Origin of the sequence: Streptomyces sp. NPDC091972 (assembly GCF_044756385.1) — a bacterium.
GTDB lineage: Bacteria > Actinomycetota > Actinomycetes > Streptomycetales > Streptomycetaceae > Streptomyces.
Genome location: NZ_JBIVSV010000004.1, coordinates 280,596 through 508,547, shown reverse-complemented (window position 1 = coordinate 508,547; position 227,952 = coordinate 280,596). Strand labels below are relative to the sequence as shown.

General features: G+C 71.5%; 206 protein-coding genes, 1 pseudogene and 2 riboswitches (2 of these 209 running past the window's edge). Of the genes and pseudogenes, 124 read left to right on the top strand and 83 right to left on the bottom strand.

Going from position 1 to position 227,952, the window contains the following annotated elements; translation table 11 throughout:
* Positions 1-1,577, top strand: partial view of a hypothetical protein gene (locus ACIQJT_RS14870; RefSeq protein ID WP_402643383.1) — the 3' portion only. Its footprint begins 172 nt before the window's first position; the window shows 1,577 of its 1,749 coding nt (coding positions 173-1,749); the start codon falls outside the window, past its left edge; the stop codon is at positions 1,575-1,577.
* A gap of 511 nt (positions 1,578-2,088) precedes the next feature.
* Here the strand turns inward: ACIQJT_RS14870 and glnA are convergent.
* A complete protein-coding gene (gene glnA / locus ACIQJT_RS14865; protein WP_053852097.1) occupies positions 2,089-3,498 on the bottom strand; it encodes a type I glutamate--ammonia ligase in 1,410 nt (469 codons plus the stop codon).
* A gap of 200 nt (positions 3,499-3,698) precedes the next feature.
* Here glnA and ACIQJT_RS14860 point away from each other — a divergent pair, with 200 nt between their 5' ends.
* A complete protein-coding gene (locus ACIQJT_RS14860; protein WP_402643381.1) occupies positions 3,699-4,169 on the top strand; it encodes an RDD family protein in 471 nt (156 codons plus the stop codon).
* Positions 4,170-4,705: 536 nt separating this feature from the next.
* Here the strand turns inward: ACIQJT_RS14860 and ACIQJT_RS14855 are convergent.
* From ACIQJT_RS14855 to lipB, 4 genes are all read right to left on the bottom strand, one after another.
* Positions 4,706-5,407 (bottom strand): DUF4191 domain-containing protein, encoded by a 702-nt coding sequence (locus tag ACIQJT_RS14855; protein WP_365451181.1) that lies wholly within the window; start codon positions 5,405-5,407, stop codon positions 4,706-4,708.
* 64 nt (positions 5,408-5,471) lie between these two features.
* Positions 5,472-5,672, bottom strand: a complete 201-nt coding sequence (locus ACIQJT_RS14850) for a hypothetical protein (RefSeq protein ID WP_053850013.1) — start codon at positions 5,670-5,672, stop codon at positions 5,472-5,474.
* A gap of 267 nt (positions 5,673-5,939) precedes the next feature.
* Positions 5,940-6,905, bottom strand: a complete 966-nt coding sequence (gene lipA / locus ACIQJT_RS14845; RefSeq protein WP_365451183.1) for a lipoyl synthase — start codon at positions 6,903-6,905, stop codon at positions 5,940-5,942.
* A gap of 73 nt (positions 6,906-6,978) precedes the next feature.
* Positions 6,979-7,779, bottom strand: a complete 801-nt coding sequence (lipB, locus tag ACIQJT_RS14840) for a lipoyl(octanoyl) transferase LipB (RefSeq protein ID WP_053850011.1) — start codon at positions 7,777-7,779, stop codon at positions 6,979-6,981.
* A 245-nt stretch (positions 7,780-8,024) separates the two neighbouring features.
* Between lipB and ACIQJT_RS14835 the strand changes: the two genes are divergently transcribed.
* Positions 8,025-9,461, top strand: coding sequence for a regulator (locus ACIQJT_RS14835; RefSeq protein WP_365451185.1), 1,437 nt, complete (start codon positions 8,025-8,027; stop codon positions 9,459-9,461).
* A gap of 99 nt (positions 9,462-9,560) precedes the next feature.
* On the opposite strand, the gene ACIQJT_RS14830 is transcribed toward ACIQJT_RS14835, so the two are convergent.
* Both ACIQJT_RS14830 and ACIQJT_RS14825 read right to left on the bottom strand, forming a co-directional pair.
* Positions 9,561-10,985, bottom strand: a complete 1,425-nt coding sequence (locus ACIQJT_RS14830; RefSeq protein WP_402643376.1) for an NAD(P)/FAD-dependent oxidoreductase — start codon at positions 10,983-10,985, stop codon at positions 9,561-9,563.
* A 171-nt stretch (positions 10,986-11,156) separates the two neighbouring features.
* Positions 11,157-12,047 carry a TIGR01777 family oxidoreductase gene (locus ACIQJT_RS14825; RefSeq protein WP_402643373.1) on the bottom strand — a complete coding sequence of 297 codons (891 nt, stop codon included), beginning with the start codon at positions 12,045-12,047 and terminating at the stop codon, positions 11,157-11,159.
* 71 nt (positions 12,048-12,118) lie between these two features.
* Between ACIQJT_RS14825 and ACIQJT_RS14820 the strand changes: the two genes are divergently transcribed.
* Positions 12,119-12,607 carry a GNAT family N-acetyltransferase gene (locus tag ACIQJT_RS14820; protein WP_402643371.1) on the top strand — a complete coding sequence of 163 codons (489 nt, stop codon included), beginning with the start codon at positions 12,119-12,121 and terminating at the stop codon, positions 12,605-12,607.
* A gap of 174 nt (positions 12,608-12,781) precedes the next feature.
* Here ACIQJT_RS14820 and ACIQJT_RS14815 read toward each other — a convergent pair whose 3' ends face one another.
* Positions 12,782-13,966, bottom strand: a complete 1,185-nt coding sequence (locus ACIQJT_RS14815; RefSeq protein WP_365451193.1) for a MarP family serine protease — start codon at positions 13,964-13,966, stop codon at positions 12,782-12,784.
* A gap of 686 nt (positions 13,967-14,652) precedes the next feature.
* On the opposite strand from ACIQJT_RS14815, the gene ACIQJT_RS14810 reads away from it, so the two are divergent.
* Together ACIQJT_RS14810 and ACIQJT_RS14805 are read left to right on the top strand one after the other, a co-directional pair.
* Entirely contained in the window at positions 14,653-15,609 is a 957-nt protein-coding gene (locus ACIQJT_RS14810; RefSeq protein ID WP_402643367.1) for an N-acetylmuramoyl-L-alanine amidase, read from the top strand.
* A gap of 100 nt (positions 15,610-15,709) precedes the next feature.
* Positions 15,710-15,919: a hypothetical protein gene (locus ACIQJT_RS14805; protein ID WP_365451197.1), complete on the top strand. Its 210-nt coding sequence runs from the start codon at positions 15,710-15,712 to the stop codon at positions 15,917-15,919.
* A gap of 22 nt (positions 15,920-15,941) precedes the next feature.
* Here ACIQJT_RS14805 and ACIQJT_RS14800 read toward each other — a convergent pair whose 3' ends face one another.
* From ACIQJT_RS14800 to ACIQJT_RS14785, 4 genes are all read right to left on the bottom strand, one after another.
* Entirely contained in the window at positions 15,942-16,460 is a 519-nt protein-coding gene (locus tag ACIQJT_RS14800) for a DUF4240 domain-containing protein (protein ID WP_365451665.1), read from the bottom strand.
* Between the two features lie 56 nt (positions 16,461-16,516).
* On the bottom strand, positions 16,517-17,491 hold the full coding sequence (locus tag ACIQJT_RS14795) for a helix-turn-helix transcriptional regulator (protein WP_402643363.1): 975 nt from the start codon (positions 17,489-17,491) through the stop codon (positions 16,517-16,519).
* Positions 17,492-17,576: 85 nt separating this feature from the next.
* Positions 17,577-20,279 (bottom strand): pyruvate dehydrogenase (acetyl-transferring), homodimeric type, encoded by a 2,703-nt coding sequence (aceE, locus tag ACIQJT_RS14790; RefSeq protein ID WP_365451201.1) that lies wholly within the window; start codon positions 20,277-20,279, stop codon positions 17,577-17,579.
* A 426-nt stretch (positions 20,280-20,705) separates the two neighbouring features.
* Entirely contained in the window at positions 20,706-21,329 is a 624-nt protein-coding gene (locus ACIQJT_RS14785; RefSeq protein ID WP_053851708.1) for a GntR family transcriptional regulator, read from the bottom strand.
* Positions 21,330-21,543: 214 nt separating this feature from the next.
* Between ACIQJT_RS14785 and ACIQJT_RS14780 the strand changes: the two genes are divergently transcribed.
* Positions 21,544-22,206, top strand: coding sequence for a hypothetical protein (locus tag ACIQJT_RS14780; protein ID WP_402643359.1), 663 nt, complete (start codon positions 21,544-21,546; stop codon positions 22,204-22,206).
* Positions 22,207-22,264: 58 nt separating this feature from the next.
* Here ACIQJT_RS14780 and sucB read toward each other — a convergent pair whose 3' ends face one another.
* The 3 genes from sucB to ACIQJT_RS14765 form a co-directional block, all read right to left on the bottom strand.
* The gene (gene sucB / locus ACIQJT_RS14775) at positions 22,265-24,073 is read right to left on the bottom strand and encodes a 2-oxoglutarate dehydrogenase, E2 component, dihydrolipoamide succinyltransferase (RefSeq protein ID WP_402643356.1); all 1,809 of its coding nucleotides are present in this window, start codon (positions 24,071-24,073) and stop codon (positions 22,265-22,267) included.
* 59 nt (positions 24,074-24,132) lie between these two features.
* Entirely contained in the window at positions 24,133-25,521 is a 1,389-nt protein-coding gene (gene lpdA, locus ACIQJT_RS14770) for a dihydrolipoyl dehydrogenase (RefSeq protein ID WP_053851237.1), read from the bottom strand.
* 290 nt (positions 25,522-25,811) lie between these two features.
* Positions 25,812-27,338, bottom strand: a complete 1,527-nt coding sequence (locus ACIQJT_RS14765) for a leucyl aminopeptidase (RefSeq protein WP_402643353.1) — start codon at positions 27,336-27,338, stop codon at positions 25,812-25,814.
* A gap of 231 nt (positions 27,339-27,569) precedes the next feature.
* On the opposite strand from ACIQJT_RS14765, the gene ACIQJT_RS14760 reads away from it, so the two are divergent.
* Positions 27,570-28,361 carry an endo alpha-1,4 polygalactosaminidase gene (locus ACIQJT_RS14760; protein ID WP_402643350.1) on the top strand — a complete coding sequence of 264 codons (792 nt, stop codon included), beginning with the start codon at positions 27,570-27,572 and terminating at the stop codon, positions 28,359-28,361.
* Here ACIQJT_RS14760 and ACIQJT_RS14755 read toward each other — a convergent pair.
* Positions 28,358-29,140, bottom strand: coding sequence for an adenosylcobinamide-GDP ribazoletransferase (locus tag ACIQJT_RS14755; protein ID WP_402643711.1), 783 nt, complete (start codon positions 29,138-29,140; stop codon positions 28,358-28,360). The genes ACIQJT_RS14760 and ACIQJT_RS14755 overlap by 4 nt on opposite strands.
* Before the next feature lie 73 nt (positions 29,141-29,213).
* On the opposite strand from ACIQJT_RS14755, the gene ACIQJT_RS14750 reads away from it, so the two are divergent.
* Positions 29,214-29,969: a hypothetical protein gene (locus tag ACIQJT_RS14750; RefSeq protein ID WP_365451211.1), complete on the top strand. Its 756-nt coding sequence runs from the start codon at positions 29,214-29,216 to the stop codon at positions 29,967-29,969.
* 235 nt (positions 29,970-30,204) lie between these two features.
* On the opposite strand, the gene ACIQJT_RS14745 is transcribed toward ACIQJT_RS14750, so the two are convergent.
* The 3 genes from ACIQJT_RS14745 to cobT form a co-directional block, all read right to left on the bottom strand.
* Positions 30,205-30,903, bottom strand: a complete 699-nt coding sequence (locus ACIQJT_RS14745; RefSeq protein WP_402643348.1) for a hypothetical protein — start codon at positions 30,901-30,903, stop codon at positions 30,205-30,207.
* A 10-nt stretch (positions 30,904-30,913) separates the two neighbouring features.
* The gene (locus tag ACIQJT_RS14740; RefSeq protein WP_402643346.1) at positions 30,914-32,674 is read right to left on the bottom strand and encodes a phosphatidylglycerol lysyltransferase domain-containing protein; all 1,761 of its coding nucleotides are present in this window, start codon (positions 32,672-32,674) and stop codon (positions 30,914-30,916) included.
* Between the two features lie 86 nt (positions 32,675-32,760).
* Complete coding sequence (cobT, locus tag ACIQJT_RS14735; RefSeq protein ID WP_402643343.1) at positions 32,761-33,843, bottom strand: nicotinate-nucleotide--dimethylbenzimidazole phosphoribosyltransferase; 1,083 nt, start codon at positions 33,841-33,843, stop codon at positions 32,761-32,763.
* Between the two features lie 126 nt (positions 33,844-33,969).
* Here cobT and ACIQJT_RS14730 point away from each other — a divergent pair, with 126 nt between their 5' ends.
* The gene (locus ACIQJT_RS14730) at positions 33,970-34,578 is read left to right on the top strand and encodes a MarR family transcriptional regulator (RefSeq protein WP_365451219.1); all 609 of its coding nucleotides are present in this window, start codon (positions 33,970-33,972) and stop codon (positions 34,576-34,578) included.
* On the opposite strand, the gene ACIQJT_RS14725 is transcribed toward ACIQJT_RS14730, so the two are convergent.
* Complete coding sequence (locus tag ACIQJT_RS14725; protein WP_402643340.1) at positions 34,567-35,769, bottom strand: bifunctional adenosylcobinamide kinase/adenosylcobinamide-phosphate guanylyltransferase; 1,203 nt, start codon at positions 35,767-35,769, stop codon at positions 34,567-34,569. The genes ACIQJT_RS14730 and ACIQJT_RS14725 overlap by 12 nt on opposite strands.
* Positions 35,770-35,921: 152 nt before the next feature.
* On the opposite strand from ACIQJT_RS14725, the gene ACIQJT_RS14720 reads away from it, so the two are divergent.
* Positions 35,922-36,137: a hypothetical protein gene (locus tag ACIQJT_RS14720; protein ID WP_123988673.1), complete on the top strand. Its 216-nt coding sequence runs from the start codon at positions 35,922-35,924 to the stop codon at positions 36,135-36,137.
* Between the two features lie 43 nt (positions 36,138-36,180).
* Here the strand turns inward: ACIQJT_RS14720 and ACIQJT_RS14715 are convergent, their stop codons facing one another.
* The 3 genes from ACIQJT_RS14715 to ACIQJT_RS14705 all read right to left on the bottom strand — a co-directional run bounded on the left by ACIQJT_RS14715 (position 36,181) and on the right by ACIQJT_RS14705 (position 38,789).
* Positions 36,181-37,269 (bottom strand): trypsin-like peptidase domain-containing protein, encoded by a 1,089-nt coding sequence (locus tag ACIQJT_RS14715; protein WP_365451223.1) that lies wholly within the window; start codon positions 37,267-37,269, stop codon positions 36,181-36,183.
* Between the two features lie 57 nt (positions 37,270-37,326).
* Positions 37,327-38,028 (bottom strand): methyltransferase domain-containing protein, encoded by a 702-nt coding sequence (locus tag ACIQJT_RS14710; RefSeq protein ID WP_402643337.1) that lies wholly within the window; start codon positions 38,026-38,028, stop codon positions 37,327-37,329.
* Between the two features lie 83 nt (positions 38,029-38,111).
* The gene (locus tag ACIQJT_RS14705; protein WP_402643335.1) at positions 38,112-38,789 is read right to left on the bottom strand and encodes a DUF3043 domain-containing protein; all 678 of its coding nucleotides are present in this window, start codon (positions 38,787-38,789) and stop codon (positions 38,112-38,114) included.
* A 218-nt stretch (positions 38,790-39,007) separates the two neighbouring features.
* Between ACIQJT_RS14705 and ACIQJT_RS14700 the strand changes: the two genes are divergently transcribed.
* The 7 genes from ACIQJT_RS14700 (at position 39,008) to ACIQJT_RS14670 (ending at position 46,225) form a co-directional block, all read left to right on the top strand.
* The gene (locus tag ACIQJT_RS14700) at positions 39,008-39,787 is read left to right on the top strand and encodes a PspA/IM30 family protein (protein WP_234358555.1); all 780 of its coding nucleotides are present in this window, start codon (positions 39,008-39,010) and stop codon (positions 39,785-39,787) included.
* Positions 39,788-39,809: 22 nt separating this feature from the next.
* Positions 39,810-40,088, top strand: a complete 279-nt coding sequence (locus tag ACIQJT_RS14695) for a hypothetical protein (RefSeq protein ID WP_053848718.1) — start codon at positions 39,810-39,812, stop codon at positions 40,086-40,088.
* 182 nt (positions 40,089-40,270) lie between these two features.
* The gene (locus ACIQJT_RS14690; protein WP_402643331.1) at positions 40,271-41,503 is read left to right on the top strand and encodes a sensor histidine kinase; all 1,233 of its coding nucleotides are present in this window, start codon (positions 40,271-40,273) and stop codon (positions 41,501-41,503) included.
* On the top strand, positions 41,500-42,177 hold the full coding sequence (locus tag ACIQJT_RS14685) for a response regulator transcription factor (protein ID WP_053848324.1): 678 nt from the start codon (positions 41,500-41,502) through the stop codon (positions 42,175-42,177). The genes ACIQJT_RS14690 and ACIQJT_RS14685 overlap by 4 nt, the downstream gene beginning before the upstream one ends.
* Before the next feature lie 128 nt (positions 42,178-42,305).
* Positions 42,306-42,728, top strand: coding sequence for a YciI family protein (locus ACIQJT_RS14680; protein WP_365451231.1), 423 nt, complete (start codon positions 42,306-42,308; stop codon positions 42,726-42,728).
* A complete protein-coding gene (locus ACIQJT_RS14675) occupies positions 42,721-43,866 on the top strand; it encodes an RNA polymerase sigma factor (protein WP_402643328.1) in 1,146 nt (381 codons plus the stop codon). The genes ACIQJT_RS14680 and ACIQJT_RS14675 overlap by 8 nt, the downstream gene beginning before the upstream one ends.
* 94 nt (positions 43,867-43,960) lie before the next feature.
* The gene (locus ACIQJT_RS14670) at positions 43,961-46,225 is read left to right on the top strand and encodes a protein kinase (RefSeq protein ID WP_402643325.1); all 2,265 of its coding nucleotides are present in this window, start codon (positions 43,961-43,963) and stop codon (positions 46,223-46,225) included.
* Positions 46,226-46,244: 19 nt separating this feature from the next.
* Here ACIQJT_RS14670 and nadA read toward each other — a convergent pair whose 3' ends face one another.
* A complete protein-coding gene (nadA, locus tag ACIQJT_RS14665) occupies positions 46,245-47,429 on the bottom strand; it encodes a quinolinate synthase NadA (protein ID WP_402643322.1) in 1,185 nt (394 codons plus the stop codon).
* A 267-nt stretch (positions 47,430-47,696) separates the two neighbouring features.
* Between nadA and ACIQJT_RS14660 the strand changes: the two genes are divergently transcribed.
* The gene (locus tag ACIQJT_RS14660; protein WP_020137379.1) at positions 47,697-48,053 is read left to right on the top strand and encodes an iron-sulfur cluster assembly accessory protein; all 357 of its coding nucleotides are present in this window, start codon (positions 47,697-47,699) and stop codon (positions 48,051-48,053) included.
* An 81-nt stretch (positions 48,054-48,134) separates the two neighbouring features.
* On the opposite strand, the gene ACIQJT_RS14655 is transcribed toward ACIQJT_RS14660, so the two are convergent.
* Together ACIQJT_RS14655 and ACIQJT_RS14650 are read right to left on the bottom strand one after the other, a co-directional pair.
* The gene (locus tag ACIQJT_RS14655; protein WP_402643319.1) at positions 48,135-49,874 is read right to left on the bottom strand and encodes a hypothetical protein; all 1,740 of its coding nucleotides are present in this window, start codon (positions 49,872-49,874) and stop codon (positions 48,135-48,137) included.
* A 175-nt stretch (positions 49,875-50,049) separates the two neighbouring features.
* Positions 50,050-50,259, bottom strand: coding sequence for a hypothetical protein (locus ACIQJT_RS14650; RefSeq protein ID WP_365451241.1), 210 nt, complete (start codon positions 50,257-50,259; stop codon positions 50,050-50,052).
* A 151-nt stretch (positions 50,260-50,410) separates the two neighbouring features.
* On the opposite strand from ACIQJT_RS14650, the gene ACIQJT_RS14645 reads away from it, so the two are divergent.
* Positions 50,411-51,385 carry a carbohydrate kinase family protein gene (locus tag ACIQJT_RS14645; RefSeq protein WP_402643316.1) on the top strand — a complete coding sequence of 325 codons (975 nt, stop codon included), beginning with the start codon at positions 50,411-50,413 and terminating at the stop codon, positions 51,383-51,385.
* A gap of 4 nt (positions 51,386-51,389) precedes the next feature.
* On the opposite strand, the gene ACIQJT_RS14640 is transcribed toward ACIQJT_RS14645, so the two are convergent.
* Complete coding sequence (locus tag ACIQJT_RS14640; protein WP_402643313.1) at positions 51,390-52,751, bottom strand: cysteine desulfurase/sulfurtransferase TusA family protein; 1,362 nt, start codon at positions 52,749-52,751, stop codon at positions 51,390-51,392.
* 243 nt (positions 52,752-52,994) lie between these two features.
* Between ACIQJT_RS14640 and coxB the strand changes: the two genes are divergently transcribed.
* The 4 genes from coxB to ACIQJT_RS14620 all read left to right on the top strand — a co-directional run bounded on the left by coxB (position 52,995) and on the right by ACIQJT_RS14620 (position 57,482).
* Positions 52,995-53,954, top strand: coding sequence for a cytochrome c oxidase subunit II (gene coxB / locus ACIQJT_RS14635; RefSeq protein WP_053849783.1), 960 nt, complete (start codon positions 52,995-52,997; stop codon positions 53,952-53,954).
* The gene (gene ctaD / locus ACIQJT_RS14630) at positions 53,951-55,693 is read left to right on the top strand and encodes a cytochrome c oxidase subunit I (protein ID WP_053849782.1); all 1,743 of its coding nucleotides are present in this window, start codon (positions 53,951-53,953) and stop codon (positions 55,691-55,693) included. Before coxB ends, ctaD begins: the two co-directional genes overlap by 4 nt.
* A complete protein-coding gene (locus tag ACIQJT_RS14625) occupies positions 55,690-56,088 on the top strand; it encodes a cytochrome c oxidase subunit 4 (RefSeq protein ID WP_053849781.1) in 399 nt (132 codons plus the stop codon). Before ctaD ends, ACIQJT_RS14625 begins: the two co-directional genes overlap by 4 nt.
* 131 nt (positions 56,089-56,219) lie before the next feature.
* A complete protein-coding gene (locus ACIQJT_RS14620) occupies positions 56,220-57,482 on the top strand; it encodes an Ig-like domain-containing protein (RefSeq protein ID WP_402643308.1) in 1,263 nt (420 codons plus the stop codon).
* Between the two features lie 76 nt (positions 57,483-57,558).
* On the opposite strand, the gene ACIQJT_RS14615 is transcribed toward ACIQJT_RS14620, so the two are convergent.
* The gene (locus ACIQJT_RS14615) at positions 57,559-57,960 is read right to left on the bottom strand and encodes a hypothetical protein (protein WP_365451248.1); all 402 of its coding nucleotides are present in this window, start codon (positions 57,958-57,960) and stop codon (positions 57,559-57,561) included.
* 145 nt (positions 57,961-58,105) lie between these two features.
* Here ACIQJT_RS14615 and ACIQJT_RS14610 point away from each other — a divergent pair, with 145 nt between their 5' ends.
* From ACIQJT_RS14610 to ACIQJT_RS14580, 7 genes are all read left to right on the top strand, one after another.
* Positions 58,106-58,726, top strand: a complete 621-nt coding sequence (locus ACIQJT_RS14610; RefSeq protein WP_053849778.1) for a heme-copper oxidase subunit III — start codon at positions 58,106-58,108, stop codon at positions 58,724-58,726.
* A 60-nt stretch (positions 58,727-58,786) separates the two neighbouring features.
* Positions 58,787-59,596 (top strand): c-type cytochrome, encoded by an 810-nt coding sequence (locus tag ACIQJT_RS14605; RefSeq protein WP_402643303.1) that lies wholly within the window; start codon positions 58,787-58,789, stop codon positions 59,594-59,596.
* Complete coding sequence (locus ACIQJT_RS14600) at positions 59,593-60,648, top strand: Rieske 2Fe-2S domain-containing protein (protein ID WP_402643301.1); 1,056 nt, start codon at positions 59,593-59,595, stop codon at positions 60,646-60,648. Before ACIQJT_RS14605 ends, ACIQJT_RS14600 begins: the two co-directional genes overlap by 4 nt.
* Positions 60,645-62,282: a cytochrome bc complex cytochrome b subunit gene (locus ACIQJT_RS14595; RefSeq protein WP_365451254.1), complete on the top strand. Its 1,638-nt coding sequence runs from the start codon at positions 60,645-60,647 to the stop codon at positions 62,280-62,282. Before ACIQJT_RS14600 ends, ACIQJT_RS14595 begins: the two co-directional genes overlap by 4 nt.
* Positions 62,283-62,487: 205 nt before the next feature.
* Positions 62,488-63,552, top strand: coding sequence for an anthranilate phosphoribosyltransferase (gene trpD, locus ACIQJT_RS14590; RefSeq protein WP_402643297.1), 1,065 nt, complete (start codon positions 62,488-62,490; stop codon positions 63,550-63,552).
* Between the two features lie 76 nt (positions 63,553-63,628).
* A riboswitch (SAM riboswitch) is annotated at positions 63,629-63,745 on the top strand.
* Positions 63,746-63,866: 121 nt separating this feature from the next.
* The gene (locus ACIQJT_RS14585) at positions 63,867-65,228 is read left to right on the top strand and encodes an aminotransferase class V-fold PLP-dependent enzyme (RefSeq protein ID WP_402643296.1); all 1,362 of its coding nucleotides are present in this window, start codon (positions 63,867-63,869) and stop codon (positions 65,226-65,228) included.
* A 67-nt stretch (positions 65,229-65,295) separates the two neighbouring features.
* Positions 65,296-67,437: a PQQ-binding-like beta-propeller repeat protein gene (locus ACIQJT_RS14580; RefSeq protein ID WP_402643294.1), complete on the top strand. Its 2,142-nt coding sequence runs from the start codon at positions 65,296-65,298 to the stop codon at positions 67,435-67,437.
* A 13-nt stretch (positions 67,438-67,450) separates the two neighbouring features.
* Here the strand turns inward: ACIQJT_RS14580 and ACIQJT_RS14575 are convergent, their stop codons facing one another.
* Positions 67,451-67,732: an Lrp/AsnC family transcriptional regulator gene (locus ACIQJT_RS14575; protein WP_020137395.1), complete on the bottom strand. Its 282-nt coding sequence runs from the start codon at positions 67,730-67,732 to the stop codon at positions 67,451-67,453.
* Complete coding sequence (locus tag ACIQJT_RS14570; RefSeq protein WP_365451262.1) at positions 67,729-68,469, bottom strand: rhomboid family intramembrane serine protease; 741 nt, start codon at positions 68,467-68,469, stop codon at positions 67,729-67,731. Before ACIQJT_RS14570 ends, ACIQJT_RS14575 begins: the two co-directional genes overlap by 4 nt.
* A 171-nt stretch (positions 68,470-68,640) precedes the next feature.
* Here ACIQJT_RS14570 and ACIQJT_RS14565 point away from each other — a divergent pair, with 171 nt between their 5' ends.
* The 5 genes from ACIQJT_RS14565 to ACIQJT_RS14545 all read left to right on the top strand — a co-directional run bounded on the left by ACIQJT_RS14565 (position 68,641) and on the right by ACIQJT_RS14545 (position 73,951).
* Positions 68,641-68,880, top strand: a complete 240-nt coding sequence (locus ACIQJT_RS14565; RefSeq protein ID WP_037719539.1) for a hypothetical protein — start codon at positions 68,641-68,643, stop codon at positions 68,878-68,880.
* Between the two features lie 35 nt (positions 68,881-68,915).
* A complete protein-coding gene (locus ACIQJT_RS14560) occupies positions 68,916-70,259 on the top strand; it encodes an NYN domain-containing protein (RefSeq protein ID WP_365451264.1) in 1,344 nt (447 codons plus the stop codon).
* Between the two features lie 210 nt (positions 70,260-70,469).
* Complete coding sequence (locus ACIQJT_RS14555; protein ID WP_365451266.1) at positions 70,470-71,504, top strand: NlpC/P60 family protein; 1,035 nt, start codon at positions 70,470-70,472, stop codon at positions 71,502-71,504.
* 203 nt (positions 71,505-71,707) lie between these two features.
* On the top strand, positions 71,708-72,724 hold the full coding sequence (locus tag ACIQJT_RS14550; protein ID WP_365451268.1) for an NlpC/P60 family protein: 1,017 nt from the start codon (positions 71,708-71,710) through the stop codon (positions 72,722-72,724).
* A 33-nt stretch (positions 72,725-72,757) separates the two neighbouring features.
* Complete coding sequence (locus tag ACIQJT_RS14545) at positions 72,758-73,951, top strand: hypothetical protein (RefSeq protein ID WP_402643288.1); 1,194 nt, start codon at positions 72,758-72,760, stop codon at positions 73,949-73,951.
* On the opposite strand, the pseudogene ACIQJT_RS14540 reads toward ACIQJT_RS14545, so the two are convergent.
* Positions 73,939-74,121 (bottom strand): annotated as a pseudogene (locus ACIQJT_RS14540) (PadR family transcriptional regulator); the annotation flags it as partial. The gene ACIQJT_RS14545 and the pseudogene ACIQJT_RS14540 overlap by 13 nt on opposite strands.
* A 9-nt stretch (positions 74,122-74,130) precedes the next feature.
* On the bottom strand, positions 74,131-75,372 hold the full coding sequence (locus ACIQJT_RS14535) for a glycosyltransferase 87 family protein (RefSeq protein ID WP_402643285.1): 1,242 nt from the start codon (positions 75,370-75,372) through the stop codon (positions 74,131-74,133).
* 119 nt (positions 75,373-75,491) lie between these two features.
* Between ACIQJT_RS14535 and ACIQJT_RS14530 the strand changes: the two genes are divergently transcribed.
* Entirely contained in the window at positions 75,492-76,634 is a 1,143-nt protein-coding gene (locus ACIQJT_RS14530; RefSeq protein WP_402643283.1) for a glycosyltransferase family 4 protein, read from the top strand.
* Between the two features lie 83 nt (positions 76,635-76,717).
* Entirely contained in the window at positions 76,718-78,298 is a 1,581-nt protein-coding gene (locus ACIQJT_RS14525; protein ID WP_402643280.1) for a GMC oxidoreductase, read from the top strand.
* A 19-nt stretch (positions 78,299-78,317) separates the two neighbouring features.
* Here ACIQJT_RS14525 and ACIQJT_RS14520 read toward each other — a convergent pair whose 3' ends face one another.
* A complete protein-coding gene (locus tag ACIQJT_RS14520) occupies positions 78,318-80,114 on the bottom strand; it encodes an AMP-dependent synthetase/ligase (RefSeq protein WP_402643278.1) in 1,797 nt (598 codons plus the stop codon).
* Positions 80,115-80,407: 293 nt separating this feature from the next.
* Between ACIQJT_RS14520 and ACIQJT_RS14515 the strand changes: the two genes are divergently transcribed.
* The 6 genes from ACIQJT_RS14515 to ACIQJT_RS14490 all read left to right on the top strand — a co-directional run bounded on the left by ACIQJT_RS14515 (position 80,408) and on the right by ACIQJT_RS14490 (position 85,424).
* Positions 80,408-81,205, top strand: a complete 798-nt coding sequence (locus tag ACIQJT_RS14515) for a metallophosphoesterase (RefSeq protein ID WP_078959941.1) — start codon at positions 80,408-80,410, stop codon at positions 81,203-81,205.
* Positions 81,206-81,288: 83 nt separating this feature from the next.
* Positions 81,289-81,729: an SRPBCC family protein gene (locus ACIQJT_RS14510; RefSeq protein WP_365451281.1), complete on the top strand. Its 441-nt coding sequence runs from the start codon at positions 81,289-81,291 to the stop codon at positions 81,727-81,729.
* 201 nt (positions 81,730-81,930) lie between these two features.
* Entirely contained in the window at positions 81,931-83,088 is a 1,158-nt protein-coding gene (locus tag ACIQJT_RS14505; protein WP_402643274.1) for an ArsA family ATPase, read from the top strand.
* A 57-nt stretch (positions 83,089-83,145) separates the two neighbouring features.
* Entirely contained in the window at positions 83,146-83,628 is a 483-nt protein-coding gene (locus ACIQJT_RS14500) for a DUF5304 domain-containing protein (protein ID WP_365451284.1), read from the top strand.
* A gap of 67 nt (positions 83,629-83,695) precedes the next feature.
* A complete protein-coding gene (locus ACIQJT_RS14495; protein WP_402643271.1) occupies positions 83,696-84,649 on the top strand; it encodes an ROK family glucokinase in 954 nt (317 codons plus the stop codon).
* A gap of 67 nt (positions 84,650-84,716) precedes the next feature.
* Positions 84,717-85,424 carry an endonuclease/exonuclease/phosphatase family protein gene (locus tag ACIQJT_RS14490; RefSeq protein WP_365451286.1) on the top strand — a complete coding sequence of 236 codons (708 nt, stop codon included), beginning with the start codon at positions 84,717-84,719 and terminating at the stop codon, positions 85,422-85,424.
* Between the two features lie 6 nt (positions 85,425-85,430).
* Here the strand turns inward: ACIQJT_RS14490 and ACIQJT_RS14485 are convergent, their stop codons facing one another.
* Together ACIQJT_RS14485 and ACIQJT_RS14480 are read right to left on the bottom strand one after the other, a co-directional pair.
* Positions 85,431-86,024, bottom strand: coding sequence for a hypothetical protein (locus ACIQJT_RS14485; RefSeq protein ID WP_365451288.1), 594 nt, complete (start codon positions 86,022-86,024; stop codon positions 85,431-85,433).
* Complete coding sequence (locus ACIQJT_RS14480) at positions 86,017-86,796, bottom strand: carboxylesterase (protein ID WP_053849306.1); 780 nt, start codon at positions 86,794-86,796, stop codon at positions 86,017-86,019. The genes ACIQJT_RS14485 and ACIQJT_RS14480 overlap by 8 nt, the downstream gene beginning before the upstream one ends.
* A 159-nt stretch (positions 86,797-86,955) precedes the next feature.
* On the opposite strand from ACIQJT_RS14480, the gene ACIQJT_RS14475 reads away from it, so the two are divergent.
* The 5 genes from ACIQJT_RS14475 to ACIQJT_RS14455 all read left to right on the top strand — a co-directional run bounded on the left by ACIQJT_RS14475 (position 86,956) and on the right by ACIQJT_RS14455 (position 91,825).
* Positions 86,956-87,738, top strand: a complete 783-nt coding sequence (locus ACIQJT_RS14475; RefSeq protein WP_402643709.1) for a lysophospholipid acyltransferase family protein — start codon at positions 86,956-86,958, stop codon at positions 87,736-87,738.
* Between the two features lie 39 nt (positions 87,739-87,777).
* The gene (macS, locus tag ACIQJT_RS14470) at positions 87,778-89,004 is read left to right on the top strand and encodes a MacS family sensor histidine kinase (protein ID WP_402643268.1); all 1,227 of its coding nucleotides are present in this window, start codon (positions 87,778-87,780) and stop codon (positions 89,002-89,004) included.
* Positions 89,001-89,675 (top strand): response regulator transcription factor, encoded by a 675-nt coding sequence (locus ACIQJT_RS14465; RefSeq protein WP_365451294.1) that lies wholly within the window; start codon positions 89,001-89,003, stop codon positions 89,673-89,675. The genes macS and ACIQJT_RS14465 overlap by 4 nt, the downstream gene beginning before the upstream one ends.
* Before the next feature lie 53 nt (positions 89,676-89,728).
* The gene (locus tag ACIQJT_RS14460) at positions 89,729-90,757 is read left to right on the top strand and encodes a 6-phosphofructokinase (RefSeq protein WP_365451296.1); all 1,029 of its coding nucleotides are present in this window, start codon (positions 89,729-89,731) and stop codon (positions 90,755-90,757) included.
* A 72-nt stretch (positions 90,758-90,829) separates the two neighbouring features.
* Entirely contained in the window at positions 90,830-91,825 is a 996-nt protein-coding gene (locus tag ACIQJT_RS14455) for a 2-hydroxyacid dehydrogenase (protein WP_402643706.1), read from the top strand.
* On the opposite strand, the gene ACIQJT_RS14450 is transcribed toward ACIQJT_RS14455, so the two are convergent.
* Complete coding sequence (locus ACIQJT_RS14450; RefSeq protein ID WP_402643265.1) at positions 91,777-93,657, bottom strand: anthranilate synthase family protein; 1,881 nt, start codon at positions 93,655-93,657, stop codon at positions 91,777-91,779. The genes ACIQJT_RS14455 and ACIQJT_RS14450 overlap by 49 nt on opposite strands.
* A 109-nt stretch (positions 93,658-93,766) precedes the next feature.
* Positions 93,767-93,823, bottom strand: coding sequence for a trp operon leader peptide (locus tag ACIQJT_RS14445; RefSeq protein ID WP_071528813.1), 57 nt, complete (start codon positions 93,821-93,823; stop codon positions 93,767-93,769).
* 96 nt (positions 93,824-93,919) lie between these two features.
* Here ACIQJT_RS14445 and ACIQJT_RS14440 point away from each other — a divergent pair, with 96 nt between their 5' ends.
* Together ACIQJT_RS14440 and ACIQJT_RS14435 are read left to right on the top strand one after the other, a co-directional pair.
* The gene (locus ACIQJT_RS14440; protein ID WP_365451300.1) at positions 93,920-95,272 is read left to right on the top strand and encodes a class II 3-deoxy-7-phosphoheptulonate synthase; all 1,353 of its coding nucleotides are present in this window, start codon (positions 93,920-93,922) and stop codon (positions 95,270-95,272) included.
* 147 nt (positions 95,273-95,419) lie between these two features.
* A complete protein-coding gene (locus tag ACIQJT_RS14435) occupies positions 95,420-95,653 on the top strand; it encodes a bacterioferritin-associated ferredoxin (RefSeq protein WP_402643262.1) in 234 nt (77 codons plus the stop codon).
* Here ACIQJT_RS14435 and bfr read toward each other — a convergent pair.
* Positions 95,650-96,129 carry a bacterioferritin gene (gene bfr / locus ACIQJT_RS14430; RefSeq protein WP_365451304.1) on the bottom strand — a complete coding sequence of 160 codons (480 nt, stop codon included), beginning with the start codon at positions 96,127-96,129 and terminating at the stop codon, positions 95,650-95,652. The genes ACIQJT_RS14435 and bfr overlap by 4 nt on opposite strands.
* A 177-nt stretch (positions 96,130-96,306) precedes the next feature.
* On the opposite strand from bfr, the gene ACIQJT_RS14425 reads away from it, so the two are divergent.
* The gene (locus tag ACIQJT_RS14425) at positions 96,307-96,939 is read left to right on the top strand and encodes a sulfite oxidase-like oxidoreductase (RefSeq protein ID WP_365451306.1); all 633 of its coding nucleotides are present in this window, start codon (positions 96,307-96,309) and stop codon (positions 96,937-96,939) included.
* Between the two features lie 3 nt (positions 96,940-96,942).
* On the opposite strand, the gene ACIQJT_RS14420 is transcribed toward ACIQJT_RS14425, so the two are convergent.
* From ACIQJT_RS14420 to thiO, 6 genes are all read right to left on the bottom strand, one after another.
* Positions 96,943-97,395, bottom strand: a complete 453-nt coding sequence (locus ACIQJT_RS14420) for a DUF4396 domain-containing protein (RefSeq protein WP_365451308.1) — start codon at positions 97,393-97,395, stop codon at positions 96,943-96,945.
* A gap of 82 nt (positions 97,396-97,477) precedes the next feature.
* On the bottom strand, positions 97,478-98,341 hold the full coding sequence (locus tag ACIQJT_RS14415; protein WP_365451310.1) for a deoxyribonuclease IV: 864 nt from the start codon (positions 98,339-98,341) through the stop codon (positions 97,478-97,480).
* A gap of 322 nt (positions 98,342-98,663) precedes the next feature.
* Positions 98,664-100,601: a Stk1 family PASTA domain-containing Ser/Thr kinase gene (pknB, locus tag ACIQJT_RS14410; protein ID WP_402643258.1), complete on the bottom strand. Its 1,938-nt coding sequence runs from the start codon at positions 100,599-100,601 to the stop codon at positions 98,664-98,666.
* A gap of 118 nt (positions 100,602-100,719) precedes the next feature.
* On the bottom strand, positions 100,720-101,514 hold the full coding sequence (locus ACIQJT_RS14405; RefSeq protein ID WP_365451314.1) for a thiazole synthase: 795 nt from the start codon (positions 101,512-101,514) through the stop codon (positions 100,720-100,722).
* 3 nt (positions 101,515-101,517) lie between these two features.
* Complete coding sequence (gene thiS, locus ACIQJT_RS14400; RefSeq protein ID WP_365451316.1) at positions 101,518-101,718, bottom strand: sulfur carrier protein ThiS; 201 nt, start codon at positions 101,716-101,718, stop codon at positions 101,518-101,520.
* Positions 101,715-102,872: a glycine oxidase ThiO gene (gene thiO / locus ACIQJT_RS14395; protein ID WP_402643254.1), complete on the bottom strand. Its 1,158-nt coding sequence runs from the start codon at positions 102,870-102,872 to the stop codon at positions 101,715-101,717. The genes thiS and thiO overlap by 4 nt, the downstream gene beginning before the upstream one ends.
* Positions 102,870-102,981: riboswitch (TPP riboswitch) on the bottom strand. It overlaps the preceding gene by 3 nt.
* Positions 102,982-103,033: 52 nt before the next feature.
* On the opposite strand from thiO, the gene ACIQJT_RS14390 reads away from it, so the two are divergent.
* From ACIQJT_RS14390 to ACIQJT_RS14365, 6 genes are all read left to right on the top strand, one after another.
* Positions 103,034-103,384: a hypothetical protein gene (locus tag ACIQJT_RS14390; protein WP_280851999.1), complete on the top strand. Its 351-nt coding sequence runs from the start codon at positions 103,034-103,036 to the stop codon at positions 103,382-103,384.
* 32 nt (positions 103,385-103,416) lie between these two features.
* Positions 103,417-104,631, top strand: a complete 1,215-nt coding sequence (locus tag ACIQJT_RS14385; RefSeq protein WP_402643250.1) for an NAD(P)/FAD-dependent oxidoreductase — start codon at positions 103,417-103,419, stop codon at positions 104,629-104,631.
* 586 nt (positions 104,632-105,217) lie between these two features.
* Positions 105,218-105,589 carry an Rv2175c family DNA-binding protein gene (locus ACIQJT_RS14380; RefSeq protein ID WP_037719469.1) on the top strand — a complete coding sequence of 124 codons (372 nt, stop codon included), beginning with the start codon at positions 105,218-105,220 and terminating at the stop codon, positions 105,587-105,589.
* A 94-nt stretch (positions 105,590-105,683) separates the two neighbouring features.
* Entirely contained in the window at positions 105,684-106,334 is a 651-nt protein-coding gene (thiE, locus tag ACIQJT_RS14375) for a thiamine phosphate synthase (RefSeq protein WP_402643247.1), read from the top strand.
* Between the two features lie 123 nt (positions 106,335-106,457).
* Positions 106,458-107,381, top strand: a complete 924-nt coding sequence (gene metF, locus ACIQJT_RS14370) for a methylenetetrahydrofolate reductase [NAD(P)H] (protein WP_053846835.1) — start codon at positions 106,458-106,460, stop codon at positions 107,379-107,381.
* Between the two features lie 56 nt (positions 107,382-107,437).
* On the top strand, positions 107,438-108,415 hold the full coding sequence (locus ACIQJT_RS14365) for a hypothetical protein (RefSeq protein WP_402643243.1): 978 nt from the start codon (positions 107,438-107,440) through the stop codon (positions 108,413-108,415).
* Positions 108,416-108,430: 15 nt separating this feature from the next.
* Here ACIQJT_RS14365 and ACIQJT_RS14360 read toward each other — a convergent pair whose 3' ends face one another.
* From ACIQJT_RS14360 to ACIQJT_RS14340, 5 genes are all read right to left on the bottom strand, one after another.
* Positions 108,431-109,933, bottom strand: coding sequence for a phytoene desaturase family protein (locus ACIQJT_RS14360; RefSeq protein WP_402643240.1), 1,503 nt, complete (start codon positions 109,931-109,933; stop codon positions 108,431-108,433).
* A 118-nt stretch (positions 109,934-110,051) separates the two neighbouring features.
* Positions 110,052-110,657 carry a DUF4126 domain-containing protein gene (locus tag ACIQJT_RS14355; RefSeq protein ID WP_402643238.1) on the bottom strand — a complete coding sequence of 202 codons (606 nt, stop codon included), beginning with the start codon at positions 110,655-110,657 and terminating at the stop codon, positions 110,052-110,054.
* A 386-nt stretch (positions 110,658-111,043) separates the two neighbouring features.
* Positions 111,044-111,676 carry a TetR/AcrR family transcriptional regulator gene (locus tag ACIQJT_RS14350; protein ID WP_053848170.1) on the bottom strand — a complete coding sequence of 211 codons (633 nt, stop codon included), beginning with the start codon at positions 111,674-111,676 and terminating at the stop codon, positions 111,044-111,046.
* A 47-nt stretch (positions 111,677-111,723) separates the two neighbouring features.
* Complete coding sequence (locus ACIQJT_RS14345; protein WP_402643235.1) at positions 111,724-113,808, bottom strand: YhgE/Pip family protein; 2,085 nt, start codon at positions 113,806-113,808, stop codon at positions 111,724-111,726.
* Entirely contained in the window at positions 113,780-114,535 is a 756-nt protein-coding gene (locus tag ACIQJT_RS14340; protein ID WP_402643233.1) for an ATP-binding cassette domain-containing protein, read from the bottom strand. The genes ACIQJT_RS14345 and ACIQJT_RS14340 overlap by 29 nt, the downstream gene beginning before the upstream one ends.
* Before the next feature lie 180 nt (positions 114,536-114,715).
* Between ACIQJT_RS14340 and ACIQJT_RS14335 the strand changes: the two genes are divergently transcribed.
* From ACIQJT_RS14335 to ACIQJT_RS14325, 3 genes are all read left to right on the top strand, one after another.
* Positions 114,716-115,288, top strand: a complete 573-nt coding sequence (locus ACIQJT_RS14335) for an SAV_6107 family HEPN domain-containing protein (protein WP_365451338.1) — start codon at positions 114,716-114,718, stop codon at positions 115,286-115,288.
* Positions 115,289-115,875: 587 nt separating this feature from the next.
* A complete protein-coding gene (locus ACIQJT_RS14330) occupies positions 115,876-116,646 on the top strand; it encodes a methyltransferase (protein ID WP_402643229.1) in 771 nt (256 codons plus the stop codon).
* A gap of 277 nt (positions 116,647-116,923) precedes the next feature.
* Positions 116,924-117,319, top strand: a complete 396-nt coding sequence (locus tag ACIQJT_RS14325; RefSeq protein WP_053846972.1) for a DUF3040 domain-containing protein — start codon at positions 116,924-116,926, stop codon at positions 117,317-117,319.
* A gap of 103 nt (positions 117,320-117,422) precedes the next feature.
* On the opposite strand, the gene ACIQJT_RS14320 is transcribed toward ACIQJT_RS14325, so the two are convergent.
* The 4 genes from ACIQJT_RS14320 to ACIQJT_RS14305 all read right to left on the bottom strand — a co-directional run bounded on the left by ACIQJT_RS14320 (position 117,423) and on the right by ACIQJT_RS14305 (position 123,070).
* Positions 117,423-119,831 (bottom strand): DUF3488 and DUF4129 domain-containing transglutaminase family protein, encoded by a 2,409-nt coding sequence (locus ACIQJT_RS14320; protein WP_402643227.1) that lies wholly within the window; start codon positions 119,829-119,831, stop codon positions 117,423-117,425.
* Positions 119,831-121,192, bottom strand: a complete 1,362-nt coding sequence (locus ACIQJT_RS14315) for a DUF58 domain-containing protein (protein ID WP_402643224.1) — start codon at positions 121,190-121,192, stop codon at positions 119,831-119,833. The genes ACIQJT_RS14320 and ACIQJT_RS14315 overlap by 1 nt, the downstream gene beginning before the upstream one ends.
* Entirely contained in the window at positions 121,192-122,226 is a 1,035-nt protein-coding gene (locus tag ACIQJT_RS14310; RefSeq protein ID WP_365451346.1) for a MoxR family ATPase, read from the bottom strand. Before ACIQJT_RS14310 ends, ACIQJT_RS14315 begins: the two co-directional genes overlap by 1 nt.
* A 238-nt stretch (positions 122,227-122,464) precedes the next feature.
* Entirely contained in the window at positions 122,465-123,070 is a 606-nt protein-coding gene (locus ACIQJT_RS14305; protein ID WP_402643222.1) for a beta-class carbonic anhydrase, read from the bottom strand.
* A 374-nt stretch (positions 123,071-123,444) separates the two neighbouring features.
* On the opposite strand from ACIQJT_RS14305, the gene rsmH reads away from it, so the two are divergent.
* The 16 genes from rsmH to ACIQJT_RS14225 all read left to right on the top strand — a co-directional run bounded on the left by rsmH (position 123,445) and on the right by ACIQJT_RS14225 (position 141,193).
* Entirely contained in the window at positions 123,445-124,401 is a 957-nt protein-coding gene (gene rsmH / locus ACIQJT_RS14300) for a 16S rRNA (cytosine(1402)-N(4))-methyltransferase RsmH (protein ID WP_365451348.1), read from the top strand.
* A 58-nt stretch (positions 124,402-124,459) separates the two neighbouring features.
* Positions 124,460-125,023 carry a hypothetical protein gene (locus ACIQJT_RS14295; RefSeq protein ID WP_402643218.1) on the top strand — a complete coding sequence of 188 codons (564 nt, stop codon included), beginning with the start codon at positions 124,460-124,462 and terminating at the stop codon, positions 125,021-125,023.
* Between the two features lie 5 nt (positions 125,024-125,028).
* Positions 125,029-126,996, top strand: a complete 1,968-nt coding sequence (locus tag ACIQJT_RS14290) for a peptidoglycan D,D-transpeptidase FtsI family protein (RefSeq protein ID WP_402643216.1) — start codon at positions 125,029-125,031, stop codon at positions 126,994-126,996.
* Positions 126,997-127,227: 231 nt separating this feature from the next.
* Positions 127,228-128,757, top strand: a complete 1,530-nt coding sequence (locus tag ACIQJT_RS14285) for a UDP-N-acetylmuramoyl-L-alanyl-D-glutamate--2,6-diaminopimelate ligase (protein WP_365451354.1) — start codon at positions 127,228-127,230, stop codon at positions 128,755-128,757.
* 4 nt (positions 128,758-128,761) lie between these two features.
* Positions 128,762-130,162 carry a UDP-N-acetylmuramoyl-tripeptide--D-alanyl-D-alanine ligase gene (murF, locus tag ACIQJT_RS14280; RefSeq protein WP_402643212.1) on the top strand — a complete coding sequence of 467 codons (1,401 nt, stop codon included), beginning with the start codon at positions 128,762-128,764 and terminating at the stop codon, positions 130,160-130,162.
* Positions 130,159-131,232: a phospho-N-acetylmuramoyl-pentapeptide-transferase gene (gene mraY / locus ACIQJT_RS14275; protein ID WP_365451358.1), complete on the top strand. Its 1,074-nt coding sequence runs from the start codon at positions 130,159-130,161 to the stop codon at positions 131,230-131,232. Before murF ends, mraY begins: the two co-directional genes overlap by 4 nt.
* On the top strand, positions 131,214-132,632 hold the full coding sequence (murD, locus tag ACIQJT_RS14270; RefSeq protein ID WP_365451360.1) for a UDP-N-acetylmuramoyl-L-alanine--D-glutamate ligase: 1,419 nt from the start codon (positions 131,214-131,216) through the stop codon (positions 132,630-132,632). The genes mraY and murD overlap by 19 nt, the downstream gene beginning before the upstream one ends.
* 20 nt (positions 132,633-132,652) lie before the next feature.
* Entirely contained in the window at positions 132,653-134,014 is a 1,362-nt protein-coding gene (gene ftsW, locus ACIQJT_RS14265) for a putative lipid II flippase FtsW (RefSeq protein WP_402643209.1), read from the top strand.
* Between the two features lie 6 nt (positions 134,015-134,020).
* On the top strand, positions 134,021-135,115 hold the full coding sequence (gene murG / locus ACIQJT_RS14260) for an undecaprenyldiphospho-muramoylpentapeptide beta-N-acetylglucosaminyltransferase (protein ID WP_053847329.1): 1,095 nt from the start codon (positions 134,021-134,023) through the stop codon (positions 135,113-135,115).
* 19 nt (positions 135,116-135,134) lie between these two features.
* Entirely contained in the window at positions 135,135-135,929 is a 795-nt protein-coding gene (locus tag ACIQJT_RS14255; protein WP_402643206.1) for a cell division protein FtsQ/DivIB, read from the top strand.
* Between the two features lie 288 nt (positions 135,930-136,217).
* The gene (gene ftsZ, locus ACIQJT_RS14250) at positions 136,218-137,414 is read left to right on the top strand and encodes a cell division protein FtsZ (protein ID WP_365451365.1); all 1,197 of its coding nucleotides are present in this window, start codon (positions 136,218-136,220) and stop codon (positions 137,412-137,414) included.
* The gene (gene pgeF / locus ACIQJT_RS14245; protein WP_365451367.1) at positions 137,411-138,139 is read left to right on the top strand and encodes a peptidoglycan editing factor PgeF; all 729 of its coding nucleotides are present in this window, start codon (positions 137,411-137,413) and stop codon (positions 138,137-138,139) included. The genes ftsZ and pgeF overlap by 4 nt, the downstream gene beginning before the upstream one ends.
* Positions 138,140-138,145: 6 nt before the next feature.
* Positions 138,146-138,865, top strand: coding sequence for a YggS family pyridoxal phosphate-dependent enzyme (locus ACIQJT_RS14240; protein ID WP_365451369.1), 720 nt, complete (start codon positions 138,146-138,148; stop codon positions 138,863-138,865).
* Between the two features lie 129 nt (positions 138,866-138,994).
* Positions 138,995-139,636, top strand: coding sequence for a cell division protein SepF (locus tag ACIQJT_RS14235; protein WP_365451371.1), 642 nt, complete (start codon positions 138,995-138,997; stop codon positions 139,634-139,636).
* Positions 139,637-139,686: 50 nt separating this feature from the next.
* The gene (locus ACIQJT_RS14230; RefSeq protein ID WP_053847334.1) at positions 139,687-139,977 is read left to right on the top strand and encodes a YggT family protein; all 291 of its coding nucleotides are present in this window, start codon (positions 139,687-139,689) and stop codon (positions 139,975-139,977) included.
* A 52-nt stretch (positions 139,978-140,029) separates the two neighbouring features.
* On the top strand, positions 140,030-141,193 hold the full coding sequence (locus ACIQJT_RS14225; RefSeq protein WP_365451373.1) for a DivIVA domain-containing protein: 1,164 nt from the start codon (positions 140,030-140,032) through the stop codon (positions 141,191-141,193).
* 158 nt (positions 141,194-141,351) lie between these two features.
* Here ACIQJT_RS14225 and ileS read toward each other — a convergent pair whose 3' ends face one another.
* Complete coding sequence (gene ileS / locus ACIQJT_RS14220; RefSeq protein WP_402643200.1) at positions 141,352-144,483, bottom strand: isoleucine--tRNA ligase; 3,132 nt, start codon at positions 144,481-144,483, stop codon at positions 141,352-141,354.
* A gap of 590 nt (positions 144,484-145,073) precedes the next feature.
* Here ileS and ACIQJT_RS14215 point away from each other — a divergent pair.
* The 6 genes from ACIQJT_RS14215 to ACIQJT_RS14190 all read left to right on the top strand — a co-directional run bounded on the left by ACIQJT_RS14215 (position 145,074) and on the right by ACIQJT_RS14190 (position 151,258).
* Complete coding sequence (locus ACIQJT_RS14215; RefSeq protein ID WP_402643197.1) at positions 145,074-146,648, top strand: TraR/DksA C4-type zinc finger protein; 1,575 nt, start codon at positions 145,074-145,076, stop codon at positions 146,646-146,648.
* A gap of 61 nt (positions 146,649-146,709) precedes the next feature.
* A complete protein-coding gene (gene lspA, locus ACIQJT_RS14210) occupies positions 146,710-147,282 on the top strand; it encodes a signal peptidase II (protein WP_053847338.1) in 573 nt (190 codons plus the stop codon).
* A 58-nt stretch (positions 147,283-147,340) separates the two neighbouring features.
* Complete coding sequence (locus tag ACIQJT_RS14205; RefSeq protein ID WP_356586200.1) at positions 147,341-148,285, top strand: RluA family pseudouridine synthase; 945 nt, start codon at positions 147,341-147,343, stop codon at positions 148,283-148,285.
* Positions 148,282-148,752: a GNAT family N-acetyltransferase gene (locus ACIQJT_RS14200; protein ID WP_402643194.1), complete on the top strand. Its 471-nt coding sequence runs from the start codon at positions 148,282-148,284 to the stop codon at positions 148,750-148,752. The genes ACIQJT_RS14205 and ACIQJT_RS14200 overlap by 4 nt, the downstream gene beginning before the upstream one ends.
* A gap of 92 nt (positions 148,753-148,844) precedes the next feature.
* Positions 148,845-150,419, top strand: coding sequence for a Na+/H+ antiporter (locus ACIQJT_RS14195; RefSeq protein ID WP_365451382.1), 1,575 nt, complete (start codon positions 148,845-148,847; stop codon positions 150,417-150,419).
* Between the two features lie 98 nt (positions 150,420-150,517).
* The gene (locus ACIQJT_RS14190; RefSeq protein WP_365451384.1) at positions 150,518-151,258 is read left to right on the top strand and encodes an SDR family oxidoreductase; all 741 of its coding nucleotides are present in this window, start codon (positions 150,518-150,520) and stop codon (positions 151,256-151,258) included.
* A gap of 312 nt (positions 151,259-151,570) precedes the next feature.
* Here the strand turns inward: ACIQJT_RS14190 and ACIQJT_RS14185 are convergent, their stop codons facing one another.
* A complete protein-coding gene (locus ACIQJT_RS14185) occupies positions 151,571-152,707 on the bottom strand; it encodes a mechanosensitive ion channel domain-containing protein (RefSeq protein WP_365451386.1) in 1,137 nt (378 codons plus the stop codon).
* 119 nt (positions 152,708-152,826) lie between these two features.
* Between ACIQJT_RS14185 and ACIQJT_RS14180 the strand changes: the two genes are divergently transcribed.
* On the top strand, positions 152,827-153,396 hold the full coding sequence (locus tag ACIQJT_RS14180) for a dienelactone hydrolase family protein (RefSeq protein ID WP_402643189.1): 570 nt from the start codon (positions 152,827-152,829) through the stop codon (positions 153,394-153,396).
* A gap of 13 nt (positions 153,397-153,409) precedes the next feature.
* Here the strand turns inward: ACIQJT_RS14180 and ACIQJT_RS14175 are convergent, their stop codons facing one another.
* The 4 genes from ACIQJT_RS14175 to ACIQJT_RS14160 form a co-directional block, all read right to left on the bottom strand.
* On the bottom strand, positions 153,410-155,065 hold the full coding sequence (locus ACIQJT_RS14175; protein WP_402643186.1) for an alkaline phosphatase D family protein: 1,656 nt from the start codon (positions 155,063-155,065) through the stop codon (positions 153,410-153,412).
* 84 nt (positions 155,066-155,149) lie between these two features.
* Positions 155,150-155,962 (bottom strand): thioredoxin domain-containing protein, encoded by an 813-nt coding sequence (locus ACIQJT_RS14170; RefSeq protein WP_402643184.1) that lies wholly within the window; start codon positions 155,960-155,962, stop codon positions 155,150-155,152.
* A gap of 86 nt (positions 155,963-156,048) precedes the next feature.
* Positions 156,049-156,741 carry a hypothetical protein gene (locus tag ACIQJT_RS14165; protein ID WP_402643181.1) on the bottom strand — a complete coding sequence of 231 codons (693 nt, stop codon included), beginning with the start codon at positions 156,739-156,741 and terminating at the stop codon, positions 156,049-156,051.
* A gap of 91 nt (positions 156,742-156,832) precedes the next feature.
* Positions 156,833-158,158 carry a DUF2252 domain-containing protein gene (locus ACIQJT_RS14160; RefSeq protein WP_365451394.1) on the bottom strand — a complete coding sequence of 442 codons (1,326 nt, stop codon included), beginning with the start codon at positions 158,156-158,158 and terminating at the stop codon, positions 156,833-156,835.
* 202 nt (positions 158,159-158,360) lie between these two features.
* Here ACIQJT_RS14160 and dnaE point away from each other — a divergent pair, with 202 nt between their 5' ends.
* Positions 158,361-161,900, top strand: coding sequence for a DNA polymerase III subunit alpha (dnaE, locus tag ACIQJT_RS14155; RefSeq protein ID WP_365451396.1), 3,540 nt, complete (start codon positions 158,361-158,363; stop codon positions 161,898-161,900).
* Between the two features lie 94 nt (positions 161,901-161,994).
* On the opposite strand, the gene ACIQJT_RS14150 is transcribed toward dnaE, so the two are convergent.
* Complete coding sequence (locus ACIQJT_RS14150; protein WP_365451398.1) at positions 161,995-162,159, bottom strand: hypothetical protein; 165 nt, start codon at positions 162,157-162,159, stop codon at positions 161,995-161,997.
* Between the two features lie 221 nt (positions 162,160-162,380).
* On the opposite strand from ACIQJT_RS14150, the gene ACIQJT_RS14145 reads away from it, so the two are divergent.
* From ACIQJT_RS14145 to ACIQJT_RS14130, 4 genes are all read left to right on the top strand, one after another.
* Positions 162,381-163,598, top strand: coding sequence for an NYN domain-containing protein (locus ACIQJT_RS14145; protein WP_365451400.1), 1,218 nt, complete (start codon positions 162,381-162,383; stop codon positions 163,596-163,598).
* A 106-nt stretch (positions 163,599-163,704) separates the two neighbouring features.
* A complete protein-coding gene (locus ACIQJT_RS14140) occupies positions 163,705-164,679 on the top strand; it encodes an ABC transporter ATP-binding protein (protein WP_365451402.1) in 975 nt (324 codons plus the stop codon).
* A 73-nt stretch (positions 164,680-164,752) separates the two neighbouring features.
* Entirely contained in the window at positions 164,753-165,577 is an 825-nt protein-coding gene (locus ACIQJT_RS14135) for an ABC transporter permease (protein ID WP_402643176.1), read from the top strand.
* Between the two features lie 34 nt (positions 165,578-165,611).
* Complete coding sequence (locus tag ACIQJT_RS14130) at positions 165,612-166,289, top strand: DUF2567 domain-containing protein (protein ID WP_402643174.1); 678 nt, start codon at positions 165,612-165,614, stop codon at positions 166,287-166,289.
* 605 nt (positions 166,290-166,894) lie between these two features.
* Here the strand turns inward: ACIQJT_RS14130 and ybaK are convergent.
* The 4 genes from ybaK to ACIQJT_RS14110 form a co-directional block, all read right to left on the bottom strand.
* Positions 166,895-167,398, bottom strand: coding sequence for a Cys-tRNA(Pro) deacylase (ybaK, locus tag ACIQJT_RS14125; protein ID WP_365451408.1), 504 nt, complete (start codon positions 167,396-167,398; stop codon positions 166,895-166,897).
* A 16-nt stretch (positions 167,399-167,414) separates the two neighbouring features.
* A complete protein-coding gene (locus ACIQJT_RS14120; protein WP_365451410.1) occupies positions 167,415-168,155 on the bottom strand; it encodes an LON peptidase substrate-binding domain-containing protein in 741 nt (246 codons plus the stop codon).
* Positions 168,156-168,166: 11 nt separating this feature from the next.
* Positions 168,167-169,177, bottom strand: coding sequence for a hypothetical protein (locus ACIQJT_RS14115; protein WP_402643171.1), 1,011 nt, complete (start codon positions 169,175-169,177; stop codon positions 168,167-168,169).
* 121 nt (positions 169,178-169,298) lie between these two features.
* Positions 169,299-170,876: an oxidoreductase gene (locus ACIQJT_RS14110; RefSeq protein ID WP_365451414.1), complete on the bottom strand. Its 1,578-nt coding sequence runs from the start codon at positions 170,874-170,876 to the stop codon at positions 169,299-169,301.
* A 158-nt stretch (positions 170,877-171,034) separates the two neighbouring features.
* On the opposite strand from ACIQJT_RS14110, the gene hisD reads away from it, so the two are divergent.
* The 8 genes from hisD to hisF are packed head-to-tail and all read left to right on the top strand — an operon-like array spanning position 171,035 to position 176,742.
* Complete coding sequence (gene hisD / locus ACIQJT_RS14105; protein ID WP_365451416.1) at positions 171,035-172,357, top strand: histidinol dehydrogenase; 1,323 nt, start codon at positions 171,035-171,037, stop codon at positions 172,355-172,357.
* Complete coding sequence (locus ACIQJT_RS14100) at positions 172,354-173,472, top strand: histidinol-phosphate transaminase (protein WP_402643167.1); 1,119 nt, start codon at positions 172,354-172,356, stop codon at positions 173,470-173,472. Before hisD ends, ACIQJT_RS14100 begins: the two co-directional genes overlap by 4 nt.
* Positions 173,469-174,062: an imidazoleglycerol-phosphate dehydratase HisB gene (gene hisB / locus ACIQJT_RS14095; protein ID WP_365451420.1), complete on the top strand. Its 594-nt coding sequence runs from the start codon at positions 173,469-173,471 to the stop codon at positions 174,060-174,062. Before ACIQJT_RS14100 ends, hisB begins: the two co-directional genes overlap by 4 nt.
* Entirely contained in the window at positions 174,059-174,223 is a 165-nt protein-coding gene (locus ACIQJT_RS14090) for a hypothetical protein (RefSeq protein ID WP_053850463.1), read from the top strand. The genes hisB and ACIQJT_RS14090 overlap by 4 nt, the downstream gene beginning before the upstream one ends.
* The gene (gene hisH / locus ACIQJT_RS14085) at positions 174,220-174,867 is read left to right on the top strand and encodes an imidazole glycerol phosphate synthase subunit HisH (protein ID WP_402643164.1); all 648 of its coding nucleotides are present in this window, start codon (positions 174,220-174,222) and stop codon (positions 174,865-174,867) included. The genes ACIQJT_RS14090 and hisH overlap by 4 nt, the downstream gene beginning before the upstream one ends.
* Complete coding sequence (gene priA, locus ACIQJT_RS14080) at positions 174,867-175,595, top strand: bifunctional 1-(5-phosphoribosyl)-5-((5-phosphoribosylamino)methylideneamino)imidazole-4-carboxamide isomerase/phosphoribosylanthranilate isomerase PriA (RefSeq protein ID WP_053850461.1); 729 nt, start codon at positions 174,867-174,869, stop codon at positions 175,593-175,595. The genes hisH and priA overlap by 1 nt, the downstream gene beginning before the upstream one ends.
* Positions 175,592-175,990: a RidA family protein gene (locus ACIQJT_RS14075; protein WP_365451424.1), complete on the top strand. Its 399-nt coding sequence runs from the start codon at positions 175,592-175,594 to the stop codon at positions 175,988-175,990. Before priA ends, ACIQJT_RS14075 begins: the two co-directional genes overlap by 4 nt.
* Positions 175,987-176,742 carry an imidazole glycerol phosphate synthase subunit HisF gene (hisF, locus tag ACIQJT_RS14070; RefSeq protein WP_402643161.1) on the top strand — a complete coding sequence of 252 codons (756 nt, stop codon included), beginning with the start codon at positions 175,987-175,989 and terminating at the stop codon, positions 176,740-176,742. The genes ACIQJT_RS14075 and hisF overlap by 4 nt, the downstream gene beginning before the upstream one ends.
* 45 nt (positions 176,743-176,787) lie before the next feature.
* On the opposite strand, the gene ACIQJT_RS14065 is transcribed toward hisF, so the two are convergent.
* Positions 176,788-177,423 carry a TIGR03085 family metal-binding protein gene (locus tag ACIQJT_RS14065; protein ID WP_365451428.1) on the bottom strand — a complete coding sequence of 212 codons (636 nt, stop codon included), beginning with the start codon at positions 177,421-177,423 and terminating at the stop codon, positions 176,788-176,790.
* An 83-nt stretch (positions 177,424-177,506) separates the two neighbouring features.
* Here ACIQJT_RS14065 and hisI point away from each other — a divergent pair, with 83 nt between their 5' ends.
* The 11 genes from hisI to lgt all read left to right on the top strand — a co-directional run bounded on the left by hisI (position 177,507) and on the right by lgt (position 186,381).
* The gene (hisI, locus tag ACIQJT_RS14060) at positions 177,507-177,959 is read left to right on the top strand and encodes a phosphoribosyl-AMP cyclohydrolase (RefSeq protein ID WP_402643158.1); all 453 of its coding nucleotides are present in this window, start codon (positions 177,507-177,509) and stop codon (positions 177,957-177,959) included.
* An 11-nt stretch (positions 177,960-177,970) separates the two neighbouring features.
* Positions 177,971-179,449: an anthranilate synthase component I gene (locus ACIQJT_RS14055; RefSeq protein ID WP_402643156.1), complete on the top strand. Its 1,479-nt coding sequence runs from the start codon at positions 177,971-177,973 to the stop codon at positions 179,447-179,449.
* A 51-nt stretch (positions 179,450-179,500) separates the two neighbouring features.
* A complete protein-coding gene (locus ACIQJT_RS14050; protein ID WP_402643154.1) occupies positions 179,501-180,142 on the top strand; it encodes a TIGR02234 family membrane protein in 642 nt (213 codons plus the stop codon).
* Between the two features lie 165 nt (positions 180,143-180,307).
* The gene (locus ACIQJT_RS14045) at positions 180,308-180,556 is read left to right on the top strand and encodes an HGxxPAAW family protein (protein ID WP_365451436.1); all 249 of its coding nucleotides are present in this window, start codon (positions 180,308-180,310) and stop codon (positions 180,554-180,556) included.
* Positions 180,557-180,635: 79 nt separating this feature from the next.
* Complete coding sequence (locus ACIQJT_RS14040) at positions 180,636-181,076, top strand: DUF2752 domain-containing protein (protein ID WP_365451438.1); 441 nt, start codon at positions 180,636-180,638, stop codon at positions 181,074-181,076.
* A gap of 137 nt (positions 181,077-181,213) precedes the next feature.
* Positions 181,214-182,023 (top strand): indole-3-glycerol phosphate synthase TrpC, encoded by an 810-nt coding sequence (gene trpC / locus ACIQJT_RS14035; protein WP_402643150.1) that lies wholly within the window; start codon positions 181,214-181,216, stop codon positions 182,021-182,023.
* Between the two features lie 21 nt (positions 182,024-182,044).
* A complete protein-coding gene (gene trpM / locus ACIQJT_RS14030; RefSeq protein WP_365451440.1) occupies positions 182,045-182,212 on the top strand; it encodes a tryptophan biosynthesis modulator TrpM in 168 nt (55 codons plus the stop codon).
* Positions 182,213-182,344: 132 nt separating this feature from the next.
* Positions 182,345-183,631 (top strand): tryptophan synthase subunit beta, encoded by a 1,287-nt coding sequence (gene trpB, locus ACIQJT_RS14025; RefSeq protein ID WP_402643147.1) that lies wholly within the window; start codon positions 182,345-182,347, stop codon positions 183,629-183,631.
* Complete coding sequence (gene trpA, locus ACIQJT_RS14020; protein ID WP_402643145.1) at positions 183,628-184,446, top strand: tryptophan synthase subunit alpha; 819 nt, start codon at positions 183,628-183,630, stop codon at positions 184,444-184,446. Before trpB ends, trpA begins: the two co-directional genes overlap by 4 nt.
* A 104-nt stretch (positions 184,447-184,550) precedes the next feature.
* Positions 184,551-185,324 (top strand): DsbA family protein, encoded by a 774-nt coding sequence (locus ACIQJT_RS14015; RefSeq protein WP_402643142.1) that lies wholly within the window; start codon positions 184,551-184,553, stop codon positions 185,322-185,324.
* Between the two features lie 103 nt (positions 185,325-185,427).
* Complete coding sequence (gene lgt / locus ACIQJT_RS14010; RefSeq protein WP_402643139.1) at positions 185,428-186,381, top strand: prolipoprotein diacylglyceryl transferase; 954 nt, start codon at positions 185,428-185,430, stop codon at positions 186,379-186,381.
* A 62-nt stretch (positions 186,382-186,443) separates the two neighbouring features.
* On the opposite strand, the gene ACIQJT_RS14005 is transcribed toward lgt, so the two are convergent.
* Genes ACIQJT_RS14005 through ACIQJT_RS13975 form a run of 7 tightly spaced genes read right to left on the bottom strand, consistent with a single transcriptional unit; the run spans position 186,444 to position 194,302 of the window.
* Complete coding sequence (locus tag ACIQJT_RS14005; RefSeq protein WP_402643136.1) at positions 186,444-187,274, bottom strand: HpcH/HpaI aldolase/citrate lyase family protein; 831 nt, start codon at positions 187,272-187,274, stop codon at positions 186,444-186,446.
* Positions 187,271-188,461: a CaiB/BaiF CoA transferase family protein gene (locus ACIQJT_RS14000; protein ID WP_402643133.1), complete on the bottom strand. Its 1,191-nt coding sequence runs from the start codon at positions 188,459-188,461 to the stop codon at positions 187,271-187,273. Before ACIQJT_RS14000 ends, ACIQJT_RS14005 begins: the two co-directional genes overlap by 4 nt.
* Complete coding sequence (gene rbsK, locus ACIQJT_RS13995; RefSeq protein WP_365451454.1) at positions 188,458-189,351, bottom strand: ribokinase; 894 nt, start codon at positions 189,349-189,351, stop codon at positions 188,458-188,460. The genes ACIQJT_RS14000 and rbsK overlap by 4 nt, the downstream gene beginning before the upstream one ends.
* On the bottom strand, positions 189,348-190,706 hold the full coding sequence (locus ACIQJT_RS13990) for an ADP-ribosylglycohydrolase family protein (protein ID WP_402643130.1): 1,359 nt from the start codon (positions 190,704-190,706) through the stop codon (positions 189,348-189,350). Before ACIQJT_RS13990 ends, rbsK begins: the two co-directional genes overlap by 4 nt.
* Positions 190,694-191,860 (bottom strand): ADP-ribosylglycohydrolase family protein, encoded by a 1,167-nt coding sequence (locus ACIQJT_RS13985; RefSeq protein WP_402643127.1) that lies wholly within the window; start codon positions 191,858-191,860, stop codon positions 190,694-190,696. Before ACIQJT_RS13985 ends, ACIQJT_RS13990 begins: the two co-directional genes overlap by 13 nt.
* A gap of 7 nt (positions 191,861-191,867) precedes the next feature.
* Entirely contained in the window at positions 191,868-193,298 is a 1,431-nt protein-coding gene (locus ACIQJT_RS13980) for an ADP-ribosylglycohydrolase family protein (RefSeq protein WP_402643124.1), read from the bottom strand.
* Complete coding sequence (locus ACIQJT_RS13975; RefSeq protein WP_365451462.1) at positions 193,205-194,302, bottom strand: ADP-ribosylglycohydrolase family protein; 1,098 nt, start codon at positions 194,300-194,302, stop codon at positions 193,205-193,207. Before ACIQJT_RS13975 ends, ACIQJT_RS13980 begins: the two co-directional genes overlap by 94 nt.
* Before the next feature lie 288 nt (positions 194,303-194,590).
* Here ACIQJT_RS13975 and ACIQJT_RS13970 point away from each other — a divergent pair, with 288 nt between their 5' ends.
* The 3 genes from ACIQJT_RS13970 to ACIQJT_RS13960 all read left to right on the top strand — a co-directional run bounded on the left by ACIQJT_RS13970 (position 194,591) and on the right by ACIQJT_RS13960 (position 201,764).
* A complete protein-coding gene (locus ACIQJT_RS13970; protein WP_365451464.1) occupies positions 194,591-195,322 on the top strand; it encodes a VIT1/CCC1 transporter family protein in 732 nt (243 codons plus the stop codon).
* Between the two features lie 381 nt (positions 195,323-195,703).
* Entirely contained in the window at positions 195,704-200,311 is a 4,608-nt protein-coding gene (gltB, locus tag ACIQJT_RS13965) for a glutamate synthase large subunit (RefSeq protein WP_402643121.1), read from the top strand.
* Complete coding sequence (locus ACIQJT_RS13960; protein ID WP_365451468.1) at positions 200,304-201,764, top strand: glutamate synthase subunit beta; 1,461 nt, start codon at positions 200,304-200,306, stop codon at positions 201,762-201,764. The genes gltB and ACIQJT_RS13960 overlap by 8 nt, the downstream gene beginning before the upstream one ends.
* Positions 201,765-201,862: 98 nt before the next feature.
* Here the strand turns inward: ACIQJT_RS13960 and ACIQJT_RS13955 are convergent, their stop codons facing one another.
* Positions 201,863-202,804 carry a chitosanase gene (locus tag ACIQJT_RS13955; RefSeq protein WP_402643118.1) on the bottom strand — a complete coding sequence of 314 codons (942 nt, stop codon included), beginning with the start codon at positions 202,802-202,804 and terminating at the stop codon, positions 201,863-201,865.
* Positions 202,801-203,718: a rhomboid family intramembrane serine protease gene (locus ACIQJT_RS13950; protein WP_402643115.1), complete on the bottom strand. Its 918-nt coding sequence runs from the start codon at positions 203,716-203,718 to the stop codon at positions 202,801-202,803. The genes ACIQJT_RS13955 and ACIQJT_RS13950 overlap by 4 nt, the downstream gene beginning before the upstream one ends.
* A 192-nt stretch (positions 203,719-203,910) precedes the next feature.
* On the opposite strand from ACIQJT_RS13950, the gene ACIQJT_RS13945 reads away from it, so the two are divergent.
* Positions 203,911-205,545, top strand: a complete 1,635-nt coding sequence (locus ACIQJT_RS13945; protein ID WP_402643112.1) for a cytochrome bc complex cytochrome b subunit — start codon at positions 203,911-203,913, stop codon at positions 205,543-205,545.
* On the opposite strand, the gene ACIQJT_RS13940 is transcribed toward ACIQJT_RS13945, so the two are convergent.
* Together ACIQJT_RS13940 and ACIQJT_RS13935 are read right to left on the bottom strand one after the other, a co-directional pair.
* Positions 205,523-206,479 (bottom strand): acyl-CoA dehydrogenase family protein, encoded by a 957-nt coding sequence (locus tag ACIQJT_RS13940; protein WP_402643110.1) that lies wholly within the window; start codon positions 206,477-206,479, stop codon positions 205,523-205,525. The two genes, ACIQJT_RS13945 and ACIQJT_RS13940, sit on opposite strands and share 23 nt — an antisense overlap.
* Positions 206,479-207,609, bottom strand: coding sequence for an acyl-CoA dehydrogenase family protein (locus ACIQJT_RS13935; RefSeq protein WP_402643108.1), 1,131 nt, complete (start codon positions 207,607-207,609; stop codon positions 206,479-206,481). The genes ACIQJT_RS13940 and ACIQJT_RS13935 overlap by 1 nt, the downstream gene beginning before the upstream one ends.
* 48 nt (positions 207,610-207,657) lie before the next feature.
* Here ACIQJT_RS13935 and ACIQJT_RS13930 point away from each other — a divergent pair, with 48 nt between their 5' ends.
* Genes ACIQJT_RS13930 through ACIQJT_RS13920 form a run of 3 tightly spaced genes read left to right on the top strand, consistent with a single transcriptional unit; the run spans position 207,658 to position 210,246 of the window.
* Complete coding sequence (locus ACIQJT_RS13930) at positions 207,658-208,443, top strand: SDR family oxidoreductase (protein WP_402643105.1); 786 nt, start codon at positions 207,658-207,660, stop codon at positions 208,441-208,443.
* 13 nt (positions 208,444-208,456) lie between these two features.
* Positions 208,457-209,071, top strand: a complete 615-nt coding sequence (locus ACIQJT_RS13925) for a TetR/AcrR family transcriptional regulator (protein ID WP_402643102.1) — start codon at positions 208,457-208,459, stop codon at positions 209,069-209,071.
* A 17-nt stretch (positions 209,072-209,088) separates the two neighbouring features.
* Positions 209,089-210,246 carry an acetyl-CoA C-acetyltransferase gene (locus tag ACIQJT_RS13920; protein WP_402643100.1) on the top strand — a complete coding sequence of 386 codons (1,158 nt, stop codon included), beginning with the start codon at positions 209,089-209,091 and terminating at the stop codon, positions 210,244-210,246.
* Here ACIQJT_RS13920 and ACIQJT_RS13915 read toward each other — a convergent pair.
* From ACIQJT_RS13915 to ACIQJT_RS13900, 4 genes are read right to left on the bottom strand one after another with little or no spacing between them, the layout of a single operon-like run.
* A complete protein-coding gene (locus ACIQJT_RS13915) occupies positions 210,230-211,279 on the bottom strand; it encodes an NAD(P)H-dependent flavin oxidoreductase (protein WP_402643097.1) in 1,050 nt (349 codons plus the stop codon). The genes ACIQJT_RS13920 and ACIQJT_RS13915 overlap by 17 nt on opposite strands.
* Positions 211,279-211,995, bottom strand: a complete 717-nt coding sequence (locus ACIQJT_RS13910; protein WP_402643094.1) for a CoA-transferase subunit beta — start codon at positions 211,993-211,995, stop codon at positions 211,279-211,281. Before ACIQJT_RS13910 ends, ACIQJT_RS13915 begins: the two co-directional genes overlap by 1 nt.
* On the bottom strand, positions 211,976-212,797 hold the full coding sequence (locus ACIQJT_RS13905) for a CoA transferase subunit A (RefSeq protein ID WP_402643092.1): 822 nt from the start codon (positions 212,795-212,797) through the stop codon (positions 211,976-211,978). The genes ACIQJT_RS13910 and ACIQJT_RS13905 overlap by 20 nt, the downstream gene beginning before the upstream one ends.
* Complete coding sequence (locus tag ACIQJT_RS13900) at positions 212,794-213,537, bottom strand: enoyl-CoA hydratase family protein (RefSeq protein ID WP_365451492.1); 744 nt, start codon at positions 213,535-213,537, stop codon at positions 212,794-212,796. The genes ACIQJT_RS13905 and ACIQJT_RS13900 overlap by 4 nt, the downstream gene beginning before the upstream one ends.
* Before the next feature lie 54 nt (positions 213,538-213,591).
* Here ACIQJT_RS13900 and ACIQJT_RS13895 point away from each other — a divergent pair, with 54 nt between their 5' ends.
* Positions 213,592-214,332 carry an SDR family oxidoreductase gene (locus tag ACIQJT_RS13895; RefSeq protein ID WP_402643088.1) on the top strand — a complete coding sequence of 247 codons (741 nt, stop codon included), beginning with the start codon at positions 213,592-213,594 and terminating at the stop codon, positions 214,330-214,332.
* 1 nt (position 214,333) lies between these two features.
* Positions 214,334-215,239, top strand: coding sequence for an SDR family oxidoreductase (locus ACIQJT_RS13890; protein ID WP_402643086.1), 906 nt, complete (start codon positions 214,334-214,336; stop codon positions 215,237-215,239).
* 76 nt (positions 215,240-215,315) lie between these two features.
* On the opposite strand, the gene ACIQJT_RS13885 is transcribed toward ACIQJT_RS13890, so the two are convergent.
* Together ACIQJT_RS13885 and ACIQJT_RS13880 are read right to left on the bottom strand one after the other, a co-directional pair.
* Positions 215,316-216,197: a hypothetical protein gene (locus ACIQJT_RS13885; RefSeq protein ID WP_365451498.1), complete on the bottom strand. Its 882-nt coding sequence runs from the start codon at positions 216,195-216,197 to the stop codon at positions 215,316-215,318.
* Positions 216,198-216,234: 37 nt separating this feature from the next.
* Positions 216,235-218,004: a beta-galactosidase family protein gene (locus ACIQJT_RS13880; protein WP_402643082.1), complete on the bottom strand. Its 1,770-nt coding sequence runs from the start codon at positions 218,002-218,004 to the stop codon at positions 216,235-216,237.
* Between the two features lie 84 nt (positions 218,005-218,088).
* Here ACIQJT_RS13880 and ACIQJT_RS13875 point away from each other — a divergent pair, with 84 nt between their 5' ends.
* The 6 genes from ACIQJT_RS13875 to ACIQJT_RS13850 all read left to right on the top strand — a co-directional run bounded on the left by ACIQJT_RS13875 (position 218,089) and on the right by ACIQJT_RS13850 (position 225,581).
* Positions 218,089-218,961: an AraC family transcriptional regulator gene (locus ACIQJT_RS13875; protein ID WP_365451502.1), complete on the top strand. Its 873-nt coding sequence runs from the start codon at positions 218,089-218,091 to the stop codon at positions 218,959-218,961.
* Between the two features lie 83 nt (positions 218,962-219,044).
* Positions 219,045-219,395 (top strand): chorismate mutase, encoded by a 351-nt coding sequence (locus ACIQJT_RS13870; protein ID WP_365451504.1) that lies wholly within the window; start codon positions 219,045-219,047, stop codon positions 219,393-219,395.
* Positions 219,396-219,533: 138 nt separating this feature from the next.
* Positions 219,534-220,106: a response regulator gene (locus tag ACIQJT_RS13865; RefSeq protein WP_365451506.1), complete on the top strand. Its 573-nt coding sequence runs from the start codon at positions 219,534-219,536 to the stop codon at positions 220,104-220,106.
* Positions 220,107-220,162: 56 nt separating this feature from the next.
* Positions 220,163-222,649, top strand: a complete 2,487-nt coding sequence (gene pepN, locus ACIQJT_RS13860; RefSeq protein WP_402643078.1) for an aminopeptidase N — start codon at positions 220,163-220,165, stop codon at positions 222,647-222,649.
* A 116-nt stretch (positions 222,650-222,765) separates the two neighbouring features.
* On the top strand, positions 222,766-224,160 hold the full coding sequence (locus ACIQJT_RS13855) for a pyridoxal phosphate-dependent decarboxylase family protein (RefSeq protein WP_402643075.1): 1,395 nt from the start codon (positions 222,766-222,768) through the stop codon (positions 224,158-224,160).
* A complete protein-coding gene (locus ACIQJT_RS13850; RefSeq protein ID WP_402643072.1) occupies positions 224,157-225,581 on the top strand; it encodes a lysine N(6)-hydroxylase/L-ornithine N(5)-oxygenase family protein in 1,425 nt (474 codons plus the stop codon). The genes ACIQJT_RS13855 and ACIQJT_RS13850 overlap by 4 nt, the downstream gene beginning before the upstream one ends.
* 79 nt (positions 225,582-225,660) lie before the next feature.
* Here the strand turns inward: ACIQJT_RS13850 and ACIQJT_RS13845 are convergent, their stop codons facing one another.
* A complete protein-coding gene (locus tag ACIQJT_RS13845; RefSeq protein WP_402643069.1) occupies positions 225,661-227,460 on the bottom strand; it encodes a bifunctional metallophosphatase/5'-nucleotidase in 1,800 nt (599 codons plus the stop codon).
* A gap of 127 nt (positions 227,461-227,587) precedes the next feature.
* Here ACIQJT_RS13845 and ACIQJT_RS13840 point away from each other — a divergent pair, with 127 nt between their 5' ends.
* Positions 227,588-227,952 carry the 5' portion of an SIMPL domain-containing protein gene (locus ACIQJT_RS13840; protein WP_402643066.1) on the top strand. The gene runs 316 nt beyond the window's last position, so the window shows 365 of its 681 coding nt (coding positions 1-365); it begins with the start codon at positions 227,588-227,590; the stop codon falls past the right edge of the window.

Here is a 227,952-nt window from a genome sequence, read left to right as displayed (position 1 = left end):
ACCGCGACCGGGTGGAAGAGATCCTGGAAACATGCTCCGGAATGGTGGTGGTGCTACCCAGGAAGGAATACCCGCAGACCACGGCCCCATTCATCTTTCTCGAGCTGTTGCTCGCCATCAAGCACAATCTTCCCGTGCTTCTCGTGTGCGAGGAAGGTGTGCAGGTAACCTGGAGCAGAGGAAGCGGAGAGCTGACTCTCAACTTTGGTGACACTGCCGGGGCAGGCGATCCCGTTTCTGTCGAAGACGTCATCGGACCCGATTTCACTGTGCCCTCCCTGAAGTTTGCACACTCCGTCGTCTGCCCAACCCGAAGATTTCTCAACGATCCCTTGTTCATCCCCTCGGACCCTACGAAAATCGACCCTAAGAGTCGTGTTTTTGCCTCACTCATTGAGGAATACACCAGCGCATTCGAGAAGCCCCAAAGAAACGAGTACGTCTTCAACATCATGCCCTACGCAAAGCCCCGTGAACGGCGGGTGGTCGCTGATGCCGTGCTTGAGGAAACGGGCCTTCCGTGCATCAACGGATCTGATACGTGGAGCGGCGCCCCGTTCTCCAGAGAGGAGATTTGCGACAAGATCACAGAAGCCACTTTTGTGATAGCCGACCTTTCCGGAATTTCACGCGCCTGCATTTTTGAAGTCGGAGTGGCCGTAGGCAGCGGCCGAGACACCTTCATCATCACGAGTACACCGCGCAAGACCATACCCTTCGGCGTCGACCGCCTGCACCGCTTGCCCTACAAGAACGAGTTGGAGTTGGACGCGGCCGTCAGGAACCACTGCCGTCCATACCGCCGCAGAAATTTCAACTTCGAACTCTCCCGCCGGGCGAGTAAATCCTCGCCCGGCCCCGGTGCCGTGATCTCCAAACCAGTGGTTCTCCTGGTGCACGGAATCCGGACTCAGGGCGAATGGCAGGAATTGTTGCGAAGGGAGGTGCTCTTCTCGGACGGCATCGAGGCCATTCCGATCAAATACGGATTTCTTGACGCGCTTCGCTTCTGGTTTCCCATCGGAACCAGAGGGAAGGCCATCTCCACTCTCAAATGGAAAATCAACGCGGCGATCGCGTCGCATCCGGGAAGAGAAATCGTCGTAATCGCTCATAGCTTCGGCACCTATGCCGTTTCGCGCATCCTCGTGGATTCTCCAGATTTCCGACCCCAGCGGATCCTGTTCTGCGGTTCGATCGTCAAGCAGAGTTTCCGCTGGGACAAGATCAGCGAATGCCCGCCGATCGTGAACGACTGCGGCGGACGCGATATATGGCCTGTCTTGGCAGCTGCCCTCAGTTGGGGCTACGGCCCCTCAGGGGTTTTCGGCTTCGGCACTTCGGGAATTCGTGATCGACATCACAATTTTAAGCACAGTGACTACTTTTCACGAGAGTTCATCAACGAGTATTGGACGCCCTGGATCAAAGACGGGAGTGTCACGGAAAGCCGATACGAGGGGACGTCGAGGCAAGTACCCTACTGGATGTCGCTCGTTTCAGCCAGTTCATTCCGTGTGCTTCTTCTCGCAGTAACCCTTGTCGGCGTCTACTTTCTCGCGACAGGTGGCGCATAAAGATAGTGGCCTTGCCGTTGCTCCGGAGCAGGTTGCGGTTCTAGCGGCAGACGACGGTGTCGGCGTCAGAGCCGTTGCCGCGGCACACCATCCCGTTGCCTCCGGGCCCCGATGGACGCGTCCTTGCCCATATCCCCCACCCACCCAGCTGAATTTGTGACGCCAATAAAGCCTGAACGCACAGCGCCGCGCCGGGCGACGCCCTCACCTGCCTCCGGATCGCCATCACGACCCGGGTTTCACGCTCCGGACGTACACGCACCTGATGCCGAACAGCCAGGACCGTGCCCGTAGGGCCATCAACGCCGCATTCGGCGTGCCGGATGCGGACACCGGTCCCGGCGAGCCGATGCGCTGATTTGAGCGGCCGACGGGGCGTAGCTCTCGACAACCGTTCGCGGCGCGGGGCCCGAAAAAGGCCGTCGGCCGTGCCCTTCCATGCAGGAAGAACACGGCCGACGGCCCACACACGGCCCAGGGGAGCGGAAACCCGCTCTGACCTGGGGCGATATCACACGTCGAAGTACAGCTCGAACTCGTGCGGGTGCGGGCGGAGCTGGAGCGGGGCGATCTCGTTCGTGCGCTTGAAGTCGATCCACGTCTCGATCAGGTCCGGCGTGAAGACGTCGCCCTGGAGGAGGAACTCGTGGTCGGCCTCGAGGGAGTCGAGGACCGCCGGGAGGGAGGTCGGGACCTGGGCGACGTTCGCGTGCTCCTCGGGAGCCAGCTCGTACAGGTCCTTGTCGATCGGCTCGGCCGGCTCGATCTTGTTCTTGATGCCGTCCAGGCCCGCGAGGAGCAGCGCCGAGAAGGCCAGGTACGGGTTGCCGGAGGAGTCGGGCGCGCGGAACTCGACGCGCTTGGCCTTCGGGTTGGAGCCCGTGATCGGGATACGCATGGCCGCGGAGCGGTTGCGCTGCGAGTACACGAGGTTGATCGGCGCCTCGAAGCCCGGCACCAGACGGTGGTACGAGTTCACCGTCGGGTTGGTGAAGGCCAGCAGCGACGGGGCGTGCTTGAGGATGCCGCCGATGTAGTAGCGGGCGGTGTCCGACAGGCCCGCGTAACCGGCCTCGTCGTAGAAGAGCGGGGAGCCGCCGGCCCACAGGGACTGGTGGACGTGCATGCCCGAGCCGTTGTCACCGAAGATCGGCTTCGGCATGAAGGTCGCGGTCTTGCCGTTGCGCCAGGCCACGTTCTTCACGATGTACTTGAAGAGCTGGAGGTCGTCGGCCGCGGCGAGCAGCGTGTTGAACTTGTAGTTGATCTCGGCCTGGCCGGCGGTGCCCACCTCGTGGTGCTGGCGCTCGACCTGGAGGCCGGACTTGGCCAGCTCCAGGGAGATCTCGGCACGCAGGTCGGCGAAGTGGTCGACCGGCGGGACGGGGAAGTAACCGCCCTTGTAGCGGACCTTGTACCCGCGGTTGTCCTCCAGCGCACCGGTGTTCCAGGCGCCCGCCTCGGAGTCGATGTGGTAGAAGGACTCGTTCGACGAGGTGGAGAAGCGCACGCTGTCGAAGACGTAGAACTCCGCCTCGGGGCCGAAGTAGGCCGTGTCGGCGATGCCCGTCGACGCGAGGTAGGCCTCGGCCTTCTTCGCCACGTTCCGCGGGTCACGGCTGTACTGCTCGCCGGTGATCGGGTCGTGGATGAAGAAGTTGATGTTCAGCGTCTTGTCGCGGCGGAAGGGGTCGACCCGGGCGGTCGACAGGTCCGCGCGCAGCGCCATGTCGGACTCGTGGATGGCCTGGAAACCGCGGATCGACGAACCGTCGAACGCGAGCTCCTCGTCCGGGTCGAACGCCTCGACGGGCAGCGTGAAGTGCTGCATGACGCCCGGCAGGTCGCAGAAACGGACGTCGACGAACTTGACGTCCTCGTCCGCGATGAACTTCTTGGCCTCGTCGGCGTTCTGGAACATCCAGCTCCTCCTACTCCCGACCGTTCCTGGACCGGGGTGGTAGTTCGTTCGTGCGGCCAGTGCGGTGGCACACGCTGTCCTCGACCCTAGGGACGGGTGGTTTCTCGGGCGTGACCCATTTGTTTCGCACAAGTTAACCGGACATCGTGGGCCCGGCCCCACCTGTCCGTATCCCGAAACGCTGGCAGTACCGTGGACGCGTGGACAAGAGGGATGCAATCGGATCGTGGCTCTCGGGCCCCCGCGCGGCCGCCGAGGACGCCGGTGTCGACTTCGGATACCGCGGACAGCAGCTCGGCCTGCCCGAGCAGGGGCCGGGGTCGATCGCCCGCCCCGGGCGCCGGCTGGGCGCGCTGGCCGTGGACTGGGCGATGAGCGTCCTGATTGCATCCCAGTTGATCACGCAGAGCTACGGCGACCCGTCGACCTCGAACTGGTCGTTGCTGGTCTTCTTCGTGATGGGCGTCCTCACGGTCGGCACCCTCGGCTTCACCCCGGGCAAGCGTCTCTTCGGCCTGCGCGTGGTCGCCCTCGACACCGGCCGTGTGCAGCCGGTGCGCGCCCTGCTGCGCACGGTCCTGCTCTGCCTCGCCGTCCCGGCCCTGATCTGGGACCGCGACGGCAGGGGCCTGCACGACCGCCTCGCGAAGACCGTGGAAGTCCGCATCTGACGGGGTCCCGCGCCCTGCCCACCCCCCGCGTCCTGCCGGGGCCTGCCGGGGCCTGTCGCGCCCCGCGCCGCCTCCCGCGTCTCCGCTGCGTCTCCGCGTCCTGCGGCCCTCCGTGTCCCCGAACCCTGCGCCCTGCCGCGTCCCGCCTCTGCGCCCCCCGTGCACCTGCGTCGGCGCGCCGCTTCCCGCGTCCCCGCGCCGCCTCCCGCGTCCCCGCGCCCTGCGCCCCGCCGCCTCCCGCGTCCCCGCGCCCTGCGCCCCGCCGCCTCCCGCGTCTCCGCGCCCTGCGGCCTTCCAGGTCTCCGCGCCCTGCCGCGCCCCGCACCCTGCGACCCTGCCACGCCCCGCACCCTGCCGCGTCCCACACCCTGCACCCTGCCGCACCCCGCCCCCCGCGCCTCCCGCACCCCACGTCGGCGCGCCCCGCCTCCCCTCCCCTCAGCCCTGTCGTGCCCGCGGACGACCGCTGAACCGTAACGACGACGATGGGGGCGCCCGGTGTCGCACCGGGCGCCCCCATCGTCGTACGCGAGGAGTCAGCGGGTCCTGCCGCCGCCCTTCGGCAGCTTCATGCCCTTCGGCATCGGGCCCTTCGGCAGCGGCATGTTGCTCATCAGGTCGCCCAACGCCCGCAGCCGGTCGTTGGTGGCGGTCACCTGGGGGCCGGTCAGCACGCGCGGCAGCTTGAGCATCGTGGTCCGCACCTTCTTGAGCGGGACCTGGCCCTCGCCCGTGCCGACGACGATGTCGTGCACCGGTACGTCCGCGACGATGCGGTTCATCTTCTTCTTCTCGGCGGCCAGCAGGCTCTTGACCCGGTTCGGGTTGCCCTCGGCGACCAGGACGATGCCGGCCTTGCCGACGGCCCGGTGCACCACGTCCTGGCTGCGGTTCATGGCCACCGCGGGGGTGGTCGTCCAGCCCCGGCCGATGTTGTCCAGGACGGCCGCGGCGGCACCCGGCTGGCCTTCCATCTGCCCGAACGCGGCCCGCTCGGCGCGGCGCCCGAACACGATCGCCGTCCCGAGGAAGGCGAGCAGGAAGCCCAGGATGCCGAGGTAGACCGGGTGGCCGATCAGGAAACCGATGGCGAGAAAAACGCCGAGGATGAGGATGAAGACACCCGCGAGCACCAGGCCGATCTTCTTGTCGGCCTTGCGGGTCATCTTGTACGTCAGGGCGATCTGCTTCAGTCGCCCGCTGTTCGCGGCATCCGCCGCACTGTCACTTCTCGCCATGCCCCGAAGTCTACGTGGCCCGGCAGGCGCCGACGACGGCAGTGTCCGCCCCGCGGAGGCGGGCTCAGGAGCTGATGGTGAACGTCTGGTCCAGGACGCGCTGCGCCTCGACCCGGTCCTTGGCGCGGCGGCGGTCCTCCAGGACGGAGGTCCAGGCGTTGCGGCGGGCGGTGCGCTGTCCGCCGCTCAGGAGCACGGACTCGACGGCACGGAGTGCATCGGTGAACGACGGGATCGCGGTGGCGCGAACGGGCGCGGCCTGCATGATGAGGTCCCCCCTCGGGAGCGGCGGCTCTGGTGAATGGTGCACGGGCTGTACAACCAGGGTCACTGAATGGTGTTACCAGGGCGTGACCGACCGGTCAAACGCCCATGAAGCCCTGATGCTTCGCCCCGAAACGCGGACGCGGCCCCGATGACCCCCCTATCTGCGGGGATGTCCGGGACCGCGTCAATCGGCCACTACCGGGCGGTAGTTGCTTGTGCTCGGATTCACACGTTCAGCGTGACACTCCGTGCCATCCGGGGGTGCTCAGACGGCCTGCGAGGCGACGTACGCGCCGCGCTTCTCGACGGCCATCTGGTAGAGCCGGCCCGCCCGGTAGGACGACCGGACGAGGGGTCCGGACATCACACCGGAGAAGCCGATCTGCTCGGCCTCCTCCTTCAGCTCCACGAACTCCTGCGGCTTGACCCAGCGCTCCACGGGGTGGTGCCGCACCGACGGCCGCAGGTACTGGGTGATGGTGACGAGCTCGCAGCCGGCGTCGTGCAGCTGCTGGAGCGCCTCGCTGACCTCCTCGCGGGTCTCGCCCATGCCGAGGATCAGGTTGGACTTGGTCACCAGGCCGAAGTCGCGGGCGTCGGTGATGACCTTCAGGGAGCGCTCGTAGCGGAAGCCGGGGCGGATCCGCTTGAAGATCCGCGGGACCGTCTCGACGTTGTGCGCGAAGACCTCGGGGCGGGACTCGAAGACCTGCCGGAGCAGCTCCGGCACGGCGTTGAAGTCGGGGGCCAGCAGCTCGACCTTGGTGCGGCCGGCCTCGCGGCCCGCGGTCTGCTCGTGGATCTGGCGGACCGTCTCGGCGTACAGCCAGGCACCGCCGTCCTCCAGGTCGTCGCGGGCGACGCCGGTGATGGTGGCGTAGTTCAGGTCCATGGTGACCACGGACTCGCCGACGCGGCGTGGCTCGTCGCGGTCGAGCGCCTCGGGCTTGCCGGTGTCGATCTGGCAGAAGTCGCAGCGCCGGGTGCACTGGTCGCCGCCGATGAGGAAGGTCGCCTCGCGGTCCTCCCAGCACTCGTAGATGTTGGGACAGCCGGCTTCCTGGCAGACCGTGTGCAGCCCCTCGCTCTTCACGAGCTTCTGCATGGCGGTGTACTCGGGGCCCATTTTCGCCCGGGTCTTGATCCACTCGGGCTTGCGCTCGATGGGGGTCTGGGCGTTGCGGACCTCCAGGCGCAGCATCTTGCGTCCGTCGGGTGCGACTGCGGACACGACCGGCTCCCTAGCGTTGATTCTTCGGCGTGCTCAAGGGTACGCCCGTGGATTTGAAAGCCCACCGCCTGTCTCAGGCCGCAGGTGTCTTCTCGATCACCCTCGGCTTCAGCTCCGCGTTCTCCAGTACGTCCCGCAGGTGCCGCTCGACGACCGGCAGGACCTCGTCGATGGTCACGTCCCGGCCGAGCTCGGCCGCGAGGGAGGCGACCCCCGCGTCCCGGATGCCGCACGGGATGATCCGGTCGAACCACTTGTTGTCCGGGTTCACGTTCAGCGCGAAGCCGTGCATGGTGACGCCCTTGGCGACGCGGATGCCGATGGCCGCGATCTTGCGGTCCTCGCGGCGCTGGCCGGCGTTGGAGGGCGCGTACTCCGGCCCGTTCAGGCGCGGGTCGAACTCCTCGTCCGTGAGCCGGGGGTCGAAGTCCAGGGAGAGCCCGCCGAGGGAGGGGCGCTGCTCGACCGGGTCGCCGAGCACCCACACCCCGCTGCGGCCCTCGACCCGGGTGGTCTCCAGGCCGAACTCCGCGCAGGTGCGGATCAGGGCCTCCTCCAGCCGTCGTACATGTGCCACCACGTCCACCGGGCGCGGCAGCTTCTGGATCGGGTAGCCCACCAGCTGGCCCGGCCCGTGCCAGGTGATCTTGCCGCCGCGGTCCACGTCGATGACGGGGGTGCCGTCGAGGGGGCGCTCGTTGTCCGCGGTGCGCCGGCCCGCCGTGTAGACCGGGGGGTGTTCGAGCAGCAGGACCGTGTCGGGGACCTGGTCCTCGAACCGCGCCGCGTGCACGCGGCGCTGCTCGTCCCAGGCCACCTGGTACTCGACCGCGTCCGCACCGAACCCCATGCGGACGAACCGCAACCCACTCACGGCAAGCGCCTCCCTAGAAGGTCGTAAGGCACGAAGGGTGCCTACGCCACTGTACGTCCGGCCCGCGGACGTCAGCCCTGGGGGCAATCCTCACACGATCGGATGAACGAACGTCGAAGTGTGCGACCGTCTGTTTACTCTCCGCTACATTCGCGCCGTTCGCAGCGGCCATAAGGGCAGCTCACAGGCAATCCGGGCACCACGTGACCACGTGACGGCCCGAAAGGCAGGAGACCGCACCGCAGATGACGGAACGACCCGCGCAGCGCACTCCCAACCGACAGCTCGCCGCGCTCATCGCAGAAGCGGGGTTCTCCAACGCGGGTCTCGCCCGACGCGTGGACCAGCTCGGTCTCGAACACGGGCTGGATCTCAGATACGACAAGACCTCCGTGACCCGGTGGCTGCGCGGGCAGCAGCCCCGGGGCACCACACCCGCCCTCATCGCCGAGGTCTTCACCCGCCGGCTCGGCCGCCGGCTCTCCGCGCAGGACCTCGGCCTCGACGCCTGCGCGCCCGTCTACGCGGGACTGGAGTTCGCCGCGGGGCCCGAGGAGGCCGTCGACATCGTCAGCGGTCTGTGGCGCAAGGACTCCGGCAGCCACGCCGAACTGCGCAAGATCGCCTTCACCCCGGCCGGGCTGGTGGTGCCGAGCCGCGACTGGCTCATCGGCCGCCCCGACGACCGGGTCGCCCGCGGTGAGCCGCCCCTGCGGGTCCCTCCCCAGGGGCGCCCGGTGGTGCCCCGGCAGCGCGGCCAGGCCGAGCGCGGCCCCGGTCAGCGGGTCACCGGGGGCGACATCGCGGCCCTGTGCTCGGTCGGCGAACTCTTCCGCACCCTCGACGACCAGTACGGCGGCGGGCACGCCCGGCAGGCCCTGGTGCGCTACCTGGAGCACGAGTGCGAGCCGATGCTGCGCGGCACCTACGGGGAGACCACCGGGCGCCGGCTGTTCGCCGCGGCCGCCGACCTGACCCGGCTCGCGGGCTGGACGTCGTACGACATCGCGGCGCACGGGCTCGCCCAGCGGTACTTCGTGCAGGCCCTGCGGCTCGCCCAGGCCGCGGGGGACCGGGCCTACGGGGCGTACGTCCTGGTCACGATGAGCCGGCAGGCCGTCTACCTGGGGCACGGCCGCGAGGCGATCCAGCTCGCGCGGGTGGCCCAGCAGGGCGTCGGCACCAGCGCCCCGCCGGTCGTCCAGGCACTGCTGCACTCGGCCGAGGCGCGCGGGCACGGGGTGCTGGGGGAGGTGCGGGCGTGCACGGCCTCACTGGTCCGCGCGGAGCGGGCCCTGGAAGCGGCGCGTCCCGGTGACGAAGTCCCGCACTGGGCACGGTTCTTCGACGAGGCGCAGCTCGCGGACGAGTTCGGGCACTGCCACCGGGACTTGCAGCAGTTCCGGGCGGCGGCCCAACACGCCGAGCGCTCCCTTCAGTTGCGGGCGCCGGCGTACGCCCGCAGTCGGCTGTTCTGCCGGGTGGTGCTCGCCTCGGCGAGGCTGGGTCTTGGGGAGTTGGACCAGGCGTGCGCGCTGGCCGCGGAGGCCGCCGGGCAGGCGGCGGAGATGCGGTCGGTGCGGGCGGTGGAGTACGTACGGGACTTCGAGCGGCGGTTGGAGCCGTACAAGGACGCGGCGCCGGTGCGGAGTTATCGCGACAAGGTCGCCGCACTCGGGTAGGGGACCACGCCGTAACTCCGCACCGTTGCGTGCCCGGTGCCGGTCCGAGGTGGCTTGTCGCGCAGTTCCCCGCGCTCCTGAAGGGCGCGGGGGTGGCCGTCAGGCCGCCTGAGCCGTCGGAGCCGGGTCCGCCCGGTGCAGGGAACCGGACGCGCCCAGGTCCTTCAGGATGGCCGTCGTCGCTCGGTGGGCCGAGTGCAGGGCGCCCTGGACCGTGCTGGTGTCGCGGTGGTCGCCGCAGACGTACAGGCCGGCCAGGAGGCGGACCGGGCGGCGCAGGTCGTGCGGGGCGGGCATGGCCGGGACCGCCTCCCTGGTGTGGTGGACCGCGAGGGTCTCCCAGCGGTGCGTCGACGTGCCGTACAGGCGGGCCAGATGGGTGCGCACGGCCGCCTCCAGGTCGGACGGAGGCGTGCCCAGGACCGTCGAGGAGATCAGCGCCCGGCCCGCGGGGGCCCGGCTCGGGTCGACCTCGCTGACCACCGCCGTGTGCGCCACCGGGCCGCCCCGGTCGGCGTCCAGCAGCAGCGCGGAACCCGTGCGGGGCGGGTCGTCCGTCGTGTGGTGGACCACCGTCACCGGGTGGAAGTCCGGCACCCGCAGCCCCGGCAGCAACCCGGCCGCGGCCCGCGCGTCCGTCGCCAGCAGCACCGCCCGGCACCTGACCTCGCCGTGCTCGGCCGTGGTCACCGAGGTGGTCGCGACGGAGGTGACCCGCACGCCCGTGTGGACGGTCCCCGCCGGCAGGGTCTGCGCGAGCAGCTCCGGGAGCGTCTCGGCGCCCCCCTCCGGCACACAGAGCCGCCCGCCCGCGAAGGCCCGCAGCGCGAGGTCGGCGCACCGGCTGGACGTCGTCAGCGCGGGGTCGCACAGCAGCGCGGCGAGCAGCGGGCGCAGGAACCCGTCGATCGTGCGCGCGGGCAGCCCCCGGGCCGCGAGCGCCTGCCCGGCGGGCAGTTCGCGGCGCGCGAGGAGGCGTTCCACGGGCACGTGGGCGAGCCGGGTGAGGGCGGCGCCGAGCCGGGCCTGGTCGACGGCACCGCCCAGGGGCGTGGTCCCGCGGGGAGCGCGGGACGCGGTCGCCTGGCCGGCACCGGGCAGCACCCGGAAGGCGGCCCGTCGGGACGCGGCCACCAGCCCCGGCCCCGGCACCCCCCGAGGGGCGCTCGCCAGGGCGCGTACCGCGCGCAGTGCGCCCCTCGCGCTACGGGCGTCCGCCGGAGCGTCCACCCGGTGGTGGCGCCCGTCGCCGTGCAGCAGGACCCCCGGCGCGAACGGGCGCAGCACGAGCCCGTCGAGGCCGGGGGTCAGACGCAGTTCCGGATACGCCGTGGACAGCAACTGTCCGATCCGGTCGAGCCGGAAGCCGTCGACCTTCTCCGTCGACATGCGGCCGCCCACACCGGGGGCGGCCTCCAACACCGCGACGGTCACTCCTTGGCTGGTCAGCCGATGAGCCGCGGAGAGTCCGGCGACCCCGGCTCCCACGATCACGACGTCCGCCTGGTACGCGGGTGCAAGCACGTGCCCCTCCTCGAGGTTGCGCGGCCGGTGGAGACGTCATGCCCCCAACTGGCTCCGGGAATACCCGAGTTCTGGTCGAGGGTAGGGCTGTGATCGGTCAGGGACAGTCGCGCATCGACAGGGCACGGTCGCACACCGGTCGCATGTCGTCACGTACGGCCACGGAAACGCTCACGCCGCTCGGATCGCCCCTTCGATGTCCGGGAACGCGAACGTGAACCCCGACTCCAGCAGCCGTGCGGGCCGTACCCGTGCGCTGCCGAGCACGTCCCCGGCCATCTCGCCGAGCACGGCCCGCAGGACCGGCGCGGGGACCGCGAAGAGCGTCGGCCGGTGCAGCACACGGCCCATCGCCTCGGTGATCTCACGGTTCGTCAGGGGTTCGGGGGCGGTGAGGTTGAACGGTCCGGACAGCCCGTCGCTCTCCAGCAGATGCCGGATCGCGGCCACTTCGTCGTGCAGCGCGATGAACGACCAGTACTGGCCGCCGTCGCCCATCCGCCCGCCGAGCCCCGCCTCGAACAGCGGGAACAGCCTGCTCCAGGCCCCGCCGCCGCGCCCCACCACCAGTCCGGTGCGGGTGAACGCGGTCCGTACGCCCGCCTCCTGCGCCGGCGCGGCCGCTTCCTCCCACTCCACGCACAGCTCGGGCAGGAACCCCTCCCCGGCCGGTGAGCTCTCGTCGACGACCCGGTCGCCGGTCTCGCCGTAGTAGCCCATCGCGCTGCCGTTCACGAAGACCTTCGGCGGCTCGTCCAGGGAGGCGACGGCCCGGGCGAGGGCGTTCGTGCCGTTCACCCGGCTGTCGCGGATCCGCTTCTTGTACGCCTCGGTCCAGCGCCGCGAGCCGACCCCCGCCCCGGCGAGGTTGACCACGGCGTCACACCCGGCGAGGCCGGCCGTGTCGACCCGTCCGGCCTCGGGGTCCCAGCGGACCTCGCCGTCCCGGGGCTCCCGGCGCACCAGGCGCACCACCTCGTGCCCGTCCGCGGTGAGGGACCGCACCAGCGCCGAGCCGATCAGTCCGGAGGCCCCGGCCACCGCGATTCTTGAAAGGTGCATGAACTCATCCTGCCTGGTGGGTGCGTAAGAGCGATCTCTGGTTCCGGTACCCCGACCGTAGGCTTACGGTCATGCCCGAGCTGTCCGTACGCCTGGCCCTCCCCGACGACGAGGAGGAGCTGGGCCGCCTCGACCGCGCCGAGTGGTCGCCGCTGCACGAGGTCCTGCCCGAACAGCGGCCGCCCTACCGGCCGTTCTTCGACGAGCGTCACCTCCCCGACGACTGCCTGGTCGCCGAGGCCGACCGCCGCATCCTGGGGTACGTCCGTCTCGGTTCCCCGACCGGGCTCGAAGCGAACGCCCATGTGCGCCAGATCCAGGGCTTCGTCGTCAGCGCCGAAGCCCGCGGCCGCGGTGTCGGGAGGGCCCTGATCCGGGCGGTCACCGAGGAGGCCCGCCGCCGCGGCGCCCGCCGCCTCACCCTGCGCGTCCTCGGCCACAACACGCCCGCCCGCCGGCTCTACGAGTCCGAGGGCTTCGCCGTCGAAGGCGTGCTGCCCGGGGAGTTCCTGCTGGCGGGGGAGTACGTCGACGACGTGCTCATGGGGCGCCGTCTGTGAGGACCTGGTCGGCCGCGGCGGTCGTACGGCGCCTGCGCACCACCGGCCGGAGCGCCGCGCCCGCCCCGAACGGCGAGATCAGGAAGAACACGGGCACGGGAGCCTCCTGGAGCGTGCGGGATCGGACCGGTGCCGGAGCGGAACCGTGGCTCCATCATCCGGGAGGCCGCCCCGCTACGACGTGACCAGCTCACCCGTGTCCACCGGTGAGGTGGCGTTTGCCGCCTTCTCGGCGTCCCCCGCGACCTCGTCCGCGGTCAGGACGTAGCCCGTCTCGTCGTCGGAGGTGGAGCGGGCGAAGACCACGCCGTAGACCTTGCCGGAGGTGGTGAGCAGGGGGCCGCCGGAGTTGCCGGGGCGCACGGTCGAGCGGATCGAGTAGATCTCGCGGGTGACGGTGGCGTCGCTGTAGATGTTCTGCCCGGTCGCCTTCACCCGGCCCGCCACCGTGGCCGCCTGGAGGTTCAGGTCGCCGTCCTGCGGATAGCCCGCGACCACCGCGGAGTCGCCGCGCGAGGCACCGTCGTCGAAGCGCAGCACCGGTGCGCGCAGGTCAGGGACGTACAGCACGGCCACGTCCCGGTCCGGATCGAACAGCACCACCCGTGCCTGGTACGTCCGGCCGACCCCGCCGACCCGGACGCCCGGCTCGTCGATGCCGGCGACCACGTGGGCGTTGGTCATCACGTGCTGCGGCGCGTACACGAAACCGCTGCCCTCGCGGCCCTGGGTGCCGGAGGCGCCCTCGATCTTGACGGTGCTGAGCTTGGCGGCCTCGGTGGCGGCGGCCGTGACGCTGTCGCCGGTGGGCCTCGCGACCTCGGCCGTCGACTCGTTCTCGAACGGGTTGAAGACCTGCGGGAAGCCCGCCTCGGTGAGCGCTGAGGTGGCCCGGGAGAACCAGGACGGCGTGGTCTCCGGCATGGCGTCCTGGACGGTACCGAGCAGGGCGGAGTCCCGGATGGCCGAGGTGACCAGCGGGGACGAGGAGGCACCGAGCACACTGGCGGCGACCCAGGCGACGACGAGCACGGCCACGGAGTTGGCTGCGGCCCCGCCGACGCCGTCGGCGACCCTGAGCGGCCCCTGGTCCAGCTCCCGGCGCAGCCTCAGCGCCAGGCGTCCCGCCAGCTCGTGCCCCACGGCGGCCGGGACCAGCACGGTCAGCACCGCGGTCACCGTCGCCTCCGTGCTCCCCGGTGTCACCAGGTCCATCATCCACGGCAGCACCCACACGCCCACGACCGCGCCGCCGACGAAACCGGCGAACGAGACGCAGCCGGCCACCAGGCCGCGCCGGTAGCCGGAGGCCGCGTAGGCGGCGATCACCAGCAACAGCAGGATGTCGAGCACGTCCACGGAGCCGCCCTTCTCTCTCGGAACCTTCAGTACGCAGGCGAGTCGTCCAGTGATCAGCCGGCACACGCGCGGTCCACCTGGAAAAACGTGGCGGACCAGGACGATGGTTCCACCGGGTGGCACAGCACACATCGCGGGCGGGGCGGATCCGTCCCACAGTGGGAACCATGCGTGTCCGAAGAGCCCGGGGGATGCGAAAGCGGCGCCCGACCCGAATACGCCACGCGAGCGGAGCAGTCCAGTCCCTGCTGAACCGCCTGTCCGCCCTGACGAGACCCACGGCAGCCCCGCCCACCGCCGCCACCGCCCGTACAGGTCTGACGGCCCCCTCCGATCCCGACTCCACCTCCGGTCCTGCCGGGGGCGAGGGGGCTGCCGGGACAGAGGTCCCCGCGCCCCCGCCGGAGGCCGACACTCCTGCCGGCCCCAGGCCGCCCTCCCACTCCGCCGAGCCCGCCGCACGGCCCGACGCGCGGCCGTCCGAATCCCAAGCTGCCGACGAGGCTGGCCAGAAGCACCGGCCCGTCGCCGCCACCGGCTCTGCGGCCTCCCGTGGGCCTGCGGTTTCCGCCGTGACCTCCGCGTCCTCCGAGGCTGAGCAGAACCCTCGATCCACGGCTCCCGCTGGGCCTGCGCCCCTCACCGGCCGCGCGGCCCCAGCCGACCCTGCGGCCTCCGCCGATCCCGTGACCCAAGCCGACACCGCCAGCCCCGCCGACCCCGCACCTCAAGCCGACCCCGCACCTCAAGCCCACCCCGCACCTCAAGCCGACCCCCCGACCCCAGCCGACCCCGAGCCCGCGACCGAGTCCGCCACCCCCACTCACCAGGCCATACCCCCACCCCCCGCCCGACCACACCGCCGCGCCCCCCGCCTCGGGCGGCTCCTGCTCGCCTGTGTTCCCGGGGTCGCTGTCGTGCTCGGGCTCGTGCTGTGTGTGAAGGGGATCGAGCGGGCGGTCGACGACAGGGTGGCCGGAGCCGTTGCGGTGGCCCGGCAGGGGGACGTGCCGTCGAACGCGGCCCGGCCGCACATCGTCGCGAGGTCGGTGTGGGCCGCCGGTGGTGAGGGGAACACCGCCGCCCGTACCCCACCGCCCCCGCACTACGACGACAAGGTGCTCGCGGTCTTCGTGCACCACACCGACTCGCCCAACGACTACGACTGCGCCGACGCACCCCGCATCATCCGCTACCTCGCCGCCGGCCAGACTGGTGCCCGGGACTGGGACGACATCGGCTACAACTTCCTCGTCGACCGCTGCGGCACCATCTACGAGGGCCGTGCGGGCGGCGTCGACCGCCCCGTTGTCGGCGCCCACACCCTGGGCTTCAACCACCGCACCGCGGGCATAGCCGCCCTCGGGACCTTCACCGCCGGCGTCCCCGTCCCGCGGGCGATGACCGACGCGATCGCCGCCCTGGTCGCGTGGAAGCTCGGCCTCGCCGGCGTCGACCCGCGCACCACCGTCCGCCTGACCTCCAGCAACAGCCTCAGCCGTTACAAGGCCGGCACCACCGCGGTACTCCCCGCCCTCGCGGCCCACGGCGACGCCTACATGACGACCTGCCCCGGCGCCGCCCTCAAGGCCCGTCTGCCGGAGATACGGCAGGCGGCGGCCCGCCTCCAGGGCAGGACGTGACCCCCTCCACCCTCACAGCTTTCCCGCAGGCAGCTCAAGGACCACGCCGAGGCGGCCGCCCTACCGTCATGCACACGTACTGACCGGAGGTGGGGAAGAAATGAACAGCAGGCACTCGAACAACTGGACCGCCCGCGGCCCCTGGGCGGTCGTCTGCACCGTGGCGGCCGTCCTCCTCGGCCCGGCCGCCGTCACCGCGTCCGCGCTCGAGGAGGCCAACGCCGCCCCGCTGCACCACACGGTGAAGGCCGACCAGGCGCAGGCGTACCTCCCGGCGGACACCACCCGGCGGCGGAACGCGCCGGCCTGACGAGCGGCGAACCGGGACGGGCTCAGCCCCTGAACCGCTCCCACAGCTTGGGGTACCGCTCCGCCAGCACCCGGTCGTCCTCCAGGTCGACGGGCGCGCCGAGCGGCTCGGAGGCCGCGGGCGGGATGCCCAGGTCGGGCGCGACGGTCCCGGTGAGCTGCTCGTAGGCCTCGTCGGCCGCGTAGCCCAGCTCCTCGCCGTCGCCGTCGATCTCGTCGTCGAAGTCGGCCAGCAGGCCGGCGAGCGAGTCGGGGTCGTGCACCGCGCCCTCGTACACCTCGCGGCCCTGGCCGATCAGCCAGCACCGGAAGAAGTCGAAGGCGTCGTCGCTCGCCCCGTCCAGCAGGATCCAGGCGGCGCCCCACAGGTCCCAGGTGTACGCGCGGTTGAAGCGGGCCTCGAAGTGACGGGCGAAGTCGAGGACCATGTCCGGGTCGAGCCCGAGCAGCCGGTCCACGAGCAGGTCGGCCTGTTCCTCGGGGTCGCCCTCGGCGGCCTCGCGGGTGGCGTCCACCAGCTCCCAGAACTCCGTCTCGTCCATCACGGGTCCAGCATCGTGCCTGGAGGGGTGGGGCGCACGTGGAGTGCGGCGGATTGTTATGTCCCGTACAGGCGGCCCAGCCTTCTCGCGTCCTCGGCGAACCGGGCCCGCAGACTCCCCGGAGCCAGCACTTCCACCTCCGGACCCAGGGCTGCCAGCTGCGAGTGGGCGACCTGCTCGGACTCCACCGGGAGCGTCACGGTCAGCCATCCGTCCCCGTGCGCCGCTTCCGCCGCCGCCAGCGCCTCGCGCGCGGACGCCGGATCGACGACGTGGGGAAGCCGTCGCACCCCGTCCGGGGACAGCCGTACGACGACCTCGGCGTGCAGGATCGACCGCGCGAACCGCTCGGCCTGCGCCTCCCAGAAGCCGGGGAGGTCGAACTCCTCGTCGCGCTCGAAGCGGGCCTCGCCGGCCGTCACCGCCGTGAAACGGTCGATCCGGTAGACCCGGTACGAACCGCTGTCCGGGACACGCGCGCACAGGTACCAGACGCCCGCCTTGAGCACGAGCCCGTACGGCTCCAGCTCCCGCTCCACCTCGCCCTCGCGGCCGCGGTAGCGCGCGGTGACCGGTCGGTCGTCCCACACCGCGTCCGCCACCGCGGGCAGCAGCTCGGGCGTCTTGGGCTCGGTGAACCAGTTCGGCGCGTCCAGGTGGAAACGCTGGGCCGCCGTACGGGAAGCGTCCCGCAGCGAGGGCAGCAGGGCCGCCGAGACCTTCAGCCGGGCGGCGGAGGCGGCGTCCTCCAGCCCCATCTCGCGCAGCGCCCCCGGCACCCCGGACAGGAACAGGGCCTCGGCCTCGCCGCGGGCCAGCCCGGTCAGCCGGGTCCGGTACCCGCCGATCAGCCGGTACCCGCCGGCCCGCCCCCGGTCCGCGTACACCGGGACCCCCGCCTCCGACAGCGCCTGCGCGTCCCGGGTCACCGTCCGCTCCGACACCTCGAGCTCGCGCGCCAGCTCGGCGGCGGTCATGGAGGGCCGGGACTGGAGCAACAGCACCATCTTGATGAGCCGGGCAGCACGCATACGGCCATGATGCCGGGGCCCACTGACAACGAAGGGGCACGGCAGCCGCCGTACCCCTTCGTCGGACGTGCCGAGGCTCAGGGCCTCACAGCCCGTACTTCTCCCGTGCTTCCTTCACCGCCGTCGCCTTGACCTCGCCGCGCCGGGCCAGCTGGGCCAGGGCCGCGACCACGACCGACTCGGCGTCGACACCGAAGTGGCGGCGGGCGCCCTCACGGGTGTCGGAGAGGCCGAAGCCGTCCGCGCCCAGCGAGGACCAGTCCTGCTCGACCCACTGCGCGATCTGGTCCGGGACCTGGCGCATGTAGTCGGAGACCGCGAGCACCGGGCCCTCGGCACCGTGCAGCGCCTGGCGTACGTACGGGACCCGCTCCTCGCCGCGCAGCAGGCCGGCGTCGGCCTCCAGCGCGTCACGGCGCAGCTCCGTCCAGGACGTCGCGGACCACACGTCGGCCGCCACCCCCCACTCCTCGGCCAGCATCCGCTGCGCCTTGAGCACCCAGTGGATCGCAGTGCCGGAGCCCAGGAGCTGGATGCGGGGGGCGTTCGCGACCGGGGACAGGCCCGCGGACTCCGCGGTGTTGAAGCGGTACAGGCCCTTGACGATGCCCTCGTCGATGCCGAGGCCCGAGGGCTTCGCCGGCTGCGGCAGCGGCTCGTTGTAGACGGTCAGGTAGTAGAAGACGTTCGGGTCCTCACCCGGTGCCGCCTCGCCGTACATGCGGCGGATGCCGTCGCGCACGATGGTGGCGACCTCGTAGGCGAACGCCGGGTCGTACGTCAGGGCCGCCGGGTTCGTCGCCGCGATCACCGGCGAGTGGCCGTCGGCGTGCTGGAGGCCCTCGCCCGTCAGCGTCGTACGGCCCGCCGTGGCGCCGACGAGGAAGCCGCGGCCGAGCTGGTCGCCGAGCTGCCACATCTGGTCGGCCGTGCGCTGCCAGCCGAACATCGAGTAGAAGATGTAGAACGGGATCATCGCCTCGCCGTGCGTCGCGTACGACGTCGAGGCGGCGATGAAGTCGGCCATCGAACCGGCCTCGGTGATCCCCTCGTTGAGGATCTGGCCGTTCTGGGCCTCCTTGTAGTACATGAGCTGGTCGCGGTCGACCGGCTCGTACGTCTGGCCCTTGGGCGAGTAGATGCCGAGGGACGGGAAGAGGCTCTCCATGCCGAAGGTGCGCGCCTCGTCGGGGACGATCGGCACCCAGCGCCTGCCCGTCTCCTTGTCGCGGACCAGGTCCTTGATCAGGCGGACGAAGGCCATGGTGGTGGCGACGTTCTGCGAACCGGAGCCCTTGTCGAAGGAGGCGAACGCCTTCTCCGCCGGGGCCGGCAGCGGGGCCACCGGGTGGACGCGGCGGGCCGGGGCCGGGCCGCCGAGGGCCGCACGGCGCTCCTGGAGGTAGCGCACCTCGGGGGAGTCGGCGCCCGGGTGGCCGTAGGGCACCACGCCGTCGACGAAGTCGCTGTCCTTGATGGGCAGTTCGAGCAGGTCGCGCATGGTCTTGAACTCGTCCACCGAGAGCTTCTTCATCTGGTGGTTGGCGTTCTTCGACGCGAAGCCCTCGCCGAGGGTGTGGCCCTTGACCGTCTGGGCCAGGATCACGGTCGGCGCGCCCTTGAACTCGACGGCGGCCTTGTAGGCGGCGTACACCTTGCGCGCCTCGTGACCACCGCGGGAGAGGTGGAAGCACTCGAGGATCTTGTCGTCGGACAGCAGTTTCGCCATCTCGACGAGCGCCGGGTCCTTGCCGAAGAAGTCCTGGCGGATGTAGGCGGCGTCGCGCGTCTGGTACGTCTGCACCTGCGCGTCGGGTACCTCACGGAGCCGTCGTACCAGCGCGCCCGTGGTGTCCAGCTGGAACAGCTCGTCCCAGGCGTTGCCCCACAGGGACTTGATGACGTTCCAGCCGGCGCCGCGGAACTGGGCCTCCAGCTCCTGCACGATCTTGAAGTTCGCGCGGACCGGGCCGTCGAGGCGCTGGAGGTTGCAGTTGATGACGAAGGTCAGGTTGTCCAGACCCTCGCGGGAGGCGAGCGCGAGTGCCGCGGTCGACTCCGGCTCGTCCATCTCGCCGTCGCCGAGGAAGGCCCACACGTGGGAGTCGGAGACGTCCTTGATGCCGCGGGCCGTCAGGTAGCGGTTGAAGCGCGCCTGGTAGATCGCGGAGAGCGGGCCGAGGCCCATGGAGACCGTCGGGAACTCCCACAGCCAGGGCAGGCGGCGGGGGTGCGGGTACGACGGCAGGCCGTTGCCGCCCGACTCGCGGCGGAAGTTGTCCAGGTGGGACTCGTCCAGCCGGCCGTCGAGGAAGGCGCGGGCGTAGATGCCGGGGGAGGCGTGGCCCTGGATGTAGAGCTGGTCGCCGGACCCGTCGGCCTCCTTGCCCTTGAAGAAGTGGTTGAAGCCGGTCTCGTAGAGCCAGGCCGCGGAGGCGAAGGTGGCGATGTGGCCGCCGACGCCGTACTTGCTGCCCCGGGTCACCATGGCGGCCGCGTTCCAGCGGTTCCATGCCGTGATCCGGGCCTCCATCTCCGGGTCACCGGGCAGGCCCGGCTCCGCGGCGGTGGGGATGGTGTTGACGTAGTCCGTCTCGAGGAGCTTCGGCAGCGCGATGCCGTTGCCCTCCGCCCTCTCCAGCGTGCGGCGCATCAGGTACGCGGCGCGGTGCGGGCCGGCCGCCTTGGCGACCGCGTCCAGCGAGGCCTGCCATTCGGCGGTCTCCTCCGGGTCCCGGTCGGGGAGCTGGTCGAGCTCGCTGGGCTGGATGGCGTTGGGGTCGGTCATGTCGCCGCCTTCCTCAGTCGAAGGGGGGTGCCCTTGTGTCTTTGGCAGGACAGGGCAGTGGGGCCTCGGTAGAAGCCCGTCGGCGACTCTAACTCCCTGATCGATGATCGATCAAAGTATTCAGGGTAAAACTTCTCGATCACGAGAAAGTCGGCACGGGGTGCCTTCGGCGATGGCACCGAGTGACCGCTGGAACCCGGGTTCTCGCAGGTCGGAGGCCGTTTGAGCGAGGGTGCGCTCGGCTGTTCGGCAGTATCTTCCCGGGCGCGCTCGTGGCGCGGGCGGGACCTCGCGTCGGCGACCAGGACCGGGCCGTCGCGTTCCGGGCCGCCCCTCGACGTAGACGTCGACCACCCGCGCCCGGGTGTCGTGCGGCAGGTCCAGGATCAGGCGGCAGCCCCGGACGCACCTGCGCGTCGCCCGCCGTCAGGCCCGCGGGGCGCACCCCAGCACATGGGCCTTCACGATCTCCGGGATGCGCGGGTCCCGGCGCTTGAACGCCGCCACCAGCTCCTCGTGCTCCTCCGCGTAGGACTGCTGGACCGTCCCCAGCCAGCGGATCGACAGCGCGGTGAACACCTCGATGCCCAGCCCCTCCCAGGTGTGCAGCAGCACCGAGTTGCCGGCCGCGCGCACCAGCTCACGGTGGAAACCCACGGTGTGCCGCACCTGGCCGGTGCCGTCGGAGTCCCGGTCCGCCTCGTACAGCGCGGCCACATGGGGCTCCAGGGCCGAGCAGTCCTGCGCCAGCTTCTCCGCCGCCAGCTCCGCCGCGATCGCCTCAAGACCCGCCCGGACCGGATAGCTCTCCTCCAGGTCGGCCGCCGTGAGGTTCCGCACCCGTACGCCCTTGTTCGGCGCGGACTCGATCAGCCGCAGCGACTCCAGCTCGCGCAGCGCCTCCCGCACCGGCGTCTGGCTGACCTCCAGCTCGGTGGCGATCCGGCGCTCCACGATCCGCTCGCCCGGCTGCCAGCGCCCGCTGACGATCCCCTCCACGATGTGCTCGCGGATCTGTTCGCGCAGCGAGTGGACGACGGGCGCGGTCATGAGAGCTCCTTAAGGGCGTTTGACGTAAAGACAATAAGGCCGACGGCCCGTCCGGGAGGGGCGCACGGGGGCGCTTCCATGCAGGTGAGACGAGGCTTACACGCTCCCAGCCGCACGGCTTCTGTCAAGTCGCGGAACCCCCCGGCCGCCAGGTGTGTCGCGTTGGTCAGGGGGTTCCCACGCGGGGCACCCCGGCGCACCACAGGGGGACGGCATGCACATCGGGGAACGACGGGGACTGGCCGTCGCGGCCGTGATCGGCGCGCTCGTCGGCGTGGCGGGCTGCGGACAGCCGGCCGCGCGCGCGACGGCGGAGACGGCACCGAGCAGTTCGCAGGCGATCACCGGCATGGCGGGTGCGGCCCCGGGCCGGGGCGCCGCCTGCGTGTTCGTCAAACCCGACGGGGCCCAGCGGTTCGGGCACGTCGGCTGGGGCTTCGAGGTCCCGGGCACCGGCCGCTGGGTCTACGGCGCCGTGGAGAACCCCGGCGGCAAGCTGTACACCCCGCCGGGCGGCGACATCGGGGCCTGGCACGCGGAGGGGTCCTACGACCGCATGCTCGGCGAGATGTCCACCGACGCCCACTGTCCCGGCACCTCCGCACACCCCTACAGCCGCTACCGCTGCACCAGGTCCTCGACGTACGACGTGGACCGCGCCCGCGCCATGATCCGTACGGTCGAGGCGCGAGGGTTCCTCGTCGGCGTGGACCCGAGGACCGGCCGGCTCACCTCGCGGGACTGCCTGGACGCCACCTACGACGTGCTGAAGGCCTATCGCACGAAGCACCTCACGCGCGCGCCCAAGCTGTCCGTCCCCAACGTGTGGGTCGAGGAGCTCTGGGGCTGGTCGGACCGGCGGCTCACGCCCGGGTGAGGAAACGCCGGTGCCCCCGCCCGGAGACCGGGCGGGGGCACCGTACGAGCGAAGCGCCTTACAGGCCGAGCTCGACCTCGAACTCGCCCGCCTCCAGGATCGCCTTGACCGCGGTCAGGTAACGGGCCGCGTCGGCGCCGTCCACCAGACGGTGGTCGTAGGAGAGGGTCAGGTAGGTCATGTCGCGGATGCCGATGACCGTGCCCTCCTCGGTCTCGATGACCGCCGGCCGCTTGACCGTGGCACCGATGCCGAGGATCGCGACCTGGCCCGGCGGCACGATGATCGTGTCGAAGAGCGCGCCGCGCGAACCGGTGTTGGAGATGGTGAAGGTCGCGCCGGACAGCTCGTCGGGCGTGATCTTGTTCGCGCGGACCTTGCCCGCGAGCTCCGCCGTGGCCTTGGCGATGCCGGCGATGTTGAGGTCGCCCGCGTGCTTGATGACCGGGGTCATCAGGCCCTTCTCGGAGTCCACCGCGATACCGATGTTCTCGGTGTCGAAGTAGGTGATCGTGCCTTCGCCCTCGTTGATCTTGGCGTTGATCGGCGCGTGCGCCTTCAGCGCCTGGGCGGCCGCCTTGACGAAGAACGGCATCGGGGAGAGCTTGACGCCCTCACGGGCCGCGAACGCGTCCTTGGCACGGGCGCGCAGCTTCATCAGACGGGTGACGTCGACCTCGACGACCGAGGACAGCTGCGCCTGCTCGTGCAGCGCCTTGACCATGTTGTCGCCGATGACCTTGCGGATGCGCGGCATCTTGACGGTCTGGCCACGCAGCGGGGAGGCCTCCAGGGACGGCGCCTTCTTGGCGGTGGCCGGGGCGGCGGCAGCGGCCGGAGCCGGAGCGGCAGCCGCGGCCTTCGCGGCCTCGGCGGCGGCGATGACGTCCTGCTTGCGGATACGGCCGCCGACGCCGGTGCCCTTGACGCCGGCCAGGTCCACGCCGTTCTCCGCGGCGAGCTTGCGCACCAGCGGGGTCACGTAGGCGCCGTCGTCACCGGAGGTCGCGGCGGGAGCCGGGGCCGGGGTGACCGGGGCAGGGGCCGGAGCCGGGGCGGAGGGCGCCGGGTCGGGAGCCGGAGCCGTCTGCTGCTGCGGGGCCGGAGCCGAGGGCGCCTGCGGGGCCGGGGCCGGAGCGGGCGCCGGAGCCGCGGGGGCGGCCGGGGCGGGCGCCGGAGCCGGGGCGGGGGCCTCGGCGGCGGGGGCCGGGGCGGCGGGAGCCGGGGCAGCGGCCGGAGCCGCCCCCGGGGCACCGATGACGGCGAGCTTGGCGCCGACCTCGGCCGTCTCGTCCTCGCCGACCACGATCTCCAGCAGCACACCGGAGGTGGGCGCCGGGATCTCGGTGTCGACCTTGTCCGTGGAGACCTCGAGCAGCGGCTCGTCGGCCTCGACGGACTCGCCGACCTCCTTCAGCCACCGGGTGACGGTGCCCTCGGTGACGGACTCGCCCAGCGCGGGCAGGACGACGTCCGTGCCCTCGGCGGAGCCGCCGCCGGAAGCGGCCTCGGCGGTGGGAGCGGGCGCCGGGGCGGCCTGCTCGGTGGAGGGCGCGGCCGCGGCCGGCTCGGGGGCGGGCTCGGCGACCGGCTCGGCGGCCGGGGCCTGCTCGGCGGCTGGGGCGCCGGTGCCGTCGTCGATCACGGCCAGCTCGGCGCCGACCTCGACCGTCTCGTCCTCGGCGACCTTGATGGAGGCCAGGACGCCGGCGGCGGGGGAGGGGATCTCGGTGTCGACCTTGTCGGTCGAGACCTCGAGCAACGGCTCGTCGGCCTCTACGCGCTCACCCTCGGCCTTCAGCCAGCGGGTGACGGTGCCCTCGGTGACGCTCTCGCCGAGCGCCGGAAGGGTTACGGAAACCGCCATGGTTTCGGTTGCTCCTTACGAATTGCGGAAGTCTGTGTCGTCGCTTCGTCGACCGAGGGTCAGTCGTGCGAGTGGAGCGGCTTGCCGGCCAGCGCCAGGTGCGCCTCGCCGAGCGCCTCGCTCTGCGTCGGGTGGGCGTGGATGAGCTGGGCGACCTCGGCCGGCAGCGCTTCCCAGTTGTAGATCAGCTGGGCCTCGCCGACCTGCTCGCCCATGCGGTCGCCGACCATGTGGACGCCGACCACGGCACCGTCCTTCACCTGGACGAGCTTGATCTCGCCCGCGGTGTTGAGGATCTTGCTCTTGCCGTTGCCCGCGAGGTTGTACTTCAGAGCGACGACCTTGTCCGCGCCGTAGATCTCCTTGGCCTTGGCCTCGGTGATGCCCACGGAGGCGACCTCGGGGTGGCAGTACGTCACCCGCGGGACACCGTCGTAGTCGATCGGAACGGTCTTCAGACCGGCCAGACGCTCCGCCACCAGGATGCCCTCGGCGAAGCCGACGTGCGCGAGCTGGAGCGTGGGGACCAGGTCACCGACGGCGGAGATGGTCGGGACGTTGGTGCGCATGTACTCGTCGACCAGGACGTAGCCGCGGTCCATCGCGACGCCCTGCTCCTCGTAGCCGAGGCCGGCGGAGACGGGCCCGCGGCCGACGGCCACCAGCAGCACCTCGGCCTCGAACTCCTTGCCGTCGGCGAGGGTGACCTTGACGCCGTCCTGGGTGTACTCGGCCTTCTGGAAGAAGGTGCCGAGGTTGAACTTGATCCCGCGCTTGCGGAACGCCCGCTCGAGAAGCTTGGAGGAGTTCTCGTCCTCGACCGGGACGAGGTGCTTGAGGCCCTCGATGACGGTCACGTCGGAGCCGAAGGACTTCCACGCGGAGGCGAACTCGACGCCGATGACGCCGCCGCCCAGGATGATCGCGGACTTCGGCACGCGGTCCAGGACGAGGGCGTGGTCGGAGGAGATGATCCGGTTGCCGTCGATCTCCAGGCCCGGCAGCGACTTCGGCACGGAGCCGGTCGCGAGCAGGACGTGGCGGCCCTGGATGCGCTGGCCGTTGACATCGACGGAGGTCGGCGACGACAGCCGGCCCTCACCCTCGATGTAGTGGACCTTCCGGGAGGCGACGAGGCCCTGGAGGCCCTTGTACAGGCCGGCGATCACGCCGTCCTTGTACTTGTGCACCCCGGCGATGTCGATGCCCTCGAAGGTGGCCTTCACACCGAACTGCTCGCTCTCGCGGGCCTGGTCGGCGATCTCGCCCGCGTGCAGCAGGGCCTTGGTGGGGATGCATCCCCGGTGCAGGCAGGTACCGCCGACCTTGTCCTTCTCGATCAGGGCGACGTCAAGCCCCAGCTGCGCCCCGCGCAGGGCCGCGGCGTAGCCGCCACTACCACCGCCGAGGATCACTAGGTCGAAAACGGTGCTGGCGTCGTTCGCCACGTCACGTCCTCCATGCATGTACGCCGTACGCCGGTCTCCAGTGACCGGGCGGCGGCTGGTGTCCGGCCGCTCTTTCTTCGGCCCTGTGGTGGGGGCCCTGTCCTGCCGAGCCCCATCTTCGCACTTGTCAGCACCGAACGAGACGCCGGGCCGGGGTGTGAGACACCACACGCTCACATGAGAACGAGGGGCGCGGTGAGACGCGGGAAGGGGCGCGGGGAGCTCCGCGACGAGTCCCCACGCCCCTGCACACGCCGTACGACCGGTGGAACCGGGCTGTTCGGCGGACGTCAGCCCAGGTCACCCGAGGCGGTCAGCTCGGCCAGCCGCACCAGCGTCCGCACCGCGGACCCCGTGCCGCCCTTGGGCGTGTACCCGAACGGCCCGCCGTCGTTGAACGCCGGCCCCGCGATGTCGAGGTGCGCCCACGGGATGCCCTCGCCCACGAACTCCCGCAGGAAGAGCCCGGCGACCAGCCCGCCGCCCATCCGCTCACCCATGTTCGCGATGTCGGCGGTGGGGGAGTCCATCCCCTTGCGCAGGTGCTCCGGCAGCGGCATGGGCCACGCCGGCTCCCCGACCTCCTCCGCGGCCTCGTGCACCGCGGTGCGGAACGCGTCGTCGTTGGCCATGATCCCGAAGGTCCGGCTGCCGAGGGCGAGCATCATCGCGCCGGTCAGCGTCGCCACGTCGACGATCGCGTCCGGCTTCTCCGCCGACGCCGCCCACAGGGCGTCCGCCAGCACCAGCCGGCCCTCGGCGTCGGTGTTGAGCACCTCCACCGTCTTGCCGCTGTACATCCGCAGCACGTCACCGGGGCGCGTGGCGGAGCCCGACGGCATGTTCTCGGCCAGCGCCAGCCAGCCGGTCACGTTGACCTCGAGACCCAGCCGCGCCGCCGAGACCACGGCCGCGAACACCGCGGCCGCGCCGCTCATGTCGCACTTCATCGTCTCGTTGTGGCCCGCCGGCTTCAGCGAGATGCCGCCCGAGTCGTAGGTGATGCCCTTGCCGACCAGCGCGAGGTGCTTCTTCGCCTTGGACGAGGTGTACGACAGCTTCACCAGCCGCGGCCCGGACGCCGACCCGGCGCCGACGCCGAGGATGCCGCCGTAGCCGCCCTTCTCCAGGGCCTTCACGTCGAGCACCTGCACCTTGAGGCCGTGCTCCTTGCCCGCCGCCTGCACGATCGCGGCGAAGGCCTCGGGGTTCAGGTCGTTGGGCGGGGTGTTGACCAGGTCGCGCGCGCGGTTGAGCTCCTCGGAGACCGCGACGGCCCGGGCGAGCGCCGCCTTGTACGCGGCGTCGCGCGGCTTGCCGCCCAGCAGCGTGGCCTCGGCCAGCGGCGCCTTGCCGTTCCTGGCCTTGGGGTTCTTGCCGTTCTCCTTGTAGGTGTCGAAGGAGTACGCCCCGAGCAGCACGCCCTCGGCGACCGCGCCGAGGTCGGCGGCGTCGCCCAGGGGAAGCGCGAACGCGGCCTTCTTCGAGCCGGCCAGCGCGCGGGCGGCGACACCGGCCGCCTTGCGCAGCGCCTCCGGGTCGAAGGAGGAGTCCTTCTCGGGCTCCGCGCCCAGGCCGACCGCCACCACGAGGGGGGCCTTGATGCCGGAGGGCGCGGGCAGCTTCGTCACCTCGCCCTCGGCGCCGGAGGCTCCGAGGGTCTCCAGGACACCGGCGAGCCTGCCGTCGTAGGCCTTGTCCACAGATTCGGCGCCCGGCGCCACTACCGGGCCCTTCGCGGCCTTGGCGACACCGATCACGATCGCGTCGGCCCGCAGGCCGGGCGCCGCGGAGGTGCTGTGAGTGAGAGCAGTCACGGTGGTGAATTCTCGCTTCCGATGTGAAGTTGCGTGGGTCGAGCGGGTGGGTCGACCGGGCCCGACGGCCGACCCTAGTTCGTGTCCGAAACCGGATCCCGATCGGGGCCTTCACCCCTGTCGGCGACCACCCGGGACGAGCCTACGCTCGGGTCGGCCGAGCGTACCTCCGGCTGCCGGACAGGAGATCATTCCCGGGGTACCCTGCCGCCCTCCCTTGGAGTCCGTCCGTTGAAACGCCCTCTCCTGCTCGTCGCCCTGCTCCTGCTGATAGCCGGATGCTCGACCGCATCCGACCCCGACCCCGATCCCGGGCCGGGCGAGTCCCGCTGGCGGCCGCGCCCCGGCGTGGCCTGGCAGTGGCAGCTGACCGGTCGCGTCGACACGTCCGTGGACGTGCCGGTGTACGACATCGACGGCTTCGACCAGTCCCGGTCCGTGGTGTCCGCGCTGCACGACAAGGGCCGCAAGGTCATCTGCTACCTCTCCACCGGCGCGTGGGAGGACTGGCGCCCCGACGCCGGTGAGTTCCCCGAGTCGGTGATCGGACGCGGCAACGGCTGGGAGGGGGAGCGCTGGCTCGACATCCGCGCCGTCGACGTCCTGGAACCGCTGATGGCCGACCGCCTCGACATGTGCCGCGAGAAGGGCTTCGACGCGGTGGAGCCGGACAACATGGACGGCTACCGGAACCGCACGGGCTTCGAACTGACGGCGGCCGACCAGCTCCGCTACAACCGCCTGATCGCCGAACTGGCCCACGAGCGCGGGATGTCGGTCGGCCTGAAGAACGACCTCGACCAGATCCCGGAACTGGTCGGCGACTTCGACTTCGCGGTCAACGAGCAGTGCGCGCAGTACGGCGAGTGCGGGGACATGAAGCCGTTCGTCGACGCCGGCAAGGCGGTCTTCCACGTCGAGTACGAGCTGCCCACCAGCCGCTTCTGCGCCGAGTCCCGGCGTCTGCGGCTGAGTTCGATGCTGAAGCGGTACGAGCTCGGGGTGTGGCGCGAGGCCTGCTAGAAGTCCAGCGACAGGACCACCAGCGCGGCCGTCGCCGCCGTCTCCGCCAGCCCTCCGAACACGTCCCCGGTCACCCCGCCGAAGCGGCGCGTGCAGTGCCGCAGGAGGAGCTCGGCCACCGCCACGGCGGCGGCGACCGCGAGGACCGCGCGGACGACGTCGTACGACCCGAGGAGCGCCCCCGTCCCGGCCGCGCCCAGCGTCACGGCGGCCGCCGCGAGCACCGCGCCCCGCACCGGGACGACCCCCGCCACCGCGGCCCCCAGCCCCTCAGGGCGGGCCGGCGGGACTCCGGCGCGGGCCGCGAGGGTCAGGACCAGGCGCGCGGCCGTCCCCGAGACCACGGCCGCCGCGGCACCCCGGGCCCACGAGTCGCCGTACGTCTGCGACAGGGCGGCCACCTGGGCGAGGAGCACGAGGACGAGGGTGATCACCCCGAACGGGCCGATGTCCGACTGCTTCATGATCCGCAGGGCGTCCTCGGCGGGCTTGCCGCTGCCCAGGCCGTCGGCGGTGTCCGCGAGGCCGTCGAGGTGCAGGCCCCGGGTGAGGACCGCCGGCACGGCCACCGTGGCGACCGCGGCGAGCGGTGCGGAGGCACCCAGGAAGAGGAGCAGGAGACCCGTCGCCGCGGAGGCGCACCCCAGTGCCAGCCCGACCAGCGGGGCGCACAGCATGCCGCCGCGGGCCGCCTCCCGGTCCCAGCGGGTCACCTGCACGGGGAGCACGCTGAGCGTGCCGAAGGCGAAGCGGAGGCCGTCGAGCGGGGGCGGGGTCATGGACACGTCGGCAGGGTAGCCCGGACGCCGTAGCCGCCGGGCGGCCCACCCCCGCCGGCCGGAGACTGGGGCCATGGGCCACTGGCTGCACCGCAACATCGTCGAACCCGGCAAGCTGCCGCTGCTCCTCGCCCTGACCGCGTTCGTGCTCACCTTCCTGATCACCCGGGTCATCACCCGGCTCATCCGGGCGGGCAAGGGGCCCTTCGGCAACGTCAGTTCGGGGGGCGTGCACATCCACCACGTGGTGCCGGGCGTCGTCCTCACCGTGGTCGGCGGCTTCGGCGCGGTCGCGAGCGGGCGGCACGGCTTCGGGGCGGGGGTGGCCGCGGTGGTCTTCGGGATGGGCGCGGGGCTGGTGCTGGACGAGTTCGCGCTGATCCTGCACCTCGACGACGTGTACTGGAGCGAGGAGGGCCGCAAGAGCGTGGAGGTCGTCGTCCTCACCGTGGCGCTGGTCGGCCTGGTGCTCGCGGGGTTCTCGCCGTTCGGCGTCGACGACGTGACGCAGGACGAGGCGCAGGACCGCGGCGGCGTGATCAGCAGCGTGATCGTCAACTTCCTGTTTGCGATGGTCGTCCTGCTCAAGGGCAAGACCCGGATGGCGATCTTCAGCGTGATCGTCCCGCTCGTCGGACTCATCGGCCTGATCCGCCTGGCCCGCCCCGGCTCCCCCTGGGCCCGCCGCTTCTACGCCCGGCGCCCCCGCGCCCGCGCCCGGGCCCTGCTGCGCAGCTACCGGCACGACAGACGCTGGTCGGGCCCGCGCCGCAGATTCCAGGATCTGATCGCCGGCAAACCGGACCCACCGCGAGCGCTCGGGGGGTGAGGGGGTGGGCGTTTCCCGGTGGTGGGGGACCGGCGGGTGGGAGTGGCGGCGGGCTGCGACGCGGCCTGCCGGCTGTCGCGGGGGCCGAGGCGTGGCGCCCGGGGTCTGCTGAGGCCTCCCGGATGCCGAGGCGACGCGGCGCCCCTGTGCGTGTCCGGCCCGCGATGCCTCCCGGTGCGGCCGGAAGCCCCGGAGGCCGTGGGCCGCAAGTGCTGTCGGCCCTGAGCGATCCGGCTCAGGGGCCGTCAGGCGGGTCTCCGGAGGGGGCCTCTTCCCGGGTCCGGGTCCGGCGGTGCCGCAGGGCCGAGATCCCGCACAGCAGCAGCATCGCCGCGATCGCCGCCAGGTGTTCCTTGCCGGCGAGGTTCTCCTTGACCAGGACCTCGGCCACCATCGCCGCGATCACGGCGGCCGCGGTGCAGCGGGCGCCGTAGCGCAGGCAGACGAAGACGGCGAGGCCCACCACGGCCGCCGACGGTCCCGTGTCGACGACATGGGCGTCCGAGGCGGGCAGACCGAGCGGGCTGCCGGGGCCCAGCCGGATGCCCACGCGCGCGTACAGCGTGCCGGCGAGCGTGGCCGCGTAGGCCAGGGTGAGCGTCCGCCACCGGCCCAGACAGATCTCGGCGATCCCGAACACGCACAGGAGCTGCGCCAGCGCGCCCCACACCGGCAGGTCCAGGGCCGGGACGAACAGGGAGAGGGGAGTGCGGAGCAGGGCGAGCCAGAGCGGGTCCGCGGCGCGCACGGCACCGACGTCCTGGACGAAGCCGTACCCCCACGACCGGTTGTGCACGACGTGCAGGGCCGCCGTCAGGAACACGGCTGTCAGGGCCAGCGGGACCGCCCGCCACCCGCGCCGCAGCAGCGGCCCGCGCACGGTGGCGTACAGCGGCCCCCACTCCGCGCGGGCCCAGCGGGTGACCCTCTTCATGCCACGGTCCTCATCTGTGCGTACTGAGGTGCTCCCGGCGCCGCAGCCATCCCGGCAGCCCCGGCACCTCGAGGAACCCCTCCGCGCGGGCGGAGGCGATGCCGATGCGCGGCAGGTCCGCGCTCTTCTCGAAGAGCAGGAACCGCGGCTCCCAGACGGGCCGGTACTTGGCGTTGGCCCGGTACAGGGACTCGATCTGCCACCAACGGGAGAAGAAGCTGAGCAGCGACCGCCACAGCCGCAGCACCGGTCCGGCGCCAAGACGCGCGCCACGTTCGAAGACCGAGCGGAACATCGCGAAGTTGAGCGAGACCTGGGTGATCTGGATCTCCCGGGCCCGGTTCAGCAACTCGATGACCATGAACTCCATGAGGCCGTTGTCGGCGTCGCGGTCCCGGCGCATGAGGTCGAGGGAGAGCCCGTGCGGCCCCCACGGCACGAAGGAGAGCACCGCCTTCAGCTCCCCGTCGCCGTCGCTGCACTCCAGCGCCACGCACCGCCCGTCCGCCGGGTCCCCGAGCCGCCCCAGCGCCATGCTGAACCCGCGCTCGGTGGCCCCGTCCCGCCAGTCGTCGGCCCGCCGCACGAGCGCCCCCATCTCGGCGGCCGGGATGTCCTCGTGGCGCCGGATCCGCACGGTGTACCCGGCCCGCTTCACCCGGTTGTAGGCCTGCCGGACGGTCCGCATCGCACGGCCCTCCAGGGTGAACTCGGCGACCTCGACGATCGCCTCGTCACCCAGCTCCAGCGCGTCCAGCCCGTGCCGCGCGTACACCGTCCCGGCGTCCTCGCCCGCGCCCATCACCGCCGGCAGCCACCCGTGCGCCCGCGCCTCGGCGAGCCACGGCTCGATCGCCCCCGGCCAGGCCTCCGGGTCGCCGATCGGGTCCCCGGAGGCCAGCGAGACCCCGCTGACGACCCGGTAGGTCACGGCCGCCTTGCCGGTCGGCGACCAGATGACGCTCTTGTCCCGGCGCAGCGCGAAGTACCCGAGCGAGTCCCGCTCGCCGTGCCTGTCCAGCAGCTCCCGCAGGCGCCGTTCGTCGTCCTCGGTGAGCGGGTCGACGGCACGCCGGGAGCGGAAGGCGGCGTAGAGGACGGCGAGGACGAGGACCGTGCTGAGCACGTTGATGACGACGTTGACCCAGTTGGGCGTCAGGATCCCGTCGAACCGGGAGTCGTCGGCGGCGACCGAGACCAGCCGCAGCGTGCCGTACCACCAGCGCTGCCCGAAGGACGCGGACCTCGACGCCTGGTTGGTGACGGTCACCAGCAGCGCGGCCAGCAGCGAGCACACCAGCAGTCCGCCCACGGCCACGGCGGCGGCCAGCCGCGGGTTGGACCGGTCGCCCTTGGCGTAGAACTCCCGCCGCCCGGCCAGCAGGGCCGCCACGAAGGCGGCGGTGAGGAACAGGGAGATCCAGTTCTGCGCGTACCGCCGGATCTCCGGGAACGCCATCGCGAGGACGAACAGCGCGAGGAACGCCCCCGACAGCACCAGGTTCAGGATCCAGGCCGCCCGCTTGCGCCGCCGCATGGTGATGGCGAGGAAGGCCGTGAACACCCCGGAGGCGAAGCCCGCCGTCAGCAGGTACGGCGTGAAGTAGTCCTGCTGGTTGTGCCGCCGTACGTCCTGCCCCAGCGTCACCCACACGGCGCTGAGGAAGTTGACGAACGCGACGACCCGCAGGTACCAGACGGCGAAACCGGCGGCCCGCCGCGAGGCGGTGGTGGACGGTCGAGGGGTACCGGTGTTCAGGACATCTCCCATGAAAAGGGATCATGCCCCTCATCCGTGCCGCGCCGGCGCTCAGCCACGGCGGCGCATCCCCGGCGGTGCCCGACCGGCCGAACCCCCTACTCCTTCTTCTCCTCCGGTTCGCCGGGAGAAGCGGCGGGCCTCTCCGGCAGCTCGGCCGCCAGCGCCGCCGCGGCCTGCACCAGCGGCAGCGCCAGGAGCCCGCCCGCGCCCTCCCCGACCGTCACCCCGTGGTCGAGCAGCGGCTCCAGGGCCATCCGGTCCAGCGCCTTCGACTGCCCCGGCTCACCGCTGTTCTGCCCGGCCAGCCACCAGTCCGGCGCCCGGAACGCGATCCGCTGACCCACCAGGGCACAGGCGGCCACGACGACCCCGTCCAGCACGACGGGCAGCTTGCGCACCGCGCTCTGGAGCAGGAACCCGGTGATCGCGGCGAGGTCGGCCCCGCCCACCGCCGCCAGCAACTGCAACTGGTCCCCGAGCACCGGCCGCGCCCGCCGGAGCGCGTCCCGGATCGCCGCGCACTTGCGCATCCACGCCAGGTCGTCGATCCCGGTCCCGCCGCGCCCGGTCACCACGGACGCGTCGGTCCCGCACAGCGCGGCGACCAGCACCCCGGCCGCCGTGGTCCCGCCCACGCTCACATCGCCGAGCACCACGAGGTCCGTACCGGAGTCGGCCTCCTCGTCGGCCACCGCCATCCCGGCCCGGAAGGCGGTCTCCGCCTCCTCCGGGGTCAGCGCGTCCTCGACGTCGACACGACCGCTCCCGCGCCGCACCCGGTGCCGTACGACCTCCTCCGGCAGCTCGGCCGGATCGCAGTCCAGCGCCATGTCGACGACCCGCACCGGCACCCCGAGGCGCCGCGCGAGGATCGACACCGGACGGCCGCCCTCCAGGACCTCCCGCACCAACTCCGAGGCGCTGCCCGCGGCCCGCCCCGAGACGCCCAGTGCGGCGACCCCGTGGTCACCGGCGAACAGCACGACCCGCGGCCGTTCGACCGGCCGTACCGGTACGGCCGACTGCGCCGCGGCCAGCCACTCACCCAGTTCGTCGAGGCGTCCCAGCGCCCCGGGCGGCACGATCTGCCGCTCCCGGCGCGCCTCGGCGTCGCGACGCACCCCGCCGTCGGGGCGCTCGATCAGATCGGTGAAGTCGTCGAGATTAAGCGAGCTCATTCGCCGAACAGTACCGGCCCTGATCGAACACGGGGGCGCCACGGGGCCACGACGTCATTGCACCCGGGATGGTGATCCCATACGTTCCGTTTTGTAGCGAATTGACGTGCGTCCTCGGGAGGCCCCATGCCCGCACCAACCGCCCCTTCCGTACGGCGTCTTCGCTCCACCGCACGCGTGATGCTGCCCTTCCCCGAACCCGAGAGCTGGCTGGACGTGGACACGGGGGACGCGGACTTCCCGGAGGCGGCCAGAGCGTTCTTCCCGTACACGGCCTTCGACGGCCTGGACCCCACCCCCCGCGTCCTGCGCGCCCAGGCGGTCGAGCGCCTGGAGGAGGGCTACCTGGGCCGTCTGACGGACCCCCGGATCACCGCCCACCTGCGGTCCCGCTACGACGTCGTCAGCCTGCTGAACCCGCACGCGGACCCCGGGGAGCTCTCCGCGGCCCTCGCCGTCCTGCGCCCCGGCGGCCACCTCCTGGTGGAGTCCCCGCACGACCCGCGCCCCGAACTCAGGGCCCGGGGCTGCGCGATCGTGGCGACGGCCCGCAGATCCGCGCACGTACCGGCCCGCCTGACGGCCCGTCTGCCCGCCACCCTGCACCCCTCGGCGGCCGGACCGCTGACCGCCGTCGCCGGAGCGCTGGACCACGCCCTGGCCCTGCTCCTCGCCGGCACCCGCCTCGCCAGGACCTACCGGGTGATCGCCCGCAAGGGACCGTCAGCCCCGTAGGACCAGTGCCTGCCCCGCCACCACCAGCACCACCTGCTCGCACTCGGCCGCGAAGGCGGCGTTCAGCCGCCCCAGTTCGTCCCGGTACCGGCGGCCCGACGCGGTGGCCGGCACGATCCCGGACCCCACCTCGTTCGACACGGCCACCACGGTCCGCCGGGTCTCCCGCACCGCCTCTGTCAACTCCCGCACTCGCGCCCGCAGTTCGCGCTCCCCGCCGTCGGCCCACTCCGCGTCGTCCCAGGCCCCCACGGCGTCCATCGCGTCCGTCAGCCACAGCGACAGGCAGTCGATCAGCAGCGGCGCCCCGTCGTCCTTGAGCAGCGGCACCAGGTCGCAGGTCTCCGCCGTACGCCAGGACCCGGGCCGCCTCTCCCGGTGGGCGGAGACCCGGGAGGCCCACTCGGTGTCGCCGTTCCGCGACCCGCCGGTCGCCACGTACAGCACGTCGGGGGACGCCTCGAGGCGCCGCTCGGCCTCCACCGACTTCCCGGACCGGGCGCCGCCCAGCACCAGCGTCCGCCGCGGCACATCGGGTACGTCCTCGTAGGCCCCGACCGCCAGGGTCGTCCCGTCGGGCACGGCGCGCGCCCCGGCGGCCGCCAGCTTGCGCCGCAACTCGGCGCCGGGCGGTACGTCGTGGTCGACATGGACGGCGACGACGTCGGTCGTCGGCCCCACGGCGCCCACGGCCCGCAGCCGGGCCAGCGCGTCCGGCCGCCGCACCACATCGGCGAGCACCATGTCGTACGACTCCACGGCCCCCCGCTCCAGCCCGGCGGGCGCGCCCCCGGGCGGCAGGTACAGCACCCGCTGCCCCTCGGGCCCGGTGACGGCGTACCCGGTGCCCGGCGCGTCCATCGCCACGGCCCGCACCCGGTGCCCCGTCAGCAGCGCCAGCTCCCGCCCGTCCGGCACCCGCCCCGGCTGCGGGAGCCCGGCCGGCACCTCGACGGGGGGCCCGTCATGGGGATGCGACAGCAGCACCTGCCGTACGCCCGCGAGCGAGTGCCCGGCCCGGGCGGCGGCGAAGGCGGCCCCGGGGGTCAGGTCGAGCAGCAGCGTCTCGTCGACGAGCACGGCGGTGGCGGCCCGGGCGTTCCCGCCGAGCGCGGTGGCGCAGGCGGCACAGGGGCAGAAGGGCCGGGGGAGACCGGCGGGGGCGCCGGTGCCGAGCAATGTCAGTTCCACGCCACCGATTCTCGCCTGCCCCTGTTGATCAGGCGCGCGCGGAGATGCCTTCGGGGGGCGCGGGCGGGCCGCGCGGGCAACCCCAGCGGCCCGCGGTCGTCCGAGGACCGCTTAGGGTGCTCTTCGTAACGGATCAAACACGGGAGGCTCGCATGGCGACATGGACCTGGCGATTCGAGACGGCCGACGGCGCGGAGACCCAGCCCGCCGTGGAGCCGGAGGAGTTCACCACCCAGGGCGACGCCGAGTCCTGGCTCGGTGAGTACTGGAAGCCCCTGCTCGCCGGCGGTGCGGAACAGGTGCGGCTGTTCGAGGACGCCACGGAGATCTACGGTCCGATGAGCCTGAAGGCGGCAGAGGAAGCCTGACCGGCCCGGGCGAGGGCCACAGCGCAGCCCTCGCCCGGCACCGCTACTGCTCGCCCAGCGTCACGTCCACGGTCTTCGCACTGCCGTCCCGGGTGAAGGTCACGGACACCTTCTGGCCCGGCCGGTCCGCCGCCAGCGCCTCGGTGAGCGAGGTGATGGTCGTGATCGCGGTGTCGTCCAGCTTCGTGATGACGTCCCCGGGCTCGATGCCCGCCCGGTCCGCGGCCCCGTCGTTCTTCACGTCCACGACCGCGACCCCGGCGGCCCGGAAACTGGCGTCGACGACCGTGCGGCCGGTGATGCCGAGCGCGGCCCGGCCCGAATCGGTGACCTTGCCGTCCTTGACGATCTGACTCGCGACCGTCTTCACCATCGAGGCGGGGATCGCGAACCCGATGCCGGGCGCCGCGCTGTCCCCGAAGGTGGGGTCGACGGCGGCGAGCGTCGGGATGCCGATGACCTGGCCGTCGAGGTCGACGAGGGCTCCGCCGCTGTTGCCGGGGTTGATGGCCGCGGACGTCTGCACCATGTTGGCGATGGTCGCCCCGGTCCCGCCGTCGCCGCCGCTCTCGCTGACGGTCCGTCCGGTCGCCGAGACGATGCCCTGGGTCACGCTGGACGACAGCCCGAGCGGCGATCCCATGGCGAGCACGATCTGCCCCACCTGGACCTTGGCGGAGTCCCCGAAGGTCGCCGCCTTCAGCCCCTCCGGCACCTTGTCCAGCTTGATGACGGCGAGATCCTGCTCGGGGTAGGAGTACACGAGCTTCGCGGTCAGCTCGGTCTCGCTGTTCGCGGTCGTCACCTCGAAGGTCTTCCCGTCCCCGACGACGTGCGCGTTGGTGACGATGTGCCCCTTGTCGTCGTAGACCACCCCGGACCCCAGATCACCGTCGGCCTGGATCTGCACGACCGACGGCAGGACGTCCCTGATCACCTTCTGGTAGGCGCTCTGGAGGTCGTTGTCGGCGGCGGGTGCGACGGCCTGCGCCGCCTGCGCGGTCGGCGTCTCCTCGCGACCGGCGGAACCCCCGTCGGGGGAACCGGAGTCGGAACACCCGGAGAGGAGCACGACGGAACACACCAGCGCCGCCAACGGCAGCCGCAGAGCACGGGTACGCGAAGCATTCATGCCCCGAGTCTCACGTCGGGGCGAGGGCCCGGGCCTGTGCTGTTCGCCCGAACGGGCTCAGCCGCGCACCCCGCACAGGTGCAGCAGCGCGGCGACCCCGCGGTACGGATCCGTCCGCCCGGCCCGCTCCTCGCAGGCCAGCAGCGCCTCCACGTCGTCCGGCGTCCCGGCGTCGTCCGCGGCCGTGTCCGTGAACACCCGCACGCCGTACCAGGCCTGGAGCGGTGCCCCGATGCCGGCGAGCGTCGCGGTCAGCGTGCTCAGCTTGTCGGCCCGCACGTCGAGCCCCAGCCGGTTGCGGTACGCGGTGGTGTCGAAGGCGGCCAGCGCGCCCGGCCAGTCCCCGGTCAGGCCCGGCCGCATCGCCAGCGCGTCGCCGTTGCGCACGAGCAGCGACAGCAGCCCGCCCGGCGCCAGCACCCGCGCCAGCCCGGCCAGCAGCGGGTCGGGCTCCTCGACGTACATGAGCACACCGTGGCACAGCACCACGTCGAAGCTGCCCGGCATGAAGTGCACCCCGGTGTCCCGGCCGTCGCCCTCGATGATCCGCATCCGCTCCCGGATGCCCTCGGGCTCGGCGGACAGGGCCTCCCGGGCCGCCGCCACCATGGTCGCGTCCCGTTCGAGGCCGGTCACCTGGTGCCCGGCCCGGGCCAGCCGCAGCGCCTGCGTGCCCTGCCCCATGCCGACGTCGAGCACCCGCAGCCGCTGCCCGACCGGATACCGCCCCACTATCTGCTCGTCGAGCTGCCGGGCCACCAGCTCCTGTCGTACGACATTCCGCAGCCCGCCCAGCCTGCCCAGCCAGGCGTCGGCCGCACCCCCGGAGAAAGACGTCGTACTCAGGGCCGCTCTCCGCGCTTGACCTGCGGCTTCGGCAGCCGGAGGCGACGCATCTGGAGGGAGCGCATGAGGGCGTAGGCGACCGCGCCCTTGCGGTTCTGGTCCGGGAAGCGCTCGGCGAGCCGCTTGCGCAGACGGAAACCGGTGAGGACCGAGTCGAGCACGATGAGCACGATCACGACGAGCCACAGCAGCAGCGCGATGCTCTGGAGCGCACCCACCCGCACCACGCTCAGCACCAGGATGACCACGGCCATCGGCAGGAAGAACTCCGCGACGTTGAACCGCGCGTCGATGGTGTCGCGGGCGAACTTGCGCACCGGGCCCTTGTCCCGCGCGGGCAGGTACCGCTCGTCACCGCCGGCCAGCGCCTGGCGCTGCCGGTCCAGGGCCGCCCGGCGCTCCTCGCGCTGGCGCCTGGCGGCGTCCTTGCGGGTGAGCGACGTGTTGGCGACGTTGCGGCGCTGGGACTGGGCCTCGCTGCGCTTGGGCGTGGGCCGGCCCTTGGGGGCCTGCGGGTCGCGGGGCTGCTTGGAGTCGGTCAGCTTCGCCTTGTCGGCGACGGTGGCCTTCTCTTCCTTGGTGGCACGGCTACGGAACACAAAACCCAAGGGTAAGGGGTGTCCGGGGTTGGACCCCAGCCCGGTGGGGAACGATCCGGCAACACCATTCGTCATGCAGGGGGACAGAGGGGACGTCCGGTGACGGGTCGCGCACCCTGAAGGTCACCTACTCCTTACGCCGGAGCGGGGGATCGGTCAGTCGTCCTTGGGGATGAGCGCATCAGTCCCGGAACAGTGCGTCAATGGATGCAGGGCCCGTACTGTGGGTTCTGTCGCAGAGCTGGAGCTGGAAGTCCGTCAGAAGGGGGCGCGCGAAGCCCATGAGCGGTGTCATGAAGCGTATGGGGATGATCTTCCGCGCGAAGGCGAACAAGGCCCTTGACCGGGCCGAGGACCCGCGCGAAACCCTCGATTACTCGTACCAGAAGCAGCTCGAGCTGCTTCAGAAGGTGCGCCGGGGCGTGGCCGACGTGGCCACCTCCCGCAAGCGCCTGGAACTCCAGCTCAACCAGTTGCAGTCGCAGTCCTCGAAGCTGGAGGACCAGGGCCGCAAGGCGCTCGCGCTCGGCCGTGAGGACCTCGCCCGTGAGGCGCTGTCCCGCCGCGCCGCGCTCCAGCAGCAGGTGACCGACCTGGAGACCCAGCACTCGACGCTCCAGGGCGAGGAGGAGAAGCTCACCCTCGCGGCCCAGCGCCTCCAGGCCAAGGTGGACGCCTTCCGCACCAAGAAGGAGACCATCAAGGCGACCTACACCGCGGCCCAGGCACAGACCCGGATCGGCGAGGCCTTCTCCGGCATCTCCGAGGAGATGGGCGACGTGGGCCTGGCCATTCAGCGGGCCGAGGACAAGACCGCCCAGCTCCAGGCCCGGGCCGGCGCCATCGACGAACTGCTCGCCTCCGGTGCCCTCGACGACCAGTCCGGCATGCACAAGGACGACATCCAGGCCGAGCTGGACCGGCTCTCCGGTGGTACGGATGTAGAGCTGGAACTGCAGCGCATGAAGGCGGAGCTGGCGGGAGGCTCCTCGTCGCAGCAGGCCATCGAGGGCGGCACCGGCCAGTCGCAGTCCCAGCAGCCGCAGGACACTCCACGCTTCGACAAGCAGTAGGTCCCACGCCGAGGAGGGCGACATGATCGTGCGGATCATGGGGGAGGGGCAGGTGAGGCTGGCCGAGAGCCACCTCGCCGACCTGAACAAGCTGGACGACGAGCTGTTGGCCGAGATGGAGAACGGCGACGGCCCCGGTTTCCGCCGCACTCTCCAGGCCCTCCTCACCCGGGTCCGCGACCTGGGCGACCCGCTCCCCGACGACTCGCTGGAACCCTCGGACCTGATCCTGCCCTCCCCGGACGCGACCCTGGAGGAGGTCCGGGACCTCCTCAGCGACGACGGCCTGATCCCGGGCTGAGGCCGCACCCTCCGACGCCGGTGCGGGGCGACCGGCCCGTCCGGCGTCCGAGGACGCGGTCCCGGGACCGACGGAGGTCCGGGGGCGCGGCCCCGGGCAGGCGCGCCGACGACGGACCGGCGGCCGGAGACACACAGGTGGCCCCCGTTCCGTCCCCGGCAGGGCCCCCGTACTGTTCAAGCGTGAGCCGCCCACTGGACCGCGCCCGGCACCACCTCAAAGCGCACCCCCTGGCCCTGGACGCCGTCCTCGCGGCGGGCGTCCTCGCCTGCATGGTGGCCGGTTCCTTCGTCCAGCCCCATGACAAGGACGCCGTCAGCTGGAGCATCCGCACCCCTGAGCCGCTCAGCATCGTCCTCATGGGCCTCGCCGCCCTCGCCCTGGTCTTCCGCCGCCGCGCCCCGCTCACCGTCCTCGCCCTCACCGGGGCCGCCGCCATCATCGAGTGCGTCACCGGCGACCCCCGCGCCCCCGTCGCCATGGCCGCCGTGATCGCCCTCTACACCGTCGCCTCCGCCACCGACCGCCCCACCACCTGGCGGGTCGGCCTGCTCACCATGACCGTGCTCACCGGTGCGGCGATGCTCGCCGGCCCGCTGCCCTGGTACGCCCAGGAGAACCTCGGCATCTTCGCCTGGACCGGCATCGGCGCCACCGCAGGCGACGCCGTGCGCAGCCGCCGGGCCTTCGTCCAGGCGATAAGAGAGCGCGCCGAGAAGGCCGAACGCACCCGTGAGGAGGAGGCCCGGCGAAGGGTCGCCGAGGAACGCCTGCGCATCGCCCGCGACCTGCACGACGTCGTCGCCCACCACATCGCGCTGGTCAACGTCCAGGCCGGAGTCGCCGCGCACGTCATGGACAAGCGCCCCGACCAGGCCAAGGAAGCCCTCGCCCACGTCCGCGAGGCCAGCCGCTCGGCCCTCAACGAACTCCGGGCCACTGTCGGCCTGCTGCGCCAGTCCGGCGACCCCGAGGCCCCCACCGAACCCGCCCCCGGCCTGGCCCGCCTCGACGAACTCGTCGGCACCTACCGCAGCGCCGGCCTCCATGTCGAGGTCGCCCGCGCCGACCACGGCACCACACTGCCCGCCGCCGTGGACCTGGCCGCCTACCGGGTCATCCAGGAAGCCCTCACGAACGTCCAGAAGCACGCCGGTACGGCGGCGAAGGCCGAGGTCAGCGTCGTACGCGTCGGCCCGAACGTGGAGATCACGGTCCTCGACGACGGGGCCGGCAGCGACGACGACCCGGACAACGGCGGCGGCCACGGACTGCTCGGGATGCGCGAGCGCGTCACCGCCGTGCGCGGCACCCTCACCACCGGCCCCCGCTACGGGGGCGGCTTCCGCGTCCATGCGATCCTGCCGGTCAAGACCCGCACCGCCGCGAGCAACCAACCGGGGGAGCCCGTATGACGATCCGTGTCCTGCTCGCCGACGACCAGGCACTGCTGCGCAGCGCCTTCCGCGTGCTCGTCGACTCGGAGCCGGACATGGAGGTGGTCGGCGAGGCGTCCGACGGGGCCGAGGCCGTCCGGCTGACCAGGCAGGAGCGCGCCGACGTCGTCCTCATGGATATCCGGATGCCCGGCACGGACGGGCTCGCGGCCACCCGCATGATCAGCGAGGACCCCTCACTCGCCCACGTCCGCGTGGTCATCCTGACCACCTTCGAGGTCGACGACTACGTCGTGCAGTCCCTGCGCGCCGGCGCCTCCGGCTTCCTCGGCAAGGGCAGCGAACCCGAGGAACTCCTCAGCGCCATCAGGGTCGCGGCCGGCGGCGAGGCGCTGCTGTCCCCGGCCGCCACGAAGGGCCTGATCGCCCGCTTCCTCGCCCAGGGCGACGCGGACGACAACGACCCGGTGCGCTCCGAACGCCTCGCCGCCCTCACCGTCCGCGAGCGCGAGGTCCTCGTCCAGGTCGCTGGCGGCCACTCCAACGACGAGATCGCCGAGCGCCTGGAGGTCAGCCCGCTCACCGTCAAGACCCACGTCAACCGCGCCATGGCCAAGCTGGGCGCCCGGGACCGGGCCCAGCTCGTGGTGATCGCGTACGAGTCGGGGCTGGTGCGTCCGCGGGCGGAGTGAGCCCGCGAAGGCCGCCGCGAGGACCGGACGAGGAAAGTCCGCCCGGCGATGTCGAGAACCCGCGTCCCGCTCCGTCCCCTGTGGTGAGAGCGGCCAGAATGGGTCGCACCGGGACACCAGGAGACATCATGGCCAAGTACCTGCTGCTCAAGCACTACCGCGGCGCTCCCGCTCCGGCCAACGACGTGCCCATGGAGCAGTGGACGCCGGAGGAGATCTCCGCGCACGTGCAGTACATGCGGGACTTCGCGGACGAGCTGGTGAAGACCGGGGAGTACGTCGACGGTCAGGCGCTGGCTCCCGAGGGGACCTGGGTGCGGTACGACGGCGAGGGGCGCCCCCCGGTCACCGACGGGCCGTTCGCCGAGACCAAGGACCTCATCGCCGGCTGGATGGTGATCGACGTCGACAGCTACGAGCGGGCCCTGGAGCTGGCCGGTGAGCTGTCGGCCGCCCCCGGCGCCGGCGGGAAGCCGATCCACGAATGGCTGGAGCTGCGCCCGTTCTACGCCGCGTCGCCCACCGCCACGGAGTGCCACCCCGGTGGATGAGACGCTGCTCAAAGGGCTCACCCCGAGCGTGCTCGCCGTCCTCGTCCGCCGCGGAGCCGACTTCGCGGCGGCCGAGGACGCCGTCCAGGACGCGCTGGTCGAGGCGGTCCGGGTCTGGCCGGACGATCCGCCGCGGGACGCGAAGGGCTGGCTGGTCACCGTGGCCTGGCGCAAGTTCCTCGACGCGACCCGCTCGGACACGGCCCGCCGCCGGCGCGAGGAGCGCGTCGAGGAGGAACCGGTGCCCGGGCCCGCGTCCGACCGGGACGACACCCTCCAGCTCTACTTCCTGTGCGCCCACCCCTCGCTCACCCCGTCCTCCGCCGTCGCCCTCACCCTGCGCGCCGTCGGCGGACTCACCACCCGCCAGATCGCCCGGGCCTACCTCGTGCCCGAGGCGACCATGGCGCAGCGCATCAGCCGGGCCAAGCGCACCGTCGCCGGTGTCCGCTTCGACCAGCCCGGCGACGTCGCCACCGTGCTGCGCGTCCTCTACCTCGTCTTCAACGAGGGGTACTCCGGTGACGTCGACCTCGCCGCCGAGGCCATCCGGCTCACCCGGCAGCTCGCCGCCGCCATCGACCACCCCGAGGTCGCCGGGCTGCTCGCCCTGATGCTGCTCCACCACGCCCGCCGCGCCTCCCGCACCGCCCCCGACGGCTCTCTGGTGCCGCTCGCCGAGCAGGACCGCGGCCGCTGGGACACCGCGGCGATCGCCGAGGGCGTGCGGATCCTCCAGGGCGCCCTCGCCCGCGACCGGCTGGGCGAGTTCCAGGCCCAGGCGGCCATCGCCGCCCTGCACGCCGACGCCCCCACCGCCGAGGAGACCGACTGGGTGCAGATCGTCGAGTGGTACGACGAACTCGCCCGCCTCACCGACAGCCCCGTCGTCCGCCTCAACCGGGCGGTCGCCGTGGGCGAGGCCGACGGCCCCCGCGCGGGCCTGGCCGCGCTGGCCGCGATCGACGACACGCTGCCCCGCCACGCCGCGGCCGCGGCCTATCTCCACGAACGCGCCGGCGACCCGGCGACCGCGGCCCGCCTGTACGCCGAGGCCGCCCACAAGGCCCCCAACCTCGCCGAACGCGACTACCTGACCCGCCAGGCGGCCCGGCTCAACTCCCGCTCGCGGCACTGACGTCAGGGCCCGCGACCTTCCCGAGCCGGGACAGCTCACCCCCGTTACATATGCTGGGCGCTCGTACTGCCGCACGGGGGAAGGGGATGCGGACGTGCCGCTGCACAAGGACGACCCGAAATCGGTCGGCGGGTACAAGCTGGTCGACCGGATCGGGTCCGGGGGAATGGGCATCGTCTACCGGGGCAGATCCCGCTCCGGCCGCGAGGTCGCGGTGAAGGTCGTGCACGCCCAGTACGCCGAGGACCCCGTCTTCCGCACCCGTTTCCGCCAGGAGATCGAGGCCGTCCGCAAGGTGAGCGGTGCCTTCACCGCCCCGGTCGTGGACGCCGACCCGGAGGCGGCCCGGCCCTGGATGGCGACCCAGTACGTCCCGGGCCGCTCGCTCGCCGACCGGATGTCCGAGCTCGGCCCGCTGCGGGAGAGCCAACTGCGGCGCCTGGCACTGGGGTTGGTGGAGGCACTGCGGGACATCCACCGGGCCGGGGTGGTGCACCGCGACCTCAAGCCCGCCAACGTCCTGATGGCCGACGACGGCCCCCGCGTCATCGACTTCGGCATCTCCCGGGCGGCGGAGAACAACCCCCTCACCGAGACCGGGCAGATGATCGGCACCCCGCCCTTCATGTCCCCGGAACAGCTCACCGACGCCCGCACGGTCGGCCCGGCCTCCGACGTCTTCGCGCTCGCCGCGCTGCTGGTGTACACCCTGACCGGGCGGGGACCGTTCGACGCGGACAGCCCCTACCTCACGGCGTACCAGGTGGTGCACGACGACCCCGTCCTGGACGGCGTGGGGGAGGAGTTGAGGGCGGTCCTGCGGCGCTGTCTGGCCAAGGAGGCCGCGGACCGGCCCCAACTGGACGAGGTGGCACGCGAGTTCGCACGGGTGCTGCCCGAGGAGGTGCCCGGGGAGGCAGCCGAGGAGGTGGCAGACGGCCCGCCGACGGTGACGTCACGCGGGAACCTGCCGGCCCCTTCCGGGACCGGGGCCCCCGACCCCAAGTCGGACACGTCCCCCGGCCGTCGGCGCCGATCCCGCCCGCTGTGGGCGGCGACCGCCGCGATCGGGGCTCTGGCCCTCGGGCTGACGGCGTACCTGCTGAGCGGCCCCGACCGGACCGAGGACGACGGCGGCAGCGGCACGGTCCGCGCGAAGGGCGCCGCCTCTCGCCGGACGGAGCTGCCGAGCGGCTGGCAGCCCTGGCAGACAACCGTGTACGCCACCGCCGACCGGGGTCTCAAGAAGGGGATCACCCTTCTGGAGGGCGGGGTCGACAGCGGCCCGGAGTGCCAGATGTACGAGGGTTCCCTCTACTGCGCGGGCGACGCTGTGCTGCCCGTGCGCCTCGACGGCACCACCGGGCGGGTCGACTGGCGTGCCGACGGCGTGCCGTCCCTCCGGATGAAGAGGTCGTACTTCTTCTGGCTCCTCGGGGTCGAGGACGACGTCATGATGGTCAAGCAGCAGTACCAGCCCGAGGGCGGCGACCTCGTGACCTCGGTCATCGCCCTCGACACCGGGACGGGGGAACGGCTCTGGCGGCGCACGGTGGACGCGCAGGCGACCCAAGTGGGCCTCTCGGGCGACCTTCTGCTCGTCCCGGACGACGGGCGCGGGGTGCTGACCGCGCGTTCGGTGCGCACCGGAGCCGAGCGCTGGACGGCGCCGCTTCCGGCCGGGATGCACTGCGACCCGGCGCACACGAACGCGGGCCTCTACCTGGAGTGCGTCCCCGGCATGACGCCCGCCAAGGAGATCCTGCTCCTGGGCTTCGACCGCTCCGACGGCTCGGTGCGGCGCCTGAAGGTGCCCGGACACTCCACCCTGGTCGGCACCTACGACGGCCGTCTGCTCTACCTGGAGGCCGCCGAGGAAGTGCCGGGGCACCTGAGCACCGGTACGAAGGGCCCCTTCTCCCGTATCCGGCTGGTCGACCCGGACACCGGTGCCGCCACGACGACGGAGCTGGCGAAGGAGTTCCAGGGCACCGCGACGACGGCGGACGGCACGCTGTGGTTCACCGGCACCTCCGGTCAGGTGACGGCCGTGTCGGTGCGCACCGGCCGGCAGCTCTGGCAGACCCCGACGAGCCTGGAGCAGCCGGGCGGTGTCACCCCCGGCGCGGGCACCCGGGTGGTCCATCTGTCCAGCGCCAGCGGGCGGGTCGCGGCTCTGGACGCCGACAAGGGCACGCTGCTGTGGGACACCCCGCCGCGTGCCAAGTGGGTGAACGCCCAGAACGAGCTGCCGCCCGAGGTCCTGCTCAACAAGGGTGCCCTGGTCGTCACCACACCGTCCGGCGATGTCTTCACCCTCGACCCCGCCCACCCCGAGCGGACCTCCGCGTCGGGGTGAGCGCCGGCTGACGGCGGGGTTACGGCAGGGCCAGCATCCGCTCCAGGGCCAGCTTCGCGAACGCCTCGGTCTCCTTGTCGACCTCGATCCGGTTGACGAGCTTGCCCTCGGCCAGGGACTCCAGGGTCCAGACCAGGTGGGGCAGGTCGATGCGGTTCATGGTCGAGCAGAAGCAGACCGTCTTGTCGAGGAAGACGATCTCCTTGCCCTCGGGGGCGAAACGATTCGCGAGGCGCCGTACGAGATTGAGCTCCGTGCCGATCGCCCACTTCGAGCCGGCCGGGGCCGCCTCCAGCGCCTTGATGATGTACTCCGTCGAGCCGACGTAGTCCGCCGCGGCCACGACCTCGTGCCTGCACTCCGGGTGGACGAGGACATTCACCCCGGGGATGCGGGCGCGCACGTCCTCCACGGACTCCAGCGAGAAGCGGCCGTGGACCGAGCAGTGCCCGCGCCACAGGATCATCTTCGCGTCCCGCAGCTGCTCGGCGGTCAGGCCGCCGTTCGGCTTGTGCGGGTTGTAGACGACACAGTCCTCCAGGGACATGCCCATGTCGCGCACGGCGGTGTTGCGGCCGAGGTGCTGGTCGGGAAGGAAGAGGACCTTCTCGCCCTGTTCGAAGGCCCACTCCAGAGCGCGCTTCGCATTGGACGACGTGCAGATCAGGCCGCCGTGCCTGCCCGTGAACGCCTTGATGTCCGCGGAGGAGTTCATGTACGACACCGGCACGACCTGCTCGGCTATGCCGGCGTCGGTCAGCACGTCCCAGCACTCGGCGACCTGCTCGGCCGTCGCCATGTCGGCCATGGAGCAGCCGGCGGCGAGGTCGGGCAGGACGACCTTCTGGTCGTCGGAGGTGAGGATGTCCGCCGACTCGGCCATGAAGTGCACACCGCAGAACACGATGTACTCGGCCTCCGGGCGCGCGGCCGCGTCCCGGGCCAGCTTGAAGGAGTCGCCCGTGACGTCGGCGAACTGGATGACCTCGTCACGCTGGTAGTGGTGGCCGAGGACGAACACCTTGTCGCCGAGCTTCTCCTTGGCCGCGCGGGCGCGCTCGACCAGGTCGGGGTCGGACGGCGAGGGCAGATCGCCGGGACACTCGACGCCCCGCTCGCTCCTCGGGTCGGCCTCGCGGCCGAGCAGCAACAGGGCGAGCGGAGTCGGCTGTACGTCGAGCTCCGTGGTCTGGGCGGTGGTCACGACACGCACCCTTTCTACTTTTCGTCGAACTGACGTTATCTATCATAACCCGGTTCACGTCACTTTGACGATGGTCATTGCGTCGATGTGACGTGAATCCCGAAAACGGGTTCACGGGGCCCCGGCAGGACGTTTTCCGCTCGGGGCCGCATGTGCGAGCATGAAGAAGGCGCCGGAAAATACCGGCGTCCGGCCCGGAATGAATCCGCGGCCTTGCCGGTTGCACCAGTCGGCAAGCAGTCTCCGTACAACCCGGGAGAGATGTAGATGTCCGTATCGGACGAGACCGGCACCGTCACCGACGGCATCATCCTGTCCGACGCCGCCGCGGCGAAGGTCAAGGCCCTGCTCGACCAGGAAGGCCGTGACGACCTGGCCCTGCGCGTCGCCGTTCAGCCCGGCGGCTGCTCCGGCCTGCGTTACCAGCTCTTCTTCGACGAGCGCTCGCTCGACGGCGACGTCGTCAAGGACTTCGGCGGCGTCAAGGTCGTCACCGACCGCATGAGCGCCCCGTACCTGGGCGGTGCGTCCATCGACTTCGTGGACACCATCGAGAAGCAGGGCTTCACGATCGACAACCCGAACGCGACCGGGTCCTGCGCCTGCGGCGACTCCTTCAGCTGAGCCCGCGGTTCGCACCGGTCCGACGCGACAGAAGGCGGCGGCTCCCTCCGAAGGGGCCGCCGCCTTCGCGCGTCCAGAGGGCTACCGGGCCCCGGAGGTCTCCGGCAGCCGCGCCCCCGGCTTCGTCAGCGGGACCGCCTTGCCGTCCGAGTCCACGACCTCGCGGTCGCCGAGCGGCGCGTCCAGCGGCACCGTCTTCTGCATCTCCTTGGCGATCATGATGCAGACCTTGTCCGGCCACGGCGTGTAGGTCACCGCGACCTTCACCCGGTCCGCGTCCTCGCTCGCCGTCGCGGTGTAGTCCCCGCACACCCCGCCCGTGAAGCTCACGGTCAGCTCGTCGCCCTCGGCGGTGTAGCCGTCCACCTCGACGTCCCGTGTCCTCGGCGCGGAGGTCGGACGGTCGGAGGGCGCGGTGGGGGAGGCGGGCGCGGACGGCGTCGCGGTCGCCGGCGAGGCGATGTACGCCGGGTCGACCGCCGGGTACGTCACCGTGAACGCGTCCTTCGCGCCCGTCGCCCGCACCTCGAACAGCCAGGACGGCACCAGCGCCTGGCGCCCGGCGACCAGGTGCGACGCCAGCCCGAACTCCGCCTTCCCGACGGTCAGCGTGCTCTTGGCCGGACCCGCCGTCGACTCCCCGCAGGGCGCCTCGAGCCGGTCCTTCAGCGGCACGGGACTGGCGCAGCCGCCGATGCCCATGCGGTGGTCGGCCACGGGCGCCTTGTTCAGCAGCCCCAGCGTCTTCTCGGCGCCCAGCACCGGATACGTGTCGCCCTTGACCGGCGCCTTCAACTGGCCGGTGCCGCCGACGACCTCACCCTGGCCGTTCACGGTGACGCCGGTCGCCCAGCCGTCCGTGGGCAGCCCGCCCACGACCGGGTCGGCGTTCACGATCCGCTGGGCGCCCATCACCTGGCTCGCGTCCAGGTGCGCGGTGCCCTGGCCCACGGCCTTCAGCACCGGCGCGGCGGCCTTCTCCGCGTCCGCCTCGCTCACCGGACGGCCGCCGCCGGGGGCCCCGCACACGGTGGCGCTCCGGCAGTCGTCGACGACGGGGGAGTAGCGCTGGAAGGTCCACGCGCCCGGCGCCTGCCGGTTCACCTGGAGACTCGGCCCCGAACCGTCCTTGACCCCGATCCGCCAGACCTGCCCCTGCGCCACCGGCGTCCCGTCGACCCCGAGCGCCTCGGCGAGCCTCGCCACCTCAGCCTCGGTGACCTGGCCCTGGGCCCGGTAGACGGGCGCCGAATCGGGCCCCTCGGGCAGGCTGCCGTCGACGCGGTAGGCCGCGCCGTACGGATTCGGCTCGCCCGGCGCGATCCCGTTCCCGGTCCCACCGCTCGCGGTGTAGCCGTCGAGTGCGAGCGGCGGCGGAGTGGCGTCACCGGACGCGCCCGAGGCCGTACCGCCACCGGACCCTCCGGAGGCGCTGGTGGCCAGGTACGCCCCACCGCCACCGACGACCAGCACGGCGGCGGCCACGGCGGCGACGGCGACGGGGGAGCGGTGCCGGGCCGGGCGGGGGGCGCCGGCGTCCTCGTGCCGGGGGATCTCGGAGTCGGTGGCCGGAGCACTGCTGTCGGCCTCGGTCTCGGCAGCCGTGTCGGCGGAACCCGGGGAGTCGTCCGTGTCGGCGTCGGCGACTTCCCCGGCAGGCCCGTCGGAGCCCTCCTCGGCGCCGGAGCCCCCGGCACCGGAGACCTCGGAACCGCGCTCCTCCGCGGCACTCGCTTCACCGGCACCGTGCGCCTTCGCAGCGCTCCCGTCCCCGTCGGAGGCCTCGACGGGTTCGTTGTCGTCGGGTCGCTCGGTGTTCACCGCATCGCTCCTTCTGCCGCGCAACTGTCCCTCGACCCTGACCCGACCCTGTCAAAGGTCGGCGAAAAGGTCGTATCCCGCATCCCCTTTCCGGGGGACGGCGATGGGACGCAGCGGGGGAGCGCGCGGTTCCCTCGAACGCGCCGACGCACACGCCGCGAGTCGGGCGCGTGCCTCAGTCGCCGTACTCCGACATCGCCTCCAGCAGCCTGGCGGACCCCTCGGGAACCGTCACACCGTGGATGAGCGAGGGAGAGACCGGGAGGGCGACGATCCGGTCGGGAACCGTCCAGTGCGGAGCCATCCGGGCACAGTCGCCCCGCAGCGAGGCGAGGTCCACGTCCGGGTCGGCCGGGACGGAGGCGTACAGCTCAAGGTTCGTCATGACGGCACCGTATGCACGCCGGAGCCCGCGAAGAAAGATCTACTATCGGGTAGTTTCACCTGCTTCACCGCGCCGTCCTTCGCCTCGCAGTACTCCATACGGACCGGATAGCGTTAACCGTCAACACCCCCTTCTCCTGGAGAGCCTCGCCGTGCGTATCGCAGTCACCGGCTCCATCGCCACCGACCACCTCATGACCTTCCCCGGCCGCTTCGCCGACCAGTTCGTCGCGGACCAGCTGCACACGGTCTCGCTCTCCTTCCTGGTCGACAACCTCGACGTACGCAGGGGAGGGGTCGGCGCGAACATCGCCTTCGGCATGGGCCAGCTCGGCACCAACCCGGTGCTCGTCGGCGCCGCGGGCTTCGACTTCGACGAGTACCGCGCCTGGCTGGACCGGCACGGCGTCGACACCGCGTCCGTCCGGATCTCCGAGACGCTGCACACCGCCCGCTTCGTGTGCACCACCGACGCCGACCACAACCAGATCGGCTCCTTCTACACGGGTGCGATGAGCGAGGCCCGCCAGATCGAGCTCAAGACCGTCGCCGACCGCGTGGACGGCCTCGACCTCGTCCTCATCGGCGCCGACGACCCCGAGGCGATGCTCCGCCACACCGAGGAGTGCCGGTCCCGCGGCATCCCGTTCGCCGCGGACTTCTCCCAGCAGATCGCCCGGATGAACGGCGACGAGATCCGGATCCTCCTCGACGGCGCCACCTACCTCTTCTCCAACGAGTACGAGAAGGGGCTCATCGAGTCCAAGACGGGCTGGTCCGACGAGCAGATCCTCGCGAAGGTGGGCCACCGGGTCACCACCCTCGGGGCGCAGGGCGTGCGGATCGACCGGGTCGGCGACGAGCCGATCGTCGTCGGCTGCCCCGAGGAGGAGCGCAAGGCCGACCCCACGGGCGTCGGTGACGCCTTCCGCGCCGGCTTCCTGTCCGGGCTCGCCTGGGGCGTCTCCCTGGAGCGGGCGGCCCAGGTGGGCTGCATGCTCGCCACGCTCGTCATCGAGACCGTGGGGACGCAGGAGTACCGGCTGCGGCGCGCCAACTTCATGGAGCGGTTCACCAAGGCCTACGGCGACGAGGCCGCCGAAGAGGTCCGCACCCACCTCAAGTGAACGGCTAGGAGACCCGGCGGATCACGTACGCGGAACCCCGGTCCGCCGGCTCCTCCCCGACGTACTCCTGCTCCCGCATCTCGCACCACGCCGGGATGTCCAGGCGGGCCGCCTCGTCGTCCGAGAGGACCCGGACCGTCCCGCCCACCGGCACGTCACCGATCACCTTCGCCAGCTCGATCACCGGGATCGGGCACCGCTTGCCGAGGGCGTCCACGACGAGGGATTCCTCGTGGACCTCGGTCGCCGGTGCGGGCGCTCCCAGCTTCTCCCGGACCGCCGCCACCGCCCCCGGCAGCACCTCCAGGAACCGGTCGACCTCCTCGGAGACCGCCCCGAACGGCAACGACACCCGCACATTCCCCTCACTCAGCACGCCCATCGCCTTCAGCACATGGCTGGGCGTCAGCGTGCTGCTCGTGCAGGACGATCCGGAGGAGACGGAGAAACCCGCCCGGTCCAGTTCGTGCAGCAGTGTCTCCCCGTCGACATAGAGACAGGAGAAGGTCACGATCCCCGGCAGCCGCCGCTCGGGATCACCCACCACGTCCACGTCCGGCACCAGCCGCGGCACCCGCGAACGGATCCGCGCCGTCAGCTCCCCCAGCCGTACGGCCTCCTGCTCCGCCTCGGCCCGCACCGCCCGCAGCGAGGCCGCCGCCGCGACGATCGCCGGCAGGTTCTCGAAGCCCGGCGCCCGCCCCGACTCCCGCTCGTCGGACGGCCCCGGGGGCGAGAACCGGACACCTTTCCGGACGGCGAGCAGGCCGACCCCCGAGGGGCCGCCCCATTTGTGTGCGCTGGCGGTCAGCACGGACCAGTCGCCCTCGACCGGCCCCCACCCGAGCGACTGCGCCGCGTCCACCAGCAACGGCACCCCCGCCTCCCGGCACACCGCGGCCACCTCGGCCACCGGCTGCACGGTCCCCACCTCGTGGTTGGCCGACTGGAGGCAGGCCAGCGCGGTGTCGGGGCGCAGGGCATCGGCGTAGGACTGCGCACGGACAGCCCCCGTGCGGTCCACGGGCACCTCGGTCATCTCGAACAACTCCGCCGAATGGAGGACCGAGGAGTGTTCGACGGCAGACACGATCAGGTGACGTCCGACCCGCCGACGACCGGCCATCGCCCCGGCGATCCCGCTGTGCACGGCCCGAGTTCCCGACGAGGTGAACGTCAGCTCATCGGGACGACACCCCACAGCCTCGGCAGCGGCCTCCCGGGCGGCGTCCAGCAACAACCGAGCCCGCCGCCCCTCCCGGTAGAGACGGGAAGGATCGGCCCACCCTTCATCCAGAGAGGCCAACAGCGCCTGACGGGCAACAGGATGGAGCGGAGCACCGGAAGCAGCGTCGAAATAAGACACACGGCAACGCTAACCCCCCAGGGGCGCGGGGAACTGCGCGACCAGCCACAACGCACCCGGGGCCGCCAAACCAGCGAACCCCCGACCCAGTAGGCCCCCCTCCCGCTGAACCCCCGGAGGGCGTCGGCTAGGGTTTGGTCCGCATAAACATCCAAACCCCTGCCCGACGCAGGGCGGCGACCGACCACCGAAGAAGGCAGGCCGCAGCCAACCGCGCGGGCGAGACTCTCGGGAAGGCGCTACGTGAGTCCCAACGGCTCCGACCGCTCGCCGCGGCGCCCGATGCGGCGGAAGCTGCTGCAGGCAATGACCGCGGGCCTGGTCCTGGCGACCGCCACCGGTTGCACATACAAGGACTTCCCCCGCCTTGGTATGCCCACCCCGACCACGGAAGAGGCTCCGCGGATCCTCTCCCTGTGGCAGGGCTCCTGGGCTGCCGCGCTCGCCGTCGGCGTGCTGGTGTGGGGTCTGATCATCTGGAGCGCCATCTTCCACCGGCGCAGCCGCACCAAGGTCGAGGTACCTCCGCAGACCCGGTACAACATGCCCATCGAGGCGCTGTACACCGTGGTTCCGCTCGTCATCGTCTCGGTCCTCTTCTACTTCACGGCCCGCGACGAGTCGAAGCTGCTCAGCCTCAAGAAGCAGCCCGACGTCACCGTCAACGTCGTCGGCTACCAGTGGAGCTGGGCCTTCAACTACATCACGCCCGTCGCCGGTTCCACGGGTGACGCGAAGACGGACAAGAACCTGGACGCGATTCCGACCCGGTTCAAGGACGACTTCCCGGCGAACGCCGGCGGTGTCTACGACTTCGGGACGCCCGCCACGCGGAACCCGCAGACCGGCAACCCCGGCCCGACCCTCTGGCTCCCCAAGGGCAAGACGGTCCGCTTCGTCCTCACCTCGCGTGACGTCATCCACTCCTTCTGGGTGGTGCCGTTCCTGATGAAGCAGGACGTCATCCCGGGCCACACCAACGCCTTCGAGGTGACCCCCAACAAGGAGGGCACCTTCCTCGGCAAGTGCGCCGAGCTCTGCGGCGTCGACCACTCCCGGATGCTGTTCAACGTGAAGGTCGTCTCCCCCGAGCGCTACGAGCAGCACCTCAAGGACCTCGCGAAGAAGGGGCAGACCGGTTACGTTCCCGCGGGCATCGAGCAGACCGCCCATGAGAAGGACCGGGAGACGACGAACCTGTGAGCATCCTCAACGAACCCCAGGGTGCCGCGGCAGCAGGGTCCCACTACACGGACGAGCTGCCGGTCCGGCGCCAGAACCGCGGCAGTGTGGTCATCAAGTGGCTCACCACCACTGACCACAAGACGATCGGGACCCTGTACCTGGTCACGTCGTTCGCGTTCTTCCTGATCGGCGGCGTGATGGCGCTGTTCATGCGCGCCGAGCTGGCCCGGCCGGGCCTGCAGATCATGTCGAACGAGCAGTTCAACCAGGCGTTCACGATGCACGGCACGATCATGCTGCTGATGTTCGCGACGCCGCTGTTCGCCGGCTTCACCAACTGGATCATGCCGCTGCAGATCGGCGCGCCCGACGTGGCGTTCCCGCGGCTGAACATGTTCGCCTACTGGCTCTACCTGTTCGGCTCGACCATCGCGGTCGGCGGCTTCCTCACCCCGCAGGGCGCGGCCGACTTCGGCTGGTTCGCCTACTCCCCGCTGTCGGACGCGGTCCGCAGCCCGGGCGTCGGCGCCGACCTGTGGATCATGGGTCTGGCCTTCTCCGGCTTCGGCACGATCCTCGGTGCGGTCAACTTCATCACCACGATCATCTGCATGCGCGCGCCGGGTATGACCATGTTCCGCATGCCGATCTTCGTGTGGAACGTGCTGCTGACCGCGGTGCTGGTCCTGCTCGCCTTCCCCGTCCTCGCCGCCGCGCTGTTCGCGCTGGAGGCGGATCGGAAGTTCGGGGCACACATCTTCGACCCGGCCAATGGCGGAGCGTTGCTCTGGCAGCACCTCTTCTGGTTCTTCGGCCACCCAGAGGTGTACATCATCGCCCTGCCGTTCTTCGGCATCATCTCCGAGGTCATCCCGGTCTTCTCTCGCAAGCCGATGTTCGGCTACATGGGTCTGATCGCGGCGACCATCGCGATCGCGGGTCTGTCCGTGACGGTGTGGGCCCACCACATGTACGTCACCGGCGGTGTGCTCCTGCCGTTCTTCTCCTTCATGACGTTCCTCATCGCCGTACCGACGGGCGTGAAGTTCTTCAACTGGATCGGAACGATGTGGAAGGGGTCCCTGAGTTTCGAGACCCCGATGCTCTGGGCCACCGGCTTCCTGATCACCTTCACCTTCGGTGGTCTGACCGGTGTCATCCTGGCCTCGCCCCCGATGGACTTCCACGTCTCGGACTCGTACTTCGTGGTGGCGCACTTCCACTACGTGGTGTTCGGCACCGTCGTCTTCGCGATGTTCTCCGGCTTCCACTTCTGGTGGCCGAAGTTCACCGGCAAGATGCTCGACGAGCGCCTCGGCAAGATCACGTTCTGGACGCTGTTCATCGGCTTCCACGGCACCTTCCTGGTCCAGCACTGGCTGGGTGCCGAGGGCATGCCGCGCCGCTACGCCGACTACCTGGCGGCCGACGGCTTCACCGCCCTGAACACGATCTCGACGATCAGCTCCTTCGTGCTCGGCCTGTCGATCCTGCCGTTCCTCTACAACGTGTGGAAGACGGCCAAGTACGGCAAGCCGGTCGGCGTCGACGACCCGTGGGGCTACGGCCGCTCCCTCGAGTGGGCGACCTCCTGCCCGCCGCCGCGCCACAACTTCCTCACCCTGCCGCGGATCCGCAGCGAATCCCCGGCGTTCGACCTGCACCACCCGGAGATCGCCGCGCTCGACCAGCTCGAGAACGCCGGTCACGGTGAGAAGGCTCTGGCCGGCAACGGCGGCAAGGAGGCCGGGAAGTGAAGATCCAGGGACGGATGTTCTTCTGGCTGAGCATCTTCATCCTCGCCATGGCGATCGTCTATGGCGTGTGGTCGAAGGAGCCGGCCGGTACCACCGCGCTCTTCCTGGCCTTCGGTCTGTCCATCATGATCGGCTTCTACCTGGGCTTCACGGCCAAGCGGGTGGACGCCGGCGCGCAGGACAACAAGGAGGCCGACGTCGCGGACGACGCCGGCGAGGTCGGGTTCTTCAGCCCGCACAGCTGGCAGCCGCTCGCCCTCGGCGTCGGCGGTGCCCTCGCCTTCCTGTCGGTCGCGATCGGCTGGTGGCTGCTGTACTTCTCGGTGCCGGTGATCCTGGTCGGCCTGTACGGCTGGGTCTTCGAGTACTACCGCGGTGAGAACCGCACCCAGTAGCACGAGCTGAGCTCGTCAGGAGCCCGGACACTCCGTCAGGAGCGTCCGGGCTCCTGCGTTTGCCGCAATAGGCATCCCTCGTACGAGTCACCCGGCGTGCCGTTCTTGACGTGCCTTCCTAGCGTGAAGTCATGAACCACGCACCGCGTACCCGCACCGTCGTCGGCTGCACGCTGCTGGTGATCGCCCTCGGCGCGAGCGCCGCAGCCTGCGGGTCCGACGGGAACCCGCTGGCGGCCACGCCGTACGACGCCGCGGACCAGATCGCCTTCAACGCGCCCACCGGCGACGGCAAGAAGGCCGACCCGGACAAGCCGCTCGAGGTCACCGCCGATGACGACGACGGCCGCATCACCGACGTCACCGCCACGGACGCCACGGGCCGCCGTGTGGCGGGCGAACTCTCCGCCGACGGCACCCGCTGGCGCAGCACCTCCCCACTGGCCGCGAACGCCCACTACACGGTCCGGGTGAGCACCGAGGACGAGGACGGCGCCCCGGGCCGCAGGGTCCTCGACTTCGACACCAGCAGACCGCTCGGCAAGAAGCGCCTGAACGTCACCTTCGGGCCCAGGACGGGCACGTACGGCGTCGGCCAGCCCGTCACCGCCAAGCTGGACCGGCCCGTCAAGGACAAGACCCAGCGGGCCGTCGTGGAGCGCGCCCTCAGGGTCGACTCCACGCCCGCCGTACCGGGCGCCTGGCACTGGGTGGACGACAAGGAGCTCCACTACCGCCCCAAGGACTACTGGCCCGCCCACGCCACGATCCAGGTCCGCAGCGACCTGGAGGGCATCAAGATCGGCGACCGGCTCTGGGGCGGCAAGGGCAAGCCCCTGAAGCTGACCACCGGCGACCGGATCATCGCCGTGACGGACGCCTCGTCGCACTCGATGACGGTGTACAAGAACGGCGAGGTCATCAAGGAGCTCCCGGTCACCACCGGCAAGCCCGGCTTCGACACCCGCAACGGCGTCAAGGTCGTGCTGGGCAAGGAGTACTTCGTACGTATGCGCGGCACCAGCATCGGGATCGCCGAGGGCAGCTCGGAGTCGTACGACCTCCCGGTCTACTACGCCACCCGCGTCACCTGGAGCGGCGAGTACGTCCACGCCGCCCCCTGGTCGGTCGGCTCCCAGGGCTACGCCAACGTCAGCCACGGCTGCACGGGCATGAGCACGGCCAACGCGGAGTGGTTCTTCGAGACCGTCCACGAGGGCGACGTGGTCCAGGTGGTCAACTCGGAGGGCGACACCATGGAGCCGTTCGGCAACGGCTTCGGCGACTGGAACCTGGACTGGAAGAAGTGGCGCGAGGGCAGCGCGCTGGTGGCGGGCACCCCGGACGCCCCGAGTGCCGACCAGACGGCCCGGCTGCGACCGACGGCGGTGTGACTGCCCGGGGCGCGGGGAACTGCGTGACCGGCCGGAGACGGCCCGCAGTCGCCCGCCTACGGAAGTCCCCGGGCTCCTAGGCGCTCAAAGCCTTCCGGGACCGCAGCAGGGAAGCCAGCGCCGACGCGAACTCCACCGGGTCCACCGGATGGGTCACCGCACCCTCGGCCCGGCTCCACGTGGCCAGCCACGCGTCCTGCGGCCGCCCGATCAGCAGCAGCACCGGCGGGCAGTCGAACACCTCGTCCTTGATCTGCCGGCACAGGCCCATGCCGCCCATCGGCACGGCCTCCCCGTCCAGCACACAGACGTCGATCCCGCCCCTGTCCAGCTCCTTCAGCACCGCGGCGGGCGTGGCGCACTCCACGAACTCGACCAACGGGACGTCCGGAGCCGGTCGGCGCCCGGCGGCGAGCCGCACCTGTTCGCGGGTGTTGGAATCGTCGCTGTAGACCAGCACCGTGGCGGTCGGCTGCATTGTTCCTCCGTGACGTCAGCGTCGTAAGGACAGGCCCGTTGGGCCGGATGCTACTCCCTTGAACACCACGTCAACACCGGTATGGAGCAGCAGGACACTCCGAACGGCACCCCCCGGGGTGAGGGCGGGATAAGCGACCGACATAATGTCGGTCGTGGCGACAGCAACGACAGTAGAAACCGGGCACGCGCACCCGTCGGTCAACCGGCCGAACCTCACCAGCGTCGGAACCATCATCTGGCTGAGTTCCGAGCTGATGTTCTTCGCGGCCCTCTTCGCGATGTACTTCACCCTGCGATCGGTGACGGGACCCGATCACTGGAAGGAAATGGCGCACAGCCTGAACTTCCCGTTCTCGGCGACGAACACCACGATCCTGGTGCTCTCCTCGCTCACCTGCCAGCTCGGCGTCTTCGCCGCCGAGCGCGGTGACGTGAAGAAGCTCCGGGGCTGGTTCATCGTCACGTTCATCATGGGCGCGATCTTCATCGGCGGTCAGATCTACGAGTACACGGAGCTGGTGAAGAAGGACGGGCTCTCGCTCTCCTCCGACCCGTACGGCTCGGTGTTCTACCTGACCACCGGCTTCCACGGCATGCACGTGACGGGCGGCCTGATCGCGTTCCTGTTCGTTCTCGGGCGCACCTACGCGGCCAAGAGGTTCACCCACGAGCAGGCGACGGCAGCGATCGTCGTGTCCTACTACTGGCACTTCGTCGACGTCGTCTGGATCGGCCTCTTCGCCACGATCTACATGATCAAGTAGCCGGGCCCGCTCCCGACATCGCAAGCATCGACGCAGAAGATCCTGACACCGGGGTAATCCGTGAAAAAGCTCTCCGCACGACGACGCCACCCGCTGGCGGCGCTCGTCGTCCTACTCCTCGCGCTGGCATGCACCGGGGGGCTGTACGCCGTGTTCGCCCCCGCGGACAAGGCGAAGGCAGACGAAACCGCCCAGTCCCTGGCCATCGACGAGGGCAAGAAGCTCTTCGCCGTAGGCTGTGCCAGCTGCCACGGCACCGGCGGTCAGGGGTCCTCCGACGGTCCGAGCCTCGTGGGCGTGGGCGCCGCGGCCGTCGACTTCCAGGTCGGCACCGGCCGTATGCCGGCCCAGCAGCCGGGTGCGCAGGTTCCGCGCAAGAAGGTCATCTACTCGCAGGCCGAGATCGACCAGCTGGCCGCGTACATCGCCTCGCTGGGCGCGGGTCCGAACATCCCGACCGAGGCGCAGTACGGCCCCGAGGACGCCGACATCGCCAAGGGCGGCGAGCTGTTCCGTGACAACTGCACGCAGTGCCACAACTTCACCGGCAAGGGTGGCGCGCTGACGCACGGCAAGTTCGCGCCGAGCCTCGAGGACGTCGACCCGAAGCACATCTACGAGGCCATGCAGACCGGCCCGCAGAACATGCCGTCGTTCCCCGACACCACGCTGTCGGAGCAGAACAAGAAGGACATCATCGCGTACCTGAACGCGGTCAACGGCGACGACACCGTGAGCCCCGGCGGCCTTGAGCTGGGCGGTCTCGGCCCGGTCTCCGAAGGCCTGTTCGCCTGGATCTTCGGCCTCGGCGCGCTGATCGCGGTCGCCGTCTGGGTCGCCGCTCGGACCGCAAAGGCCAAGAAGTCATGAGTAGCCAAGACATTCCAGAAGAGAACCTGCCCGCTGAGCAGGACGCGCACGGCACGGTGGGCGTCGCGGACGACAAGAACCCGTTCGCGGACCCCGGCCTCCCGCCCCACGAGCACCGGGTGCAGGACATCGACGAGCGGGCCGCCCGGCGGTCCGAGCGCACGGTGGCCATGCTGTTCACGGTGTCGATGCTGGCCACCGTCGGGTTCATCGCCTCGTACGTGGGCATCCCCCACGACAAGTCGATCTTCGTCTTCCCGATCGGGCACATCAACGCGCTGAACTTCGCGCTGGGCCTGACCCTCGGTCTCGCCCTCTTCGCGATCGGCGCGGGCGCGGTCCACTGGGCCCGCACCCTGATGTCCGACGAGGAGATCGCCGACGAGCGGCACCCGATCGAGGCGTCCCCCGAGGTCCGCGCGAAGGTGCACGCGGACTTCAAGCAGGGCGCCAAGGAGTCGGCGCTCGACCGTCGCAAGCTGATCCGCAACACGATGTTCGGCGCGCTGGCCCTGTTCCCGCTCTCCGGCGTCATGCTGCTGCGCGACCTCGGCCCGCTGCCCGGCACCAAGCTCCGCCACACCATGTGGCGCAAGGGCCTCCAGCTCGTCAACATGAACACCAACGAGCCGCTGCGCCCCTCCGACGTCCAGGTCGGCTCGCTGACCTTCGCCAAGCCCGAGGGCCTGGAGGAGCACGACGAGGAGTTCCAGACCGAGATCGCCAAGGCCGCCCTGATGATCGTCCGCATCCAGCCGGACAACATCAAGGACAAGCGCGAGCTCGAGTGGTCGCACGAAGGCATCGTCGCGTACTCGAAGATCTGCACCCACGTCGGTTGCCCGATCTCCCTGTACGAGCAGCAGACGCACCACGTGCTCTGCCCCTGCCACCAGTCCACCTTCGACCTCTCCGACGGTGCCCGGGTGATCTTCGGCCCCGCCGGCCACGCCCTGCCGCAGCTGCGCATCGGCGTGAACGACCAGGGCTACCTCGAAGCGCTCGGCGACTTCGAGGAGCCCGTCGGTCCTGCATTCTGGGAGCGCGGATGAGCACTACAGAGACCTCCGAGTCCCGCGCACGCGGGAAGGCACCGGCCGGCGAGCGCGTCGCCGACTGGGCCGACGGCCGGCTCGGGATCTACTCCCTGGCCAAGGCCAACATGCGCAAGATCTTCCCCGACCACTGGTCGTTCATGTTGGGCGAAGTGTGCATGTACAGCTTCATCATCATCATCCTCACGGGTGTGTACCTGACGCTGTTCTTCCACCCGTCGATGAACGAGGTGGAGTACCACGGCAGCTACGTCCCGCTGCAGGGCCAGCTGATGTCCGAGGCGTTCAACTCGACCATGCACATCTCCTTCGATGTGCGCGGTGGTCTGCTGATCCGGCAGATCCACCACTGGGCGGCGCTGATCTTCCTCGCCGGCATGTTCGTGCACATGATGCGCGTGTTCTTCACGGGCGCGTTCCGCAAGCCGCGTGAGGTCAACTGGCTGTTCGGCTTCCTGCTGTTCGTCCTCGGCATGTTCACCGGCTTCACCGGTTACTCGCTCCCGGACGACCTGCTCTCCGGCACCGGTGTCCGCTTCATGGAGGGCGCGATCCTGTCCGTGCCGATCGTCGGCACGTACCTGTCGTTCTTCCTGTTCGGCGGGGAGTTCCCGGGCGGCGACTTCGTGGCCCGCTTCTACTCGATCCACGTCCTGCTGCTGCCGGGCATCATGCTCGGCCTGATGGTGGCGCACCTGATCCTGGTCTTCTACCACAAGCACACGCAGTTCGCGGGCCCCGGCAAGACCAACAACAACGTCGTCGGCATGCCGCTGCTGCCGGTCTACATGGCCAAGGCCGGAGGCTTCTTCTTCCTGGTCTTCGGTGTCATCGCGGTCATCGCGGCGATCGCCTCCATCAACCCGATCTGGGCGATGGGCCCCTACCGTCCCGACCAGGTGTCCACGGGCGCCCAGCCGGACTGGTACATGGGCTTCTCCGAGGGCCTGATCCGTGTCATGCCGGGCTGGGAGATCAACTTCTGGGGTCACACGCTCGTCCTGGGCGTGTTCATCCCGCTGGTCATCTTCCCGCTGGTGCTGGTCGCGATCGCGGTGTACCCGTTCATCGAGTCCTGGGTCACCGGCGACAAGCGCGAGCACCACATCCTGGACCGGCCGCGCAACGCCCCGACCCGGACCGCGTTCGGTGTGGCATGGATGACCTGGTACTTCGTGCTGCTGATCGGTGGTGGAAACGACCTCTTCGCCACGCACTTCCACCTGTCGATCAACGCCATCACCTGGTTCGTGCGGATCGCGTTCTTCGTCGCCCCGGTCATCGCGTTCGTCGTCACCAAGCGGATCTGCCTCGGCCTCCAGCGCCGCGACCGGGAGAAGGTGCTGCACGGCCGCGAGTCCGGCATCATCAAGCGCCTGCCGCACGGTGAGTTCATCGAGGTGCACGAGCCGCTCAGCCAGGAGCAGCTCCACACGCTCACGGCGCACGAGCAGTACAAGCCCGCCGAGATCGGCCCCACGGTCGACGAGAACGGCGTCGAGCGGAAGGTCAAGGGCACCGAGAAGCTGCGCGCCAAGCTGAGCGAGGCGTACTACGGCGAGGAGTCCCAGATCCCCAAGCCGACCGTCGAGGAGTACAAGGAGATCACGAGCGGCCACGGCCACCACTGATCACTGCTTGTCGCTGCGCTCGCCACGCGCGGTAGAAGGGCCCGTCCGACACACTGGACGGGCCCTTTGCCGTGCGGTGGGTTCGGCTTCGGGTGCGGGTTCGGCGGGGGCGGGGGCTCCGTCCGAACACCGGACGGGGCCCTGTGCCGTGCTGCGGGCTGGATAGGGTGTGGAGACGGTTTTCTACGACATCTGGAGCGGCCCCATGAGCGCTGTGACCCCCGCTGGAGGCGACACCGCGGCGGGCCGTTCCTGGCCCGAGGTGCTGAACGCCCTGCTGTACGGCCGGGACCAGAGCGCCGACGCGACGGCGTGGGCGATGGACCGGATCATGCGGGGCGAGGCCACCGACGCGCAGATCGCCGCTTTCGTGGTCGCGCTCAGGGCCAAGGGCGAGACGGTCGAGGAGATCAACGGTCTCGTGCGGGCGATGTACGCGCACGCCAACGTGATCGAGGTCCCCGGGCGGACGGTGGACATCGTCGGCACCGGCGGCGACGGCGCCAAGACCGTCAACATCTCCACCATGTCGGCGATCGTCGTCGCCGGCACCGGCGCCACGGTCGTCAAGCACGGCAACCGGGCCGCCTCCTCCGCGTCCGGCGCCTCGGACGTCCTGGAGAAGCTCGGCGTCAACCTGGAGCTGACCCCGCGGCGGGTGGCCGAGGTGGCCGAGGAGGCAGGGATCACCTTCTGCTTCGCGATCAAGTTCCACCCGGCGCTGCGCCACGCGGGCGCCGCCCGCGGTCAGCTGGGCATCCGCACGGTGTTCAACATCCTCGGTCCGCTGACCAACCCCGCCCGGGTACGGGCCCAGGCGGTCGGGGTCGCGGACCCGCGCATGGCGCCGGTCGTCGCGGGCGTCTTCGCGGAGCGCGGCCACTCCTCGCTCGTCTTCCGCGGCGACGACGGCCTCGACGAGCTGACCACCACGTCGACCTCCCGGGTCTGGGTCGTCCGCGACGGCAAGGTCACCGAGGAGAGCTTCGACCCCCGGGACGTCGGCATCGACCTGGTGCCGGTGGAGGCCCTGCGGGGCGGCGACCCGGCGTACAACGCGGAGGTCGCCCGCCACCTGCTGGACGGCGAGAAGGGCCCGGTCCGGGACGCCGTGCTCCTGAACTCGGCGGCCGCGCTGGTGGCCCTGGACCCGGGGACGGGGACGCTGGCCGAGCAGCTGCGGGCCGGGATGGACAAGGCCGCGGAGGCGATCGACTCGGGCGCGGCGAAGCGGACGCTGGAGCGCTGGGTGGCCGCGAGCAACGCCTGACGGCCACCGAGGTGTCGTCCCGCGATCCGGACACGGGTTGCGGGACGACGATCACCTCACGTACGTTCCGGTACCAGGTCATGAGTGACAGTCATGAGGCCCCGGCCGACTGTCCGGCAACCCTCCGTCCGTGGCGGGGTGCCCCGGGTGAAGACCAGGCCGTAGGCAGCGAGGTCTACGGCAAGCGCGGGCCCCTCTCGACACCAGGGGTCCTGGTCGATCGAGGGAGTCTTCCGTGAGCAAGCGAATGCGATAGGGCCGCCGAGCCCCGCCTCCGCGCACCCATCTCACCTTTACTTTCACGGGAGTTCCCCATGTCCGTCTCCACCGCTGCCGCCGCCCGCACCATTTGTGCCCCGCTGCCCGTTCTGGGGCGTGATGTCACCGTCCCGCTCGTCACCGGCGGCGAGGTCACCTACGCGGCGCTCGACTACGCGGCCAGCGCACCGGCCCTCCAGCGGGTCTGGGACGACGTGGCGGCGTACGCGCCCTACTACGGCAGCGTGCACCGCGGGGCCGGGTACCTCTCCCAGCTCTCGACCGACCTGTTCGAGAACGCCCGCAGGACCGTCGCCGAGTTCCTCGACTGCCGCGAGGACGACGAGCTGATCTTCACCCGGTCGACCACCGACTCGCTCAACCTCCTCGCCGCCGCCCTCCCCGCCGACTGCCAGGTGTTCGTCTTCGAGACCGAGCACCACGCGAGCCTGCTGCCCTGGAAGGACGCCCGGGTCAGCTACCTCGACGCCCCGCGCACCCCGCGGCAGGCCGTCGAGACCCTGGAGAAGGCCCTCGCCGACCGCGACCCCCACGGCCCCGCCCTGGTGTGCGTCACCGGCGCCTCCAACGTCACCGGCGAGCTGTGGCCGGTCCGCGAGCTGGCCGCCGCCGCCCACGCGCACGGTGCCCGGATCGTCCTGGACGCCGCCCAGCTCGCCCCGCACCACCCGGTGAGCGTCCGCGACCTGGACGTCGACTGGGTCGCCTTCTCCGGCCACAAGCTCTACGCGCCCTTCGGCTCCGGCGTCCTGGCCGGCCGCGCCGACTGGCTGCGCGCGGCCGACCCCTACCTCGCGGGCGGCGGCGCCAGCCGCAAGGTCACCCGGCGCGAGGACGGGGGAGTGGACGTGGAGTGGCACGAGAGCGCCGCCCGGCACGAGGCGGGCTCCCCGAACGTCATCGGCGCCTACTCGATCGCCTCGGCCTGCAAGGCGCTGACGGAGGCCGGTTTCGACAGCCTGGTGGCCCGCGAGCGGTATCTGATCGAGAAGGTGAGGGCCGGCCTCGCCGACGTCCCCGAGGTCCGCGTCCTGTCCCTCTTCGGCGACGACGCCCCCCGCGTCGGCGTGCTCTCCTTCGTCGTCGAGGGCTGGAACAGCTCCCACTTCGCCGCCGCCCTCTCCGCCGAGTACGGCATCGGCGTCCGCGACGGCCTCTTCTGCGCCCACCCCCTCGTGCGCACCCTCCTCGGCAGCGACCCGCAGTCCCAGGGCGAGTGCGGCGCCCCCGAGGCCGCGCCCGGCGAGAAGTCGCTCAACGCGATCCGGGTGAGCTTCGGCGCCGGCACCCCGGACGAGCACGTCGAACGGTTCGTGAAGGCGGTGAGGGAACTGGTCGCGGACGGCGCGAAGTGGACGTACCGCACCGAGGACGGCCGCTGCGTCCCGGCCGTCTGAGGGAGCGACGGCCGGCTCGCGTATACGCTCCCCCCAGCAGCCGTACGGAAAGCAGGGGGAGCACGGGGTGCAGGAGCTGCGCGAGCGGGACCCGCGGACCATCGGGCCCTACCAGGTCCTGGGCAGACTCGGCTCCGGCGGCATGGGCGAGGTGTACCTCGCCGAGGCGCGTGGCGGGCTGCGGCTGGCCGTGAAGGTCGTACGGGCCGAGCACGCCGAGGACCGCACCTTCCGGGCCCGGTTCCGGCACGAGGTGCGGGCCGCGCAGACCGTCGGCGGGACCGGCACGTACACCGCGCGGGTCGTGGACGCGGACACCGAGGCCGCGCGGCCGTGGATGGCGACCGAGTTCGTCGCGGGGCCGAACCTGCGGGACGCGGTGCTCGACCGGGGACCGCTGCCCGCGGACGCGGTACGGCTGCTGGCGGCCGCGCTCGCCGAGGCGCTCGCCGCGATCCACGCCAAGGGGCTGGTGCACCGGGACCTCAAGCCCTCCAACATCCTGCTCGCGCCGGACGGCCCCCGGGTCATCGACTTCGGGATCGTCCGGGCCCTGGAGGGCACCGCCCTGACCCGGACCGGCGTGGTCGTCGGATCGGTCGGCTACCTCTCGCCGGAGCAGATCCGCAACGGCGCCCAGGTGGTGCCGGCCAGTGACGTCTTCTCCCTGGGCGCGGTCCTCGCCTACGCCTCCGGCGGGAAGGAGCCCTTCGGCGAGGGGCAGGATTCGGTCGTTCTGCTGCGGATCCTGACCGGGGACGTCGACCTGTCCGCCGTACCGCGGGAACACCTGCCGCTGGTGGAGTCGTGTCTGCGGGACGACCCCGGCGCGCGGCCGACCCCCGCGGAGCTGGTCGCGGCCGCGGGACACACCGCCGCCTTGCTGCGCGAGGGGCTGCGGCCCGGCTGGTACGCGCCCGGATCCGTGCGGGAGCCCGAGGCCGCCCGGAGCGGCGCGCACTGGGTGCCCGGGCACGACTCGGGGGAGCGGGGCAGCCGGGTGGAGTACGTGGCGCCGGTGACCGTCACGGACGTCCCCGCGGTCGCCCCTGTGACCCCCGCCCCCGCCCCGCCGTCCCGGCGCCGGCTGCTGCGGGCCGTGGCGGGAGGCGTCGGGGTCGTGGCCGCCGGGGGCGCGGGCGGATGGCTGTGGCTGCGGGACTCGGCGGACCGAGAGGCGACGACCGGGGCCGGGTCCCCGACGGGCACGCCCGCGACGGGCTGGCAGTGCAAGGTCCAGGGCCTCGGCGGGCGGCGCGGCCCCTGCGCGGCCCTCTCACCCGACGGCACGCGGGTGTACGTCGGCGGCGCGGACGGCGCGCTGCACGCGCTGGACCTGGACGGGCGGACCGTGTGGCGGACCCCGCTCGGCGCCGAGGCGATGTCCCCGCTCGCCACCGCCGACGGCGTGTACTGCCTGCTGGAGGACGGCCAGGAGGGCGCTTCCAGGCTGTGTGCGCTCGGCCGCCGCGGCACGGTCCGCTGGACCAGGTCGTTCGCCGCGAACAGCCAGTTCCCGGTCGCCGCCGGCGAGTTGGTCCTGGTGTCCTACGGCGACGGCTCGGACGCGGGCGGGGTGCGGGCCTACGCCCCCGACGGCAGCGTGCGCTGGACGGCCCCGACCGGACCCGCACCCACCGGCGAACCCTTGGTGGCGGACGGCGTGGTGTACGTCGGCACCTTCGGGGACCAGGTCCAGGCCCTGGACGCGCGGAGCGGCGAGCGGCTCTGGGCGGCGAAGGCCGGCTCCGACACCGGCCGGCCCGCCCTGGTCGGCGACACGCTGATGGTCGGATCGGTCGGCGAGCGGATGCTGCACGGCATCTCCCGCTCCGGCAGGACGCTGTGGGACTCGGCGAACGACAAGGTGTACGGCGGCCGCTACTTCACCTGTGTGCCCTTCGCCGGCCTGGGCGTCACCGTGTCCGACTACGAACTGGTCGCCCTGGACCCCGCCGACGGATCGACGGTGTGGTCCCTCCCCTTCCCCGACGAGGGGAACCAGTACAGCGACCCCACGGTCCTCGGCGGCACCCTCTACGTGCGCCACGGCTCGACGCTCCACGGCGTCGACCGCCGGGGGAAGCGGATCTGGCACCGGCGCGTCGAGGGCGGCGCCTCCCTCGGGACCCAGAGCCCGGTCGTCCGCGACGGCCGTGTGTACACCGCCACCGCCGACGGCATCACGGTGCTCGCGCTCGGCTCCTAGCCGTCGGGGACGATCAGCTGTCGAGGCCGATCGCGAACGCGGCCTCCAGGTCGTGCTGCGAGTAGGTGCGGAAGGCCACGTGGGTGTCCGTCGCCTCGACGCCCGGGATCTTGCTGATGCTGCCGGGGATGACCTCGGCGAGATCCTCGTGCTGCTTGACCCGGACCATGGCGATCAGGTCGTAGGTGCCCGTGACGGAGAAGACCTCGCTCACGGACTCCAGCGCGGCGATCCGCTCCGCGATCTCGGGGATCCGGTCCACGCTGGTCTTGATGAGGACGATCGCGGTGATCACGGCTGGTTCTCTCCCTCGGGGGCCGGAGCTGGGGCGGGCCTCACTCTAGTCGTACGCCCGAAACGCACCCAGGCGAAGACCAGGCCCAGGCCGAAGCCCACCAGGTGGGCCAGATAGGCCACCCCGGGGCCGTCGGAGGCGCGGCCCGCCGCCAGCCATTGCAGCGCCGCCCAGAAGGGCAGGACGACCCAGGCGGGGAAGCGCAGCGGCAGGAAGAAGAGGAACGGCAGGAGACTGGTCACCCGGGCCCGGGGGAACAGGAAGAGCAACGCGCCGAGGACCGCCGAGATCGCCCCGGAGGCACCGACCAGGGACTGCTCGGAGTCGGCGTTGGCGGCCGCGTAGCCCAGCAGGGCGAGGTAGCCGCAGCCGACGTAGAAGAGGAGGAACTGCACCCGGCCCATCCGCTCCTCGGTCATCGCCCCGAAGACGTAGAGGAAGAGCATGTTGCCCAGCAGGTGCGCCCAGCTGCCGTGCACGAACAGCGCGGTGGCCGGGGTGAGGGCGGCACCGGGCGAGTCCTCGAAGAGCTCGGCGGGGATCACGCCCCAGCGGTGGAACCAGGCCCGCTGGGCGGCCAGGGCCGCGTCCCCGGAGCCGTAGGCCGGGTCGAGGCCGGAGGCGGGGCCGATCACGAAGACCAGACAGCACAGGGCGATCAGACCGTGGGTGACCGGAGCCTGCCCCCACAGCGCCCTGCCGGCTCCACCGAGTGTCACCCTCCAGTTGCGGATCATGAACACAGAGCATGACGTAACGGGACGCAACGGAACAGAGTGCCTCGCCGTCGGGTGGGTCCTGTGGACGCCCGAGCGGCGAGTACCCGCCAGGCCGTAGGGTTACGAGCCACACGCACCGGGACGCCGGTGCGTCACCGACAATGGCTAGCAGGAAAGAGCACAGTCACGATGACGGTTCCCCTCCCGACCGCCTCGACGCGGTGGCGCTGCACCCTCTGCGGCAACCTCACGCGCTTCGACGTGACCCGCTCGTCGAAGGTCGTCGAGTACGTCCACCTCGACCTGGCGGGAGAGCCGAAGGTCGAGGAGCGCGAGGTGGTCAGTGAGACCATCGAGTCGGTGCGGTGCCGCTGGTGCAACGCCGTGGACCAGGTGGAACTCGTGGACAGGCCGGGCGCCGGCTCCTGACAGGGCCGGCCCCGCACAGTGATGGGGTGTGACGGATGGTGGAGACACAAGGCGGGGAGCCGGACGACGGCGCCGCCGAGGTCCTCGACCGTCCGCTGCCCGACGGTGTGCGGCGCAGGGTCGTGCACATCGTCTCGGAGGGGTTCGGCGGGCTGACCGTCGGCGAACTGCCCGCACAGCTGAGGCAGTACGCGCGCTTCGCGCCGAACCGGCGGGCCAAGTTCGCGGGCAACGCGATGGCGGCCGCGCTGGAGACCGATCCGCTGTTCCGCCAGCGCATCGGGGAGAAGTTCAGAGAGGTGCAGCCGGAGCTGGCCGGCGCCCTCGACTCCGGTTCCCCGCCCCCGGCCGCGGACCCGCTCGACGTGGCGGCCGCGGCCTATGTTCTGCGCCCCGCCGGCTGGGTCAAGCTGGTCACCGCGGCCGGCGAGGAGGCCCAGCGGGCGGACGCCGAGCGGGCCGACGAGGAGAGCCGCGCCGAACTGGAGCGGCTGCGTGCGGAGCTCACGGCCGCCCGCGACCAGACGCGCGCCGAGACCGAGCGGCTGCGCACCGAGCTGGAATCGGCCAGGAAGGAAGCCGAGTCGCTGCACCGGAAGCTGCGCGCGGCACTCAGTGACGTCAAGCGCGGCGAGGCGGCCCTGCGCAAGCTGCGGGGCGAGATGGACTCCGTGCGCGCCGAGGGGCAGGCCCAGGTGTCCGCCGCGGAGAGCGAGTCCCGGCGCCTGAAGGCACGGCTCGGGGAGGCGGAGGCCGCGCTGGAGGCCACGCGCAGAGCGGCACGGGAGGGGCGCAGTGTCGAGGACATGCGCGTGCGTCTGCTTCTGGACACCGTTCTGGACGCGGCCCAGGGGCTGCGCCGGGAACTGGCCCTGCCGCCGGTCTCCGTGCGGCCCGCCGAGACCGTGGACGCGGTCGAACCGGGACGGATGACCCCGAAGGACATCGCCGCGCGGGCGCTGTCCGAGAACGACCCGGCGATCCTGGACCAGCTACTGGCCCTGCCCCAGGCGCACTTGGTGGTCGACGGCTACAACGTCACCAAGACCGGCTATCCCCAGATGCCGCTGGAGAAGCAGCGCCTGCGGCTCCTCGGGCAGCTCTCGCAGCTCGCCGCGCAGACCGGGGCGGAGGTGACGTGCGTCTTCGACGGGGCCGAACTGGCCGCGCCGGTGCTGCTCGCGCCACCGCGCGGGGTGCGGGTGCTGTTCTCCAAGGCCGGTGTCACCGCCGATGAGTTGATCCGCCAGCTCGTGCGCGCCGAGCCGCCCGGGCGGCCGGTGATCGTCGCCTCGACCGACCGCGAGGTCGCCGACGGCATCGCCAAGGCGGGGGCGCGGCCGGTGGCTTCAGCGGTGCTTCTGAAGCGGCTGTCCTAAACATAGGGCTAAGAGGTTTGGTGTCCGAATTAGCCGTATCGTCACGCAACGTAGTGTCAAGTGGCTATCACTGCACGTGAGTTATGTGCAAAGAATGCACGGCGTGACGAGATTTTATTCCTGAGGATTTGAACTGATCACAGGAAGGTCACTAGGGTCTGGGCTCGAACCTCCAAGCGGGTGATCACTCAAAAGAAGGAGTTCACCTCCGTGGCGTCCCATCGTCGACCCAAGCAGCCGAGCCGTACGCGCGTGACCGTGCTCACGACCGCAGCCGCTGCCGCCGTGGCCCTCAGTGCCAATGCCGCCAATGCCGCGCCGAGCGAGAAGCCGAGCAAGGACGAGGTCAAGGCGAAGGTCGACGCCCTGTACGAGCAGGCCGAGCAGGCCACCGAGAAGCTCAACGGCGCCAAGGAGAAGCAGCAGAAGCTCCAGAAGGAGATCTCCACCATCCAGGACGACGTGGCCCGCGGCCAGGACGACCTGAACGAACTGCGGGACTCCATAGGCATGGCGGCCGCCGCGCAGTACCGCACCGGCACCATCGACTCCTCGCTCCAGCTCTTCCTGTCGTCGAACCCGGACGACTACCTGGACAAGGCGTCCACCGCGGACCAGCTCAGCTCCCAGCAGGTCGAGGCGCTCAAGAAGATCCAGGAGAAGCAGCGCGAGCTGGCCCAGGACCGCGCCGAGGCCTCCGAGAAGCTCAAGGACCTCGCGAGCACCCGCACCGAACTGGCCAAGCAGAAGAAGGCCGTTCAGGGCAAGCTCGCCGAGGCGCAGAGGCTCCTCAACTCCCTGACCGCCGCCGAGAAGGCCGCCCTCGCCGCCGCCGACGCCCGCGCCAGCCGCTCCGCCAGCGAGCGCGTGGACCTCGGCAGCACCGCCCCCGCCTCCGGCCGTGCCCTCGCCGCCTTCCAGGCCGCCCAGAGCAAGATCGGCTCGCCGTACGTCTACGGCGCCACGGGCCCCTCCTCCTTCGACTGCTCGGGCCTGACCTCCTGGGCCTTCGCGCAGGCCGGCGTCACCATCCCGCGCACCTCGCAGGCCCAGGCCAACGCCGGTACCCGCATCTACTCGCAGAGCGACCTCAAGGTCGGCGACCTGGTCATCTTCTACGGCGACCAGCACCACGTCGGCTTCTACGCCGGCAACGGCCAGGTTCTCCACGCCCCCCGCACCGGCACCGTCGTGCGCTACGAGTCGATCAACAACATGCCCTTCCAGTTCGGCGTGCGGATCTGAGCCTTCCGGCGGCTCAAGATCGCGACGACTCGCCCCCCGTTCGGGCGAATCGCGACAACCTCGTCTGACGCCCCGCCCCGCCCATGACCTGCGTCTGAGGCGGGGCGTCAGTTTGTGCGCCCCCTGAGGTCTTTGGCCGGGTCCCGTTCCCGGGGCTACTGTCTGCCGCGTTCTCGTCCGCCAACGGAAGGAGCGCGGCCTCCGTGGGGTTCCATCGCCGCCTGGTCCAGACGTCCGGGTTCAACCGGGGCGCCGGTGCCGCTCTGAGCGTGTTGTCCGCGGCTGCCGCCGCGCTCGGTGCCGTACCGGCCGTCGCCGCTCCCTCCGACGGCACCCGGGCCGAGGTGGACCGCCTCTACGAGCAGGCCGAGCAGGCCACCGAGGCCTACAACAAGGCCGACGAACGCGCCGACTCGCTGCGCGAGGAGGTCGGCTCCGCACAGGACGCGATCGCCCGGCAGCAGGAACGCATCAACTCCATGCGGGACAAGCTCGGTTCGCTGGCCGGCGCCCAGTACCGCTCCGGCGGCCTCGACCCGTCCCTCGCGCTGCTGTTCTCCGACGACCCGGACGAGTACCTCGACAAGGCGGCCGCCCTGGACCGCATCAACGCCCACCAGGCGGGCGAGCTCAAGGACCTCCAGGAGGCCATGCGCGAACTCGCCCAGGAGCGCAGCGAGGCGGCCCGGAAGCTCGGCGAACTGGAGGAGAGCCGCAAGGCCGTCGCCTCCCACAAGCGGACCGTCGAGCGGAAGCTCGCCAAGGCGCGCGAACTGCTCAACTCCCTGCCTTCCGACGAGCGCGCCGCCTACGACCGGGCCTCCCGCTCCGGTCGCTCCGCGATGCCGGACCTCTCGGGGGCCGCGGCGCCCTCGGGCCGGGCGGCCGCCGCCGTCGCCGCGGCCCGGTCCGCGGTCGGCAAGCCGTACGTGTGGGGCGCCAACGGGCCCAACGGCTTCGACTGTTCGGGCCTGATGCAGTGGTCGTACGCCCAGGCCGGCGTCTCCCTGCCGCGCACCTCGCAGGCCCAGCGCTACGCCGGCCGCCAGGTGCCGCTGTCCCAGGCGCGGCCCGGCGATCTGGTCACCTACCGGGGCGACGCCAGCCATGTCGGCATGTACGTCGGCAACGGCCAGGTCGTGCACGCCCCTTATCCCGGCGCCCCGGTGCGCTACGACCCGGTCGGCATGATGCCGGGGGCGACGGTCACGCGCCCCTGACCCACGGCGGCGATACCCGTACGATCGGGAAACATGGCAGGCCGAAGGCGGGCGTCGGGGCGCGGTGCGGTGGTGCTGTGCCTGCTGCTCACCTCGCTGGTGGCGTGCGGCGGCGGGCCGACGGCCGGCGACACCGCCGAGGCCGACGTGCAGCACGTCCTGGACCGGCGGGCGGCGGCCGTCCTCGACCGCGACAAGGCGGCCGTCGCCGAGACGGGAGCTGCGAGCTGGTTCGAGGCCGTCAGCGCGGTGCCGCTCGCCTCCTGGTCCTACAAGGTCACCGGCGTCCACCGGACCGGCACAACGGCCACCGCCGACGCCGAACTCCGCTACCAGGTGCAGGGCTACGACCGGGCCCCCGTCACCGTCGCGCGCACCCTCGACCTCGCCCTCGACGCGGCCGACCAGTGGTACGTGCGGGACGAGAAGCCGGCGAGGAAGGCCCCGCAGCAACTGTGGGACCAGGGCGAGGTGACCGTCGTCCGCGGGAAGCGCAGCATCGTCCTCGGCGTCGGCCAGTCCGGTGAGCGGCTGCACTCCTTCGCGGACCTGGCCGACCACGCCGTGCCCGCCGTGTCGGACGCCTGGGGCACCGGGTGGTCCCGGCACGTCGTCGTGCTCGTGCCCGACTCCCTGGACGGCATGGCGGGGCTGCTCGGCTCGCCGGCCTCCTCCTACCGCGGGATCGCGGCCGTCACCACCGGCGAGACCGGCGCCCCGGCGCGGGCGCCCGCGGACCGGGTCATCGTCAACCCGGACGCCTACGGCCTGCTCGGCAACCTGGGCAGGCAGGTCGTGCTCACCCACGAGACGACCCATGTCGCCACGCGTGCCGACACCACGGCCGCGACACCGCTGTGGCTGTCGGAGGGGTACGCCGACTGGGTCGGCTACCGGGACACCGGCCGCACCCCGTCCGAGGCCGCGCCGGAGCTGGGGGAGGCCGTGGCCGCGGGCCGGGTGCCGGCGGCCCTGCCGTCCGACGCGGACTTCGGCTTCGGCGGCAGCGCGTCCGGGCTCGCGATGTCCTACGAGGGGGGCTGGCTGGCCTGCCGGATGATCGCGGACCGGTGGGGCGAGGCGAGACTGGGCGCGTTCTACCGGGCCGTGGGCACGCACAAGGAGCGGCCGGGAGCGGTGGAGGAGGCCATGGCGAAGGTGCTCGACACCGACCTGAAGGACTTCACCGCCGCGTGGCGGGAGTACCTGCGGGATCAGTTCGGCTGATCCAGCCGCTCCACGGCCTCCGTCAGCCAGGCCCGCTCCGCCCGGCCCGTCGCCCGCGCCACCCGCAGCATGCCCTGCCGGAACAGGTCGCCCGCCTCCTCCGCGCGCACCGGCTCGCCGCCGTCGTAGAAGAAGCTCGTCGGGGTCTCCAGGAACTCCAGCCGCCGCCTGCGCTCGGCTCAGGGCGAGGTCGACGTCTGCCGGGGCGGAACCGGGGTCTGTTCCGGGAGCGCGGGGGCGGGGGTCCGTTTCGGGACCGTCGCCCGCCACAGTTCGCGCATTGCCAGGACCGTGGCGACGACCAGCAGGGCGTTGCGGACGAGCAGGAGGGTGATGCCGAGCGGGCTGCTGCTCACCACGTCCGCGAACCAGACCGGGAACTCCAGGACCGTCACGAAGCACGCCACCAGGACCAGCACCGCCGGCACCCCCATCCGGCTCGCGCGGAAGCACAGGCAGGCCGCCGCCAGGCCGACCAGCCACACCATGTACTGCGGGCTGATCACCCGGCTGGTGGTGGTGAACATCAGCACCGCCACCAGCGCCGCGTCGGCCGTCGTGTGCGTCTCGAACCGGGTGGCCGTCAGCCGCCACAGCAGCAGCAGTCCGAAGGCCATGCCGGTCAGCGCCAGCGCGGCCGTGCTGACGGTGGTCACCCAGGGGCCGAGGAACTCGACCGAGCCGTAGTTCAGCAGCACCTGGCCGTCCCACCCGTGGTGGCGGGCGATGTGGAAGACCAGCGAGCCCAGCGACTCCACCTCGGTGCCCCGCTCCCGCTGGAAGGTCAGGAAGGCGAAGGCCCCGGGCATCGACATCGAGAACAGACCGGCCACCACCGCGACCGTCACCGCCGCCGACGCCCACACGCTGCGCCTGCGGACGCCGACCAGGACCAGCGCGGGCCACACCTTCAGCAGCGCCCCGAAGCCCACCAGCGCTCCGGCGACCTTCGGATGCCGGGCGGCCGCGAGGACCGCCGCGACCGCCACCGCGGTCACCATCACGTCGTAGCGGGAGTAGACGGTCGGGCCGAGCAGCGGTACGCCCGCCACCCACACCCAGGCCCCCCGCAGCCGCCGCCCGTCACGCAGGCCCGCGTACAGCAGCAGGAGGAGGACGGCCAGGTCGGCGAGGAAGGCGAGGACGAAGAAGGCCTGCGTGTACTCCAGGAAGGGCAGCAGCGCGGGCGAGAGGATCGCGAGGGCCGCGGCCGGCGGGTACTGCCAGGTCACGTCGTCCTGCGGGAACGTTCCGGTGCGCAGGACGTCGTACCAGCCCTGGTAGATGACCGACACGTCACTGGTGACGTCCGGGCCCGGGAAGACGTACACCCGGAAGACCCAGAGCAGGAGGAGCAGCCTGGTCACGCCCCAGGTCAGCAGCAGTCCGGTCAGGGATCGCCGCCCGGCCTTCGTCTCCACGTGATCCCCTGCCGTTCGCTCGCGGTCTTGAGGGGAACATGATGTCCCGCTCTCCTGTGAGGGTGCCACAGACGCGGCCGCGCCCGCTGTGAGCAGCAGGTTCGGTAATGTCGGCCGCGATGCACAAGACCCTGATCGTGACGAACGACTTCCCGCCCCGCCCCGGCGGCATCCAGGCGTTCCTGCACAACATGGCGCTGCGCCTCGACCCCGGGCGCCTGGTCGTCTACGCCTCCACCTGGAAGCGGAGCCGGGAGGGCGTCGCGGCGACCGCCGCCTTCGACGCCGAGCAGCCCTTCACCGTCGTACGCGACTCCACGACCATGCTGCTGCCGACACCCGGGGCGACCCGGAAGGCCGTCGGACTGCTGCGGGAGCACGGCTGTACGTCGGTGTGGTTCGGGGCCGCCGCGCCGCTCGGCCTGATGGCGCCCGCGCTCAGGAGGGCCGGGGCGGAGCGGCTGGTGGCGACGACCCACGGACACGAGGCGGGGTGGGCCCAACTGCCCGCCGCTCGGCAGCTGCTGGGCCGTATCGGGGAGTCGACGGACACGATCACCTACCTCGGTGAGTACACGCGGTCGCGGATCGCCGCCGCGCTGACGCCCGAGGCCGCCGCCAGGATGGTCCAGCTCCCGCCGGGGGTCGACGAGAAGACCTTCCACCCCGGGTCGGGCGGGGACGCCGTGCGGGCGCGGCTCGGGCTGACGGACCGGCCGGTGGTCGTGTGCGTCTCGCGCCTCGTCCCGCGCAAGGGACAGGACACCCTCGTCCTCGCCATGCCGCGGATCCTGGCCGCGGAGCCCGACGCCGTCCTGCTGATCGTCGGCGGCGGGCCGTACGAGAAGGAGCTGCGCAGGCTCGCCCACGAGACCGGGGTCGCCGGCTCCGTCCGCTTCACCGGGGCCGTGCCCTGGGCCGAGCTGCCCGCGCACTACGGCGCCGGGGACGTCTTCGCGATGCCGTGCCGGACCCGCCGGGGCGGGCTGGACGTCGAGGGGCTCGGGATCGTCTACCTGGAGGCCTCCGCGACCGGGCTGCCCGTCGTCGCCGGCGACTCCGGCGGCGCTCCGGACGCGGTGCTCGACGGCGAGACCGGGTGGGTCGTACGGGGCGGTTCCGCCGAGGAGGCCGCCGAGCGGATCGTCGTCCTCCTCGGGGACGCGGAACTGCGGAGGCGCATGGGGGAGCGGGGGCGCGAGTGGGTCGAGGAGAAGTGGCGCTGGGATTTGTTGGCGGAAAAGTTGAAGACCCTGCTATAGCCGGAGCCGCATAATCCGCCGATGCTGCGCGCATGACAGCAAAACTGATGCAGCGTCAGCTGACTAGACGTCAGATCCTTGGTATGGCCGCCCTCCAGACGGCGGCCACTCTCGGCTTCACCCGCGTCGGGCTCCGGTCGGCCCGTGCGGAGGAGCCCGCCGCGGTCGAGTCCGCGCCCGCCATCGTCGTCGGCTCCGGCTACGGTGCCTCCGTCGCCGCCCTGCGCCTCGGGCAGGCGGGCATCCGCACCCTGGTCCTGGAGATGGGGCGGCTGTGGAACACCGCCGGCCCCGACGGAAAGGTCTTCTGCAACACCGCTGACCCCGACCAGCGGTCCATGTGGTTCCGCACCCGCACCGAGGCCCCGCTGGCGACCTTCCTGTGGCTGGACGTCGTCAACCGGGACATTACCCCGTATCCGGGTGTCCTGGACCGCGTCCGCTTCTCCGACATGTCCGTCTTCGTGGGTCGCGGGGTCGGCGGCGGTTCCCTGGTCAACGGCTCGATGGCGGTCACCCCGCTCCGGTCCTGGTTCGCCGAGCAGTTCCCGACCGTGGACAGCGCGGAGATGTACGGGACGTACTTCCCGCGCGCCCGCGCCATGCTCGGCGTCAACACCGTGGATCCGGCCTGGTTCGAGTCGACCGAGTGGTACAGGTTCAGCCGGGTCTCCCGGAAGCACGCCGCCAACGCCGGTCTGCGGACCACCTTCGTGCCCAGCGTCTACGACTTCGGTCACATGCAGCGCGAGGCCGCGGGCACGGCGCCGAAGTCGGCCCTCGGCCAAGAGGTCATCTACGGCAACAACCACGGCAAGAAGAGCCTGGACAAGACGTATCTGGCGTCCGCGCTCGGCACCGGCAACGTCACCATCCACACCATGGAGAAGGTCACCGGCATCAGCCGGGCCGGCGACGGCAGTTGGGTGCTGAGCGCCGACCGCATCGACATGACCGGCGCGGTCGTCGAGACCAAGCAGTACGGCTGCACCTATCTGTTCCTCGGCGGCGGCAGCCTCGGCACCAGCGAACTCCTGCTCCGCTCACGGCAGTCGGGCACCCTCCCGGCGCTGGACGCGAGCGTCGGGGCCGGCTGGGGGCCCAACGGCAACGTGATGCTCGGCCGGGCCAACCACCTGTGGGACACCGTCGGCGCCAACCAGTCGACCATGCCGGTCATGGGCATCGACGACTGGGCCAACGCCGACAACCCCGTCTTCGCCGAGATCGCTCCGCTGCCCACCGGACTGGAGCACTGGGTCAGCCTGTACCTGGCGATCACCAAGAACCCGCAGCGCGCCGCCCTCTCGTACTCCGGCGGCGCTCTGCACCTGAACTGGAGCGCCGCACAGAGCGCCGTCTCCTCCGGCATGGCCAAGAAGCTCTTCGACCGGATCAACTCCGCCAACGCGACCATCTACCGGTACGACCTCTTCGGTTCCCCCAGCAGGGTCTTCGCCGACGACTTCACCTACCACCCGCTGGGCGGCTGCGTGCTCGGCAAGGCCACCGACGACTACGGCCGCGTGAAGGGCTACTCACGGCTGTACGTCACCGACGGCTCGCTGATCCCCGGCAACATCGGGGTGAACCCGTTCGTCACCATCACCGCGCTCGCCGAACGGACGATGGCGCGGGTCCTCGTGGAGGACACCGCGCCATGACGTTCCGTCAGAGAGCCTGCTACTTAGCGTAGATGGCCTCGATCTCGGCCGCGTAGTCCTTCGCCACCACGTTCCGCTTGAGCTTCAGCGACGGCGTGAGATGGCCCGTCTCCTCCGTGAACTGGGAGGACAGAATGCGGAACTTCCGCACCGATTCCGCCTTCGACACCGCGGCGTTGCCGTCGTCGACCGCGGCCTGGATCGCCGCGTTCAGGTCCGCGTCCCCGGCCAGCGACGCCGCGGTGGAACCCGCCGGCTTGCCGTGCTCCTCGGCCCAACGGCCCAGGAACTCCTCGTCGATGGTGACCAGCGCGCCCACGAACGGCCGCCCGTCGCCCACCACCATGCACTCCGCGACCAGCGCGTGCGCCCGGATGCGGTCCTCGATCACGGCCGGGGCGACGTTCTTGCCGCCCGCGGTGACGATGATCTCCTTCTTGCGGCCGGTGATCCTGAGGTAGCCGTCCTCGTCGAGGGTGCCGATGTCACCGGTGTGGAACCAGCCGTCGGTGAGCGCCTCGGCGGTCGCGGCCTCGTTGTTCCAGTAGCCCTTGAACAGGTGCTCGCCGTGCAGCAGCACCTCCCCGTCGTCCGCGATCCGGATCACCGAGCCCGGCAGCGGCTGGCCGACGGTGCCGATCTTCGTGCGGTCCCAGGGGTTGAAGGCGGTCGCGGCGCACGACTCGGTCAGGCCGTAGCCCTCCAGGACCGTGAAGCCGATGCCGCGGAAGAAGTGTCCGAGCCGCTCGCCGAGCGGGGCGCCGCCGGAGATGGCGTACTCGCCCCGGCCGCCGAGGACAGCGCGCAGCTTGCTGTAGACCAGCTTGTCGAAGGTCTTGTACTTGATCTTCAGGCCGAGCGACGGGCCCGACGGGGTGTCCAGCGCCTTGCTGTAGGCGATCGCCGTGTCGGCGGCCTTGTCGAAGATCTTGCCCTTGCCGTCCGCCTGCGCCTTGGCGCGCGCCGAGTTGTAGACCTTCTCGAAGACGCGCGGGACGCCGAGGATCAGCGTCGGCCTGAAGGACGCCAGCTCGTCGGTGAGCTGTTTGATGTCCGGGACCATGCCCAGCTTGATCGGCGCCATCATCGGCGCGATCTGCACCAGCCGTCCGAAGACGTGCGCGAGCGGCAGGAAGAGCAGGACCGAGCACTCACCGGTGCGGAACAGCGGGCGCAGCCGCTCCACGATGTTGCCGCACTCCGCGAAGAAGCTGCGGTGGGTGAGCACACAGCCCTTGGGGCGGCCGGTGGTGCCGGAGGTGTAGACGATGGTCGCCGGGTCGTCGGCCTTCGCAAGCGAACTGCGCTCCTCGACGGCCGCGTCGCTGATGTCCTTGCCCGCGCGGCCCAGCTCCTCGACCCCGCCGCCCTCGATCTGCCAGACGTGCTTGAGGGCGGGCAACTGCTCGCGCACCGACTCCACGGCGGCGGCGTGCGCGTCCAGCTCGACGACACAGGCCGTCGCACCCGAGTCGCCGAGGATCCACTGGATCTGCTCCGGCGAGCTGGTCTCGTACACCGGCACGGTGACGGCGCCCGCGCTCCAGATCGCGAAGTCGAGCAGCGTCCACTCGTAACGGGTGCGGGACATCAGACCGACCCGGTCGCCCGGCTGGACCCCGGAGGCGATGAGCCCCTTGGCGGCGGCGTGCACCTCGGCCAGGAAGGCCGTGGCCGTCACGTCCTGCCACTGACCGCCCACCTTGCGGGCGATGACGGCGACGTCGGGATGCTGCGCGGCGTTTCTACGGACGATGTCGGTGAGATTGCCGTCCGCAGGGACCTCGTACAAAGCCGGAAGGCTGAACTCGCGCAAGACTGCTGCTCCTCATAGGGCGCCGGCGCCACGACGTTGTGTGATGCGACGGTCGGTCCAAGGCTCGGGCAGGTGCTCAGGGATTCATCAGTTGAATGCTGAGCACGACTGGACTGCCCGGACGTTACCCGTCGGTATGGCGTCTTCGACAGGGGGGTCCGACGAGATGTTCGCTGCGTCACACGGATTGGGGTTCTTCGCGCACAGTAGTCCACCTGTTCAACGACTGGCCAGTAACCGCAGGCCCGGTCGGCACTGTTCACGTATGCCGCACGGGCCTACTCTTGATCGTCATGGCACCCACACCGGCCGGAAACCGGAAGACACGCGTCCATGTGGTCAGCGACGTGCACGGCAACGCCCGTGACCTGGCCAGAGCCGGCGAGGGTGCCGACGCCCTGATCTGTCTCGGCGACCTGGTGCTGTTCCTGGACTACGCCGACCACTCGCGCGGCATCTTCCCCGACCTGTTCGGGGTGGAGAACGCGGACCGGATCGTGGAACTGCGCACCGCCCGCCGCTTCGAGGAGGCGCGGGAGCTCGGGAAGCGGCTGTGGGCCGGGATCGGCGCCGACCGCGCCTCCGTGATCGAGAAGGCGGTACGCAAGCAGTACGCCGAGATGTTCGCCGCGTTCCCGACACCGACGTACGCGACCTACGGCAATGTCGACATGCCGCCCTTGTGGCCCGAGTACGCCGGACCCGGTACGACCGTGCTCGACGGCCAGCGGGCCGAGATCGGCGGCTGGACGTTCGGCTTCGTCGGCGGCGGACTCAGGACACCCATGCGGACGCCGTACGAGATCAGTGACGAGGAGTACGCGGCGAAGATCGAGGCGGTCGGCGAGGTGGACGTGCTGTGCACGCACATCCCCCCGGAGGTGCCGGAGCTGGTCTACGACACCGTGGCGCGGCGGTTCGAGCGGGGCAGCCGGGCGCTGCTGGCCGCGATCCGCCGCACCCGGCCCCGCTACTCGCTGTTCGGCCACGTCCACCAGCCGCTGGTCCGGCGGATGCGGATCGGGGCGACGGAGTGCGTGAACGTGGGGCACTTCGCCGGGAGCGGGAAGCCGTGGGCGCTGGAATGGTGAGTCCGTCCGCGCGGTAGCCTTCACGCTGCACAGACGTGCGTACCACCCTTCCTCACCGGACCGTATCTGGAGGAGCCACGGCGATGGCGGAACACACCAGTTCGAGCATCACGATCGACGCTGCGCCGGCCGACGTCATGGCCGTGATCGCCGACTTCGCCCGCTACCCGGACTGGACGGGTGAGGTGAAGCAGGCGGAGGTGCTCTCCACGGACGCGTCCGGCCGTGCCGAGCAGGTCCGGCTGGTCATGGACGCGGGCGCCATCAAGGACGACCAGGTCCTCGGCTACACCTGGACCGGCGAGAACGAGGTCTCCTGGACGCTGGTCAAGTCCCAGATGCTGCGTCAGCTCGACGGCTCGTACGTGCTGAAGCCGGCGGGGACGGGTTCCACGGAGGTGACCTACCTGCTGACCGTCGACGTCAAGATCCCGATGCTGGGGATGATCAAGCGCAAGGCGGAGAAGGTCATCATCGACCGGGCGCTGGCGGGTCTGAAGAAGCGGGTCGAGTCCGGGCAGTAGAGGTCGCGTTGCCGGGTGCAGGTCCGTCGTGGCCGGTCGCGCGGTTCCCCGCGCCCCCAAAAAAAGCGGTGGGTACATTCAGGCGGGCACTGACTGCACTCCCTCAAGGGCGCGGGGAACTGCGCGACCAGCCCCCACCGGCCCGCAGCCGCAAGACGGCACAGCGAGGCACGTACCCGGCGTCCGTTACGGTTCACCCCTATGCGCACCATCCTGATCACCGGCCCCGGCGGCAGCGGCCGTACCACCGTCGCCGCCGCCACCGCGCTCGCCGCCGCCCGCGAGGGCACCCGCACCCTGGTGCTGAGCGCCGACCGCACCGACACCCTCGGCGCGATCCTCGGCGTACCGACCGGTGCGACCCCCGCCCGGGTCTCGGAGCACCTCACCGCCTGGCGCCCCGACGCCACCGCCGGATTCCGCGACGACCTCGCCGGTTTCCAGGACCGCGCCTCCCACGTGCTCGACCTCCTCGGCGCCTCCCGGCTCGACCCCGAGGAGGTCACCCCCCTCCCCGGAGCCGAGGAACTCACCCTGCTGCGCGCCCTGCGCGACGCGGCCCTGTCCGAGCGGCACGAACTGCTCGTCGTCGACCTGCCGCCCGTCCGGCAGGCCCTCGCCCTGCTCTCCCTCCCCGAGGAACTGCGCCGCTACCTGCGCCGGCTCCTGCCCGCCGAGCGCCAGGCGGCCGCCGGCCTGCGTCCCGTCCTCGGGCGGCTCGCGGGCGTCCCCATGCCCTCGGAGTGGCTGTACGAGACCGCCGCCCGCTGGGACACCGAGCTCGGCGCGGTCGAGGCCGTCCTCGCCGACCGGCAGGCCGTCGTGCGCCTGGTCGCCGAACCCGGCCCCGCCGGCTCCGACGCCGTACGTGCCGCCGGGCTCGCCCTGGCCCTGCGCGGCCTGCGCCCCGACACCCTGGTCGCCAACCGCGTCGTACCGGAGGACTGGCCACCGGGACTCGTCGCCCAGCAGCGCAAGGCACTGGACGAGTGGCGGGAGGCCCACGACGTCCGGACCGTCCCGCACCTCGGCCACGACCCGCGCGGCGGCGACGACCTCGACGCGCTCGGCGTCCCGGCAGTCAACGCGACGACCTCCACCGTCGAGTGGCCCGTCGTCGATCAGCTCGCCGAGGACGGCGTCCTGGTGTGGCACATCCCGCTGCCCGGCGCCGTGCGCGACGAGCTCGACCTGGTCCGGCGCGGCGACGAACTCGTCGTCAGCGCGGGGCGGTTCCGCCGGATCGTCCCGCTGCCCTCGGCCCTGCGCCGCTGCACCGTCGCCGGCGCCGCCCTGCGCGAGGGCGAGCTGCGGATCAGGTTCGCGCCGGACCCGGATCTGTGGCCCCGCACCCCGTGAACCCGGTACGCCCGTTCGGGTAACGTCGGAGGGACGAACCGTAGTCAGGAGTCCGTCATGAGCGAAGAGCTCCCCCCGTCCGACGCCGCGGACCGCGAGCCCGTGGACGCCGTGGACGAGGTACGGGCGACCGACGCCGACGCGTGGGCGACGGCGGTCGCGGAGGACCTCGAGGCGGAGAAGGCCCGCCGCCGCACCCAGTACGGCCCGCCCCCGGGCTCGGCCGCCGAGGAACTGCGCAAGCTCGTCGACAACGTCGCCGAGAAGCTGTCCGGCCTCCAGTCCCCGCTGCTCGGAGGCATCGCCGGGCCCGCCGCCCAGCAGATGGTCAGGCAGGTCGTGCAGCAGGCCAAGGCCGCCGTCGAGCCGGTCATAGAGCGCAACCCGGACGTCTTCGACCACCTCGCCGCCGCCGGTGGCGAACTCCTCGCCGCGTACCGCTCCGCGGTCCAGGCGCAGGAACAGCGCTGGAGCCGGCGGGACGACACCCTGCGCGACAAGGGCGAGGACCCCGGCCCCGAGCGCATCGATCTGGACTGAAACCCCCTGACGGCAGGGCCTCGGGTACGGTTGGCCGTAGCGGGGCTCGACCGAAACTGAGGGATTCATGGGACTCACCATCGGCGTCGACATCGGCGGCACGAAGATCGCGGCCGGCGTGGTCGATGAGGAAGGCAACATCCTCTCGACCCACAAGGTGCCGACCCCGGGCACGGCCGAGGGCATCGTGGACGCGATCGCCTCGGCGGTGGAGGGCGCGCGTGCCGGGCACGACATCGTGGGCGTGGGCATCGGTGCGGCCGGATACGTCAACCGCCAGCGCTCGGAGGTCTACTTCGCCCCCAACATCCACTGGCGCAACGAGCCGCTGAAGGAGAAGGTCGAGACCCGTGTCGGCCTTCCGGTCGTCGTGGAGAACGACGCCAACGCGGCCGCGTGGGGCGAGTACAAGTTCGGCGCGGGCAAGGGCCACCGCAACGTCATCTGCATCACGCTCGGCACCGGCCTCGGCGGCGGCATCATCATCGGCAACAAGCTGCGCCGCGGCCACTTCGGGGTGGCGGCCGAGTTCGGCCACATCCGCATGGTCCCGGACGGCCTGCTGTGCGGCTGCGGCTCACAGGGCTGCTGGGAGCAGTACGCGTCGGGGCGGGCGCTGGTGAGGTACGCCAAGCAGCGCGCCAACGCCACCCCGGAGAACGCCGAGATCCTCCTCGGGCTCGGCGACGGCAGCCCCGACGGCATCGAGGGCAAGCACATCTCCATGGCCGCCCGGCAGGGCGACCCGGTCGCCGTCGACTCCTACCGCGAACTCGCCCGCTGGGCCGGCGCGGGCCTCGCCGACCTGGCCTCCCTCTTCGACCCGTCCGCCTTCATCGTCGGCGGCGGCCTCTCCGACGAGGGCGAACTGGTCCTGGACCCGATCCGCAAGTCCTACAGGCGCTGGCTGGTGGGCGGCAACTGGCGCCCGGTGGCGGACGTCATCGCGGCCCAACTGGGCAACAAGGCGGGGCTCGTCGGAGCGGCCGACCTGGCGAGAGAGCCCGACCCGATCATGTGACGGTGACTTTTCTTCCGGAGGGGCGCGGGGAACCGCGCCCCTCCCTCTTGGGCGTAGATTGATCCACATGGTTCCGGTCAAAGTCCTGAGCTACAACATCCGCTCGATGCGGGACGACACAGACGCGCTGGCCCGGGTCATCACCGCCTGCGAACCCGACCTCGTCCTGATCCAGGAAGCCCCCCGCTTCTTCCGCTGGCGCAAGAAACTCGCGCGGCTGGCCTCGGCCTCGGGCCTGGTCATCCTCACCGGCGGCGGCACGGCCGCGGGCCCCGCGATCCTCTGCAACCTCCGCGCCACCGTCGAGCGCACCGAGGACGTCCTGCTCCCCCTCACCCCCGGCCAGCACCGCAGGGGCTTCGCCACAGCCGTCGTCCGCTTCGGCGCCGCCCGCCTCGGTGTCCTGAGCTGTCATCTGTCCCTGCACAAGGACGAGCGCTACGACCAGGCAGGCATGCTCCTCGACCGCCTGGCCGGCCTGGGCGTGGACCACGCCGTCGCGGGCGGCGACCTGAACGAACGCCCCACCGGCCCCGCCTTCGCCCGGATCGCGGACGGCCTCCAGGACTGCTGGGCGACCAGCCCCACCGGCGGCGAACACACCTGGACCCGCACCGAACCCCACCAGCGCATCGACGCGATCTTCGCCACCAAGGGCATCGAGGTGCTCGGCTGCGGAGTCCCGCTCGATCTGCCCGGCATCACGGAGACAGACCTGAGGGCGGCCACCGACCACCTTCCGGTCCTGGCCACCCTCGGAGTTCCCGCGAGCTGATCCCGACTAGACGACGGCGCCCCGGCCGGGATCCTCGTCGTCCTCGTCGTCGGCCCGCATCCGCGTCACCAGGGTGACGAAGCCGCCCAGGAACCCGCCGATCCCGACCGTGGCCAGCCACCACGTCATCTCCCAGCCGAGCAGCACCGCGACCAGCAGCAGGACCGGACCGCCCAGCACCCCGAGCCAGGCGAACTTCGCCGTGGTGTCGGCGGCGGGCAGCGGCGGCGGCTCCGGCGGCACGAAGTGCCCCTCGTCGTCCTCCTCGAAGTCGTCCTCGGACGGCTCCGGCGCACTGTAGTCACGCGGCCCGACACCGGGCGCGAAGGAGACGGAACCGCCCAGCGGCTTCGCCGGCTTCTCGTCCTTCTTCGCCCTGGGCTCCGTCTTCTCCGCCGCCGTCGGCTCGTCGTTGGTCTCGGTCTCGAGCAGGGCGAGGTCCTCGACCGACTTGAAGGGCTTCGTGCCCGGCGGGTCCTGCGGCTCCTCGCCGTACCCGGCGACAATGGCCGCCCACGCGGCCTCCTCGTCGAACGGGACGCGCTGCTCCTCGGGCTCGTGGCCCTCGCGGTCCTCGCGGTCGGAGTCGTGCTCAGCCACGGGCGGCCGTCCCTTCACTGCCGATGCCGGTGGTGTGCCGGCCGATGAACGCGAGGCTCTCGTCGAAAATCCGCTCCGCGTCATGGTCCAACGTCGCCACGTGGTAGCTCTGTTCCAGCACGATCTCGGTCACGTCCGTGGACGACACCCGGCTCAGCACGCGCGCGGAGTCGGCCGCCGGCACCACGTGGTCCTGGGTGCTGCGCAGCACCAGCAGCGGCTGGGTGACCTGCGGCAGCTCGCCGTCGACCTGCCGGAAGAAGGTCCGCAGGGAGTGCGCCGCGTGCAGCGGCACCTTGTCGTACCCCAGCTCGACGCTGCCCTCCTTCTTGATGTCGCTGGCGATCCCGGGCGCCGTACGGACGAAGTGCCGGGCCACCGGAAGGGCGTAGGGCGCGAGGCCGTGCATGCGGTTCGCCGGGTTGACGACCACGACACCGCGCACCGCGTCCCCGTGCTTGGCGGCCAGCCTGAGGGCCAGGGTGCCGCCCATGGACAGACCGGCCACGAACACGGAGGTGCAGCGCTCGGTGAGAGCGCGCAGCTCGCGGTCCACCTCGGCGTACCAGTCCTGCCAGCCGGTGAGGGCCATGTCCTGCCAGCGCGTGCCGTGCCCCGGCAGCAGCGGCAGGGAGACCGTCAGGCCGTGCGCGGCGAGGTGCTGGGCCCAGGGCCGCAGTGACTGGGGGGAACCGGTGAAGCCGTGGCAGAGAAGGACACCGGCCTCCCCGCCCTCATGGCGGAACGGCTCGGCTCCGGGGAGGACCGGCACCTAGGTCTCCTGTTCATGAAAGAAGCGTGAGCAAGTCCAGGTGAGGTTCACCGTACGCGACCGCACTGACACCGACCAGGGCCGTCGGTCTGTTCGCCGGGGCTCCGGGTTAAGGTCTGAACGACAGACACAGGAGGCACTCGGTTGTTGTACGGCACGATGAAGGTCGCCATCGGAGGGCCGCTGAAGGTCGCCTTCAGACCCTGGGTGGAAGGCCTGGAGAACATTCCCGCCGAGGGCCCCGCCATCCTGGCGAGCAACCACCTGTCGTTCTCCGACTCGTTCTTCCTGCCCGCGGTCCTCGACCGCAAGGTCACCTTCATCGCGAAGGCCGAGTACTTCACCACGCCCGGCGTGAAGGGCCGCCTCACGGCCGCCTTCTTCAAGGGCGTCGGCCAGCTCCCGGTGGACCGCTCCGGAGCGCGCGGCGCGGGCGAGGCGGCGATCAAGAGCGGTCTCGACGTCCTGGAGCGCGGCGAGCTCTTCGGGATCTACCCCGAGGGCACGCGCTCGCCCGACGGGCGCCTCTACCGCGGCAAGCCCGGCGGCCTCGCGCGCGTGGCGCTCGCCAGCGGCGCCCCGGTGATCCCGGTCGCCATGATCGACACCGAGAAGATCCAGCCGCCCGGCAAGGTCATGCCCAAGCTGATGCGCCCGGGCATCCGTATCGGCGAGCCGCTGGACTTCAGCCGCTACCAGGGCATGGAGCACGACCGTTTCGTGCTGCGCGCGGTGACCGATGAGGTCATGTACGAGATCATGAAGCTCTCCGGCCAGGAGTACGTCGACATCTACGCGACCGCGGCCAAGCGGCAGCTCTCGGAAGCCGCCAAGGCGGAGAAGGCGGCCAAGGCCGAGAAGGCGGCCGGGGCGGCCGCCGCGAAGACCGAGCCGGCTGCCGCGACGGCCGAGAAGGACAAGCCCGGCACCTCCGCGTCCTAGGATCCTGGGACACGGCGGTCCGGGCCGGGGGTGGGGGAGATGGCCAAACAAGTACGCGTCATGCGCATGTCGGTCGAGCAGCCGCTGTGGCGTGCCCTGACCGGTTACCGGGTGCTCACCATGCTGTACGCGGTCGGCCTCTTCGCCACCGAGTACGACGAGTTCGACCGGCCCGGCATCGCCATCGCCTACTACGTCGTCCTGTGCGTCTGGACGCTCGCCACACTGCCCCGCGTCCAGAACGCGGCCGCGTGCACCAAGCGCTTCCTCGCCGTCGACCTCGTGATCGCGCTCACCGGCATCGTCCTGACCCCGTTGGTCGTCAACCAGCACCACATCGACAGCGGCGGTCCCACCCTGCCGTCGATATGGACCGCCGGTTCCGTCCTCGCCTTCGCCATCAAGGGCGGCTGGCGCTGGGCCGCGCTCGCCTCCACGCCGGTCGCCGCCGCCAACCTGATCGAGCGCGGCCACCCGGCCCGCGACACCGTCCACAACGTGATCCTCGTCTGGGTCGCCTCCATCGCCATCGGGTACGTCGTCGAGGTCGCCCGCGCCTCCGAGCGCACCCTCGCCCGCGCCCTGGAGATCGAGGCGGCGACCCGGGAGCGCGAGCGGCTGGCCCGGGACATCCACGACAGCGTCCTCCAGGTGCTCGCCATGGTGCAGCGCCGGGGCGCCGTGATCGGCGGCGAGGCGGCCGAGCTGGGCCGCATGGCCGGCGAGCAGGAGGTCGCCCTGCGCACCCTGGTCTCCGGCGGCCTGACCTCCGTGTCCCGGGTGTCGTCGGACGCGTCCCAGGGAGCGGTCGTGCACGTCGTCGACGACGAGCCGGACGGCGGGTCGGTCGACGGGTCGCTCGACCTGCGCGCCCTGCTCGCCCCCTACGCCTCGGCGAAGGTCTCCCTCGTCGAACCCGGCGCCCCCGTCCCGCTGCCCCCGCCCGCCGCGCGCGAGCTGACCGCGGCCGTGGGGGCCGCCCTCGACAACGTGCACCGGCACGCCGGTGACCGCGCGCGCGCGTGGATCCTCGTCGAGGACGAACCCGACGAGGTGATCGTGACCGTGCGGGACGACGGCCCCGGCATCCCCGAGGGCCGGCTCGCGCAGGCCGAGGGCGAGGGACGGCTCGGGGTGGCCCAGTCGATCCGGGGCCGGCTGCGCGACCTCGGCGGCAGCGCCGAGCTGATCTCGCCTCCGGGGCAGGGCACGGAGGTCGAGCTGAAGGTACCGAAGGTCTCCCGGGGGAAGGCAGGACAGCGATGAACGACAAGGACCCGATCAAGGTGATGGTGGTCGACGACCACCCCATGTGGCGCGACGCCGTCGCCCGGGACCTGGCCGAGTCCGGCCTCGACGTGGTCGCCACCGCCGGCGACGGCGACCAGGCCGTACGCCGGGCCAAGGCGGCGAACCCCGACGTACTCGTCCTCGACCTGAACCTGCCGGTGAAGCCCGGCGTCCAGGTCTGCAAGGAGCTCGTCGGCCACAACCCGGCCCTGCGTGTCCTCGTGCTGTCGGCGAGCGGCGAGCACGCCGACGTCCTGGAGGCCGTGAAGTCGGGCGCGACCGGCTATCTGCTGAAGTCGGCGTCGACGGAGGAACTCCTGGACGCGGTCCGCCGTACGGCCGTCGGCGACCCGGTCTTCACGCCGGGCCTCGCCGGCCTGGTCCTCGGCGAGTACCGCCGCCTCGCCTCCGACCCCGCGCCCGCCTCCGACCCCGACCAGCCGAAGGCCCCGCAGCTCACCGAGCGCGAGACCGAGGTGCTGCGCCTGGTCGCCAAGGGCCTGAGCTACAAGCAGATCGCCGAGCGCCTGGTGATCTCCCACCGCACGGTCCAGAACCACGTCCAGAACACCCTCGGCAAGCTGCAACTCCACAACCGGGTCGAACTCGTCCGCTACGCCATCGAACGGGGCCTCGACGACGAGTGAGACGGGCGTCACACTGACCCTTCGTCAGGCACCTGCGGCGAAGGGACCTTTCCATGCGCGTCGGAGTACTGACCGGAGGCGGCGACTGCCCCGGCCTCAACGCCGTCATCCGGGCCATAGTCCGCAAGGGCGTACAGGAGTACGGCTATGACTTCACCGGCTTCCGGGACGGCTGGCGGGGTCCACTGGAGGACGCCGTCGTGCGTCTCGACATCCCGGCCGTCCGCGGCATCCTGCCCCGCGGCGGAACCATCCTGGGCTCCTCCCGCACCAATCCGCTGAAGCAGGAGGACGGCATCCGCCGCATCCAGGAGAATCTGGCCGCGCGGGAGGTCGAGGCGCTCATAGCGATCGGCGGCGAGGACACCCTCGGTGTGGCGGCCGAGCTGTCCGACCGGCACGGTGTGCCCTGCGTCGGGGTACCGAAGACCATCGACAACGACCTCTCGGCCACCGACTACACCTTCGGCTTCGACACCGCGGTCGGCATCGCCACCGAGGCCATCGACCGGCTGCACACCACCGCCGAGTCCCACATGCGCGTCCTGGTCTGCGAGGTGATGGGCCGTCACGCCGGCTGGATCGCCCTGCACTCCGGCCTCGCGGGCGGCGCCAACGTCATCCTCATCCCCGAGCAGCGCTTCGACGTCGACCAGGTGTGCGCCTGGATCACCTCCCGGTTCAGGGCGTCGTACGCTCCGATCGTGGTCGTCGCCGAGGGTGCCGTGCCGAAGGACGGCGACATGGTGCTCAAGGACCAGTCGCTCGACTCCTTCGGCCATGTGCGGCTGTCCGGCGTCGGCGAGTGGCTGGCCAAGCAGATCGAGAAACGCACCGGCAAGGAGGCCCGCACGACCGTCCTCGGGCACATCCAGCGGGGCGGTACCCCGAGCGCCTTCGACCGCTGGCTCGCCACCCGCTTCGGACTGCACGCCATCGACGCCGTCCGCGACGGGGACTTCGGCAAGATGGTCGCCCTGCGCGGCACCGACATCGTGCGGGTGCCGATCGCGGAGGCGACCGCGCGACTGAAGACGGTGGATCCGAAGCTGTACGAGGAGGTCGGGGTCTTCTTCGGCTGAGGGCCGACCCGGCACGGTGCGGTTGTGGGCCGTATATTCGGCCCATAACCCACCAGAGGGGAAGGCGTGTCCGTGGAGATCCTGGCGTTCGGTGTGCAGGCCGACGAGCAGCCCCTGATCGAGAGCGCGTTCGCCGGGCACCACGAGGTCCGCTGCCTGGACGTCTTCCTCAACGAGGACACCGCCCCCATCGCGGCCGGCTACGAGACCGTCTCCACCAGCGTCAACGCCGAACTCGGCGCCCGCGTCCTGGAGGCCCTCGCGGCGGGCGGCACGCGGATGATCGCCCAGCGCTCCACCGGATACAACAACATCGACCTCAAGGCCGCCGAGCGCCTCGGCATGACCATCGCCCGCGTCTCGTACTACTCGCCGTACTCGGTCGCCGAGTTCGCCTGGACCCTCGCCATGGCGGTCAACCGCCGTGTCGTGCGCGCCTCCACGCGCACGCGTGACTTCGACTTCCGCCTCGACGGACTGATGGGCCGGGACATGCACGGCCGTACCGTCGGCGTCCTCGGCACCGGAAAGATCGGCGAGGCCTTCACCCGGATCGCCCACGGCTTCGGCATGCGGCTGCTCGGCTGGGACGTCGCCGAGAACCCCGCATGCCGGGAGCTCGGCATGCGGTACGTCCCGAAGGAACAGCTCCTCGCCGAGTCCGACCTGATCACCCTGCACGTCCCGCTGATGCCGGAGACCACCCACCTCCTCGACGCCGACGCCCTGAAGTCGATGAAGGACGACGCGATCCTGGTCAACTCCAGCCGCGGCGGCCTCATCGACACCGCGGCCCTCGTCACCGAACTACGCGCCGGCCGCTTCGCGGGCGTCGGCCTCGACGTGTACGAGGCGGAGGCGGGCCTGTTCTACGTCGACCGCTCGCTGGAGGCCATCGAGGACGACACCCTGGCCCGCCTGGTCACCTTCCCCAACGTCCTGGTCACCTCCCACCAGGCCTACTACACCGAGGACGCCGTCGGCCAGATCATCGACGCCACGGTGCGGAACGTCCTCGACTACGAGGCGGGCCGCCGCTCCGAGAACGTACTGGTGCCCCGTAGCTGAGCCACCAGCTCCCGTACGACCGAGGCGCCGTTCAGCGTCAGGACCGACTCCGGGTGGAACTGCACGCCGGCGAAGCCCGGCCCGCGCAGGGCGTGGACCTCGTGGGTGCCGCTCCGGCTCACCTCGATGCCGTGCGCGGCCAGCTCCCGGGCGGCCTCGTCGTCGCAGTGCGCCACGAAGCTGTTGTAGAAGCCGACGGTCTCCGCCCGCCCGAACAGGTCGACGGTCGTCTGCGCCCCCTGGTACGGCACCTCCTTGCGGACGATCCCGAGCCCCAGCTCGGCCGCGATCAGCTCGTGCCCGAGGCAGACGCCGAGCACGCCGTGCCGGTGGCCGCGGAGGACGTCGGCGGTCAGGTCGCGCAGGAACCGCATCTTGGGATCGTCGAGGTCGGAGGGGTCACCGGGACCGGGGCCGAGCACGACCGGGCCCTCGTGGGCGAGCACGGCGTCCCTGAGGCCCGGTTCGTCGTAGCGCCGGACCGTTACCTTCAGCCCGCCCGAACGCAGCACGTGCGCGAGCATCGACGTGAAGGTGTCCTCGCCGTCGACCACGAGAGCGTGCCCTTCGAGGTCGTCCGACCGCTCCTGCATCCGCAGCCAGAAGGGGGCGAGTCCGGCGCGCCGCCCGTCGAGCGCGGCACGCACGCGTGGGTCGTCGGCGAGGCTCACGCGCGCGTGCTCCGCACGGGGCCGGGACGGCCGTACGCCGAGCGCGGCCAGCACCCCCGCCGCCTTCGCGTGGGTCTCCGCGACCTCGCTCGCCGGGTCCGAACCGCGCACGAGCGTCGCGCCGACCGGCACCTTGAGATGTCCCCCGGCGGAGATGTCCGCCGTGCGGATGAGGATGGGGGAGTCCAGGGTCTGCGCCCCGCCGGAGTCCCGGCCGAGCAGCGCCAGCGCGCCCGCGTAGTACCCGCGCCCGCCGACCTCGTGCCGCTCGATGACCCGGCAGGCGTTCTGCACGGGCGAGCCGGTGACGGTCGCCGCGAACATGGTCTCCTTGAGCACTTCCCGCACGTCCAGCGAGGACCTGCCGCGCAGTTCGTACTCGGTGTGCGCGAGGTGCGCCATCTCCTTCAGCCGCGGCCCGACCACGACCCCGCCCATGTCGCCGACGGTGCACATCATCTTGAGCTCCTCGTCGACGACCATCGACAGCTCCTCGATCTCCTTGCCGTCGGCGAGGAAGCCGAGCAGGTGCTCCGGGGTGGGGCCCTCGGCCGGATAGCGGTACGTGCCGCTGATCGGGTTCATGACGACGGTCCCGCCGGTCATCCGGACGTGCACCTCGGGGCTCGCGCCGACCAGGGTGCGCTCGCCGGTGTGGACGAGGAAGGTCCAGTAGGCGCCCCGCTCGCCCACCAGGAGCCGCCGGAACAGCGCGAGGGCGTCCGCGCGGGAGAATCCCGGGATCTGGCCCTGGTACGTGCGCCGGATCACGAAGTTGGCGCCCTCGCCGCGCCCGATCTCCTCGTGCAGCACGCGCCCGACGATCCGGGCGTACTCCTCGTCGGGGACGTCGAAGCCGCCGTTGACGACGCGGACGTCGTGCGCGGGGAGCTGGTCGAGGGCCTCCCGCAGGGACAGCGAGCCGCTCTCCTCGGGCGTCAGCACCGTGAGCGGGGTCCCGTCGTCCCGTACGTCGAAGCCGCGCTCGCGGATCTGGCGGAAGGGGACGAGCGCGAGGCCCTCGTCGGGCAGGTCGGCGAGACGGTCGTAGTCCCTGACCGGGCCGACGAGCAGCTCGACGGTGTTCTCGTCGTGGCCGGGGGTGCGGCGGCGGATCAGTGCGAACGGGCGGTCGTCACCCGTCAGGCGTGTCAGGTCCATGGTTCCTCAGCTCTCGATGAGTCAGTGACTCGATGTCGGTGAGGAACGACCCCGGAAACGCCGAAGGCCGCCCCTCGGGCGGCCTTCGCGAAGTCTTGCGTGCGCGCAGTCAGTGGGCCGCCGGATGAGCGGTCCACCACCAGTTCTGGGTCGAGTGCGCGAACATGGGCCGCACCCTACCCCATGTCCGCGGAGTGTTTCCGGTGTCTCACTTGCTGGGCACGGCGCTGATGCCCCGACCCGACCCCTTAGGGTTGACGTCGTGACCGTGAACGCTAAGACCAGCGCCGGCGCTGGCAACACCTGGCGAGACCTGCCCGCGGCGCAGCAGCCCGAGTACCCCGACACCGAGGCTCTGCGCGCAGTGATCGCGGACCTCGAGTCGTATCCGCCGCTCGTCTTCGCGGGCGAGTGCGACCAGCTGCGCGCCCGGATGGCGGCCGTCGCCAAGGGAGAGGCGTTCCTCCTCCAGGGCGGCGACTGCGCCGAGGCCTTCGACGCCGTGTCCGCGGACCACATCCGCAACAAGCTCAAGACCCTGCTCCAGATGGGCGCCGTGCTGACGTACGCCGCCTCGGTGCCGGTCGTGAAGGTCGGCCGGATCGCCGGCCAGTACTCCAAGCCGCGCTCCAAGGGCACCGAGACCCGTGACGGCGTGACGCTGCCGACCTACCGGGGCGACTCGGTCAACGGCTTCGAGTTCAACGAGAAGGCCCGCGTCCCGGACCCCGAGCGCCTGAAGCGGATGTACAACGCCTCCGCGTCCACGCTCAACCTGGTGCGCGCCTTCACCACCGGCGGCTACGCCGACCTGCGCCAGGTGCACGCCTGGAACCAGGACTTCGTGAAGTCGTCCCCCTCCGGCCAGCGCTACGAGCAGCTCGCCCGGGAGATCGACCAGGCGCTGAACTTCATGCGGGCCTGCGGGACCGACCCGGAGGAGTTCAAGACCGTCGAGTTCTACTCCTCGCACGAGGCGCTGCTGCTCGACTACGAGTCGGCGCTCACCCGCGTGGACTCGCGCACCGGCCGGCTGTACGACGTCTCCGCGCACATGGTGTGGATCGGTGAGCGCACCCGGCAGCTCGACCACGCGCACATCGAGTTCGCCTCGCAGATCCGCAACCCGATCGGCATCAAGCTCGGCCCGACGACCACGGCCGAGGAGGCGTTGCAGTACATCGAGCGCCTGGACCCCGACCGGGAGCCCGGCCGGCTGACCTTCATCGTGCGCATGGGCGCCGACAAGGTCCGCGACAAGCTGCCCGAGCTGGTCGAGAAGGTCACCGCCTCCGGTGCCACCGTGGCCTGGGTGACCGACCCGATGCACGGCAACACCTTCGAGGCGGCCTCCGGCCACAAGACCCGCCGCTTCGACGACGTGCTCGACGAGGTCAAGGGCTTCTTCGAGGTCCACAAGGGCCTCGGCACCCACCCGGGCGGCATCCACGTCGAGCTCACCGGTGACGACGTCACCGAGTGCGTGGGCGGCGGCGACGAGATCTTCGTCGACGATCTGCACCAGCGCTACGAGACGGCCTGCGACCCGCGGCTCAACCGCAGCCAGTCGCTCGACCTGGCGTTCCTCGTCGCGGAGATGTACAGGGACCAGTGACGGGGGCACCTGTTACCAGCATGTGAATGGGGCGCGGATCACATACGATCCGCGCCCCGCTCCACTTTTGCGGCTCCTGAGCGCCGGGTAAGGTTAGGTTAGCCTCACCGATCAACGGGACGGCAACACTGATCAGCCCCTCGGGAGGTGAGTCGCGTGTACATCTGCAGTTGCTTCGGCGTCACCGAGCAGCAGGTCAAGCAGCACGCGGCGAACGGCGCCTGCACCCCCCGCCAGATAGCCTCCGCCTGCAAGGCGGGCACCGACTGCGGTTCCTGCGTACGGCGCATCCAGGCCCTCCTGGGCCGCGGGGCGTGCCCCCGGGGTGAACTCACCGGGCAGGCCAAGCCCGCCCTCGCCGCGCTGGACGAGGCCGCCTAGCTCTCCGGCTGCTCGATCAGCTGCGCGATGTAGAGCGCCTCGCCGAGCTTCTCCAGCAGTTCCAGCTGGGTGTCGAGATAGTCGATGTGGTGCTCCTCGTCCTCGAGGATCGACTCGAAGATGTTCGCCGAGGTGATGTCCCCCTTGGTGCGCATCACCTCGATCCCGCGCTTGAGGCGGTCGATGGCCTCGACCTCGATCTGCCGGTCGGCCTCGAACATCTCCCTGACGGTCTGGCCCACCCGCACGTGGAACAGCCGCTGGTAGTTCGGCAGCCCCTCCAGGAAGAGGATCCGGTCGGTGAGCACCTCGGCGTGCTTCATCTCGTCGAACGACTCGTGCCGCGTGTACTTCGCGAGCTTCGTCCAGCCGAAGTTCTCCTGCATCTTCGCGTGCAGGAAGTACTGGTTGATCGCGGTGAGCTCGCCCGTGAGCTGCTCGTTGAGGAATTCGATGACCTCGGGGTCGCCCTGCATCGCAGAGGCTCCTTCCAACCGTGGGGAACTGGCAGGCTGCGCCGCATCCTCGCACCGGCGAAGAAGATCGTCCAGTAAGTCTTCACTTAGTAAGTAAGGGCATGCTTAGTCCGGTTTGGTATGTGTTGGGCGTCCCTTGGTCGGGTGCATCGCCTCGGGTCTGTCAGGATGGAAGGCATGGGTCAGCCGGTGGAGCGGGAGAGTGGAGAGGCGGCGCACACCGAGCTTCCGCCGGGGCAGCGACTACAGCGCGGCTGGCCCGTCACGCACTACGGCCCGGTCCCCAAGTTCCGGCCCGAGCGCTGGGAGTTCCGGGTCTTCGGCGCCACCGCGGACGACGAGAAGCACTGCTGGAGCCACGAGGAGTTCACGGCCCTGCCGTACACCACCGTCGTGGGCGACCTGCACTGTGTGACGAAGTTCAGCATGCTCGGCGCCGAGTGGGGCGGCATCCCGGCCCGCACCATCCTGGAGATCGCCCCGCCCGCGCCGACGGTCACCCATGTGATGGTGTGGGCCGAGTACGGCTTCAGTTCCAACCTGCGGCTCGCGGACTTCGCTTCCGAGCGCACCATCTTCGCCACCCACAAGGACGGGGAGCTGCTGACCGCCGAGCACGGGTTCCCGCTCCGGCTGGTCGTCCCCCATCTGTACGCCTGGAAGGGGCCCAAATGGGTCCGTGGCGTGGAGTACATGACCGCCGACCGGCGCGGTTTCTGGGAGGAGCGCGGCTACCACAACGTCGGCGACCCCTGGAAGGAACAGCGCTACTCGTACCAGGAGGAGCCGGGGGACGGCCCCGAGCTGTGAAGCTCAGTGGGCGTGGTGCTGGTGGACCACGGCATGTCCCTTGCCGCGGCCGATCATCCACTTGTTGACCGGCACGGTGACGACGAAGGCGACGGCCAGTGAGATCGCCAGTGACACCCAGAACAGCAGATCGGCCAGTTCCGCGTCCATGGCGTTCGGCCACAGGACGATCACGCCGTTGTCGATCAGCTCCATCACGGCGATGGACAGGGTGTCGGCGGCCAGCGCCACCCGCAGCGCGGCCCGGAAGTCCAGGCCGGCCCTCAGGGCCCCGCGCAAGGTGAGGGAGTAGCCGAAGAAGAAGGCCAGGACGACGGCCAGTACGGTCGTGGCCAGGTTGCTCCAGCCCAGCGCGGTGCCGATGACCATGCCGAGCACCTCGCCGATGGCACAGCCGGTGAGGCAGTGGAGGGTGGCCTGGACGGCGACGGACCATCCGTGCGACTGGTGCTGCATGAGTGCCCCCAAGGTCAGGTGACGGTTCCTGTGTCCAGCAGGAACCGTATACCCCCCAGGGGTATTCCCACCCTCTGGCGCGTTATCCGTCCCGGAGTTTCTTCAGGCGCTCCACGTCCGCCGCGTGGCCCTCCTTGCCGCCGGGCGTCTCGATGATCAGGGGGACTCCCGCGGTGGCGGGATGGGTCATCAGGGCCCGGAACGGGTCCTCGCCGATGTGGCCGGAGCCGATGTTCTCGTGACGGTCCTTGTGGGCGCCGACCACGTCCTTGGAGTCGTTGGCGTGGATCAGCTTCAGCCGGCCCTCGCCGACCGTGTCCACCAGCAGGTCCAGCGTCTGGTGCATACCGCTCGGTCCCGTCAGGTCGTGGCCGGCGGCGAAGATGTGGCAGGTGTCCAGGCAGACGCCCAGCTTCGGGTGGGCGTCCAGGGCCTCGAAGTACGGGCCGAAGTCCCAGGTCCGTGAGCAGAGCGAGAAGCCCTGGCCGGCCGTGGACTCCAGGAGCAGGTACGGGTCGTCGTCGTGGGTGAGCTCGTCGAGGAGCGGCAGCAGGTGCTCGCGCACCTGCTTCAGGGCCACGGAACGGTCCCGGCCGCCTGTCGCGCTGCCGGTGTGCACGACGACACCGAGCGCGCCGATCTCGCGTCCGCGGCGGAGGGAGTGCCGCAGCGAGTCGACCGACCTCGCCACGGTCGCCTCGGTGTGCGAGCCGAAGTTGATCAGGTACGGCGCGTGGACGTACGCCGGGATTCCCTCGTCGGCACACGCCTGGCGGAACGCCTCGTCCTGCTTCGGGTTTCCCGCGGGGGTGGCCCAGCCGCGTGGGTTGGCGACGAAGACCTGCACGGTCTCGGCGTTCAGGTCACGGGCGTAGGAGAGCCCCACGGAGTCCAGGCCGCCGGCCACGGGGACGTGGCCGCCGACGGGGTTGCGCTGTGATGTCACCGGTCAAGGGTGCCATTGCCTGCGGCGCCGGGGTGGCGGCGGGTGCCATTGCCTGCGGCGCCGGGGTGGTGGCGGGTGCGGGTTCGGTGGGGGCGGGCGTTGTGCGCAGTTCCCCGCGCCCCTGGATGCCTGCGGCGGCCCGTGCCGGCTTCGGTGGGGGCTGTGAGCGCGGCGGATGCGGGTTCCGCGCCGTACGCGGCTGACGGTCCGTCGGGGCGGGCGTTCACTGCCACTCCCCAGGGGCGCGGGGAACTGCGCGACCGGCCCCCACCGGACCCGCACACGCCTCACAACCGAACCCCGCACCCCCGCCGCGTGTGCGTCAGCGGATGGTGATCGTGATGGTCGAACCCTTGGGGGCCGTGTCCCCGCCCTTCACCGACTGCTTCTTCACCGTGTCGCCGAACAGGCCCAGCAGACCGCGGTCCTCGTCGACCTGGAAGCCCGCGCTCTCCAGCGCGGCCCTCGCGTCGTCCACGCTGTCGCCCGTGACGTCCGGGACCTCGATCATCTCGGGACCCTTGGAGATCGTCAGCGTGACGGTGTCGCCTTCGGCCGCCTGGCTGTCGGGAGCAAGACTCTGCTTGGCGACCTGGCCCGCGTCGTACTCGGAGTTGACCCGGGCGGTGGCGACCTTGACCTTCAGCCCGGCCTCCGTCAGGTCGGCCCTGGCGTCGGAAAGGTCCTCGCCGGTGACGTCCGGGACGTCGACGGGGGCGCCCTTGCTGACGGTGAACGCGACGGCCGAGCCGGCGCGCAGCGTGGTGCCGCCCTCGGGGTCGGTGCTGATCACGAACCCCTTGGGGACCTCCTCGCTGAACTCCCGGGTGGCCATGCCCGGCTCCAGCCCCTCCTCCTTCAGCCGGGCTCTGGCCTTGCTCAGCACCCACCCGTCCACGTCGGGCACCTTCACCGTCCGCGGGCCCTTGGAGACGGTGATCGACACGGAGTCGTTGTTCCGGATGCGGGCGCCGACGTCCGGGTCCGTGCTGATGACGGTGCCGCGCTTCACGGTGTCGCTGTAGGCGTAGGTGACCTTGCCGGTCTCCAGACCGGCCTGGTCCAGCCGGTCCCTGGCCTGGGCCTCCGTCTTCGCCAGCAGGGCCGGGACCTGGGTGAACTGGCCGGAGTTGATGTACCAGACGCCCGCTCCGAGTCCGAGGGCCAGCAGGACCGCGGCGACGATCAGCAGCGGGCCGCGCCGGGAGCCGCCGGAGGAGCGGCCGCGCCGGGGCGGCGGGGGCGCGGGGCTCTCCAGGACGCTGGTGCGGTGGTACCCCCGCTCGGGCTCGTCCTCGTTGACCGGCAGCGGCTGCGGCACCGTCAGAGTGCGCGGGATCACGCTCGTCCGGTTCTCGGCGCCCGCGTACTCCGCTGTGAGCGCCTGCGGCGGCATCGCGTCCAGTTGGTCGGCGGTCAGCCTGCTGTATGCCTCGCGGGTCTGCGCGAGCAGCGCCACGGCGTCGTACGGGCGCAGGTCCGGCGTGCGGGCGGTGGCGGAGGCGACCAGCTCGTCCAGTTCGTACGGCAGGCCCGGGACCACCGCCGAGGGGGGCGGGACGTCCTCGTGGAGGTGCTTGTAGAGGACTATCGCGGGGGAGTCGCCCTCGTGCGGCTGGCTGCCGGTCAGCATCTCGTACAGCACGACACCGCACGCGTACACGTCGACGCGGGCGTCGGCGGCGCCCGGCTGCTCGACCTGCTCGGGGGAGAGGTAGGACACGGTGCCGAGGACGGCCCCGGTGCTGCTGGTCACGTTGTCGACCGACCGCACCAGACCGAAGTCGGCGACCTTCACCCGGCCGTCGTCGCCGATCAGGACGTTCTCCGGCTTCATGTCGCGGTGCACGAAGCCGGCACGGTGCGCGGCGCCGAGCGCGGCGAGCACCGGCTCCAGGATGTCCAGGGCGGCGCGCGGCTGGAGCGCCCCGCGCTCGCGCAGCACGTCGCGCAGGGTGCAGCCGGCGACGTACTCCATGGCGAGGTACACGTACGACCCGTCGGTGCCCTGGTCGAAGACCTGCACGACGTTGGGGTGGGCGAGCCGGGCGACGGACTTGGCCTCCCGGATGAACCGCTCGACGAAGGTGCCGTCCGCCGCCAGCGCGGGGTGCATCACCTTGAGTGCGAGCACGCGGTCCAGACGGGTGTCCAGGGCCCGGTAGACCGTGGCCATGCCGCCGACCGCGATCCGCGCGTCCACGCGATAGCGGTCGTCGAGCACCTGCCCGACCAGCGGGTCCTGAAGCGTCGTATCCACGCAGGCGAGTGTACGAGCCGTGGCTGACAGTCCCTCCGGTTCGGCGGATCTGGCGGCGGTACTGCAGCTGACCTGTGACGGAGGTCGCACCTGCCCGTGTCCCAAGTCGAACGCGTGTTCAGAATGCTGGGCGTTCCGGATCCAGTACGGCCCTGCCCTCCACGGGGGACGACGCCTCGGCGAAATGCCGCCGCGGGATCCGCCCCGCCCGGTACGCCAGCCGCCCCGCCTCCACCCCGTGCCGCATCGCGTGCGCCATCAGCTCCGGCTCCTGCGCCCGGGTCACCGCCGAGGCGAGCATCACACCCGCGCAGCCCAGTTCCATCGCCAGGGCCGCGTCCGAGGCCGTGCCCGCCCCCGCGTCCAGGATCACCGGCACGCGCGCGTGCTCGACGATCAGCTGGAAGTTGTGCGGGTTGCGGATGCCGAGGCCCGAGCCGATCGGTGAGCCCAGCGGCATGATCGCCGCGCAGCCCACGTCCTCCAGCTTCCGGGCCAGCACCGGGTCGTCGTTCGTGTACGGCAGCACGGTGAAACCGTCGTCCACCAGCGTCTCCGCCGCGTCCAGCAGCTCGACGGGGTCCGGCAGAAGCGTGCGCTCGTCGGCGATGACCTCCAGCTTGACCAGGTCGGTGCCGAGCGCCTCGCGCGCGAGACGGGCCGTCAGGACGGCCTCCCCGGCGGTGAAGCAGCCCGCGGTGTTGGGGAGCACCCGGATGCCGAGCCTCTCCAGCACGGACAGCACCGAGCCGTGCACCGAGGGGTTCACGCGCCGCATCGCGACCGTCGTCAGCTCGGTGCCGGAGGCGACCAGCGCCCGCTCCAGGACGTCCAGGCTGGGCGCCCCGCCCGTGCCCATGATCAGCCGGGACGAGAAGGGCGTACCGCCGATGACGAAGGGATCGTCGGCCATGGGTCAGCCTCCTTGGACGGCGGTGAGGACTTCCACGCGGTCTCCCTCGGCGAGGGACGTCGAGGGCCACTCGGCGCGCGGGACGACGGTCTCGTTGAGCGCGGCGGCCACCCCGGAGGGCGCCGGCGTCAGCGTGCGTACGACGGTGTCGAGAGCCGTGCCGGGAGCGAACTCCCGCGGCTCCCCGTTGACGGAGATGTTCATGCTGGCTGCTCCACGGACTCCAGGAAACGCCTCGGGGTGAACGGGCGGGCCACCTCCGGCAGTTCACCGGTGGTCAGCGCGTGCGCCAGCGCGTCCCCGGTGACCGGCGTCAGCAGCACGCCGTTGCGGTAGTGCCCGGTGGCCAGCAGGAGGCCGGGCAGCTCCGTCGGGCCGAGCAGCGGGGCGTTGTCCGGGGAGCCCGGGCGCAGTCCCGCGCGGGTCTCCGTCAGCGGCAGTTCGGTGATGCCGGGGACGAGTTCGTGCGCGTCCCGCAACAGCTCGTACACCCCGCCCGCGGTCACCGTGGTGTCCCAGCCCAGCTCCTCGCTGGTCGCGCCGATCACCAGCTCACCGCTCTCGCGCGGCACCAGGTAGACCTGGCTGCCGCGCACCACCGCCCGCACGGTACGGCTCAGGAAGGGCGCGTGGCGCGGCGGCACGGTCAGGCGCAGCACCTGCCCCTTCACGGGCCGCACGGGCGGCAGGAGGGCCTCGGGGACCCCTTCCAGGCGGCCGCTGAGGCTTCCGGCGGCGAGCACCACCTGGTCCGCCGCCAGTTCCTCGCCGTCGGTCGTGACGGCCCCGGCCGCCCGGTCCCGCACCACCTGGAGGGACCGGGCCCATGCCCGGTGGAACACCACGCCGGCGCGCTCGCACGCGGCCAGCAACGCGCGCGTGAGGCGGCGCGGATCGATCTGGTGGTCTCCGTCCACCCGCAGCCCGCCCCGCACCCCTGGCGCGAGCATCGGTTCCAGGCGCCGGCACTCCCGGCCCGACAGCCACTCCGACTCCAGCCCCGACTGCCGCTGGAGGGCGTGCAGTTCGCGCAGGTGGGCGCGGTCGTCGGCGTCCAGAGCCACGGCGAGCGTGCCGCACCGCCGGTAACCGAGGTCGTGTCCGGTCAGCTCGGTGAGCTCGGCCGCGAAGTCGGGATACCGGGCGGCGGAGGCGAGGTTCAGGCCCAGCAGGGTCTGCTCGCCGTAGTGCAGTTCGGTGACCGCGGCCAGCATCCCGGCGGCCACCTGGGCGGCCCCGCCGCCCGGTTCGGGGTCCACGACGGCGGTGGCGAACCCGCGCTGCGCGGCCCGCCAGGCCGTGACCAGGCCGATGATGCCGCCCCCGATGACGAGGACGTCTGACGTACGTGAGGACATGGGCGTCCAGCCCCTCCCTTCGCCGGCATGACCCGGATCAGGTTCGTACGGTCGGAGGCCGCCAGCCTCCCTCTCAGCCCGGTGCGTCCGGGCTCCCGCGAGTGCTCTACGTTGGCCACCCTAGCCCGTGCCCGTGCGCCTCTGTAAGGGAGCCTTCCACCATGCCCCGCTCACTCGACGGTCTCGTCCTCGCCCCGGTGGCCGATCAGGCCCCGGGCCAGGTGGGTACGCGGACCCGGTTCGCCTACCACGAGAAGGACGGGGAGATCTGGGCCGAGTACGCGGGCGGCGACGTCGTCCGCGGGCATCTCGTCGGCACGCGCGCGGGGGACCGTCTCGACTTCCGGTACGTCCAGCTCAAGCAGGACGGGACGACCTCCTCCGGGCACTGCGTCTCGACGGTGGTGGAGCTCCCCGACGGCCGGGTGCGGCTGGAGGAGACGTGGGAGTGGGAGTCGCAGCCGGGCAGCGGGACGAGCGTTGTGGAGCAGGTCACTGCGCACGACTCCTGACTGACTGATTGTCAGCTGGCTATGGTGATCAAATGAGCGAGCGGACGCAGGCGCAACGGCGGGTGGTCGTGGTCGGCGCGGGCATGGCGGGGGTCCAGACCGCGGTCGCCCTGCGCGAACAGGGCTTCACGGGCACCGTCACCTTGATCGGCGCGGAACCCCATCAGCCCTACGACCGGCCGCCGCTCTCCAAGGCCGTACTGCTGGGCAAGGCCGAGGGCTCCGCCTTCGACGTCGACTTCGAGGCTCTCGGCATCGAACTGCTGCTCGGCCGCGAGGTGCTGGGCGTCCGCCCCGAGGTGCACGAACTGGACACCGAGGCCGGGCCCTTCCCGTATGACGTCCTGGTCCTCGCCACCGGTGCCGAACCGATCCGGCTGCCCGGCACGGAGGGTGTGCCGGGCGTGCACGTGCTGCGCACCCTGGACGACGCCGAGCGACTGCGCCCGGTGCTCGCCCGGCAGCACGACATCGTGGTCGTCGGGGCGGGCTGGATCGGCGCCGAGTTCGCCACCGCCGCGCGCGAGGCGGGTTGCGCGGTGACGGTCGTGGAGGCCGCCGACCGGCCCCTCGCGGGCGCGCTCCCCGCCGAGGTGGCCGCGCCGATGACCTCCTGGTACGCCGACGCGGGCGCCGAGCTGCGCACCCGCGCGCGCGTGCAGCGTGTCGAGCCGGGCGCGGTCGTCCTGGACGACGGCTCCCGGGTGGCCGCGGGCGCGGTCGTGGTCGGTATCGGCGCCCGGCCGGCCACGGGCTGGCTGGCCGGTTCGGGCATCGAGCTCGGCGCCCACGGAGAGGTCGTCGCCGACGACCGTCTGCGCACCTCCGCTCCGGACGTCTACGCCGTCGGCGACTGCGCCTCCTTCCCCTCGGGGAGGTACGGCGAGCGCCTGCTCGTGCACCACTGGGACAACGCCCTCCAGGGCCCCCGCACGGTGGCCGCCGACATCGTCGGCGAGACGCCCACGGTGTACGACCCGGTGCCGTACTTCTGGTCCGAGCAGTTCGGCCGCTTCGTCCAGTACGCGGGCCACCACGCGTCCGCCGACACCACCCTGTGGCGCGGCGAACCGTCCGGCCCGGCCTGGACGGTCTGCTGGCTGCGGGAGAACCGCCTGGTGGCCCTGCTGGCGGTGGGCCGCCCCCGCGACCTGGCCCAGGGCCGCCGCCTCATCGAGGCCGGCACGGAGATGGACCCGGAGCTGCTGGCGGACCCGGCGAGGCCCCTGAAGGCAGCGACGGCGTAAGGGGGCGGCGCGGGCCACGGGCTCCGCCGAGAGCCGCCGCCCTGCGCCTGCCGGCGCCGGCAGGCCGGGAGCTGCCCTGGTTCGGGCACGTGGGTGGTTGTGCGGGCTGCGGGCGGGTGGCTGGACCCGCCTGCCGCATCCGGCTTGGGACTGGTTGTGGGGGCGGGACCGTGTGGTCCTGGGGGGCGGTCTTTGCCGGGTCCTGAGGGGGCGCGGGTGGCGGCGTGGCCGACGGGTGGATGACCGGGGCCGCCTGCCGGGCTTGGCCGGAGGCCTTGTGGTCCGGGGCCCGTCCGGATTCGGCCGCCGGGCCTGTGGGTGGGGGGTGGGGGTTTGACCCGGTTCCGGCGACCCGTGCTCCGAGTCCTGTGGGGCGGGAGCTGTCTGGTTTCGTCCACAAGGGCCCGACTGGACCGGTGAGCGGGGTCCGGCCGGGATCTGCCTGCTCCCGGCGGCGAGGGCCGACCCGACCCCGACGGCCGGATCCGCCTGGTTCCGTGGCTTCCGTGCCCGGTGACCACGCCCCGTTCCCCCGGTGAGGCGCCCCGGCTTCCGACTGTCAGTGCGGGATGGCACGCTTAATCCCGTGACCGAGATTGACGCAAAGATCGATGCTCTCGTCCCCGCCTGGCTCACCCTCCCCGACATCGCAGAGATGCTCGACGTCGAGGTGACGCGTGTGCGGCAGCTGGTCAAGGAGGGCCAGCTCATCGCCGTACGCCGTGGTGAGAACCGCGCGCTGCACGTCCCCGCCGCCTTCATCGACGGGGCCGAGCAGAAGGTCGTCAAGGGCCTGGTCGGGACCCTGACGCTCCTGAGGGACGACGGCTTCACCGACGAAGAGATGCTGGAGTGGCTCTTCACGCCCGACGACAGCCTGCCCGGCACCCCCGCGCAGGCCCTGAGCGAGAATCGCGGCACGGAGGTGAAGCGCCGGGCCCAGGCGCTCGCCGTCTGATCCGAACCACACCGGCGTACGGGCCGTGACCGCCCAGGCCGCGGCCACGGTCGGGCACGGCCCGTACGCCACCGACCCCGGGGGAGACTCACGCATGCCCGACACCGCCCGCACCCAGCTCGCCGACGCCCGCCTCTACCTGTGCACGGACGCCCGCAGGCGCCAGGGCGACCTCGCCGAGTTCCTGGACGCGGTCCTGGCCGGCGGTGTCGACATCGTGCAGTTGCGGGACAAGGGCATGGAGGCGGCGGAGGAGCTGGAGCACCTCCAGGTCCTCGCCGACGCCTGCGCCCGGCACGGCAGGCTCCTCGCGGTCAACGACCGGGCGGACGTCGCCCACGCGGCCGCCGCCGACGTACTGCACCTGGGTCAGGGGGACCTGCCCGTGCCCGCCGCCCGCGCGATCCTCGGCGACGACATCCTCATAGGCCGGTCCACCCACGCCGAGGAGGAGGCGTCCGCGGCCGCCGTGCAGGACGGCGTGGACTACTTCTGCACCGGCCCCTGCTGGCCGACCCCCACCAAGCCGGGCCGGCACGCCCCCGGCCTCGACCTGGTCCGCCACACCGCCGCGCTCGGCACCGACCGCCCCTGGTTCGCCATCGGCGGCATCGACCTCGGCAACCTCGACGAGGTCCTGGAGGCGGGCGCCCGCCGGGTCGTCGTCGTCCGGGCGATCACCGAGGCGGACGATCCGGGCGCGGCCGCCGCGGAGTTCGCGAAGCGGCTGCGTGACACGCGGTGACGGGCCGCCGCCGGCCGGTCGCATGATCGGCCCGGTGTCCGAGGGGTGGACAACAAGTCGACAAACCGGGCAAATTTCCCTGATCTGGTTGGGTGACCGCTGCCCCCTGGCTAACCTGCCGGTATGGCCCTAGGAACCGCATCCACCAGGACTGACCGCGCACGCACCGTGCGGGACATGCTCGCCGCGGGCAAGACGACGTACTCCTTCGAGTTCTCGGCGCCCAAGACCCCCAAGGGCGAGCGGAACCTGTGGAGCGCGCTCCGGAGGGTCGAGGCGGTCGCCCCGGACTTCGTCTCCGTCACCTACGGCGCCGGCGGTTCCACCCGCGCGGGCACCGTCAAGGAGACCCAGCAGATCGTCGCGGACACCACCCTGACCCCGGTCGCCCACCTCACCGCGGTCAACCACTCCATCGCGGAACTGCGCAACATCATCGGCCAGTACGCCGACGCGGGGATCCGCAACATGCTGGCCGTGCGCGGCGATCCGCCCGGCGACCCCATGGGCGACTGGCTGGCCCATCCGCAGGGCCTGACCTACGCCGCCGAACTCGTCCGGCTCATCAAGGAGTCGGGCGACTTCTGTGTCGGTGTCGCCGCCTTCCCGGAGATGCACCCGCGCTCCGCCGACTGGGACACCGACGTCGCGCACTTCGTCGACAAGTGCCGGGCCGGCGCCGACTACGCCATCACCCAGATGTTCTTCCAGCCGGAGTCCTATCTGCGGCTGCGTGACCGAGTCCACGCGGCCGGCTGCGAGACCCCCGTCATCCCCGAGGTCATGCCCGTGACCAGCGTGCGGATGCTGGAGCGGCTCCCGCAGCTCAGCAACGCGAACATCCCCTCCGTCCTGAAAGAGCGGATCCTCACAGCAAAGGACGATCCGGCCGCTGTACGCTCGATCGGAATCGAGTTCGCCACGGAGTTCTGCGCACGGCTGCTGTCCGAGGGAGTGCCCGGACTGCACTTCATCACGCTCAACAACTCCACGGCGACGCTGGAAATCTACGAAAACCTGGGTCTGCACCATTCACCGCAGGCCTAGACCGGCCGCACTGATATACGACACACTGCGTAGCGGTCACTGGGAGAGGGGCGTACATGGGCTGGACGGTCCTCTACATCGCGTTCGGATTCGTCGCGCTGTGGCTGCTCGGCGAGGTGCTGCTGCAGTACAAGGCGCGACTGCGCTGGCGGCTGCTCGCCTTCGTCGGCTTCCTCGGCGTGGTCCTCGGCGTGCTGATCCCGTCGGTGATCGTCATCGGTCTGGGCGCGATCGCCTTCGCCGTCGGCCAGACCTACGTCACCCTGTCGTTCCGCCGTGGCTTCGAGCAGGGCTGGGCGGTCAACCCGCCTGCCGCTCTGGGCAGTCTGACCGGCGGCAAGAAGGGCCGCAGGGAACGCGGCCGCGAGGAGCCCGCCCTGGAGGTCTCCGGCCTGGAGGCGGGTGACGCGGCCTACGGGGACGAGTCCGGCTACGACCGGGTCCGGCCGGACACCGCCGGCTTCGGCCACGAGGACGACTACGACCGCGACGACGTCTTCACGCCGACGCGCTCCGGCGCTCCGACCGCCGCCGAGACGACCGCGGTCTACGAGCCGCAGCCTCTGCCCGACGACACCGGCTCGTACGGCGTCTACAACGACTCCGGCTACGCCGCCGACCCGTCCTACGCGTCCGCGGGCCAGGCCCAGGACCAGTACGCGACGGCCGCCGCCGACCAGACCTACGGCTACGACGGCTACACCGGCTACGACCAGCAGCAGTACGGCTACGACCCGGCCGGACAGCAGCAGTACGCCGCCTACTCCGACCCGTACATCGGCACCCAGACCTACGGCGCGGGGTCGTACGACGGCTCGTACGGAGGCCAGCAGCAGTTCGTCCAGCAGGGCTACGACCAGTACGGCGGGACGTACGGCGGCGAGACCCCGGCCGGCGGGGTGTGGGTGCCGCAGCAGCGCACCGACGAGACCTACGGCGGCGAACTCCCGCAGGAGCAGCAGTACTACCAGGAGAACGGCGGCCAGGGGCAGCAGAACCAGGGCCACGGGTACGACGAGCAGTACCGCTTCTGACGCTGGGCGGTTCCCTCACTGGGAACCGCGGAACTCCGGTCCCTCCACGATCAGTCCGGCCACCAGCGCGCCCGACATGCCCGCGTGGGCGAGGCCGCCGCCGGGATGCGACCAGCCCCCGGCCGTGAACAGCCCAGGTACCGCTGTGCTGTTGGACGGGTACAGAGTGCCTTCACCGCCGGCCAGGGCGGGCGGTGGGACGGCTCCGCCCATGGCCCCGGTCTCCCGCTCGGTGTGCACCGGCGTCCGCACCTCGCGCCACAGGATCCGCTCGCGCAGGCCCGGTACCGCCCGCTCGGCGGCGGCCACCATCCGGTCCGCGAAGGCCTCGGCGATCTCCGGTGCGGCCCAGTCGTGTCCCCGTCCGCAGGGCACGGTCGCCGTCAGTACCACGGACTCGTGGTCCGCGTCGGGCCGCAGGGCGGGGTCGTCCGGCCGGTCGACCCGGACCGTCGGCTCGGGCGTCCCCCCGTGCCCGAACAGGTCCAACTCGCCCTCCGGATCCGAGCCGTACACCACTGTGCGGTGCACGGCGTCCGGCTCGCGCGCGCCGCGCAGGGCGAGGCACACCACGACCCGGCCCGGGTGCAGGTCCTCGGCGTCGACAGGGACGTCCTTCGGGCCGTGGAGCTCACGCCCAGGTACGAGTGCGCGCAGCCGCCAGGGGCCGGTGCCGACGACGGTGTCCGCCTCCACCACCGTCCCGCCGGACAGCTCAAGTCCCGCCGCCCGGCCGTCCTTCTCCAGAACGCCCGTCACCTCGGCGCCGAAGTGGAACTCGACCTTGCGCCGGACGCACCGCTCGTACACCGCCCGCGCCAACTCCCGTACGCCGCCCCGGACGTACCAGGTCCCGAAGGCGTGCTCCATGTACGGCAGGACGGCCGCGCTCGCCGGGGCGGTGCCGGGGTCGACGCCGTACGCGAGCGCGTGGCCGTACAGCAGGTCCGCGAGGCGGGGGTCCCGCAGCTCCCAGGCGCCGATCTCGGCCAGGGTGCAGGCCCGCCGGGTGCGCAGCAGCCGCTTGTGCGGCACCGCCGGGTAGGGCTCGCGCATCAGCACCTCCCAGTTGGGCCACAGGGGCTCCTCCAGGAGCGGTCTGCGGGTGCGGTCCCAGGCCTCGCGGGCCCGGACGAGGAAGTCGCCCCAGCGGGCGCCCGCGCCCGTGCCGAGGGCCTCGTCGAGCGCGGCCACCACTCCCGCGCGGGAGGCGTTCGGCAGGGACACCTCGGTGCCGTCCGTGAACACGTGCCGTGACGACGGGTCGACCTGGGCCAGCTCGACGACCGACTCCAGCGGCTCCTTGCCGGTCTTGACGAACAGATCGCGGTAGACCGCGGGAAGCGTGAGCAGCCCCGGCCCGGTGTCGAAGGCGAACCCGTCCCGCTCGAAGCGGCGCACCGCACCGCCGTACGTCTCCGTACGCTCGTACACCGCCACCCGGTGGCCCGCGACGGCCAGCCGGGCAGCGGCCGCCATCGCGCCCATCCCGGCGCCGATCACCGCAATCCGTGCCATGCCTGCGACTTTATCGGCCGCCACTGACAGCTCGGTCCGGGCGGGTCTCACCACGGCGGTGGCCGTGGACTGCCGGGTGCGGGTCCGCGGTGGCACGTCGCGCAGTTCCCCGCATCCCTCAGGTGGGTTCCCGTGCCGCCAGGCGTTTCTCCTCGCGGCGCTGGGCCCTGCGTCTGCGGAACCTGCGGATCCGGGAGATCAGGAAGAACAGCACCACCAGGCCCGCCACCAGCAGGGTGCCCGCGATGATCGCCGCCGCTTCCGGGTGGAACACCGCGAACGTGACGATGCCGGCCACGCCGAGGTCCTCCGCCAGGCTCACGACGATGTTGCTGAAGGGCTCCGGTGAGGTGTTGACGGCCATCCTCGTGCCCGCCTTGACGGCGTGGCTCGCCAGCGCCGTCGAGCCGCCCACCAGGCCCGCGACCACGTCGTCGAGCGAACCGCTCTGCCCCGCGAGCAGCGCCCCGACCCAGGCGCCGGCGACCGGGCGGACCACGGTGTGCACGGAGTCCCACGCCGAGTCGACGTACGGGATCTTGTCGGCCACCGCCTCGCACAGGAACAGCACGCCGGCCACGACGAGGACCTCGGGGCGCTGGAGGGTCTCGGGGACGTCGTCGCTCAGCCCCGTCGCGCCGAACACGCCGAGCAGCAGCACCACCGCGTACGCGTTGACGCCGCTGGCCCAGCCGCTGGTGAACACCAAGGGGAGTACGGACACGGACGCGATCGTAACCAGTCCGCCACAGGCCGTCCTGGGGATGAGCGCGCAAGCCTGAGTATCCGTACCTAGGGGCCGAGATGAGTACGCGCGCGGATGGGCCCCGACCTGCGTGAACGAGAGAGTGGAGGCACGGCGAAGGGGAACGGTTCCGGCACCGGCGACACGGGGCGCCGGAACGGAGCCGCCCCGGACCCGCTCCTTCCGCCGGCCGAGGTCGGCGGGAGCGAGGCACGGGGGAACCCGGAAAGCGGGGGAACGACCGGACGGGGGCCCAACGGGGGGACGGGGGAACACACGGGGGGTACGGGGGAGAAGGCGCCGGTTCGCGGTGGCCCGCGGGGGACGCGGCCACAACGGACCGGCGCTTTCGCGTGTCGGCCGGGTCAGCCCCTGCGCCCGCTCACCCGCCCCTGCAACAGCCGCGACAGCGCCGCGTGCACGTCGTCCAGGGAGCGCTCGGGCTGGAAGGACTGCCAGTCCAGGGCGGCCACCAGGACCATGCCGACCAGGGCGGCGGCGGTCAGCGGGACGTCGATCTCGTCGCTGAACTCGCCGTTCTCGACGCCTTCGCGCAGCACGTCCTCCACGACCGCCACGGCTTGCTGACGGACCACCATGAGCGTGGACTGCCAGGCCCTGTTGGTGCGCCACAGCTCGGCCACGTAGAGCTGGGTGAACGCCGGGTAGCGGTCGATGAAGACGAGACCCGCGCGGATCATCGCGTCCAGGGCGTCCACCTTGCCGCCGCCCGCGCGGGCCGTCGCTTCCGCCGCCTCCCTCAGTGAGGCGGTGAGCAGACCCACGCCGTGCCGCAGCAGCTCCTCGAAGAGGACGGACTTGCTCGCGAAGTTGTAGTAGACCGTGCCCTTCGCGACGCCCGCGCGCTCGGCGATCTCGTCGACCGTGGTGGCGGAGAAGCCCTGCTCGGCGATGAGCGTGACGGCCGCCTCGTAGAGCTTCTGCCGGGTGGCCTCGCGGCGTGTGCTGACGCCCGCCGTGGCGCTGCTGCTTTCCATGGTCCTGATTCTCACAGGCGAGACGGTCCCTGAGGTGGCGGAAGGGCTCACAGGGTCAGCTCCGGGTGCAGCCGGTCGAGCGTCCACACCTGCCGCCGGCGGGCCGAGAGGGCGGTCAGCGCGAGGGCGCCCGCGGTGAAGGCGAGGAGCACCACGCACGCGTGCCACACCGGAGTGAGACCACCGCCCGTGATGAGCCTGCGCAGGGCCTCGACGACGTAGCTCATCGGCAGGAAGGGGTGGAGCGCGTTGAAGAAGCCCGGGCTGGTCTGGACGGGGTAGGTGCCGCCCGCGGACGTGAGCTGGAGCATCAGGAGGGCGAGGACGAGGATCCGGCCCGCCGCCCCGAAGCGCGCGTTCAGCCACTGGACGATCGCCGCGAAGCAGGCCGTCACCAGGAACAGGAAGCCCACGGTCCCGGCCGCCCGCACCATCTGGAGGCCGATCGCCCAGTGCAGCACCGACATCAGGGACACGACCTGGAGCACCCCGATCGCCACCACGGGCAGCCAGCCCGCAAGCGCGATCCGCCAGGGCGCGGCACCGGCGGCGAGGGCACGACGGTTCATCGGAGTGATGAGCATGTACGCCACCATCGCGCCGACCCACAGGGACAGCGGGATGAAGTACGGGGCGAACCCGGTGCCGTAGTTCGGTGCCTTGTGGAGGTCCCTGGAGACCAGTTGAACCGGGTCGGACATCACGTCGGTGCGCCGGTCGCGGTCCTTCTTGTCGTAGTCGGGGATCCGCGAGGCGCCGTCGTGCAGACCGTCGGAGAGCTTCCCGGAGCCGTCGGCGAGCTTGTACATGCCGCCGCTGAGGGTGTCGGCGCCGGTCTTGAGCCTGCCGACGCCCTCGTCCAGGTCCTGTGCGCCGGTCCTCGCGGTGCCGAGGCCGGAGTGCAGCGTCCTGGCGCCCGCGGCGACCTCGGCGGCGCCCTGGTTCAGCTCGTTGATCTTCGCCACGGCCTCGTCGAGGTCCTCGGAGAGGCGGGGCGCCCGGTCGGCGAGGGCCCGCGCCTGCCGCTGGAGGGTGGAGAGCCGGCCGTCGAGCTTCTTGAGGTCGCCGTCCTGGTCGGCGACCAGGACGTTGACGTCGTCGGCGACCCTGGCCACGTCGGCGGCCGCCTGCCGGGCCTTCTTCAGGTCGGCGCAGGCCGGGTCCGGCAGCACCGGGTCCGTGCAGCGGGTCCGGTAGACGGCGTTCAGCGCCTCGGAGGCCCGGTGTGCTCCTTCGGCGGCGGCCGGGGCGGTCCTCACCAGGGTGTCGAGGTTGTGGCGCACGGCCCCGGCCGAGTCGGCGACGAGCCGCGCGGTGTCGCCGATGGTCTTCTCGTTCTCCGCCAGGAAGGGGCGCGCCTTGTCCGCGACCCCGTTGACCTTGTCGGCGAGGCTCTGGGTGCCGGCGGCGACCTGCCGGGCGCCGTCCGCGAGGTCGCCGGAGCCGGTGTCGAGCTTCGCCAGCCCGTCGGCGAGCCTGCCGCTGCCCGCGCGGGCCTGCTCCAGGCCCGCGGCGAGGTCCTGGGACCCCTTCTCGGCCTTGCCGATGCCGCCTTCCAGGTCGTCGGCCCCGTTCGCGGCCTTGACCGTGGCGCCGTGGATGTCGGAGAAGGAGATGAAGATCCGGTCCAGGAAGGACCGCGACGCCTTGGTGGACGCGGCCTGGCGCACCTCGGCGAAGACCGTCCGGGAGATCTGCCCGACGATGTAGTTGTTGGAGTCGTTCGTACGGACCTGGAGGGCGCCGGTCTCGGGGGAGTCGCCCGCGCTGGAGGCGATCCGCCGGCTGAAGTCGGCCGGCATGGTGAGCGACAGGTAGTAGGTGCCGTCCTCGACGCCCTCGCGCGCCTCGGCGGAGTCGACCTCGTGCCAGTCGAAGGTGTCGCTCTCGCGCAGCCCCTTGGTGAGGTCGTCGCCCGCGTGCAGTTGCCTGCCGTCGGCGGTGGCGCCCTTGTCGTCGTTCACCAGGGCGACGGGGATGCGGTCCAGGCGGCCGTACGGGTCCCAGAAGGACCACAGGTACAGGGCGCCGTACAGCAAGGGCAGCACGAGCAGGGCCACCAGGGCCGCGCGCGGCAGTTTCCCCCTGCCGAAGCGGCGCAGCTCAAGCGCGGCCAGTCTCGGCGAACGCATCGGTCGTCTCCTCACTGGTCTCGTCCGTCCCGGCCTCCGGCCGCGTGGACACGGTCACGGCGTCCTCCGGGGCCTCGCTGCACACCGCCACGACCGTGGTCCCGGCCGCGGCGAGGGACCTGAGGAGCGCCCAGGCCTCGGTGCGTTCGGCGTCCGACAGCTTCAGGTCGAGGTCGTCGACGGCGAGCAGCCGGGGCCGGCCGATCAGCGCCAGGGCGATCGACAGCCGCAGGGCTTCCAGGCGTTCCAGATCGCGTACGGCGGTCCGCGCCCCCTTGGGCAGCGCCTCCCGGTCGAGCCCGGCGGCCGCCAGCGCGGTGTCGATCCGCAGCCTCGCCGCGGCCGCCCGCTCCTCGCGCGGCCGCAGCAGGGCGCGCACCGAGTCGCCGAACCGGCTCTGCAACAGCGCCCGTTCGCGCAGGTGCTCCCCGACGGTCAGGGCCGGGTCGAGGTCGGTGACCCCGGCGACGTGCGCCGGTGCGCTGAACCGGCGCACCGCCGCGAGCTGCTTCGGCAGTCGGGCCCCGCCCACGGTCGCCGTCCCCTCGGTGGCCTTCATCCGCCCGGTCAGCGCGAGCAGCAGGCTCGTACGACCGGACCCCGAGGGTCCCGTCACGGCGATCAACGCGCCGGGCTCCGCGGTGAGGTCGATCCCGCGGAACGCCCAGCCGCGAGGCCCCTTCAGGCCGAACCCCTCGGCCGTGACAGCGACTCCGTCCACGGCCACCCCCTGATCTTCTTGAATCGCGAACTTTTTGAACTGACTGGTCAGTGCAAAAAGTAACCCGAACCTTCGATCGAAGCAAAAGCCCAGGTCAGAACGGATTGTCAGTGGCATACCTCACGATGGGCACATACGGCACTCCGTAGCGGGAGCTGCCGTCAACCAGACGACAGGAGGTTCGTCATGGCCAGCTACCACGCAGCCGCCGCCCGTCGGCGCCGCGCCACCGGCCCTGCCCCCTCACTGACCGGCCCGGCGAGCGACGTGCACCCCGTGCTGCGCCGGGCGACGGCCCCGCCCGCCGCCCTCGACCTGCTCGCCCAGGCCCGCGCCGGCCTGGACGAGGCCTCGGCGCTGGAGACGCCGAACGAGCGCTATGCCACCGCCCACCTCGCGGCCCTGCGCACCGCGGCCGCCGTGCTCGCCGCGCGGGGGCGCCCGGAGCCCACGCCCCGACGCCGCGCCAAGATCCGGAGCGCCTGGGAAGTGCTCCCCGAGATCGCGCCCGAGCTCACCGAGTGGAGCGCGCTGTTCGCCTCCGGGGCCCGGCGTCGCGCCCGGGCCGAGGCGGGCATCCAGGGTGCGGCCAGCCGCCGGGACGCGGACGACCTCATACGCGACGTGGCGATGTTCCTGCGCCTCGTCGAGCGGATGCTGGTGCTCCAGCCGGTCCTGCCACAGCCGCGCCAGGACGCGGACCAGCCGGAGGACGACGGCCGCGCCGACCGCGGCCGTGACTTCCCGGACGCGGGCTGAGCGGCCCGACGGACGGGGTGATCCGCACCCGGTACCGGGCCGCCGCGACGGCTCGGGCACCGACCCGCAGGGGAGTGCGCAGGCCGGTCCGCGGAGGGCGACGGTTCGGCACGGGCTCCCTCGGCAGAGGGCAAGGGGAGCGGGCCGCGCAGGGCGGTCCGGCGAGGGGGAAGATGCCGCGACGGAGGGGGCTCGACGGAGGGGACACTAGGGCCGGCCCGGACGGGCGAAGGTGCCCGACCGAAGAGGCACGGGGACCGGTTCGCGCGAGGGGCCCTGAAACGGGCGTAGGCGCCTCGGCAGGGAACACGGCGGCCCGTCCGTGCAAGGGCGGTTCTGCCAGGCGACGGCGTCTCGTCGCCCCGGCCCGCCCCGGCCGCACGCAGGCGGCGCCGCCCCGGGCCCGCCTCAGCCGCCTCGCTCCAGGACCCCGCCCGTGGCCGGCGCACCGCGATGACCGGCCGTGGCCTCGGAGGCAATAGGGTGGGGAGCGCCTGAAGCTTCCCCGTCCACGCCCCCCGGGCCGGGGACGCGCCCCGATCGCTCCGCCGTGCAACAGGCGGTGCCGCGCCGAGGAGTCAACTGTCGTGTCGGACCCGCTGCGACCCCGCGCCTCCCTCCGTACCGCCGTGGTCTGGGAGGTCCTCCAGGACGCCCTCGACCGCCGGGTCAAGGCCACGGGACGCCAGGCGCTGGACGTCCTCGACACCGGAGGCGGCAGCGGCAACTTCGCGGTGCCCGTCGCCCGCCTCGGCCACCAGGTCACCGTCGTCGACCCCAGCCCCAACGCGCTGTTCGCCCTGGAGCGCCGTGCCGCCGAGGCCGGAGTCGCCGACCGGGTGCGGGGCGTCCAGGGAGACGCCCACGGCCTCTTCGAGGTGGCAGAGCGCGGCGCCTACGACGTGGTGCTGTGCCACGGCGTCCTGGAGTACGTCGACGACCCGGCCGAGGGCATGCGCAACGTGGTGGCCGCCCTGCGCCCCGAGGGCGTCCTCAGCCTGCTCGCCGCCGGTCTCGGCGGTGCCGTGCTCGCGCGGGCCCTCGCCGGCCACTTCAAGGAGGCCCGGCAGGCCCTCGACGACCCGAACGGCCGCTGGGGCGACGGCGACCCCGTCCCGCGCCGCTTCACCGCCGACCAGCTCACCGCGCTCGTCGAGGGCGCGGGTCTCACCGTGGGCGCCGTGCACGGCGTACGGGTCTTCGCCGACCTCGTGCCCGGCGTGCTCGTGGACACCGAGCCCGGCGCCCTGGAGGCCCTGCTGAAGCTGGAGGAGGCGGCGGCCGAGCTGGCCGCCTTCCACTCCGTGGCCACGCAGCTCCATGTGCTGGGTAAGACACGAGAGACCGCAGGGGCCTGAGCCGCCTCCTGCGCCGGAGTGCTGATCAGGTACTTGACGGCACATGGAGTACGCCACAGCCCCCCCGATCGCGCCCTCAGCGCCGTATGATCGAGGGAGACCGCCCGGCATGACGGGACGGCCGCTGGGGAATGACAAGATTCAGCAGCCGGAGCGTTCATGGCGGAATCCGGTTGGCCAATTGGCGCAGAGGGGCGGGTTTCACGGGGGCGATTCCCTGCCTATCCTGAAGGGACCCCCCGAGTCGCCCCGGCGACTGCACGATGAGGAGGACTCCGTGCCGCTCTCGGAGCACGAGCAGCGCATGCTCGAGCAGATGGAGCGAGCGCTGTACGCCGAAGATCCCAAGTTCGCGTCGGCGCTCGAGGGAAGCGGGCTGCGTACGTACACCCGGCGGCGGGTCTACCAGGCGGTCGCCGGCTTCCTCGTGGGTATCGCGCTCCTCATGGCCGGTATGGTCGCCAAGCAGGTGTGGCTCAGCGTGGTGGGCTTCCTCGTCATGCTGGGGTGCGCGGTGCTCGCCGTGACCGGTTGGCGCAAGGCCCCCAAGCCGGGCGAGCAGCCCGCCGCGGGCGCCCCGCACGCCCGTCGCCAGGGACGCCAGAAGCGCTCGATGATGGACCGGATCGAGCAGCGCTGGCAGAAGCGCCGCGACGAGCAGGGCGGCCAGTAGCAGCGCAGCTCCTACAGACGTTCTGAGGGGGTGAGCACCCGACTGGGTGCTCACCCCCTCACGTATGTCCTCGAGCCGCCGCCGCTTGCCGGGGCGGCGCCTTTCAGCCTTCCTGACCGGACGGCTTGCGCAGCGTCGGCCGGGCCGCCGCCACGCGGGTCCTGACCCCCGCCCACCACTCCGAGACCGCCCACATCGTCCTCGCGGTGGAACGCGGGGCGATCAGCGCACGCACCCGCGTGGTCCGGCTGACCGAACCGCGCAGCCCGCCGATCACCCGGTGGACGTCCTGCACGAGGCCGGCCGTCAGCCGGGGCCGCGGCGCGTAGAGCACCTGCTCCACGGCGTCCGCCACCCGGTGCACCGAGGCCGCGACCGCCGGATCGAGGTGCCCGAGCCGTACGATCCGCGCGGCCGCCTTGCGCGGGGTCTGCGAGTCCTCCGGCGGGATCCCGAAGTCCCACGCCGTGTCGGTCAGCTCCTGCCAGACCGCCAGGGTGTGCGCGGCGGCGTCCGCGTCACTGCGGCCGTGCCCGCCCAGACGTACCGAACGGGTCCGCAGCCGCCACAGCATCGGCGCCAGCGGGACCGAGAGCACGGCCACCCCGACGAGCAGCCAGAACAACAGCTTCAGATACCACCAGGGGCCTTGTACGGCCCACCAGGGGCCACCGCCGCCCTTGGCCGCCGCGGCCGCCGGGGAGGCGCTGTCGCACGCCTCCAGCTTCCGCAACTGCGGCGCGCAGCTCTCGCTCGCGGAAGGCGAGGCGGACGGCGCCGTGGACGTCCCCGCGGAGGGCCGTGCCACACCGGGGTCCACACTGCCGCCGGCGTCCGGGATGGTGTACGAGGGCACCGTGCCCCGGGTCGGGGTGGGCTCGAAGCGGGTCCATCCCACCCCCTCGAAGTACAGCTCGGGCCAGGCGTGGGCGTCCTTGAGCCCCACCGACACCGAGCCGTCCGCCTGCGGGGTGCCCGGCGCGAAGCCCACCGCGACCCGGGCCGGAATCCCCAGGGAGCGGGCCATCGCCGCCATGGCGAAGGAGAAGTGGACGCAGAAGCCCTGCTTGTCCCGGAGGAAGTTGGCGATGGCGTTGGGCCCGTCGCCGACCTCCACCTGGGTGTCGTACTCGAAGCCGCCGTTGATCGCGAAGTAGTCCTGGAGGTCGACCGCCTGCTCGTAGGGGTTCTGCGCGCCCGCGGTGACCTCACGGGCGGTCTTGGCCACCACCGCCGGCAGCGAGTCGGGCAGGTCGGTGTACTCGCGCTCGATGGCCGGGGGCGCGGCCGGTGCCGCGGCGAGCTGCTCGGCCGTCGGCTCCACGTCCAGGCTCTTGACGTCGTACGTCAGCCCGCGCGTGTTCTGCCCGTGGTCGCCGACGAGCGCCATGCCCTCGGGCTCGTAGCGCCAGTTGCCGCGGACCTGGACGCCACTGGGCGGGTACGGCATGGGCAGATAGCTCTGCTCGTACCAGTTCGCCGCCGAGATGGTCGTCTCCACCTCGGTGCGCCGGACGTCGGGGCCGAGGCCGATCGGAGTGGGGAAGTCCTTCGGCACGGCGCCGATGGACCGCTTGGACGGCTTCCAGGTCCGGCCGTCGAAGTCGTCCAGGGAGACGATCCGCAGGTACAGGTCGGCGGTGTCGTTGCTCTGCGTGCGCACGGACAGGACCTGGCGGTCCTCGTCGACGTTCAGGCTGTCGCGCAGCGAGAGCAGCGGGTTCACCGCGGAGATCGTGCCCCCGCTGCCGTTGCCGGCGCCCACGCCCGCCCCGGTGGCGTCCAGGAGGCCGCCGTTCATCGAGGGCAGGGTGGCCGACACCACGAGGGCGATGCCGAGGCTCGCCACCCCGATCCGGCGGCCGGTGCGCACCGGCGCCACCGGGCCGGAGTCGGCGCCCGGGGAACGCGGCGCCCCGCCGAAGACCCGGCCCCACTGCGAGAGCCGGTCGCGTCCCTCGGCCAGGAGCAGCATCAGATAGCCGATCGCCGCGACCAGGAACCAGAACCAGTCGCCGTGGCCCTCCGACAGCCCCGCCGCGACGGAGTACAGAGCGAGCAGCGGCAGACCCGCCGGGGCCGCGCTGCGGAAGGTCACCGCGAGGGTGTCCACGACGAGTCCGACGATCAGGACACCGCCGAAGACCATCAGCTTGATGCCCTCGGAAGCCAGGGGCGCCGGGATCGCGTACCGCGCGATGTCGTCGCCGCCCTGCCGGAGCAGGTCCCCGAAGTGCACGAAGGCGTCCGGGCCGGGGACCAGCCCCAGGAAGGCCTGGTCGCGGGCGAAGATCAGGGTCAGCATCATCAGCGTGACGAGCGCCTGGACCGCCACCGTCAGCGGACGGGCCAGCGGGATCCGCCGGGTCGCCGCACCCACCACCGTCTGCACCCCGAGCAGGAAGGCGGCCTGCACGATCCAGGTGACCGGCTCCACCAGCGGCAGCAGGGCGCACGCGGCCATCAGCGTGGCCGCCCACGCGCACAGCGCCAGTCGTCCCCGGCCGCTCATCACGATGCCTCCCCGGCGGTACCGACGCCCGTGCGCTCGCGGTCCGCGAGGCGCCACAGCGCCTCCAGCGAGGCGCCCCGCGGCACGCCCAGTGCCGTCCAGCCCGCCTCGCGCAGCATCCGCAGGCGTTCCTCGCGCTCCTCCAGCGCGCCGGGCACGTCGGTGGGTTCCCGTACCCAGAGCTCGCTGTCGAGGACGAACGCGAGCGCGCCCCCGCTGCGCCGGCGCATCTTGGCGACCACCGTGGCCTGCTCCTCGTCGAGGTCGCCGAAGAAGGCCACCAGCAGTCCCTCGTTCCCGCGGCGCAGCACGTCGTAGGCGCGCGACAGGCCCGTGCCGTCGGAGTGGTCGATCACCGCGAGGGTGTCCATCATCAGCCCGGCCGCGTCCGCCGTACCCTGGCTCGCCCCCGCGAAGCCGTCGGCGCCCTCGCCGGGCACGGAGTTGCCGGTGTCCGTCAACAGCCTTACGGAGAAGCCCCGTTCGAGCATGTGGACCAGGACGGAGGCGGCGCCCGAGACAGCCCACTCGAAGGCCGAGTCCGGGCCCGCGCCCGCGAAGGCGAGGCCCCGGGTGTCCAGCAGCACCGTGCAGCGGGCGCGCTGGGGCTGCTCCTCGCGACGGACCATCAGCTCGCCGTAGCGGGCGGTGGAGCGCCAGTGGACCCGGCGCAGGTCGTCGCCGTAGCGGTAGCCGCGCGGGATGACGTCGTCCTCGCCGGCCAGGGCCAGCGAGCGCTGGCGTCCCTCGCCGTAGCCCTTGGCCTCGCCGCTGAGCCGCACCGGGGGCAGCGCCTCCACGCGCGGGATCACGGTGAGGGTGTCGTACGTCGAGAAGGAGCGGGTCAGCTCGCACATGCCGAACGGGTCGGTCAGGCGGAGCTGGAGGGGGCCCAGGGGGTAGCGGCCGCGCAGGTCGGAGCGGACCCGGTAGGAGACCTCGCGGCGGCCGCCCGGCTCCACGCGGTCGAGCACGAAGCGGGGGCGCGGGCCGAGGACGTAGGGGACCCGGTCCTGGAGCATCAGCAGGCCGGTGGGCAGACGGGAGACGTTGTCCATCCGCAGGTGGACCCGGGCCTCGCTGCCGGCGGGCACGCGCGCGGGGGAGAGCCTGCGGCTGCCCGCGACCCGGTAGCGGGTGCGGTAGAGGACGGTGGCGCACACCAGGGGCAGCGCGGCCAGCAGCAGGCCGACGCGCAGCAGGTCGGACTGGCCGAGGACGTAGGCGCAGACGGCCGCGGCGATGCCCGCGGCGAAGAAGGAGCGGCCCCTGGTGGTCAGACCGGCCAGTGCCGTGCGGATCCCGCCCTTGTCGCCCCGGTCGGCCTCGGGGCCGCCGGCCGAGGGCACCCCGCCGGACATCACAGGCTCCGCGGCGGCTGCTGCGGATACGCGGGCGCGGTGCGGCCGATCCCGAGGCCGCCCTGCTGGGGGGCGGCGGGGACCGGGGTGCGCTGGAGGATCTCCTGCACGACCTGTTCCGCGGTGCGGCGGTTGAGCTGCGCCTGGGCGGTGGGCAGCAGACGGTGGGCGAGGACGGCCACGGCGAGCGCCTGGATGTCGTCCGGCAGGGCGAACTCGCGGCCGCTGAGGGCGGCGGAGGCCTTGGCGGCGCGCAGCAGGTGCAGGGTCGCGCGCGGGGAGGCCCCGAGTCTGAGGTCGGGGTGGGTGCGCGTGGCGGCGACCAGGTCGACGGCGTACCGCCGGACCGTCTCGGCGACGTGGACGCCGCGGACGGCCTCGATGAGCTTCACGATGTCGTGCGCGTGGGCCACCGGCTGGAGGTCCTCCAGAGGGCTCACCCCGCCGTGGACGTCGAGCATCTGGAGCTCGGCCTCAGCGCTCGGGTAGCCCACCGAGACCCGGACCATGAAACGGTCGCGCTGGGCCTCGGGCAGCGGGTAGGTGCCCTCCATCTCGACCGGGTTCTGCGTGGCGACCACCATGAACGGGCTGGGTAGCTCGTAGGTCTGCCCGTCGATGGTGACCTGGCGCTCCTCCATCGACTCCAGGAGCGCGGACTGGGTCTTCGGCGAGGCACGGTTGATCTCGTCGCCGATCACGATCTGGGCGAAGATCGCACCCGGCTTGAACTCGAAGTCCCTGCGCTGCTGGTCCCAGATGGACACGCCCGTGATGTCCGAGGGCAGCAGGTCGGGTGTGAACTGGATGCGGCGCACCGAGCAGTCGATGGACCGCGCCAGCGCCTTGGCCAGCATGGTCTTGCCGACGCCGGGGACATCCTCGATCAGAAGATGTCCCTCGGCGAGCAGCACGGTCAGCGAAAGCCGGACGACCTCGGGCTTCCCCTCGATCACGCCCTCCACCGAACTGCGTACCCGCTCCACAACGGCGGTCAGATCAGTGAGGCTCGCTCGATCGTCATAGGTGGTCACCCGGCCCTCCTCGGCCCGAAACTTTCCGGGCCGACGCTCTGTGATGCGTAACCGGCCCACCCCGAATCACGGACACCACGCGTGAAAAGTTCCGCGTGACGCCCCACCCGCATTCTTGCTGCCGTTACCGATTCGTGTCACTCGACTGTGGACAACTGGCTGCACTATGTCCGGCCTGGGGTGTTTTGGGTACCCCGAGCACCGAAATCAACAGCGAAACGACAGCTGCGGCGGATCCTTACGCCGGGTCGACCTCGCGCAGCAGGCCCGTCTTCACGTCGAACACGAACCCGCGGACGTCGTCGGTGTGCAGCAGGAAGGGAGAGGTGCGCACCCGCTGCATGGACTGCCGTACGTCCTGGTCGACGTCGCGGAAGGCCTCCACGGCCCACGCGGGGCGCTGGCCGACCTCCATCTCCAGTTCGGTGCGGAAGTCCTCGGTGATCGCCTCCAGGCCGCAGCCCGTGTGGTGGATGAGGACGATGCTGCGGGTGCCGAGCTTGCGCTGGCTGATGGTGAGGGAGCGGATCACGTCGTCGGTGACCACACCGCCCGCGTTGCGGATGGTGTGGCAGTCGCCGAGCTCGAGACCGAGCGCGGCGTGCAGGTCGAGACGGGCGTCCATGCAGGCCACGACGGCGACGTGCAGGACCGGGCGGGCGTCCATCCCGGGGTCGGTGAACGCGGCGGCGTACCGCTGGTTGGCGTTGACCAGGCGGTCGGTGACACCGCCGTCGCGGGATATGGCGCCTTCGGTGGGAACGGATGCGGAAGTCGTCATAACCATGACGTTACTGGTCACCGCCGCCGCGGTCCTGCCGTGAGATGGGAAAAAGAGCGTCATCACGTCCTGTGTGTGAGGTACCCCACAAGAGGACCGGGTGCGCCCGAACGGGTGTTTTCGGTCCTTTTCGAGCGTCGGCCTCGCGCCGCCGCGCGACGCGCAGGCCGGTTGATTGACCGCGAGACACCGTGGACTAAAGTGACGCGAAGCGGGAGGCGAGGCTTCCCTGCTGACATTTCCCGGAGGCCCCGGCTCACGCCCGGACGGTCTCCCCACGTGCGCGGCGCGTACGTACGGCTCGGCCTCCTCCCGCTCCCGGTCGGCTGACGCTTCCGGCGCCGGCAGGCCTCCCCTTCACTGGGGTCCACCAGCCTGCTGGGGGAGGGCGGGGACCCGGCGGTGCGTACGGCCCGCGCCGGACCTGAGAGGGCCCCTTGAGCCAGAGTCGACACGTCCCGGTGATGCTCCAGCGGTGCCTGGACCTGTTGGCCCCCGCGCTCGAGCGGCCCGGATCGGTGGTCGTCGACTGCACGCTCGGTCTCGGCGGCCACAGCGAGGCCCTGCTCCAGCGGTTCCCGGAGGTCCGGCTCGTCGCCCTCGACCGCGACAAGGAGGCCCTGCGCCTGTCCGGGGAGCGGCTCGCGTCCTTCGGCGAGCGCGCCACCCTCGTCCACGCCGTCTACGACGAGCTCCCGGACGTCCTCGACAGGCTCGGCATCGCGCGCGTGCAGGGCGTCCTCTTCGACCTCGGCGTCTCCTCCATGCAGCTCGACGAGGCCGACCGCGGCTTCGCCTACGCCCAGGACGCCCCGCTCGACATGCGCATGGACCAGACGACCGGCATGAGCGCGGCCGAGGTCCTCAACACCTACCCGGCGGGCGAACTCGTCCGGATCCTGCGGGCCTACGGCGAGGAGAAGCAGGCCAAGCGGATCGTGTCCGCGATCGTGCGCGAGCGCGAGAAGGAGCCGTTCGCCAACAGCGCGCGGCTCGTCGAGCTGATCCGGGACTCCCTGCCGCAGGCCGCCAAGCGCACCGGCGGCAACCCCGCCAAGCGCACCTTCCAGGCGCTGCGCATCGAGGTCAACGGCGAACTCTCCGTCCTGGAGCGGGCGATCCCGGCCGCGGTCGGGGCACTCGCGGTGGGCGGCCGGATCGTCGTGCTGTCGTACCACTCGCTGGAGGACCGGCTGGTCAAGCAGGTCTTCGCGGCCGGCGCCGCCAGCACCGCCCCGCCCGGACTGCCCGTCGTCCCCGAGCAGTACCAGCCGCGGCTCAAGCTGCTCACGCGCGGTGCCGAACTTCCCACCGAGGAAGAGATCGCCGAGAACCGGCGGGCCGCACCGGCGCGTTGCAGAGGCGCCGAGCGAATCAGGGAGTCCATCGAATGATGCGTGAGGCGCGTGAGCCGCGTCCGTGGGTGGGGAAACCGGACTCGCTGGAGGGTGCGTGAGCAGGAAACCCGAACTGAGGGGGAGGGCGGCCCGACTCGCGCGTCTCCTCCCCGGCACGGCGAGCCCCGGACAGGCGGCCCGCACCCCCTTCGTGCTCCTCGTGGTCCTCCTGCTCGGCGGCGGTCTCATCGGGCTGCTGGTGCTGAACTCCGCGGTGAGCGAGGGGTCGTTCAAGCTGGCCGACCTCCAGAAGGACACCAAGGGCCTCACCGACGAGCAGCAGGCCCTGCAACGGGACATCGACGCCTACTCCGCGCCCGACGCCCTGGTGCGGCGCGCCCGTGAACTCGGCATGGTGCCCGGCGGCGACCCGGCCTTCCTCGACCCCGACGGCACCGTCAAGGGCGTCCCGTCCCCCGCCGGGGCCGCCGAACCGCTGTCCTACCGCATGCCGCTCGTCCTCGCGCCCGAGGCGTTCGACGGCACGGCCGTCCCGACGCCGACGGCCAGCCCCACCCCGGCCGAGGACGTCGTACAGACCCCCGAGACCGTCGAACAGGTTCCCGAGACCCTCCCCTCGGACGTCCCGCTCCCCACGACCCCGACCCCCGGCAGGTGACGGAAGTGTCCGACGACTTCGGCAGGCAGCAGCCGCGCCGCCGCGTGCCGGGACCCGCGCGCCCCGAGCGCTCCGCCGGCCGACCGCGCCCGAACCCCGGCGCCCGCCCGGCCCGCCGCCCGTCCGCGCCCCGCCAGGCGGCCCCCAAGACCATCCGCCTGGGCAGCCCCCGCCCCCGGCTGCGCCTGGTCGGGGTCGCGCTGACGCTGGTGCTGGCCGCCTTCGTCGTACGACTGCTCCAGGTGCAGGCCGTCGACGCGAGCACGTACGCCGCCAAGGCCGAGCAGAACCGGTACGTCGGCTACACGCTCGCCGCCGAGCGCGGCGGGATCACCGACCGCGACGGCGTGGCCCTCGCCACCAGCGAGGACGCGTACGACATCACGGCCGACCCCACGCTGTTCACCCGCAAGGAGCTCAGGATCGACGACGGTCCCGAGCAGGCCGCCGCGCTGCTCGCCCCGATCCTGGGGCAGGAGCAGGAGACGATCGTCAAGAAGCTGCGGCCCAAGGACAGGAAGCTCCGTTACGTCCTGCTCGCCAACCGGCAGACCCCGCAGGTCTGGAAGCAGATCAAGGACCTGAAGTCCGCGCTCGCCACCAAGAGCGAGACCGACCCGGGCACGGCCAACGTCCTCGCGGGCGTCCTGTCCGTGCCGACGACCAAGCGCGTGTACCCGAACGGCGACCTCGCCGCCGGGATACTGGGCTGGGTCAACGCCGACGGCAAGGGCGGCGGCGGTGTCGAACAGCAGCTCAACTCCCTGCTGGCCGGCAAGGACGGCAAGGTCCGCTACGCCCAGGCCGGCGGGCGTCAGGTGCCCACCGTGGGCTCCACCGAGACCCCCGCGGTGCCCGGCAGCGACGTCGAGCTCACCATCGACCGCGACATCCAGTGGGCCGCCCAGCAGGCCATCACCGACCAGGTGAAGGAGTCCAAGGCGGACCGCGGGTACGTGATAGTGCAGGACACGCGGACCGGCCAGGTGCTGGCCATGGCCAACTCGCCGGGCTTCGACCCGAACGACCTGTCGAAGGCGAGCTCGGTGAACATGGGCAACGCGGCCCTCCAGGACGCCTACGAGCCCGGTTCCACCGCCAAGGTCATGTCGATGGCCGCCGTGCTGGAACAGGGCGTGGCGACCCCGCTCACGCATGTGATCGTGCCCAACCGGCTGCACCGCGGCGACCGGCTCTTCAAGGACGACATCGACCACGAGACCTGGTACCTCACGCTCAACGGCGTGCTCGCCAAGTCCAGCAACATCGGCACCATCCTGGCCACCGGACAGCTCGGCAAGACCCAGGCGCAGGCCAACCAGGTCCTCTACTCCTACCTGCGCAAGTTCGGCCTCGGCCGCTACTCCGGGCTCGACTTCCCCGGCGAGACCCCGGGCATCCTGGCCAAGCCGGCGGACTGGTCGACCTCGCAGCAGTACACGATTCCTTTCGGCCAGGGCGTGTCCCTCAACGCCATGCAGGCCGCGTCCGTCTACTCGACGATCGCCAACGGCGGCGTCCGGGTCGAACCCACGCTCGTGCGCGGCACCAGGGGGCCCGACGGACGCTTCACACCCGCCGCGAAGCCCAAGGAGACAAGGGTCGTCAGCGCCAGGACGGCCAGGACGCTGGCCCAGATGCTGGAGTCGGTGGTGGACGACGAGGAGGGCACCGGCACCAAGGCGCGCATCCCCGGCTACCGGGTCGCGGGCAAGACCGGCACCGCCAACCGTGTGGATCCGGCCACCGGCAAGTACAAGGGCTACACGTCGTCGTTCGCCGGCTTCGCGCCCGCCGACAAGCCCCGGATCACGGTCTACTGCGCCATCCAGAACGCCACCAGCGGCAGCTACTTCGGCGGCCAGATCTGCGGACCCGTCTACAAGCAGGTCATGGAGTTCGCCCTGAAGACCCTCCAGGTCCCGCCCACGGGAGCGAAGGCCGCGAAGCTGCCCGTGACCTACACGCCCTGACCATCGGGGCGCCCCACCCGCAGGCGGCCCCGGCACACCGTCGGCAGCCCGGCAGCACACCGTCAGCACCTCGGAAAGGCCACCAGGAACCACCTCGTGACGACGATCACCTCCGATTCCGGGAACCAGGGCGGCCACCGCCCCTCACTTCGCTCCGAGGCGGGTGCGCCCGGTACGCTCACCGCCGTGCCACACGCTGATCAGTCCCAAACCACCCAGAAGGGCGCACCCGTGACCCATCCGGGACCGCCCAGGCCGGTCCAGGTCTCCGCCACACCCCTCGCGGAGCTCGCCGGCCAACTGGGTGCCGCCGCGCCGGAGGCATCGAAGGAGCCGGCCGAGATCACGGGCATCACCCATGACTCGCGCGCCGTCCGCCCCGGCGACCTGTACGCCGCCCTGCCCGGAGCCCGTCTGCACGGCGCCGACTTCGTCACCCAGGCCGTCGGCCTCGGCGCGGCCGCGGTGCTGACCGATCCGACGGGCGCCGAGCGGGCCGCCGCGACCGGGCTCCCGGTTCTGGTCGTCGAGGACCCACGCGCACGCATGGGCGAACTGGCGGCCACGATCTACGGCCACCCCGGCGACGACCTGCTCCAGATCGGGATCACCGGCACCTCCGGCAAGACCACCACCGCCTACCTCGTCGAGGGCGGTCTGAAGGGGGTCAGGTCCACCGGCCTGATCGGCACCGTCGAGATGCGCATCGGCGACGAGCGCATCAAGTCCGAGCGCACCACGCCCGAAGCCACCGACCTCCAGGCCCTGTTCGCGGTCATGCGCGAGCGCGGTGTCGAGGCGGTCGCCATGGAGGTCTCCAGCCACGCGCTGGTCCTCGGCCGGGTCGACGGCTGCGTCTTCGACATCGGCGTCTTCACCAACCTCAGCCCGGAGCACATGGAGTTCCACTCCGACATGGAGGACTACTTCCGGGCCAAGGCGCAGCTCTTCACGCCGAAACGCAGCCGTCTCGGCGTCGTCAACCTCGACGACGAGTACGGCCGCAGGCTCGTCAAGGAGGCCACGGTCCCGGTCGTCACCTACTCCGCCGAGGGCCACCCCGACGCCGACTGGCGTGCCGAGGACGTCGAAGTCGGGCCCATGGACTCGACGTTCACCGTGATCGGTCCCAAGGGCGAGCGGATCGCCGCCCGGTCGCCGCTCGCGGGTCCCTTCAACGTGGCGAACACCCTCGCCGCGATCGTCGCCCTCGCCGCGGCCGGCCTCGACCCGCAGACCGCCGCCGACGGCGTCGCCGCGGTGCCGGGGGTGCCGGGCCGCCTGGAGCGCGTGGACGCCGGGCAGCCCTACCTCGCGGTCGTGGACTACGCCCACAAGACCGACGCGGTCGAGTCGGTGCTCAAGGCGCTCCGCAAGGTCACCGAGGGCAAGGTGCACGTCGTGCTCGGCTGCGGCGGCGACCGCGACAGGACCAAGCGCGGGCCCATGGGCGCGGCCGCGGCCCGTCTGGCCGACACCGCAGTACTGACCTCCGACAACCCCCGCTCCGAGGACCCGCTCGCGATCCTCGCCACCATGCTCGAGGGCGCGGCGTCCGTACCGGCGCACGAGCGCGGCGAGGTCCAGGTCTTCGAGGACCGGGCCGCCGCGATCGCCGCGGCCGTGGCCCGCGCGCAGCCCGGTGACACCGTGCTGGTCGCGGGCAAGGGCCACGAGCAGGGCCAGGACATCGCCGGGGTGGTCCGTCCCTTCGACGACCGCCAGGTGCTTCGAGAAGCCATCCAGAAGACCCAGGGATGAACTTGTGATCGCCCTCTCTCTCGCCGAGATCGCCTCAGTCGTCGGCGGGCAGACGCACGACATACCGGATCCGTCGGCGCAGGTGCACGGGCCCGTCGTCATCGACTCCCGGCAGGTGGCGGACGGCAGTCTGTTCGCCGCCTTCGTGGGGGAGCGCGTCGACGGCCACGACTACGCCGAACAGGCCTTCCGGGCGGGCGCGGTGGCCGTGCTGGCCCAGCGCCCCGTCGGCGTGCCCGCGATCGTCGTCGAGGACGTCCAGACGGCACTCGGCGCCCTCGCGCGTCATGTCGTACGACGGCTCGGCGCGACTCTCGTCGGGCTCACCGGCTCGGCCGGCAAGACCAGCACCAAGGACCTCATCGCGCAGGTGCTCCAGCGCAAGGCCCCGACGGTGTTCACGCCCGGCTCGCTCAACAACGAGATCGGGCTGCCGCTGACCGCGCTCACCGCCACCGAGGAGACGAGGTTCCTCGTCCTGGAGATGGGCGCCCGCGGGATCGGCCACATCCGCTACCTCACGGATCTGACGCCCCCGAAGATCGGTCTCGTCCTGAACGTCGGCAGCGCCCACATCGGCGAGTTCGGCGGCCGCGAGCAGATCGCGCAGGCCAAGGGCGAACTCGTGGAGGCCCTCCCGGAGGACGGCACCGCGGTGCTCAACGCCGACGATCCGCTCGTACGGGCCATGGCGTCCCGTACGAAGGCGAAGGTGCTCCTTTTCGGAGAGTCCGACGAAGCGGACGTTCGCGCCGAGAACGTGCGACTCACGGACACCGGACAGCCCGCCTTCAGCCTTCGCACACCCTCCGGTGCAAGCGAAGTGACCATGCGCCTGTACGGTGAGCACCACGTGTCGAACGCGCTCGCCGCGGCCGCCGTCGCCCATGAGCTGGGCATGTCCGCAACCGAGATCGCCACCGCGCTCTCCGAGGCGGGCTCCCTCTCCCGCTGGCGTATGGAGGTCACCGAGCGCCCGGACGGCGTGACCATCGTCAACGACGCCTACAACGCGAACCCCGAGTCCATGCGGGCCGCTCTGCGCGCGCTCGCGGCCATGGGCAAGGGGCGGCGGACCTGGGCGGTGCTCGGCAAGATGGCCGAGCTCGGGGACGAGGCGCTCGCCGAGCACGACGCGGTCGGACGGCTCGCCGTCCGGCTCAATGTCGGCAAGCTCGTCGCGGTCGGGGGCAGGGAAGCGTCCTGGCTGCAACTGGGCGCATATAACGAGGGTTCGTGGGGTGAGGAGTCGGTGCACGTGTCCGACGCACAGGCGGCGGTCGACCTGCTGCGCAGTGAGTTGCGCCCGGGAGACGTCGTCCTCGTGAAGGCGTCCCGGTCGGTCGGCCTGGAGAGCGTCGCCCAGGCGCTGCTCGACGCCGAGGGTGAGGTTTCCGCCCGATGATGAAGCAGATCCTGTTCTCAGGAGTCATCGGCCTCTTTCTGACCCTGGTCGGCACCCCGCTGCTGATCAAGCTGCTCGCGCGCAAGGGTTACGGCCAGTACATCCGCGACGACGGCCCGCGTGAGCACGCCAGCAAGCGCGGTACGCCCACGATGGGCGGTATCGCCTTCATCCTGGCGACCGTCGTCGCCTACTTCCTGTCCAAGATCATCACCGGCTACCCGCCCACCTACTCGGGCCTGCTGGTGCTCGGCCTGATGTGCGGCATGGGCCTGGTCGGCTTCCTCGACGACTACATCAAGATCGTCAAGCGGCGGTCGCTGGGTCTGCGGGCCAAGGCGAAGATGGCGGGCCAGCTCATCGTCGGCATCGGCTTCGCGGTGCTGGCCCTGATGTTCCCGGACGCCCGCGGCAACACCCCGGCCTCCACCAAGCTGTCGTTCATCACGGACTTCGGCTGGAAGATCGGCCCGATCCTGTTCGTGGTCTGGGCGTTGTTCATGATCCTCGCGATGTCGAACGGCGTGAACCTCACCGACGGCCTGGACGGCCTCGCCACCGGCGCCTCGGTCCTCGTCTTCGGCGCCTACACCTTCATCGGCGTCTGGCAGTTCCAGGAGTCCTGCGCCAACTCGGGCACCCTGACCAACCCGAACGCCTGCTACGAGGTGCGCGATCCGCTCGACCTCGCGGTGATCGCCTCCGCGCTGATGGGTGCCTGCCTCGGCTTCCTGTGGTGGAACACCTCGCCGGCCAAGATCTTCATGGGCGACACCGGTTCGCTCGCCCTCGGCGGTGTCCTCACCGGTCTCGCGATCCTGTCCCGCACCGAGCTCCTGGTCGCCATCATGGGCGGTCTGTTCGTCCTCATCACCATGTCGGTGGTCATCCAGGTCGGCTCCTTCCGGCTCACCGGGAAGCGCGTCTTCCGCATGGCACCGCTCCAGCACCACTTCGAACTCAAGGGCTGGTCCGAAGTCCTCGTGGTGGTCCGTTTCTGGATCATCCAGGGCATCTGTGTCATCGTCGGCCTGGGTCTCTTCTACGCGGGATGGGCAGCAGAGAAGTGATCGACCTGCAGGGTACGCACGTCACCGTCGCCGGGCTCGGTGTCTCCGGCATCCCGGCGGCCAAGGTGCTGCACGCGCGCGGGGCGCACGTCACGGTCGTCAACGACGGCGACGACGCACGCGCGCGTGAGCAGGCCGCCGAGCTGGAGGCACTGGGCGTCACCGTGCGCCTCGGCGACGGTGCGACCCTGCCCGAGGGCACCGAGCTCGTCGTCACCGCCCCGGGCTGGAAGCCGGACAAGCCGCTCTTCACGGCGGCCCGTGCGGCCGGCGTCGAGATCTGGGGCGACGTGGAACTCGCCTGGCGGCTGCGCGGCCCCGACGCGGCCCCCTGGCTCGCCATCACCGGCACCAACGGCAAGACGACCACCACCCAGATGCTGGCGTCGATCCTGAAGGCCGCGGGGCTGCGCACGGCCGCCGTCGGCAACATCGGCGTCTCCGTCCTGGACGCGGTGCTCGGCGACGAGCAGTACGACGTCCTGGCCGTGGAGTTGTCGAGCTATCAGCTCCACTGGGCGCCCTCGCTGCGCGCCCACTCCGCCGCCGTGCTCAACCTCGCCCCCGACCATCTCGACTGGCACGGCTCCATGGAGGCGTACGCCGCCGACAAGGGCCGTGTCTACGAGGGCAATCGGGTCGCCTGCGTCTACAACGTCGCCGACAAGGCCACCGAGGACCTGGTGCGCGAGGCGGACGTCGAGGAGGGCTGCCGGGCCGTCGGCTTCACCCTCGGCACCCCGGGCCCCTCCCAACTCGGCGTCGTCGAGGGCATCCTGGTCGACCGGGCCTTCGTGGAGGACCGGCACAGGAACGCCCAGGAGCTCGCCGAGGTCTCCGACGTCAACCCGCCCGCCCCGCACAACATCGCCAACGCCCTTGCCGCCGCGGCCCTCGCACGGGCATTCGGGGTGCCGGCAAGGGCCGTACGGGACGGACTGCGGGACTTCACCCCGGACGCGCACCGCATCGCCCACGTGGCAGACGTCGGCGGGGTCGCCTACGTCGACGACTCCAAGGCCACCAACACCCACGCCGCGGAAGCCTCGTTGGCGGCCTACGAGTCGATCGTGTGGATCGCGGGCGGGCTCGCCAAGGGCGCCACCTTCGACGAACTGGTCGCCAAGTCGGCGAAGCGGCTGCGCGGGGCCGTGCTCATCGGCCAGGACCGCGCGCTGATCCGTGAAGCCCTCGCGCGACACGCCCCGGAAGTACCCGTGGTGGACCTCGACCGGACCGACACTGGGGCGATGCTCGCGGCTGTCCAGGAGGCCTCACGCCTCGCCGTCGCAGGTGACACGGTGCTGCTGGCCCCGGCCTGTGCCTCGATGGACATGTTCGCCAACTACAACAAGCGCGGTGACGCGTTCGCGGAGGCGGTTCGCGAACTCGGCTCCTGACCGACGTAGCGGAGGCGTTGATGCCCAGTAGCCGTACCGGCAGGCCGCCCGTGCAGCGGGCATCCCGGCGCCCCGCCGTTCCCCGGCCCTCGCCCGAGAACGCCGTACAGCGGCTCTACACGCGCGCGCGGAAGGCCTGGGACCGGCCGCTGACCGCGTACTACCTGATCCTCGGCGGCAGCCTGCTGATCACCGTGCTCGGTCTGGTGATGGTGTACTCGGCCTCCCAGATCACCGCCCTGCAGATGTCGCTGCCGGGATCCTTCTTCTTCCGCAAGCAGTTCCTGGCCGCCGTCATCGGGACCGTCCTGCTGCTGGTGGCCTCCCGGATGCCGGTCAAGCTGCACCGGGCCCTCGCCTACCCGATCCTCGCGGGCGCGGTCTTCCTGATGGCCCTGGTGCAGGTGCCGGGGATAGGGATGTCGGTCAACGGCAACCAGAACTGGATCTCGCTCGGCGGCTCCTTCCAGATCCAGCCCAGCGAGTTCGGCAAGCTCGCGCTCGTGCTGTGGGCGGCCGACCTGCTCGCCCGCAAGCAGGACAAGAAGCTGCTGACCCAGTGGAAGCACATGCTGGTGCCGCTCGTCCCGGTCGCCTTCCTGCTGCTCGGGCTGATCATGCTCGGCGGCGACATGGGCACCGCGATCATCCTGACGGCGATCCTGTTCGGCCTGCTGTGGCTCGCGGGGGCCCCGACCCGGCTGTTCGTCGGGGTGCTGTCGGTCGCCGCGTTCATCGGGTTCGTCCTCATCAAGACGAGCCCCAACCGCATGGCCCGGCTCGCCTGCATCGGCGCCACCGAGCCCAAGGCGGGGGCCGCCGACTGCTGGCAGGCCGTGCACGGCATCTACGCCCTCGCCTCCGGCGGGATCTTCGGCTCCGGGCTCGGTGCGAGTGTGGAAAAATGGGGCCAACTACCCGAAGCCCACACCGACTTCATCTTCGCCGTCACCGGTGAGGAACTGGGCCTGGCGGGGACGCTGTCGGTACTCGCTCTCTTCGCGGCTCTAGGCTATGCGGGTATCCGCGTGGCCGGACGCACGGAGGACCCCTTCGTGAGGTATGCCGCGGGAGGCGTGACCACCTGGATCACCGCTCAGGCGGTGATCAACATCGGTGCGGTGCTCGGTCTGCTGCCGATCGCCGGCGTCCCGCTCCCGCTGTTCTCCTACGGAGGGTCCGCCCTGCTGCCGACCATGTTCGCCATCGGGCTGCTGATCGCGTTCGCGCGTGACGATCCCGCTGCGCGGATGGCGCTTTCGATGCGGCAACCCCGCTTTGGTAGAAAGCGGGCGGGAGGCGCCGTGCCGGCACGGGGGCCTCGGAGATGGAACACGATGCGACGGCGCGCCCCAACGGCGCGCTCGTCCGGAGAGCGGTGAATTTCGGTGCATGTCGTACTCGCCGGCGGGGGGACCGCCGGCCACATCGAGCCCGCGCTCGCCCTCGCGGACGCCCTGCGCAGGCAGGACCCGACCGTGGGGATCACGGCCCTGGGCACGGAACGCGGCCTGGAGACCAAGCTCGTCCCGCAGCGCGGCTACGAGCTGGCGCTCATCCCGGCCGTCCCGCTGCCCCGTAAGCCCACCCCCGAGCTGATCACCGTCCCGGGACGGCTGCGCGGCACGATCAAGGCCACCGAGCAGATCCTGGAGCGCACCAAGGCCGACGCCGTCGTCGGCTTCGGCGGCTACGTGGCGCTGCCCGGCTACCTCGCCGCCAAGCGCCTCGGGGTGCCGATCGTGATCCACGAGGCGAACGCCCGCCCCGGCCTCGCCAACAAGATCGGCTCCCGGTACGCCGCCCAGGTCGCCGTCGCGACGCCGGACAGCAAGCTGCGCAACTCCCGGTACATCGGCATCCCGCTGCGCCACACCATCGCCACCCTGGACCGGGCCGCCGCCCGCCCCGAGGCCCGCGCGATGTTCGGCCTCGACCCCAACCTGCCGACGCTGCTGGTCTCCGGCGGCTCGCAGGGCGCCCGGCGCCTCAACGAGGTCGTCCAGCAGGTCGCGCCCTGGCTCCAGCAGGCCGGGATCCAGATCCTGCACGCGGTCGGTCCGAAGAACGAACTGCCGCACGTGCAGCAGATGCCGGGAATGCCCCCATACATCCCGGTAAGTTACCTGGACCGGATGGACCTCGCGTACGCCGCGGCCGACATGATGCTCTGCCGCGCGGGCGCGATGACCGTCGCCGAACTCTCCGCCGTCGGGCTCCCGGCCGCCTACGTCCCGCTGCCCATCGGCAACGGCGAACAGCGGCTGAACGCCCAGCCGGTGGTCAAGGCCGGCGGCGGACTGCTGGTCGACGACGCGGAACTGACGCCCGACTGGGTACGGGCGAACGTCCTGCCCGTGCTCGCCGATCCGCACCGGCTGTACGAGATGTCCCGCGCCGCCGCCGAGTTCGGCCGCCGGGACGCCGACGACCTGCTCGTCGGCATGGTGTACGAGGCGATCGCCTCGCACCGACGCCAGTAGCCAGGAAGAGGGAGTGCGCGTGGCCGGATCGACGACCGCCGAGCGCGGTGAACGCCAGCAGGAGTCGTCCGGCCCGCCTCACGCCCGGCGGTTGAGGGTGCGTCGGCTTCGTACGATCATCATCCTCGCCGTGGCGCTCGTGTTTCTCTCCACGGGCGCCGTCTGGCTGTTGTACGGCTCCCAGTGGCTGCGCGTCGAACGCGTCTCGGTCTCGGGAACCCTGGTGCTGACCCCGGAACAGGTCCGGGAGGCCGCCGACGTCCCGGTGGGATCGCCGCTGATTTCCGTCGACACCGATGCGATCGAGGGACGACTTCGCCGAAAACTGCCCCGAATCGACACAGTTGACGTCACTCGGTCCTGGCCCCACGGAATCGGGCTGAAAGTGACCGAGCGTACTCCGGTTCTGCTTGTCCAAAAGGGCGGAAAGTTTGTCGAAGTGGACGATGAAGGTGTCCGATTCGCCACGGTTTCCGAGGCGCCGAAAGGTGTCCCCGCACTGGAATTGGCGCTCTCCCGGCCGGACACCCGCGCCGCGAGCCTGCGCCGCTTCGGCGAGGCCCGGCTGGTGCGCGAGGCGGTGCTGGTGGCGGCGGACATCCCGGTCGACGTCGCCCGTGCGACCCGGTCCGTCAAGGTGCGTTCCTATGACGACATCTCGCTGGAGTTGAGGGGCGGTCGGACCGTCTCCTGGGGGAGCAGCGAGAAGGGCGCCGCGAAGGCCCGTACGCTCACCGCTCTCATGAAAGCAGCTCCCGGCGCGCGGCACTTCGACGTCAGCGTTCCCACCGCCCCTGCGTCAGCGGGGAGTTGACGCACATCAGCGCAGGCCAGCACCCTGGTTGGGCACTGCTACGGCTGATCACATAGGGTGAAAAGAAAAACGGGAGGTTCGGCGTGTTCGTTGAACGTGCGCCACTTGTCGACTTAGTGTCCTGTTCAGAAGACTCCAGGGAACAGACACACTGGTAACCCTAAACTTCAGCGTTAGGGTTCGGGTCGGCGCTACGGACCGTCCCATTCGGCATCAGTCGGCGGATCGCGAGGCAGCAGTTGCCTCACCGGTCCGGCGACACGTAACTCGAGGCGAGAGGCCTTCGACGTGGCAGCACCGCAGAACTACCTCGCAGTCATCAAAGTCATCGGTGTCGGCGGCGGTGGTGTCAATGCCATCAACCGGATGATCGAGGTCGGTCTCAAGGGCGTCGAGTTCATCGCCATCAACACCGACGCGCAGGCGCTGTTGATGAGCGACGCCGACGTCAAGCTCGACGTCGGCCGCGAACTCACCCGCGGACTCGGCGCCGGCGCCAACCCGGCCGTCGGCCGCAAGGCCGCCGAGGACCACCGCGAGGAGATCGAGGAGGTCCTCAAGGGGGCCGACATGGTCTTCGTGACGGCCGGTGAAGGCGGCGGCACCGGCACCGGCGGCGCGCCCGTCGTGGCCAACATCGCCCGCTCACTCGGCGCCCTCACCATCGGCGTGGTCACCCGCCCGTTCACCTTCGAGGGCCGGCGCCGCGCCAACCAGGCCGAGGACGGCATCGCGGAACTCCGCGAAGAGGTCGACACCCTCATCGTCATCCCCAACGACCGGCTGCTGTCCATCTCGGACCGCCAGGTCTCGGTGCTCGACGCCTTCAAGTCGGCCGACCAGGTCCTGCTCTCCGGTGTCCAGGGCATCACCGACCTCATCACCACGCCCGGTCTGATCAACCTCGACTTCGCCGACGTCAAGTCGGTCATGTCCGAGGCCGGTTCGGCCCTCATGGGCATCGGCTCGGCCCGCGGCGACGACCGCGCGGTGGCCGCCGCCGAGATGGCGATCTCCTCGCCGCTCCTGGAGGCGTCCATCGACGGCGCCCGGGGCGTGCTGCTCTCCATCTCCGGCGGCTCCGACCTCGGCCTGTTCGAGATCAACGAAGCCGCCCAGCTGGTCAGCGAGGCCGCCCACCCCGAGGCCAACATCATCTTCGGCGCGGTCATCGACGACGCCCTCGGCGACGAGGTCCGCGTCACCGTGATCGCCGCCGGCTTCGACGGGGGCCAGCCGCCCGCCCGTCGCGAGACGGTCATGGGTTCCTCCTCGGCGGCACCCCGCCGCGAGGAGCCCGCTCCGGCCCGGCCCGCCGAGAGCCGTCCGTCCTTCGGCTCGCTCGGCAGTGTCACGCCGAAGGAGGACCCGGAGCCCGCGCCCGAGCCGGCCGCCGACCTCCCGGTCGCGCCGCCGGTCCCGCCGTCGCGGAGCTACTCCGACAGCGCGGCCGAAGAGCTGGACGTGCCGGACTTCCTGAAGTGATAGGACAGCGCGAGAGCGTGAGCGGCGCGCACTTCGCCTTCACCGACCGGTGGGGCGGGGTGAGCGCCGCTCCGTATGAGGAGCTCAACCTCGGCGGGGCGGTCGGCGACGACCCCGAGGCCGTGCGCACCAACCGTGAACTGGCCGCCAAGTCACTCGGTCTCGACCCGGCCCGGGTGGTCTGGATGAACCAGGTGCACGGGGCGGACGCCGTGGTGGTCTCGGAACCGTGGGGCGACAAGCCGGTGCCCCGGGTCGACGCGATCGTCACCGCCGAACGCGGTCTCGCCCTCGCCGTCCTCACCGCCGACTGCACCCCGGTGCTGCTCGCCGACCCGGTCGCCGGGATCGTCGCGGCGGCCCACGCCGGCCGACCCGGCATGGTGGCCGGAGTCGTCCCGGCCGCGCTACGCGCTATGACCGGACTCGGCGCCGATCCCGCCCGGATCGTCGCCCGCACCGGACCCGCCGTGTGCGGCCGGTGCTACGAAGTGCCCGAGGAGATGCGCGCCGAGGTCGCCGCCGTCGAACCCGCGGCGCACGCCGAGACGAGTTGGGGCACTCCGGCGGTCGACGTGACCGCCGGAGTGCACGCTCAGCTCGACCGGCTCGGGGTGCGCGACCGGCGGCAGTCGCCGGAGTGCACGCTGGAGTCGGGCGACCACTTCTCGTACCGCCGCGAGCGCACCACGGGGCGACTCGCGGGATATGTCTGGCTGGACTGATGGGGCATGACGGACCGTAAGGACGAACTCGCCGCGAATCTGGCGAAGGTGGAGGAGCGCATCGCCGCCGCGTGTGCGGCCGCCGGGCGCGGGCGGGAGGAGGTGACCCTCATCGTGGTCACCAAGACCTACCCCGCGAGCGATGTGCGGATTCTCTCCGAGCTCGGTGTACGCCACGTCGCGGAGAACAAGGACCAGGACGCGGCTCCCAAGGCCGCCGAATGCGCGGATCTGCCCCTCACTTGGCACTTCGTTGGTCAATTGCAGACCAACAAAGTGCGATCTGTGGTGGGTTACGCGGATCTCGTGCAGTCCGTCGATCGTTCGAAGTTGGTGACGGCTCTCTCCAAGGAGGCCGTGAAGGCCGGGCGTGAGGTGGGCTGCCTGATCCAGGTCGCTCTCGACGCCGGTTCGAGCGAGCGAGGGGAGCGGGGTGGCGTGGCGCCGGGCGGAATCGAGGAGTTGGCCGATCTGGTGACCCGGGCTCCGGGACTGCGGCTCGACGGGCTGATGACCGTCGCTCCGCTCACCGGGGAGTACGCGGGGCGCGAACAGGCGGCGTTCGAGCGGTTGATGGATTTGTCGACCGACCTGCGCCGAGCCCATCCGGCTGCGAACATGGTCTCGGCAGGGATGAGCGCGGACCTCGAGCAGGCCGTGGCGGCGGGAGCGACACATGTGCGCGTCGGCACCGCGGTACTCGGAGTCCGCCCCAGGCTCGGGTAACGTCGCCAGGAAGTCGGACCACAGCAGAAAATATGGTCATTACCGCCGAGAGGCGGTCATAACGACCTCGTGGATCGCGGGCACTTGGCAGTCGTCAGCCGATCCACCACAGAGCGGAGGACTCAGAGAATGGCCGGCGCGATGCGCAAGATGGCGGTCTACCTCGGCCTCGTGGAGGACGATGGGTACGACGGCCGCGGTTTCGACCCCGACGACGACTTCGAACCGGAACTCGACCCGGAGCCCGAGCGGGACCGCCGACGGCACGAGCCGTCTCATCAGTCACATCAGGCACTTCAGCCTGAAAGGGACGAATCGGCCAGAGTGGTGCAGTCCTCGGTGCCGCGCGACCCGGTGCCCCGATCCTCTTCGCTCGCCGCGGAATCGGTGCGTCCCGCGCGCATCGCGCCCGTGGCATCCATCACACAAGAGCGCGCAAGCCTGGAGAAGAACGCACCGGTGATCATGCCCAAGGTCGTGTCGGAACGAGAGCCTTACCGGATCACCACACTTCACCCCCGGACCTACAACGAGGCCCGTACCATCGGGGAACACTTCCGTGAGGGCACCCCGGTGATCATGAATCTGACTGAGATGGATGACACAGACGCCAAGCGACTTGTCGACTTTGCGGCAGGTTTGGTGTTTGGTCTTCACGGCAGCATCGAGCGGGTGACGCAGAAGGTGTTCCTGTTGTCGCCTGCTAACGTCGATGTCACGGCGGAGGACAAGGCCCGCATCGCAGAGGGCGGGTTCTTCAACCAGAGCTGAGAAGCAACAACCGGAACGAAGTACGAACAGGGGAGAGGGAAAGACAGACCATGAGCGTGTTCGCGCAGGTGATCTACATCGCGCTGATGGTGTTCCTCATCGTGCTCATCTTCCGGTTGGTCATGGACTACGTCTTCCAGTTCGCCCGCTCGTGGCAACCCGGCAAGGCGATGGTGGTCGTTCTGGAGGCCACCTACACTGTCACCGATCCACCGTTGAAGCTTCTGCGGCGGTTCATCCCGCCGCTGCGTCTCGGGGGCGTGGCGCTCGACCTGTCCTTCTTCGTGCTGATGATCATCGTTTACATCCTCATCTCCATCATGGGAAACCTGGCGAGGTGACTGTGGACGATACGGTCTTGCCGACTGCCGATGACTACGTTGAGGTGAAGAGATGCCGTTGACCCCCGAGGACGTGCGGAACAAGCAGTTCACGACCGTCCGCCTCCGAGAAGGCTATGACGAGGACGAGGTCGATGCCTTCCTCGACGAGGTCGAAGCCGAACTGACGCGCCTGCTGCGCGAGAACGAGGACCTGCGCGCCAAGCTGGCCGCGGCGACGCGTGCTGCTGCCCAGAACCAGCAGAACATGCGCAAGCCCCCGGAGCAGGACCAGCAGCAGGGTGGCATGCCCGGACAGGGCATGCCGCAGCAGGGCATGCGTGGGCCCGGTCCCGGCGCTCCCGTTCCGGCCGGCATATCCGGTCCCCCGCAGCAGCAGATGGGCGGCCCCATGGGTGGCCCGCCCCAGCTGCCGAGCGGTGCGCCGCAGCTGCCCGCCGGTCCCGGCGGTGGCCAGGGCGGCCCGCAGGGTCCCGGCCCGATGGGCCAGGGTCCGATGGGTCAGGGCCCGATGGGTCAGGGCACCATGGGCGGTCAGCCGCCCATGCAGCAGCAGATGGGTGGCCCGATGGGCGGCCCCATGGGCGGTCCGATGGGCGGCCCCGGTCAGGGCCCCGGTGGCGACAGCGCCGCCCGTGTCCTCTCGCTGGCCCAGCAGACCGCCGACCAGGCGATCGCCGAGGCCCGTTCCGAGGCCAACAAGATCGTCGGCGAGGCGCGTTCGCGTGCCGAGGGTCTTGAGCGCGACGCCCGGGCCAAGGCCGACGCCCTGGAGCGGGACGCGCAGGAGAAGCACCGCGTCGCGATGGGCTCCCTGGAGTCCGCCCGCGCCACGCTGGAGCGCAAGGTCGAGGACCTGCGCGGCTTCGAGCGCGAGTACCGCACGCGTCTGAAGTCGTACCTCGAGTCGCAGCTGCGTCAGCTGGAGACCCAGGCCGACGACTCGCTGGCGCCGCCGCGCACCCCGGCGACCGCGTCGCTGCCGCCGTCCCCGGCGCCCTCCATGGCTCCGGCCGGTGCGAGCGCGCCGTCGTACGGTGGCAACCAGGGCATGGGCGGCGGTCCTTCGCCGGCCGCTCCGTCCTACGGCGGCCAGCAGCAGATGTCGCCCGCGATGACCCAGCCGATGGCACCGGTCCGGCCGCAGGGTCCCGGTCCGATGGGGCAGGCTCCCTCGCCCATGCGTGGCTTCCTCATCGACGAGGACGACAACTGACGGCCTCCAGTACGCCTTAGGCGTCGGCAGCGTTCAGGGCGAGACCCCGGATTCCGGTCCGGGGTCTCGCCCTTTTACGCGGGTTGATCACCGTCTCACCGGCACGGAGAAGGCCCGGTCCCCACACGGGACCGGGCCTTCTCCGTCGGTGCTGCGGGCTACGCCTTGCGCAGACGGAACGTCAGCGACAGACCCTCGTCGGTGAACGGGGCGCCGTAGCTGTCGTCCGCCTCTCCCTGCGCGAAGTCCGTGGCCAGGACCTCGTCGGAGATCAGCCCCGCGTGCTCGCTGAGCGCCGCGATCACCGCCGGGTCCGTGGCCGTCCAGCGCAGGGCGATGCGGTCGGCCACGTCGAGGCCGCTGTTCTTGCGGGCCTCCTGGATCAGACGGATCGCGTCACGGGCCAGGCCCGCCCGACGGAGCTCCTCGGTGATCTCCAGGTCCAGGGCCACCGTCGCACCGGAGTCCGACGCCACCGACCAGCCCTCGCGCGGGGTCTCCGTGATGATCACCTCGTCGGGGGCGAGGGTGACCGTCTCGCCGTCGACCTCGACCGACGCCGTGCCCTCGCGCAGGGCGAGGGAGAGCGCGGCCGCGTCGGCGTTCGCGACGGCCTTGGCCACGTCCTGGACGCGCTTGCCGAACCGCTTGCCCAGGGCGCGGAAGTTGGCCTTCGCGGTGGTGTCGACCAGGCTGCCGCCGACCTCGCTGAGGGAGGCGAGCGCGCTCACGTTGATCTCTTCCGTGATCTGCGCGTGCAGTTCGCGGTCGAGGGCGTCGAAGCCGGTCGCGGCGATGAGCGCCCGGGACAGCGGCTGACGGGTCTTGACGCCCGACTCCGCGCGCGTGGCCCGGCCCAGCTCGACGAGCCGGCGCACCAGGACCATCTGCCGGGACAGCTCCGGGTCGATGGCGGACAGGTCCGCCTCCGGCCACGAGGCCAGGTGCACCGACTCGGGGGCGCCCGGGGTGACCGGCACCACCAGGTCCTGCCAGACCCGCTCGGTGATGAACGGGGTCAGCGGGGCCATCAGCTTGGTGACCGTCTCGACCACCTCGTGCAGGGTGCGCAGCGCGGCCTTGTCGCCCTGCCAGAAGCGGCGCCGGGAGCGGCGGACGTACCAGTTGGACAGGTCGTCGACGAACGCCGACAGGAGCTTGCCGGCGCGCTGGGTGTCGTACGCCTCCAGAGACTGGGTCACCTGGTCGGTCAGCGCGTGCAGTTCGGACAGCAGCCAGCGGTCCAGGACCGGGCGGTCGGCCGGGGCCGGGTCCGCCTCGCTGGGCGCCCAGTTCGACGTACGGGCGTACAGGGCCTGGAAGGCGACCGTGTTCCAGTACGTCAGGAGCGTCTTGCGGACGACCTCCTGGATGGTGCCGTGGCCCACCCGGCGGGCAGCCCAGGGGGAGCCGCCGGCCGCCATGAACCAGCGCACCGCGTCCGCGCCGTGCCGGTCCATCAGCGGGATGGGCTCCAGGGTGTTGCCCAGGTGCTTGGACATCTTGCGGCCGTCCTCTGCCAGGATGTGGCCGAGGCAGACGACGTTCTCGTACGACGACTTGTCGAAGACCAGGGTGCCGACGGCCATCAGCGTGTAGAACCAGCCGCGCGTCTGGTCGATGGCCTCGGAGATGAACTGCGCCGGGTAGCGGGACTCGAAGAGCTCCTTGTTCTTGTACGGGTAGCCCCACTGCGCGAACGGCATCGAACCCGAGTCGTACCAGGCGTCGATGACCTCCGGCACGCGCGTGGCCGTCTTCTGGCAATGGGGGCAGGCGAAGGTGACCTCGTCGATGAACGGGCGGTGCGGGTCCAGCTCGGAGTGGTCCGTGCCGGTCAGCTCGGTGAGCTCGGCGCGGGAGCCGACGACCGTGAGGTGGTCGTCCTCGCAGCGCCAGATCGGCAGCGGGGTGCCCCAGTAGCGGTTGCGGGACAGCGCCCAGTCGATGTTGTTGGTCAGCCAGTCGCCGTACCGGCCGTGCTTGACGGTGTCCGGGAACCAGTTGGTGTTCTCGTTCTCCTGGAGGAGGCGGTCCTTGATGGCCGTGGTGCGGATGTACCAGGACGGCTGCGCGTAGTAGAGGAGCGCGGTGTGGCAGCGCCAGCAGTGCGGGTAGCTGTGCTCGTACGGGATGTGCCGGAAGAGGAGGCCGCGCTGCTGGAGGTCCTCGGTGAGCTTTTCGTCCGCCTTCTTGAAGAAGACGCCGCCGACGAGGGGGACGTCCTCCTGGAAGGTGCCGTCGGGGCGGACCGGGTTCACCACGGGCAGGCCGTAGGCGCGGCAGACCTTGAGGTCGTCCTCACCGAAGGCGGGGGACTGGTGGACCAGACCGGTACCGTCCTCGGTCGTGACGTACTCGGCGTTGACCACGTAGTGGGCCGGCTCCGGGAACTCCACGAGCTCGAACGGACGTTGATAGGTCCAGCGCTCCATCTCGGCGCCGGTGAAGGACTGGCCGGTGGTCTCCCAGCCCTCGCCGAGCGCCTTGGCGAGCAGCGGCTCGGCCACGACGAGCTTCTCCTCGCCGTCGGTCGCGACGACGTAGGTGACCTCCGGGTGCGCGGCGACCGCAGTGTTGGACACCAGGGTCCAGGGGGTCGTCGTCCACACCAGGAGCGCTGCCTCGCCGGCGAGCGGACCGGAGGTGAGCGGGAAACGGACGTACACGGACGGGTCCACGACCGTCTCGTAGCCCTGCGCCAGCTCGTGGTCCGAGAGGCCGGTGCCGCAGCGCGGACACCAGGGGGCGACGCGGTGGTCCTGGACCAGCAGGCCCTTGTTGAAGATCTCCTTCAGCGACCACCAGACGGACTCGATGTACTCCGGGTCCATCGTGCGGTACGGGTCCTGGAGGTCGGTCCAGTAGCCCATGCGGGTCGTGAGCGCCTCGAAGGCGTCGGTGTGGCGGGTCACGGACTCGCGGCACTTGGCGTTGAACTCGGCGATGCCGTACGCCTCGATGTCCTTCTTGCCGCTGAAGCCGAGCTCCTTCTCGACCGCCAGCTCCACCGGGAGGCCGTGGCAGTCCCAGCCCGCCTTGCGCGCCACGTGGTAGCCGCGCATGGTGCGGAAGCGGGGGAAGACGTCCTTGAAGACGCGGGCCTCGATGTGGTGGGCGCCCGGCATGCCGTTGGCGGTGGGTGGACCCTCGTAGAACACCCACTCGGGGCGGCCCTCGGACTGCTCCAGGGTCTTGGCGAAGATCTTCTGCTCGCGCCAGAAGTCGAGCACCGCGTGCTCGAGCGCGGGCAGGTCGACCTGGGCGGGCACCTGGCGGTACTGCGTCATCAGTCTTCCTCCGGCGGATGTGCTGCCTTCCGTCCGGAGGGACGAGAGCCGTGTCTTTCCGTACGCCGGTTTCGGCGCGCTCCCGCGGTACCACCCTCCTTGGCCCGCCGACGCGTGGTGTGCGTCGGTGGACCCCCTCATTGGGGTCGCGATGCCGGGTCTACGCCCCCTGCCGGGGGTTCTTCCGGCGGCTCCGGGGTGATCTTCACGTCGCGCTCGCCCCCGGGCTTCCACCGTCCCCGGGTCGCTCTGGGCTGCGTACGCCGCTACTCGTCCCCATCCACGCTTTTCGCTCCGCCCAGTGTACGGCGCCCCGGGGACAGCGGCCGACCGGTTTTCCCGGGCCCGGTGCGGTGGCTGTCGCAGGGTCGGGGGTGACCCGAATGGAGCGGCACGGCTGTTCGGATTCCGGGACGGACGGTCCGGCGGATTACCCGGCGGGGAGCTGGGCACAACGCATGCATGCTTCCCGCCCCGCGCGCGTGGGGCGGGCGGATCGGGCGGCGTGCCCCGTTGCCGCGGGACTCAAGTCGATTTATCGTCCCAGCACGATTCGCGAGCAAGATCACAATATGTGAAGGGGCCGCGGCATGGTGGCTAAGAAGACCGCCGTACAGCAGTCGGCGTCGGGCCGGTCCACCCATGCCCGTGCCTCCGGCGGCGAGGCCAAGGGCGCGGGCGGGAAGAAGAGCACGCGCGGGGTGTCGTCCGCGTCCTCCGCGTCCGCCACGTCCTCCGGCAAGGGGGTGGCGGCCAAGGCCGTGAAGGCGGTCGGCGCGGCGGCGAAGAACGTGGCGAAGAAGGCCGCCGTCAAGAGCACCAGGAGCACGCGGGCGGGGGCCGGGGCGGAGGGCACGCGTGCGGGTGCCGGTGCCGGTGGCGGGCGGGCGGGTGCCGAGAAGGTCGCGGCGAAGAAGGGGGCGGCGCGGAAGGAGAGCGGCACCGGTGGGGCCGCCGCTTCCAGGGCCGCTCCTGGCGGACGGGCGGCCGCGGAGGAGGGGGCCTCGGCCGGGAGACCGGCGGGCGAGACCCAGGCGGGCGGGGCGGAGACCACCAAGGGTGTCGGCAAGGCCTCGGTCACGAAGCAGACCTCGGGAGCGAAGAAAGCGGCCGCCAAGAAGGTGGCTGCCAAGAAGACGGCCGCCAAGAAGGCGGTGGGCGAGAAGGCCGCGGTGGCCAAGAAGGCGGTCGGTGACAAGGCCGGGGTCGCCAAGAGGACGGGGCGGAAAGCTGGGGTCGCGCAGTCGGCGGCTGCCGAGAAGCCGGTCGCCGAGAAGGCCGCGGGTGCCCGGAAGGCGGGGAACGAGGCCGGGGGCGCCGGGACGGCGGCTGACGGGAAGCCCGCCGTCGAGCAGCCGGTCGTCGGGAAGGCCGCCGTCGGCAAGAAGACCGCGGCCACGAAGAAGAAGGCGGTCACGAGGAAGAGCGCGGCCAAGAGCACGGCCGCGACGAAGACCACGGCCAAGGGCGCAGCCAGGAGCACGGCTGCGACGAAGGCCGCGGGGAAGAAGACGGCCGTGAAGGACACCGCGGTCGAGGAGACGGTCGCCACGGAGGCCGGTGTCCCGCAGGGGGACGCCGGGCAGGGCGCCTCCGGGAAGAACACCCCCACGAAGAGGGCGGCCGGCAAGAGCACGGCCCACAAGGCGGGCGCGGCCGAGGCCGCGAAGCAGACGGGAGCCACGACGGTGGTTGCGAAGAAGACCCCTGGCACGGCCACAGCGGCGAAGACCGCCCTACCCAACGCGCGTGTCGCCGCGGCGGAGCCCGGCGAACTGGCGGTGCGCCCGGGTGAGGACCCGTGGACGCCCGAAGAGGTCGCGGAGGCCCGCGCGGAGCTCACGGCCGAGGCTCTGCGGCTGCGCACCGAGATCTCCACGTCCGAGGAGTCCCTGGTGGGGCTCATGCGGGACTCCGGGGACGGCGCGGGCGACGACCAGGCCGACACCGGCACGAAGAACATCACGCGCGAGCACGAGATGGCCCTCGCGGCCAACGCGCGCGAGATGCTCCTCCAGACCGAGCGCGCCCTGGGACGCCTCGACGCCGGCACCTACGGACTGTGCGAGAACTGCGGCAACCCCATCGGCAAGGCACGCATGCAGGCCTTCCCGCGCGCGACCCTGTGCGTGGAGTGCAAGCAGAAGCAGGAACGCCGGTACTGAGGGTGCCCGGCGGCGTGTCGTACCCTCGTCCTCAGTCAGGTACCTAGGTCGAGGGACTCACGTGGCAGAGGCGGAGCGCATCATCGGTACGCCGGACACCCCAGAGGCGGGGGCCGAGCCGGAGCAGGACCGGACGGCGAGGCCCCGGGGCAGGCGGCGTATCGCCGTGCTGTTCACGGTGGCGGCCTTCGCCTACGCCCTCGACCTGGTCAGCAAGATGATCGTGGTCGCCAAGCTGGAGCACCACGAACCGATCGAGATCATCGGGGACTGGCTGAAGTTCGAGGCGATCCGCAACGCGGGCGCGGCCTTCGGCTTCGGCGAGGCCTTCACGGTGATCTTCACGGTGATCGCGGCGGCGGTGATCGTGGTCATCGCCCGGCTCGCCCGCAAGCTCTACAGCCTCCCCTGGGCGATCGCGCTCGGGCTGCTGCTCGGCGGCGCGCTCGGCAATCTCACCGACCGGCTCTTCCGGTCGCCCGGCGTCTTCGAGGGCGCGGTCGTCGACTTCATCGCGCCCAAGCACTTCGCGGTCTTCAACCTCGCCGACTCGGCGATCGTGTGCGGCGGCATCCTGATCGTGCTGCTGTCGTTCAGGGGCCTGGACCCGGACGGGACCGTCCACAAGGACTGAGCCCGGGTTTTCCACAGGCTCGTTCGGGGCTGTGTCACCGGTCCGGCATACTCGACGGGTGAGCACCATTCCCGAGATCCGTACCCTGCCCGTGCCCGACGGCCTGGAGGGCGAGCGCGTCGACGCCGCCATCTCCCGCATGTTCGGCTTCTCCCGCACCAAGGCGGCCGAGCTCGCCGCCTCGGGGAAGGTCACGGTCGACGGGTCGGTGGTCGGGAAGTCCGAGCGGGTGCACGGCGGGGCCTGGCTGGAGGTCGAGATGCCGCAGGCGCCCGCGCCCGTGCAGATCGTCGCCGAGCCGGTCGAGGGCATGGAGATCGTCCATGACGACGACGACGTGGTCGTGATCGTCAAGCCGGTCGGCGTGGCCGCCCACCCCTCGCCGGGCTGGACCGGGACCACCGTGATCGGTGGGCTCGCCGCCGCCGGGTACCGCATCTCCACCTCCGGTGCCGCCGAGCGCCAGGGCATCGTGCACCGGCTCGACGTGGGCACGTCGGGGCTGATGGTCGTGGCCAAGTCGGAGCGGGCGTACACCTCGCTCAAGCGCCAGTTCAAGGAGCGCACGGTCGACAAGCGGTACCACACGCTCGTCCAGGGCCACCCGGACCCGACCAGCGGCACCATCGACGCGCCCATCGGCCGGCACCCGAACCACGACTACAAGTGGGCGGTCACCGCCGAGGGCAAGCCGTCCGTCACGCACTACGACCTCATCGAGGCGTTCCGCGCGGCCTCCCTGCTCGACGTGAAGCTGGAGACCGGGCGCACCCACCAGATCCGCGTCCACATGGCGGCCCACCGCCACCCCTGCGTCGGCGACCTGACGTACGGCGCCGACCCCACGCTCGCCAAACGGCTGCGGCTGACCCGACAGTGGCTGCACGCGGTGCGGCTCGGCTTCGAGCACCCCGGGGACGGCGAGTGGGTCGAGTTCGCGAGCGACTACCCGGACGACCTCCAGCAGGCCCTGGACCTGGTGCGTGAGGAGACCTACGGGTGAGCGGGCACGCGTACGAGGTGCGGGTCGCCGAGGACCCCGCCGACCGTGAGGCGTGCTTCACGGTGCGCAAGGAGGTCTTCGTCGTCGAGCAGGGCGTGCCCGAGGACATCGAGTACGACGCCTACGACGCCGTGGCCGTGCATGTGCTCGCCGTGCGGGAGGACGGGGTGCCGCTCGGGACCGGGCGGCTGCTGTCCGGTGACGCGGCGGCCGGGAAGACCGGCGGTGACCCGTCGGTGGGGTCGCTGGGGCGGCTCGCGGTGACGCAGGCCGCGCGGGGGCTCGGGGTGGGGGCCGCGCTGGTCCGGGCCATCGAGGACGCGGCACGTGCGCGTGGTCTGGCCGCCGTGGACCTGCACGCCCAGACACACGCGCTGGGGTTCTACGAGCGGCTCGGGTACGTGGCGTACGGGCCGGAGTTCCCGGACGCGGGGATACCGCACCGGGCCATGCGGCGCGTTCTCTGAGGCTCGGCGGGAGCGGCGGTCGGCAGGGTCCGGGCGTTTTGCGGGCAGACTGAAGGGGCCGTTGGTTCGTCGATCTGCCCGGAGTTCTGCCCGTGGATCAGTTGGCCCTGTTGTTCGTGTTGTTGCTGGGGGCTCTGATCAGTGTCCCGGTGGGAGACCGGTTCGGGTTGCCGGCGCCGGTGCTGATGACGCTGCTCGGCATAGTGCTCGCGGTGCTCGACTTCGTACCGAACGTCGACATCCCGCCGGACCTGATCCTGCCCATCCTGCTGCCGCCGCTTCTCTACGCGGCGGTGCGGCGCACGTCCTGGCGGCAGTTCGCGGCCAACAAGCGGCCCATCTTCCTGCTCGCCGTCGCGCTCGTGTTCGTGACGACCCTGTGCGTCGCCGTCGTCGCCCACGCGATCGTGCCGGGGCTGCCGATCGCCGCGGCCGTCGCGCTCGGCGCGCTGGTCGCACCGCCCGACCCGGTCGCCGCGACCGCGGTGGCGGGCCAGCTCGGGCTGCCCCGCAGGCTCGTGTCCATCCTGGAGGGCGAGGGGCTCTTCAACGACGTCACGGCGATCGTGCTCTACCACGTGGCCGTCGCCGCGGCCGTCAGCGGTTCGTTCACGGCCGGAGAGGCGGCCCTGGAGCTCGTGCTCTCCGCGGTGGTCGCCGTCGCCGTGGGGCTCGCGCTGGGCTGGGGCGCCAACAAGCTGATGGACCTGCTGGGCGACGCCACCCTCCAGATCGGGCTGACGGTCCTCGTGCCGTACGCCTCCTACGTGCTCGCCGAGGAGCTGCACGGCTCCGGCGTGCTCGCCGTGCTGACCACCGCCCTGTTCCTCGCCGAGTACGGCACCGACGCCGACGACGTGATGACCCGGCTGGCCGGGCACACCTTCTGGGACATCGTCGACACCCTCGTCACCGGCGTGGCCTTCGGGCTCATCGGGCTCGAACTGCACAACGCGATCCGGACCGCCTCCGGGCGCTGGGGCGAGATGCTCGGCTGGGCCGCGGCGATCGTCGCCGTCGTCGTCCTCGTCCGGCTGGCGTGGCTGATGCCGGCCACCTGGCTGACCAAGCGGATGCACGCGAAACGGGACTACGACGAGGAGATCCCGACCAGTTGGCGGGAGACCGTCATCATGTGGTGGTCCGGGATGCGGGGGGTGGCGTCGGTGGCGCTGGCGCTGGCCATCCCGCTGGAGACCGAGTCCGGGGCGGGCTTCCCCGACCGGGACGAGATCGTCTTCATCGCCTTCGGTGTGATCATGGCCACGCTGGTGCTCCAGGGGCTGACCCTGCCGTGGCTGGTGAAGCGGCTGGGGGTGCGGGCCGACACCGAGCGGGAGAAGGAGTTCGAGAAGGCCCTCGCCGTCCGGGCGGCGAAGGCGGCCAAGCGGCGGCTGCGGGAGATCGAGACCGTCGAGGAGCTGCCGGAGGAGCTGTCCGAGCAGATGCTGCGGCGGGCGTTCGAGATCGGCGTGCGGATCCATCCCGAGATGGGGGACGAGGAGCGGCGCGAGGCCAGGCGGCGGCTCAAGCGGGTGCGGCGGATCCAGGGCGAGCTGCTGAGTGCGGCGCGGCACGAGGTGCTGGCGGCGCGCAGTGAGCCGGGGGCCGATCCGGAGGTCGTGGACCGGGTGCTGCGGCACCTGGACGTGCGCAGTCTGCGGTGAGTCCGTCTGCGCCGGGTCTGGGTGCGCCGGGTCTGCGTTCGCCGCGTCTGGGGGAAACCGGGGTGCTCTCGCCAAGCCTGTGTTTGTAGGCTCCAGCTATGGCTCGCAACGTAGTGATCAGCGGTGGCGGTACGGGAATCGGGCTCGCGGCGGCGCAGGTGTTCGCCGCGGACGGGGACCGGGTGCTGTTGCTCGGGCGGCGCGCCGAGGTGCTGGAGAAGGCCGGCGTGCCGGGGGCGCTGACGTACGCCGCCGATCTCGCCGACGCCGAGCAGGTGCGCGGGGTCGTCGGGTTCGTGCAGCGGGAGCTCGGGGCCGTGGACGTGCTGATCCACAGCGCCGGGGGCACCGGGCAGCTCGAACCTCCCGCCGACAGCTCCGATCCGCTCGACGCCGTCGTGCACAACTGGACCGTGAACTTCCGGCTCAATCTCCTGACCGCGGCGCTGCTCACCGAGGGGCTGAAGGACCGGCTCGCCTCACCGGGCGGCCGGGTCCTGTTCGTCAGCTCCATCGCCGCCTACCGGGGGTCCGGCAGCGGGGCCTACGGGGCGGCGAAGGCCGGGCTGCATCCGTACGCCCATGATCTCGCGCGGGAGTTGGGGCCGCGGGGGATCACGGCGAACGTGGTCGCGCCGGGGTACGTCGAGGACACGGAGTTCTTCGGTCCGGCCATTGATCCCGCTCGGCGGGAGCGGCTTGTCGGTGACACGTTGAACGGGCGGGCCGGGACGCCGGGGGACGTCGCCGCCACGCTTCACTGGCTGGCTTCGCCTGGGGCGGGGCACGTGACTTCGCAGGTTGTGCAGGTCAATGGCGGGGCGGAGAGGGGGCATTGACCCCGGTCGGTGGGCGGGTGCGGGTTCGTGGGGGTTGGTCGCGCAGTTCCCCGCGCCCCTGAGTGGGTGTGGGCGGGCGGTATTGCGACGGGCTCTTTGCCGGGCGGGGCCGTGACGGCGCTCCCTGACGCGGGGCCACCCAATCCGCGCCACGCGGCGCCGCGCCGGGCTCTTCGCCGGGCGGCGCCCACGACTCGCTCTCGTTTTGCGGCGCCTTGAGGGGCGCTCCGCGACGCGGCGCTACCGACCCTGCGCCACCCGGCGAGGTTTCCCAGGCCGGGTGGCGGTCGTTGTGCGGTTGTTGTGTGGCGGTCAGCCGCGGCCCGTTCTAGGGGGCTCCTGGGATGCGCCGACGGTCACGCCGTCGGCGTGGTGGCCGTTCCGGCGGTCGCCGTCCCGCTGGCGGCGGAAACCGGGCGCCAGCGTCGCGTCCGCCGTGTTGACCCGCGGCAGGGCGTACGGGTGGTTGTCGGTGAGCCAGCGGATCATCTGCTCGCGGACCGTGACCCGGACCGTCCAGATGTCGTCGGCGTCCTTGGCGGTCACCAGCGCCCGCACCTGCATGGTGTTCGGGGTGGTGTCGGTGACGGCGAGCCCGTAGTCGCGGCCGTCCCAGGCGGGGCACTCGCGCAGGATGTCCCGCAGCCGCTCGCGCATCAGCTCGACCGGGGCCGTGTGGTCGACGTGCCAGTAGACGATGCCGGTCATCTGCGGGGTGCCACGCGACCAGTTCTCGAACGGCTTCGACGTGAAATACGACACCGGCATGGTGATCCGGCGCTCGTCCCACGTGCGAACCGTCAGGAAGGTCAGCGTGATCTCGTCGACGGTGCCCCACTCGCCGTCCACGACCACGGTGTCGCCGATGCGCACCATGTCACCGAAGGCGATCTGAAGCCCGGCGAACATGTTGCTCAGCGTCGACTGGGCGGCCACACCGGCGACGATGCCGAGGATTCCGGCCGAGGCCAGCAGTGAGGCACCCGCCGCGCGCATCGCCGGGAACGTCAGCAGCATCGCGGCCACCGCCATCACCCCGACGACCGCGGCGACCACCCTTGTGATCAGCGTCACCTGGGTGCGCACCCGGCGGACCCGGGCCGCGTCGTGGTGGGCGCGGGCGTATCGGGTGTAGGTCGTCTCCACTATGGCCGCCGCGATCCGGATCACCAGCCAGGCGGTCGCCCCGATCAGGACCAGCGTCAGTGTCTGCCCGATGCCGGCGCTGTGCCTCTCCAGCACCCTCGCCTCGTCGTACGCTCCTCTCAGCATCGCCGCGCACAGCACGAGCATGTAGGGGATGCGGCCCCGGCGCAGCAGCCCCCACAGCGGGGTCTCGCTGTGGCGGTCGTCGGCCTTGCGCAGCAGACGGTCGGTGGCCCAGCCGATCAGCAACGTGAGCAGCACGGAGCCGCCGACCACGATCAGTGGGCGGAGTACGTTCTCCATGACCCCGAACCTAACCGGCCCGGGCGGGGCATGAACATGTGACTTCCGCCGAGAAGTGGGTACGGCCGCCGCCACGCCCGCGGCGGGGCGCTGTCGGTGCGGGCTGGCACCATGGCCTCATGAACATCATGCTCTTTCACTCGACGTACGGCCTCAGGCCCGCCGTCCGTCAGGCCGCCGACCGGCTGCGGGAGGCCGGGCACGAGGTGTGGACGCCGGACCTCTTCGAGGGCCGCACGTTCGACACGGTCGAGGAGGGCATGGCCTTCAACGAGGATATCGGCAAGGACGAACTGCTCAAGCGGGCCGTCCTGGCCGCCGCACCCTACTCCGAGCGCGGTCTCGTCTACGCCGGGTTCTCGCTCGGCGCCTCCGTCGCGCAGACCCTCGCCCTCGGCGACGAGAAGGCCCGCGGACTGCTGCTCCTGCACGGCACGTCGGACATCGCGCCGAACGCGACCGCGGACGACCTGCCGGTCCAGTTGCACGTGGCCGAGCCCGACCCCTTCGAGACGGACGACTGGCTGAGCGCCTGGTACCTCCAGATGGGCCGCACCGGCGCCGACGTGGAGATCTACCGGTACGCCGGGGCCGGTCACCTCTACACCGACCCCGATCTGCCGGACTACGACGAGGAGGCCGCCGAGGCCACCTGGCGGGTGGCCCTCGGCTTCCTGGAGACCCTGTAGACGCGGTCGGCGCCTAGACGGGGGTGTACGTCCGCTCGACTTTCTGGGTGCCGGTCCGCGTGCGGTACGAACGCGCCCAGGTGGCGGTCGCGTCCCGCTTGGTCTTGTCGGACAGCACGTAGTAGTCCATCTGCGCCCGGTCGGCGGTGATGTCCAGGACGCCGTACCCGTGGCGGTCGGTGTCCACCCAGTGGACGTGCCGGTTGGCGAGGCGGATGACCGGGGCGGCGAGCGCGGTGACCGTGCCCTCGGGGACCTTCAGGATGTCGTCGAGGTTGTCGGAGGTCACCGAGGTGACGACGAACTCCGTGGCGGCCGAGGGCGACAGCGGGTAGGTACCGGCGTCCACGGGCACGTCGTTGGCCCACGCCATGTGGATGTCGCCGGTCAGGAAGACGGTGTTGCGGATGGCGTTGGAGCGCAGGTGGGCGAGGAGTTCGCGGCGGTCGTCCGTGTAGCCGTCCCACTGGTCGGGGTTGAGGGCGAGGCCCTCCTTCGGCAGTCCGAGCAGCTCCGCGAGCGGCTTGAGCAGGTCGGCGGAGAGCGAGCCGATCGCGAACGGCGAGATCATCACGGAGTTGCCGACCAGCCGCCAGGTGGTGTCGGAGGACTTGAGCCCCGCCTTGAGCCAGTCCAGTTGGGCCCGGCCGGTGATGGTGCGCTCCGGGTCGTCGACCGAGCCGTCGCCCACGCCGGCCTGCTGCGAGCGGTAGGACCGCAGGTCGAGCAGCGAGAGGTCGGCGAGCTTGCCGAAGCGCAGCCGCCGGTAGGTGGTGCCGGCGGTCGCCGTGCGCACCGGCATCCACTCGAAGTAGGCCTGCTTGGCGGCGGCCTGACGGGCCGACCAGGCGCCCTCCGCGCCCTCGGTGTGGTTCTCGGCGCCGCCCGACCAGGCGTCGTTGGCGAACTCGTGGTCGTCCCAGATCGCGATCACCGGGGCGACCGCGTGCAGCGCCTGGAGGTCCGGGTCCGTCTTGTACCTGCCGTGCCGGATCCGGTAGTCGGCGAGGGTGAGGATCTCGTGGGCCGGCGCGTGCTGCCGCACGACGGTGTCGCGGGTGCCGTACTCGCCGGTGCCGTACTCGTAGACGTAGTCGCCCAGGTGCAGCCAGGCGTCCAGGTCGCCGCGGGCCGCGAGGTGGCGGTACGAGGAGAAGTAACCGGCCTCCCAGTTGGCGCAGGAGACCACGCCGAAGCGGAGGTTCGCGACGGCCGCGTCCGCCGCCGGCGCGGTGCGGGTGTGCGCCGCCGGTGAGTCGGTGCCGCCCGCCGAGAAGTGGAACCAGTAGTCGGTCGCGGGCGTGAGACCGCGCACGTCCGCCTTGACCGTGTGGTCGGAGGCGGCGGTCGCGGTGACGGAACCCTTGGCGACGATGTTCGTGAAGGCCTTGTCCGTGGCGACGACCCAGCCGACCTCGGTGTCCGGGCCGACGCCGGAACCGGGTACGGCCTCGCCGGTCGGGGTGACCCGGGTCCACAGCAGGATGCCGTCCGGAAGCGGGTCGCCGGAGGCCACGCCGTGCAGGAAGGCGGGGGCCTCGACCGCTCCGGCCGGGAACGCGGCGGCGAGGGGAGCGGCCAGGACGGCGGTGGCCGCCGCGGCCTTGACGACCGTACGGCGGCGCGGGGACAGGGAGTTGCTCTCGGCTGTTCTCTGTCTACTAGTCACGGCCGATCAGGTTACTGATCGGTATGAACGAGAGCGGGCGAACTCGTGAAAGTTCGCCCGCTCTTTGCCCGAAGAGTGTGGGGATCAGCCCTTCAGGGCCCCCTCCAGCGCCGTGTTGAAGTCGGCGACCGTCATCGGGGCGCTCTGGCCGTCGGAACCGGTCAGCGTCTTGCCGTCCATCTTCAGCGTCGGGGTACCGGTCACACCGTCCTTGTTGAACTTCTCGGACATGACCAGGGCCCACTTGTCGTAGGTGCCGTTCTTCACGGCGTTCTGGAAGGTCTTGTTGTCCTTCAGCTCCGGGACGGTCTGCGCGATCTTGATGAGGTAGGCGTCGTCCTTGAACTTGTCGGTGTCCTCGGACGGGTGCCACTTCTTGGAGTACATCGCGCTCTTGTACTTCAGGAACGCCTCGGGGCTGACGTTGAGCGCCGCGCCCAGGGCGCTGAGGCCGTTCTTGGAGCCCTCGCCGCCGAGGTTGCCGTCGAGGAAGGTGGCGCCGACGTACTGGAGCTTGAACTTGCCGTCCTCGACGTCCTTGTCGACGGTCGTGCCGACGGTCTCCTCGAACTGCGCGCACACGGGGCAGCGCGGGTCCTCGTACATGACCAGGGTCTTCTTGGCGGTGCTCTTGCCGATCACGACGGTCGTGCCGTTGGCGCCCGTGCTGTTGGCCGGCTTGACGAGCTTGTCGTCCTTGGCCTCCTCCCAGTAACCGGGCTTGTTGCTCTGGACGACCGCGTAGCTGATGCCGCCGGCTATCGCCAGGACGCCGAGGACCGAGCAGGCCACGATGACCTGCCGCTTGACCTTGTCGCGCTTGGCCTGGCGCTCGCGCTCCTGCCGCAGCCGCTCGCGGGCGGCGGTCTTCGCGGCCTGGCTGTTCCGCTTGCTCATGGTGGTGTTCTCCATCGAGGGGACGCGCACACGTCGTGTGCGGGGATACGTCGGTCGGGACTGGTGGTGCTCGGGTGCCGGCCGGTTCAGGCGGCAGCGGGCGAGCACGGCGGTCCACGCCGTCCCAGGGAGTGCACGAGGATCTCGTCGAGCACGGCGGCCGCACGGCGGCCGGGGCGCACCGGACGGGCCGGTTCCGGCGCCGACCGCACGGTCAGCGCGGCGGCCGCGAGGAGCAGCGGCCGGAAGGTGGTGGCGGCCACGGCCCTCAGCAACTGGGCCAGGGCCCGCTCGCCGCGGCGCAGCCAGCCGGCCGCGAGGAGCCCGACGAGGACATGGGCGCCCAGCAGCAGCCAGGCGGTCCGCGGGTCGGCGTGGGCGAGCAGGCCGCCGAGCCGGTCGGGGTCGGTGCCCGTCATCCGGGCCAGCGGCGAGCCGACGCTGGTGCCGTCGCCGCAGAACACGTCCCAGCCGACCGAGCGCAGCGGGCCCGCCACCGGGCCGCCCGCGGCTCCGTAGCAGACGTGCTGCCCGGTGGTGAAGACGGTGTCGGCGGCGAGCTCCAGCGGGATCAGCACGGCGGCGATGCGCCCGTAGCCGCGCTCCCGGCCGGCCAGCGCGAAGCTGAGCGCGAACACGGCGGCGGCGACCACCGCCACCGTGTTGAGCGGCAGGGGAGCCCGGGACAGCAGCACGTGCGACGCGGTGCTGAGCGTCACGACGAGTGCCGTGAACAGCGCCGCGCGGAGCGCTCGTAGCTGGGTCCCGGATATGTCCATAGCGTGGAGAGTGTGTCACGTGGGCCTGTAAGGGACCCCTAAAGGATCCCTGTGCGCGGCCCTATCGTTATCGACAGCGGCAGCGGGCCTGTCACAGGCCCGGGATGCGGCCGTTGCGGAACAGGTCCACGAAGGTCTGGTGGTCGGCACGCGCGCGTGCGCCGTAGCTGTGCGCGAAGTCGACCAGCAGCGGCGCGAAGCCGTCCTCGTCGGCCGCGATCGCCGCGTCGATGGCCCGCTCGGTGGAGAAGGGCACCAGGGACTCGCCCGAGGTGTCGTCCGCCGCCGCGTGCATGGTCGCCGTGGCCCGGCCGAGGTCGGCGACGACCCCCGCGATCTCCTCCGGGTCGTCGATGTCACCCCAGTCCAGGTCCACCGCGTACGGCGAGATCTCCGCGACCAGCTGGCCCGCGCCGCCCAGCTCGGTCCAGCCCAGCCACGGGTCCGCGTGCTGCTGGAGGGCGCGCTGGGAGATCACCGTGCGGTGCCCCTCGTGCTGGAAGTAGTCGCGGATCGCCGGGTCGGTGATGTGCCGGGAGACGGCCGGCGTCTGGGCCTGCTTGATGTAGATCACGACGTCGTTCTCCAGGGCGTCGGTGTGCCCCTCCAGCAGGATGTTGTACGACGGCAGCCCGGCCGATCCGATGCCGATGCCGCGGCGGCCCACGACGTCCTTGACGCGGTAGGAGTCCGGCCGGGCCAGGGACGCCTCCGGGAGGGTCTCCAGATAGCCGTCGAAGGCCGCGAGCACCTTGTAGCGGGTGGCGGCGTCCAGCTCGATGGAGCCGCCGCCCGGTGCGAAGCGGCGCTCGAAGTCGCGGATCTCCGTCATCGACTCCAGGAGGCCGAAGCGGGTCAGCGAGCGGGCGTCGCGCAGCGCGTCCAGGAGGGGGCCCTGGGCGGTGTCCAGGGTGAAGGGCGGCACCTCGTCGCTCTTGGCGCCGGTGGCCAGGGCGTGGATACGCTCGCGGTACGCGCCCGCGTACACCTCCACCAGCTCGGTGATCTGCTCGTCGGCCAGCGCCTTGGCGTACCCGATCAGCGCCACGGAGGCGGCGAAGCGCTTGAGGTCCCAGGTGAAGGGGCCGACGTAGGCCTCGTCGAAGTCGTTGACGTTGAAGATCAGCCGGCCGTTGGCGTCCAGGTACGTGCCGAAGTTCTCCGCGTGCAGGTCGCCGTGGATCCACACGCGCGAGGTGCGCTCGTCCAGGTACGGGCCGCCCTTCTTCTCCTCGTCGAGGTCGTGGTAGAAGAGGCACGCCGTACCCCGGTAGAACGCGAACGCCGAGGCCGCCATCTTGCGGAACTTCACGCGGAACGCGGCCGGATCGGCGGCCAGGAGCTCGCCGAAGGCGGTGTCGAAGACAGCGAGGATCTCCTCGCCGCGGTGCTCGTCGCTGAGCTGCGGTACCGACATCGCGGGGTGCCTCCTGGTGCATGTGTACGACAGCGTTTCTGTCGTCTCTCCAACGGGCGGGCCCCGGTGAAAGTGCCCGCGACCCTCGTTGTGAAGGTACGCGGGGCGGCCCCCGGAGTGTCAGTCCCGAGGCATAGACTTCGACGCTGTCCCCCCACTGTCCGTCCGCCTGTCGTCGAGTGTTTTCCATGGAGGCCACGCCGTGTCAAAGCCGCCGTTCACGCACCTGCACGTCCACACCCAGTACTCCCTGCTGGACGGTGCCGCGCGGCTGAAGGACATGTTCAACGCGTGCAACGAGATGGGCATGACCCACATCGCCATGTCCGACCACGGCAACCTCCACGGGGCGTACGACTTCTTCCACAGCGCCAAGAAGGCCGGGGTCACCCCGATCATCGGGATCGAGGCGTACGTCGCCCCCGAGTCCCGGCGCAACAAGCGCAAGATCCAGTGGGGCCAGCCGCACCAGAAGCGGGACGACGTCTCCGGTTCGGGTGGTTACACCCACAAGACGATGTGGGCGGTGAACTCGACCGGCCTGCACAACCTCTTCCGGCTCTCCTCGGACGCCTACGCCGAGGGCTGGCTCCAGAAGTGGCCCCGGATGGACAAGGAGACGATCTCCCAGTGGTCCGAGGGGATCGTCGCCTCCACCGGCTGCCCCTCCGGTGAGGTGCAGACCCGGCTGCGGCTGGGGCAGTTCGACGAGGCCCTCAAGGCCGCCGCCGACTACCAGGACATCTTCGGCAAGGACCGCTACTTCCTGGAGCTGATGGACCACGGCATCGAGATCGAGCACCGGGTCCGCGACGGCCTCCTGGAGATCGGCAAGAAGCTCGGCATCCCCCCGCTGGTCACCAACGACTCGCACTACACGTACGCGCACGAGGCGACCGCCCACGACGCCCTGCTGTGCATCCAGACCGGCAAGAACCTCTCCGACCCGGACCGCTTCAAGTTCGACGGCACCGGCTACTACCTGAAGTCCACGGAGGAGATGTACGCCATCGACTCCTCGGACGCCTGGCAGGAGGGCTGCGCCAACACCCTCCTGGTGGCCGAGATGGTCGACACCACCGGCATGTTCGAGGCCAAGAACCTCATGCCGAAGTTCGACATCCCCGAGGGCTACACCGAGGTCACCTGGTTCAAGGAGGAGGTCCGCCGCGGCATGGAGCGGCGCTTCCCCGGCGGCATCCCCGAGGACCGCCAGAAGCAGGTCGAGTACGAGATGGACGTCATCATCCAGATGGGGTTCCCGGGCTACTTCCTCGTGGTCGCCGACTTCATCATGTGGGCCAAGAACAACGGCATCGCGGTCGGCCCCGGCCGAGGCTCCGCGGCCGGTTCGATCGTCGCCTACGCCATGGGCATCACCGACCTCGACCCGATCCCGCACGGCCTGATCTTCGAGCGGTTCCTCAACCCCGAGCGCGTCTCCATGCCCGACGTCGACATCGACTTCGACGAGCGCAGGCGCGTCGAGGTGATCCGGTACGTGACCGAGAAGTACGGCGCCGACAAGGTCGCCATGATCGGCACCTACGGCAAGATCAAGGCCAAGAACGCGATCAAGGACTCCGCGCGCGTGCTGGGCTACCCGTACGCGATGGGCGACCGCATCACCAAGGCCATGCCCGCCGACGTCCTCGGCAAGGGCATCGACCTCAACGGCATCACCGACCCCTCGCACCCCCGCTACTCGGAGGCCGGCGAGGTCCGCGGGATGTACGAGAACGAACCGGACGTGAAGAAGGTCATCGACACCGCCAAGGGCGTCGAGGGCCTCGTTCGGCAGATGGGCGTGCACGCCGCCGGCGTGATCATGTCCAGCGAGACCATCACCGAGCACGTGCCCGTCTGGGTCCGGCACACCGACGGCGTGACCATCACGCAGTGGGACTACCCGAGCTGCGAGTCGCTCGGCCTGCTGAAGATGGACTTCCTCGGCCTGCGCAACCTGACGATCATGGACGACGCCGTCAAGATGGTGAAGTCCAACAAGGGCATCGACCTGGAGCTGCTGAGCCTCCCGCTGGATGACCCGAAGACCTTCGAACTCCTCCAGCGCGGTGAGACCCTCGGCGTCTTCCAGTTCGACGGCGGCCCCATGCGCTCCCTGCTGCGCCTGATGAAGCCGGACAACTTCGAGGACATCTCCGCCGTCTCCGCGCTCTACCGTCCGGGCCCGATGGGCATGGACTCGCACACCAATTACGCGCTGCGCAAGAACAAGCTCCAGGAGATCACTCCCATCCACCCGGAGCTCGAAGAGCCCCTCAGGGAGGTCCTGGACGTCACCTACGGCCTGATCGTCTACCAGGAGCAGGTGCAGAAGGCCGCCCAGATCATCGCCGGCTATTCGCTCGGCGAGGCCGACATCCTGCGCCGCGTGATGGGCAAGAAGAAGCCCGACGAACTGGCGAAGAACTTCACCATCTTCCAGGCCGGCGCCCAGAAGAACGGCTACAGCGACGAGGCGATCCAGGCCCTGTGGGACGTGCTGGTCCCCTTCGCCGGATACGCCTTCAACAAGGCGCACTCCGCCGCGTACGGACTGGTGTCGTACTGGACCGCCTACCTGAAGGCCAACTACCCGGCCGAGTACATGGCCGCCCTGCTGACCTCGGTCAAGGACGACAAGGACAAGTCGGCCGTCTACCTCAACGAGTGCCGGCGCATGGGCATCAAGGTGCTCCCGCCGAACGTCAACGAGTCGGTGCACAACTTCGCCGCGCAGGGCGACGACGTGATCCTCTTCGGCCTGGAGGCGGTGCGCAACGTCGGCACCAACGTCGTCGAGTCGATCATCAAGAGCCGCAAGGCCAAGGGGAAGTACGTCTCCTTCCCCGACTACCTCGACAAGGTCGAGGCGGTCGCCTGCAACAAGCGCACCACGGAGTCGCTGATCAAGGCGGGTGCCTTCGACACCCTCGGACACACCCGCAAGGGCCTCACCGCGCAGTACGAACCGATGATCGACAACGTGGTCGCGGTCAAGCGCAAGGAGGCCGAGGGCCAGTTCGACCTCTTCGGCGGGATGGGCGAGGAGGAGAGCAGCGAACCCGGCTTCGGGCTCGACGTGCAGTTCACCGAGGACGAGTGGGACAAGACCTATCTGCTCGCCCAGGAGCGGGAGATGCTCGGTCTGTACGTCTCCGACCACCCGCTCTTCGGCCTGGAGCACGTGCTGTCCGACAAGGCCGACGCGGGCATCGCCCAGCTCACCGGCGGTGAGCACGCGGACGGCGCGGTCGTCACCATCGGCGGCATCATCTCGGGTCTCCAGCGCAAGATGACCAAGCAGGGAAACGCCTGGGCGATCGCCACCGTCGAGGACCTCGCCGGCTCCATCGAGTGCATGTTCTTCCCGGCGACCTACCAGCTGGTGTCGACCCAACTCGTCGAGGACGCCGTGGTGTTCGTCAAGGGCCGCCTCGACAAGCGCGAGGACGTGCCCCGGCTGGTGGCGATGGAACTCCAGGTACCCGACCTGTCCAACGCGGGCACCAACGCGCCCGTGATCCTCACCATCCCGGCCACCAGGGTCACCCCGCCGATGGTCAACCGCCTCGGCGAGATCCTCAGTCACCACAAGGGCGACAGCGAGGTCCGCATCAAGCTCCAGGGCCCGACCAAGACGACCGTCCTGCGCCTTGACCGGCACCGGGTGAAGCCGGACCCGGCGCTCTTCGGTGATCTGAAGGTGCTGCTCGGCCCGTCCTGCCTGGCGGGCTGAGCGGCCCGGGCGGAACCGGACATGCGGAGGGGCGCACTCCTGAGGGGGTGCGCCCTTCCACGTGTCCGGGTCTCAACAACCCTTTATGCAGATGTCAGTTGTGGCCGAAGCTTTTCTGCCGGCCCTTGCGGGCCACGTCGCCGGGAGTCATCTGCGGGCCGTGCTGCTCGGTCGTTGTCTCCATCGAGGAGTTCTGGGGCTCCTGCCCGGCGCGCTCGGACTGCGACGGCTTGCGGTTCTGCTTCTTGTTCTTGGCCATGGTGGTGCCTCCTGTGGGGATCTAGGGGCCAGGGCCGGGACCAGATTCACATAGGCTGACAACAGGCGCATTTCGGATAATTACCGTGCGTGACAGGGGATGTCGCCGGGCAATGCCCCGAAACGCCACGCCGAAGATCGAGTTCGGGCCGTTAACCCTCTCGTGGTCGGGCAGACTCGAAGGAAGCCCGAAGCAAACCTCCCGGAAAGAGGGTGGATCGCGTGGACCGCTGCATCGTCCTGGTGGACGCCGGGTATCTGCTGGGGGCCGCCGCCAGTCTCCTTGCCGGGGAGCCCTCCCGTTCCCGCATCACCGTCGACCACGCCGCCCTCGTCCAAGGGCTGCGCGACCGGGCCGAGTCCGACACGGAACGGCCCCTGCTGCGCATCTACTGGTTCGACGGCGCCCCCGACCGCGTCCCGCAGCCAGAGCACCGCAGACTGCGGGTCATGCCCCGGGTCACCGTCCGGCTGGGCGCCCTGACCCGCAGCGACGGACGCTGGGCCCAGAAGGGCGTGGACGCCGCCATGCACGCCGAGCTGACCGAGCTGGCCCGCAACCGCGCCTGCTCCGACATCGTGCTCGTGACCGGCGACGGCGACCTGCTGCCGGGCATGATGGCCGCCAAGGAGCACGGGGTCGCCGTGCACCTGTGGGCCGTGCAGGCCGCCGACGGGGACTACAACCAGTCGGAGGACCTGGTCGCCGAGGCGGACGAGCGGCGGGTGCTGGACCGCGCGTGGATCACCAAGGCCGTCCGCGCCAAGGACCTCGGCGGGATCTGCGCGCCGCCGCCGGTGCCGCGGCCCGAGATCGCCGCGATCCTCTCGGCGCCGCTGCCCGAGTCGGCGCTCTCGCAGGCACCCGAGCGGACCTCCGAGGAGAGCGAGCACGCCCCGGCGGCCGCCTCGGACAACGGCACGCAGGAGCGGGTGCCGGCGCCCAAGGGAGTGCCGACGCCCAAGGACCTCGCCGCACTGCGGTCGCCCGGCGCGCAGCCCGCCCAGCACCCCGCGAGCGCGACCCTGCGCTGGTCCTCCGACAAGGGCTGGGTCGACCGGCCCGGCGGTGCCGCCGAGCCGCCCGAGGTCGCCTCCATGCCCACGCTCGCGCAGCTCACCACGGCCGAGCAGCGGTGGGCCGACCGGGAGGAGGACATCACCACGGTCGGCGGCGACCCGTACGAGGTCGGGCAGGTCTTCGCGCGGCGGTGGATGGAGCGGCTGGGGGACCAGGCGCACCTCCAGCGGCTGGCCGGTATGTACCCGCGGGTGCCGCACCGGATCGACGGGGAGCTGCTCAGGTACGCGGCCCGGTTCGGTCTGCTCGCGCACAAGGACGACCAGATCGACGAGCACGACCGCTACGCGATCCGCGCCGGGTTCTGGCGGGAGATCGACGTGCGGACCGCGGCGGAGCACGCCCCCGCCGGGGAGTGAACCGGCACATACCCCGCCCCAAGGGCGAGCAAAGCTGTCCGACCCCGTAGTCTCGTCCCTTGTGAGTACGCGCGCTGCACCGGCACTTCGACACAGTGGGGATGTCGTGTGTGCGGTGCGCGGACTGACCAAGACCTATCCCGCGGTGCGCGGGCGGCGCGGGACACCGGCGACCCCCGAGGTCCGGGCCACCGACGACGTGCGCCTGGACATCCGGCGGGGCGAGATCTTCGGGCTGCTCGGGCCGAACGGCGCCGGGAAGACCACGCTGGTACGCCAGCTCACCGGGCTGATGCGGCCCGACAGCGGCAGCGTCGAGATCCTCGGGCACGACATCGTGCGCCACCCGGACCGGGCCTCGCGGATCCTCGCCTACCTCGGCCAGGAGTCCAGCGCCCTCGACGAGCTCACCGTCTCCCTCGCCGCCGAGACCACCGGCCGGCTGCGCGGTCTGGAGGCCAGGCGGGCGCGGGCCGAGCGGGACGCCGTACTCGAGGAGCTGGGGCTCACGCCGATCGCCGGACGGCCGCTGAAGAAGCTGTCCGGCGGGCAGCGGCGGCTCGCCTGTCTCGCGTCCGCGCTGGTGGGGGAGCGGCCACTGCTCGTGCTCGACGAGCCGACCACCGCGATGGACCCCGTGGCGCGGCGCGCTGTGTGGTCCGCCGTGGACCGGCGGCGGGCCGAGCGGGGCACCACCGTGCTGCTCGTCACCCACAACGTCATCGAGGCGGAGACCGTCCTCGACCGGGTCGCCGTGCTCGACCAGGGGCGGGTCATCGCCTGCGACACGCCTGCCGGGCTCAAGGAGCAGGTCGCCGGGGAGGTCCGCGTCGACCTGGTCTGGCGCGAGGCGGCCCCGCTGCACGTCCCCGAGGTCGCCGCACTCCGGGACCGGGCCGTGGCCGCCGGACGCCGCTGGACGCTGCGGCTGGCCCCCGAGGAAGCCCGCGCGGTCGTGGCCACCGTCACCGGCGGGGCCGCGTTCGCCGCGCTGGACGACTTCACGCTCGCCACGCCCAGCCTGGAGGACGTGTACCTCGCGCTGGGCGGGGCCGCGCAGCAGGGGCTGGTGAAGGCGTGAGCACGTTGAGTACGCGGACGGCCGTGTCCGTACGTCACAGGGCGACCGTCGGAGCGAAGAGGAGCCGAGCCACGTGAGTGTCGTACCCGCCGAGGTGCTGCCGGGCGGCGCGCAGGCCGTCGTGGAGACGGGCCGAGGCGCGGCCGCCGAGCTCGGGCCCCGCGCGCGGCTGTGGCCGTCGCTGGTGGCCGTGTACCGGGCGCAGTTGTCCCGTGCCCGGGTCGCCCGCATCCCGCTGCTGTTCGTGGCGACCTTCCAGTCGATCGGGATCATGATCCTGATGCGCGGGGTCGTGGACGGCGGCGGCGAGGCGCAGTCCGTGGTCGCCGGGGCGTCCGTGCTGGTCGTGGCCTTCGTCGCGCTCAACCTGCTCGCGCAGTACTTCGGGCAGCTGCGGGCCAGCGGCGGGCTCGACCACTACGCCACGCTGCCGGTGCCGCCCGCCGCCGTGGTGCTCGGCGCGGCCGGGGCGTACGCCTCCTTCACCGTGCCCGGGACCGTCGTGACCGCCGTCTTCGGCTGTGTGCTGTTCGGGCTGCCGCTGACGCACCTGTGGGTGCTGGCGGCCGTGATCCCGCTGGCCGGAGCCGCCCTGGCGGGCCTCGGCGCGGCCCTCGGACTGCTCGCGCCCCGGCCGGAACTGGCCACCCTGCTGGGCCAGCTCGGCATGTCCGCCGCGCTGCTGCTCGGAGTGCTGCCCGCCGACCGGATGCCCGAGGCGGTGCGGTTCGCCCGGGACCTGCTGCCCTCGACCTACGGCGTCGAGGCCTTCGCCCGCACCTTCGGACCGCATCCCGACTGGGCCTTCGTGCTCGGCGACCTCGCCGTGTGCGGCTGCGTGGGCGTGGTCTCGCTGGCCGTCGCCACCTGGGCCTACCGTCGGGCCGCCGTCCGGTGACGCGCCGCACAGGCGGGCCTGGCACGATGTCAGGGTGACCGCTCCGTTGACGCCTCCTCCGCCGCCCCACGAACCGTCCCCGCACGATGCGTGGCAGGCCCCTGCCGCCGGCTACGCGGCCCCTGCCGAAGTCCGGTACGGGCAGGGCGGGCCCGGGATGAAGACCGAGCTGATCGAGGGCGCGGTGATCACGGTCGCCGTGGCGCTCGGCGGGGTGCTGCTCGGGGTGCTGTGGTGGTGGCTAGCGCCGCACGTACCGCTGGTCGGGGACGTGGACGGGCAGGGGAACTGGGCCGTCTACCTCAAGGACACTGAGGGGGAGCAGGCGGTCGGGGCCGACGGGACGCTGACGCTGCTGGCGCTGGCCTTCGGCCTGGTGAGCGCGCTCGTCGTGTTCCTGTGGCGGCGCCGCGGCGGGGTGCCGCTGGTGGTGGGGCTGGCCGTCGGGGGAGTGCTGGGGTCCCTGATCGCGTGGCGCGTGGGGATGTGGCTCGGGCCCTCGTCCGACGTGCTCGCCCACGCCAAGGCCGTGGGCAAGGGGGTCACGTTCTCCGCGCCGCTGAAGCTGGGGGCGAAGGGGGCGCTGCTCGCCTGGTCGCTGGCCGCGCTCGTCGTGCATCTGGGGCTCACGGGGCTGTTCGGGCCGCGTGATCCCGAGCCGGGGTACGGGGCGGCGGTTCCGGGGGACGGGTACGGTCCGCCCGTGCCGTAGGGCTTCTTCGCCCCCGCCCCTACCCGTCCCGTCCCAGGGGCGCTGCCCCTTCGACCCCGCCCCAGGGGCTGCGCCCCCGGACCCCCACCGGCCCTGAAGGGGCCTTGTCCTCAAACGCCGGACGGGCTGGGTCTGCGGTGGCGGACCCTGTTCTCAAGCACGGTGCGGGCGGGGGAGGTGCGGGTCGGGGGCCGCCCGCGCCTGGATGGGCTGGGATCGCGGTGACGGGTCCTGTGCTCAGACGCCGGACGGGCCGGGATGGCGCTGACGGGGCCTTGTCCTGGAACGCCTGGACGGGCTGGGTTTGCCGTGTCAGGTCCTGCCCTCAAACGCGGTGCGGGCGAGGAGGTGCGGGTCGGGGGCCGCCCGCGCCTGGACGGGCTGGGATTGCCGTGACGGGTCCTGTACTCAAGCGCCGGCCAGGCTGGGATTGTCGTGGTGGGGTCTGTTCTCAGACGCCCGGTCGGGCCGGGGGCCTGTGGTCGGCTTCTAGGCGGGGCGTCGGCCGTGGTTGGAACGGCCCTTTTTCGTACGCCACTTGCGCTTGCGGGTTCTCTTCGACATGCCCCTTCTGCTTAGTCCACGAAGGGGCCTTCGTCGAGGGGTCACGCACGGGCGACGGGCGCCAGGACCGCGTTCGTGAGGTCGGCCAGGTCCTGCGGCGCGAGTTCCACCTCCAGGCCCCGGCGGCCGGCCGAGACACAGATGGTCTCGTGGGCGGACGCGGAGGCGTCCAGGACCGTGGGGAGCTTCTTGCGCTGGCCCAGCGGGGAGATGCCGCCCCGGACGTAGCCCGTGGTGCGTTCCGCGAGGGTCGGGTCGGCCATCGCCGCCCGCTTGCCGCCCGCGGCCGCCGCAAGGGCCTTCAGGTCCAGGGAGCCCGCCACCGGCACCACCGCCACCGTCAGGGTGCCGTCCACGTCCGCCACCAGCGTCTTGAAGACGCGGTCCGGGGAGACTCCCATCGCCTCGGCCGCCTCCTCGCCGTAGGACGGGTGCGCGGGGTCGTGGTCGTAGGCGTGCACGGTGAAGGGCACGCCCGCCGACGTCAGGGCCACCGTCGCCGGGGTGCCTCCGGACTGCTGCTGCTTCTTCGACTTCTTCGCCATCTGACGGGTTCCGGCCTCAGTTCAGACTCGTCGGGCCGCGCGTCAGGTCCGACGCCGGCAACGACGGAAGATTACGGATGATCGCCGTCTCCGCGCGCAGGAGTTTCAGTTCGTCGCGGAGCCGGGACGCGGTGTCGGGGGCCTGGAGCAGACGCTGCTTGGTGGGGGTGTCCAGCATCATCGCGGCCGCCACCAGGTACGAGACCACCGACGGCTCGTCCGGGAGGTCCGTCCCGGACGACAGGGAGCGTTCCCTGGCTCCCGCGAGGCGCTTCTGGTACTGCTGGAAGGCCCGCAGGACCCCTTCCGCCAGGGGTCCTGACTCGTCGCCCGCCTCCTCCGGCAGTTCCTCCAGTTCGGCCGTCAGATACGGGCCGGAGGCGTCGACGGACAGGAGCCGGACGCGGGTCGTCCCGGTCGCCAGGACCTCGAAGGTGCCGTCGGCCCGTTCCCGTACCGTCGCCGCGTCCGCGATGCAGCCGACGCCGTGGAACGCCTTGACGGGGTCGTCGCCGAAGCCGGCCGCGGGGCCGGAGTCGGGCACGGCCGTGGGGTCCGGCAGGCCGGGGGCGCTGGGCGCCACCTCGTGGCCGTCGCGGATCGCCACGACGGCGAACCGGCGCGGTTCCTCCTCGGGGGTCTTCAGCAGTTCGCGCATCATGGCGCGATAGCGCTCCTCGAAGACGTTGAGAGGAAGCACGAGCCCCGGGAACAGCACAGAGTTCAGGGGGAAGAGCGGGAGCCGCACGGTGGTCACGGCGCCAAAGCCTAATGGCCCCGGGAGCGGACCCGTCCCCCGTGCCCACTCCGTGGATGGATCAGGGCGTGCCGGCGGACCTCCTCACGCACCTCCAGAAAGCGGCTCAGCGGGTCCTCCGACTCCCGGCCCCACGGGAACGAGGTGGCGTAGGGGCCGAGCATGCGCAGTTGCTCCAGGGCGTCCGTCCAGCGGCCGAGGCGGACCAGGACGTACACCAGCTTGTTGCGGATCTCGGCCGGCCAGGGGTCGGCCGGCGCGAAGGTGGCCGACAGCTCGACCGCCCGGTCGGCCGCGGCGTCCAGCCGCTCGCGCGGCACCGCGTCGCCGCCGGGCCCGGTCAGACAGGCCAGGGCCGCCCGCGCGGGCAGGGCCTGCACGAGGGAGCCGGAGGGGGCGTCCTGGGCGGCCCGGTCGGCGAAGTCGAAGCACTCGCGGTACGAGCCGCGCCACGAGGTCGCCAGATAGCGCAGGGCTGCGACATGGCAGCCGTAGTGCACCGGGGCGCGCCTGAGTGCCGCCTCCCACAGCTCCCCGAAGTAGGTGGGGCCGGCCTGCGAGCCGCGTGCGTGGTCCAGTGCGATCCGCCACGGCACCGGGTCGCGGTCCTCGCCGCGCGCCGCGGCCGTGATCAGCGGACTCACCTCGCGCAGCAGCTCCGCGCGGGCCGGTGACTCCCACGCGCGGTCCACCGCGAGCTGCGCGCCCAGCAGGAGCTGGTCGGGGTCGTACGGGAAGTCGGCGCGCCAGGCGTCGTACCACTCGGGGCGCGAGCGGGCGAAGGCGGACAGCCGCCGCACGTACCGGTCGCGCAGTTCCCAGGCGGAGCTCTCGCGGGTCGCGGCGAGCAGTTCGGCCGCGCGCCCGTACGTCCCCTGTCCGGCGGCGACGAGCGCGGGGCCGAGTCGCTCGTCGGGCGCGTCGAGCAGTACCTCGTCGTCGGCGGGCAGTCCGCCGGCGAGGTACGGGGGCACCCGCGAGGCGCGGATGAAGGGGGGCAGCAGAGCCATGGTGTCGACCATTGAAAGACCGGGGCCGAGCCTCGCGCCAGTGCGCACGTGCAACTCGCACAAAGTTGTACGGCGGAAGGTCAAGGCGGGGTAAAGACGTGACCGACGTTCACCTTCCGCCCCACGAACCTCCCTAATTCCGCCGCAACAACCGGGTGGCGCCCGCCGCCACGGTGGTGGCGAGGATCCAGCCGAGGAGGACCATCACCGCCGCCAGCCACTGCCAGCCGCCGTGCAACCGCCAGAACCCGACCTGGCCCAGGTCGATCACCGGAAGCAGCAGATCCAGGGCGAACAGGGCGGGATTCCAGGCCGGATGGTCGCCGCCCTTGAGCGGCGGATGGCTCGCGTGTGCGAATGCCACGGAGCCCGCGGCCCACAGCACCGCCATCCACACGGCGGCCCGGCCGGGCCGGTACCCGTAGGCGACCGTCCAGTCCTGGACGTACCCCCACAGCTTGGCGGCCGGCGGCAGGCTCTCGCGGCGCCGGCGCTGTTTGGCGAGCAGCACCTCGCGCGCGTCCTCGTCCTCCCCGCCGGCCCGCAGCACGGCGGCGAGCCTCTCGTACGGCTCCGGGTTGTACTCGGCGGTCGCGGCCGCCACCCACTCCAGCCGCTCGGCCAGCGGGAAGGGGCCGTGCGGCACCAGGTTCTCGTAGGCGAAGCCGCCCATGTGCAGGTTGCCCGGCCCCGGCCAGGCGCTCGCCCGGTCCACCAGGTTGCCGACCCGCGCGCCCGACAGCACCACCTTGCCGCGCTGCGGTCTCTCGCCGAGGAAGCGCAGTTCGGGCGCCTGGATGCGGCGCAGCGACAGCTCCTGCTCGTCGGTGAAGGTGAAGCGGGCCCGCTCCAGGTCCAGGGCGTCCCCGAACCGCCCGTCGTCCAGCCGCACCCCGCCCTGGCACTCGAAGCGCTGGATGCGCGTCCCGCGCGCGGGAGTGGCCCCGCTCAGCATGGACGCGCCGACGCCCGCCGGGGTCAGGTACAGGGTGCGCTCGACGGTGAGCTGCGGGGCGTTCAGCGCGAGCCGGGTGTACGGGTTGTTCAGCCGGGCGCCGCGCAGGCTCAACGAGACGCCGATGGTCGCGCTGCGCAGGCTCAGCTCGCCGTGCGACTCCAGCAGCTCGGCCTGGAGGTCCTGGCCCACGGTCATGCCGTCGGCGGCGATGGAACGGCCGCTGCGGTCGCGGTAGACGATCGCCTGGTTCATCAGCAGGTCCGTGCCGATGTGCGCGTCGGTCAGCCGGACGCCGTTGTGGAAGCGGCAGCGCGGCAGGTGCAGATCGCCCTCGGTGTGCACCCGGGCGGCCTCCAGGCGCGGCACCGAGCAGTCCACGAACCGCACGGTGGTGAAGCGGGCCTCCGGCAGCAGGATCTCCCGCTCGAAGCGGCAGCCCTTCATCTCCACGTACGGCGTCACCGTGCCGCCCGCGAGGTCGAGGGTGCCGCTGATCTGCACGCCGGTGAGCTTCAGGGACGACACCCGGCCCGCGAGCGCGGGCGGGCCGTCCAGGAGCAGCCAGCACACGATCCGCGCGCGCACCGTCCGCTCGGGGCCCCAGGGGTGCCCGCCGTGCGGATCGTCGACGACGGTGTCGCCGCTGCTCAGGTCGTACACGCTGCCGTTGCGGAAGGCCTGCCACATGCCGGCCTCGGCGGCGGTCAGATCGTCCGGCAGGTCTCCGTCCCGGATGCCGGCCCCCTCGGTCACGGTTCGTCCAGCTCCTTGCGGCTCGTGGGATTCGTACAACCGTTCATGCCCGCTGAGTAACCCCTCGAACGCTAGACGTGAAGGGGATCTTCCGGGTTGCGTATCAGCCATTGGAATGCGCGGACGAGCCCTGATGCGGGTCTGAGAGAATTGGGAACGTGATCTCCCGAATCGATCTGCGCGGCGACGCCCTCCCCGAGGGCCCCGCCCTGCGCGACCTGCTGCCCCGAGCCGACTTCGACGTCTCGGCCGCCCTGGAGAAGGTGCGTCCGATCTGCGAGGCCGTGCATCATCGGGGCGACGCGGCGCTGATCGACTTCGCCGAGAAGTTCGACGGCGTGCGGCTGGAGCGGGTGCGGGTGCCCGCGGAGGCTCTCACGCGCGCGCTGGAGGAGCTCGACCCGGAGGTGCGGGCGGCCCTGGAGGAGTCCATCCGCCGCGCCCGTCTCGTCCACCGCGAACAGCGCCGCACGCCCCACACCACCCAGGTGGTGCCGGGCGGCAGCGTGACCGAGAAGTGGGTGCCGGTCGACCGGGTCGGGCTGTACGTGCCGGGCGGCCGGTCCGTGTACCCGTCCTCCGTGATCATGAACGCGGTGCCCGCCCAGGAGGCGGGAGTGGAGTCGGTCGCGCTCGCCTCGCCCGCCCAGGCCGACTTCGGCGGCCTTCCGCACCCGACGATCCTCGCCGCCTGCGCCCTGCTCGGCATCGACGAGGTCTACGCCGCCGGTGGCGCGACCGCCGTCGCGATGTTCGCGTACGGCACCGAGTCCTGCCCGCCCGCCAACATGGTCACCGGCCCCGGCAACATCTGGGTCGCCGCCGCCAAGCGCTACTTCACCGGCCGGATCGGCATCGACGCCGAGGCGGGCCCGACGGAGATCGCGGTCCTCGCGGACTCCACCGCCGACCCGGTGCACGTGGCGTCGGACCTGATCAGCCAGGCCGAGCACGACCCGCTGGCCGCCGCCGTCCTGGTCACCGACTCCGTCGAGCTCGCGGACGCCGTCGAGAAGGAGCTGGAGCCGCAGGTCGCGGCCACCCGGCACATCGAGGACCGGATCGTGCCCGCCCTCAAGGGCAGGCAGTCCGCGATCGTCCTCGTCGACGGCATCGACGAGGGCCTCCGGGTCGTCGACGCGTACGGCGCCGAGCACCTGGAGATCCAGACCGCCGACGCCGCCGCGGTGGCCGACCGGGTGCGCAACGCCGGGGCGGTCTTCGTCGGCCCCTGGGCCCCCGTGTCCCTCGGCGACTACGCCGCGGGGTCCAACCACGTCCTGCCCACCGGCGGCTGCGCCTGCCACTCCTCGGGCCTGTCCGTCCAGTCCTTCCTGCGCGGCATCCACATCGTGGACTACACGAAGGACGCGCTCGCGGACGTGGCGCACCACGTGGTCACGCTGGCGGAGGCGGAGGACCTGCCGGCCCACGGGGCGGCGATCAAGGCCAGGTTCGGTTGGAAGGTGCCCGGCAAGTGACTTTCGGAATCGACGACCTCCCCGTACGGGACGAGCTGCGCGGCAAGTCCCCCTACGGCGCTCCCCAGCTGGACGTCCCCGTACGGCTGAACACCAACGAGAACCCCTACCCGCTGCCCGAGCCGCTGGTCGAGCGGATCGCCGAGCGCGTCCGCGAGGTCGCCCGCGACCTCAACCGCTACCCGGACCGGGACGCCGTCGAGCTGCGCACCCGGCTCGCCGAGTACCTGACGGACACGTCCGGCCACGAGGTCGGCCTCGCCAACGTCTGGGCGGCCAACGGCTCCAACGAGGTCATCCAGCAGCTCCTCCAGACCTTCGGCGGACCCGGCCGCACGGCGATCGGCTTCGAGCCGTCGTACTCGATGCACGCGCTCATCGCGCGCGGCACCGGCACGGGCTGGATCCCGGGTCCGCGGAACGAGGACTTCACCATCGACGTCGAGGAGGCCGTGCGCGCGATCGCCTCGCACCGGCCCGACGTCGTCTTCGTCACCACCCCCAACAACCCCACCGGCAACGCGGTCCCGCCCGAGACGGTCCTCGCCCTCTACGAGGCCGCGCAGGCCGCCAAGCCCTCCATGGTCGTGGTCGACGAGGCGTACATCGAGTTCAGCCACGGCGCCTCCCTGCTGCCGCTCCTCGAAGGACGGCCGAATCTCGTCGTCTCCAGGACGATGTCGAAGGCGTTCGGTGCGGCGGGTCTGCGCCTCGGCTACCTCGCCGCGCACCCGGCGGTCGTGGACGCCGTGCAGCTCGTACGGCTGCCCTACCACCTGTCGGCCGTCACCCAGGCGACCGCGCTGGCCGCCCTGGAGCACACCGACACGCTGCTCGGTTACGTCGAGCAGCTCAAGGCCGAGCGGGACCGGCTGGTGAGCGAGCTGCGCGCGCTCGGCTTCGAGGTCGTGGAGTCGGACGCCAACTTCGTGCAGTTCGGGCGGTTCGACGGCGCGGGCGGCTCGCACGCGGCCTGGCAGAAGATCCTCGACCGGGGCGTCCTGGTCCGGGACAACGGCATCCCGGGGTGGCTGCGGGTCTCCGCCGGAACCCCGCAGGAGAACGACGCGTTCCTCGACGCGGTCCGTGAGTTGAAGAAGGAGCAGAGTTCATGAGCCGCGTAGGACGCGTGGAGCGAGTCACCAAGGAGACCTCGGTGCTCGTCGAGATCGATCTCGACGGCACCGGGAAGGTCGAGGTGTCGACAGGCGTCGGCTTCTACGACCACATGCTCGACCAGCTCGGCCGGCACGGCCTGTTCGACCTCACCGTGAAGACCGAGGGCGACCTGCACATCGACTCCCACCACACCATCGAGGACACCGCCCTCGCGCTCGGCGCCGCCTTCAAGCAGGCGCTCGGCGACAAGGTGGGTATCTACCGCTTCGGCAACTGCACGGTCCCGCTGGACGAGTCCCTCGCCCAGGTCACCGTCGACCTGTCCGGCCGCCCGTACCTCGTGCACACCGAGCCCGAGAACATGGCGCCGATGATCGGCGAGTACGACACCACGATGACCCGGCACATCCTGGAGTCCTTCGTCGCCCAGGCCCAGATCGCCCTGCACGTGCACGTGCCCTACGGGCGCAACGCCCACCACATCGTGGAGTGCCAGTTCAAGGCGCTGGCCCGGGCCCTCAGGTACGCGAGCGAGCGCGACCCCCGCGCGGCCGGCATCCTCCCCTCCACGAAGGGCGCGCTGTGAACGGCCTGTCGACCCTCCTGATCGTCGTCGGCCTCTTCCTGGCCGGCGGCATCTACTCCTTCGTCAAGCAGCAGATGCCCAAGGGCCTGATCGTGCTGCTCTCCATCGCCGCCGGCATGTGTCTGGTCGCCGGCGTCCTGAGGCTGGAGGTGTGGAATTGAGCGCTTCTCCCGCGAAGAAGGTCGTCGTCTTCGACTACGGCTTCGGCAACGTCCGCTCCGCCGAGCGCGCCCTCGCGCGCGCGGGCGCCGACGTCGAGATAACCCGCGACTACGACAAGGCCATGAACGCCGACGGCCTGCTGGTGCCGGGCGTCGGAGCCTTCGCCGCCTGCATGAAGGGCCTGCACGAGGCCCGCGGTGACTGGATCATCGACCGCCGGCTGTCCGGCGGCCGCCCCGTCATGGGCATCTGCGTCGGCATGCAGATCCTCTTCGCGCGCGGCATCGAGCACGGCGTGGAGACCGAGGGACTCGACGAGTGGCCCGGCTCGGTCGAGCCGCTCCAGGCCGACGTCGTGCCCCACATGGGCTGGAACACCGTCGACGCGCCGGCCGACTCCCGGCTGTTCGCCGGCCTGGACGCCGACGCCCGCTTCTACTTCGTGCACTCCTACGCCGTCCACGACTGGACCCTGGAGACGCACAACAAGGCGATGACCGCCCCCAAGGTGACCTGGTCGACGCACGGCAAGCCCTTCGTGGCCGCCGTGGAGAACGGCGCCCTGTGGGCCACGCAGTTCCACCCCGAGAAGTCCGGCGACGCCGGTGCGCAGCTTCTGAACAACTGGATCGGAACCCTCTGATGCCTTCCAAGCTCGAACTCCTCCCCGCCGTGGACGTCCGCGACGGTCAGGCGGTCCGGCTCGTGCACGGCGAGTCCGGCACGGAGACCTCGTACGGCTCCCCGCTGGAGGCCGCCCTGTCCTGGCAGCGGTCGGGCGCCGAATGGCTGCACCTGGTCGACCTGGACGCGGCCTTCGGCACCGGCGACAACCGGGAGCTGGTCCGCCAGGTCACCGAGGCCATGGACATCAAGGTCGAGCTGTCCGGCGGCATCCGCGACGACGCCTCCCTCGCGGCCGCCCTCGCCACCGGCTGCACGCGCGTGAACCTCGGCACGGCCGCCCTGGAGAGCCCGGAGTGGGTCGCCAAGGTCATCGCCGAGCACGGCGACCGGATCGCGGTGGGCCTGGACGTGCGCGGCACGACCCTCAAGGGCCGTGGCTGGACCAGCGAGGGCGGCGACCTCTACGAGGCACTGGAGCGCCTCGACAAGGAGGGCTGCGCCCGGTACGTCGTCACCGACATCGCCAAGGACGGCACGCTTCAGGGCCCCAACCTGGAGCTGCTGAGGAACGTCTGCGCGGCGACCGACCGCCCGGTGGTGGCCTCCGGCGGGGTGTCCTCGCTGGACGACCTGCGGGCCATCGCCGAGCTGGTGCCGCTCGGTGTCGAGGGCTCCATCGTCGGGAAGGCGCTCTACGCGAAGGCGTTCACCCTGGAAGAGGCCTTGGAGGCGGTGGCTCAGTGAGCGATCTGCGACGCGTCACGACCGGTGCGCCCTGGGAGGAGACCTTCGGGTACTCCCGCGCGGTGGAACTCCCCAACGGACTGGTACTGGTCTCCGGCTGCACCTCGGTGGTCGACGGGCAGATCGTCGCGGGCGACCCGTACGAGCAGACGGTCAACTCCTTCAACGTCGCCTTCGGGGCGCTGAAGGAGCTGGGGCTCGGCCGGGACGACGTGGTGCGCACGCGCCTGTACATCACCCACGCCCGGGACGTGGAGGAGGTCGGGCGCGCCCACAAGGAGCTGTTCGACACCGTCCGGCCCGCCGCATCCATGATCATCGTCTCCGGCTTCGTGGACCCCAGCCTGGTCGTCGAGGTCGAGGTGGAGGCGTTCCGAGGAGTGTCCGCAGCATGACCCTCGCCGTACGAGTCATCCCCTGCCTGGACGTGGACAACGGCCGGGTCGTCAAGGGCGTCAACTTCCAGAACCTGCGCGACGCGGGCGACCCCGTCGAGATGGCCAAGGTCTACGACACCGAGGGCGCCGACGAGTTGACGTTCCTGGACATCACTGCCTCCTCCGGCAACCGCGAGACGACCTACGACGTGGTGCGCCGCACCGCCGAGCAGGTGTTCATCCCGCTGACCGTCGGCGGCGGCGTGCGCACGGCCGAGGACGTGGACAAGCTGCTGCGGGCCGGGGCGGACAAGGTGGGCGTGAACACCGCGGCCATCGCCCGTCCCGACCTGATCCGCGAGATCGCCGAGCGGTTCGGCCGCCAGGTGCTGGTGCTGTCCGTGGACGCGCGCCGCACCGAGACGGGCTCCTTCGAGGTCACCACCCACGGCGGCCGCAAGGGCACCGGCATCGACGCCGTCGAGTGGGCGCACCGGGCCGCCGAGCTGGGCGCCGGTGAGATCCTGCTCAACTCGATGGACGCGGACGGCACCAAGGACGGCTACGACCTTGAGATGATCCAGGCCGTCCGCAAGCACGTCACCGTCCCGCTGATCGCCTCCGGCGGCGCGGGCCGGCTCGACCACTTCCCGCCGGCCGTCGGCGCGGGCGCGGACGCGGTGCTGGCGGCCTCGGTGTTCCACTTCGGCGATCTGCGGATCGGCGAGGTCAAGGAGACGCTGCGGGGGGCGGGGCACCCCGTCAGGTAGCAGGGCTGCCGAGCCCCGGTCACCGTCACCGGTGACCGGGGCTTCTCAGATCCCGAGCTCCTTCGCCTCGTGCAGCCTGGCGATCGCCTCCTTGTCGCCGTCCAGCTCCACCTTGGCCGCGCTCTGCCGGCCGTACAGGAACAGCAGCAATTCCGACGGCTCGCCGGTCACCGTCACGACCGGAGTGCCCCGGTGCGCCACCGCCGTCTGGCCGTCCGGGCGGCGCAGCACCAGACCGGTCGGGACACCGCGGCCCATCAGCCGGGCGGTGCGCTCCAGCCGGGACCACAGGGCGTCCTGGAAGACCGGGTCCAGCTCGCGCGGCGTCCAGTCGGGGCGGGCCCGGCGGACGTCCTCCGTGTGGACGTAGAACTCCACCGTGTTCGACAGCTCCTCGACCTGCTTGAGCTGGAACGGCGAGAAACGCGGCGGGCCCGTGCGGATGAGCTGGATCAGCTCCTCGTAGGGCTTCTCGGAGAACTCGGCCATCACCCGGTCCAGGCGGGACGCGAGCTGCTTGATCAGCAGACCGCCGGCGGCGTCGGGACGCCGCTCGCGCACCACCACGTGCGCCGCGAGGTCGCGGGTGAGCCAGCCCTCGCAGAGGGTCGGGGCCTCCGGGCCCTCGGCCTCCAACAGGTCGGCGAGGAGAAGTCGTTCACGCTTGGCGAAAGTCGACATGCAGTCAGCCTACGACCGCACCCCGGGTCCGCCCAGTGGACAGCACGCCGGGCTTGTCGGTGGCGCGCGGCACAATGGCTCCCATGACCAGCACGCCCCCGCCCGCCCGCCACCCGGCCACCGCCCCTCATGGAAGCGCTTCGCGCCACAGTGCTCCTTCCAGTCGCCTCGACCCCGAGATCGCCGCACGCCTCAAGCGCAGCGCCGACGGGCTCGTCCCCGCCATCGCCCAGCAGTACGACACCGGTGAGGTGCTCATGCTCGGCTGGATGGACGACGAGGCGCTGCACCGCACGCTGACCACCGGCCGCTGCACCTACTGGTCGCGCAGCCGCCGGGAGTACTGGGTCAAGGGCGACACCTCGGGCCACTTCCAGTGGGTCAAGTCCGTCGCCCTCGACTGCGACGCCGACACCGTGCTCGTCAAGGTCGACCAGGTCGGCGCCGCCTGCCACACCGGTACGCGGACCTGCTTCGACGAGGACGTGCTCCTCAAGGACGGCGCCGGTTCCGGCACCGCCGCCCCGGGTCAGTAAGGTCAGCCGCCATGGACCTCGAGACCTTCCGCAAGCTGGCCACCGACCGCCGCGTCATCCCCGTCACGCGCAAGCTCCTGGCCGACGGCGACACCCCGGTTGCCCTCTACCGCAAGCTCGCCGCCGAGCGCCCCGGCACCTTCCTGCTGGAGTCCGCGGAGAACGGCCGCTCGTGGTCCCGGTACTCCTTCGTCGGCGTCCGCTCCGCCGCCACCCTGACGGCGCGCGGCGGCCAGGCCCACTGGCTCGGCACCCCACCGGTCGGCGTCCCCGTCGACGGCGACCCGCTGGCCGCCCTGCGCGCCACCATCGAGGCCCTGCACACCCCGCACCAGGAGGGCCTGCCGCCCTTCACCGGCGGCATGGTCGGCTACCTCGGCTACGACATCGTCCGCCGCCTGGAGAAGATCGGCCCCGGCGAGCGCGACGACCTGAAGCTGCCCGAGCTGACCATGCTCCTGACCAGCGACCTCGCCGTCATGGACCACTGGGAGGGCTCGGTCCTGCTGATCGCCAACGCGATCAACCACAACGACCTCGACACCGGCGTCGACGAGGCCCACGCGGACGCGGTGGCCCGCCTGGACGCCATGGAGGCGGACCTGTCCCGCGCGGTGGCCCAGCCCCCGGCGGTCCTGCCGCCCTCCGAACTGCCCGAGTACACCGCGCGGTGGGGCGGCCCCGACTTCCAGGCGGCCGTCGAGGACATCAAGGAGCGCATCCGGGCCGGCGAGGCCTTCCAGGTCGTCCCCTCGCAGCGCTTCGAGACGCCCTGCACGGCGAGCGCGCTGGACGTCTACCGGGTCCTCAGGGCCACCAACCCCTCCCCGTACATGTACCTGTTCCGCTTCGACGGCTTCGACGTCGTGGGCTCGTCCCCCGAGGCCCTGGTCAAGGTCGAGGACGGGCACGCCATGGTCCACCCCATCGCCGGCACCCGGTGGCGCGGGGCGACCCCGCAGGAGGACCAGGCCCTCGCCGACGAACTCCTCGCCGACCCGAAGGAGCGCGCCGAGCACCTCATGCTCGTCGACCTGGGACGCAACGACCTCGGGCGGGTCTGCGAGCCCGGCTCGGTGGAGGTCGTCGACTTCATGTCCGTCGAGCGGTACTCCCACGTGATGCACATCGTCTCGACGGTCACCGGCAAGGTCGCCCAGGGCCGTACCGCCTTCGACGTCCTGACCGCCTGCTTCCCGGCGGGCACCCTCTCCGGCGCCCCCAAGCCCCGCGCGATGCAGATCATCGACGAACTGGAGCCGTCCCGGCGCGGGTTGTACGGCGGCTGCGTCGGCTACCTCGACTTCGCGGGCGACTCCGACACCGCGATCGCCATCCGTACGGCACTGCTCAGGAACGGCACGGCGTACGTCCAGGCCGGGGCCGGAGTCGTCGCCGACTCCGACCCGGTCGCCGAGGACACCGAGTGCCGCAACAAGGCGGCGGCGGTCCTCCGGGCGGTCCACACGGCGAACCGACTGGGCGAGTAGGGCGATTCTCACGGAGCCCCGGGTGACCGTTCGCCCCCGGTTCGGGTGATAGTGGGGTACGTGACTGCCGTACCTCACCCCCGTTCAGAAGCCGCAGGACCCGCCAGGGCCGGCCGCCTCAGTCTCGCCACAGCTCTGCTGTCCGGTGCGCTCGGCGCGGCCGTGGCGTTGCTCGCGACCCGTCAGCGCTGGTCGGAGGGGACCGCGACGGTGGCCGGCGGCGCGTTCCCCCTGACCGCCAAGGGCAGCGACGTGACCGGCGTGCCGGCCGCGCTGGCCATAGTGGGCCTCGCCGCGCTCGTCGCCGTCTTCGCCGTGCGCAAGGCGGGACGGCTGCTGGTCGCCGGGGTGCTGGCCCTCTCCGGCGCGGGGATCGTGGTGGCGGCCCTGATCGGCGCGGGCGACTCGTCGGCGCTGGACGAGCAGGCCGCGAAGGCGTCCGGGGACACGTCGGCGACGGTCTCCGAGCTCTCCCACACCGCCTGGCCCTACGCGGCCGTGGCCGGGGGCGCGCTCATCCTGCTGTCCGGGCTGCTCGCTCTCCGGTACGGGCGGTTGTGGCCGGCGATGTCGGGGCGGTACGAGCGGGACGGGGCGCCGCGGGTACGGCGCAAGGCCGTCCCCGTGGACCCTGACCGGCCCGAGGACATCTGGAAGGCGCTCGACCGCGGGGAGGATCCGACCGGGGCGTGACGGTCGTCCCCGCAGCTCGGTCCGTATGCGGCCGGTCGCGCACTTCCCCGCGCCCCTGACGGGGCGCGTCAGGTGACCCCCGGACACATCGCGGCCTCGCGTACGGAAGAATGGGCCCCGAGCGTCCGGCTCAGTCATCACGTACTTAGCACCTAGGAGCAAGCAATGGCGGGCAGCAGCCACGGTCACACCCCGGCCGCCTGGACCGGTGTCACTATCGCCTTCATCGGTTTCTGCGTCGCGGGCGCCTTCATGGTGATGGCCCAGCCGGCGGGCTTCTGGGCCGGTATGGCGATCGTGGTCGTCGGCGGAATCGTCGGCTGGATCATGAGCGCGATGGGGATGGGCATGCCGAAGGACCGCCACAAGCCGCTCGCCACCGCACAGCCCGAGTCGGCGGACGCCAAGAGCTGACCCGCGCACCGCGTGAAGGGGCGGCCCGGCGAAAGTGCCGGGGCCGCCCCTCACGCGTTCGACGGCAGGACGGGGGAGAATGCCGGACGTGAACGCCGACACCGAGCGCCTGCCGTCCCGGACCGGCCTGCCCGGACGCCTGGCCGTCCCGGGCGGGATCCTCGCAGCCGTCGCCGGGGCCTTCGCCTACGTGGGGACCGTGGACCCCAACCAGCCCGGCCACTACCCCGTCTGCCCGCTCTACCGCATCACCGGCCTGTACTGCCCCGGCTGCGGCGGCCTGCGCAGCGCGCACGCCTTCGTCCACGGCGACTTCCCGGCCGCCCTCCAGGACAACGCGCTCGCCGTCGTGGGCTATCTGGGCTTCGCCGTGCTGTGGACCGTCTGGGTGGTCCGGGCGGCGCGCGGGCGGCCGCTGAGCCTCCGTCTCGGTCCGGTGCACCTCTGGGCGGCGGGGGCGTTGCTGCTGGTCTTCACGGTTGTCCGGAACCTGCCCTTCGGTGGCTGGCTACATCCTTGATCACTGGTGAACGTCCAGGTACTGGGACCGGCGTCAACCGGATGCGAGGGCTACGCCCTCCTGCGGATACCATCGCAGTGACCACCTGTTTTCACCGGTCGCTGGAACTGTCAACCGTCTGGAAGGGGGCCGCTCGCGTGAGTGTGCTCGACGAGATCATCGACGGAGTCCGTGCCGACCTCGCGGAACGGCAGGCGCGCGTCAGCCTCGACGAGCTCAAGGAGCGCGCGGCGAAGGCTCCCGCGGCCAAGGACGGCGTGGCCGCACTGCGCGGCGACGGCGTCAAGGTCATCTGCGAGGTCAAGCGCTCCAGCCCCTCCAAGGGCGCGCTGGCCGCGATCGCCGACCCGGCGGGCCTCGCCGCCGACTACGAGGCGGGCGGCGCGGCCGTCATCTCCGTCCTCACCGAACAGCGCCGCTTCGGCGGCTCGCTCGCCGACCTGGAGGCCGTCCGCGCGCGCGTGGACATCCCGGTCCTGCGCAAGGACTTCATCGTCACGTCGTACCAGCTCTGGGAGGCCCGGGCCTACGGCGCCGACCTCGCGCTGCTCATCGTGGCGGCCCTGGAGCAGCCCGCCCTGGAGTCCCTGATCGAGCGCGCCGAGTCCATCGGGCTCACCCCGCTCGTCGAGGTCCACGACGAGGACGAGATCGAGCGCGCGGTGGACGCCAGCGCGAAGATCATCGGAGTCAACGCGCGCAACCTCAAGACCCTCGAGGTCGACCGCGGCACCTTCGAGCGCATCGCCCCGGAGATCCCCGCCCACCTGGTCAAGGTCGCCGAGTCCGGCGTCCGCGGGCCGCACGACCTGATCGCCTACGCCAACGCCGGCGCCGACGCGGTCCTGGTGGGCGAGTCCCTGGTCACCGGCAAGGACCCGAAGACGGCGGTCGCGGACCTGGTCGCGGCGGGCGAGCACCCGGCTCTGCGCCACGGGCGCGGCTGATCACCGGTTAGAGTTGGCCCGATGACTGTCACCATGACCACCGCGGACCGGCACGCGCGCCTCGCGCGCGGCTGCCGTCCGCGCGGCTGCCGCGCGCCCGCCCGCAGGGTGCACGGGCGCAGGGTCAGGTACGTCATCGGCGACGAACCCGGGCAGGTGAACGGCCGTCGATGGCAGCGCCCCCTCTAGGGGCGCGGGACAGTGCCTGATATGCGGCTCCGCCGCGCGGGCGCGACAAGCCACGGACGGCCCGCAGCCGTCGGACCGAACCCCGCCCCCACGGCGATCAGGTAGTTCCCAAACTCACCGTGAGGTTCAGCCATGCCCAGCGAGTTCTTCATCCCTGACCCGGAGGGTCAGGTCCCGAGCCCCGAAGGCTACTTCGGCAGCTTCGGCGGCAAGTTCATCCCGGAGGCCCTCGTCGCCGCCGTGGACGAGGTCGCCGTCGAGTACGACAAGGCCAAGCACGACCCCGAGTTCGCCCGCGAGCTCGACGACCTGCTCGTGAACTACACCGGCCGCCCCTCGGCGCTCACCGAGGTGCCGAGGTTCGCCGAGCACGCCGGCGGGGCCACGGTCTTCCTGAAGCGGGAGGACCTCAACCACACCGGCTCCCACAAGATCAACAACGTGCTCGGGCAGGCCCTGCTCACCAAACGCATGGGCAAGACCCGGGTGATCGCGGAGACCGGCGCCGGCCAGCACGGCGTCGCCACCGCCACCGCCTGCGCGCTGTTCGGCCTCGAGTGCACGATCTACATGGGCGAGATCGACACCCGGCGCCAGGCCCTCAACGTGGCCCGGATGCGCATGCTCGGCGCCGAGGTCATCGCCGTGAAGTCCGGCAGCCGCACCCTGAAGGACGCCATCAACGAGGCGTTCCGCGACTGGGTCGCCAACGTCGACCGCACGCACTACCTGTTCGGCACGGTCGCCGGACCGCACCCCTTCCCGGCCATGGTCCGCGACTTCCACCGGGTCATCGGCGTCGAGGCCCGCCGCCAGCTCCTGGAGCGGACCGGCCGGCTGCCCGACGCGGCCATCGCCTGCGTGGGCGGCGGCTCCAACGCCATCGGCCTCTTCCACGCCTTCATCCCCGACACCGGCGTACGCCTCATCGGCTGCGAGCCCGCCGGGCACGGTGTGGAGACCGGCGAGCACGCGGCGACCCTCACCGCGGGCGAGCCCGGCATCCTGCACGGCTCCCGCTCCTACGTCCTCCAGGACGAGGAGGGCCAGATCACCGAGCCGTACTCCATCTCGGCCGGCCTGGACTACCCGGGCATCGGCCCCGAGCACTCCTACCTCAAGGACTCCGGCCGCGGCGAGTACCGCGCGGTCACCGACGACGCGGCCATGCAGGCGTTGCGCCTGCTCTCGCGCACCGAGGGCATCATCCCGGCCATCGAGAGCGCCCACGCGCTGGCCGGTGCCCTGGAGGTCGGCAGGGAGCTCGGCAAGGACGGGCTGATCGTCGTCAACCTGTCCGGCCGCGGCGACAAGGACATGGACACGGCCGCGCGCTACTTCGGCCTGTACGACACCGACGCCGCCGTCGCGGCGGACGAGGCCGGCACCGGCGCGGAGATCGAGGGGGACGCCAAGTGAGCGGGAACATCCAGCTGTTGACCGACACCCTCGCCGCCGCCAGGGCCGAGGGCCGGTCCGCCCTGATCGCCTACCTCCCCGCCGGGTTCCCGACCGTGGACGGCGGCATCGAGGCGATCAAGGCCGCCTTCGACGGCGGCGCGGACGTCGTCGAGGTCGGTCTGCCGCACAGCGACCCCGTCCTCGACGGCCCCGTCATCCAGACCGCCGACGACATCGCCCTGCGCGGCGGCGTCAAGATCGCCGACGTGATGCGGACGGTCAAGGAGACCTACGAGGCCACCGGCAAGCCCGTGCTCGTCATGACGTACTGGAACCCCATCGACCGCTACGGCGTCGAGCGCTTCACCGCCGAGCTCGCCGAGGCGGGTGGCGCGGGCTGCATCCTGCCCGACCTGCCCGTGCAGGAGTCGGCGCTGTGGCGGGAGCACGCCCGGAAGCACGGGCTCGCCACGGTCTTCGTGGTCGCGCCCAGCAGCAAGGACGCACGGCTCGCCGAGATCACCGCGGCCGGCAGCGGATTCGTGTACGCCGCCTCCCTGATGGGCGTCACGGGCACCCGGGAGTCGGTCGGGGCACAGGCCCAGGACCTGGTCGAGCGCACCCGGGCCGCCCGTGCCGGGCTGCCCGTCTGCGTCGGGCTCGGTGTCTCCAACGCCGAGCAGGCCGCGGAGGTGGCAGGCTTCGCCGACGGCGTGATCGTCGGCTCGGCCTTCGTGAAGCGGATGCTGGACGCGCCGGACGACAAGGCCGGCGTCGAGGGCGTCCGCGCCCTCGCGGGCGAGCTGGCGAAGGGCGTGCGCCGACAGGCGTAGGCCGACCGCACGCCTGTCAGGGCAGAACGGAAAATTCGGTCACTCGAACGGGTGGACCTGGGGCCGGGGAGGCGCGGTGCGCCTCCCCGGTTCGTTCTGCGGGTGTGAGCGAGAAGAACCGTGAGGGAAAGCGCACCGCCCGCGAGCGGCTGGCGGAGGAGCGCGCGAAGCAGAAGACCGCGGAGAAGCGGCGCCGGGTGCTGATCGTGGCCGCGAGTGTCGTGTGCGTCCTCGGCCTCGCCGCGGTGGTCGGCGTCGTCGCGGCCAACTCCGGCAAGGACAAGGACAGCTCCTCGGGACCGGTCGTGGTGCCGTCGGGAGCCGAGGGCCAGGACAGTCTCGCCATCCCGGTCGGCAAGGAGGGGGCCCGGTCGACGCTCGTCGTCTGGGAGGACTTCCGCTGCCCGGCCTGCAAGGCGTTCGAGACGGCGTACCGGCCGACGATCCACGAGCTCACCGGCTCCGGGAAGCTCAAGGTCGAGTACCACCTGGCCACCATCATCGACGGCAACATGGGCGGCACCGGCTCCCGCAACGCGGCCAACGCCGCGGCCTGCGCCCAGGACGCCGGGAAGTTCCCGGGGTACCACGACGTGCTGTTCGAGAACCAGCCCGCGGAGACCAGCGACGACTACGCCGAGACCGGGAAGCTGCTCGAACTGGCGAAGAAGGTCGACGGCCTCGACACGCCCGCGTTCCGCACCTGTGTCGAGAAGGGCACCCACAACGGCTGGGTGGAGAAGTCCGCGGCCGCCTTCCGCAACGGCGGCTTCTCCGGCACCCCGACCGTGCTGCTCGACGGCAAGAACATCTACCAGGACCAGTCCATGACTCCGGCGAAGCTGAAGCAGCAGGTGGAGGCCGCCAACAAGGGCTGACGGCCGGTAAGCCGGCGGCCGGTGCCTCTCACCCGCCTGTTATGGACCCGTTGCCGGGCCGCCTGCCGTGGGCCCGGCCCGGCAGGGTAGCGTCGACCCTGCCATGGAACTTGCCTACATTCCCAGCCCGTCGCGCGGGGTGATCCACCTCGGTCCCATCCCGCTGCGTGGCTATGCGTTCTGCATCATCATCGGCGTCTTCGTTGCCGTCTGGCTCGGCAACAAGCGCTGGATCGCCCGTGGCGGGCGGGCCGGCACGGTGGCCGACATCGCGGTCTGGGCCGTGCCGTTCGGACTGCTCGGCGGCCGCCTCTACCACGTGATCACGGACTACGAGCTGTACTTCAGCGAGGGCCGTGACTGGGTGGACGCCTTCAAGGTCTGGGAGGGCGGCCTCGGTATCTGGGGCGCGATCGCGCTCGGCGCGGTGGGCGCGTGGATCGGCTGCCGCCGCCGGGGCATCCCGCTGCCGGCCTACGCCGACGCCATCGCCCCCGGCATCGCCCTCGCGCAGGCCGTCGGCCGCTGGGGCAACTGGTTCAACCAGGAGCTGTACGGCAAGCCGACCGACCTGCCGTGGGCCCTGCACATCACGTCCTCCACGGACGGGCGGGTGCCGGGCTACTACCACCCGACGTTCCTGTACGAGTCGCTGTGGTGCATCGGGGTCGCGCTCCTCGTCATCTGGGCCGACCGCCGCTTCAAGCTGGGTCACGGACGCGCGTTCGCGCTGTACGTCGCCGCGTACTGCACGGGCCGCGGCTGGATCGAGTACATGCGCATCGACGACGCCCACCACATCCTCGGGCTCCGGCTCAACGTCTGGACCGCGATCGTCGTGTTCCTGCTCGCCGTCACGTACATCGTGGTGTCGGCGAAGAAGCGGCCCGGCCGCGAGGAGGTCGTCGAGCCCGGCGCGGACACCGTCGACGGTGAGCCCGAAGAGGGCGGGAAGGCCGACACCGACGAGCACGCCGAGGCCGGTGAGAAGGCCGACGACGGTGAGAAGGCCGAGGCCGACATCGCCGGCGAGGCCGAGTCGGCCAAGAAGAGCTGACGGCCGGTCGTACGTACGTCGACGAGGGTGCCCCGAGTTCGTCGGGGCGCCCTCGTCGTGTGTCAGCCGCGGCGGGCCAGGGAGAGGGTGCGGTGGGCCTGGGCCACCACCGCCGCGTCGACGAAGGTGCCGTCCGGGAGGGCCTGGGCCCCCTGGTCGGCCTCGGCCGCCTTCAGGACCGTCTCCGCCTGCTCGATCTCCTCCTCCGTGGGGAGGTAGGCGCGCTCGATCACCGGGAGCTGGCGGGGGTGGATGGCCGCCCGGCCCAGGAAGCCCAGGGCGCGGCCGTGGGCGCAGGAGGCCCGCAGGCCCTCCAGGTCCCGGATGTCCGGGTGGACCGACTGAGGTGGCGGAGGAAGGGCCGCCGCGCGTGCCGCCACGACCACCCGGGAGCGGCACCAGTCCAGACCCCCATCGTGCCGTACGCCCAGGTCGGCACGTAGGTCCGCCTCGCCGAGGGCGATGCCGCGCAGGCTGGGGTGGGCGGTGGCGATGGCGTGCGCGTGCTCGATGCCCAGGGCCGATTCGAGGAGGGCGCACAGGGGTGGGACGCCTCCGTCGGGCCGGGCCGCCGTCCCCGCGACGCGGGTGATCTGGGCCGGGGTGGTGACCTTGGGCAGGCGCAGGCCGGCGAGGCCGGGGAGGGCGGCGACGGCCGCCAGGTCCGCGGCCGCCAGAGGGCCGGCCAGGGAGTTCACCCGGACGTGGACCGGGATCGGCTGGGGGTCGCCGAGGCGTTCGGCGGTGGCCTCGCGGGCGTAGCGCTTGCGCTCGGGAGCGACCGCGTCCTCCAGGTCGACGATCACGACGTCGGCGCCGGCGACGAGGGCCTTGGTGACGGTGTCCGGACGGTCGCCTGGCACGTAGAGCCAGGTCAGGGGGTACGGCCTCACAGGGCGCCCTCCGCGCGCAGTGCTGCCAACTCGGCTGGGGTCAGGCCCAGTTCGGTGAGGATCTCGTCCGTGTCCGCGCCGTGCGGGCGGCCCGCCCAGCGGATCGCGCCGGGCGTCGAGGAGAGCCGGAACAGGACGTTCTGCATGCGCAGGGGGCCGAGCTCGGGGTCGTCGACCGTGGTGACGGTGTCGAGCGCCTGGTACTGCGGGTCGGCCATGACGTCCCGCACGTCCTGGATCGGGGCGATCGCGGCCTCCGCCTTCTCGAAGGCCGCGAGCACGTCGGTGCGGGTGCGGGCGGCGATCCACGAGCCGACCGCCGCGTCCAGGACGTCGGAGTGCGCGGCCCGCTGGGCGCCGGTCGCGAACCACGGCTCGTCGATCAGCTCCGGACGGCCCACCAGGTGCATCACGCGCTCCGCGACGGACTGCGCCGACGTGGAGACGGCGACCCAGGTGCCGTCGGCCGTGCGGTAGGTGTTGCGGGGGGCGTTGTTCGCGGAGCGGTTGCCGGTGCGCTCCTGGACGTGGCCGAGCTGGTCGTACCAGGTCGGCTGGGGGCCCAGGACCGTCAGGATCGGCTCGATGAGGGCCATGTCGACGACCTGGCCCTCGCCGGTGCGCTCCCGGGCCGCGAGCGCCGTCATCACCGCGTACGCCGTGGCCAGGCCCGCGATGGAGTCGGCCAGGCCGAAGGGCGGCAGGACCGGGGGCGCGTCCGGTTCGCCGGTGATCGCCGCGAAGCCGCTCATCGCCTCGGCGAGGGTGCCGAAGCCGGGGCGGTGGGCGTAGGGGCCGAACTGTCCGAAGCCGGTGACGCGGGTGAGGACCAGGCGGGGGTTGACGGCGGACAGCTCGGGCCAGCCGAGATCCCACTTCTCCAGGGTGCCGGGGCGGAAGTTCTCGATGACCACGTCCGCGGTGGCGGCCAGCCGGAGGAAGGTGGCCCGGCCGCCCGCCCTGGACAGGTCCAGCGTGAGGGTGCGCTTGTTGCGGCCCAGGACCTTCCACCACAGGCCGATGCCGTCCTTCGAGGGGCCGTGGCCGCGGGAGGGGTCCGGCTTGGCGGGGTGCTCGATCTTGAGGACCTCGGCGCCGAAGTCGCCGAGCAGGGTGGCGGCGAGGGGGCCGGCGAAGAGGGTGGCCGTGTCGAGCACGCGCAGGCCGTGCAGGGGGGTCTGGTTCATGACGTGTACCGGGCCTCGATCTCGGAGCGGTAGGGCATCGACGCCGAGGCGCCTTCCCGCTGGACGGACAGCGCGGCGGCCGCGGCGGCCCAGGCCATCGCCTCCCGGATCGGCCGCTCCTCGCCGAGGGCGACGGCGAGGGTGCCCACGTACGTGTCGCCGGCACCGGTGGAGTCCACCGCGGTGACCCGCGGGGCGGGGACGACGAGGGGTTCGGCGTCCCGGGTCAGGTACAGGCTGCCCGCCTCGCCCAGGGTGATCACCACGCGGGGGACCCGGTCGAGGAGGGCGGCGCCCGCGGCGAACGGGTCGGCGTGGCCGGTGAGGGTGGCCGCCTCGTGCTCGTTGGGCACCAACAGGTCGGTGCAGGCGAGGAGTTCGGGAGGCAGAGGCTGGACCGGGGCGGGGGTGAGGATCGTCCGGACGCCGTGGGCGCGGGCCGTCCGCGCGCCCGCGAGGACGGCTGCCAGGGGGATCTCCAGTTGGAGGAGGAGGGCGTCGGCCGAGGCGATCAGGCCCTCGTCGCCGGGGGCGAGGTGGTCCACGGTGCCGTTCGCGCCCGGGATGACGACGATCGCGTTGCCGCCCTCGTCGTCCACGACGATGTGCGCGGTGCCGGAGGGGCCGTCGATCGTGCGCAGGTGGTCGGTGGTGACGCCGGAGTGTTCGAGGGTGGAGCGCAGCCGGGCGCCGAAACCGTCGTTGCCGACCGCGCCGATCATCGAGACGGTGGCGCCGGCGCGGGCCGCGGCGATCGCCTGGTTGGCGCCCTTGCCGCCGGGGATCGTACGGAACTCCCTGCCGGTGACGGTCTCCCCGCGCCGGGGTGCCTTCTCGACGTAGGCGACCAGGTCCATGTTCGTGCTGCCGAGCACGGCGATGTGGGTCATGGGCGAGCAGCCTCCCGGTGGGTGAGACGGGCCAGGGTGTCGAAGCCGGTGCCGTCGAAGTCGGCCACGGAGGTGGCCAGACGGTTCTTCAACGGGGCGGTCCAGTGGTCGGGGAGGCGGTCCGGGGCGCCGGCCAGGAGGGCGGCGACGCTGCCGGCCGTGGCGCCGTTGGAGTCGGTGTCCCAGCCGCCTCCGACGGCCCGGCGGACGGAGCCGGTGAAGTCGCCGTCCGCGTGGGTGAGGGCGGCGGCGATCAGCGCGGTGTTCGGGATCGCGTGGACCCAGTGGTGGGTCGCCGCGTACGTGGCGTGGAGTTCGTCCACGACCGTGTCGAAGTCCTCGTGCCGCTCGGCCAGTCGGACGGCGTGGCTGATCGCCCTCGCCAGCCGGGAATTCGGGGGGACCACGCCGAGGCCGGTGCGCAGGCAGGTGCGGATGTCGGGGGTCGCCGCCGCCTGGGCGATCACGGCGGCCGTGAACATCGCCGCGTAGACGCCGTTCGCCGTGTGGGTGAGGGTGGCGTCCCGGTGGGCCTGTTCGGCCGCGGCGGCCGGGTCGCCGGGGTTGGTCCAGCCGTGCACGTCCGCGCGGATCAGGGCGCCGATCCATTCGCGGAAGGGGTTGCGCCGGCGGGCCGTTCCGGGGGGTTCCACGCCCTGGAGGAGGTTGCGGTAGGCGATCCGTTCGGCGGTGAAGGTGCGGCCGGCGGGGAGCTCGTCGAGCCAGAGCCGCGCCACGTCCGAGGTGGTGAAGTCCTTGCCGTGGCGTTGCAGCAACAGCAGGTTCAGCAGCGGGTAGTTGAGGTCGTCGTCCTCGGGCATGCCGTCGATGTTCTCGGCGAGGGAGGTGGCGGCGGAGCGGCGGTTCCAGGGGTGGGCGGCGAGGAGTTCGGCGGGGACGCCCTTCGCCGTGAAGTAGGTGCGCAGGGGCCAGTTGCCGGTGGCGCGGGCGAGTTGGCGGATGGCTTCGAGGGGGAGCTTCTCCACGGGTTTGCCCAGGAGGCAGCCCACCGCCCGGCCCAGCCAGGCCGCTTCCAGGGCGCCCTGGGTGACGGTGGCCGGGGAGGCGTCGGCCGGCCACGTCCGGCAGCTTGCCTTGATTCGCGCGAGGTCGGTGGGCTCGTCGTCCGCCAACGTGCTCGGCAGGTCCGCCAGTTCGTCCAGCAGGTCCTTCGCGAGCTGCCGCAGATACCTGGACGCGGGCTCCGCCGAGGCGCCCGCCCGGGCAGGTGCCTGGCCGCCGCCGGCCGCTCGCCACCGCGCCGCGATCGCCGACGGCTCCCTGCCGTCCTGGGCCGCCTGGCGGAGCTCGTGGCCGATGAGGTCCTCCGGCTGGACCCAGGTCAGTCGGAGCATCTCGGGCCTCCGAGCTCCGCGAAGGCCGCCTCGTGCGTCCTGCGCCTGGCCAGGTCCCGCTCGAAGACCTCCCGGGTGACCGCCGTCAGGGTCGCCGCCGGTTCCCACAGGTCCAGCCGGCTCGCCTCCGAGACCGTCTTCGACCAGTCGTCCGGGACCGGGGAGCCCAGCGCGCCCGCCATCGCACCGGCCATCGTGGCGATCGAGTCGCAGTCCCTGCCGTAGTTCACCGCGCCGAGCACGGCGTGCCGGTAGTCGCCGGCTGCCACCAGCAACATCCCGAGCGCGACGGGCAGTTCCTCGATCGTGTGCAGGCGGGAGGGGCGGCGGGCGCCGAGGGAGGGGGCGCGGTAGTCGGGGCCGACCGTGTCGTAGGGAGCCACCGCGTCCCGCAGGGGCCGCAGGGCCGATTCGAAGTCCGTGTGGGGGGCGGCCGCTTCGCAGACCTTCTCGATCGCCGTCCGTGTGCCGTCCTTCGCCAGCCGCAGACAGGCCGTCACGACCGAGTCCGGGCTCGCGCCCGGTGCGCACGCCGCCGCCACCGCCGCCGCGAAGACCGCCGCCGCCTCGCGGCCGTACGACGACTGGTGGGCGCCCGCGACGTCCAGGGCCTCGGTGTAGGCGGCCCGCGGGTTCGCCGCGTTGACCAGGCCGACCGGGGCCATGTACATCGCCGCACCGCAGTTGACGATGTTGCCGACGCCCGCCTCCCGCGGGTCGGCGTGACCGTAGTGGAGGCGGGCGACCAGCCACTTCTCCGCGAGGAAGATCCGGTGCAGGGGGAGGGCCTCCGTCTCCAGCTCCGGGATCCAGCGCGGGTTCGTCATCAGGTCGGGGACCAGGTGGTCGGCGATCGCGTAGGCGTCGAGGTGGTCCCTGACCCGGTCGTAGACGCGGATCAGCGCGTGGGTCATCAAGGTGTCGTCGGTGACGTGGCCGTCCCCCTTGTGGTACGGGGCGATGGGGCGGGCGGTGCGCCAGGCGTCGCCGTTCCAGGGGCCGACGATGCCGTGGACGCGGCCGGCGTGCCGTTCGAGGATCTGGTCGGGGGAGTAGCCCTCGACCGGGCCGCCGAGGGCGTCGCCCACCGCCGCGCCCACGAGGGCTCCGGTGATCCGGTCCTCAAGGCTGTTGTCTGAGCTTTTGGGCGTCATGCCCGAATCATCCTCCCGGGAGGGGGGGTTGTGCGGTTTCCAGCAGTCCGGCGAGTTCCACGAGGTCCGTGCCGGTGAGGCGGGGCAGTGCGCAGCCGGAGAGGGTGCGGCAGGCGTCCCGCCAGGCGGAGGGGATCGTGCCGGCGCCGCCGAGGGCGCCGGTCAGGGCGCCCGCCAGGGCCGGGGCCGAGTCGGCCACCCGGGAAAGGCAGGCGGCGGCGGGGATCGCCTCGGCGATGCGGCCCTGGGCGGCAGTGGCCAGGGCGAGCGCCACGGGGACGGTTTCGGCGGCCGCGATGCCGTAGCTGTAGACGTGGTCGACGATCTCGTGCTCCAGGGCGGGGATCAGGGCGAACGTACTGCCGGCGGTCCGGGCGAGGCGCAGGGCGTGGCGGGCGTTGCGGCCGATCTCCGTCTCCTCGGGGAGTTCGGCGAGGGCCGCGGTCACGCAGGCGTCCACGGGGGCGCCGGTCAGGGCCAGAGCGACGGCCGCGGCCATCGCCCTGGCTCCGTGCACTCCGTCGCCGTCCTGGGTGTAACGGGCGTCGAACTCGGCGAGGTCCGCGGCGGGTCCGGGGTCACCGGGGTGGGCCACGGCGAGGACGCAGGCCCTCACGCAGGCCGCGTCGTCGAAGTAGTGCGGGTTGTCGTGGCCGGTCGCGGGAGGGCGCAGGCCGGTGGCGAGGTTGCCGAGTCCCGCCCGTACGGAGATGCGGGCGCGCAGGGGGAGGACGGCGGACTCGATCTCGGGGGCGCGGTCCGCCGCCGCGGCGACCTCGGCGGCGAGGGCGTTCCAGGCGAGGTCGATGGCGGCCCTCGTACGGCGTTCTCTCGTCAGGTCGCCCAGGGCCGTGTCGTCGCCCGCTCTGAGGAGGGCTTCCGCGGTGAACGCCGCCCATTCGGCGTCGTCGGAGGGGCCCAGGCGGAGGGGCTCGGGGGGTTGGTTCAGGGCGATGGGGACGGGGAGGGTGGTGGTGGCGTTCTGCTCGGCGAAGGTGTCCAGTTCGCGGGTGAGGCGGCGGGTCCAGTCGGGCATGCGGGCGGCTCTGTGGCGGGCGGCGGGCCAGCCGGCGGCGTCGCCCGCGGCCAGGCCCAGGAGCAGGCCGTGGATTCTCTGGCCGGGGGCTGCCTGCGGGACCGGGGACGGGGTGGTGACCTCGGCTTCGCCTTCGGTCCGGTCGCTCCCACCCGCACCACCCGTACCACTCTCGTCGTCGGGTGCGGGTGGCCCCTGTGGGGTGGTCTCGCCGTCGGCGGCTGCGGGTGTGTTCGGTTGTGGTGGGGGAGCCGGGGCGGCTGTGTCCGATTCCTGGGTCGTGCCTCCGTCCCATGGGCCCGGGGGCCTCACCGGTCCGCTCCCGCGTCGTTGCCGGCTGCCAGGGTGAAGGCGTCCGGGTCGGGTGGGGGCCACTCCTGGGCGAGGCCGGTCGTCGCCCACTTGCCGTCCTCGCCCGACACCAGCAACTCGGCCACGTCCAGCACGTGGTGGCCCGCCATCGACGGCAGGCAACTGCCCTTCGCCGGGCCGATCGCCGCGGCCCACTCGGCCGGGATCGCCGACGCGCCCCTCGTCGCTCCCGCCAGCGCCCCCGCCACCGCCGCCGTCGTGTCCGCGTCCCGGCCCATGTTCACGGCCGTCAGCACCGCCTCCCGGAAGTCGCCGTCCGCCGCCGCGTACGCGCCGAAGGCGAGGGCCACCGCCTCCGGGGCCAGGTCGGTCCAGGGGTAGCCCCCGATGACGACGGAGGAGCGGACCGCGCGTTCGCCCCGGTGGGCCACCGCCACCGCCCTCCTCAAGGACCTCGCCGTCCAGCTGTCGTCCGGGATCACCGCGAGCGCGGAGGTGACGACGGCGATCGTGGGGGCGCCCGCCATCGCCGCCGCCACTCCCGCCGCGACCGCCTGGCCGCCGTAGATGCCCTCGCCGTCGTGGCTCACCGAGCCGTCGACGGCCACCAGGCGGGCGGCCTCCGCGGGACGGCCCGCCGCGAAGACCCCGAAGGGGGCCGCCCGCATGGCCAGGCCGTCGCTCCAGGCGTGGCGGTGCTGGGCGGAGATGGGGGCGGCCAGGCCCCGGCGGAGGTTCTCCAGGGTGCCGCGTTCGCTGAAACCGGCCCCGCGGAACGGGCCCTCGTCGCGGTCCGCGATCCACTCGTGCCAGGCGGCCTCCACATGGGCGGGGGTGAGGGCCGAGCCGTGGCGGGCGAGGAGCAGGCCCGAGAAGATCGCGTACTCGGTGTCGTCCGTGCCGGCCGGCTCGTCCGTCACGTAGCCCTCGATACGGCCCCAGCGGGCCCGGATCTGCGACGGCTTCATGTTCTCGGCGGGGGCCCCGAGGGCGTCCCCGACCGCCAGGCCCAGCAGGGCACCGCGGGCCCGCTCGCGGAGTTCGGCGGTGTCCTGGGGTGCCGGGACCGAGGGAACGCGGGCGATCGATGTCATGCGCGGCCTCTCCACAACGGGGAGCAGGGAAGGTTCGCGCCGGGCGCGGAACCTTTTGCCGCATATGTCCCACCATCGGCGGTTGACCTCAGCCTCCCTGCCCCCAACGTCACCCGGTCGACATCTGAGCAGGACCATGATCGTCTGCGCATCCGAACGGTAAAGCCGCAGGTTAGCCCAGCCTTTCCTTGCTGGCGGTCCGGGAATGGGCCGACGTACTGTGGGCGTTGTTAAGAATTAGAACGTGTCCAAAGTTAGCTTTGGCTTAGCTTCCCTGGGGGAACCGGAATGGCCGTGATCGACATCGAAGCGCCCCTCCACGAGGCGCACCGCGACAACCACACGCACCGGGACGTCAACGGCGGCTGGCTCAGGCCCGCCGTCTTCGGCGCCATGGACGGGCTGGTCTCCAACCTCGCCCTGATGTCCGGGGTCGCGGGCGGCGCCGTCGGTCAGCACACCATCGTGCTGACCGGGCTGGCCGGGCTCGCCGCGGGTGCCTTCTCCATGGCCGCCGGTGAGTACACCTCCGTCGCCTCCCAGCGCGAGCTGGTCGAGGCCGAGCTGGACGTGGAGCGCCGGGAGCTGCGGAAGCACCCGCAGGACGAGGAGGCGGAGCTGGCCGCCCTGTACGAGGGTCGCGGTGTCGAACCCGAGCTGGCCAGGGAGGTCGCCCGGCAGCTGTCGAAGGACCCCGAGCAGGCCCTTGAGATCCACGCCCGGGAGGAGCTGGGGATCGACCCGGGCGATCTGCCCTCGCCGCTGGTCGCGGCCGGGTCCAGCTTCGGTTCCTTCGCCCTGGGCGCCCTGCTCCCCGTCCTGCCCTATCTGCTCGGCGCGACCGCGCTGTGGCCCGCCGTGCTGCTCGCCCTCGCCGGGCTGTTCGCGTGCGGTGCCGTCGTGGCCAGGGTGACCGCGCGGACCTGGTGGTACAGCGGACTGCGGCAGCTCGCCCTGGGAGGCGCGGCGGCCGGTGTGACGTACGCCCTGGGCAGTTTGTTCGGAACGGCCGTAGGATAGTGCGACTGCTACTTATGCGTGGGGCCGCATAAGTAGCCGTTACTCGCTGGTTTCGGCGGCATCACCGTTGGGAATGAGCCGTAAGCGCTGTGGGCAATGACGCTTGCGGCGCACTCGCGGGGTCGGCTACGACGCCTTCACCGCCCCCTCGGGTCGACGGACCATGATCTGACCGATCGGTCCGGCTCGACCCCCACATACTTCAGGCCACGTGTGCGGCACCCCCCTCGCACCGCGTGGCGTCCGCATGTTGGAACGGAGTATCCGGTTCCCGAGATTCGCTCCATCATGTAACCTGCACGAAATTTTGCACTCACGCAGAGGGCCAACGTCGTCCCTCGGCAATTTGAAATATGCCAATTGACGACGACGGGAGAGCCGATGCGTACGCCGCGCCAGCCGTCCCAGCACTCCACGAATGGCCAGAAGTGGTCCTTCATGGATGCTCGCCCTGCTGCGCAGGGTATGTACGACCCCCGCAACGAGAAGGACGCCTGTGGCGTCGGTTTCGTGGCCACCCTCACCGGCGAGGCGAGCCATGCGCTGGTCGAGCAGGCGCTCACGGTTCTGCGCAACCTGGAGCACCGGGGTGCCACCGGCTCCGAGCCCGACTCGGGTGACGGCGCGGGCATCCTGTCCCAGGTTCCGGACGCCTTCTTCCGTGAGGTCGCCGGCTTCGAGCTGCCCGCGGCCGGTGCGTACGCCGTCGGTATCGCCTTCCTGCCGGAGGACGGCACCGAGGACGCCGTCTCGAAGATCGAGACGATCGCCGGCGAAGAGGGCCTCACGGTTCTCGGGTGGCGTGAGGTTCCGGTCGCTCCCGAGCTGCTCGGCGCGACCGCCCGCTCGACGATGCCGGTCTTCCGCCAGGTCTTCGTGACCGACGGCTCCGCCGCGCCTGCCACGGACATCGACCTCGACCGCAAGGCCTTCGTGCTGCGCAAGCGCGCCGAGCGCGAGGTCGACGTCTACTTCCCGTCGCTGTCCGCGCGGACCATCGTCTACAAGGGCATGCTGACCACCGGTCAGCTGGAGCCCTTCTTCCCGGACCTGTCCGACCGCCGCTTCGCCTCCGCGATCGCGCTCGTGCACTCCCGGTTCTCCACCAACACCTTCCCGTCGTGGCCGCTCGCGCACCCGTACCGCTTCGTCGCGCACAACGGTGAGATCAACACCGTCAAGGGCAACCGCAACTGGATGGCGGCCCGCGAGTCGCAACTGGTCTCCGACCTGTTCGGCAACGACAGCAAGGCCATCGAGCGCGTCTTCCCGATCTGTACCCCGGACGCCTCCGACTCGGCGTCCTTCGACGAGGTCCTCGAACTCCTGCACCTGGGTGGCCGTTCGCTGCCGCACTCCGTGCTGATGATGATCCCGGAGGCGTGGGAGAACCACGACTCCATGGAGCCGGCCCGCCGCGCCTTCTACCAGTTCCACTCCAACCTGATGGAGCCCTGGGACGGTCCGGCCTGTGTCACCTTCACCGACGGCAAGCAGGTCGGCGCGGTCCTCGACCGCAACGGCCTCCGCCCCGGCCGCTACTGGGTCACCGACGACGGCCTCGTCGTCCTCGGCTCCGAGGTCGGCGTCCTCGACATCGACCCCGCCAAGGTGGTCCGCAAGGGCCGTCTCCAGCCCGGCCGGATGTTCCTCGTCGACACCGTCGAGCACCGCATCATCGAGGACGACGAGATCAAGGCCGGCCTCGCCGCCGAGCAGCCGTACGCGGAGTGGCTGGAGGCCGGCGAGATCGAGCTCGGCGACCTGCCCGAGCGCGAGCACATCGTGCACACCCACGCCTCGGTCACCCGCCGCCAGCAGACCTTCGGCTACACCGAGGAAGAGCTGCGCGTCCTGCTCGCGCCGATGGCCAAGGCCGGTGCGGAGCCGATCGGTTCGATGGGCACCGACTCGCCGATCGCCGCGCTGAGCGAGCGCCCGCGGCTGCTCTTCGACTACTTCACCCAGCTGTTCGCGCAGGTCACCAACCCGCCGCTGGACGCGATCCGCGAAGAGCTGGTGACCAGCCTGCGCTCCTCGCTGGGCCCGCAGGGCAACCTGCTCGACCCGAGCGCCGCCTCCTGCCGTTCCGTCGTGCTGCCCTTCCCGGTGATCGACAACGACGAGCTGGCCAAGCTCATCCACATCAACGCCGACGGCGACATGCCCGGCTTCAAGGCCGCGACCCTCTCCGGCCTGTACCGGGTCTCCGGCGGCGGCGACTCCCTCGCCGCCCGCATCGAGGAGATCTGCGCCGAGGCCGACGCCGCCATCGCCAACGGCGCCCGGCTGATCGTGCTCTCCGACCGCCACTCGGACGCCGAGCACGCGCCGATCCCGTCGCTGCTGCTCACCGCGGCCGTCCACCACCACCTCATCCGCACCAAGCAGCGCACCCAGGTGGGCCTGCTGGTCGAGGCCGGTGACGTCCGCGAGGTCCACCACGTCGCCCTGCTGATCGGCTTCGGCGCCGCGGCCGTGAACCCCTACCTCGCCATGGAGTCCGTCGAGGACCTCCTGCGCGCGGGCACCTTCCTGAACGGCCTTGAGCCCGAGCAGGCCATCCGCAACCTGATCTACGCCCTGGGCAAGGGCGTACTGAAGGTCATGTCGAAGATGGGCATCTCGACCGTCGCCTCCTACCGGGGCGCCCAGGTCTTCGAGGCCGTCGGTCTCGAAGAGGGCTTCGTCCGGAAGTACTTCAGCGGTACCGCCTCCAAGATCGGCGGCGTCGGCATCGACGTCATCGCCAAGGAGGTCGCCGCCCGGCACGCCAAGGCCTACCCGGCCTCCGGCATCGCGCCGGCGCACCGCGCGCTGGAGATAGGTGGCGAGTACCAGTGGCGCCGCGAGGGCGAGCCGCACCTGTTCGACCCGGAGACGGTCTTCCGCCTCCAGCACTCGACGCGTGCCGGCCGCTACGACATCTTCAAGAAGTACACGGACCGCGTGAACGAGCAGTCCGAGCGGCTCATGACGCTCCGCGGACTCTTCGGCTTCAAGAGCGACCGCCCCTCGATCCCCATCGACGAGGTCGAGCCCGTCTCCGAGATCGTCAAGCGCTTCTCCACCGGCGCCATGTCGTACGGCTCCATCTCCAAGGAGGCGCACGAGACCCTCGCCATCGCCATGAACCAGCTGGGCGGCAAGTCCAACACCGGTGAGGGCGGCGAGGACGCGGACCGGCTGTACGACCCGGCCCGCCGGTCGTCGATCAAGCAGGTCGCCTCCGGCCGCTTCGGCGTGACCTCCGAGTACCTGGTCAACGCGGACGACATCCAGATCAAGATGGCCCAGGGCGCCAAGCCCGGCGAGGGCGGCCAGCTGCCCGGCCACAAGGTCTACCCGTGGGTCGCCAAGACCCGGCACTCGACCCCGGGTGTCGGTCTGATCTCCCCGCCGCCGCACCACGACATCTACTCGATCGAGGACCTGGCCCAGCTGATCCACGACCTGAAGAACGCGAACCCGCAGGCGCGGATCCACGTGAAGCTGGTCTCCGAGGTCGGCGTCGGCACGGTCGCGGCGGGTGTGTCCAAGGCCCACGCGGACGTCGTCCTGATCTCCGGTCACGACGGCGGCACGGGCGCCTCCCCGCTGACCTCGCTGAAGCACGCGGGCGGCCCCTGGGAACTGGGTCTCGCCGAGACCCAGCAGACCCTGCTGCTCAACGGCCTGCGCGACCGCATCGTCGTCCAGACCGACGGCCAGCTCAAGACCGGCCGTGACGTCGTCATCGCCGCGCTGCTCGGCGCCGAGGAGTTCGGTTTCGCGACCGCTCCGCTCGTCGTCTCCGGCTGCGTCATGATGCGCGTCTGCCACCTGGACACCTGCCCGGTCGGCATCGCCACCCAGAACCCGGTGCTCCGCGACCGGTTCACCGGCAAGGCCGAGTACGTCGTGAACTTCTTCAAGTTCATCGCCGAGGAGGTCCGCGAGATCCTCGCCGAGCTGGGCTTCCGCTCCATCGAGGAGGCCGTCGGCCACGCCGAGACCCTCGACGTGACCCGCGCGGTCAACCACTGGAAGGCGCAGGGCCTGGACCTGTCCCCGCTCTTCTACGTGCCCGAGCTGCCCGAGGGCACCCCGCTGCACCAGGTCATCGAGCAGGACCACGGCCTGGAGAAGGCGCTCGACAACGAGCTGATCAAGCTCGCCGCCGACGCCCTGGCCGCCGACTCGGCGACCGACGCCCAGCCGGTGCGCGCCCAGGTCGCGATCCGCAACATCAACCGCACGGTCGGCACCATGCTCGGCCACGAGGTGACGAAGAAGTTCGGTGGCGCGGGCCTGCCCGACGACACCATCGACATCACCTTCACGGGCTCGGCCGGCCAGTCCTTCGGCGCCTTCCTGCCGCGCGGTGTCACGCTGCGCCTGGAGGGCGACGCCAACGACTACGTCGGCAAGGGCCTGTCCGGCGGCCGCGTGATCGTCCGTCCCGACCGGGGCGCCGACCACCTCGCCGAGTACTCGACGATCGCGGGCAACACCATCGCCTACGGCGCCACCGGCGGCGAGCTGTTCCTGCGCGGTCGTACCGGTGAGCGGTTCTGCGTCCGCAACTCCGGTGCGCTGGTGGTCTCGGAGGGCGTGGGCGACCACGGCTGCGAGTACATGACCGGCGGTCACGCGGTGGTCCTCGGCGAGACGGGCCGCAACTTCGCGGCCGGCATGTCCGGCGGCATCGCCTACGTGATCGACCTCGACCGCGACAACGTCAACGTCGGCAACGCGGGCGCCGTGGAGGCGCTGGACGACGCCGACAAGCAGTGGCTGCACGACGTGGTGCGCCGCCACCAGGAGGAGACCGGCTCCACGGTCGCCGAGAAGCTGCTCGCCGAGTGGGACACCGCGGTCGAGCGCTTCAGCAAGATCATCCCCAGCACGTACAAGGCAGTGCTCGCCGCCAAGGACGCCGCCGAGCAGGCGGGACTCTCCGAGTCCGAGATCACCGAGAAGATGATGGAGGCGGCGATCAATGGCTGACCCGAAGGGCTTCCTGAACCACGGCCGTGAGGTCGCCAAGTCCCGCCCCGTCGACGTCCGTCTGAAGGACTGGAACGAGGTCTACGTCCCCGGCTCCCTGCTGCCGATCATCAGCAAGCAGGCCAGCCGCTGCATGGACTGCGGCATCCCGTTCTGCCACAACGGCTGTCCGCTCGGGAACCTCATCCCCGAGTGGAACGACTACGCGTACCGCGAGGACTGGGCGGCGGCCTCGGAGCGCCTGCACGCGACGAACAACTTCCCCGAGTTCACGGGGCGGCTGTGCCCGGCTCCCTGCGAGTCGGCGTGCGTGCTCGGCATCAACCAGCCGCCGGTCACCATCAAGAACGTCGAGGTCTCGATCATCGACAAGGCATGGGACAGCGGTGACGTCGAGCCGCAGATCCCCGAGCGCCTGTCCGGCAAGACCGTCGCGGTCATCGGGTCAGGACCCGCCGGTCTCGCCGCCGCCCAGCAGCTGACCCGGGCCGGTCACACCGTCGCCGTCTACGAGCGCGCGGACCGCGTCGGAGGTCTCCTCCGGTACGGCATCCCCGAGTTCAAGATGGAGAAGCGGCACATCAACCGCCGTATCGAGCAGATGCGCGCGGAGGGCACCCGCTTCCGTACCGGCATCGAGATCGGCCGCGACCTCAAGGCGACCGACCTGAAGAAGCGGTACGACGCCGTCGTGATCGCCGCCGGCGCCACCACCGCCCGTGATCTCCCCGTCCCCGGGCGGGAGTTGAAGGGCATCCACCAGGCGATGGAGTACCTGCCGCTGGCCAACAAGGTCCAGGAGGGCGACTACGTCACCTCCCCGATCTCGGCCGAGGGCAAGCACGTCGTGGTCATCGGCGGTGGCGACACCGGCGCGGACTGCGTGGGTACCGCCCACCGCCAGGGTGCGGCCTCCGTCACCCAGCTGGAGATCATGCCCCGCCCGGGCGAGGAGCGTGCCCCGCACCAGCCGTGGCCGACCTTCCCGATGCTGTACAAGGTCACCTCCGCGCACGAGGAGGGCGGCGAGCGGGTCTACTCCGTGTCGACGACCCACTTCGAGGGCGACGAGGACGGCAACGTCCAGTGGCTGCACCTCAGCGAGGTCGAGTTCATCGACGGCAAGCTGACCCCGAAGCCGGGCACGGAGCGCAAGATCCCCGCCCAGCTCGTCACCCTCGCGATGGGCTTCACCGGCACCGACCGGGAGAACGGCCTGGTCGAGCAGTTCGGCCTGGAGCTCGACGAGCGCGGCAACATCGCCCGTGACGCCGACTTCCAGACCAACGTGCCGGGCGTCTTCGTCGCCGGTGACGCCGGCCGCGGCCAGTCGCTCATCGTGTGGGCGATCGCGGAGGGCCGTTCGGCCGCCCGCGGCTGCGACCGCTTCCTGACCGGTGCGAGCGAACTGCCCGCGCCCATCCGGCCGACCGACCGGTCCCTGATGGTCTGACGGCCACCGAGCGTCCCGTACAAAGGCGTACGGAACACTGACGGCGCCTGCCTCCACGTCCCCGACCGGACCGGAGGCAGGCGCCGTCGCACGCGCTCCTACGGCACCTCGAACGTCTCCCCGTACACCTGCCAGGTCAGCGGGGTCCGCAGCTCCAGGTTCCCCTCGTCGAGGAAGCGCCGTTGCGCGGTGTCCACGCGGGTGGTGTCGATGTCCGGGTCGCGGGTGCGCATGGCGTCCGCGCGGATGTCGAGGAAGGTGTCCAGGTAGTCCTTCTCCGAGCCGCCCTCGGTCGGGCTGTCGGCCTCGCGGAGGGCGCGTTCGCGTATGCCGTAGAAGCCGGTGGCGTCGGTGCCGGGGCCGTGGAAGACCATGGCGTCGTAGTAGGCGAACTGGCCGAGGGCGCCGAGTCCGTCGAGCTTGGCGAGACGGACCGCGGGATCGAAGTACACCCGGTCGCGGGCCGAGTCCTGCGCCTTCTGGAAGGCCGGGACCTCGGCCTCCGCCTTCCAGGCGGCCGGGAAACCCGGGTCCAGGCCCTCGTGGGAGTCCGTGCCGTCGACCGCGCGCAGCGCGGGCAGGTACCGCGCCAGACCGTTGCCGGGGTGCGCCTTCGTGTAGTCCTCGACGAGGGTGAGCAGGTCGCTGGTGCCGGTGCAGAAGCCGATGATGCCGGCGGTGTAGCCCTGGCCGTCGCCGATGTCCTCGATGTAGGCGTAGGCGCTGCGCCAGTCGAGGGTGGAGTTCTCGGCGCTCGCCACGAGCTGCTGGGCGAGTTCCTTCTTGCCGGGCGCGGCGAGGCCGGGCGGCAGGGCGGTGACGACCTGGTCGTCCTCCGCGCTCCTGGCGCCCGCGGGCCGCTCGGCCCACGTCTTGGCGCCCTGGGCACTTCTGGCGTCCTCGGCCGTCTGCGACCGGTAGGCGGAGGAGAGGTCGGGCCCCGCCCCTTCGGCGCCGGAGTCCTCGGGCGCGAAGAGGTAGACGGAGGCCGTGACGAGTGCGGGGACGGCCGCGAGGAGCAGCAGGCGGACGCGTTTCACACTGCCCCCGTCAGTTCGGTGACCTTGGCCCAGGCGGACACCAGGAGCACCACCAGCAGGACGGCGCACGCGCCCGCCTGGACCAGGGTGCGGCGGCCGTCGCGGGGAGCGTACGCGTAGGCGAGGGTGACGGCGGCTCCGGCGAGCAGCCCGCCGAGGTGGCCCTGCCAGGAGGTCGCCCACGCCGAGATCACCAGCCAGACCAGCAGGCCGGTCATGAAGCGGTTGACCTGGGCCATGTCGGCGCCGAGCCGGCGGGCCATCACCCAGTAGGCGGCGCCGAGCCCGAAGATCGCGCCGGACGCGCCGAGCGTGGGCTCGGCGGGCGCGAGCAGCAGGACGAGGACCGACCCGCCGAGCGCCGACAGCAGGTAGAGGGCGAGGTAACGGACCCGCCCGAGCTGGGTCTCCACCACGCGGCCGATGTTCCACAGCGACACCATGTTCATCACGATGTGCAGAATCCCGAACGTGCCCTCGGTGGGCGGCAGATGGAGGAACGCGCCGGTCAGCAGCCGGTACCACTCGCCGTCGGCGACCCCCACGGCGTGGAAGGCGGCGGGGTAGGAGGCCTGCCACACGTAGTGGCTGCCGTCCGGGCCCACCAGGCCGACGCCCAGCATCTCGAACCGGTCCACGATCGCCGGGCGCACGAGTTCACCGACGTAGGCCAGCACGTTGAGGCCGATGAGGACGTACGTCACCAGGGGAACGGCCGTGATCCGCCCGCCGAACACGGTCCGGGCCTGCCGCACCGACCGCGCCCCCTCCCGTACGCACTCGGGGCACTGGTGGCCCACGGCCGCCTCCCGCATGCAGTCCGGGCAGATGTACCGCTCGCAGCGGGTGCAGCGGACGTGGGACTCCACCGCACGATGGCGGTAGCAGGTGGTGACGGTGGATTCGGGCTCCACGGCCGGCTCCTCGAAGTGGCGGTGACGATGATCGAGCCGGTGGGGACGGCAGCGAACAAAATAACGAACTCGGGTGAGGGTGCGGAGCGGCGGGGCCCTGGTCGTGATCAACCGCCGGGCCGTGTCCGCCCCGTTGGCTCAGCCGTACCGCCGTGGCACTCTGACAGTGATCCGGCGGGGAGGCGACGACATATGGACGGCGCACGATCGGTGAACCAGGCGGCCCGGTCCGAGGCCGGCAAGGGCGAGAGGCTCGCCGACTGGGCGGACGGGCGCCTCGGCCTGTACGCGCTGGCCAAGGCCAACATGCGCAAGGTCTTCCCGGACCACTGGTCGTTCATGCTGGGCGAGGTCTGCCTCTACAGCTTCCTCATCCTGATCCTCACGGGCGTCTACCTCACGCTGTTCTTCGAGCCCAGCGGGGTCGAGGTCGTGTACCACGGCTCCTACGAGCCCCTCAACGGCGTGGTGATGACCCGGGCCTACGAGTCCACGCTCGACATCAGCTTCGACGTGCGCGGCGGTCTGCTGATCCGGCAGATCCACCACTGGGCCGCGCTGGTCTTCGTGACCGGCATGCTCGTGCACATGATGCGAGTGTTCTTCACCGGCGCCTTCCGCAAGCCGCGCGAGCTCAACTGGGTGTTCGGCTGGACCCTGCTGTTCCTCGGCATCATCACCGGCCTGACCGGCTACTCCCTCCCCGACGACCTGCTGTCCGGCACCGGCATCCGGTTCGCCGACGGGGCGATCCTGTCGATCCCGATCGTCGGGACGTACCTGTCGTTCTTCCTGTTCGGCGGGGAGTTCCCCGGCCACGACATCATCCCGAGGCTCTTCCCGATCCATGTCCTGGTGCTGCCCGGGATCATGCTCGGCCTGGTGGTGGCCCATCTGATCCTGGTCTTCTACCACAAGCACACCCAGTACCCGGGGCCCGGCCGCGACAACAGGTCGGTGGTCGGCATGCCGTTCCTGCCGGTCTACATGGCCAAGGCGGGCGGCTTCTTCTTCCTGACCTTCGGGGTGCTGGCGCTCATGGGCGGGCTCGCCCAGATCAACCCCGTGTGGGCGTTCGGGCCGTACAGCCCGCACCTGGTGACCACCGGCGCCCAGCCCGACTGGTACCTCGGCTTCTCCGAGGGGCTGATCCGGGTGATGCCGGGATGGGAGATCAACTTCTGGGGCCACACCCTGGAACCGGGCGTCTTCATCCCCTTCTCCCTCTTCCCGCTGATCCTGCTCGCGATCGGGGTGTACCCCTTCGTCGAGGCATGGGTCACCGGTGACAAGCGCGAGCACCACATCCTGGACCGGCCGCGCAACGCCCCCGTCCGCACGGGCCTCGGGGTGGCCTGGCTGAGCCTGTACGTGGTGCTGCTGATCGGCGGCGGCAACGACATCGTGGCCACGCATCTGCACCTGTCCATCAACGCGATCACCTGGTTCGTGCGGGTCTCGGTGTTCGTGGTGCCGGTGCTCGCCTTCGTGGTCACCAAGCGCGTGTGTCTCGGGCTCCAGCGCCGGGACCGGGACAAGGTGCTGCACGGCCGGGAGACCGGCACCATCAGGCGGCTCCCGCACGGGGAGTTCGTCGAGGTCCACGAGCCCCTCTCGCAGGCGCAGCTGCACACCCTCACCCAGCACGAGCAGCAACCGCCGTACGAGATCGGTCCGTTGGTCGACGCCAACGGGGTGCGGCGGCCGGTCAGGCGCTCCCAGCGGGTGCGGGCCGGGCTCGCGCGGGCCATGTTCGGGCCCGACACGCGGGTCGCCAAGCCGACGGCGGAGGAGTTCCGGGAGATCACCAGCGGCGACCACCACTGAGGACGGTGGCACGGCACTCGTCGGGGCCGCCCCAGGCGGTGCGCAGGGCGCGGGCCCTGGTGAGCCACAGGGACAGGTCGTACTCCGCCGTGTACCCGATCGCGCCGTGGAGCTGGAGTGCGGTGCGGGCCGTCCGGTACGCCGCCTCGCACGCCGTGACCTTGGCCGCGGCGACGTCCTGTGCGGTCATCGTCAGGGCGGCGCCGAGGAGCAGGGGACGCGCGAACTCCAACGCGATCCTCGCGTCCGCCAGTCGGTGCTTGACCGCTTGGAAGGAGCCGATGGGCACGCCGAACTGGGTGCGCTCCTTCACGTGGGAGACGGTCCTGTCGAGGAGGGCCAGGCCCACACCGAGGGCCTGGGCGGCGGTGGTGAGGCGGGCGACGAGGAGGGCGGCGGTGACGGGCGGGTGCGCGGTGAGCAGTTCGCCGCCGGGTGCCAGCCGGGTGAGACGGCGGGCGGGGTCGAGCGAGGGGCGCACCGGGCCGTGGCCGGGGGCGAGGTACAGGCCCTCGGAGCTCAGGGAGAGGTGGACGTCCGCGACCTGGCCGTCCAGGGCGTACCCGCCGTCTCGGGCCACGGTGGCCATCGTCTCTCCGGCGGCCAGCGCCGGGAGCATTCGCCTCGCCGCGTCCGGTGCGGTGAGCAGTGCCGCCGCCGTCACGGTCTCCACCAAGGGACCCGGTACCGCGTGCCGCCCCAACTCCACGAACGCCAGCGTGAGGTCGGCAGGACGCGGACCCAGTCCCCCGTAGGCCTCGGGCACGGCCAGTGCGAACACCCCCGCATCGGCGATACGGCCCCACAGCGCGCGTCCGCCGGCGTGGTCGCCGCGGCTCCAGTCCCGTACGACGGACGGGGTGCCGGCGGCCGAGAGCATCGCGTTCAGGGAGGCGGCGAAGTCGCGCTGCCCGGCGTCGGGGAGGAGGCGCATCAGCGGCGTCCCTTCGGCAGACCCAGCAGGCGTTCGGCGATGATGTCGCGCTGGATCTCGTTGGTGCCGGCGTAGATCGGGCCGGCGAGGGCGAAGACATAGCGCTCGGTCCACTCCGGGTCCTCTTCCTCACCGAGGAGATCCAGGGCCGTCTCGGTGAGCGCGATGTCGTACTCGGACCAATAGACCTTGTTCAGGCTGGACTCGGGGCCGAGCCGCTCGCCGTCCAGGACACGAGCGGCGGCCGCGTAGGTGAAGAGCTGGTAGGCGCGGGCTCCGATCAGGGCGTCCGCGACCCGGGTCCGGGTGGCCGGTGGGGCGTCGAGGGACGTCCAGAGCGCGAACAGCCGGTCGGCGGCTGCCAGGAAGCGGCCCGGTGAGCGCAGCATCAGACCGCGTTCGTTGCCCGCCGCCGACATCGCGATCCGCCAGCCCTGGCCGGGCTCGCCGATGACGTCCTCGTCCGGTACGAACACCTCGTCCAGGAAGAGCTCGGCGAAGGCCGGCTTGCCGTCGAGGCGGCGGATCGGGCGGACGGTGACCCCGGGCGCCCGCAGGTCGAACATCAGGTAGGTCAGCCCCTGATGGGGGCTCGGGGCGTCGGGGTCGGTGCGGAAGAGCCCGAAGGCGCGGTCCGCGAAGGCCGCCCGGGAGGACCAGGTCTTCTGCCCGCTGAGCAGCCAGCCGCCGTCCGTGCGCACCCCCTTGGAACGCAGGGACGCCAGGTCCGAGCCCGCCTCCGGCTCCGACCAGGCCTGCGCCCAGATCACCTCGCCGGTGGCCATCGACGGCAGCACACGCGCGCGTTGCTCCGCCGTGCCGTGGTCGAAGAGGGTCGGGGCGAGCAGGCCGACGCCGTTCTGGCCGACGCGGCCGGGCGCACCGGCCGCGTAGTACTCCTCCTCGAAGACCAGCCAGCGGACCAGCCCGCAGTCCCGGCCGCCGTACTCGACGGGCCAGTCGACCACCGACCAGCGGCCCGCCGCCAGTTCCGCCTCCCAGGCGCGGTGGGCCGCGAAACCCTCCCGGGTCTCCAGGGACGGCAGGGGCGTGGCGGGCACATGCGCGCGCAGCCACGCCCGGGCCTGCGCACGGAAGGCCTCGTCCTCCCGCGTGAACGCCAGATCCATGGACACCCGTCCTTCCCTAACAAGTGTTTGGTAGGTTAGCGTGGCGCCATGACAGGCGTCGAGAGCCCGGTGTACGAGCCGGGGCACGGTCTGCTGAAGGGACGCACCGCCGTCATCACCGCCGCCGCCGGCGCGGGCATCGGCGGGGCGACCGCCCGCCGCTTCCTGGAGGAGGGCGCGCACGTCCTGATCAGCGACGCCCACGCGCGGCGGCTGAAGGAGCACGAGGCCGCCCTGGCCCGGGAGTTCCCGGGCGCGGTGACGTCCCTGGCGTGCGACGTCACCGACGAGACCCAGGTGGGAGCACTCTTCGACACGGCCGTCCGGGACCACGGACGGCTCGACATCGTCGTCAACAACGCGGGCCTTGGCGGCACTTCGGAGCTCGTCGACATGACCGACGACCAGTGGAACCGCGTCCTGGACGTCACGCTGAACGGCACCTTCCGCTGCACCCGGGCCGCCCTGCGGCACCTGCGGGACTCCGGCGGCGGCGTGATCGTCAACAACGCCTCCGTCGTCGGCTGGCGCGCCCAGGCCGGACAGGCGCACTACGCCGCCGCCAAGGCCGGGGTCATGGCGCTCACCCGGTGCGCGGCCCTGGAAGCGGCCCGGTACGGCGTCCGCGTCAACGCCGTCTCGCCCAGCCTCGCCATGCACCCGCACCTGGCGAAGGTCACCTCGGGCGAGCTGCTGGAGGAGCTCACCGCGCGCGAGGCCTTCGGGCGGTACGCACAGCCCTGGGAGGTGGCCAACGTCATCGTGTTCCTGGCGTCCGGCTACTCCTCGTACATGACGGGCGAGGTCGTCGCCGTCAGCAGCCAACACGCCTAGGACAATGGACGATGTGCCGACCAAGAAGACGCCCCAGGTGAGCGCCGCCGCCCCCGCGCGCCGCCGTGAACTCCTCGACACCGCCGCCGAGGTCTTCGCCGAACAGGGCTACAACGCCACGACCGTACGCAAGATCGCGGACCACGCGGGCATGCTCGCGGGCAGCCTCTACTACCACTTCGACTCCAAGGAATCGATGCTGGAGGAGATCCTGCGGACCTTCCTCGACGAGCTCTGGGACGGCTACGACACCGTCCTGAGCGCCGAACTCGGCCCGCGCGAGACCCTGGAGGCCCTGGTCACCGAGTCGTTCCGGGAGATCGACCGGCACCGGGCCGCCGTCGCGATCTACCAGAAGGAGAGCAGGCACCTGGTGGCGCAGGAGCGGTTCGCGTTCCTCGCCGAGTCGCAGCGCAGGTTCGAGAAGGCCTGGCTGTCCACGCTGGAGCGCGGGGTCGCGGCCGAGGTGTTCCGGGCCGACCTCGACGTCCGCCTGACCTACCGGTTCGTGCGCGACACCGTGTGGGTCGCCGCGTCCTGGTACCGGCCCGGCGGACAGCACAGCCCGGAGGAGATCGCCCGGCAGTACCTGTCGATGGTGCTGGACGGGATCGCCGTACGCACGTAACCCACTGGGGAGTCGCCATGGCCGAGGCCTACATCGTCGAAGCGGTCCGTACGCCCGTAGGGCGGCGCGGGGGAGGCCTGAGCGGGGTCCACCCGGCCGATCTGGGCGCGCATGTGCTGAAGTCGCTGGTCGAGCGGGCCGGGGTCGATCCCGGGGCCGTGGAGGACGTCGTCTTCGGCTGCCTCGACGCGGTCGGGCCGCAGGCCGGGGACATCGCGCGGACCGCGTGGCTCGCGGCCGGGCTGCCCGAGGAGGTGCCCGGGGTGACCGTGGACCGGCAGTGCGGGTCCTCGCAGCAGGCCGTGCACTTCGCCGCGCAGGGCGTGCTGTCCGGGACGCAGGACCTCGTGGTCGCCGGCGGGGTGCAGAACATGTCGATGATCCCGATCGCCTTCGCGACCCGGCAGGCCGCCGAGCCGCTCGGACTGATCCAGGGGCCCTTCGCGGGCAGCGAGGGCTGGCGGGCGCGGTACGGGGACCGGGCGGTGAACCAGTTCGTCGGCGCCGAGATGATCGCCGGGAAGTGGGGGATCAGCCGCCAGGACCAGGAGGAGTTCGCGCTGCGGTCCCACCGGCGGGCGCTGCGGGCCGTCGACGAGGGGCGCTTCGAGCGCGAGACGGTGGCCTACGGTCCGGTCGCGGTCGACGAGGGCCCGCGCCGGGACACCTCGCTGGAGAAGATGGCCGGGCTGAAGCCGGTGATCGAGGGCGGCACCATCACCGCGGCCTGCTCCTCGCAGGTCTCCGACGGGGCGGCGGCCATGCTGCTGGCCTCGGAGCGGGCGGTGCGCGAACACGGCCTCACGCCCCGCGCGCGCGTGCACCACCTCTCCGTGCGCGGCGAGGACCCCATCCGCATGCTCACCGCCCCCATCCCGGCCACCGCGCACGCCCTGAAGAAGACCGGCCTCACCATCGACGACATCGACCTCGTCGAGATCAACGAGGCCTTCGCGCCGGTGGTGCTGGCCTGGCTGAAGGAGACGGGGGCCGACCCGGACAAGGTCAACGTCAACGGCGGCGCGATCGCCCTCGGCCATCCGCTGGGGGCGACGGGCGTGAAGCTGATGACGACCCTGCTGCACGAACTGGAGCGCACGGGCGGCCGGTTCGGCCTCCAGACGATGTGCGAGGGCGGGGGACAGGCGAACGTGACGGTCATCGAGCGGCTGTGAGGCGCTGAAGGACCTCCTCCGCCTCCCTCATGATCCGTTCCACCAGCTCCGCGCACGACGGCAGGTCGTCGATCACCCCGGCGACCTGCCCGGAGGCCATCACTCCCAGATCCGTACGGCCGTCCACCATCGCCGACCTCAGGAGCATGGGAGTGTTGGCGGCCAGGAGGACCTGGCTCCAGGTGAGGTCCTTGCCCTGCTTCATGGCCAGTCCGTCACGCACCAGCTGCCGCCAGGTGAGCCCGGACAGCCGCCGGAACCCGGCCGCCCTGCGGAAGGCCCGCGCCAGGGACTTCACGTGCCCGGAGCCCTCCAGCGCGCTCACCAGATCCGTGCGGAGCATCCGGTGCGGCAGGCCGTCCACCGCCCGGGTCACCGTCACGTCCCGGACCGTCGCCGCCAGATAGCGTGCCTTCACCGCGTCCGGCACGGTCGAGTCCGAGGTGAGCAGGAACCGCGTGCCCATGGCGACGCCCGCCGCCCCGTACGCCAGCGCCGCGACCAGGCCCCGCCCGTCGAAGAAGCCGCCCGCCGCCACGACCGGGATGTCCACCGCGTCCACCACCTGCGGAAGCAGTACCGTCGTCGCCACCTCCCCGGTGTGCCCGCCGCCCTCCCCGCCCTGCACGATCACCGCGTCGGCGCCCCAGGCCGCGACCTTCTCGGCATGCCGACGGGCCCCGACGGACGGGACGACGACCACCCCCGCCTCCTTGAGCGTGGCGATCAGCTCGGCCGAGGGCGCCAGGGCGAAGGACGCCACCCGCACGCCCTCGTCGACGATCACCCGCACCCGGTCCCCGGCGTCCGCCGCGTCGGCCCGCAGATTGACCCCGAAGGGCGCGTCGGTACGGGACCTGACCTCCCGCACGGCGTCCCGGAGCTGGTCCAGGGTCATGGTCGCGGAGGCCAGTACGCCGAGCGCGCCCGCGTTCGCCGCGGCGGAGACCAGGCGGGGGCCCGCCACCCACCCCATCCCGGTCTGCACGATCGGACGGCGGACGCCGGTCAGCCGGGTGAGCGCGGTCTCCATCAGCCGGCCACCTCCCGGCCCCGGGTGTTGTCGGGATCGATCACCTCGCGGATCAACTCCAGTTCACGGGCGGTCGGTTCGCGGGTGTACGGCACTTGGTTCGGGACCGCCAGGTCGAAACCGGTGGCCTCCCGCACCTGTTCCACGGTGACGCCCGGATGCAGCGAGGCCAGCCGCATCGAGCGGTCCGGGCCGGCGAAGTCGAGGACCGCCAGGTCGGTGACGACCCGGGGGATGCGGTGGAAGCGTGCCCCGGCGGCACGGTCGTACCCCACCCCGCACACCATGTCGACCTTCTCCACGAACACCCGGCGGGAGTGCCTGGGGATCCAGTAACTGGTCGGGTTGTTCAGGGTGTTGACCGGCGCGCCCCGCACCCCGAGCAACTGGCGTGCCGGTCTCGCCCAGTCGCCGATGCAGGAGATGTTCTGGTTGCCGTACCGGTCGATCTGGCTCGCACCCATCATCACGTGCCGGCGCCCGCCGGTGACCAGGGCGAGATGCTGCCGGTAGGGCAGCCAGCCCTCGGGCGTGCCGTCCGGGCGGACCAGCAGGGCCTCGCCGTCGGTGAGCAGCAGGTCGGGGGAGAAGGTGAGGCGGGCGAGCCGGGCGCCGACCGAGGGGACCAGTCCCATCGGGCTCGCCAGGATCTCACCCGCGTCCCGCCAGGCCTCGGCGCAGGCGATCACGCAGTACTCACTCCGGGTCGCGGTCATGGAGTCCTCCCGCGAGGTACCGTGCGGCGAACTCCGGCCAGGGCGTGGTCGCGTACTCCCGCTGCACGGTCTCGTCCCGGTCGTAGTCGGGGACGCAGGAGGTGAAGTGCGCGCCGCCCGGGGCCTCGACCACACCGGTGACCGTGTGCCGCTTGATCAGCAGCGACTGCGGCGGCGCCTCCTCGGTCAACTCGGCGGTGTCCACGATCCGTTCGCAGGAGACGTACGCGGTGTCGGCCGCCTCGCAGAACAGGTCGTCGAAGTAGGGGTCGGGGCCGAGGCACTGGCCGTTGCCCAGCTTGTCGGCGCGGTTCACGTGCACCAGGGCGGCGTCCATGCGGAGCGCGGGCGCGGCCACGAACGTCTCCCGGTCGTCGTAGGGCGAGGTCACCGTCCGCAGGTCCGGGTTGACCCGCATGACGTCCGAGCCGATCGCCGTCCGCACCGGCAGGAACGGCAGCCGGTTCGCGGCCGCGTGCAGGCCCCACATGAACATCGCCTCGTCGATCTCCATGAGCTCGAACGCACCGGCCTCGCGGGCCGCCCGGTAGTGGGGTTCGAGGGGGATCGAGTCGAGGGTGACGAAGGCGGTGACGAGCTTGCGGACGCGCCCCGCGGCGGCGAGCATGCCGACGTCCGGGCCGCCGTACGAGACGACCGTCAGGCCGGTGAGGTCCGAGCGCAGCAGCGCGCGCACCAGTGCCATCGGCTTGCGGCGCGAACCCCAGCCGCCGATGCCGAGGGTCATGCCGCTGCGCAGCCCGGAGACGGCCTCGTCGGCCGTCATGGTCTTGTCGCTCACTCCGCCTCCCCGCCGAACCTGTCACGGACCCGGTCGGCGACCCCGCTGACGCTCGCCTCGTAGGTGAAGCCCTGCTCGTGGCGGTAGCTGCGGCGGACGTCGACCGGGTCGATGCCGTTGATGGCGGCCTTGGCCAGACGCAGCAGCTCGCCGTCCTTCGCGGCGATCTCGCGGGCCGACTCCAGGGCGGTGGCGGCCAGTTCGTCCCGCGGGACAACCCTCCACACTGAGCCGTGCCGGAGCAGTTCGGCGGCGGTGACCGTGCGGGAGGTGAAGTACAGGGCGCGCATGAGGTGCTGGGGCACGAGCCGGGCCAGGTGGGTGGCCGCGCCGAGGGCCCCGCGGTCCAGTTCGGGCAGGCCGAAGACGGCGTCCTCGCTCGCCACGACCACGTCCGCGTTGCCCGCCAGGCCGACGCCCCCGCCCAGGCAGAAGCCCTGCACGGCCGCCACCACGGGCACCTCGCAGTCGTAGACCGCCGAGAAGGCCTCGAAGCAGCCGCGGTTGGCGCCCACGAGGGCGGCCGGGCCGCGCTTCTGGATCTCCTTGATGTCCACGCCCGCGTTGAAGCCGCGTCCCTCGGCCGTCAGCACCACACACCTCACCTGGGGATCGCGGCCCGCCGCGCGCACGGCGTCGGCCAGGGCGAACCAGCCGTCCACCGGTAGGGCGTTCACCGGCGGGAAGTCGACCCCGACCAGGACGATCCCCTTTTCCGGGGACGAGGTGGAGACACCCATGGCCGCATCAGCTACCTTTCCACCAAACGTTTGTTAGGTGAAGGGTAGCGGTCAATGGAGCTGAACGGGAGGGTCGTGGTCGTCACCGGCGGGACGCGCGGGGTCGGCGCCGGGATCGCCCGCTCCTTCGCGCAGGCGGGGGCGGACGTCGTCGTCTGCGCGCGCAGACCCCCCGAAGTCCCCTCGCCGCCAGGCCGGTTCGTGGAACTGGACGTCCGGGACGGCGACGCCGTACGGCACTTCTTCGCCGCCCTGCCCCGCCTGGACGTCCTGGTCAACAACGCGGGCGGGGCCCCCTGCCAGCTGCTCGCCGACGCGAGCCCCGAACGGCACGCGCGCGTGGTGGAGCTGAACCTCCTCGCCCCGCTGACGGTGTCCCTGGCCGCGTACGACCACCTCAAGCGGGCCCGCGGCTCGATCGTCATGATCGGCAGCGTCAGCGGCGGCCGGCCCTCGCCCGGCACGGCCGCGTACGGGGCGGCCAAGGCGGGCCTGGAGAACCTCGCCCGCTCGATGGCCGTCGAGTGGGCGCCCCATGTGCGCGTGAACACCCTGGTCGTCGGCATGGTCCGCACCGAGCGCTCGCATCTGCACTACGGCGACGAGGAGGGCGTGGCCGCCGTCGCCCGCACGGTCCCGCTCGGCCGACTTGCCGAGCCTTCCGACGTGGGCGCGGCAGCCGTCTTCCTCGCCTCCGACGCCGCCGCCTACATCAGCGGCGCCTCGCTGCCGGTGCACGGCGGCGGGGAGCGCCCCGCCTTCCTGGACGCCGCGACCGCCCGCGAGGAGACGTGAGATGACCGGAATCTGCGACGGCCGGGTCGTCGTCGTCACCGGCGCAGGCCGCGGTCTCGGCCGCGCCCACGCGCTCGCCTTCGCCGCCGAGGGGGCACGGGTCGTCGTCAACGACCTCGGCGTCGGCCTCGACGGCACCCCGGACCCCGACAGCCCCGCCTTCCTCGTCGCCGAGGAGATCCGCGCGGCGGGCGGCGAGGCGGTCGCCCACGGCGGCGACATCGCGACGTCCGACGGTGCCGCCTCCCTCGTCCGGGCGGCCCTGGAGGCGTACGGCCGCCTCGACACGCTGGTCAACAACGCCGGGTTCCTGCGCGACCGGATGCTCGTCAACCTCGACGAGGACGACTGGGACGCGGTGCTGCGCGTCCACCTGAAAGGCCACTTCCTCCCGCTGAAGCACGCGGCCGCGCACTGGCGGGCGGAGACGAAGGCGGGCCGCACGCCGGTGGCGAGGATCGTCAACACCTCCAGCGGCGCCGGACTGCTGGGCTCGGTCGGGCAGGGCAACTACAGCGCCGCCAAAGCAGGGATCGTCGGCCTCACCCTGGTCGCGGCGGCCGAACTCGCCCGCTACGGCGTCCAGGTCAACGCGATCGCCCCCGCGGCCCGGACGAGGATGACCGAGCGGACGTTCGCCGACGCCATGGCCGCCCCGGCCGCCGGCTTCGACGCGATGGCCCCGGAGAACGTGTCCCCGCTCGTCGTCTGGCTGGGCTCGGCGGCCGCCGCCGGGGTGACGGGCCGGGTCTTCGAGGCGGAGGGCGGCCGGATCACCGTGATGGAGGGCTGGCGGCCGGGCCCGACGAGGGACAAGGGCGCGCGATGGACCCCGGCGGAGGCCGGGGAAGCGGCCCTGAGGCTGCTCGCAGAGGCGGAGGAGCCGCGCCCCGTGCATGGAGCGTGACGGTGATGCCGTCAGGGGCGCGGGGAACCGCGCGACCGTCCGCGACGGGCGCCGCGGACGGCGGACGGCGGGCACCTCAGGTGTCGCACTCCAGCACCGTCCGGCACAACCCGCAGCGCGCTCGCACCCGTCCCCGCACCGGCACCCGGATCCGCTGATGGCAGGTGGGGCAGGGAAACGACACCCGCAGCCGCCCGGGCCCGTCCGGCGTGAAGGTGTACGCAACCCCCGGCTGCGGCCCGGGCGCATGCCGCCGGTCCCGTGCGTACCGCCGCCGCCCCGCCCAGCCCGCGGCCGTGAGCGGAGGCTGCTGCTCGTCCTCCCGGGCCCTCGCCATGCCCTTCTCGTACGCCGTGTACGCCTGGGGACTGGTGAACCACACCGAGGGGTCCTCCCCGAACACCAGCGACCGCTTCGCCAGCACGTACCCGAACTCCTCCGGGGTGAGGTAGCCCAGTTTCTGCGACGACGCCGCGTCCTCCCGGTACGCGTCCAGCAGCAGCCACCCGGCGCCCAGGTACGTCGTCGCCGTGTCCGTGAGGATCTCGTTCTCGCGCACCCCCGGGAAGGACAGGTCCAGGCGGTGCAGGTACACGTGCATGACCTCGTGGGCCAGCGCCGCGCCGATGTCCCGCCGATGCGTACGGAAGCGGTCGTTCAGCTCGACGAAGTACTCGGGGCCCGCGGTGAGTTCGACGTTCGCCGCGTGCGTCATCTCCCGGAAGCCGACCACCAGCCGGGCGTCCGGGAGCCGGTAGTGCCGCACCAGTTCCCGGGCCACCCGCTGCGCGCCGAGATGGAGGTCGTCGGTGTCGCAGAACGCCACGTCCACCGGGGCCACGCTCGTCGCGAACGTCTGGACGGTGTCGTAGGAGAGCCGCCTGTAGAGCGCGTTGATCGAGGCCCGCACCGTCTCCAGGTGCGGGAAGCCGTGCTGGACCGGTCCGTCGTTCGTCACGCCCGTACCCCCAAGACGCCCTGAACCCGACTCCACTCTACGAGGTCACGGACCGATTCTCGCCGGTCGGATCCGGCGCCCGCAGCCGGAGCGCGGGCCCGTGCTCCGGCGCCTCCTCCAGCTCCAGCACCCACACCTCGTTGCGGCCCTCCCGCAGCACGGGCCCCGGCACGTACAGCGTGTGCCGCGGGCCCACGGACCAGTACCGGCCGAGACCGAAGCCGTTGACCCACACGAACCCCCGGGTCCAGCCCGGCAGCTCCAGGACCGCGTCCCCGGCGCCCGGCACGTCCACCGCACCCCGGTACAGGCCCGGCGAGCCGTCCCCGGGCAGCTCACCGAAACCGATCCCCGTCACCGAGTCCAGCGCGTCGAGCCGCAGCCCCCGCGCCCGCACCCCGTGCAGGAACTGCCGCTCGTGCAGCAGCCCCCCGGTGATCCCCTTGGCCTCCCCACTGCGGGGCCCGTAGTTGACCCGCCCCAGCGACTCCACCCACAGCTCCACGCGCGCGTGCCCCGCGACCGGCTCCTTGAGCTGCGGGTCCTCCTCGGTGAGCACCCCGGCCCGCGCACCGTCCACGTACACCACCGCGAGGTCCCGCAGCCCGCGCGCGACCAGCGGATACGGCTGCCGCGGCCCCGGCACGGTCACCTCGTACCGCACCAGCCCCCGGTCGACGTCCAGCTCTTCGAAGGTCGGCGGCACGGGACCCTCGTGGAGCGGACCGCCGCGCACCTCCAGTACGGCGGACAAGGACGCCCATTCGGTCAGGTCCACGTCACTGCCGGCACCCAGCACCTCCGGCGCGGGCGGCAGGTCCGCCACCGGGCCGTACTCGGACAGCACCTCGCGGAAACGCCAGAACTTCTCCGTCGGCCTGCCGTACTCGTCGATCGGCGCGTCGTAGTCGTACGACGTCACGTCCGGCTCCAGCGGACCGTCGTGCAGCGCGCCGCCGCCCCGGTTGGCGCCCGCCCAGCCCGCGAAGTTCGTGCCCCCGTGCGCCATGTACAGGTTCACCGAGGCACCGCACTCCAGGATCTCCCGCAGCGCCGCCGCCGCGTCCCGGGCGTCCCGCACCACCGGCTCGCCGCCCCAGTGCTCGAACCAGCCGCACCAGAACTCCATGCACATCAGCGGCCCCCGCGGCCGGTGGCGGCGCAGCGCCTCGAAGGCCGCACGGGCGTCGGAACCGAAGTTCACCGTGGCGAGGACTCCCGGGACCGAGCCGCCGGTGAGCATGTGGTCCTCGGGGCCGTCCGAGGTGAACAGCGGAACCGTCACGCCCCCGGCGCGCAGCAGCTCCGTCAGCCGCAGCAGATACGCGGCGTCCGAACCGTAGCTGCCGTACTCGTTCTCCGCCTGCACCATCACCACCGGGCCGCCCCGGTCGATCTGCCGCTCCACGACCTGCGGCAGCAGCCGCCCGAACCAGCCCTCGACCCGGGCGAGGTACCGCTCGTCACTCGTGCGCGCACGCCCCTCCAGCCAGTGCGGCAGACCGCCGTTCTCCCACTCCGCGCAGATGTAGGGGCCGGGGCGGACGATCGCCCACAGCCCCGCCTCCCGGGCCGCGTCCAGGAACCGGCCCAGCGCCTGCACGTCCCGGAAGTCGCCCGGGTGCGGCTCGTGCAGGTTCCACGGCACGTACGTCTCCACGCAGTTGAGACCCATCGCCCGCAGCATCGCCAGCCGGTGCCCCCACGCCGCCTCGTGCACCCGGAAGTAGTGCAGCGCCCCGGACAGCAGCCGCACCGGCCGTCCGTCCAGCAGGAAATCGGTTTCACCCACCCTGAACTCGCTCATAGGCTCCACCCTCACCACTGGCGGCGATCACGTCCATGGACAAAGATCAGCGCTGCTTGGACCGAAGCGCATGCAAGGAGCGCGATGTACCACACCTGGATGCGATTCCTCACCCCCAGCCCCGTCCACCACCGCCTGGGCCTGGTCTGCCTGGGAGTCGGACTCCAGCACGGCCCGCTGCCCACCGTCGGTCCCCGCACCCTCGACAGCCACGTCGCCGTCGTCATCAGCACCGGCACCGGCTGGTACGAGACCCCCGACGGCCGCCGTACCACGGTCACCGCGCCCTCCCTGCTGTGGCTCACCCCCGGCATCCCCCACCACTACGCGCCCGACCCGGACACCGGCTGGGACGAGGGGTTCGTCGGCTTCACCGGACCCGCCACCGCCACCTACACCGAACTCGGCTACATCGAACCCGACCGCCCCGTCGTGCCCCTGTCCGACGCCACCGGCCCGCGCACGGTGATCGCCCGCATCGCCCGCGCGGCCCGCCGCGACAACCCCCTCCTGGAGGTCGAGACCGGCGCCGCCGTCCACGAACTCCTGGTCGCCCTGCGCCGCGCCCGCGCCGACCTCGCCCCCGACGGCGACCCCGTCCTCAAGGCCCTCGCCCGCGACGCCTGCAAACCCATGTCCGTCGCCGACCACGCCACGGCACACGGCATGACCCTCGCCGAACTGCGCACCGCCGTCCGCCGCGGCGCCGGGTGCAGCCCCAAGGACTACCTCCTCGGCATCCGCCTCGGCCGCGCCAAGGAACTCCTCGCCGCCACCGAACTCCCCGTCGCCTCCGTCGCCCGCCGCGTCGGCTACGACGACCCCGCCTACTTCTCCCGCCTCTTCACCCGCCGCGTCGGCATGGCCCCCGTCCGCTTCCGCGCCCAGGAGAGCCGGACCGTGCCGGGCGGCTGGAGCCACCAGGTACCGGACCCGGACGACCTGCCGAGGGTCTGACCGGTGCAGGTCCGGGAGGCCGGCGGGACGTCGACGACGGGTGCCGGGCCGGGCCCTGAGCGGTCCGTCTAGGGTTGTCGCCCATGACCACCAGCAACACCGGATCCGGTGACGTCGACCCCGCCGTCCGCGAAGAGCTCAACCGGCTGCGGGACAGCATCGACAACATCGACGCGGCCGTCGTCCACATGCTCGCCGAGCGCTTCAAGGCCACCCAGCAGGTCGGCCACCTCAAGGCCCGCCACCAACTGCCGCCCGCCGACCCGGCCCGCGAGGCCCGCCAGATCGAACGGCTGCGCACCCTCGCCGAGAACGCCAAACTCGACCCGGCCTTCGCCGAGAAGTTCCTGAACTTCATCATCGCCGAGGTGATCCGGCACCACGAGCGCATCGCCGAGGACACCGTCAACGGCCCCACCCCGCTGGCCGATTGACCCCGCCCCGAACGCCGGGGAGGTGACAGGGGACGCCCGCACCCGGCATGCTGCGCTGTGCACTCCTTGTCAGCCCGCGAGCACACCGTGTCAACGCACGGGCGTAGGCTGGCTGTCCGCGAGGGAGGGACGCCGGCCATGCCTTCGGATGCCAAGATCCTCATCGTCGACGACCACGAGGACACGCTCTACGCCCTGGAGAGCGCCCTCGCCCCGCTGGGCTACCGGCTCGGCCGCGCCACCAGCGGCGACGAGGCCCTCAAGCAGGTGCTCCGGGGCCGGGTCGGCCTCCTGCTCCTCGACGTGCGGATGCCCGGCGTCAGCGGACTCGACGTGGTCCGCTACATGCGCCGCCTGGAACAGACCCAGCACATCCCCGTCATCCTGCTCACCGGCTTCGGCCCCGACCACGAACTCACCTCCGCCGCCTTCGGGCTCGGCGTCGCCGACCTCGTCATGAAACCCATCGACCCCTGGGCCCTGCGCACCAAGGTCCGCTACCTCTTCGACGCCCACCGCCGCCACCTCGCCCTCGAACACGAGGTGCGGGAGTTACGCGCCCTCGTCAAGGACCACACCGAGGACAAGCGCCACGACGAGGACGCCGCAGCCCCCGCCGCCCACCCGGCCCTGCCCCACCCGGAGGCCCGGGTACCGGTGCAGCGCGGCACCGGGGCGCACACCGGGGAGCTCGAACAGGACCGGACATAAGGCGTGTACCGATCCGCCTCTGTGAGTTGCCCGTGCCATCAGGCAGCATGTCCTGCATGTCCGTACTGACGCGCGACGAAGCGCAGACCCGTGCCAAGCTCCTCGACGTCCACCGCTACACCATCGCGCTCGACCTCACCACCGGCGACGAGACCTTCGCGTCCCGGACCGTCATCCGGTTCACCGCGCGCACGCAGGCGGACACCTTCGTCGAACTCAAGCCGGCCGAACTGCGGGAGGCCACCCTCGACGGCCACCCCCTCGACCCGGAGACCCTCGAGGAGAACCGGCTGCCCCTCAAGGGACTGACCGCCGGCGAGCACGAACTGCGCATCGACGCCGTCATGCGGTACTCCCGCACCGGCGAGGGCATGCACCGCTTCACCGACCCCACCGACGGCGAGACCTACGTCTACACCCAGCTCTTCCTGGACGACGTCCAGCGCGTCTTCGCCGCCTTCGACCAGCCCGACCTCAAGGCCGTCTTCGACCTGTCCGTGACCGCCCCCGAGAACTGGACCGTCCTCGCCAACGGCATCACCAGCCACCTCGGCGACGGCCACTGGCAGGCCACCCCCACCCCCCTGATCTCCACCTACCTCGTCGCCGTCGCCGCCGGCCCCTGGCACTCCGTGCGCACCGAACACCGCGGCCTGCCCTTCGGCATCCACTGCCGCCGCTCGCTCGCGCCCTACCTGGACCCGGACGCCGACGAGATCTTCGAGATCACCAAGCAGTGCTACGACCGCTACCACGAGAAGTTCGAGGAGCCCTACCCCTTCGACTCCTACGACCAGGCGTTCGTCCCCGAGTTCAACGCCGGCGCCATGGAGAACCCCGGCCTCGTCACCTTCCGCGACGAGTTCGTCTACCGCTCCGCCGTCACCGACACCGAACGCCAGACCCGCGCCATGGTCATCGCCCACGAGATGGCCCACATGTGGTTCGGCGACCTCGTCACCCTGCGCTGGTGGGACGACATCTGGCTGAACGAGTCCTTCGCCGAGTACATGGGCTACCAGACCCTCACCGAGGCCACCCGCTTCACCGACACCTGGGTCGACTTCGGCGTCGTCCGCAAGGGCTGGGGCTACGACGCCGACCAGCGCCCCTCCACCCACCCCGTCGCCCCCGACGCCGTCGACGACACCGCCTCCGCCCTCCTCAACTTCGACGGCATCTCCTACGCCAAGGGCGCCTCCGCACTGCGGCAGCTGGTGACCTGGCTCGGCGAGAAGGACTTCCTCGCCGGCATCAACACCCACTTCGCCCGCCACAAGTTCGCCAACGCCGCCCTCGCCGACTTCATCGACTCCCTCGCCTCCGCCACCGAACGCGACGTCCACGCCTGGGCCGACGCCTGGCTGCGCACCACCGGCGTCGACACCCTGCGGCCCGTCGTCACCCGCGGCGACGAAGGCACCTACACCCTCCAGGTCGAGCACAAGGGCAGCCGCCCGCACCGCATCGCCGTCGGCCTCTACGACCAGGACGTCACCGACGAGGGCCGCCACCTCGTCCTGCGCGACCGCCTCGACCTCGACGTCCCGCAGAGCACCCCGCAGCCCATCGGCAAGCGCCCCACCCTCCTGCTCCTCAACGACGGCGACCTCAGCTACGCCAAGGTCCGCTTCGACACCGACTCCTTCAAAGCCGTCACCGAGTGCCTGTCCGGCCTGCCCTCGCCCCTGACCCGCGCCGTCGTCTGGAACGCCCTGCGCGACGCGGTCCGCGACGGCGAACTCCCGCCCACCGCCTACCTGGACACGGCCCGCGCCCACCTCCCGCACGAGACCGACCTCGCCCTCGTCCAGGGCGTCCTCGCCTTCGCCTCCACCTACGTCGCCGACCGCTACGTCACCCCCGAGCAGCGCCCCGCCGCCCTCACCGCCCTCTCCGCCCTGTGCCGCGACCTCATCCGCCGCACCGAGGACGGAGACAACCCCGGCCTGCGCCTGATCGCCGTCCGCCACTGCATCGACGTCGCCGCCCACCCCGACACCATCGCCGCCTGGCTCGCCGACGGCACCGTCCCCGGCGGCCCCGAACTCGACCCCGAACTGCGCTGGCGCGTCCTGGCCCGCCTCGCCGTCCTCGGCGCCACCGACGAGACCGCCATCGCCGCCGAACTGGCCCGCGACCCCTCCGCCACCGGCCAGGAAGGCGCCGCCCGCTGCCGCGCCGCCCTGCCCACCGAGGAGGCCAAGGCACAGGCCTGGGAAGCGATGTTCACCCGCGACGACCTCTCCAACTACCTGTTCACCGCCACCGCCCGGGGCTTCTGGCAGCCCGAACAGAGCGACCTCGTACGGCAGTACGTGCCCCGCTACTACGAGGACGCCGTCGCCCTCGCCGCCCGCCGCGGCCCCGCCATCGCCGACGCCGCCGGCCGCTGGGCCTTCCCCGACCATGCCGTCGACGAGGACAACCTGCACCTCGGCGAGGCCTGCCTGCGCGACGCCGACCCCATCCCCGCCCTGCGCCGCAAACTGGTCGACCAACTCGACGACCTCGGACGCGCCTTGCGGGTGAGGCAGGCGTAGAGCGGGTTTTCCCCGCACGGGAGTACCCCCTTTCGGGTCAGGATCGTTGAACTCTCCGGGCGCGCCCAGGCAGCCGCGTCCAAGCTGGAAGTCCCCAGCGCCCCCGGAGGTCGACGATGCACACGCCGCCCCTGGCCTCGGGCCCCGAAGGCCCTGACTCGCTGCGCCCGTTGCTGGCCACGGTGCTGGAGGCGCTGGGGGAGGGGGCGCGCCTGAGGAGCGGACCGCTTCCCCCCGGAGGCCCGTCCCAGGTAGCGGCGCGGGTGCGGGCCGCGCTGGGGGACGTACTCCCCGAGGAGGGCGACCCGGAGGCCCTACGGCACCTGGTAAGGACCCTGGCAGAGGGCTCCGCAGACCCGGCAGACCCGTTCTGCGCGGCCCACCTCCACTGCCCGCCCCTTGCGGTGGCCGCGGCAGCCGACCTGGCTGTCAGTGTGCTGAACCCGTCGCTCGACTCCTGGGACCAGGCACCAGCAGCCTCGGAACTGGAGTCACTGGTGACCGGGCAACTCGCGAGAGAGGTGTTCGGCAACCCACTCAGGGGCGCGGGGAACTGCGCGACAAGCCCCCACCGGCCCGACGCCCTGATCACAACCGGTGGCACGGAATCCAATCAACTCGCCCTCCTCCTGGCCAGAGAGTCCCTTGGCCCCGGAGTCCGCCTCATCTGCGGAGAAAACGCTCACCACTCCCTACCAAGGTCAGCCTGGCTCCTGGGCATGCCGGACCCGGTGATCATCCCCACCCCCAACGGCACCCTCGACCCCGCAGCCCTCGAAACAATCCCGCACGGACCGCTGCTCATCGCCGCCACCGCGGGCACCACGGACGCCGGCCTCATCGACCCCCTCCCCGAGATCGCCCGCCTCTGCGCTGCCCGAAAGGCCCGGCTGCACGTGGACGCGGCCTACGGCGGAGGCCTCCTCTTCAGCGACCGGCACCGAGAAAAACTCGAAGGACTCGCCGCCGCCGACACCGTCACCCTCGATCTCCACAAACTCGGCTGGCAGCCCGTCGCTGCAGGCATCCTCGCCGTCCGCGACGCCCAGGACCTCGCCGCCCTGACCCACCGCGCCGACTACCTCAACGCCGACGACGACACCGAGGCCGGCCTCCCCGACCTCCTCGGCCGCTCCCTGCGCACCACCCGCCGCCCCGACATCCTCAAGATCGCCGTCACCCTCAAGACCCTGGGCCGCGCAGGAATCGCTGCCCTCGTCGACCAAGTCTGCGCACAGGCAGAGGAGTTCGCCCGAGCCGTCGAGGAACACCCCGGCTTCGAACTGCACGCACCCCCCACCATCAGCACAGTCCTCTTCCGCCCCGCAGACGCCACCGACGCCGCCGTAGCCGCCGTACGCCGACAACTCCTCGAAGACGGCCGCGCCGTCCTCGGCCGGGCCCGCGCGGCGAACCGGCTCTGGCTCAAGGCCACCCTCCTCAACCCCACCACCCGGCCGGCCGACCTCGCCGGACTCCTGCACCTCGTGGAAGGAACCACCCCCCGATGAACCCCCACCCCCCACACCACGAGCCCGACGCACCCCGCGACCTCGTCGGCATCGGCATCGGCCCCTTCAACCTCTCCCTCGCCGCCCTCGCCCAGCCCCTCACCGCACTGGACGCCGTCTTCTACGAACAGCGCCCCGCCTTCGGCTGGCACCCCGGACTCCTCATCGACGGAGCCACCGTCCAAGTCCCCTTCCTGGCCGACCTGGTGACCCTCGCCGACCCCGCCAGCGACTGGACCTTCCTCAACTACCTCAAGGCCCGCGAGCGCCTCTTCCCCTTCTACTTCGCCGAGCGCTTCCACATCCAGCGCGCCGAGTACGACGCCTACTGCCGCTGGGTCGCCGAGAACCTCCCCGGCCTCCACTTCAGCCACCAGGTCGACGCCGTCCGCTTCAACCCCGAACGCGACGTCCTCGAAGTCGACTTCACCCAGCTGGACAGCGACGGCGAAGCCGAAGCCCTGGGCCGCACCTACACCAAGAACATCGTCCTCGGCATCGGCACCGAGCCCTACGTACCCGAACCCCTCAAGCCCCTCGTCGAAGCACCCGGCGTGCCCGTCGTCCACGCCGCCGACTACCTCGACCACCGCCACAGCCTCCTGGCCGCCGACCACGTCACCGTCGTCGGCTCAGGCCAGTCCGGCGCCGAGGTCTTCCTCGACCTGCTGCGCAACCGCCCCACCGGCCGCGAACGACTCCACTGGATCGGCCGCACCGAAGCGTTCGCGCCCATGGAGTACTCCAAGCTCGGCCTCGAACACTTCACCCCCGACTACACCCGCTACTTCCACGCCCTGTCCGAAAGCGTCCGCGACCGCCTCGGCACCACCCAGTGGCAGCTCCACCGCGGCATCGACGCCGACACCATCGCCGCCATCCACGACGAGCTCTACCGCCGCACCCTGCACGGCGGCTGGCCCGACGCCGTCCTCACCCCCGGCGTCCGCGTCCGCACCGCCGGCCGCATCGCCACCACGAAGATCGAACTCCACCTCGAACACATCCAGCAGGGCAGCCGCTCCCGCCTCACCACCGACGCCGTCGTCCTCGCCACCGGCCACCGCGAACGCCCACTCGACCGCATCCTCGCCGGACTCGACCCCTACCTGCGCCGCGACAGCCGCGAACGCCCCCGCGTCGACGAACAGTTCAGGCTCGTCCTCGACCCCTCCGTCACCGGCGCCGACTGCCACGTCTACGTCCAGAACGCCGAACGCCACACCCACGGCGTCGGCACCCCCGACCTCGGCCTCGCCGCCTGGCGCAGCGCCACCATCCTCAACACCCTCACCGGCAAGGACGCCTACCCCCTCCCCGCCCGCACCGCCTTCACCACCTTCGGCCTCGAAGAGCGGCTGCCCCAGATCCCACCCGCCCGCACCGCCCCCGTCCTCACCCCCCTCGTCGAGGGAAGGTAAAGCCGGGGGCAGCGGAAAACCCTCCTCGCGGGCAGGGAGGAGGGTCATGGGGGAGGGCCTTCGCAGCCCTCCGGGACCGCTAGAAGACCGGCGTTCCCTCGCGCGTGAGCCTCCAGTCCACCGACGCGAAGTCCTTCGGGTCCAGCACACCCTTCGCGGTCACCCACTCCGCGATCCGCGTACGGATCTCCGTCGACTCCGACCACAACTCGGGAGCCGAAGCCACGTGCGGGAACGCCCCGCCGCCGTTCGCCCGGTAGTTGTTCACCGCGAACACGAACTTCTGCGCGTCGTCCAGCGCGGCACCGTTCCAGGTCAGGTTCCTGATCCGGGACTCCGCCGCCTGCGCGATGTCGATGTCGTACGACAGCCCCGACACGTAGTCGTAGTTGTAGTCCGGACGGTTGCCCGCGTTCGTCAGCTTCTCCACGTCCACGACCGCACCCGCCGCCGTCTGCACGAAATACTCCGCCGAGTACTCCAGGTACGCCTTGACCTGCGCACCCGTCAGCAACTTCGCCACCAGCGTGTTGTCGTACACGTACAGGCTCGACAGATCCCGGATCGTCACATCGCCGGCCGGGATCTCCGAGGTCCGCGAGAACGGCGACGCCTGCGCGATCACCGGCAGCGAGGCGTACTCCGTACCCGCCAGCGCCGCCCTGACCACGTCCTCCTGGACCTTCGTGATCAGGTCGATGATCGGCGCGTCCTTGTACCGCGCCTCGACCGTCGTCAGCGTCTGGGTCGCCGTACCGACCACCTGGTTCACGTACTTCACGACGACGTCATGGTCGTCCTTCAGCAACTTGGTGATCTTCGGGTCGTCCGCGACCGAGTTCGAGTTCAGGACCTTCGACGACACCGACTCGACCGACCAACGCCCCCTCTCGAAGACCAGCTCGATGTCGAACAGCGACAGCCGCTCCGCGTACGCCAACGGCTCCGACAGCACCACCGTCTTCCCCGTCTTCGCGTTGACGACCTTCAGCTCCGGGATCTCCACATGCGCGTGCCCCACCAGGATCGCGTCGATCCCCGGCACCTGCTGCGCCACCAGCGCCGCCGAGTTCTCCACGTACGGCAACTGGTCACCGTACGACGACGTCCCCGACGAACCCGAGTGCGCCGACACCACCACCACGTCCGCACCCATCGACCGCAGCTTCGGCACCCACTTCGCCGCCTGCTCCTCAAGGCCCGGGAACGTCAACTTCCCTTGCACGTACGCCTTGTCCCAGATCGCGATACCCGGGTTCGTCAGACCCAGCACCGCCACCCTCACCGGCGGCGCACCCTTCACCCGGAACGTCTTGATGAAGTACGGCGGGAAAGCGGGCCTCAGCGTCTTCGCGTCCAGCGCGTTCGCACCGAGAAGCGGGAAGTCGCACTGCTCCTCGAACTTCCGCAGCGTCTCGATGCCGTAGTTGAACTCGTGGTTGCCCAGCGCCACCGCGTCGTACCCGATGGCGTTCATCGCCGCGGCCATCGGATGGACCGGACCGCCCTTCGCGGTGATCGGGTCCACCTTCGCGTAGTAGTACGTCAGCGGCGTCCCCTGGATCGTGTCACCCGCGTCCAGCAGCAGCGTGTTGCAGCGGCCCTTCTCCGCACGCACCTGTTCCACCAGCGTCGAGATCCGCGCCAGGCCCTGCGCGTTGCCCGCGCTGTCCTTGTACTCCGCGTCCTTGAAGTAGTCCCAGTTGAAGACATGACCGTGCAGATCCGTGGTGCCCATGACCGTGAGCGCGTACCGCTTCACCGGCTTCCTCCCGCTCTCCGCGGCCTGCGCGGCGGGAGCCCCCACAGCACCCGCCAGCGCGACACCCGCTCCGGTCACAGCGGACTTCTCCAGGAACTTCCGGCGGTTCAGGGCCATGTCTCGATCTCCTCGGGGAACAGTCGACAACGCGCGTAGATTCTGACCCGCACATGTCGAACGGCAACAGTCCCCACAGGTTGCGATCTGGTGACTCGCCCCGCGAAAACTGACACAGTGAGTCGTTATGACCGTCCCCCACGGCACCCCCGACGCCCCCCGCATCGCCGTCCGCGGCGAAGCCCACCTCGAAGTCGACCCCGAGATCGCCCGCCTCGGCATCACCATCGCCTCCCGCGGCAAGGACCGCCGCACCGCCCTCGACGACCTCACCCGCCGCAACGCCCACGCCCTCGACCTGCTCAAGTCCTACGGCGACGCCGTCGAACGCCTGGAGACCGGCTCCTTCTCCATCACCCCCGAACTCAAGGAACACGGCCGCGGCGAACGCGTCCACGCCCACCACGGCCGCGTCCACATCACCGTCGAACTCTCCGACTTCACCGCACTGGGCGAACTGACGACCCGACTGGCCGACCAGGAACTGACAAC

What these genes read in the sequence shown, in the direction of transcription:
- ACIQJT_RS14335 (WP_365451338.1), top strand. Translation starts at nt 114,716, where the DNA reads ATGGCCAGCTACCACGCAGCCGCCGCCCGTCGGCGCCGCGCCACCGGC.
- ACIQJT_RS14800 (WP_365451665.1), bottom strand. Translation starts at nt 16,460, where the DNA reads ATGGACGAGACGGAGTTCTGGGAGCTGGTGGACGCCACCCGCGAGGCC.
- ACIQJT_RS14180 (WP_402643189.1), top strand. Translation starts at nt 152,827, where the DNA reads ATGAACATCATGCTCTTTCACTCGACGTACGGCCTCAGGCCCGCCGTC.
- ACIQJT_RS13870 (WP_365451504.1), top strand. Translation starts at nt 219,045, where the DNA reads ATGACCACCAGCAACACCGGATCCGGTGACGTCGACCCCGCCGTCCGC.
- ACIQJT_RS14715 (WP_365451223.1), bottom strand. Translation starts at nt 37,269, where the DNA reads ATGAATGCTTCGCGTACCCGTGCTCTGCGGCTGCCGTTGGCGGCGCTG.
- ACIQJT_RS14305 (WP_402643222.1), bottom strand. Translation starts at nt 123,070, where the DNA reads ATGACGCTCTTTTTCCCATCTCACGGCAGGACCGCGGCGGCGGTGACC.
- ACIQJT_RS14530 (WP_402643283.1), top strand. Translation starts at nt 75,492, where the DNA reads ATGCACAAGACCCTGATCGTGACGAACGACTTCCCGCCCCGCCCCGGC.
- ACIQJT_RS14225 (WP_365451373.1), top strand. Translation starts at nt 140,030, where the DNA reads ATGCCGTTGACCCCCGAGGACGTGCGGAACAAGCAGTTCACGACCGTC.
- pepN (WP_402643078.1), top strand. Translation starts at nt 220,163, where the DNA reads ATGTCCGTACTGACGCGCGACGAAGCGCAGACCCGTGCCAAGCTCCTC.
- rbsK (WP_365451454.1), bottom strand. Translation starts at nt 189,351, where the DNA reads ATGACCCACATCGCCGTGCTCGGCAGCACGAACATGGACCTGGTCGCC.
- aceE (WP_365451201.1), bottom strand. Translation starts at nt 20,279, where the DNA reads ATGACCGACCCCAACGCCATCCAGCCCAGCGAGCTCGACCAGCTCCCC.
- ACIQJT_RS14230 (WP_053847334.1), top strand. Translation starts at nt 139,687, where the DNA reads ATGAGCGTGTTCGCGCAGGTGATCTACATCGCGCTGATGGTGTTCCTC.
- ACIQJT_RS14475 (WP_402643709.1), top strand. Translation starts at nt 86,956, where the DNA reads ATGAAGGTCGCCATCGGAGGGCCGCTGAAGGTCGCCTTCAGACCCTGG.
- ACIQJT_RS14680 (WP_365451231.1), top strand. Translation starts at nt 42,306, where the DNA reads ATGGCCAAGTACCTGCTGCTCAAGCACTACCGCGGCGCTCCCGCTCCG.
- hisF (WP_402643161.1), top strand. Translation starts at nt 175,987, where the DNA reads ATGACCCTCGCCGTACGAGTCATCCCCTGCCTGGACGTGGACAACGGC.
- priA (WP_053850461.1), top strand. Translation starts at nt 174,867, where the DNA reads ATGCCTTCCAAGCTCGAACTCCTCCCCGCCGTGGACGTCCGCGACGGT.
- ACIQJT_RS14855 (WP_365451181.1), bottom strand. Translation starts at nt 5,407, where the DNA reads ATGGCGAGAAGTGACAGTGCGGCGGATGCCGCGAACAGCGGGCGACTG.
- ACIQJT_RS14515 (WP_078959941.1), top strand. Translation starts at nt 80,408, where the DNA reads ATGGCACCCACACCGGCCGGAAACCGGAAGACACGCGTCCATGTGGTC.
- ACIQJT_RS14425 (WP_365451306.1), top strand. Translation starts at nt 96,307, where the DNA reads ATGGGTCAGCCGGTGGAGCGGGAGAGTGGAGAGGCGGCGCACACCGAG.
- ACIQJT_RS14500 (WP_365451284.1), top strand. Translation starts at nt 83,146, where the DNA reads ATGAGCGAAGAGCTCCCCCCGTCCGACGCCGCGGACCGCGAGCCCGTG.
- ACIQJT_RS13895 (WP_402643088.1), top strand. Translation starts at nt 213,592, where the DNA reads ATGGAGCTGAACGGGAGGGTCGTGGTCGTCACCGGCGGGACGCGCGGG.
- ACIQJT_RS14780 (WP_402643359.1), top strand. Translation starts at nt 21,544, where the DNA reads ATGCACATCGGGGAACGACGGGGACTGGCCGTCGCGGCCGTGATCGGC.
- bfr (WP_365451304.1), bottom strand. Translation starts at nt 96,129, where the DNA reads ATGCAGGGCGACCCCGAGGTCATCGAATTCCTCAACGAGCAGCTCACG.
- ACIQJT_RS14525 (WP_402643280.1), top strand. Translation starts at nt 76,718, where the DNA reads ATGGCCGCCCTCCAGACGGCGGCCACTCTCGGCTTCACCCGCGTCGGG.
- ACIQJT_RS14360 (WP_402643240.1), bottom strand. Translation starts at nt 109,933, where the DNA reads ATGGCACGGATTGCGGTGATCGGCGCCGGGATGGGCGCGATGGCGGCC.
- murD (WP_365451360.1), top strand. Translation starts at nt 131,214, where the DNA reads ATGGGCAGCAGAGAAGTGATCGACCTGCAGGGTACGCACGTCACCGTC.
- ACIQJT_RS13940 (WP_402643110.1), bottom strand. Translation starts at nt 206,479, where the DNA reads ATGCGCCTCCTCCCCGACGCCGGGCAGCGCGACTTCGCCGCCTCCCTG.
- ACIQJT_RS13900 (WP_365451492.1), bottom strand. Translation starts at nt 213,537, where the DNA reads ATGGGTGTCTCCACCTCGTCCCCGGAAAAGGGGATCGTCCTGGTCGGG.
- ACIQJT_RS13915 (WP_402643097.1), bottom strand. Translation starts at nt 211,279, where the DNA reads ATGGAGACCGCGCTCACCCGGCTGACCGGCGTCCGCCGTCCGATCGTG.
- ACIQJT_RS14620 (WP_402643308.1), top strand. Translation starts at nt 56,220, where the DNA reads ATGAACCACGCACCGCGTACCCGCACCGTCGTCGGCTGCACGCTGCTG.
- ACIQJT_RS13850 (WP_402643072.1), top strand. Translation starts at nt 224,157, where the DNA reads ATGAACCCCCACCCCCCACACCACGAGCCCGACGCACCCCGCGACCTC.
- ACIQJT_RS14490 (WP_365451286.1), top strand. Translation starts at nt 84,717, where the DNA reads ATGGTTCCGGTCAAAGTCCTGAGCTACAACATCCGCTCGATGCGGGAC.
- ACIQJT_RS14835 (WP_365451185.1), top strand. Translation starts at nt 8,025, where the DNA reads ATGACGGAACGACCCGCGCAGCGCACTCCCAACCGACAGCTCGCCGCG.
- ACIQJT_RS14495 (WP_402643271.1), top strand. Translation starts at nt 83,696, where the DNA reads ATGGGACTCACCATCGGCGTCGACATCGGCGGCACGAAGATCGCGGCC.
- ACIQJT_RS14150 (WP_365451398.1), bottom strand. Translation starts at nt 162,159, where the DNA reads ATGGCCAAGAACAAGAAGCAGAACCGCAAGCCGTCGCAGTCCGAGCGC.
- hisI (WP_402643158.1), top strand. Translation starts at nt 177,507, where the DNA reads ATGACCAGCACGCCCCCGCCCGCCCGCCACCCGGCCACCGCCCCTCAT.
- ACIQJT_RS13945 (WP_402643112.1), top strand. Translation starts at nt 203,911, where the DNA reads ATGGACGGCGCACGATCGGTGAACCAGGCGGCCCGGTCCGAGGCCGGC.
- ACIQJT_RS14320 (WP_402643227.1), bottom strand. Translation starts at nt 119,831, where the DNA reads ATGAGCGGCCGGGGACGACTGGCGCTGTGCGCGTGGGCGGCCACGCTG.
- ACIQJT_RS14750 (WP_365451211.1), top strand. Translation starts at nt 29,214, where the DNA reads ATGGGCCACTGGCTGCACCGCAACATCGTCGAACCCGGCAAGCTGCCG.
- ACIQJT_RS14185 (WP_365451386.1), bottom strand. Translation starts at nt 152,707, where the DNA reads ATGGAGAACGTACTCCGCCCACTGATCGTGGTCGGCGGCTCCGTGCTG.
- sucB (WP_402643356.1), bottom strand. Translation starts at nt 24,073, where the DNA reads ATGGCGGTTTCCGTAACCCTTCCGGCGCTCGGCGAGAGCGTCACCGAG.
- ACIQJT_RS13960 (WP_365451468.1), top strand. Translation starts at nt 200,304, where the DNA reads ATGGCTGACCCGAAGGGCTTCCTGAACCACGGCCGTGAGGTCGCCAAG.
- ACIQJT_RS14700 (WP_234358555.1), top strand. Translation starts at nt 39,008, where the DNA reads ATGAAGCGTATGGGGATGATCTTCCGCGCGAAGGCGAACAAGGCCCTT.
- ACIQJT_RS14705 (WP_402643335.1), bottom strand. Translation starts at nt 38,789, where the DNA reads ATGACGAATGGTGTTGCCGGATCGTTCCCCACCGGGCTGGGGTCCAAC.
- ACIQJT_RS14595 (WP_365451254.1), top strand. Translation starts at nt 60,645, where the DNA reads ATGAGCACTACAGAGACCTCCGAGTCCCGCGCACGCGGGAAGGCACCG.
- ACIQJT_RS14235 (WP_365451371.1), top strand. Translation starts at nt 138,995, where the DNA reads ATGGCCGGCGCGATGCGCAAGATGGCGGTCTACCTCGGCCTCGTGGAG.
- trpB (WP_402643147.1), top strand. Translation starts at nt 182,345, where the DNA reads ATGCCCAGCGAGTTCTTCATCCCTGACCCGGAGGGTCAGGTCCCGAGC.
- ACIQJT_RS13875 (WP_365451502.1), top strand. Translation starts at nt 218,089, where the DNA reads ATGTACCACACCTGGATGCGATTCCTCACCCCCAGCCCCGTCCACCAC.
- lgt (WP_402643139.1), top strand. Translation starts at nt 185,428, where the DNA reads ATGGAACTTGCCTACATTCCCAGCCCGTCGCGCGGGGTGATCCACCTC.
- ACIQJT_RS13865 (WP_365451506.1), top strand. Translation starts at nt 219,534, where the DNA reads ATGCCTTCGGATGCCAAGATCCTCATCGTCGACGACCACGAGGACACG.
- gltB (WP_402643121.1), top strand. Translation starts at nt 195,704, where the DNA reads ATGCGTACGCCGCGCCAGCCGTCCCAGCACTCCACGAATGGCCAGAAG.
- ACIQJT_RS14115 (WP_402643171.1), bottom strand. Translation starts at nt 169,177, where the DNA reads ATGGTCGACACCATGGCTCTGCTGCCCCCCTTCATCCGCGCCTCGCGG.
- trpM (WP_365451440.1), top strand. Translation starts at nt 182,045, where the DNA reads ATGACTGTCACCATGACCACCGCGGACCGGCACGCGCGCCTCGCGCGC.
- macS (WP_402643268.1), top strand. Translation starts at nt 87,778, where the DNA reads ATGGCCAAACAAGTACGCGTCATGCGCATGTCGGTCGAGCAGCCGCTG.
- ACIQJT_RS14660 (WP_020137379.1), top strand. Translation starts at nt 47,697, where the DNA reads ATGTCCGTATCGGACGAGACCGGCACCGTCACCGACGGCATCATCCTG.
- ACIQJT_RS14615 (WP_365451248.1), bottom strand. Translation starts at nt 57,960, where the DNA reads ATGCAGCCGACCGCCACGGTGCTGGTCTACAGCGACGATTCCAACACC.
- ACIQJT_RS14850 (WP_053850013.1), bottom strand. Translation starts at nt 5,672, where the DNA reads ATGCAGGCCGCGCCCGTTCGCGCCACCGCGATCCCGTCGTTCACCGAT.
- trpD (WP_402643297.1), top strand. Translation starts at nt 62,488, where the DNA reads ATGAGCGCTGTGACCCCCGCTGGAGGCGACACCGCGGCGGGCCGTTCC.
- ACIQJT_RS14450 (WP_402643265.1), bottom strand. Translation starts at nt 93,657, where the DNA reads ATGGACCTGACACGCCTGACGGGTGACGACCGCCCGTTCGCACTGATC.
- glnA (WP_053852097.1), bottom strand. Translation starts at nt 3,498, where the DNA reads ATGTTCCAGAACGCCGACGAGGCCAAGAAGTTCATCGCGGACGAGGAC.
- ybaK (WP_365451408.1), bottom strand. Translation starts at nt 167,398, where the DNA reads ATGGCGAAGAAGTCGAAGAAGCAGCAGCAGTCCGGAGGCACCCCGGCG.
- ACIQJT_RS14650 (WP_365451241.1), bottom strand. Translation starts at nt 50,259, where the DNA reads ATGACGAACCTTGAGCTGTACGCCTCCGTCCCGGCCGACCCGGACGTG.
- ACIQJT_RS14315 (WP_402643224.1), bottom strand. Translation starts at nt 121,192, where the DNA reads ATGTCCGGCGGGGTGCCCTCGGCCGGCGGCCCCGAGGCCGACCGGGGC.
- ACIQJT_RS14600 (WP_402643301.1), top strand. Translation starts at nt 59,593, where the DNA reads ATGAGTAGCCAAGACATTCCAGAAGAGAACCTGCCCGCTGAGCAGGAC.
- ACIQJT_RS14165 (WP_402643181.1), bottom strand. Translation starts at nt 156,741, where the DNA reads ATGGACATATCCGGGACCCAGCTACGAGCGCTCCGCGCGGCGCTGTTC.
- ACIQJT_RS14055 (WP_402643156.1), top strand. Translation starts at nt 177,971, where the DNA reads ATGGACCTCGAGACCTTCCGCAAGCTGGCCACCGACCGCCGCGTCATC.
- ACIQJT_RS14685 (WP_053848324.1), top strand. Translation starts at nt 41,500, where the DNA reads ATGACGATCCGTGTCCTGCTCGCCGACGACCAGGCACTGCTGCGCAGC.
- ACIQJT_RS14465 (WP_365451294.1), top strand. Translation starts at nt 89,001, where the DNA reads ATGAACGACAAGGACCCGATCAAGGTGATGGTGGTCGACGACCACCCC.
- ACIQJT_RS13855 (WP_402643075.1), top strand. Translation starts at nt 222,766, where the DNA reads ATGCACACGCCGCCCCTGGCCTCGGGCCCCGAAGGCCCTGACTCGCTG.
- ACIQJT_RS13890 (WP_402643086.1), top strand. Translation starts at nt 214,334, where the DNA reads ATGACCGGAATCTGCGACGGCCGGGTCGTCGTCGTCACCGGCGCAGGC.
- ACIQJT_RS14795 (WP_402643363.1), bottom strand. Translation starts at nt 17,491, where the DNA reads ATGCGTGCTGCCCGGCTCATCAAGATGGTGCTGTTGCTCCAGTCCCGG.
- ACIQJT_RS14565 (WP_037719539.1), top strand. Translation starts at nt 68,641, where the DNA reads ATGACGGTTCCCCTCCCGACCGCCTCGACGCGGTGGCGCTGCACCCTC.
- ACIQJT_RS14755 (WP_402643711.1), bottom strand. Translation starts at nt 29,140, where the DNA reads ATGACCCCGCCCCCGCTCGACGGCCTCCGCTTCGCCTTCGGCACGCTC.
- ACIQJT_RS14610 (WP_053849778.1), top strand. Translation starts at nt 58,106, where the DNA reads ATGTCGGTCGTGGCGACAGCAACGACAGTAGAAACCGGGCACGCGCAC.
- ACIQJT_RS14385 (WP_402643250.1), top strand. Translation starts at nt 103,417, where the DNA reads ATGAGCGAGCGGACGCAGGCGCAACGGCGGGTGGTCGTGGTCGGCGCG.
- ACIQJT_RS14345 (WP_402643235.1), bottom strand. Translation starts at nt 113,808, where the DNA reads ATGCGTTCGCCGAGACTGGCCGCGCTTGAGCTGCGCCGCTTCGGCAGG.
- ACIQJT_RS14065 (WP_365451428.1), bottom strand. Translation starts at nt 177,423, where the DNA reads ATGTCGACTTTCGCCAAGCGTGAACGACTTCTCCTCGCCGACCTGTTG.
- ACIQJT_RS14170 (WP_402643184.1), bottom strand. Translation starts at nt 155,962, where the DNA reads ATGAGCAAGCGGAACAGCCAGGCCGCGAAGACCGCCGCCCGCGAGCGG.
- ACIQJT_RS14745 (WP_402643348.1), bottom strand. Translation starts at nt 30,903, where the DNA reads ATGAAGAGGGTCACCCGCTGGGCCCGCGCGGAGTGGGGGCCGCTGTAC.
- hisB (WP_365451420.1), top strand. Translation starts at nt 173,469, where the DNA reads ATGAGCCGCGTAGGACGCGTGGAGCGAGTCACCAAGGAGACCTCGGTG.
- ACIQJT_RS14350 (WP_053848170.1), bottom strand. Translation starts at nt 111,676, where the DNA reads ATGGAAAGCAGCAGCGCCACGGCGGGCGTCAGCACACGCCGCGAGGCC.
- ACIQJT_RS13845 (WP_402643069.1), bottom strand. Translation starts at nt 227,460, where the DNA reads ATGGCCCTGAACCGCCGGAAGTTCCTGGAGAAGTCCGCTGTGACCGGA.
- ACIQJT_RS14695 (WP_053848718.1), top strand. Translation starts at nt 39,810, where the DNA reads ATGATCGTGCGGATCATGGGGGAGGGGCAGGTGAGGCTGGCCGAGAGC.
- ACIQJT_RS14365 (WP_402643243.1), top strand. Translation starts at nt 107,438, where the DNA reads ATGGGCTGGACGGTCCTCTACATCGCGTTCGGATTCGTCGCGCTGTGG.
- ACIQJT_RS14510 (WP_365451281.1), top strand. Translation starts at nt 81,289, where the DNA reads ATGGCGGAACACACCAGTTCGAGCATCACGATCGACGCTGCGCCGGCC.
- ftsW (WP_402643209.1), top strand. Translation starts at nt 132,653, where the DNA reads ATGCCCAGTAGCCGTACCGGCAGGCCGCCCGTGCAGCGGGCATCCCGG.
- ACIQJT_RS14740 (WP_402643346.1), bottom strand. Translation starts at nt 32,674, where the DNA reads ATGGGAGATGTCCTGAACACCGGTACCCCTCGACCGTCCACCACCGCC.
- ACIQJT_RS14390 (WP_280851999.1), top strand. Translation starts at nt 103,034, where the DNA reads ATGCCCCGCTCACTCGACGGTCTCGTCCTCGCCCCGGTGGCCGATCAG.
- ACIQJT_RS14000 (WP_402643133.1), bottom strand. Translation starts at nt 188,461, where the DNA reads ATGAACCAGACCCCCCTGCACGGCCTGCGCGTGCTCGACACGGCCACC.
- ACIQJT_RS14040 (WP_365451438.1), top strand. Translation starts at nt 180,636, where the DNA reads ATGCCGGACGTGAACGCCGACACCGAGCGCCTGCCGTCCCGGACCGGC.
- ACIQJT_RS14570 (WP_365451262.1), bottom strand. Translation starts at nt 68,469, where the DNA reads ATGATCCGCAACTGGAGGGTGACACTCGGTGGAGCCGGCAGGGCGCTG.
- ileS (WP_402643200.1), bottom strand. Translation starts at nt 144,483, where the DNA reads ATGACGCAGTACCGCCAGGTGCCCGCCCAGGTCGACCTGCCCGCGCTC.
- ACIQJT_RS13880 (WP_402643082.1), bottom strand. Translation starts at nt 218,004, where the DNA reads ATGAGCGAGTTCAGGGTGGGTGAAACCGATTTCCTGCTGGACGGACGG.
- mraY (WP_365451358.1), top strand. Translation starts at nt 130,159, where the DNA reads ATGATGAAGCAGATCCTGTTCTCAGGAGTCATCGGCCTCTTTCTGACC.
- thiE (WP_402643247.1), top strand. Translation starts at nt 105,684, where the DNA reads ATGCCCGACACCGCCCGCACCCAGCTCGCCGACGCCCGCCTCTACCTG.
- ACIQJT_RS13920 (WP_402643100.1), top strand. Translation starts at nt 209,089, where the DNA reads ATGGCCGAGGCCTACATCGTCGAAGCGGTCCGTACGCCCGTAGGGCGG.
- ACIQJT_RS14505 (WP_402643274.1), top strand. Translation starts at nt 81,931, where the DNA reads ATGCGCACCATCCTGATCACCGGCCCCGGCGGCAGCGGCCGTACCACC.
- ACIQJT_RS13985 (WP_402643127.1), bottom strand. Translation starts at nt 191,860, where the DNA reads ATGACGCCCAAAAGCTCAGACAACAGCCTTGAGGACCGGATCACCGGA.
- ACIQJT_RS14460 (WP_365451296.1), top strand. Translation starts at nt 89,729, where the DNA reads ATGCGCGTCGGAGTACTGACCGGAGGCGGCGACTGCCCCGGCCTCAAC.
- ACIQJT_RS13910 (WP_402643094.1), bottom strand. Translation starts at nt 211,995, where the DNA reads ATGACCGCGACCCGGAGTGAGTACTGCGTGATCGCCTGCGCCGAGGCC.
- cobT (WP_402643343.1), bottom strand. Translation starts at nt 33,843, where the DNA reads ATGAGCTCGCTTAATCTCGACGACTTCACCGATCTGATCGAGCGCCCC.
- thiS (WP_365451316.1), bottom strand. Translation starts at nt 101,718, where the DNA reads ATGAACATCTCCGTCAACGGGGAGCCGCGGGAGTTCGCTCCCGGCACG.
- ACIQJT_RS13990 (WP_402643130.1), bottom strand. Translation starts at nt 190,706, where the DNA reads ATGCTCCGACTGACCTGGGTCCAGCCGGAGGACCTCATCGGCCACGAG.
- ACIQJT_RS14405 (WP_365451314.1), bottom strand. Translation starts at nt 101,514, where the DNA reads ATGGCCGACGATCCCTTCGTCATCGGCGGTACGCCCTTCTCGTCCCGG.
- ACIQJT_RS14045 (WP_365451436.1), top strand. Translation starts at nt 180,308, where the DNA reads ATGGCGGGCAGCAGCCACGGTCACACCCCGGCCGCCTGGACCGGTGTC.
- ACIQJT_RS14730 (WP_365451219.1), top strand. Translation starts at nt 33,970, where the DNA reads ATGCCCGCACCAACCGCCCCTTCCGTACGGCGTCTTCGCTCCACCGCA.
- ACIQJT_RS13930 (WP_402643105.1), top strand. Translation starts at nt 207,658, where the DNA reads ATGACAGGCGTCGAGAGCCCGGTGTACGAGCCGGGGCACGGTCTGCTG.
- thiO (WP_402643254.1), bottom strand. Translation starts at nt 102,872, where the DNA reads ATGTCCTCACGTACGTCAGACGTCCTCGTCATCGGGGGCGGCATCATC.
- ACIQJT_RS14785 (WP_053851708.1), bottom strand. Translation starts at nt 21,329, where the DNA reads ATGACCGCGCCCGTCGTCCACTCGCTGCGCGAACAGATCCGCGAGCAC.
- ACIQJT_RS14215 (WP_402643197.1), top strand. Translation starts at nt 145,074, where the DNA reads ATGGTGGCTAAGAAGACCGCCGTACAGCAGTCGGCGTCGGGCCGGTCC.
- ACIQJT_RS14720 (WP_123988673.1), top strand. Translation starts at nt 35,922, where the DNA reads ATGGCGACATGGACCTGGCGATTCGAGACGGCCGACGGCGCGGAGACC.
- ACIQJT_RS14825 (WP_402643373.1), bottom strand. Translation starts at nt 12,047, where the DNA reads ATGCACCTTTCAAGAATCGCGGTGGCCGGGGCCTCCGGACTGATCGGC.
- ACIQJT_RS14585 (WP_402643296.1), top strand. Translation starts at nt 63,867, where the DNA reads ATGTCCGTCTCCACCGCTGCCGCCGCCCGCACCATTTGTGCCCCGCTG.
- ACIQJT_RS14560 (WP_365451264.1), top strand. Translation starts at nt 68,916, where the DNA reads ATGGTGGAGACACAAGGCGGGGAGCCGGACGACGGCGCCGCCGAGGTC.
- ACIQJT_RS14420 (WP_365451308.1), bottom strand. Translation starts at nt 97,395, where the DNA reads ATGCAGCACCAGTCGCACGGATGGTCCGTCGCCGTCCAGGCCACCCTC.
- ACIQJT_RS14820 (WP_402643371.1), top strand. Translation starts at nt 12,119, where the DNA reads ATGCCCGAGCTGTCCGTACGCCTGGCCCTCCCCGACGACGAGGAGGAG.
- ACIQJT_RS14805 (WP_365451197.1), top strand. Translation starts at nt 15,710, where the DNA reads ATGAACAGCAGGCACTCGAACAACTGGACCGCCCGCGGCCCCTGGGCG.
- ACIQJT_RS14190 (WP_365451384.1), top strand. Translation starts at nt 150,518, where the DNA reads ATGGCTCGCAACGTAGTGATCAGCGGTGGCGGTACGGGAATCGGGCTC.
- ACIQJT_RS14160 (WP_365451394.1), bottom strand. Translation starts at nt 158,158, where the DNA reads ATGTCGGTACCGCAGCTCAGCGACGAGCACCGCGGCGAGGAGATCCTC.
- ACIQJT_RS14545 (WP_402643288.1), top strand. Translation starts at nt 72,758, where the DNA reads ATGGCAGGCCGAAGGCGGGCGTCGGGGCGCGGTGCGGTGGTGCTGTGC.
- ACIQJT_RS13975 (WP_365451462.1), bottom strand. Translation starts at nt 194,302, where the DNA reads ATGACATCGATCGCCCGCGTTCCCTCGGTCCCGGCACCCCAGGACACC.
- ACIQJT_RS13970 (WP_365451464.1), top strand. Translation starts at nt 194,591, where the DNA reads ATGGCCGTGATCGACATCGAAGCGCCCCTCCACGAGGCGCACCGCGAC.
- metF (WP_053846835.1), top strand. Translation starts at nt 106,458, where the DNA reads ATGGCCCTAGGAACCGCATCCACCAGGACTGACCGCGCACGCACCGTG.
- ACIQJT_RS13935 (WP_402643108.1), bottom strand. Translation starts at nt 207,609, where the DNA reads ATGGATCTGGCGTTCACGCGGGAGGACGAGGCCTTCCGTGCGCAGGCC.
- ACIQJT_RS14240 (WP_365451369.1), top strand. Translation starts at nt 138,146, where the DNA reads ATGACGGACCGTAAGGACGAACTCGCCGCGAATCTGGCGAAGGTGGAG.